Below are 225,106 nucleotides of genomic sequence, written 5' to 3'. Positions count from 1 at the left end.
GACGAGTTTGCAGGTTGGTTCTTTCATGGGGCGTCGTGAACCGACACCGACGGCTGGCGTCGAGTACCGCTTCGGTTGACGGCTGGTTTAGTAGTTGTCACCTAGTGAAAACGGCAGAGAACGGCCGGTTTTCCGGGATATTCGTAGCGAACCGTTGCCATCCGTAGTACTCCATTGGGCGGCGGCGAGGATCGTGCCGGGGTCGTATCGGCCGACCGGCGAAATCGCGCAGTCGGACCACACGTTTATCCCGTCCGATCCGATATCCGGACGTATGCACAGCGCCCGGGATCGCATCGAATACGAACCGTGGCTCGAGGAACTCGAGACCGTTGCGGACCGGCTCGAGCTGACGACGGAGGCCCGTTCGTGTGCCGCCGATCTCTTCCTCGCAGACGTTCCAGACGCCGATCGCTCGAAGCGAGCGGTGCTCGCTGCCAGTCTCTACGCCGGTTCGCTCGTCGCCGGTGATGGTCGCACTCAGGGCGCAGTCGCCGACGCTGCCGACGTCTCCCGACTGTCGATCCAGTCCCGCTGGAAGGAACTGCTCGAGTCGGCCGGGCTCGAACCGCCCCGCTGGTAGCGCTCTCGTACAATCACCGTTTCCCGGCGCAGTGGTGGACTGATTCGGCATAAGCTGATACTACGAGCGCGATCCGACGCAGGGTTGCCGGACAATCGGTTCACGTGACAGGAGACGGTTCACGTGACAGGAAATAATTCGTCCGCTCGCTCAACGGGAGCCGATAATCGGGCCACTCAGTCGTCGATGACGGTCCCGTGCTCGTCGATCTCGCCCGTGACGATCCGGGTGCTCGAGATGATGTCGCCGTCGTCCGCGACGAGGTGTGGAACGACGACCACCTCGAGCGGGTCGTGCCCGTTCTCGCGGCGGATCTCGTTGATCCGTTTGCCGCCCTCGCGGGTTTCGGGGGAGACAACGAGATAATCGAACTGCGGTTCGGTCGCGATTCCCGTCGGGGACTCGAGCATTCGGATCTCGAACTCGCGGTCGTGGTCGGCCGCGATCGACTCGAGTTCGGCAGCGAGTGCGTCCTTGCGTTCGTCGAACGATCGGACGTGTCGATCGACATCTCGCGACTTCGGTGCGAGTTCGTCGCTGGTCAACCCGACCGTCACGTCCCCGAGTTCGAACGCCCGTTCGAACAGCCGTCGATGGCCGTCATGAACGGGGTCGAAGGTCCCACCAAGCGCGACGTCCATACCCCATCTCACTTGCGCGGTGCGTATAAAACGGTCGAATCAGCGTATCTGCCTGCGAGGAATCTATGCCCCCCGCACAACCGGGGATTTCGACAGTTGTCGAAACTCGCCTTCGCATTGTTTTTAGTAGTCCCCCGCAGTGTCCCCGGTATGGGATTAGATGAGGATTCACTGGAGTATCACCGCACCGATCCACCCGGAAAAATAGAGATTTCGACCACGAAACCGACGAATACGCAGCGCGATCTCTCGCTCGCGTACTCGCCGGGCGTCGCCGCGCCGTGTCTCGAGATAGACGCGGACGAAACCGACGCGTACCAGTACACGGCCAAGGGTAATCTCGTCGGCGTCGTCTCGAACGGCTCCGCCGTGCTCGGACTGGGCGATATCGGCGCGCAAGCGTCGAAACCGGTCATGGAAGGGAAGGGCGTCCTGTTCAAGCGCTTCGCCGACATCGACGTCTTCGACATCGAACTCGACGAAGCCGATCCCGACAAACTCGTCGAGGCCGTCAAGATGATGGAACCCACCTTCGGTGGCGTCAATCTCGAGGACATCAAAGCGCCCGAGTGTTTCACCGTCGAGGAGCGCCTGCGCGAGGAGATCGACATCCCGGTCTTCCACGACGACCAGCACGGCACCGCGATCATCTCCGGCGCGGCGCTCATCAACGCCGCCGACGTCGCGGGGAAGTCGCTCGAGGAACTCGAGATCGTGTTCTCGGGAGCCGGCGCGAGCGCGATCGCGACGGCGCGGTTCTACGTCTCGCTGGGCTGTAAGAAGGAGAACATCACGATGTGTGATTCCTCGGGGATCATCACCGAGGAGCGCGCGGCGGCGGGCGACGTCAACGAGTACAAACAACAGTTCGCCCGCGACGTGCCCGAAGGGGGGCTCGCGGACGCGATGGAGGAGGCAGACGTCTTCGTCGGCCTCTCGATCGGCGGGATCGTCTCCCAGGAGATGGTCCAGTCCATGGCCGACAACCCGATCGTCTTCGCGATGGCCAACCCCGATCCGGAGATCGGTTACGAGGACGCCAAAGACGCCCGCGACGACACCGTCATCATGGCGACCGGCCGCTCCGACTATCCGAATCAGGTCAACAACGTCCTCGGGTTCCCCTTCATCTTCCGCGGCGCGCTCGACGTACGTGCGACCGAGATCAACGAGGAGATGAAGGTTGCCTGTGCCGAGGCGCTGGCCGAACTCGCTCGTCAGGACGTTCCCGACGCGGTCGTCAAGGCCTACGGCGACGAGGCGATTCAGTACGGCCCGAACTACATCATTCCCAAACCCGTCGACCCGCGGGTGCTCTTCCGCGTCGCACCGGCGATCGCCGAGGCCGCGATGGAGTCCGGTGCCGCGCGCACCGAGATCGACCTCGAGGCGTACGAGGAGGAACTCGAAGCCCGCCTCGGGAAATCGCGCGAGATGATGCGCGTCGTCCTCAACAAGGCCAAGAGCGACCCCAAAACGGTCGCGCTCGCGGAGGGCGAAAACGAGAAGATGATCCGGGCGGCCTACCAGATCCAGGAGCAGGGAATCGCCCTGCCGATCCTCATCGGCGACGAGGACGATATCAAGCAGACGTCCGCGAACCTGGGCCTCGACTTCGATCCGACCGTGGCCGACCCGACCGTCGGCGACTACGAGGAGTACGCCGATCGGCTTCACGAACTCCGCTCGCGCAAGGGGATCACGCGGAGCGAAGCCGGCGAACTCATCGAACACGACACCAACTACTTCGGCAGCGTGATGGTCGAGCAGGGCGACGCGGACGCGCTCCTGACCGGCCTCTCCCATCACTATCCGTCGGCGCTCCGGCCGCCGTTGCAGGTGATCGGCACCGCCGACGACGTCGACTACGCCGCCGGCGTCTACCTGCTCACGTTCAAGAACCGCGTCATCTTCGTGGCCGACGCGACGGTCAACCAGGCACCCGACGAGGACGTCCTCGCGGAGGTCACCAGACAGACTGGGAAACTCGCGCGGCGGTTCAACGTCGAACCGCGCGCCGCCTTGCTTTCGTACTCGAACTTCGGCAGCGTCGACAACGAGGGGACGCGCAAACCTCGAAAGGCGGCCTCGATGCTGCAGGACGATCCCGAGGTCGACTTCCCCGTCGACGGCGAGATGCAGGCCGACACCGCCGTCGTCGAGGACATCCTCGAGGGAACCTACGGCTTCTCGGACCTCGAGCAGCCCGCGAACGTGCTCGTCTTCCCGAACCTCGAGTCGGGTAACATCGGCTACAAACTGCTGCAGCGTCTCGGCGGCGCGGACGCCATCGGGCCGATGCTGGTCGGCATGGACGAGCCGGTCCACGTCCTCCAGCGGGGCGACGAGGTCAAGGACATCGTGAACCTCGCCGGCGTCGCGGTCGTCGACGCCCAGCAGGAGTAACGCGTGAGCGAGCACGCCGCCCCTCGAGACGGGTCCCCCGATCGGGACGCGAGTTCGGATCGGAACGCCGACGACGCGGAAGCCGATCGGAGCCGTTCCGGAGCCGGCGGTGCTCGATTCACCAGACGGACGCTTCTCAGTACCGCGGGAACGGCCGGTGCAGTCGGTCTCGCGGGCTGTACCGCACGCCAGCACCGCGCGCCGCCGGACTGCGGCCCCGTCGCGACCGCCGCCGAAACCGCGGACGGCTACGTGCCGCTGCCGGCAGACGACGACGTGTCGATGTTCCGTCGCGGACTACGACGGTACGGCTACTACCCCGAGGAAACCGTTCCGTCATCGGTGACCGTCGACTGGTCGTTCCCGGTCAACCGCATCGGCCATACCGCGGCCAAATCGACGCCCCGGCCGACGCCCGACGGTGAGACGGTGCTGATCGCCGGCGACGACGGTCGGATTCACGCCGTCAGACCGACCGGCGAACACCGGTGGGAACGCGAGACCGGGGCCGGCAGAAGCCTCGGCTTCCACGGGACGCCGGCGATCGCCGACGGCACCGCCTACATCGGCGGCTACGACGGTGAACTCTACGCCGTCGACATCGACTCCGGAAGCACGATCTGGCACACCCGAATGCGCGAGTTCGGCGATGCGATCGCGATCGGCTCGAGCCCCGCGTACGTCGACGGCTCGCTCTATCTCCTCACCGAACACAAGAACCCCGCCAGCGGCGCGCTGTGGGAGGTCGACGCCGCGACCGGGAATCCGACCTGGAGCGACGACCGCATCTGGGGGATGCCCCATCCCTCGCCCGCGATAGACTGCGAGGCCGGCCGGCTCGTCACCGGCTCCAACGACGGCGTCGTCTACTGCTGGGAGTTTCCCTCCCTCGAGTTCGCCTGGTCGTTCCAGGCGGGCGGCGAGGGCGGCCCCGACGGGAAATCGATGGCCGACGGCCGATTCACTCTCGGTGCGCAGATCAAGGGGACGATCCCGACGTACGACGGCGCGGCGTTCGTGGGCTCCTGGGACGGCCGGTTCTACCGCCTCGATCTCGCCGACGGCAGCGAGGAGTGGTCGTTCGACACCGGCGACGTCGTCATGTCGAATCCGGCGATTGATCCCGACCAGGGCATCGTCTACGTCGGTAGCGATAGCCACTACGTCTACGCGCTCGAGGCCGCGACCGGCGACGAACTGTGGTCGACGGACGTCGACGGCCACGTCATCGGCTCGATCACTGCCACGGCCGAAACGATACTCGTCGGCTCCTACGACACCCACCTGTACGCACTCGACAGAGAAAGCGGTGACCGGCGGTGGCGAGTCGAAAACCACGGCCACGTGACCAGCGGCGCGATCCCCCGCGACGGCCGGATCTACTACGCCGAGCGCGGCGTTTTCTCGAACTACTACGACGATGACGAGGAGACGGTGCTCGAGAAGCCCGGCCGTGCGTACTGTCTGGTTCCGGACGAGTAATTAGCACTCACACAGCTGGACGGTTTGCCAGTGCGGTCTCACTGGTAGTCACCGTGAGCGACCGAAGGGAACGAGCGGGCCGACAACTGACTCGACGCGAGTGAAACGAGCGGAGAGGAAGGAGGAGTGTTTTTGATCGAAATTTTACCGAGGGACGCTGCGCTGCGTGGCGAAGCCACCAGCGCAGCAGACCGCAGAGTAAAATTTCGTAGCAGTGCATTCAAGTAGACGCCAAGATTTTGATTGTGTATGCAAGATCAGGGACGCTCTACGCGCAAGCGAACCGGTGGCCGACTGAAGAACGTTCGAAATAGCCGCAAAGACGAACTCGGTCGACTGCCGACGGAGACCGAGGTCGGCGAGCCGCGATTCCGGACCATCGATGTCCACGGTAACGGCACGAAAACGCGAGCGCTCGCAACGAACGTCGCGAGCGTCAACAAGGGCGACGAGACGGTGCCCGCGGATATCGAGGACGTCGTCGAGAACGACGCCAACCCGAACTACATCCGCCGGAACATCATCACCAAGGGAGCCGTCATCGAAACGAGCGAGGGTCGGGCCCGCGTCCGGTCCCGACCCGGTCAGACCGGTCAGGTCACCGCCGTTCTCCTCGAGGAGTAACGATCGACGGTTTCGGTCGGTTTTTGCGCACTGTTCCCCAGCGGTGCTGCCGCGGAGTCAGGGCCGCGGTGCCGCCTTCTGTAACGCCGTCTCGGCAATGTTGCCGCCGTAGTCGGCGCTCCGGGACAGCGAGTCGACGATCAGCCCCAGCGACTGGGCCTGTGCCGGCTCGAGGTCGCGGAGCTTGTCGTCGATCTGGCGGGTGTACTCGTCGATCTCGAGGACGGCCGCGAGCGCGTCGTGGCCCAGCCGAGTCGCCTCCTCGGAATCGTCGGCGAACAGCGCGTCCATCGACTGGTCGAAGACGCTCGCGGCTTCGGCGTGGAGTCCGTGGAGGGCGTCGGCCACGTCGGCGGGGAGCTCGTCGAGTTTAAGCGCGATATCGCTGATCTTGACGGCGTGGTCGGCGATCCGCTCGAGTTGGCGCGCGCTCGAGTGGAAGTCGAAACAGGCCTCGCGCGAGACGCCCAGTTCCTCGACGGCGCGCGGTGACCGAAGTGTCGAGCGGAAGATCCGCGAGACGACGAGCCAGAGCCGGTCGACGTCGTCATCGCGCTCGATCACGTCGCGAGCGATGTCGTCGTCGTTCTCGATCAGCGCGGTCACCGCGTCCTCGAGCATCGATTTGGCGATCAGGCGCATCCGCGTGACGGCGTTGACGATCGACAGCTCCGAGGAGTCAAGCAAATCCTGGATGACCACGCTGTCGCTGGTTTCCTCGAGCACCTCGACCCCGACGAGTCGCTGGGTCGCATCGCGGATTGCGCTGCGCTGATCGGTCGTGATCCGGCCCGCCTCCAGCGAGATGACGTCGAAGCCGCTGACGTACATCGTCATCACCGCTCGCATGAGCTGTTCGTCCGCGAGCCCGGAGACGTCCAGCGTCCCCTCTTGTCGGCGCGTTTCGCGTTCGGGGGTGAGGAGCAGCTCGTCGTCCTCGGGATAGAATTCGACAGTCGTCCCGCTGCTCACGTCGTTTTCCGTCGCCCACGTTTTCGGCAGCGAAACGGTGTACGTCGACCCGCCAGTCACCTGGACTTTTCGCGTCTCCATACGCAGCCCTTGCTACTGTAACAATATAAATCCACTAGTCTATAGAGAAGTATGGACCAGTAGCATTCGTGCGTTCTAGCAGCGCTTTCGCCTATTTTCGGTACCTATTCGCCCGTACTACTCAATCGATAATGGTTCACAACAATAGACCTATATAGATTTGTTCGGCGTCCGTAACGCCACGAGTTCAGTGATGACCCGTCGCTGGTACTGACACGGAACGAATGACTCGAGCGAGACGCAGCGACCCTTGAGTCGGAGCCAAGCGGATCCTCACTGTCCCTTTTTGCGGCGCGAATCCCCCCGCCATTCGCGGTCGACGCCGAACCGAATGTACGGCGAGGAGGCGGTCACTGCATGTCGGCGACATCGACGAACGCCCGGACGTTCGCCGATATCCACGTCGTCAACTGGTCGGCCTCGGAGCACTCGCGCGGTGCGATCGTACACCGATCGGGGCGGTCCTCGTATCGGACGACGATCGACTCGAGCGCGGGCGCGTCGCGCTCGTGCTGTGCGACCGCGGCGAGTCGTTGTCGGGCGGACCGGTCGTCGTGACCGCTGGTGGATCCGTTCATGGGTTCGAGGGATCGTGTATGCGATCCGAGCGACGGCACGTACAAAGCCGCTGCTAGTTGTGATATTGAGGAATCAATACCCGTTCTATGCGCTCCGTACGAGGTCCGAGTGGAGCGCAACGGTGACAGTTCTCCGAGAGTGCGGCGCAATCGCCCCACTCACTGCTACCAATCGAACTGACCGCCGACAGACAGAGGGACGATTGAATCGATTACGTCCGAGGATCGTTCCGAACGTCGGCGAGTGCGGAACGCATGAACGTCTCGTGGACGTTCGTCGTCGCTCCGTCCTCGTCGGCCCGACACCGATCGTAGCTCCCGTCCGACCGCATCACCCATCTGTTCGCATCGTCCGCCAGCAGGGTCTCGAGGATCGTCTCGAGTCGCCCCTGAAGGCGCGGGTCTTCGATCGGCGCGATCGCCTCGACCCGGCTATCGAGATTGCGGGTCATCCAGTCGGCCGAGCCGATGTAGTATCGGTCCTCGCCGCCGGCGCGGAAGTAGAAGATCCTCGAGTGCTCGAGGAACCGGCCGACGACGCTGTAGACGTCGATCGTCTCGCTGATCCCCTCGAGTCCGGGCCGAAGCCGACAGATGTCGCGAACGATGAGGTCGATATCGACGCCGGCTATCGACGCCTCGTAGAGTTCGCGAACGATCGCCGGATCCTCTAACCGATTCATCTTCGCGACGATACGGGCGTCGTCGCCGTCGCGGGCGCGCTCGGCTTCGGCTCGAACGAGTTCGACGAAGCGATCGCGCATGTTCCCCGGGGCGATGAGCAGTTTCCGGTAGTCCCGATACATCGAGTGGCCCGTGAAGTAGTTGAACAGCCTGACGAGATCCTGCCCGATGTCTCGGTTGGCCGTGAGCAGGCCCAGATCCTCGTAGCGCTTCGCGGTCTCGGAGTGGTAGTTACCGGTCCCGACGTGGGAGTAAAGGCGCACCCCGTCGTCCTCCTCGCGGACCACCAGTGACGTTTTCGTGTGGGTCTTGTACCCGATCGTCCCGTAGGCGACGTGGATCCCCTCCTCCTCGAGCTTCTTCGCCCACTCGAGGTTGTTCTCCTCGTCGAAGCGGGCCTTCAGCTCGACCATGACGGCCACCTGTTTGCCGTTGCGAGCGGCCTGAATCAGGCTCTCGATCACCTGCGAATCGCTGGCGGTCCGGTAGATGGCTGCCTTGATCGCGAGCACGTCGGGGTCGTTCGCCGCGGCCTCGAGGAACCGCTGGACGGTCTCCTCGAAGGAGTGGTAGGGGTGGTGGACGAGCACGTCGCGGTCGCCGATCTGGTCGAACACGTTCGTTCCGTCCTCGCACCGCCCCAGTCGCGGATGGGGCTGTGGCGACCACTCGGGAAGCTTCAGATCCGGTCGGTCGAGTTCGGTCAGGTCCGCGAAATCGCGGTACTCGAGCGGGCCGTCGAGCGCGAACACCTCCCGATCGTCGAGGTCGAGTTCGCGCGTGAGGATGTCGCGGATCTCGTCGGGCGCGTCGCGCTCGATCTCGAGCCGGACGGCGGTGGCAAACCGGCGTTCTTCGATGACCTCCTCGATCATCTCGATCAGGTCCTCGGCGACCTCCTCGTTGCGCCGGACCTCAGCGTTGCGCGTCACCCGGAACAACGCGGTGTCGACCACCTCGACGTCCGGAAAGAGCAGATCGAGATTCGCTCGAACGATGTCCTCGAGGCGGACGTACCGCGCGTCGTCACCGAGCTGGACGAACCGGAGCTGGTTGCGCGGGATCTTTACCCGCGAGAAGGTGAGATCGGTATCGGCCCGTTCTCGCGTCAGGACGGCCAGCGAGAGGCTCTGGTTCGAAATGAACGGGAACGAGTGGGCCGGATCGAACGTCAGCGGGGTCAAGGTTGGGAGGACGGAGCTCTCGAAGTACTCGCGCAGCTTCCGGCGCTCGACGGCGGTGAGGTCGTCGTACCCGACGATGTGAATCCCCGCGTCCGCCAATGCGGGTCGGATCTCCTCGCGGTACCACTCGGCCTGGCGCTCGAGCAGCGGCCGGGATTCCTCGAGAACGTCCGCCCACTGCTCTCGCGGCGTACGACCGTCCGGCGTCTCTTCGGTGACGCCGGCCGCGATCTGCTGTTTCAGTCCCCCGACCCGCTTGCGGAAGAACTCGTCCATGTTCGTCGTGACGATCGCGAGGAACTTCACCCGCTCTAAGAGCGGATTCGTCTCGTCACCCACCTCGTGGAGGACGCGACGCTGAAAGGCGAGTTCGCTGAGTTCACGGTTCAGGTAGTAGGACGGGCGCGTGAGATCGACGCTCGAGGAGTCGGTCTCCGAGTCCCCGGACTCGGTGGTCGATCGTTCGATCCCATCGGATGCGGCCGGCGAGTCGGTCTCGGTGGACGCATCGACGCGGTCGGCGTCCTCGGCCGGAACGGGGAGCGTCGCCGTTTCGCTGGCGGTACTCGAGTCGATATCGGTGTCATCGCTTCCAGTAGCTGTTTTCGCCGCCTCCGACGTTGTCGAATCGGAATCACACCACCGTGCAGTTCGCTCGGTCGGGCTCGAGTCGTCGCGACCCTCCGTGGGTCGGTCGGCCGTCTCCGAGTCCGCCTCTCCACCCGTTTCACCGTCCAGTACTGATCGAAAGGCAAACGCGGCCGCGTCGTCAGTCGCGGATTCAGTCGGTCGGTCGTCCGATTTCGACCCCTCTTCGTCGTTCTCGGTTGTATCTCCCTCGTTCATCTCAAATCCCCCTCAACTCTCGTCGAGCGCGACGAACTTCTCGGACGGTCGTTCCACGTGATCGGCTCCGGCGACGCTGTGGAACCGATCGCGCCGGACGTCGTAGGCCGTGAGCGTTCCGCCGTAGACACACCCCGTATCGAGGCCGACCGCCCACTCCCGATCGATCGGGCCGTCGAGGACGGTGTGGCCGAAAAAGACCCGCGGCGGTCCCTCGTAGGTCTCGAACCAGAAGGGACCGTCGTAGCCGTCGCCGTCAGGCGACCGCATCGTCAACACGTCCCCCGCAGAGTGGGCCGCCAGCGGCCTGCTCGGGTCGATGCCACCGTGAACAACGAGGCCGCCGTCCCACGAGATCGCCGTCGGAAGCGACTGAAGATACTGGGAGTCGACCGCGTCGAGGGCCGGCAGCGAGGCCTCGCCCTCGAGCAGCTTTCGCTCGTTGTTTCCCCTGACCGAGAGCAACCGCGGCGACCGTCTGACGCGATCGAGTACGGCCTCACTCTCCGGCCCCTTTCGAACCAGATCCCCGACGAACACGGCCAGATCGTTACTGCCGAGATCGAGCGTCTCCAGCAGTGTCTCGAGCGCGTCGAGACAGCCGTGGACGTCACCGATGACGTAGACGTCGTCCCGGTTCTCGAGGTCGATACGTCGGTGATCGAACGATACCGTGTCGTCGAACGCGGAGGTCCCGGTCGTCACGTGTTATACGTCCGAACCCTCAACCGAGACCGGATAAATCGTTTATATGTTTCATATTGTACACTATATAGGACCGTGTAGTCAGCGAGCGAAACCGCAGTCGCTGCTCGCACGTCTCCGGTTCGGAGTGCGACGCGTATCTAAACACGGGCGCTGCGACTGGATCGGACCACGGCCGTCGACACGCGGATAGACTCACGACCGCCGAGACACGGGATTTCTTTACGATCGACCGCCCACCACGGGTATGCACGTCGTCGTCAACGCCGCCGCGAGCGCGGACGGCAAGCTTTCCTCGCGCCGGCGCGAACAGATCGCGATCAGCGGCGAGGCGGACTTCGCACGCGTCGATCGGCTCCGGGCGGCGAGCGACGCCGTCGTCGTCGGCGTCGGAACCGTCCTCGCGGACGATCCGCACCTGACCGTCAAGGACGAGGAGTTGCGCTCCCAGCGCCGGGAGGACGGCCGTCCCGCCAATCCCGCGCGGGTGGTCGTCGACTCGAGCGGACGGACCCCGACGGACGCGGCGGTCCTCGACGACGCGGCGACGACCTACGTCTGTCTGAGCGAGGACGCACCCGTCGATCGCCGCGCGGCCCTCGCCGACTGCGCCGAGTTGGTCACGGCGGGCGACGAGCGAGTCGACCTCCTCCGCGCGTTCGCGACGCTACAGGAGCAGGGCCTCGAGCGGATCATGGTCGAGGGCGGCGGCGAGCTCATCTTCTCGCTGTTCGAGGCCGGACTGGTCGACGAGCTACGGCTGTTCGTCGGCCCGAAGATAATCGGCGGTCGCGACGCCCCGACGCTGGCCGACGGCGAGGGGTTCGTCGCCGACTTTCCGACGCTCGAGCTCGCGGACGTCGACCGGCTCGACGACGGTGTCTTGCTGACCTGGCGAGTCGACGAACGATAGCGAGACTCGAGTCACTCGAACTCCGGATCGCGATCCTCGACGAACGCCGCCATTCCCTCGCGCTGATCGTGCGTGCCGAAGAGGCTCGCGAAGGCGCGTTTCTCGTAGGCGAGCCCGCTCTCCTGGGAGCCCTCGAGCCCCTGATTAAGTGCCTGTTTTGCGGTTCGCATGGCGAACGCTGGCTGTGCAGCGAGCCGGTCGGCCAGTTCGCCGACGACGCTCTCGAGGTCGTCATCGGGGACGACCTCGCCGAACAGCCCCGCCTCTGCCGCGGAGTCGGCGTCGAGCCGTTCGCCGAGGAAGATCATTCGGCGCGCGGTCTCGTCGCCGACCAGCCGCGGCAGCCGCTGGGTGGCTCCCCAGCCCGGAATGATACCGAGATCGATCTCGGTGTTGCCGATCAGCGCCGATTCGGCCGCGACCCGCAGGTCGCAGGCCAGCGCCATCTCGCAGCCGCCGCCGAACGCATAGCCGTTGACCGCGGCGACCGTCGGCGCGGGAAACGCCTCGAGCGCGTCGGCCACGTCGTGACCGAGTTCGCCCCACTCCTGGGCCGCTTCGGCGGAGAGATCCCGCATGTATTTGATGTCCGCACCGGCGATGAACGCGTCGCCGGCACCCGTCAGGACGAGAACGCGCGCGTCCTCGTCCGCGGCCGTCTCGAGCGCCTCGCCCATCGCCTCGAGCGTCTCGACGTTCAACGCGTTGAGCGCGTCGGGGCGGTCGACGGTCAGTGTTGCAACGTCACCGTCCCACTCGAGTCGGACTGTGTCCCATGACATACTCCGGCGTTCAATAGCCACTGACAAATCCTTTCGCACGCGATTCGGTCGGCGAACGGGACGACGCTGCTGGTCGGTGTTGTACCCGTCACATCTTTCCTCGGTCGCGCCCTACGAACCGCTATGGAACGAGCCACGTTCGGCGGCGGGTGCTTCTGGTGCACCGAGGCGGCGATGAAGGAACTCGAGGGTGTCGAATCGGTCACGTCCGGCTACGCCGGCGGGCACGTCGAGGATCCGTCGTACCGCGAGGTCTGCTCCGGAAACACCGGCCACGCGGAGGTCGTGCAGGTGGAGTACGATCCCGACGCGATCGGGTACGACGAACTGCTCGAGGTGTTCTTCGCCACCCACGATCCGACGCAGCTCAACAGACAGGGGCCCGACGTCGGAACCCAGTACCGCTCTATCGTCCTCACGCACGACGAGGACCAGCGGCGACAGGCCGAGGCCTACATCGAGGCGCTCGACGAGGAGTACGACGACGACGTTGTGACCGAACTAGAGCCGCTCGAGACGTTCTATCGCGCCGAAGCAAAGCATCAGGACTACTTCGAGAAGAATCCGAACGACGCCTACTGTACGATGCACGCGGCCCCGAAAGTCGAGAAGGTTCGCGAAAAGTTCCGGGAGAAGGTGGCAGCCAAGAGCTAACTGACCCCACGAATTTTCGCTACGTTCCGTGGACTGTGTCCCGAAACCAGGGGTTACCCCGACTGGAGTAGCGGGAAGTCGTTATTGGAATCGGCAGTCTAAAATACTGTCAGTGAATTTTATATTATATATTAGAGATACAGACGATCCACCTAATGTGGAATACAGATGGATGAGACAATTGATACGCTACGTGGGGCGCTGAACCGGCTTGACGAATTAACTGACCCAATCCGTCTGGATGGGGACGAAGGCGATCTCGACGCATACCTGTACGCTCTGAGCAAGATGGCCGAATCAGCTATGGAAAGGAACGCACTCGGCGAAGCACACCGACTCCGTGACCTCCAGGCCGAGATGGAGCGGGCAGACGAACGGGACGAGCCTGTAGATATTCGCCGATCCGATGCCCTCCGACTCTCGGTATCGCTCCACACGTACCGCGAGAAGCTTCTTGACCAAGATGACGAGGCTGCCGCTGAGGATGTGGAACAGACCATCCACGTCATCGACGGGAAACTTGAGGAGACGACCGCTCGACCCGAGAGAGGAGAATAATAGATTTTTCCACAGGGTTACCGCCGACCAGAGTGACGGGGGCGCTGTGACCAGCCTTGTCCCCGTTGCGAACGGGACACTCAGGGCCGCCAGTTCTCGAGCCTCATCTGAGCCGTGGCCCGCCATCTCCCGTTCTTCGCTCTCGTACAGGACGTGAGCGCGAGCTACGTAATCCGACTGCGTCTCGAGGCACACGATGTTCTCCGAGTGATTCTCACAGGCAGCCGACCACCCCGGCGTTATTTGAGACTTTTCAGCAACGCTCTAGAGTGGGAATGCCGTTCACAAAATACTCGATACAGAGCGTCCGCAGGGGGATCCGGAACCCGGAACTCGTCTGGACGGAACTCTGCAAGTATCTCTGGTCGGCCCACCGGACCGTCTTCGAGCTTCGTCACGGGAGCGGCATCGATATCATGGCCGAAGACTGGGACACGCTCATCGTCCTCGACGCCTGCCGGTACGACGCCTTCGCCGCCCGGAATCGAATCGACGGGACCCTCGAGTCCCGGCTGTCCGCCGGCTCGAGCAGCCCGGGGTGGATCGACGCGAACTTCGCGGGGAAGACCCACCACGATACCGTCTACGTGAGCGGGAACGCCTTCACGGCTGATATCGGAGACGACGTGTTTCACGCGATCTATCCGGTACCGCCGGAGCCGGTCGCGGAGTCGTCGGCCGTCGACGCGAGCGACGTCCTGGATCCCGAGTTGCTGGAAGACAGTTATGCGATCGATCCCGAAACCGTCGTCGAGCGAGCGCTCGAGGCCCACGAGAAACACCCGCACAAGCGGTTGATCGTCCATTTCCTCCAGCCCCACGTCCCGCTCATCGGTGAGACCGGCCTCGAGATCTACCAGCGGATCGCCGCCGAGGGGGATCTCTCTTCGCTTTCGCGCGGCGGCCGAGGCGACCGCTTCGGCGCGTTGAACGTCCAACTGTACGATATCATCGAGAGCGACGAGTTCGATATCGACGTCGCCGATCTGCGTCGCGCGTACGTAGAGAACCTCGAGATCGTCCTCCCATTCGTCGACCAATTGATTCGGGAACTGGACGGGAAGTCCGTCGTCTCGGCCGATCACGGCGAACTGCTCGGCGAACGGCTGCTCCCCTTCACGAGCCGAAAGTACGGCCACTTCGAGTACCTGGCCGCGGAGCAGTTACGACGGGTGCCGTGGCACGTCGTCGGCTCGGACGATCGCCGACGGATCGTCGCGGACACGCCGATCGAGTCTGCTCGAATGGACGAAGAGGAGGTGACGGAGAAGCTCCGGGTCCTGGGCTACCGGTGAGGAGACCTGTTTTGGCACCGAATTTCGAGGGGGAATCGGACGACGTGGGTTGGGGCTGACGCCTCGAGTCGGGAGGCGGCTCGAGCAACCACGGGTCGGCCTCGATATCGGCCCGCTGCCATCCGTTTTTCGTCCGCATCTGGGCCGTCACAACCAGCCCGCTGTCCGTCGAACAGTGAAAGGTACGTCCGTTCGGGGCGCGTCGTTCGAATATGGACGATCGAACGGACGTTCTCGTCATCGGCGGCGGTGCGACCGGAACGGGAATCGCCAGAGACCTCTCGCTGCGAGGCGTCGACGTCACGCTCGCCGAGCGAGGTGGACTGTCGTCGGGCACCTCGGGGCGGTCACACGGCCTGCTCCACAGCGGCGCTCGCTACGCCGAGGCCGACGGGAGGGAGGCGCGGGAGTGCCTCGAGGAGAACCGTATCCTCCGGGACATCGCCGGCGACTGTATCCGGAACACGGGAGGGCTGTTCGTGCAACTGGCCGACGACGATCCGACCTACTTCGAGGCGAAGCGCGACGCCTGCGAGGACGTCGGGATTCCGACCGACGTGATCGACGGGGAGAGCGCTCGCGAAGCAGTCCCGGGCCTCGCCGCGGACGTCGAACGGGCCATGCGGGTCCCGGACGCGGTCGTCGCTCCCTCCCGGCTGGTCGCCGCCAACGCGGTCGACGCCAGCGAGCACGGCGCTCGAGTCCGAACGCACGTACCGGTCACGTCGATGACCGTCGAGGACGACCGGGTGACGGCCGTCACGCTCGGCGGCGACGCCGGCGAGACGCTCCGGCCGCGATACGTGGTGAACGCGACCGGGCCCCACGCGGGCCGGGTCGCGGAGATGACCGACGTCTCCGTTTCGATGCGACCGACACGGGGCGTCATGGTCTCGGTCGAATACGACGGCCTCGAGCCGGTGGTAAATCGCTGCCGCGAGCCCGACGACGGAGACATCGTCGTCCCGCACGACGGCGAGGTCGTCCTCGGGACGACGAGCGTTCCGGTCGACGATCCGGACGACTACGAGCGGGCCGACTGGGAGATCGAACGGACGGTCGAGGAGTGCGCGGCGATGCTCCCGTGGGTTGCCGAGAGCGAGCGCGTTCGAACGTGGTGGGGCGTCCGCCCGCTGTACGAACCCGACGAAGCCGCTCGCGGCGGCCGCGGTATCTCGAGGGGGTTCCACCTGCTCGAACACGCCGACGAGGACGTTGAAAACTGCTGTAGCGTCGTCAGCGGGAAACTGACGACCTACCGCCGGATGGCCGAGGCGACCGCCGATCTCGTCTGCGACCGGTTCGGGGTCGACGCCGATTGTGAGACCGCGGAGCGGCGACTCCCGAGCGCATCGGACCCCGCACGGCTCGACGAATTCGTCCGGCGGTTCGACGGGCAGGGACCGACGGACGAGGATCTCGTCGGCCGATAAGGGGGACCTCGTCGGTCGGTCGTGATCGGTTTCATGGTCAGGAGGCCGAGACGCCGGTCTCGAGGATCCCGGTGAGCGGAGCGCACGAAGCGGCGCGTTCAGAACTCTCGCTTCGCGTTTGACCAGATACTCAGCTCGGCCGACCGATCAATATCGGCGTACAGCTCGTTGTCGTCGTCGAGTCCGATCGAGATCCGATTGAGGTTGGCGACGTACCGTGACCGATGGTGGCCGCCGTGACGGACGCCGACGGTCTCGTCGACCAACCCGGCCTCGGTCAGTGCGTCAAGTTTGCGATACGTCGTCGAGAGCGGACGATCCGTCGCCTCGGCGATATCGGGGACGGTCATCGGCTCCTCGAGCACCGCGATGATCTCCCGACAGGAGTCGTCGTCGAGCGCGGCGATCACCCGCTCGAAGGCGGGTGCATCGTCGGACGAGGAGAATTCGAGAGACATTGGCTGACCGCAGGTTAGGAGCGAGCCCTAAAGACACGTTTGGTTAGGGGTGTCACGCTATCGACACGCGCCGAGTGGACCAACTACATGTACGCTCGGTCCGACCGATCGCGTATGAACGACGACCGGAGATCGGACTCGCCGATCGAGAACACGCCGGGACAGGGACGAACGCCGGAACCCGAGCGGATCGAGCCGGCCGCACCCGAGGAGTTCGGCCTCGTCCAGGTCTGGTGGGGCGACGGGAAAGGGAAGACGACCGCGACGCTCGGCATGGGAGTGCGCGCCGCGGGCCACGGCTACCGCGTCCACATGCTCCAGTTCATGAAGGGTGGGGCCTCGAGCGTCGACGCGGTGCGCGGCGAGTACAACGCGATGGCCATGCTCCCCGGGCTGAGCTACGAGAACCTCGGCCACTACGGCTGGCACGGGATGGCAGACGGCAGCGACGAGGCGGACCACGAGGCCGAAGCGCAGGCCGGCCTCGAGCGCGCTCGCGAACTGCTCGAAGCGGCGGGAGCGACCGACCTCGACGAGCCGATTGACCTCGACGCGGAGCCGGAAGCGGGCGTCCACATGCTGATCCTTGACGAAATCCTCTACGCCGCGGATCGCGGCCTGCTCTCCGAGTCGGACGTTCACGACCTCATCGACGCGAAGCCGGACGGCCTCGAGCTCGTGTTGTCAGGCAGCCATACCGAGCCGTCGTACCTGACGGATCGCGCCGACCTGATCACGAACGTCCGAAAGGTGAAACACCCGATCGACGACGGACAGCGGGCGCGACGCGGCACCGAGTTCTGAACGGAATCGGCGGTCGTCGAGCGCTGTTGTGAGGGGCGTCCGCGACTCGAACGGACCCGGATTTTTGGCGGTTGCGGTCGATGACTCGCACATGACAGACCGAACCCGCGCACACGTCTTCGTCTCGGGAAAGGTACAGGGCGTCTACTACCGCGCGAATACCCGCGATACGGCCCGTGACGAAGGCGTCGACGGCTGGGTGCGGAACCTCGAGGACGGCCGCGTCGAGGCGGTCTTCGAGGGGCCCGAGGCCGCGGTCGAGGCGATGATCGAGTGGTGTCACGAGGGCAGCCCCGCGGCCGATGTCGAGCGCGTCGAGGCTGACTACGAGGAGCCGCGGGGCGAGGACGGGTTCGAGATTCGCTACTGAGACAAGGGAAAGATGACAGTCGAGGGCACCGAGCGGCGAAGCGACAACGGGACGATCCTCGAGCCGCTATCACGTCCAGTGACCGTACGGCATCGAGACGGCATTCACTTCGAGAGCGAGGACGGCTATCGGGCGCGGCCGCTGAAGCGAGACCAGACCACGCTCGATGAATTCTGCTAATGGGAATCATCGACCGCTTCGAAGAGGAGTATCTCGACGTCTCGAGTAGCCGTGCGTCGGTTCGGGAGTTGCTCGAGTTGCTCGTCGGTGCGGTGTTGTTCGTCGTCGGTGCGAGCGCGCTGGCGTACTATCTGCTCGGGCGGCAACTAGCGATATGGGTCGCCGGCGGGCTCGTCGTCATCTTCGCGATCACGCTGGTCTCACAGGCCTACTGGGCCGTGACCGGCCGCGAGGACTACGAGGAGTAGTCGACGGCCGGGCCTCACCGCTTGCTCTCGCCCTCACTCGGCGGTTTCGAAGCGCCGAGCGCCGCGGATCATCCGGGCGGTCAGGAGTCCGACACCGACGACGAATGCGATCCAGATCGCCTCGGAGCCGCCGAACGGCTCCGTATACTCGACGATCGCGACGAGCAAGACGAGCGCGGCGACGTAGAGGGCGTTGGTACCGATAAAATCCGCCAGTCCGTCCTCGTCTGCGACCCGGTCCGGGTCGTAGCCCGCGATCAGTCGAACCATCCCGAAGTACTTGATGAGGATTCCCAGTGTGGCGATGAACACCGCCGATGCAAGGAGACCGATGACTGCGCCTGTCGCCATACGGCAATAATGACAGCCCATTCATAAAAATCGTCCCAGGTGTCTCGTTCGGCAACGTCCCTATGCGCCGGTCCGAAGGTGATGAAAGACGTAGGTCTGGGCGTACCCCGCGTACTCGCCCCCGAGCCGTTCGCGAAGGGCCCGCGAGGTCTCGGCGTAGGTCCCGCGGTCGCAGTCGGGATAGTACTCCTCGACCGCCGACTTGAGCCAGGTGTCAAGCGGGACGGCCTCGTCGAAGTCCAGCGAGAAGAGGAGCACGCAGTCGGCCACCTTGTCGCCGACGCCGACGAACCGCGTCAGGTACTCCCGTGCGTCCTCGTACGGAAGATCGCGCGCCTCGGCCGGATGAGCCTCGCCGGCCGCGACCATCTCGGCGGTCCGGACGACGTAGGGAGCGCGGTATCCCAAGCCGAGCTCGCGGAGTTCAGCCTCGGTCGCGATCGCGAGCTGTTCCGGCGTCGGAAACGCGTGATACGTCTCGCCGTCGAAATCGATCTCGTCGCCGTACTCGCGGGCCAGCGTTGAGACCATCGTGTGAATCCGTCCGACGCGCATCTGGGCCGAGCAGATAAACGAGATTAGGCAGCCGAAGGGCGGATCCGCGACCAGTCGCATTCCGCGGTGGGCCTCGTACGCCTCGCGGAGCAGCGGATCGTCCGGTCCGGCCGCGACGATTGCCTCGAGATCGTCGTCCAGGCGCAGCAACCGGTGCACGGCCGGTTCGGCGTCGGTCGTCGACTTCCACTCGAGGTCGCCGTCGCGGATCCGGACGCGGATCACGTCACCGGTGGGCCCGTTGGCGGCATCCGAGCCGCCGGATACGGCGTCCGAGCCGACGACCGTCGAGTACCACGCGCCGGGGGCCACCGTGTCGGTATACATCTCACCGTCTTCTCGCCGCCAGAGGTAGCTCTGTCCGCTCTCGAGGGTTCGGTACAGATCGAGTCCGCCAGCGAGTTCGTCGATTGGGATCGTCCCCGTTTCCATTCGGTCGCACCTTGGATCCCGCGGGCCCTTTGCCTTTCGAACCGACGCTCTGACCGACTTGGTCCGCGATCCACGCCCGACAGCCACACGGCGATAGTCCCGCCGTGGGGCGAACCTTCTTACTGGAGGGGATGCAATGTCTGTGTATGGATTGCAGGGTTGTGGTCGAAGCTGCCGTGCCGGTCTTCGACGTCGAAACGGCGGACGAGGCGATCCGAATCGCCATCTCGAAGACGGGTGAGATGTTGAACCCTGACCTGAACTACGTCGAGATCAACATGGGTGAGCGCACCTCCCCGTCGGGAGAGGAGCTTCCCCCCGCGTTTATCGCGGCCGACGAAGCGCTCGTCGCGCTCGAACTGGAGATGACCGTCTTCAACGTCGAGCGCGAGGAGCACGCCTCGCGGATCGCACGAAAGGAGATCGGCCAGCTCCTCGAGAACATCCCGCTCGAGGTCATGCACGTCGAGGTTCTGGAAGACGATGAGGATGCGAACGATTCGGCCGACGAAGAGACGACCGCTCCCGACGACGAGTCGATCACCACGAATTCGACCAGCGACGCCGACGAGAACGACACCACCGAGAACGACACCACCGAGAACGACGCGGACGACGAAATCCTCCCCGAGTTCGAGGACCTGGTCGAGTAACGGTTACTCCGGCCGCTCAGTCCACGTCTACTACAGAATTGCACATCCACAGGTCCGCTATTTGTCGGTGACGATCTCCTCGAGCAAAGCGCGCTGCGCCGAGTCTTGCCAGTCGGCGGTGTCGATGGTCCAAGGATACGTCGAGAATCTCAGTCCGCAGTTGCGGCGACAGCTTCTTCCTGCTCACCTTCCCGCATGTTCATCGTGATTCCCCCAGCGAGCGCAAAAACGGCGGCTTTGTGATCTGTTTTCGATTTGTGAATCGATGTCGGTCGAATCCCCTTGGCTTCGTACTCGCCAAGATCGATCTCACAGTTATCCCACTCTGCACACTGATTGGATACCTCCGCGAGAAGTCCGTGAAGGTGAATGAGCTCCTGCTTCTTCATACCATCCTCTCCTACCCACTGCAGGGTTATATTATTATCTTGAGTTGCGTTAACACGCGACCCATGTCGGCCGAGTGGTGTGTCATCGGCGGAGACGATTCGAATGCGGTGCCTACGCGAACAGAGCCAGACGACGGGAGCACGGTACGACCGTATTTACGGGCGTAATAGCTGCTTTCGCTATAGTTTCTGAAAGGCTATCGACGGAACGTAACGAATACCTACTTCGGAGCACCGGCGGCGAAAATGCGGTTTCGATCGGCCTATCCGAGCTGTTTCAACGTCTGGAGATCGCGATCCGTCCGCATGAACTCGGCGGTACGATGAGAGGCGTGACAGTTCGGACAGTGAAACATTTCGGCGGGCGTCGGGAGTTCGTCCGGAGAAACCTGCCAATCTTTCGTACATTCGGGGCACAACAGCTGGACGGTCGTTTTATCCATGCTACGTATGTGCACACGAGGGGTCAAAAACGTTGTCGCAGTCTCGGTCGGTCGAACGCACCACCCGCGTCGGTACGACGCGACAGATGACAGCCGTTACACGACGTTTCAGTCGTCGATTTCGGGTTTACGCGGGTGCGGCCGTGTCCGACGCCTCGAGCAGTTCCTTGTAGCGGTTCCGGATGGTGACTTCGGAGATGCTGGCGACCTCGCTGACCTCGTTCTGGGTGACCTTCTCGTTGGTCAACAGGGCGGCGGCATAGACCGAGGCGGCCGCGAGGCCGACCGGCGACTTGCCGCTGTGGACGCCTTCCTGACGAGCCGACTCGAGCAGCTCCCGGGCCATCCGCTCGGTCTCGTCGGAGAGATCGAGGTCGCTGACGAACCGGGGCACGTAGTGTTCGGGGTCGGCCGGCTTGACCTCGAGGCCGAGTTCCCGAATGATGTAGCGGTAGGTGCGGGTCAGTTCCATCTTTTCGACGCGGGAGACGGCCGAGATCTCGTCGAGGCTGCGCGGCGTGCCGGCCTGTCGGGCGGACGCGTACAGCGACGCGGTCGCGACGCCTTCGATCGAGCGGCCCGGGAGCAGGTCCTCCTCGAGCGCGCGGCGATAGATGACTGACGCGGTCTCGCGGACGTTCTCCGGGAGGCCGAGCGCGCTTGCCATCCGGTCGATCTCGCCGAGGGCCTGCTTGAGGTTACGCTCTTTCGAGTCGCGAGTGCGGAATCGCTCGTTCCAGGTGCGCAGGCGCTGCATCTTCTGGCGCTGGCGGCTCGAAAGCGCGCGGCCGTAGGCGTCCTTGTCCTGCCAGCCGATGTTCGTCGAGAGCCCCTGGTCGTGCATCATGTTCGTCGTCGGTGCGCCGACGCGGGACTTCTCGTCCTTCTCGCTGGCGTCGAAGGCTCGCCATTCGGGGCCGCGATCGATCTCGTCTTCCTCAACGACGAGGCCGCAGTCCGTACAGACGGTCTCGGCGTGTTCGTCGTCCGATACCAATCGGCCGCCACACTCCGGACAGTGCTCTTGCTCGTCGGAAACCGCCGTGGTTTCCTCCGCTTCGGTTTCGGTCTCTCGGTCGTTCGTATAGGTTCGGATGCTGGTATCTGTCATAGTGTATCGGGTGAGTTACTTGGGGCTCCCGGGTGGGGTAACCAGAAGAAACCCGGTCGCCGCAGCTAACATAGAGTTAGGCCGTAAGCCATATAAAGGTTTCGCCTACTTTATAAACTAATCGCAATTGCTGGTATATATGTTCCGGTTACATAGTTATTAATCGTGTTGGATAGCAGGGACGGGATACAGTTTCCACACGTCGAGTGAACTCCGCTACTCGACGGTGAAGAGGTGGCCCTCCGTCGGCACATCGAACAATCCGATGCGGGCCCCCGCATCGAGCCACGCGTGGCCGTAGGAAAACGACGCCAAGGCGTTAACGAGATCGCCCTGTTCTCGAAAGTGGGTCCCGTCCTCGAGATACGACGACGCCATCTCGTAGCAATCGGCGGCCGCTTCCGCCATCGGGGTCCCCTCCGGCGGCGCGATCGTCGCCGCCTCGAGCGCCTCCGCGAGTAACTCGCCGTACCGGTTCGTCTTCTCCTCGAGATCGGCAGCCATGGTCGATCCTCGTTACTCGGCCCCGTAAGTGCGTCGTCGCGCCCACGTCGAAGCCGCCCGGATTAACTACCGTATACGTATGGCCCACCCCATCGTGGCTCTCGAGAGTGCGACTACTCCAGGTGTTCGTCCCGGACGACACGCGGGACGAAGCGCTCCGGGTACTGGAAGACGAAGACATCGATTACGTGTTGACCGCCGAGAACAGTGACCGGTCAGACGGTGATCTGGTCACGTTTCCGCTCCCGACCCAAGCCGTCGACCACGTGCTCACGTCGTTGCGCGAGGTCGGCATCGACGACGACTTCATCGTCGTCTCTTCGATCGAGACGGCTCGAACTCCGCAGATAGAGGAACTCGAGGAGCGCTACGTCAACGGAGAGGAGGCGGACGACAGCATCGCTCGCGAGGAGATTCGGACGCGGGCGCTGAACATGACCCCCAGTCGTCTCACGTACTACGCGATGACAGTCCTGAGCGCGATCGTCGCGACGGCGGGCCTGTTGCTCGACTCGCCGGCGATCGTCGTCGGGTCGATGGTTATTGCCCCGCAGGTCAGCGCGGCCCTCACCAGCACCGTAGGGCTCGTCCTCGACGACCGGGAGATGGTCCGGGGCGGGCTCTCGTCGCTGGCGATCGGACTCGTCGTCGCGATCGTCAGCGCCTTCGCGTTCGCCTGGCTGGTGCGCTTCAGCGGAGCCGTCCCCTCGACGATCGACATCACCGCCATCACGCAGGTGCAAAATCGGATCTCACCGGGTCTACTCGCCCTCATCGTCGGCTTCTGTGCGGGGGCAGCGGGCGCGTTCGGCCTCGCGACGGCAATCCCCGTTTCACTGGTCGGCGTGATGATCGCCGTCGCGTTGATCCCGGCCGCCGCCGCGGTCGGCATCGGGCTGGCCTGGGGCCATGCACCCGTCGCGCTCGGAGCCTTCGTTCTGGTCGCCGTCAACGCCGCCTCGATCCTTCTGGCGGGACTCACCGTGTTCTGGTACCTCGGCTACCGACCGCTGAACTGGACGGCGGGAACGCTCCGCGGAAACGTCTCCCGGGACCGCGTCGGCACCCTTGCCGTCGTGCTCGTCCTCGGCGCGGTCGTCGTCGCCGGTGCCGGTATCATCCTCGGCCACCACGTCGCCTTCGACAACGAGGTGAACGACGAGGTCAGAGCCGTCCTGAGCGACGAGGAGTACGACGGACTCGAGCTGGTCGAAGTGCGGACCGAGTTTAACGACGGTGGCCTCGTCAGCGACGAGACGGGCGTCACGGTCGTCGTCCAGCGGCCCGCGGACCAACCGTATCCCACCCTCGTGGAATCGGTTCAGACGGCGCTCGAGGACAGAACCGACCGCGAGATCACGGTCTCCGTCGAGTTCGTCGAGGGCGCAACGACGGCGGACGACACCGAAAGTCCGTCACAGTAAGCGGGATCGATTGCTGAGAGCACAAGCGGTTTAGGCACTCTATTCGAAACATGGGATATGAGCGACCAGCCACGCGTCGAGATCTATACCAAAATGGACTGTCCGTACTGCGAGAAGGCCAAAGACCTCTTCGACAGCAAGGACATCGAGTACGAGACGTACAACGTTACCGGTGACGACGAACTGTTCGAGGAGATGGTCGAGCGCGCGGACGGTCGCAAGACCGCCCCCGAAGTGTTCATCGACGACGAACTGATCGGCGGTTGGGACGACACCAGCGCGCTCAACGAGACCGGCGAACTCGACGAAAAACTCGGCATCGCGAGCGATGCGCCGGAGGGGCATCGAAACGGAGGCGGCGAAGCCGCCAACGAGAGCGACGGCGACATTGTCCAACACCGCACGATGATCATCGCCGGGACCGGCATCGCCGGGCTGACCGCTGCGATCTACGCCGGCCGCTCGAACAACGAGCCGCTGGTCATCGAGGGCGACGAACCCGGCGGCCAGCTCACCCTGACCACCGATGTCGCCAACTACCCCGGCTTTCCCGACGGCATCGGCGGCCCGGAACTTGTCAACAACATGAAAGAACAGGCCACTCAGTTCGGGGCCGAGCTGAAAAACGGCATCATCGAGTCGATCGACGACTCGAGTCGCCCCTTCCGGGTCGAACTCGCCGACGGCGACGTCTACACCGCCGACGCCGTCATCGCCGCGTCGGGTGCCAGCGCCCGCACGCTCGGCATCCCCGGCGAAGACGAACTGATGGGCTACGGGCTCTCGACGTGTGCGACCTGTGACGGTGCGTTCTTCCGCGGGGAGGACATGCTCGTCGTCGGCGGCGGCGACGCCGCCATGGAGGAAGCCACCTTCCTCACGAAGTTCGCCGAGACCGTCTACATCGCCCACCGCCGCGAGGAGTTCCGTGCGGAGGACTACTGGATCGACCGCGTCCACGAAAAGGTTGAAGACGGCGAGATCGAGATCATGAAAAACACCGAACTGACCGAGATCCACGGCTCGCAGGAAGAAGGCGTCGACCACGTCACGCTCGTCGAAAACGACAAGGGCCATCCCACCGACCGCCTCGAGGACCCCGAGACCGAGGAGTTCGAGTTCGACGTCGGCGCGGTCTTCTTCGCCATCGGCCACACCCCCAACACTGACTATCTTACCGAAACCGGCGTCGAAATGGACGCCGACGGCTATCTCAAGACCAAAGGCGGCGAGGGCGGCGGCCAGACCGCAACCCACGTCGAGGGCATCTTCGGTGCCGGCGACGTCGTCGACTACCACTACCAGCAGGCCGTGACTGCGGCGGGGATGGGATCGAAGGCCGCTCTCGACGCCGACGAGTACCTCGAGAACCGCGAGCGAGCCGACTCGAGCGTCGAGGAAGCGGAGCCGGCGGCGGCGGACGACTGACGGGTTCCCATCGGAACTGTATCTGACTCCGCGTTTCCGAATTCATCTTCGTTGTGCACGCGTCAGTAGAGACCGAGATAGGAGACGAGAGTAGCGACAGCATCGTCGACGACTGCTTCGTCCAGCGTTCCGAGTTCCCGATCGATAGCTGCTGCATCGATCGCCATCACTGACCACGGCAAAATCGCACTCTCGTCCGGGAGCCCGCCGTTGACCATGTCAGTATCGTCGATCGGAATCCGTTCGTCGTACCAAGTCTTCGTCGAAAGAGTGAGACAGATGTATTGATCCCCGTGAAACGGCATTTCTGCGGTATTGAGTACGAGCCAGGGACGAGCCATTTCTGGTCCTTTAAAAGGATCATCACCGTAGACGATCGTACCGCGGTTGTACGTCATCGATCGTCTCGGTCGGCGGCATGTTCGACCCACTCCTCGCGGTCTTCCGCCCCGTAGAGCTCGTTAAATAGTCGATTCGCTCGGTGGATATCGTACGCCTTTCGCAGCCGTTCCGTGTCGTCCGTGATCGCCCAGTACGACCCCTTGTGGCGGACAAGATCGCGCTCCTCGAGTCGAGCGAGGACGGTATTGATCGAGTTCCGGTTGATATCCGTCCGGTCGGCAATCGCTGTTGCCTTCCAGGCACGATCATTGTTTTCGAAGAGGAACACGAGTACCCGCTCGGGATTGCTCATCTCCTCGAGTTCCTCCTCGCTGCGTTCATTGAAACGGTCGATATCGATGGACATAGTGGGTACTAGCGATGCCGAGCATATAGTTGTACCCTCTGTACCCGATGTACGTTACTTCCGTACGTACCCACTGGTAGTGGGCTTCGGTCGACACGAACTCGAGTGAGACAGGGAACTGATTTCGAGCGAACCGACTCGAGCGTCGAGGAAGCGGAGCCGGCGGCGGCTGACGACTGAGCATCTTCGAGCGGGAAAGCGATTGTCGGTTCTGTCAGACCTGATTTCGGACCTCACTTGGCCGAACGGGAATTCGATTCGCGCCAGACGGACTGTGTTTTCGAGTCTCCATACCTGATACCATCACACGCCGAGACGTAGCAATCACTTATCTCCGAGTTCGTCCGCTCGAGCGCGTTCGATCGCGTCAGTTCTTTCAGCGATCAACTGCCTCAGACGGACTCGGATCGATCGCGAGTCGGAACCGCACCTTATCGAACGCATCGTCAGCACCGGTCCGTGACTCGAGTCCAGTGTCTCGTCTCCTTGAGGAACCACACTTCGGACTGGAAACGAGCGCGTGTCCGAGCGGCGTTAGCGAGTCGAGGGAGTCCACACCAGTCGCTGTCGCTGGTCGGTGTAGCATCCGATAAAAGAAACCGCGGAAATTAGGGCCGGCGGAAGCCGGTAGTTCGACAGCTTAGTTCTGGCGGCGGAGTGCCAGCATGGCAGCGCCGAGGAGTGCGACGAGAGCGACGCCGACACCGAAGCCGGGCGTACCATCGTCACTGTCGTCTCCATCGGAGCCGTCGTCACCGTCGGAGCCGTCGGATCCGTCGGATCCGTCACTACCGTCGGAACCGTCGGAGCCGTCGGATCCGTCACTACCGTCGGAACCGTCGGAGCCGTCGGATCCGTCACTACCGTCGGACTCGTTAACGGTCAGCGTACCGGAGTCACTGGCGTCGCCAGCGTGGGTCTCCCAGCTGATGTCGCCTGCGGAGCTGGTGTCGAAGTCTTCGCTGACTTCGTGCGTGCCACCGGCTTCAACAGTGATCTCTTCCTGAACGACGGTCTCGCCGTCGATGTCGATGTGGAAGTCGACAGTACCTTCAGCGTCGCCGTCGTTGGTGACGGTCACGTCGAGCGTGGCGTCATCTCCAACCATAACCTCAGAGGGTGCGTCACCCTCAACGGAGATGTCTGCTTCAGGTTCGGGTTCAGAAGCGACGATGATGCCTTCTGCTTCGGCAACCTCGCCACCAGCTTCAGACGCGCGGACGAATTCGATTGCGTCGCCTTCCTGGTAGTCACTGAAGTCCCACGAAGCGGTCGCGGTGCCGTCATCGCCGACGACAGCCGAGCCGGAGGTCACCGAGGTCGGGAAGCGGACGCGGTAAGTGACTTCCGTACCGGGTGCGACGTTCGATTCGACGGTCACTTCAGAGTTCTCGCTGTTTTCGACCGGGAGCTGATCGTCTTCGTTGAGTTCGGTTGCGAACTCAATGTTGCGCTCTTCGACGCCGAAGTCCTGGGAGATGCTCTCCTCGCTGTCGGAGTCTTCGACGTAGCCGTTGTTCTCGTCCACCGTGAATTCGGCGTTCCAGGTTTCCCCGGCGTCGACGTCACTGTGGTTCGAGATGTCGGAAACAACGTAGAACGTGTTGTTCTCAGCGTCCGGGATGATCTGCACGTCGTCGGAGTCGAGATCGTTCACCGAGAACGAGTCAGCCGATCCGTATCGTGGCTCGTTCGTGTCGGTGAACGTGAGATCGAGACCCTGGGACGTGTTGAGTTGATTGCTGCCGGACTGCAGGTAGCCGTAGATACCGGAGGCTTCGACCTGCGTGATGAGGAGATCGTCCTCTGCGATGTCGTTGCTCTGCGTTGCGTCACCGAGGATGGTCTCGAGATCGTCGTCGACACTAGTGCTTTCCGGAGCGGTCCACGTGCTAATGTCGTCGGTCGAGCGTTCACCCAGGACGAGGACTGCTGCGTCAGTCTCGTCTGCATCGTTTGTTGGGTCCTCAGTGTAAACCTCAAGCTCCATGTCCGCGGGGAGCAGTCGGTCGTTACCGAGGTTGTTGGTGGAACTCACGTTCGAGACTGTACCTTCGTCAACGCTGAAGGCATCCTCAACGGAGTTGTTCGCCTCGTAGGTGTTGAAGCTAACCGTCACTTCGTCGGCGTCACCGTAGCCCGTGAGCTTGAGGGTCGCCTGGTAGTTCTCGTCTTCTTCAGTGACGTTGACCCACATCTCGTCGGTGGTGTCGGTCGGCTGAACGGTGAATTCAGCGACGTCACCGGCTTCCTCTTCGTACGTGTTCGAGTCGAACGTCGCGCCGAGCGAGTCGGCCTCGGACAGTTCGATGTCGACACTGTCGCTCGCGGTCGTGTCAGCCGCCTCGAACTGGATCGAGTAGTCACCGGCGTCGAAATCGTTCTGGTTGAAGTTGAGCGTCAGCTCTTGAATGCTGTTGACATCCTCGAGAGCGATTTCGTCGCTGTCGAGGTGCGAACTGGAGTTGTCGATGTTGCTCTGTCCGTAGTTGCTGAAGACGCCCTCCAGCTCGCTCTGGTCGAGCTGGTCGGACGAAACAACAACATCGTAGCCGCTACGTTGAGAGTCGAGCGTCACATCGATGTCGCTGCCAGCCGTTGCGGGCATGCTACTGTCGACAGATGCATCGAGATCCTGCTGGTCGATGCGGAACTGTCCTTTGACAGTACCGCTTTCGACGATGTCGTATAGACCGTTGCTCAGTCGGGTCGTCGAGATATTGAACGATGTATCACTGCTCTCGACGCCGATCTGGCGTTCGAGATTCTGTGATTCGTTCTCGATAATCTCGTACGTAGTATCGCTACCGAAAGGGGAACTCCCCTCTAATTCAGTAGCAGTAACTTCGACTGTCTGTCCTTGCCAGTACCGCTCGCCGTCAGAGAAGGTCTCTACGTCGTGGTTACTTGCTGCGACGGCTCCACTAAAGGATGCCGTCATCGCCACAACGGAGAGGACCATAAGCGCTGCCAGGACGACTGCACGTCCCTTTTTGCGATAGTCCGTTTCGCTTGTCATTATGTATTATTAGTTTTCGTTTGCGTTAGTTAGCGCGCGATTCACCTGGAGAGCGAGTCTACCCCAGCACCGTAGGACCGGGCTGTTTGGTCGACTCACACCGGGTAGGGGTAATCAGTTCTTTAGACAACTCCGTAATAAGCTTTCTGTCTCACATATTGTGAGGGCGACATAAGTAAAAAGCGTATTACCACCTGACGGCGACGGCACTGTATCGAAGTAGGAAGAATACTTTGGCCGATCGAAACAGTTCGCTTTCGGTGATACCCGCTCGAGTGTTACGCTATACCGAGATGGTAATCAAATACTACCCCCGGTAATCGCATCTCTCGTCTGGAGCGCGGGCCGACCGCGCGTAAGGTCCAATAACGAGAATCGTGTGTTTTCGGTCCGCGGGACACGAGCGGTATTATGACTGGATTATCGGAGACCCCGCCAGTATCACAGGAAAACTAGGAATTATAGTCCGGACCGCCCTTTGTCAATCCATGCACAGCGAATTCATCGAGCTACTCGAGGCCAACGCCGATCACGCCCAAACGCACAAATCACAGTTCGACGACGTTCAGGACTCTCAGGAACCGGGTGTCGTCACCGTCTGCTGTTCCGACTCGAGAGTCCTCCAGGACCACATGTGGGGCAACGACGAACCGGGCCAAATCTTCACGTGTGGCAACATCGGCAACCGCGTCATCCAGCGCACGGACGCGGGCGAGGTCGTCTCCGGCGACGTCCTCTATCCGGTCGCACACACCGGCACGGAGACCGTCGTCGTCGTGGGCCACACGGGCTGCGGTGCCGTGACGGCGACCTACGACGATCTGACCGACGGCCTGTCCGAACCCGACGGGATCAGTCACTGCCTCGAACTCCTGAAGTCACACCTCGAACCGGGCGTCGAACTCCTCCCCGACGACATCGACCGAACGGCGGCCATCAATCGGCTCGTCGAGTACAACGTCGATCGACAGGTCGAGTTCCTCACCGAAAGCGACGATATCCCGGCGACCGTCGACATTATCGGTGTCGTCTACGACTTTCAGGACGTGTACTCGGGCAATCGCGGCGAGGTCCACGTCATCAACGTCGACGGCGAAACCGACGTCGATGCGCTTCGGGAGGAGTATCCGGACCTCGAGTCGCGGATCGAACGACGCTGGGAGTACTGAGACGGACCCCTGTCAGTACGCCTTGACGTACTGGAAACGAAGCACGTCGTAAGTGCCGATCAGGTCGTAATTCGAAAAGCCGGGAAACTCGCCGGTGAGCTAATCAACAGCGGTAAGCAGATTGAGCGGGAGAATGTATTATTGCAGAATTTTCCCTCCTGAACGATGGTCCGATTATTACAAAAAATACCTCACATTTCAACCGTGTCGATGACCTCGAAGTACGGTCGTACTAGGGAAATCATCCGATAAGGTATCTGCTACCGGTTCTCTCTTTGCTCAACCTTGTTCAGGTAGCTGAAATCCATAATGGATTCTCGTAAAAATAGGGAGTATGCCAGGTTCAAGGGAACCGATATCAGCCGCCACAGCCCTCGAAACGCAACCGCATATAAAGAAGCAGCAATGGTGAATATAAGGTCTTGTTGAAACCCTCGATTGGTGGTAGGTTTCAAGAGCCGTGCTGCATACACTGCGCGAAAGTAGCAAGGGATTCGGATTGATTTGCGAAGGTAGCGAATCGTTCAGTACAGGTGAAGTACAGATTGGCAGAATAGGACATGGTATATTTCCGGGCCAAAATAATCACTGGCCAGATTTTATATTGGATCTTATATTCTTATTTCCTATCCAATAATCGGTTCATCATCCCAGTCACGAGCCTCGAGATCGAGTTGGCGACATTCCCCAGCAATCTGCTCTGCCAGATCCACAAGAATACCTAAATGAGATACGTACTCGTTAGGTGCCACTAGATCTCGCTCCTCATCATATTCGACGAGACCAGCTTCTTTCAGTTTCGGAAGGTGCGAGTGATAGAGGGATGTTTGCAGAGCTTCGATAGACAAAATCTCCTTATCAGATGTTTTACGAATTCTCTCTATGACGTCATGTGTTAATTCGATAGTTGGTTTTTGTGTGTTTGAGTTCCGCAATACATCTATGATTATCCGTCGATGGTGATGTGCTAGACAGTCAAATAACTGATCTTGTTGTGGATTGGTATCCATATTCATATAGGCCATTGGCCCTGCTGGTACTGATTATAACCCTTGTCCAAACAAGGGTCTTAGTAAGGGGGAGCGGAATTTGGCATTTCACTTCACTCCTATTCCGGTTTGAGAGGCAGATTCAGCGCACCTAATACGACTTTTTCGGTGGCACCTCTAACCCGTTGTGAAAGGGCCTGTTGAGAGATGTCAAGTTCAGTAGCGAGTTCCTCAAGAGTCACCTCACGTGGTGTGCTGAAGTATCCACGTTGAGCGGCAAGGACAAGCGCCTCTCGCTGTTCTGGAGTAAGATTGTACTCAAAAAAGTGGCTTGACCGCTCATTTAACGAATAGACGTGTTCTAGTTCAATTCCCCTGATCTCGTTTTCCACGCAATAGTTATAGAACTGAGTCAGTTGGTCATGATCCGGGAAACGGAAATGAAAAAACCAGTATCTGCCGTTGCTATATGCCTCCAGAACTGCGGCATCCGTGTCGATAAGACCTGCGAAGAACTCTCCATGTTTCACGTCCCACTCGGCTTGATAGAGCCGGTCGTGATTAACAGTATCAAGCAGTTCGAGTGAGAGGATACGAGGATGGTCTTCAAGAGCGTGTTCAAACTCATTCAAATTCTCACCCGATACCCAAAAGTACGGAATGAAGCCATCTTGGGTCGGGATAACACGAACGAGTTCAAACACAATATTATCGAAATTCGATATAATAGATCCCAACGGAAGGATTTTGACTGGAATTCGAAACTTCGCGCTGAGAGTCATTATGAGGGCTGTTGATTCAACCTAGTTATTGATGGTCGTAACTATTTCTATTGGGAAATGACAGACTGAATTCCAACAATTCTACACCAAGGTGATTTATGAAAACATCCAGATGATCTGTTTATATATTCACTAACTGCGGGATCTGTGTGATCAAGAAGCAGGACAGACTCAAACAGACAAGTTCAATTAGCAGTAAGTACGCATGTGCTACTTTACGGTCAGTACAGTACCGATGAGACAGAATAAACGAGGACGCTGTGAGAGATGCATCCTCTCTATTTAGCACGCGACTCCTGTCAGCTGAAGGATTCAAGGACGTTGATCTTCGATATGCATTGACCGGATAGCGATTTCCGACAGTCAACAGCCTCGTGAACGGATACCCTCAAATAGTTCGTCAGCCGTCGCAAGGTCACTCTTCGACTCAGTGCCCGAGACCATTATAGAACTGTGTTATTATTCACCGATCGAAGACCGAAAGAGCATCTACCGGAAAATATTTAGCTACCCGACCAGCAATAGATGCCCTGAAACCCCCGAATTCGACTACCGGCTCTCTCGCTGTTCTACTTTGTTCAGTTCGATCAGCAGCCGGAAGATAGCCTTCACCAAATTCGCATCGACGTCGAACTGCTCGGCGTTATCGCCGGCCCGCTCCATGACCTGTTGTTCCTGTTTCTCGTCGGTCGTCGGCAGCCCCTGTTCGTCCTTGACCGCAGCGATCGTGTCCGCGACGTAGGTTCGCTGAGCGATCAGTTCGACGATCTCCTGATCGATCGTCCGGATCTCCTCGCGAAGTTCGTCGAGGTCCATCTCTTCGGGCGTACGATCCTCCTCGTCGATTCCGCCATCCGTCACCGTTGCAGTGTGCTCTCGAGTCATGTCGTTCGTGTTCCGTCCGTTCGCGTCTGCAGTAATCGTGTCGTTCCGTCGCGCTCGTCCCATCGCGGTTTCACTCTCTCGAGCGTCTCCCGCTCGCCGATGGCGACGTAGCTCGGTCCGGTTCCGGAGAGCGAAACCCCGGTAACGTCGGGCAAGGCGTCGATCATCGGTCCCGTCGAGAACTCGAGTGCGCCACAGAAGGCGAAGCCGTTGACGGTCATGGCCTCGCCGTAGCGTCCCTCGAGCGCGAGCTCTTCGACGAGGTCGGCCATCGGAGCGACGCGCTCGCAGGCCGACACGTCGGCGTCCGCACTGTAGGACTGTTCGGGTGGCGTGTAGACCAGTGCGTGCCAGTCGACTTCCTCGCGGGCGAGTAGCGCGTCGGCCGTGTTGTCGGTCACCGTCACGCCGCCGAGCATACTCGCGCTGGCGTCGTCGAACGCGCCCGTCGCCGTCACACCGGCCTCGCGGGCGGCCCGAACGCCGAGTCGGCAGGCCTCGATCCGCTCGACCGAATCCGCGACCTCGAGGGCGTCGAGCGTCGCGAGCACCGTCGCGTTGGCCGCGGCGCTGGAACTCTTCAGTCCGGCGGCCATCGGGACCTCGCTCTCGGTATCGACGCGCGCACCCACGTCGGTCTCGTCCAGCCCGGCCCGCTCGGCGTACTCGACGATCGTCATCGCGGCACAGCGCTCGACGAGCGTCGTGTCGGCCTCGGGCTGGCCGGCAATCGTCCCGACGATCTCGCCGTCGTTCGTGAGTTCGACGGATGCCGTCGTCTCGAGGTCGATCGCGAACGCCGAGCCGGTTCCGGTCGCGAGTGCGTTGAGTACCGTCCCGGCTGCGGGGGCGACAGCGCGGCCATCCATACACGGACACTCTCAGCAGGCGTACTTACGGCTAACGATCCTCGAGACCGACCGATGGAGAAACCGCTCCTTTGCGAAGCGATGAGACCGGAGAACGCACCGTTTTTCCCCGATCCGACCGAAGCGGAGACCATGAGCGCACGGAACAACGTCGCCCCCGGTACGATCGGCGTCGATCTCGTCGACGGTGGCGTCGTCGTCGAGTACCACGACGGTCGAGAGGTGTTCTACCACGGTCCGCCCGAACCCGTCGACGGACCGCTGACGACGCCACCGGGGAAGGAAGTCCACGTCCTCGTCACCGACCCCGACGGCGTCGAGGGTGTCATGACGTACGTCAACGATCGCAACACGCACGACGATATCCTCGAGACGACCGGCGTCGGCCGCGTGATGCTCGAGCGCGACGACGAGGAGGACCTGTTCCCGGGCGTCACCGTCGCGACGGAGGCCTACTCGGTCCGCGTCGAAGCCGACCTCTCGCTCGTCGACGGTCGCGTCTTCGTCTTCGCCGAGGACGAGATGAGCGAGCACGCCTACGAACTCGTCGAGGCGACCGACTGATGCCGCTGCAGAAACCCTGGCGGGACCTCGAGCGGGAGACGGTCGCCGCCGCGCCGGACCGACCCGGCGTCTACGAACTCGGCGACGCATCGGGAACGGTGCTGGCGATCGACCACGGCGTCCTCCGGGACGAACTCAAGAGCGTGCTGGCGTACGGCGACGGCGACCGCGTCCGGTGGTCCGAAGCCCACACGCTCGAGCAGGCCCGCGAACTCGCCGACGAGCACCGCGAGCGCCTCGAATGAGGAGCTCCGGCTCCCGACTGAGTCACTGGATGTAGGACGGATCGCTGTCGTCACACCGAGACTCGTGTTCCGTCGCGTCCGACTTCTCGTCGAAGAGGAGCCCGCAGGTCTCGCACTCGTACCAGGTAGTGTCGTCGCGTTCGGTCTGGACTACCATGGGAGACGATGGAACACGAACGGCAAAAGGCGTTTCTCCGGTGACTGCAGCGAGCCCGAAGGCGACGGTACTGAGCGAACGGCCGTCGTCAGGCGTCGAGTTCGGTCAGTTCCTCGACGTCCGGAATCCGCTCGCTCGCGGTGGTGATCTGGCGCATTCGCTGTTCGTGTTTCGTGTACGCGTAGTCGGCGAGGTCGGAGGGGTTCGGACCGGGGCCTCCCTCGGAGCTGGCCCCGTCGTCGCTCGTCAGGCTCTCCTGGACGAGCGGCACCAATTCGTCGACCGTCTCGCGGAGGAGGTCGGGATCGACGTCGCCCTCGCTCACGAGTTCCTTGAGTTTCGCCATCCCGAAGCCGACGTGGCGTCCCTCGTCGCTGCGAATCAGTTTGAGTCCCTCGACCAGTCCCGGCAGATCGGGGAGTTCGGGTTCGTTCTCACCGTACGCGAGGGTGAGTCCGTAGTAGCCGGTCTGGGCCAGAATCCCCTCGATCGTCAGGTGGTAGTGGCAGTGGGCCTTCGCGCGGTTTTCTGGCGTATCCTCCTCGAGGAGGCGCGCCATCGCCCGCTCGTTGCGCTCGAACAGTTCGTCGTAGGGCTCGTTGAACCACTTCTCGTCGGTCGGCGACGAGAGCGCCTGCCCGCGGCGCTCCTCTTCGGTGTGGATCACTTCGCGCCAGTAGCGATCGAAGAAGTCGGTGTGTTTGGACTCCTCGTAGAGCTGCGTCGTGATGAACATCTGATCGCCGATCTCCTCCAGGACGACCGCCAGCGGCGCGAGATCCTCCGTCACCGACTCCTCTCCCGCGCCGAACAGCGCGAGCGACTGCTTCAGCCCCCTAAAGGCCGGCTCGGAGAGCTCGGCCGCTCCCGCTACGTCCGCCGCGAGATCGATCTCGTGGGGATCCCAGTGCTTCTCAACCGCGTTTCGGTAGTAGTTGTGCGATCGGGTTCCGGTCTCGAGTTGCATCGACGGCTCGTTAGTGGCCATTCTCACCTGAACAGATGCATCGCTGTCCGATCAACCTATATCTCACGTATTAGGGCATTTAACTAGGGGCAGGTCGAAGAGGGGGTATGGGCCTCATCGCCGAGTTTCAGGTGAACTCCCCAGACTTGCCGCTGACGGGCGCGGTGGCGGCCGTCCCGGAGATTACAGTCTACATCGACCGTATTCTCGTCGACGATCCCGATCGACCGGTCGTCCTCTGCCGAGCGGTCGACGACGCCGACGACGAGTTCGGGCCCGCACTCGAGGACGATCCCACCGTCGAGACACACACGACAGTAGACGGTGCGGGCGGCGGATCGACGCACCGGATCAGGTTGCGCGATCCGCCGCTCCCCATCTACCGCAAATACGTCGAACTCGGAACCACGCCGCTGGGCGGGATCGTGACCGTCGACGGCTGGTGGGCCCGAGCGCGGTTTCCGGACAGGGAGGCGCTCGCGGAGTACCGAATGTTCTGTACGGATCGGGGCGGAACGTTCAAACTCGAGCGACTTACTCGGGAATCGTCGAGCGACGATCCGCCGTTCGGACTCACCCCCGAACAGTACGAGGCGCTCGTCGCAGCCCGCGATGCGGGCTATTTCGACGTCCCGCGAGAGGCATCGACGGAGGAGATCGGCGATCGACTGGGAATTTCGGCACCGTCGGCGTCCGAGCGACTCCGACGCGGAATCGACCGGTTGCTGGAAAACGCGCTATAGCCGCGAGCGACTGACGGCGCCGCCTCGGAGCAACCGACGACGCCCCGGATTCAGCGTGCATGCAGCGGCGTCCGATGGGACAATTCTCAAGACGACCGGCCCGAAAGGAACGGGTATGAGTTCGTCGGAATCGGACGGCGTCACGTTGTCGGTTCGCGCTGCCGAAAAGGGAGACGCCGGCCGGGGCGTCGCGCGAATTCCCGAACCGGTGCGGCGACAGCTCGGCATTCTCAGCGGCGACGCCGTCGTGATCGATGGCGAGGAGTCGACGGTCGCCAAGATGTGGCCCGCGGATCCGTCGGTCCCCGACAGTGCCATCCAGATCGACGGTGATACCCGAGCGAACGCCGGCGTTCACGTCGGTGACACGGTTACCGTCCGGGCGAAAGACAAGTCGACCATCGCCGACGCCGATCGGGTGACGCTCGTCGCGCCGCCGGGGCTCGCCGAGAGTCAGCGACGAGCCGCCGAAAGCAGCGCGGCGGAGAAACTCCGCAATCGACCGGTCCGTGCCGGAGAGCAGATTCGGATCGAGGGGATCGATCAGCAGCCGTTCCGGGTCACCGACACGGATCCCGACGGTGACGTTCGAATCACGAGCGCGACGACAGTTCGGCTCGCCGACCTCGAGTCTGGACCGGACGCCACTCCGAGTTCGAGCACGACGGAATCCACCGGCCGCGGCCGACAGTCGGACGGATCAGCCGGGGCGCCGACCGGTTCCGACTCCCAACTCGAGGCCGAAACGGCCGAACTCGATCCGGGATCCGGCGTCACCTACGAGGACATCGGCGGCCTGGACGAAGAACTCGAGCAGGTCCGCGAGATGATCGAACTTCCCCTGTCGGAGCCGGAACTGTTCAGACGCCTCGGCGTCGAACCGCCCTCCGGCGTCCTGCTGTACGGCCCGCCCGGCACCGGGAAGACGCTGATCGCACGCGCCGTCGCCAACGAGGTCGACGCCGAGTTCGTGACGATCTCGGGGCCGGAGATCATGTCGAAGTACAAGGGGGAGTCGGAAGAACAGCTCCGAGAGACGTTCGAGAAGGCGCGCGAGGAGGCCCCGACGATCGTCTTCTTCGACGAGATCGATTCGATCGCCGGCACGCGCGACGACGACGGGGACGCCGAAAATCGGATCGTCGGCCAGCTACTGACGCTGATGGACGGCCTCGACGGCCGCGGCGAGGTGATCGTCATCGGTGCGACCAACCGCGTCGACGCGATCGATCCCGCGCTCCGGCGCGGCGGCCGCTTCGACCGCGAGATTCAGATCGGCGTCCCCGACGAGACGGGCCGCCGGGAGATCCTCGAGGTCCACACCCGTGGGATGCCGCTGGCCGACGACGTGGATATCGACGCGATCGCACGTCGGACCCACGGCTTCGTCGGTGCGGATCTCGATGCCGTCGCGAGCGAAGCGGCGATGGCGGCCATCCGCGATCGCCCGACCGAGACCGACGACCGCCGCGAGTGGAACCGCAATCCAACCGTCCGAAAGCGTCACTTCGACGCCGCGCTCGCGTCCGTCGAACCGTCGGCGATGCGCGAGTACGTCGCCGAGTCGCCGACGACCGACTTCTCGGACGTCGGCGGTCTCGACGAGGCGAAGCAAACCCTCCGGGAGTCGGTCGAGTGGCCGCTGACCTACGATCGACTCTTCGAGGAGACCAACACCGATCCGCCCTCCGGCGTTTTGCTGTACGGCCCGCCCGGCACCGGGAAAACGCTACTCGCGCGCGCACTGGCGGGCGAGACCGACGTCAACTTCGTCCGGGTCGACGGCCCCGAAATCATCGATCGCTACGTCGGCGAGTCGGAGAAGGCGATCCGCGAGGTGTTCGAACGCGCCCGCCAGTCCGCCCCATCGATCGTCTTCTTCGACGAACTCGACGCCATCGCGGCCGCTCGAGGCGACGGCCACGAGGTCACCGAGCGCGTCGTCTCGCAGCTCCTGACCGAACTCGACGGGATGCGAGAGAACCCCAATCTCGTCGTCCTGGCCGCGACCAACCGGAAGGATCAGATTGACCAGGCGCTGCTCCGACCCGGTCGACTCGACACCCACGTCTTCGTCGGCGAGCCCGACCTAGACGCCCGCGAGAAGATCCTCGCGGTCCACACACAGGGCAAACCGCTCGCCGACGACGTCGATGTCAACGAACTCGCGGCCGAACTCGAGGGATACACCGGCGCGGATCTCGAGGCGCTGGTCAGAGACGCCTCGATGCGGGCGATTCGAGAGGTGGCCGCGGAGTCAGACCCCGAGACGGCCAATGAGCGGGCCGACGAGGTCCGAATCGAGCGACGACACTTCGAGGTCGCGCGGGACTCGACCGACCAACCGTGAGCCGAATCGATCGTCATCGGGCCGCTACTCACGGCCGGACTGTCAGTGCATGGTACCCACCTCGTTCGGCGGAAGGGAGGCCAGTTCACCGGCCGTTCCGAGCACGGAGAGTTCGTCGCCGTCCCGTAGCGTCTCGTTATCGTCCGGAAACGGAATCACCTCGCCGTCACGGACGACGACGAGAATGGTTCCCGAAAGCCAGCCGACGAACACGTTGTCGAGGGTGCCGCCGTCTTCGACGGTGACGGATCGCACCGTCTCGTCGGCGGCACGGAGCACGGAACACAGCCCGTCGCCGTCGTTCGGCGGTTCCGACCGCGTCGTCAGTCGATAGCTCGAGCCGGGATCGAACGCGAGCCGCTCGGCGGCGTCGGCGTCCACGGCGATCGTCGCCACATCCCCAGCAGTGGCCCGTACCGTTCCGGTCGCAGCGAGTCGACTCGAGTCCCCTTCGGATGTCCAGACCTCGATCGGATCGCCGACGCTTGCGGTCGGTGCCGGATCGGCACGGATCGCCATCGCGACGGTTCCCGTTGGAAGGCTCGACCCGATTCGAGAGCGAGTGCCGCCGATCGCGAGTCGCTCGACGGTCCCGTCTGCTCCGACCGTGATCGACGCGTTGCCGAGACCGTAATCGCGCTCGAGGCGGGTCGCGAGTCGAGAGCGAAGTGCCGATTCGTCGCTGATCTGGGGAACCAACACCGTCCTGCCGGCGAGATCTCGTTTGATCGACGGATCAACCGGCGGATACCCCGCTGCATCATCGACTCGTTCGGGTAACTGGATCGCTATCGAGAGCCGCGCCGATCGGACGAGTGAAGCAATCTCGCCGGTAGCCGCCAGCCGGGTGATATCGAAGACATCGCGCGCGACCCCGTCACCGATTCGCCGGCCGATCTCGGCGGCGACCGCACTGACGACGACCGCGCCGAGGACGTACGTCGCGGTCGCGTGGTGGACGAGCGGCGTTTCGTCGATGATCGTCGCCTGCTCGAGACCGGCGGCGTTCAGCCAGCCCGCAACGACCGCGAGTCCGGCGAACGTGCCGACGCCGACCGGAGCCCCTCGCGTACTCACGGCCCGATACCCGAACGCAACTGTGGTCGTGACGATACCGGCGATCAGTGCGAACCCGAGTATATTGATCAGTGCCGTTTCGGTCCACTCGGAGACTGCCGTCTGCAAGACGACGACTCCGGTCATGATTCACCCTCCAGTACCGGGATAACGGTCGAACGCGGCGTCGGTTCGCGCTCATCGTCGATCCGCCGCTGTAACTCGATTCGCTCCCCGACGACGAACACGTCGTCCCGGTCGTCGAGCGTCGCCACATCGGGGTCGAGACACCACGTCTCCCGTTCGGCGACCGGATCGATGCTCGTCGACCCCGTGCCGTCGCCGTCGTCGTTGGGGCGGCTCGCCGCGAGGACGCGGATCGTCTCGTCGGTCGCTCCGTCGCCCGTATCGACGTGTTCCCTCACCGTACCGAACGATACGCGACGAACCGAGTAATCCGCTCGCTCGAGCCGGGACAGAGCCTGGCGGTCGGCGTCCAGTCCACTGGCGGGGACGGCGATTCGGGCGCGCTCAGCAGCGAGTAGCGAGTCGGCGTCGGCGGACGGAACAGCGACGGTAACGTGGCCGTCGCCACCGACCGTTTCGGCGGTCGGACGTGGGGCTGCGTTCGTCGCTCCAATTGCTGGTCGGCTCCCGTTCCCGATTGTCCCTCCCTCGCTAAACCCGGCTCCGGAATCGGTGGCTGGCCCCGATACTGGGAGATCGTCCGAGAGCGAAGGGGCAGCTTGTCCGTGCCCGGACTGATCTCGTTGACTGGCGCTCAGAACGGTCGCCGTCACCGACGCACCTCGAACGTGGACGGCGACATCGTCACCCGGTCGCAGTCCGGTCGGGAGGAGCGCCGAAATCGAAACGGCGCGCCAGCCGTCGGGCACTGCCGTCGCGGTATCGCCGGATTCCGGTGCGGCGGCGACGGTCGCCCGGGCGCGCCCGTCGATCGACACGGCGACGGCAGCCAGTTCGTACTCGGTTCGGAGTCGCGTCTCGAGTCGCATCTCGAGCGCGGACAACGGGAGATCGGCGGGGAATCGCCACGCATCCGCCTCGAGTGCCCGCCGAACGTCGGGCGACAGCGACTGATAGCCGTCGATATCACGGATTCGCCCCGTCGTTCGGACCGTCACCTGTCCCATCGCATCGACCGAGTCGATGGCCGCGGCAGCGAGCGAGCGGTTTCGCTGGGTCGGCCGCCCGGCCCCGAACGGGAGCTCCGACGCGACGCGCTCGCCCTGACTGGCCGCGGACACCGTCAGGATGGCAACGACGAGCGTCCCGGTTGCGAGGCGGGGAAGCTGCGTTCGAACGAGACCAGGCTCGAGCACGCCGACGAAGTAGCCGTTGAGGGTAGCCATCGCCACGCCGAGCGCGACGCTCGCGGGCAACGGCAGACTCGAGCCGCGGTCGCTGAAGACAGCACCGAGGATGCCGACGGCGATCGCGGGGCCGATCCCGATGACCAGCCCGAACGCGATCCCGATGATGAGTTCGGTCGTCGTTTCGATCATCGATCGTCTCGGTCATCGGTCGTCTCGGTCATCGGTCGTCTCGGTCATCGGTCGTCTCGATCATCGCTATCGGGCGACGACCCGAATGCTCGGGTTCGGCTGTTCGTCGATGTAGTTGCTGTCGGACGGCGGAATCACCTCGAGCTGGATCGTTCCCATATCCTGATCCGCTCGAAGGCTCTGCGAGCCGTCGAAATCGAGCTCTGCGTGGTTGTCGTCGCCGGTCGGTTTGTCGAGAACGCCGTCTAGTTGGGCGGAATCGGCGGTCGCGACGATGGTCGCGTCCGAGACGTTGTTCCCGTTTTCGTCCATCGCGTAGACGTCCACTTTCGCATCGCTGCCGGTCGCATCCGCATCGATCACCTGATCGGCGTCGGCGATTTTCACGGTCACCTCCGTATCGCCCACGCTGCCGATTCCGCCGAGCATGTTCAGCATGATCGCCAGCGCGGCGACGCCGACGACCAGCGCGATCACCAGCCGAATCGGGAGTCCCTCGATCGCTCGATCGTCTCGAGCGAACGACGACCGCGACCGGTTCGTTCCATCCGTTGAATCCGAGTCAGTCCGTTTCGAAGTCACGCCTCGCTTGGCCGCGGCTTCGCATTTAAACGGTGGCTCGAGGGTTCAAATACGATGCCGCGGCAGTTCCCCCCGTGAGTTTCGTACTGGGTCGCGACGGCGATCGCGAGGACGGCCCCGTCGGTCGCCTCGGTTCCTACAGGGCGCTCGACGGCAGCGACGGCGCACCCCTCCACCTCGATCTCGACGGGCCACACGCGATGTTGCTCGTCGGCAAGCGCGGCTACGGGAAGTCCTACACGATGGGCGTCATCGCGGAAAACTTGGCTCGATCACGCGGCGTCGCACCCGTTCTCGTCGATCCGATGGGCGCGTTCGACACGCTGGCGGAACCGGCCGACGGCGAGGCAGTGCCGGCCAGCGTCGTCGTCGAACCGACCGTCACGGCCGCGTCCCTCGATCCCAGATCGTGGTGTGAACTGCTCGGTCTCTCGCCGGAACGCGGCGCTGGCAGCCTGCTCTGGCGGGCCGCCCAGGACGAGTCGACGATCGAGGACATGCGGGCACACGTCGCGTCCGCCGACGCCTCGAGCGTTGCAGTGCGCGCCGCGACCAACCACTTGCGCCTCGCCGACTCGTGGGGCGTCTTCGACCCCGACGGACTCGATGCGACGGCCCTCGGCGGACCGGAGATATCGGTCGTCGACGTCTCGGAGCTCGCGGCCGCACCGATGAACGCCGTCTGTCGCGGCGTCGCGGAGGCGCTGTACCGAGCGCGGGTCCGCGAATCGATCGATCGGCTCCCCTGGCTCTTGCTCGACGAGGCCCACGCGTTCTTCGACGGCGTGGCCGAACCCGCACTCGAGACGATCCTCACGCGCGGCCGTGCACCCGGCGTCAGTCTGGTCGCCGCGACCCAACGACCGAGCGCCGTCCCCGAGGTCGGCATCTCACAGTCAGACATCCTCTGTGCGCACCGACTGACCGCTCGAGACGATCTGGCTGCACTCGAGCACGCACAACCGACGTACGTGAACGGCTCGCTAGCCGATGCGGAGCGGTTGCCGGACGCACCTGGAGAAGTCGTCGTCATCGACGACGCAACGGAGACGATCCACGCTGCCCGGATTCGCGCTCGAGACACCCCCCACGGGGGAACGAGTCCGACCGCGAGCGGCAGTGTGGCCTGCAGTGAGAACGAACGGGTAAAGTGACGATTCGCTCCGCTCGAGCAGAGATACCGTCAGCTACCAGACCGAACTGTCAACGGTGCTCACGCGGTCTACCAGCGAAAACCGAAAATCGATCCGCAAACGCGTCGATGAACCGGGACGACGATCGCGACTACTGGAAGCCGATGCGGCTGCCGCGACGACCCGACGGATCGGGGCCGCTCGTGCCGCCCTGGAACTCCTCTTCGATCTGCTCGTAGTAGTCGAGGATGTCGTCGGTAATCGTCGGCCGGACGTTCTCCATGGCCTGTCGGAAGTGGCGCATCTCGACGATGTCGGCTTCCTCGTCCTCGCGGAGGGCCTCGATGGCCGCTTCGCGGGTGATCGACTCGAGGTCGCTGCCGACGTAGCCGTCCGTGATCTCGGCGATCTCTCGCAGCGTGACATCGGCGGCCAGCGGCGTGTCTTCGGTGTGGATCTCGAGGATACGCTCGCGGCCGTCGACGTCGGGTTCGCCGATCATGACCAGCCGGTCGAATCGGCCCGAACGCAGCAGTGCGGGGTCGATCATGTCCGGCCGGTTGGTCGCGCCGATGACCATCACGTTCTCCATCTCCTCGAGTCCGTCGAGTTCGGTCAGGAGCTGGTTGACGACCCGCTCGGAGACGTTCGAGCCGACCTCACCGCCTCGGCCCGGCGCGAGCGCGTCGAGCTCGTCGAAGAAGATGACCGTCGGCGAGACCTGTCGCGCCTTGCGGAAGGTCTGTCGGATTGCCTTCTCCGATTCGCCGACCCACTTCGAGAGGAGCTGCGGGCCGCGCACGGAGATGAAGTTCGCGTTGGTCTCGTTGGCGACGGCCTTCGCCATCAGCGTCTTCCCGGTCCCCGGCGGGCCGTACAGCAGGACGCCGGCGGGCGGGTCGACGCCCAGCCGATCGAACCGTTCGGGGTTCGAGAGCGGCCACTCGACGGACTCCTGGACCTGGTCTTTGGCGTTTTGCAGGCCGCCGACGTCGTCCCAGGAGATCTTCGGAAGTTCGACGAGGACCTCCCGCATCGCGCTCGGTTCGACCTCGTTGAGCGCCCCGCGGAAGTCCGTCCGCTTGACGATCATCCGATCGATCAGGCTCGGCGGGATATCCTCCTCGTCGAGATCGATCTCCGGAAGGTAGCGCCGAAGCGCCTTCATCGCCGCCTCCTTGGTCAGGCTCTCGATGTCGGCACCGACGAAGCCGTGGGTCTCGTCGGCGAGGTGGCCGAGGCTGACGTCGTCCGAGAGGGGCATCCCGCGGGTGTGGATCTGCAGGATCTCCTCGCGGCCCGTCTCGTCGGGGACGCCGATCTCGATCTCGCGGTCGAACCGGCCGGGCCGGCGCAGCGCGGGATCGACCGAGTCGACGCGATTGGTCGCCGCGATGACGATGACCTGGCCCCGCGACTCGAGGCCGTCCATCATCGTCAGCAGTTGGGCGACGACCCGGCGTTCGACCTCGCCGGTGACGTCCTCGCGCTTGGGTGCGATGGAGTCGAGTTCGTCGATGAAGATGATCGACGGCGACTCCTCGGTTGCGTCCTCGAAGATCTCCCTGAGCTGCTGTTCGGACTCGCCGTAGTACTTCGAGATGATCTCCGGGCCGGCGATAGAGAAGAAACTGGCGGAGGTCTCGTTGGCGACGGCCTTGGCGAGCAGCGTCTTCCCGGTGCCCGGCGGGCCGTGCAGCAGGACGCCCTGTGGCGGCTCGATGCCGAGTTTCTTGAATATCTGCGGATGCTTCATTGGGAGTTCCACCATCTCCCTGACCCGCTGGATCTCGTTTTGGAGGCCGCCGATGTCCTCGTAGGTGATCCCGCCTCCGGTCTTTTCGAAGCCCGAAATCGGCTCCTCGCGGAGTTCGACGTCGGTGTCTTCGGTGATGAGGACCACGCCCTCCGGTTCGGTCTCGACGGCTATGAGTGGGATCGCCTGCCCTGGCGACCGCATGAATGGATGGTTCGTCGAGCTCATCACGGGGACGATATCGCGGCCGACAACCGGACGCTTGAGAATCTGCCGTTTCACCATGCCGGCGGCGTCGGAGCCGAACTGGACCGACGCCTCCTCCGGCGGCGCGAGGGTGAGCTTGTCGGCTTTCGTCGCTTCGGCCTTTCGGATCGTCACCCGTTCGCCGATGCCCACGTCGGCGTTCTGACGGGTGAAGCCGTCGATGCGGACGGTGTCCGTGTTCCAGTCCTGCCGGTCTGCACGCCAGACCTTCGCGGCAGTCGTGTCTGCACCCTCGATTTCGATGATGTCGCCCGGACTCAGCTTCAGATGCAACAGCGTGTCCGGGTCGAGTCGGGCGATACCACGACCCGAGTCGTTCGGGTACGCTTTCGCGACCTCCAGTTGGACTTCGTTCATGGTTTAGGGATGGACGGCGATGTCTTTCACTCCGGTTCGTGAGCGGATAGGTTTTGTGTTAGCCCACATCTCTGTGCTAGTCACTACCATAGAGAGATGCGACCGGACGCTACAAAGATGTACCGGACCCGGTCGGTTTTGGCCGTATCGACAGCCCGTCGAAGACCGGAAGGGTGGCTTTTTGCGTCTCCCCCTCCGGAACGTAGGCATGCGAATCCTCGCCTTCGACGGTCGCATGGGCGCGAGCGGCGACATGATCCTCGCCACGCTCCTCGACGCCGGTGCCGACCCCGACGTCCTCGAGCCCGTGACCGACGCCCTCGAGGTGGAGTATCGGATCGACGAGACGACGAAGCGCGGTATCGCCGCAACGACGGTCGACGTGTTGCTGACGGGCGAGGAGGAGAGCGACGGAGACGGTCACCACCACGACACCGATCATCAGCACGACCGGGACGATTCGGGTCACGAGCACGACCACGACGGCACTCGCGCTGAGGGTCACGGCCCCCACCGCAGCTATCTCGAGGTCCGCGAGATCGTCGCCGAGATGGACCTCGAGCCGGCGGTCGAACGCGACGCGCTCGCGATCTTCGAACTGCTCGGCGAGGCGGAGGCGAGCGTCCACGGCGAGGACCTCGAAGACATCCACTTCCACGAAGTCGGAGCCGACGACGCGATCGCGGACGTAGTCGGTGCCGCGGCCTTGCTTCGCGACCTCGAGCCGGATCGGGTCGTCACCACTCCGCTCGCGACCGGCGGCGGGACGGTCTCGATGAGTCACGGCGAGTACCCCGTACCGACGCCGGCGGTGGTCGAGATCGCCGAACGGGCCGACTGGTCGCTGCGCGGCGGGCCGGTCGACGCCGAGTTGCTCACGCCCACCGGCGCGGCGATCCTGGGCCACGTCGCCGACGGGATCGACGCGCTGCCCGCGCTCGAACTCGAGGCGTCGGGCTCCGGCGCGGGCGGCTACGATCTCGATCCGCATCCGAACGTCCTCCGGGTGCTGGTTGGCTCCGGCGAGGGGCGAGGCGAACTCGTCAAAGACGATATCGCAGTCCTCGAGACCAACCTCGATGATGCAACGCCCGAAGTGCTGGGTGGGTTGCAGGAGACCCTCGCGGACGCGGGCGCTCGAGACGTGTCGATCCTCCCCGCGACGATGAAGAAGTCCCGACCCGGCCACCTCGTGAAGGTCATCTGCAAGCCCGCGGATCGAGAGCGCGTCGCTCGAGCGCTTGCCGAAGAGACGGGAACGCTGGGCGTTCGTGACGCGGGCGTGACGCATCGGTGGATCGCGAATCGAGCGTTCGAGACGGTAACGCTCGAGATCGACGGCGACGAATACGAGGTCACCGTGAAAATCGCGAGCGATACTGATGGTGAGGTGTACGATGTGAGTGCTGAGTACGACGATGCGATGGCGGTTGCTCGAGAGGTAGAACTACCTGTTCGAGAGGTGCTTTCCAGGGCGGAACGAGTAGTTGGCTCACCGATTACTGGACTCTAATCCGAACTACCGTTGATCGCTATCGACGTACCGAAATCGGACTCGAATCGACGTGATGCAACTGGCTCATCGGTGATTTACTGAACGAGAATCCGAAAAATTAGTTCGGTATTATTAGAGTAGTTACTCAGTTATAGGCCGAGTTAAAGACCGAGCTCGGCGAAGATACCACTAAGGATACTCTCTAGCTGGTCGCCGGTGACGCCGTCAACGGAGTTGTCAGTGTCGTCGTCAGTGGCGTCCGCGTCGGCAACGGCATCGGAGTCGGCTTCAACGTCGTTCGAGGAGACCGTGGTCGTATCCTCGACGTTGGCCGAGTTACCCTGATCGACGTCCTGAGCCTGCTGTGCATTCGTCTCCGCGTAGCTCTCGTCTGAGCTGCTGTAGGACGACGCGGCTTGCGTCTGCTCGTTATTGTTGTTCTGATCGACGCCGATATTTGTCTCCGCAGACGATGTCTGATCGACATCGTCAATATTGACATCGGAGTCAGCGTCGGCGTCGGCGTCGGCGTTCTGTGCGGCTGCTGTTCCCGCGGCCGCTGTGAACAAGAGGCCGCCGATCAGTGCTACCGTCAGTGCGAGTGTGATTGCGCGTTTCATTGATTCGGTCACCGTATTCGTCATCGGGCAGCACGCGTGCGGACCACAACGAAAGTATCTGTCACGTGTGGCGGCGCTGTGTGTGGCGGCGCTGTCGCTCGCCGCGCGTAGCGCCGACACCTCCCGGTTCTCCCGCTGTGGCGCGTTGCCCAGTCGCTACTGTTTACAGACACCCATTTGAACCCGGCAAACGGTTTCGCGGCGAATCCACGCGTTGGACCCGCGTTTCCTTCCCCTATCACAGTGTGATCGTTTTTATCCGGATTTGGGTAGACCCTGTCCTTGTTACAGCGACACTACATCGCCGATTTCCGAGCGTTTCGGTGACGATATTCGGAATCGCCGTCCCCGAAATGTCGGTCGAGTCGAATGCTCGACTGAAAATTCCAGTCGGTAATAGCAGCCTACAATCGGAGAAACGGTTCACAGCAGCGGGACGAGGTGCCCGTGCAGACCGTACGAATCACTGTCTAGTCCCCGATCGATCTTCGGAACCGTACCGTGCTCGCTTCGAGACCGCTTTGGCACACCATTCTCCGGTCGAAGTCATCGATTACTGATTGTAAGGTATTATCTTCCCAATTATATCTCGACGCAACCGAGCTCCAACCTATCGATAACAAAGGTGGTCATCACGGAATGGTGGTTTGCGTCGTAGAGACTCAGAAACGAAAGACACTCACGAAGCAAATCAAACGATCAATGACAAACGACACGACGAGACGATCACAAGCTACGACACTCCTTCTGGCCTGTATGGTCGCCCTGTCCATGGTAGCGGCCGGCGTTCCGGCGGCTACGGCGGGCGGTGACGGCAACCTCGAGAACGGGACCGTACACGCGCTCGAGGACGGAGAGGAGCTCTACCTGGTCTTCGGTGCCGACCTCGGCGACATGTCGCTCGAGGAGTACGTCGACCAGCACGCGAGCGGCTCCGCCGACACCGCGGCCGAGGTCATCCAGTATCAGGACGTCGATCAGGTCAACATCAACGAGCAAGGCTCCGCGGTGTCGATCGCGATCGATGGCGGTGAAGCGACCGCCGTCCAGGAAGCGAACCAGTACAACGACAACGAACAGCGCGGGTCCGCGACCGCCGAGGATCGGCTCCAGAGCGCGGAGACCCAGTTCGAGAACGTCGGTGACGTCAACATCATCATCGGCGACGGTGGCGACCAACAGTTCGACGGCTGGGGAGTCAAAGACAAGAAAGGTGACGACGAGACGGTCACCCAGGAGGCTCTCGCCGCCGTAACGCAATCACAGGAGGTCGCACAGGCCAACTACAACAACCAGAGCACCGCGTTCGCGCTGGCGGTCAACGATAGTGATGCGACCGCGCTCCAGCAGTCCTACCAGCGCAACGAGAACCTGCAGGAAGGCGTCGCCAACGCGTCGAACGTCTACCTCGGTGACGGTGACTTCGGTCACAAGAAGGACAAGAGCGGCGATCACGGACCGAGCGCCGGCCAGAGCGCCGACTCACTGCTCACGCAGCAACAGGACGTCGAACAGGCGAACGTGAACGAACAGCGCGGTGCCGTCGCCATCGCCGTCGGCGAGGGCAGCACCGCGACTGCGATCCAGTTCACCGATCAGAGCAACCTCAACACCCAACTCGGCAGCGCCGACGCCTCGAACCTGCTGGCGTCGTCGGTCGGGATGAACGTCGCGACCGCGGGCGACGTCGGCAGCGATGTCCTCTCGACTGAAACCGAGACGAAAAAGCCCGACAAGAAGGGCAGCGACGACGGTGCCGAGCAGACGGCGACCGCCGGCGTAGCCCAGGAGCAGGGCGTCGAACAGCGCAACATCAACCTGCAGAACAGCGCCATGGCAATCGCACAGAACGGCAGCGAGGCCGTCGCCATCCAGATGGCGTACCAGCAGAACTACAACGCACAGATTGGCTACGCTGACGCGCTTAACGTCTACGCCAGTCCGGGCTACGTCTCCGACGAGGTCGCCCGCACCTCGAGTACGACGGTCACCGTGGACGGTAACTCCGGCTCCGCCAACCCCGGCATGTCGTACGATTACGCCGCCAACGCGACGCAGACGAACGACATCGATCAAACAGCGAGCGCGGCGATCGAACAGCACCAGTTCGTCACGCAGGAGAACCTGAACGAGCAGCACACCTCCGTCGCACTCGCCGAAGACGGTGGCAGTGCCGGCAGCTCGCAGATCTCCATGCAGGAGAACGAAAACATCCAGCTCACGTCTGTCGCGGCGACGAACACGTGGGTCGAAGCGTAACTGGCATCCGTCACACGGTCGATTTTCGACCGGCGTGACCGCCGCTTCGTTTCTTTTGGTCGCTGATCGAGCGGGAGAGAGTGAGACGAGAACATGAGAGACAACTCGACAGTGCGGTTTTCGAGCGGGGAAACCCGAAAGACATTCACGAGGGACTAGCCGCCAGCGAGTCCGCCGTCGGCAGTGAGCTGTGATTCCCGATCCCGACCGGCGAGAGACAGTTCTGAAAAGACGGCTACGACTCCCCGGAACGGTCAGTGTCCGCAGACCCATTCGCTGACGCGTCCCCATCGTCTCGGTGCTCGGCGAGGGCTTCACCGATAGTCAACTCGCCCGCAGCGACCCGGCGTGCGAGCACCTCGTCGATCGCCCGATTGTGCTCGCTCTGTTCGCGCGAGCGGTCTTTGATGACCTGAATCTCCCCCTCAGTCGGGTCGATCTCTCGCGCGTCGACGACCTCCCCCTCGAGCCGAGCGATATTGACCGCAGCGAGCACGTCACCCATTCCTCGCGTCCCGGTGCCGAGGTAGGGGGTCGTCCCCGTCTCGTCGACGAGTTCGACGCGGACATCGTCGAGATCGGTGACCAGTTTCGCACTCTCGAGGCGGGAGCCGTCGCCGATGCGGACGACCGGGGAGGGTGCCTCGGCGGCCTCGCGTTGAATCAGGTCGACGGCGTCGCCCAGCGGCACCTGAAAGGCGGCGACGACCGTCTCGCCGGCGAGGACGGCGATACCGGGCTTGCGGCCCGGATCGACGCCGATGATCGTCCGGCCGCCGTCGCCGCGAACCGCGGCCAGCGCCTGGTCGACCGCCCGCCTCGGGTCGTCGGAGTCGGCGACGATCGTCGTCACGTCGGCGAAGTCGTCGGCGTGATCGGCCCCGGTGACGACCACGTCGGCGTGGTCCGGCAGCTCGGCGTCGGGCTCGACCGTGGTAAACGTCGTCCCGCGCTCTCGCAGCTCGTTGACGACGCCGTGGTACACTTCGAAGTCCGTCGTGGCGACGACGATCACACCTGCGCTTCGGCCCCGAACGCAATAAACGTGCGCGAACGCTCTTTTCGAGCGGTGAGACGAAGCATGAGTAGAGCAGACGAAGCAGTACCAGTGTAGCCTACGGCCTGCTGTCACTGTGTACCGGTGCACCCATGACCCATCATGCAGGTGCGCCGGAAATGATTCGCAGTAGTCCGTGTCATGCCACCGTCGAGAAGATCCACGAGTAGCACGGCGGCACACTTGTCGGGCGGGGAGACGGCAGTCTCGAGATCACGGTGAACGCCTCGAGTCGACGAGCGGACGGAGGCAGCCGTTCCGGGGCCTTTTTGCGGGTCCCCTCCCAACTCGAACCGTGACCGACGAGGCGATTTCAACCGGCTGTAGTCCGGTCGACGAGTTGCTCGGTGGGGGGTTCGAACGCGGGGCCGTCACACAGTTGTACGGCCCGCCGGCCGCCGGGAAGACGAATCTCGCGCTGTCGGCGGCCGTCGAAACGGCGGTCGACGGCGGTACCGTCGTCTACATCGACACCGAAGGCGTCTCCGTCGACCGCTTTCAGCAACTGCTCGAGGCCACCGTCGACACCGAGTCGCCTCGAGACGAGAATGGGGGTGACGCGGACGACGTCGAGGCCGTCGCCTCGCGGATCGTCATCGAGGACGCACTGGACTTCGAAGAACAGGCCGAAGCCGTCCGCGACGCCGAGGAGTTCGCCGAGCGCGCGGACCTCATCGTCCTCGACAGCGCGACCGGATTCTACCGCCTCGAGCGCACCGCCGACGGTGACGAGGGCGAGGCGTTACGCAGCGTCACCCGACAGGTAACTCATCTGCTCTCGCTGGCCCGGAAACACGACCTCGCCGTCGTCCTGACGAATCAGGTATTCGCCGATCCAGACTCGGATCGCACCCGGGGGCTCGGCGGGAACACCCTCGAGCACTGGACCGGAACGGTCGTCCGCCTCGAACGCTTCCGCGGCGGAAAGCGACGCGCGACCCTCGAGAAACACCGCTCGAAACCCGTCGGGGACTCGGTTCAGTTCCGGATCACTGACACCGGACTCGAGGGCGGTGACGATGCCGCCTGGTCCTGATCGCGCCGTCTGATTTCCGTGGCTCCGTCGGCTCCGTGGCTTCGTCGGCTCCGTGGGTCCGTGGGTCCATCGGTCCATCGGCTCGTTGCGACCCCGACGACGGGTCGTCGATGGTAGAGCGTGACGCTCAAGCGATCGACGTGACGAGACTGCCGAAAAACCGAACGCGGAGACACTGAAGTCGGATGACTCCGGCGCCGATTCGATGAGTCACCGACTACAGTTGGTTAAGTTTTCGCAGCAACTGGCCGCGGTACTCCTCGTCGCTGGTGACGCCTTTGACCTCGAGGACGTTGCGCTCGAGTTTGTCCAGTGCGACCCGGAACGAGTTCTCCGCGCCGTAGCCTTCGCCGGTGCCGGCGACCTGGCCCTTGTTCGTTCGTAGGCGGATCTGGCACTGCACGAGCGGCGTACCGCGGAGTTTCTCGTTGTGTTCGTGGAAGCGGACGTGGGCGTGCATCACCTGCATGTCTGCGTACTTGTCCGACACCTGCTCGATGCTCTCGACGATCGACTCCCGGGTGATGGTGTCGAGCATCGAGATGTTGGTGATCTGGACGTCCATGTGATCTTCCTCGGTGAACGTCAGCGCGCGCAGGACGTCCGTCTTGGTGATGACGCCGATGACGACCCGGTCGTCGTCTTTCGGCGTAACCATCAGCCCTGCGTAATCGTCCTTGAGCATCGCCTCGACGGCCGCCTTGGCGCTCGTGTCGAGTGTCGTCGTCTCGACGGGGCTCGTCATGATGTCGTAGATGGGGACATCGAGCAGGCGGTCGCTGTCGCCGACCCGGTCGCCGGTCGTCGTCGTGTGGTTCTCTCGGATGACGAAGTCGGCGATATCGTGAGTGGTCACGACTCCGGAGAGGTAGCCGTTCTCGTTCATCACGGGCAGTCGCGAGATTCCGTGTTCACGCAGGAGGTTGATTGCTTTGCCGATCCCATCGTCCTCAGTGAGGGTGATCGGCTCGTCGGTGTAGATGTCCTCGACGGTGAGCGCGTCGAGGTTCTCCAGTACCGCCTCGAGGATCGCGTCATCGGTGATAACCCCCAGAGGTCGCCGTTTTCGAAGACGGGGGCGACCTTGGCGTTGCTCTCGACGAGAACGCGTGCGGTCTCCCGAATGTCCTCCTGACGGTCGACCTTGGGCGACGGCGTGCTTCGGCTGGGTTTGGTGAGCGCCGCGACCTTGGCATCGTCCTCGACGTGCGATTGGAGCACCTCCCGCTCGCTGATGACGCCCTCGTACTCCCCGTCGTTTGTGACGATGATTCCCTTGGGATTACCGTTCTCGAACATCGAACGAACTTTTCCCATTCGCGTCCCAACGTCGACTTCGATAAACTCCGTAGTGGCGATATCAGCGATATTCATCTGTCCGTCTGAACGTAGTGCCGCAGGGGTATTTAAGATACTGCCCGTTTTGGCCGGGGTGGCTCCGGGCACCGGGATTTTTGTGCGGGCCGTTGAAACGTCTCGCAATGGACGACATTACCGTCTTCGGCCGGTACACATACCTCGTCACCGAAATCGTCTGGGGACTCGTCGCCGCGCTTCTCTTGTGCCGGGCGAACGCGCTCCGGAAGGCGGCGGTTACTATCCTCGCACTGTACCCGATCGCCTACGTCTGGGACCGCTATACCCTCGCCGTCGGCGTCTTCGACATCAAACTGCGGACCGGCGTCGATATCGCCGGCATCCCGCTCGAGGAACACCTGTTCATGGCGGTGGTTCCCGGGCTCGTCATCGGGATCCACGAGACGATTTTCGGCGACGAATCCGATGAGGCGACGGCACCCTCGAAGCCATTAACACACCGATAGGTGCCTCTCACTGACTGTAAGCAACCGCGACTATCATATGCAGACGGACCCTCAGTTGACTCGATGGATAGCCGGCGGCTTGCAACAGCCGAGGCGGATGAAACGGACGCAAGCGAGAGCGCCGACCGCGCGCTGATGCGGGGACTGGTGAACTTCCTCGTCGCCGTCGTACTCGTCTGTTCGCTCGCCCTCGGAACCGCCCTCTTCGCCCCGCAACTCATCGACGGGCTCGGCCTCGAGGAACGGCCGTCTCCCAGTTCCGACGTGCAGCCGGCCGGCGAACGGAACCCTAACGTGACCGATCCCGACGATCCGGGGAACTCGAGTTACGAGACCGACGTCGAGGTGGTTCGATCCGCGACCGTCGAGGACTTCGTCCACGCGGCGGTCAACGAGCGCCGGGCCGAGCACGGCCTCGAGCCGCTCGTATGGGATGGAACGATCGCGTCCGTCGCGCGCGCCCACAGCGAGGATATGGACGATCGCGACTACTTTCGCCATAGGAATCCCGACGAAGAGGGTCCCTATGATCGGTTTCAGGACGTAAGTAACTACTGTCCGGGATACGGCGAAAACATCGCCAAGACGTGGCTCGACCGCCCCGTCGAACGACCCGGCGGCGACGGGACCGTTCGCCATCGGACCGCCGAGGGGCTCGCGACGGGGCTGGTCAACCAGTGGATGAACTCCACGTCCCATCGGCAGGCCATCCTCGAGGAAGGCGACACGCCCGGCTGGGATCGGGCGGGAGTTGGTGTCTACATCACCGATGACGGCGAGGTCTACGCGGGCCAGAACTTCTGTCGCGAGTGGTGATGGGCCGGGACCGCTCCGCCTCGGGCGGGAATTGATTCGCCGGCGGGTGCGTCTCGAGCGTTGACAGGCACAGCGAAAACCGCGAGACCGATCGACTCACAGGAATTGCGAACGACTTACAGGTTCATAGACCGGAAGAACGTACGTTCACTATGGAGGTTCCGGAACCGCTCATTACTATCTATCGAACGGCGAGCGACCGCGATCTGACCTTTCTCGCGGCCGGCTTCGCCTACTACGCGTTCGTCTCGCTGATCCCGCTCATCCTGCTCGCGCTCGTCGTCGGCTCGCTGATCGGCGGCGAGCAAGCGGCCCAGCGGCTGATCACCGTTGCCGGAGACTTTCTCCCGGCGTCGGGCGAGGAGCTGGTTACCGCGGCGCTCACGACCGAATCCGGACGCGCGGAGGCAACCATCGTCGCGCTCGCCGTCGCCACGTGGGGTGCGCTCAAGGTTTTCCGCGGGCTGAGCCTGGCGTTCGACAAGGTCTACGACGAGGTGGCCGAGGACTCCATCGTCGACCAGATCAGAGACGGACTCACCGTGATCGTCGCCGGCACGGGCGCGCTCGCCCTCATGATCGGAATCGGCGCCATGCTTCAGGTCGTCGCCGACTCCGTTCCCTTCGCCGGTCTGCTCGGTTGGATCGTCCTGCTGGGCGGGCTCGTCCTCGTCTTCCTGCCGATCTACTACGTTCTGCCGCCGGTTCCCGTCGAACTGGCCGAGGTCCTCCCCGGTGTGATCTTCGCCGCCGTCGGCTGGACGGTCCTCCAGATCGGATTCCAGCTCTACGCGTCGAACGCCGGCCAGTACGAGGCGTACGGCGCCGTCGGTGCGGTCCTCCTGTTCGTCACTTGGCTCTACTTCGCCGGCATCATCATCCTCGTCGGTGCCGTTCTCAACGTCGTCCGATCGCGACCCGCAATCGCGGAATAGCGGCCGGGAGTAGCGTCACTGATCCCGTTTTCTGTATCGCCCGGACAGGGGAAAGATTATGTCCCCGGCAGCGACAGACCACGACCATGAGCGACGAGCGATCACCCTCCACCGCCGCGACCGACGACCCCGGCGCGGTCGACGACGTCGAGGCCGATGATGGCTCGAGCGAGGCCCTCGAGCCGAGCGGCGGCCCCCGGCGCGTCGTCTCCGAGCAGAGCGTCGATGACATTCTCGACTCGCTCGACGCGACGAAGGCCGAGTCGACGGACTCGAGCGACGAACCGACCACGACGAACGAACCGAGTGACACCGTCACGACCGCGGCCGACGAGTCCGACGTTCCGACGGCCGACGAGGAAGTCGATGCCACAACCAATGGAATGGCGGCCGACGAACCGACGACCGACGACATCGCGTCCCGATCCGGTGAGGGGGCGGACGCGAGCGACCCGGCGTCGGTCGACGCAGCCGCATCGTCACTTCCCGACGACGCGTCGCTCGAGGACCTCGCGACCCGCGTCGACGACGGCACCGTCACCGGTGCGGACGTTCGCGCGGCCGAGGCCGGTGACGGCCGCGAGTCGACCCCTGAGATCGACGATGTCGACCTCTCGATGAACGACCTCGAGACGACGGAGACGGAGGCCAGCGACTCCGGTGGCGATATCGACGTGCCCGACGACGCCGGCCCGCTCGCCGGCTCGGTCGACCGCGACGCGAACAGCGGCGCGAGCGACGAGTCCGCGGACGACGAGCCCGGTTTGTTCGGCCGGCTGAAGCAGTTCTTCTCGCGGTAGTGGACGGCTTCATCGGTCTGGATCGGTTTCAGCACCGCTCGAGAACCGGTGATTCGAGGCCAGCCCTGCCGACTAACTGACCAGCGTGATCAGAACGAACAGCGTCGCGACGGAGGCGAGCGTCGTGACGAAGACGTTCAGCGACGCGAACTCCCGGTCACCGCCGAGCTCGCTCGCGAAGACGAACGTCGAGACGGCGGTGGGCGTCCCGAGCATCACGACGCTGGCGGTAAACGTCGCGGGATCGACGGCCAGCGCGGAGAAGACCGCCCACGCGAGGGCGGGCATCAGACAGATCTTGAGCGCGACGACGGCGGCGGTCGCCCCGACGTCGATCGAGGGGACGTTGACCTGCAGGGACGCCCCGACGCAGAGCAACGCGACGGGCAGGGCGAGCGAGCCGATCGCATCGAGACCGGTCGCGGCGGACGACGGGATCGAGATTCCGAGGGAGCCGACCGCGAGGCCGACGATCAGCGTCGCCAGGATGGGGTTCGTCGCGAGTCCGCGGAGTTCGCGCGCGATCGAGGCGTCGGCACCGTTGAGCGTCGAGAGCACGAGGATCGTCAGCGGCAACTGGGTCAGCGTCACGACGCCCAGCACGACGCTCGCGACCGCCGTCACCGACGCGTCGAACGTCGCGGCGACCAGCGGCAGTCCGAGGTAGCCCAGGTTCGAGTGATACGACTGGACGATCGCGACGCTCCGGCGGGCGCTCGAGTCGCGATTCCGGTGGACGAGCGCGGCGAGTCCTGCGGTTGTGAACAGCACAACGAGGAGTCCGGCGAGCAGCGCCGGCGAGAGGAGGTCCCCGACAGCCCGGTCGTAGGTGGAGACGAAGATCAGCGCCGGCAGCGCGACGTAGTAGGCGACGGCGTTCAACAGCTCGGTCCGACGCCGGTCGAGTATCCCGGTCGTCCGCAATCCGGCACCGACAAGCAACACGACGAGCAGCGCCAGCAGCCGACCGACGACTTCCATAATCCGCTCGAGCCGACTCGCGGGTTTGTATCGTTCGATCCAGGTCAGCAGCGGCTGGGTCTCGACCGCAACTCGAGAGCGGGCGGTGACGGCCGCCGGCACTACACCCAGCAGAAAACACTACTACCCGGCGAAAAGCGATCCGGCGAATTCGTCGTGAAACGTCTGGCGTCAGCACCGACACGCACTCGCGTTCATGCCGACACTATAGTAGCCGCTAAACTCGTAATTCTAGGCCAGCGTCTGCCGAACTTGAAAATTAAAACGTACTGGCGGACGACGCAAACACCGATACGACGGGCCAGCCCGCCTGCTCTACTCCTCTCCGAATCCGCAGCGGTGACCGAAGAACGGTTGAGAGCCTTTCAGGTCACCTGCGAACGCGGATTTTGCTCATCGATACTCGCGACGGTTTCGAGACTTCTTGCTTGAATCTCGTTCTCAAACGGGTTCTGAAGCTTGAATTTTTAGTGGAAAGCGCAATCAGAGAGTCCAACGTACTCTTTTGCGTGAGAGATTCGATGTGCACGAAACCGAGACCGTCTCTCGTCCATGACCGAGACTGGAAGCGTGGTCGCCAAGACGAACCGTATCAAGTCGCGCTGGGTGGTCGACCATGAGGATTACAATTCTGGCCGACAACACCGTTGCAAGAGGGATTCCGAAAGGCCTCCGCGGCGAATGGGGGTTTGCAGCGGCGATCGACGACGTACTGTTCGATACCGGCCAATCCACTGCCGCCCTCGACAATGCACGGCTGCTCGATGTCGGGACGGAGTTCCACAACATAGTGCTGAGTCACGCCCATTACGACCACACCCAAGGGCTCGAGGCGTTCCTCGACGCGGTCGAGAGTCCAACCGTCTACTGCCATCCCGATATCTGGACCGAGCGGTTCATCCGGGAACCGGCAGACGGGAGGACGCTGGACGAGCCGGTCCGTATCGGCGTCCCCTATTCTCGAGCCGAAGTCGAAGCAGGCGCGGACATTCTCGAACACCGCGATCCCGTGGCGGTGAGCGACGGCGTGTTCGCACTCGGTGAAATTCCCCGACCGCACGCCGACAATCCCGTCCATCTGCGCGAGGAGGATGGTGAACTGGTCGATGATTCAGTGCCGGACGATCAGTCGGTCGCCGTTGCAACCACTGACGGCACGGCCCTCGTTCTCGGGTGCTGTCATGCGGGTCTTCGAAATACCATCGAACACGCCGAGACAGTGACCGATCAGGACGTCCGCTACGTCATCGGTGGGACACATCTCGTCGCTCGTGACGCGGACGAAATCCACGAACTGGCGGACTGGTTAGACGGCAAACTCGATCTGTTCGCCGGAACCCACTGCACTGGCTTTCAGGCCGAGAAGATACTCTCAGAACGTCTCCCCGATGCGTTTCGTTCCGTTGGAGTCGGGAGTTCGATTGAACTGCCGCCGAGGACCTGACACGGTCTCCACGTTCAACCCGGCTGGGCGGTAGTTCGGGTGGCTCGCTCGCCGAGTAGCAGCGTGGTAGTGGTATCCAAACCACCGTTGGGATTTCATCCAACCCGCCGTTGGGATCTCTCCGTTCACGCGGAGGTGGATGTTACACTCCCTCTTTGATCTGATTCAACCGGTCTTCGAACTGGCTCTGGCAGGTGGAACAGCAGAAATGGTGCATTCGGTCGTCAATCCACTTGGACGCTCCTTCGTTATCTACGGTGTTCCCGCATTCTGCACACGTGAGTGCAAACTCCGTGCCATCAAGCGACGGCTGCCATTCGATCCCGTCGATGAGCGTCACGGTGTACTCCACGTCCTCGGCTGGTTCGAAGAGTCCGTCAAGCCACGGATGTACGTTGTGGACCTGCGCTCGCGCGTTGAACCAGAGTTCACCACCAGCGGTAACCATCACGTGTTCTACTGCATCGGATTCATCGAGTCGGGACCGAAGTCGGTCAAACGAGTTCCCCGGATCGAGTTGGACAAATATCTGTGCCCCTGCGCCGAGTTGTGTTCGATCAATGTCGATCGTGAACCGATTGATAATTCCGGCGTCCTGGAGACGTTCTATTCGGTCGGAGACGGCTGGCATGGACATATCGACTTCCTCACCGATGTCGGTATACGACAGCCGAGCGTTGTGACTGAGGAGACGCAGAATCTCCATGTCAGTTTCGTCAAGTGATGCCATGAGAAGTCGTAGCGGCTGATAAAAGAAATAAACCGTGGCTAACAAATTACTCCCTCAGTCGTGAATAGATTCGATTTTCCCAGTACAACTCGAGGCAAACGACGCGAGCGAAGCAAGGCCGAAAACCGACTACCACATCAAACGTTCATGACTCCGGAAGACGTTGCCAGACTCGAGGAGGACGATCTATCGTGACTACAACGAGTCTGTCAAACAGCTATACCCGGCTTAAAACGGGAGTACAGAACCGACTGCAGCGGCTTCGCTGGTGGTATGCGCTACGAGTGGCCGGCGCTCCGAGCTGTGCCGTCTGCGGTGAGGAGGCGGCGTGGATCGCTGAGACCGAGAACGAACCACGTTGCTTCCAGCACATCCCCAGCGAGGGAATGGATGGCATCCGCGAGGTCCAGCCCGCGGACTGTCGTACCGACTGGGAGAGCGACGATGAGTGAACCCGACCGACTGAAAGCGCGAATCATCGATGAACTCGAGCAAAATAGACACACCCACGCGTCGCTCAGGCACGTCCTTTCGGAGGAGTACGGGTACAGCGACGCGGCCGTCAGCGCCGCGATCTCCGCGCTCAACGACGAGGGGAAAATCAAACACGAGCAGGGAGTTTTCGAACTCACCGACGATTAACGACAGCGGTGCTGACACACTGGGGACACACAACCGGTCGTAAATATGTTCGCAACGGAGAAATGGGTTGGGGCAGAGTTGAACTGCCGATCTCCTCCATGTCAAGGAGGTGTCATAACCAGACTAGACTACCAACCCGCCTGGTTTCGCGGTCACACAGCCCGACGTGCGTCGTCACGCTGTCTGCACTCAGTCGTTACCCGCCGCTACAATTGAAGGTTTCGAATCGACCGCCGTACGCGAGTCGCCCCCACGCGACGGGACGATACGCTTAAGTCTATGTACTCATTTGGCCATTGTAAGACAACTACGTACATTGGTGTTCACTATGCAGGAATACGTCGAACGAGTGACGGAGGGTGAAGATCTCACGCAATCGGACGCTCGAGCGGCTTCGGCGGCCGTTTTCGAGGGCGCGACGGAAGCACAGATCGGCGCGCTGCTTGCGGCGTTACGCGCGAAAGGAGAAACGGAGGCCGAAATCGCCGGATTCGCAGAGGGAATGCGCGACGCGGCCAGAACGATCGATCCCGACCGGGAGCCGCTGGTCGACACCTGCGGAACGGGTGGCGACGACTACAACACGATCAACGTCTCGACGACGAGCGCCATCGTCGCAGCCGGGGCCGGCGTTCCGGTCGCCAAGCACGGCAACTACTCGGTTTCGTCGTCGTCGGGCAGCGCCGACGTGCTCGAGGAAGTTGGCGTGCACGTCGAGGCCGAACCGCCGGCTGTCGAGGAAGCCATCGAAGCCGACGGCATCGGCTTCATGCTCGCACCGGTGTTCCACCCGGCGATGAAGGCCGTCATCGGGCCGCGCAAGGAACTCGGGATGCGGACGATATTCAACGTCCTCGGACCGCTGACGAATCCAGCCGGGGCTGACGCGCAGATCGTCGGCGTCTACGATCCGGAACTCGTCCCCGTTCTCGCGGACGCGCTGTCACGGATGGACATCGACCGCGCGCTAGTCGTCCACGGCGCGGGCACCGACGAGATCGCTATTCACGGCGAGACGCGCGTTGCGGAAGTCGACGGCGGCTCCGTCGCGGAGTACGCGCTCGAGCCCGCGGATCTCGGTCTCACGGAACACGATATCGACGACATCGCCGGTGGCCAGCCCGAGGAAAACGCGGCTGATATGCGCGGGATCGTCGATGGCGACGTGACCGGCGCGAAGCGCGACGTCATCCTCGCGAACGCCGGCGCGGCGATCTACGTCGCGGGCGAAGCGGACTCGCTCGAGGCGGGTGCCGACGCGGCCCGCGAGGCGATCGACTCCGGCTCTGCGGCGCGGAAACTCGACCGACTCCGCGGCGCGACGGCGGAGCCGGTCGGGGAGGAGCGATGACCCGCGTCAAGGTTTGCGGACTGACCACCGAATCCGACCTCGAGGCGGCGGTCGACGCGGGCGCGGACGCGGTCGGCATCATCTGTGACGTCCCGGTCGACACCCCGCGAGAGGTCTCGCTCGAGCGGGCTGCAGCGCTCGCGGCGGCGACGCCACCGTTCGTGACGAGCGTGCTGGTAACGATGCCAGCGGGGCCCGAGGAGGCGATCGAGCTGGTCGAGACGATCGAACCCGACGCGATTCAGATCCACAGCGACATCCGGGTCGGCGACCTCGCGTACCTGCGCGCGAAACTCGAGGTCGAGCTCCTGCTCGCGGTCGACGCCGACGACGCGACGACCGCCGAAACCTACGACGACATCGTCGACGGGCTTGTCGTGGACACGGCGGCCGAAGACGGCGGCGGCGGAACCGGTCGAACCCACGACTGGGAGCAGACCCGGATGGCCGCCGCGGACCTCGAGTCGCCGCTGATCCTCGCTGGCGGACTCACGCCCGAGAACGTCGGCGACGCGGTTCGGACCGTCGACCCGTTTGCCGTCGACGTGGCCAGCGGCGTCGAGAAACGCGGCGGCGTCAAGGACATCGACGCCGTGCGATCGTTCGTCGACCGAGCGAAGAACGCCCGCCGACCGGCACAGCCGTAACTGACACACATGGACGATTCTACCGCCACCGTATCCGAGCCGCCAACGGTCGACATCGATCGGGAGACGTTCCGCGAGCACGCGGGGTCGAGCGCCGACCGCTCGGACCGACCCACCGTCGTTCGCACCGTCGCCACCCTCGACGTCGAGACGACCCCGCTCGCTGCCTACGCGGCGCTTACCGGCCGGACGGCCGCAAGTGACCGCGAGCGCGCGCCGTACGCCTTCCTGCTCGAGAGCGCCGAGAAGACCGCCTCGAGCGACCCGGACGGAGCCTTCCGTCCGAGCGCCGCGGACGCAGAGCGCCACGCGCGGTACTCCTACGTCGGATACGATCCCGAGGCCGTCGTGACGGTCGAGTCCGGCGAGGCGACCGTCGAGGCCCTCTCAGAGAATGCGCCGCTCGCGGCGATGCAATCTGAAGCCGACGGAGATACCGTCGACGCGCTCCGAACCGCGATGCCGGATGTCCGTCTCGCGAACATGCCCGACCACGACCGTCAGCATCTCGAGGGCGGGCTGGTCGGCTTCCTGGCCTACGACGCGGTCTACGACCTCTGGCTCGAGGAAGTCGGCTGCGAGCGGCCCGACTCCCGGTTCCCGGACGCGCAGTTCCTCCTGACGACGAAAACGCTGGCGTTCGACGAACGCGACGGCACGCTCTCGCTGGTCTTTACGCCCGTCCTCGAGGCCGACGACGACCCGGACGAGGTATACGACGCGCTCCGGGACGAAGCCGCTGCGGTGGCGGCGACGCTTCGCGGGGCCGAGCGGCCCGAGACAGGCGGGTTCGTCCGCGACGGCGAGATCGCGGGTTCGAAGGCGAACTACGAGGAAAGCGTCCGCCGAGCCAAAGAGCACGTCCTCGACGGGGACATCTATCAGGGCGTCATCTCCCGGACGCGAGAGCTGTACGGTGATGTCGACCCGCTCGGCTTCTACGAGGCCATGCGGGACGTGAACCCGTCGCCGTACATGTACCTGCTCGATCACGACGAGCTCACCGTCGTCGGCGCCAGCCCCGAGACGCTGATCTCCGTCCGCGGGCGCGAGGTCATGTCTAACCCCATCGCCGGCACCTGCGACCGCGGCTCGAGTCCCGTCGAGGACCGCCGCCTCGCGGGCGAGATGCTGGCCGACGGGAAGGAACGCGCCGAGCATACGATGTTGGTCGATCTCGCGCGAAACGACGTTCGTCGGGTTTCGGAGCCAGGATCGGTCCGCGTCGACGAGTTCATGAACGTCCTCAAGTACAGCCACGTCCAGCACATCGAGTCGACGGTGACGGGGACGCTGGCCGACGATGCCGATTCGTTCGACGCGACGCGAGCGTCCTTCCCCGCTGGCACCCTCTCGGGCGCGCCGAAGATCCGAGCGATGGAGATCATCGACGACCTCGAGTCCGATCCCCGTGGTCTCTACGGCGGCGGCGTCGGCTACTACTCGTGGACCGGCGACGCGGACTTCGCGATCGTGATTCGGACGGCGACCGTCGAGGACGAGGGCGACCGCGATCGAATCACGGTCCAGGCCGGCGCGGGGCTGGTCGCCGACAGCGATCCCACCGCCGAGTACGAGGAGACCGAGCAGAAGATGGGCGGCGTCCTCGCCGCGCTCGAGGCGATCGAACTGCCGACCGGTGACGATGACTCGAGTCCGGACGAGCCCGACGCGACGGCGGAGGTGAGCCGATGAGCGCGACCGCGACCGACGAGATGGACGCCGACACGGACGGGGACGGAGATGCGAACGGGAAGGAGGATGCGGACCCGATGACGGTCCTGTTTGTCGACAACTACGACTCCTTTACGTACAACCTCGTCGAGTACGTCAGCCAATTGCCCGGCACCGAAACCGAGGTCCTGAAGAATACGGCCTCGCTCGAGGCCGTGCGAGCCGTCGATCCCGACGCGATCGTCATCAGTCCGGGCCCGGGCCACCCGAAAAACGACCGCGACGTCGGCGTCACGATGGACGTGCTCCGAGCGGTTTCTCCCGATGTACCAACGCTCGGCGTCTGTCTCGGCCTCGAGGCCGCCGTCTACGAGTACGGCGGGACCATTGGCCGTGCTCCCGAACCGATCCACGGGAAGGCCTCCGCGGTGGACCACGACGGCGACGGCGTCTTCGAGGGCTTAGCGCAGGGCTTTCGCGCCGGCCGGTATCACTCGCTGATCGCGACCGTGGTCCCCGACTGTTTCGAGGTGTCGGCGACCGCGGAACACGGCGACCACACGCTCGTGATGGGCGTGCGCCACCGCGAGCATCCCCTCGAGTGCGTCCAGTTCCATCCGGAGAGCGTGCTCACGGCTGTCGGACACGATATCATCGAAAACTTCCTCGAGTCGGTCTGAACGGCGACCGACTCGCGGGACGGCAGGGGTATTCCGAGAGCGAACAGCGCGGGACGTCGGCGGTCTAGAACGGCAGAAACGACAGGTCGGTGAACCCGGCGGCATAGAGCCCGGCGAGGACGACGGCGGCGACGATGCCGATACGGACGGCCAGTTTGATCGCGATTTTAATTGCGACGACGGCGACGGCGAAGGCAGCCAGTCCGGCCAGTACGAGGAGGATCGTCGGCCCCGATGTCAGTGCTTCGATCATATGCGACCTCGCGTACTGCAGGGACGTAATCTTTCTGGATATCGTGACTAACTCCCGACAGTGACTGGCTCCGGCCAGTGACTGACTCGAGCGACACTGCCTTCCTGGTACACCGAAACACCCGTGAAAGAGAAAACCGCACGAATGCGACGGATTCTCGTCGCTCACAGTCACTTTCAGTCCGGTCTGAAAATCGTTAAGACGGTCGGCGACGTAGGACGTAGTGACCACACAGGCGGCCGTCTCGGCGGCCGCGGGAGGCAGCGAAACGATAGGTTACAGAGACATCATTACAACTGTATTTGTATTACTACAAGAAAAGTGGGACAACAACACCACGTTTTATGATGGATGCATGAATACCGAACCTTCGTTACGAATGATGAGAGCAACGACCCGGATTGACGCCAGAATCGGTGTGCGCCAGCGGTGTACCGACGAGGTGACGCGCGCATGAGCGACGTCGAACTCTCCGCGGCGGATCTGACGCTCCCGATCAAGCGGTCCGACGGGGACACCTTGGCGGAGCGATTGACCGACAACGCCTACGAGAACATTCTGCCGGCCCGCTATCTGCGGAAGGACGCCAACGGCGATCTGATCGAGACCCAAGAGGACCTCTTCGACCGCGTCGGCACGAACATCGCCCTCGCAGAGGCCGTCTACGAGGCCGAGAAGCGCGACCTCGAGATCACGGTCACGCCCGACCAGCTGAAGCCCGACCACCCGCGACGAGACGAACTCGCCGCGGAAGTCTTCGGGGAGGGTGTCACGGCCGAGGATGACGTCGAAACGGTCCTGACGGAGCGCAACGTCAACAAGTTCGCCTACGACACGATCGTTCCCGAACTCCCCGACGAGGTTCGAACCCACGTCGAGGACGTCGCCGAGACCTTTACCGACGGAATGGAGTCGCTCTCCTTTATGCCGAACTCGCCGACCCTGATGAACGCGGGCAACGAGCTCCAGCAGCTCTCGGCCTGTTTCGTTATGTCACCCGACGACGACCTCTCGGACATCCACGAGACCGCCAAGAAGGCGGCCGAAGTCTTCCAGTCCGGCGGCGGCGTCGGCTACGGCTTCTGGCAGCTGCGACCCTACGGCGACTCGGTCGGCTCGACCGGCGGCATCGCGTCGGGCCCGATCACCTTCATGCGGACCTACGACCAGCTCTGTGAGACTATCGCACAGGGCGGAACCCGCCGCGGTGCCCAGATGGGCATCATGCGCGTCTCCCACCCCGACGTCATCGAGTTCATCCACGCCAAGAACAAGGACGTCTCGCTCGCTCACACGCTGCGGCTGAACGACCCGGACGACTACACCTACACCACCTTCTCGGAGGCGCTCGAGGAAGCTCGCGACCTCATCGACGAGGACGGACGCGTCCCCAAGCACCTGCGGAACGCCGTCGAGGGCCACCTCTCGAACTTCAACATCTCCGTCGGCGTCACCGACGACTTCATGGAGGCCGTCCAGAACGACGAGGAGTACACCTTCACCAACCCGCGGACCGAGGAGCCCCACATCGCCACCGAGGAGACCAAGGAAATGTACAGCCGGTACGACCTCGGCGATCACATCGAGGTCGGCGAACCGCTCTCGATCCCCGCGGAACTCGTCTGGGAGCGCATCGTCCAGGGGGCCCACGAGAACGGCGAACCGGGCGTCATCTACCTCGAGCGAGTGAACAAGGAGCACTCCTTCGACGTCGAGAAGCAAGACGACCATCGGATGCTCGCGACGAACCCCTGCGGCGAACAGCCCCTCGAGGAGTACGAGGCCTGTAATCTCGGCCACATCAACCTCTCCACGCTGGCGGACCTCGACGCGCCCGACTGGCGCGTCTGGTCCGACGAGCACGCCGACGAGTACGACTCGCAGGAAGCGGCCGTCGACGCCTTCCTCGAGGAGGCCATCGACTTCGAGGAGTTCGACGAGCGCATCGAGTACGGCACGCGCTTCCTCGAGAACGTCGTCACGATGTCGGACTTCCCGGTCGAGGAGATCGAGGAAAAGGTCCACGACATGCGCAAGATCGGGCTGGGCGTCATGGGCCTGGCCCAGCTGTACGTCCAGCTCGGGATCAAATACGGCAGCGACGAGGGCAACGAAGTCGCCAGCCAGCTGATGACCCACATCAACCACGGCGCGAAGGCGAAGAGCCACGAGCTCGCCGAAGAGCGCGGGTCCTTCAACGACTGGAACGAGTCGAAGTACGCGAACCCCACCGAGTACCGCGAGTGGTTCGAGAAGCAGACCGGCGAGGACGCCGACGACTGGGCGAACGGCTTCCCGATCCGCAACCACAACGTCACGACCATCGCCCCGACCGGGACGACCTCGATGGTCGGCAACACGACGGGCGGCTGTGAACCGATCTACAACGTCGCCTACTACAAGAACGTCACCGACGACGTGCAGGGCGACGAGATGCTCGTCGAGTTCGACGACTACTTCCTCCGCGTCTTAGAGGACAACGACATCGACATCGATGCGGTCAAGGAAGAAGCCGAGGAGCAGATGGCGACGAACCAGTTCGACGGCGTCGAAGGCCTCTCGACGGTGCCGGACGCGATCGGCGAACTGTTCGTTATCACGTCCGACGTCTCGGCCAAACAGCACGCAGCGGTGCAGTGTGCCTGCCAGAACGGCGTCGACTCGGCCATCTCGAAGACGGTCAACGCGCCCAACGACTCCACGCTCGAGGACGCCAAGGAGGTCTTCGAGTGGGTCTACGAGAACGGCGGGAAGGGCGTCACCTACTACCGCGACGGCACCCGTTCGAAGCAGGTGCTGACGACGCGTGCCGACAACGCCGACTTCGCCGACGAGACCGAGGCCGCACAGGCCCTGGTCGAGCAGATCGACGAAATCTTCGGCGGCCTCGAGGCCTTCCTCGAGAGCCAGGAAGTTCAGGACGTCCTCGAGGAGGACGTCGACGCACTGCTCGGTGACAGTCGCCAGCCGGTTCAGGTCGACTTCACCGAGAAGCGCGAGCGACCCGACGCGCTGCAGGGCGTCAGCCAGCGCATCGACACCGGTTACGGGAAGATCTACGTGACGATCAACGAGGATCCCGAGACCGGTCAGCCGTTCGAGCTGTTCGCGAACATCGGTCACTCCGGTGGGTTCACGAACTCCTTCACCGAGGCGCTCGCGAAGGTCATCTCGACCTCGCTGCGTTCGGGCGTCGACCCCGAGGAGATCGTCGACGAACTCTGTGGTACTCGCTCGCCGAAGGTGGCCTGGGACAAGGGCGAACAGATTCAGTCCATCCCCGACGCCATCGGCACCGCGATGCGCCGGTACCTCGAGAACGAGATCGATAAGCCGTACCCGAAACAGCAGACGCTCGAGGAGTCGGCCGATGCGGACCTCAGCGAGTACAACGGGCCCGAGACCGACGGTGGCGCGGCCGCTGCGGAGGGCGGTGTGTCTGCGGATGCGAACGCCGACGCTGACGACGCGACGCAGGACCTCATCGACGCCGGCGAGTCGCCGGAGTGTCCCGACTGTGGCTCGCTCGCGCTCGAGTTCAGCGAAGGCTGCAAAACATGCAATAGCTGCGGCTGGTCGGAATGCTGAGCACTGAGTAAGGCCGTTTCGGTGCTGTCGATTCTGCCGTTTTTCTCGGCTTCGTTTTCTCCCCTTCATTTTCTCCCCTTGCGTTTCCGTCGCCGAGCCACCGGAACACCACACTTAGCATCGCCCGGTGAGAACACTGGCGTATGACTGTAGACGGCGGGGCGGGGTCGGATGGGACCGGCGCGGCCGGCTCGAGCAATCGAGCGACCGGCGCGCCGCGTTGTCCACACTGCGAGGCTCCGATGTACAAACGCCACTGCAAGTACGTCTGTCCCCAGCACGGGGTCATCATCGATTGCAGCGACCCCTTCCGTTGAGATCGCGGTAGTGGCGAGTCGGACCGGCTCTTTCAGCGGCCGACTCGAGCCGTGAGTCGCCCGCAACCCCTACAAGACGGCAGTCTGTGGTCTCGGACAACGAATACATGTCCGCGCAACCGACGATCCTCGTCGTCGACGACGAACGGGAACTCGCAGATCTCTACGCGATGTGGGTCGGCGAGAATTACGAGGTGGTGACCGCCTACGACGGCTCCACTGCCCTCGAGCGAATGAGCGACGCGATCGATATCGTCCTGCTCGACAGGCACATGCCCGACATCACCGGCGACCGGGTGCTCGAGGAGATCCGAGCGGCGGGCTACGACTGCTGGGTGCTCATGGTGACCGCGGTCGATCCAGGGCTCGATATCGTCGAACTGGACATCGACGACTACCTCACGAAGCCGGTCACGCGAACCCAGCTCACGCGGATCATCGAGAACCTTCGGGTCCAGTCGCGCTACGGGGACGACGACCGGCGGGAGCTCGAGTCCATCTCGAACAAGATGGAGACGTTGGAGGACGAAGCGTCCATCGAGGAGCTGACCGACACCGAGGCCTACCGACGGCTCGAGTCGGATCTGAAGAAGATGAGCGATTCGCTCGTCGAAGACCTCAACGACGAGTGACTACCCGGTCGATAGATCTCGGTTAGAAAACGGATTCTCGCGACGCAGTTCTCCTCCCCTATCGGAAGCCGGATTCGAAGACCGGTGATCGGAGCGTCCGGAATCGGAGCGCTGAGTATCGCGACGCCGGGATCGGAGCCCTCGGAATCGAAGCGTTAGCTGTCCGCCGATCGTCCCGCGTTCTCCGTCTCGTCCGGTTCCGGTCGACGCTCCCTTCGGACGGTACCGTATGCGGGGCCGGCGAGGAGGACGAGGGCAGCGGCGGCACAGACGAGCGAGAACGCCACGCCGAGTTCACCGACCCCGCTCGAGGTGACCGTCGCCGCCGAGGCACCGACGACGACCGCCGCGGCCGTCCACGGGAGTTCACCGATCACCGTTCCGACGACGAACCGGCGGAGCGACACGCCGCTGACCGCGGCGGCACAGGTCGCGATATCCGACGGAATCGGCGCGAGCCGCGAGGCGGTGACGCCCCGAAGCGGTCCCGCCGTCTCGTAGTAGCGCGCGACGGCGTCGCCGGCCCGCTCGAGGAGCCGGCTGCTATCGCGCTCGCCCTCGCTCTCAGAAGGGGTACCTCGAGTGTGAGGAGTCGTCTCCGACGCAGCCGCGTCGTCGGCGCTGAGCCAGCGGGCGGCGACGAAGACGGGGAGCACGGTCACGACGACGCCGAGGAGTGCGATCGGGAGTCCGACGGCCGCACCGAAGCCGTAGCCGACGACGGCTGCGAGCGGCGTCGTCGGCCACGCGAGCAGCGGCCGCACGAGGTAGAGGCCGGCGACGACGAGCCCGAAGAGGAGCGGGTCCGCGGTGAGCGAGTCGACGGCGCCGAGCGTCGTCGACGGCGAGACGAGGAGGCCCGCAGCGATCATCGCGGTGGCGACGACCGCACCTGCGAGCGCGCGCGTCCGAGCCGACGACAGCGACATCGGTCGATGATTTCGCTCGAGTACTGAAACCTTTGTGTCTCTCGCGGTTCGATCGACGACCGCACAGCGAGCGACTCTCGTGGGACCGTGATCGCGCTCCTCGCGCTCGCGGAACGAGCGGGTCGAGTATCCGTCACTCGCTGGCCGCAATTCCGTGGGACACGGCCGCAGTCGCCGACCCAAAGGAAAGGGCTTTTATAATCACGCTGGATACGATTGAGTGCAGACAGAGACCGCGAGCGTGGGTAGCCAAGCCAGGCCAACGGCGCAGCGTTGAGGGCGCTGTCCCGTAGGGGTCCGCCGGTTCAAATCCGGTCCCACGCATCGCACCGGTGGACGATGTCCACCACGCCCGATGCAGGTGATCTCCCTTCGAGGACATCACCCACGCATAATTCGTTCCGATGCTATACTGATGAGCGATGGCTTCGTGTGACACTTGTTGTAGCCGGCTCGTATGGGACAGTGAGTTTTGATGAGAATACGGTGAAGGAAGTGTCCTGCTATCGTGGCAACACGGAATCGCCACGCCCTCCCCAGCCGATTCATTCGCTCGCTGTACTCGCTCATTCATCCCTCGCGCAATATCGTCGGCCGCCCTCGCTTGGCTCACGGTTCCCTCCGGTCACCGTTCGCTTTCCGAGGTGCTCACTGTATTCGCACCTCGCGACGCTCGGTCTGCCGACAGCGCGCGCCACCGCACACCGGGCAACGGTCTGGAGTGATACGTGGGTTCCCTTGATCTGCCATTTCTCGAATCCTGGCTCGAGTCCAGTGCGGAGAGTAACCACTTTCCCGTTCCGCTCGAACGCTCACGTATGGAATACGTTCCTCGAGAGCGCGTGCGCCTCCTCACCGGCGTGTTGAGTGTCGTGTCGCTGGCGGTCGTCTTCGCCGCCGCGGGCGGCCGGATTCCGTCCTCGAGCGTACCGACGGCACCGGAGTGGGTCATCGAGGCGATCCCGCTCGTCAACGCCGTGCTCAGCGCGATCGCGATCGGGACGATCACGGTCGGCTGGCGAGCGATCCGGCGCGGCGAGGTCGATCGCCATCGGGTCGCGATGCTGTCCTCCTTTGGCCTGTTCGCGAGCTTTCTCGCGCTCTATCTCTACCGGCTGACCGTGACCGGCGGACCGCAGGACTTTCCGGGACCGGCGGCCGTCGAACAGTTCGTCTACCTGCCGATCCTGGCCGTTCACATCCTGCTGGCGATCGTCTGTATTCCGCTGCTGTACTACGCGCTGTTGCTCGCGCTCTCCCGTCCGGTCGCGGAACTGCCGGAAACGAGTCACGCCCGTATCGGTCGGATCGCGGCGACGCTGTGGCTGATCTCCTTCTCGCTCGGGATCGTCGTCTTCGTACTGCTTCACGTCCTCTACTGAGGAGCGCTGTTCGAAGACGGAGATCGACCGACTCAGTCCAGAATATCGCCAATACGGCGCGGTTCGCCCTGCAGGTTCGGCTGTTCGGCGACGATCTGCAACACCTCGTGGTCGGTCACGTCGTAGTAGGATTTCTCGGTTGCCTCCTCGATGAGTTCCTGCTCGAGGCGGAACTCGGTCCCTTCGTAGACGACGTCGACGCCCTCGTCGTCGAATGCGAGCGTAGTCATGGCTGGTCGTATGCAGCGGGAGTGTAAAAGCGAGGCGACTGTGTCCGACGGCTGCGAGACGCGAGCGATCGGAACGGCAGACGGGCGTCAGACGAACGACTGACGACGCGCGAGGTTTATTAGGCGGTACTCCCTTTGGATGCGAATGTGGCCTTCAGCAGGGATCCGCTCGACGAACTCGTCGTTCCCGACGGGACGGAAGCCCAGGAGCGCGACCTCGTAACGGACGGGGACGTCCTCGTGGGCGGCCGTTCGACCATCGAGTTCGGCGTCCGCGGCCGAAACGTACTGGCGGGCGAGAGCGCCGAGTTTCGCGGTGCGATCGAGGCCGACGGCGACTGCCGACTCGACATGTGGTGTGACGTCGCGGAAAACGTACTCGTCGGGCAGGACGCCTATATCGGCGAGCGCGTCCACATCGGCGGGAAGCTGAAAGTCGCGGGCGACCTCGATATCGGCGACGACGTCGAGATCGAGGAGGGGTTCGAGGCCAACGGCTGGATCGTCATTCGGAACCCGATGCCGACGATCGTGTTGCTCTTCGTCTACCTCAAACACCTCCTCCTGATCGGCGAAGAAGACGCTGCCCAACGGCTCATCTCCGAACTCGTCGACGAGGAAGACGGCGAGCCGGAGACCGAGCCACTCGTCATTCCTCGGAACGCGACCGTCGGTGATGACGCCTGGCGGGTCTCGACGCCCGCGACGATCGGCGACGACTGCCGACTTCACGGCAACGTCCGCGCGGAGACGATCGACGTCGGTGCCGATTGCAACGTCTTCGGGAGTCTCCGGGCCCGCGGCGACGTCACCGTCGGCGACGGAACCCGCATCCACGGCGACGTCACCACTCGAGACGGTGACGTCACCATCGACCATGACGCTCGCATCCTCGGCGACGTCTCCTGTGACGACCTCGAGCTTGGTCCCGACGCCGAGGTCGACGGCACGATCCGTGCCGACGGCGAGATCACGATGCGGACGACCGAACGCGAACGCGAGTAACGCGAGCCGTCCGCCGCCGCTCCGTTCGATCCATCCCAGATCCCTGTCGAAGCGCTTGCTACCACGGGTCGCCCCTCCGATTCAATTTGGCTTTTGGAAACGGACACCTCCGAATACAACCCCCTATCGGCGATTTTGACCCCTATTCTTAATACTGATAATATGAAAGGGTCCCACAGGCATGGTAAATACAGACACACACAGGCGGAGGTATCCATGCGGTCAATCGTACTGACGAAAGGCGTTCCGGACTTCTCGGAGGGTGCCGTCTCGTTCGACGAGGACGGCCACCTCGAGCGCGGGAAGACGCCGACGGTGATGAATCCGAACGACGAGTTCGCGCTGCAGGCAGCGCTCCAGACCACGGTACGCCACGGCGGCCACGTCACGGGGATGAGTATGGGGCCGCCGGGGTACGCCGACGTCCTGAAGGGGGCGATGGAGACGGTCTACACCGACGACAGCTACCTACTTTCCGATCGGGAACTGGCCGCTTCCGACACGTGGGCGACTGCGATCACGCTCAGCGCCGGCCTCGAGACCTATCAGGAGACCGTCGCGGACATCGACATCGTGTTCGCGGGGTTCAAAACGGCGGACGGCGAAACCGGACAGACCGGTCCGCAGACCTGCTGGGCGATGGACTGGCCGATCGTCACCCACGTGGTCGCGCTCGATATCGACCCCGAGGAACGGACGCTCCGCGCGAAGCGACTCGTCGAGGGCGATATCGACGAGATCGAAACGATCGAAGCGCCTTTACCCTGTTTCGTCGTCACCGATCCCGAGTTCGAGCCGACGTATCGAAAAGCCTCACACAGACTCACGCACAAGGAGCTGCGAGCCGAAACCGAGGAGCGAGCCGCCGACCACGAGGAGTACCTGACGACGTGGGATCACGAGGACCTGAACCTCGATCCCGACTACATCGGACTCGACGGCTCGCCGACGATCGTCTCGTCGGTCGATCCGATCCCCAAAGCGCCCTCGGAACGGGAGGCGACGATGATCGATCCCGACGGCAGCATGAGCGAGGTACTCGAGGAGATGCAGCCATACGCCGCGGAGGCGGGTGATTGAAATGACGGCGATCGATCCGGACGACCACACGGTCGACGAACTGACCGCGGAACTCGACGCCGTCGACGACGAGGACGAACTGCAGGCGATCCTCGAGGCCGAACGAGCAGGTCGGGACCGGGCGACGGCCCGCGAGGCGGTCCACCAGCGACTCGAGGAGATCGGTAGTGACGGCGACGAGAGCGACGGTGTCGAGGAGGGAACGGAAACGGAAGGCGAATACGAAGAGACGGAAGAAGACGTCGGCGACGAAGCCGAGGCCAATGCGGAGGAAGCGGAAGAGACGGACGAGGAACCGGCAGAAGCGGAAGCGGCGGACGACGAACCGGCGGAAGCGGAAGCGGCGGACGATGAACCAGCGGAAGATGACGGTCTCTCACATCCCACCCGCGACAAGAAACACGTTCGGGGACTCGCGGACGGCGACTACGCGGACCTGTGGGTGTTCTGTGAGACCCAGGGCGGCGAGTTGCTCGAGGTCTCGAAAGAGATGCTCGGCAAGGGCCGCGAACTGATGGATCAGTTCGAAGCGGACTACGGGGACGAGGAGCGCGTCGTCGCGTTCCTGATGGGCGACGACTGCGAGGGCCTCGCCGAGGAGTGCATCGCCTACGGAGCCGACGTCGCCGTCTATCACGAGGACGAGCGCCTCGAGCGATTTCTCCACAAGCCCTACACCGAAATCTCGGCGCACATGGCTCGCGGCGAGGGGACCGTCGAGAGCACCGACTGGCGCGACTACGACAAGCCGCGCTACGTCCTGTTCCCGGCAACGAACAACGGGCGGGACCTCTCGGCGAAGGTCCAGGCCGAACTCGACTCCGGGCTCGCCTCGGACTGTTCGGACCTGTTCATCGAAGCGAACGAGATCTCGAACCCGGTCAAGACCGGCGAACCCGGCGTCAAGAAGACCGTCGAGAAGGTCCTGCACATGAAGCGACCGGACTTCTCCGGGTTCGAGTACTCGACGATCCTCTGTCTCGACAATCCGGATCGGGACTTCCACCCGCAGGGCTGTTCGGTGATTCCGGGCAGCTTCGACCCGATCGAGCGCGATCCCGACCGCGAGGGACTCGTCGTCGAACACGACATGGCCCTCGAGGACGACTGGTTCCGCGTCGAGATCACCGAGCACGACCGGCTCGAGGCCGGGATCGACCTCACCGGGCACGACGTGATCGTCTGTCTCGGCCGCGGAATTGCCGACGATCCGACCGAGGGGATGGAACTCGGCCTCGACCTGGTCGACGCGTTCGATGACGCCGAACTCGGCATCACGCGCGGGATTGTCACCTCTTCCTACCAGTTCGAGGGCCACGTCGAACAGCACTCGAAAGAGGAGCGCCAGATCGGCGAGACCGGTCAGGTCGTCGCGCCCGACGTGTACATCGCGGCGGGCGTCTCCGGCGCGGTCCAGCACAAGGTCGGGATGGACGAGTCCGACACCATCGTCGCGATCAACACCGACCCCGACGCGCGGATCCGGGACTTCTCGGACTACTTCGTCGAGGGTGACCTCTTCGAGGTGTTGCCCCGACTCACCGAGGCCGTGGAGGCGGGTGAGACGGCCCTCGAGCCCGAGGCCGTCGCCGACGGAGGTGACGAGTGATGGCGGGACCGACGGACGACTACGAACAGTACGAGGCCGTCGTGGTCGGCTGTGGGCCCGGCGGGGCCGCGGCGGCCGCGCGACTGGCCGATCACGGCGTCGAGACGCTCGTCTTAGAGCGCGGGACCGAAGCGGGCTCGAAGAACGTCTCCGGCGGACTGCTCTACGCCGAGGATTCAGCCCCCTACACGCTCGACGACCTCTTCGACGGCTTCCGCGAGGAGGCCGCCGAGCGGCCGGTCACGGACTACTATATCCACAACGTGGCCGGAAATTCGGTCAAGACCTACGATCTGGCCGATCTCCACGAACACGACACCGACTGGTGTGACGCCGTGCTCCGACGCGAGATGGACTCCTGGCTCGAGAAGCGCGTCCACGAGAAGACGAGCGAGACCGGCGGCGGCGTCCTGACGAACGTGCGGGTGAACGGTCTGCTCGAGGAGAACGGGGAGATCGTCGGCGTCACCTGCGACGAACTCGACCCGATCAGAGCCGATCTGATCGTCGCGGCCGACGGCGTCAACTCCGAACTCGCCCGCGAGGCGGGGCTGATGGACTGGGAGGAGCCCGACGAGTGGTTCCAGGGCGTCAAGGCCGTCGTGGACATGGATCCCGACGCGATCGACGACCGGTTCGATATCGGGCCGGACGAGGGTGCGGCCCACCTGTTCTCGGGCGACCTCTTCGAGGACGTCCGAGGTGGCGGATTCCTCTACACGAACGAGGACTCGCTCTCGATCGGGACCGTCTTCCATCTCGACAGTCTCGTCGAGCAGGAGGCCGAACCCCACGAACTGCTTGATGCGCTGCTGACCCACCCGCTGCTGGCGGGCTGGTTCAAGAACGAGTATCACGAGCGGGAGTACGCGGCGAAGCTCGTCCCCGACTCGAAGAAGGTCGCCCACCGCGAGCCCTATCGCGATCGACTCGTGCTCGTCGGCGACGCCGCCGGCCAGATGCAGGCCCAGGGGCCGATCATCAAGGGAATGAACCACGCCGTCACCGCCGGCGCGCTCGCGGCCGACGCCTTCGCCGTCACCCGCGGCAACAGCGATCCGGACGCTGCGGGCCGCCGATACGCGAAGATGCTCGAGGACTCGGGGACGATGGACAAGCTCCGCCCCCGGCGCTACGAGCTGAGCCGGACCGTCGGCGAAAACGACACCGTTACGGCGGCGGTCGAACGGGTGCTCGAGTCGCCGATCGGCTCGCTCGCGGTCGGCAATCCGATCACGGATCGCCTGCTCCAGCGGGCGTACAACTCGCCGTTCCTCGTGTCGATGCTCCCCGACACGAAGACCGGCTACGTCTCCCTGCCGACGCTGATCGGCGAGGAGCACGGCAAGACGATCCACTGGGAGAGCGAGATCGAACCGCCGACACTCGAGGAGCGCATCGGAGACCTGACCTACGATACCGACGTGGGCAATCCGCACATCGAACTCCGAGACGAATCCTACGCCGCCAGCGGTGCGGCCGTCAGCGCCTGTCCGGTCAGCGCCGAGGACTTCGGCGGCGGCTGTTACCGCTCGGAGACGGTCAAAACGAACGGCAGCGAGGAGACGCTGGTCAGTCTCGACACGCAGCCCTGCGTCGAGTGTGGTACCTGTGCGATCGTCGCTGACACCGAGTGGGAACACCCACGAGGCGGCAAGGGCGTCGAGTACCGCGAGGGATAGGATGAGCCGATACGGTCCCCGGATCGCCGCGCTCGCCCGCCGGGCCGAGCGCGAGCGGGCGGCGCTCGACGCCGACGGTTCGGACGGCGAGACGGCCGTCGATCCGAGACCGGACACCGCCGATACGTACCTGCGCGAGGGAGCGGGTCAGGCCATCTGGCTCTACGTCGAAGCCCGCACCGGCGGCCGACTGGTGCCGTTTACCGAACCCGAGTTCGAGGCGCTCGAGACCGCGATGAACCGCTGGCTCGAGTGTTACACGCGCTGTCACGGCGTCGACCTCGAGGCGGCGTTTACGGTCCGGGAGGCGGCGGAACTGCTGCTCGAAACGCGAAACATCATCGACACGGCCCAGTTGCTGACCCGCGTCCCGAAACGCGACCGGGCGTCGCCACCGACCGGGTAGCGACCCGGGCCGGCACCGACAGACGGGGCAATGTGGGAAACGCCCACAAATTCCGCGCAGACCGGCTCGTACTTGAGTCCCACGCAGTAGACGGGTATTCGACTATTCCCGTTGAGCGCAAAGTCAGCCCGATGGCACGAGACGATCGGTTATCCCGACGGCGAATGCTTCAGTTGACAGGTGTCGCGGCTTCAACGGCAGTCGTTGCGGGCTGTGGTGGCGGTGGCAACGGCAACGGCAACGGCAACGGCGGTAACGGAGACAATGGGGACACGACGATCGAGCCCGGCACGCAGATCGAATTCGACGGGCAGACGGCCGGCTGGCTCGGCATCGCGCCCGATTCGATCGCGGACGCGGAGAACCCGACGCTCGTCCTCCAGGAGGGAGAAACCTACGAGATCGGGTGGACGACCGGCGACGGCGCCCGGCACAACATCGAAATCCGCGACGAAAACGACGAGGTCATCGACGATCTTCAGACGGAGATCGTCACCGAACCCGAAGACCAGTGGCTCGAGTTCGAGGCCAGCAGCGAGATGGCCACGTACATCTGCCAGGTCCACCCAACGACGATGATCGGTGATATTCAGGTCGAAGGCGGCGACGGTGGCGGCGGAGCTGACAACGAAACGGACGGCAACGAGACAGACGGCAACGAAACGGACGGCAACGAGTCGATGGGGAACGAGACCGAGGGTAACGAAACGGAAGATAACGAATCCGAGTAACTCGGTTCTCGAGCGGGGCGTTCAGTAGATGAGTTCGTCGTCGTTTTCGACCATGTAGAGCGTCCGCGCGGCGATGTTGACCGCGTGGTCGCCGACGCGCTCGAGGTCGCGAATCGTCAACAGAAGCCGCGAAACGTCCTGAAGTAACCGTTCGACCTCGCTCGGCGAATCGAGTTCGCGCTCGATGAGGTCGCGAACGACGATCTCGCTGGCTCGTTCGGCGAACTGATCGAGTTCGTCGTCGCGAGCCGCGAGTTCTCGACAGGTTTCGGTGTCCTCGGTATCGTAGGCGAGCATCGCGTCCTCGAGCATGTCGAGAGTGAGGTCGCCCATCTCCTGGACGTCGACGTCGGGGAACAGGTCCTGTTCGGCGTCAAACGTGTACTCGCCGAGGTTGGTCGCGAGGTCGGCGATCCGCTCGAGATCGGTGATGATCTTGAACGAGGCGGCGATGAATCGCAGGTCGCTCGCCACCGGCTGTTGCAGCGCAAGCAGGTCGATACAGTCCTGCTCGAGATCGAGATACATCCGGTTGATCTCGCCGTCGCCCTCGATCACTTCGCGGGCGAGGTCTTCATCTTTCTGCTCGAGGGCGTCGAGCCCCATGCGAAGGCGTTCCATGACAACTTCACTCATGTAGAGCACGTCCTCACGGAGCTCCGTGAGCTTCTCCTGGTAGGATTTTCTGGCCATGATGCACGCACCTGTCCGGGCGAAGATATAGCTTGTGCTCACTGGCCGACCAGCGGTGACCTTGCGACGCTCGGTTTCGTCTGCACGGCGGTCGAATCCGTCGACGTCTGCGAGCGGTCCGCACACCTCCCACCAGAAGTATTGCCACCGTGTAAATGGCTATGTGTTCGTTTCACTATATCCATGACTACAGAACATACGATGGAAAATGATATTGTAATACCAACGGACGGTAGCGAATACGCCGAAAAAGCAGCCGTTGCTGGCTTCGATATCGCCACGAAGATGGATGCCACCGTCCACGCACTCGCCGTCGGTGACATCGACCGCTCGGAGGTGTCGGCCGTGGGCGGAGCACCACCGCGAACGAAAGAAGACGTGACTGAAATCGCGGCCGAGTGGGCAGAGGAACTCACCGCCGACGCCGAAGCCAACGGACTCGAGGCGGAGGCGGTCGTCCGAACCGGCACTCCTGCGGACGAAATCGTCGACTACGCGACGGAGATAGACGCCGACATGATCGTCATCGGTACGGCCGGTCGAAGCGGGTTCGAGAAACGGATTCTCGGAAGCGTTACCGACAAAGTCGTCAGAACGGCCCCGCTCCCGGTCGTGACCGTCCGACCCGACGGGACCGTCGACGCCGCCTGAAACGGTCTGCGACACCTGTGTCCCGGCACACTCGCGACCCGCCAAGCGGACGCGCCGGAACTGACTGACGTAGTCCGTCTGAGCGATCGATCACCTGACGACGGTCCGTGGAGGTCGGAACGTTCGTAGCTCCTGTTCGTCGACATCGTCGAATCAGTTCGGTTCTGAGAGAGGTATGCCCCGTCGATACAGCTCTCGCCGCCCGCCGGGATCGCGTCAGGTAACTGATCGACTCCGTATTCCGGAGATCTCTCGGTCGGGACCGAGGGGCAATCGCTCTCACCGTCACGCTCGATGGTCCGATAGCCGACGGTTTCACCCCCTTCTCGACGTGGTTACCTATCGGAACCGCTCTGAGAGCGTCTCAGGGGGATGGGAGACGACCTGCCGACCGAAATCGTATTTCATACCGAGCAAGCCGCCGAGGATCATGGATACGGCGATGATCGATATCAACATATTCAGTAGCAGCCAATCGACGGAAACCCCGTACAGCGCGAGGTCGAACGGAGCAAAGGGACGGACGCCGCCGCTCAGGGAATCGAGGAGAATGTGCGAGCCAAATCCGATGGCGGCGGCCCGCCAGGGGCCAAACGCGGCGAGGAGGATGGTGAGAGCGATTCCGGCCAGCAGCGAGTGGGTCAATCCCCGATGCATCCACAGCGCCCCCTCGACGTAGCCGAGTTCGACCAGCGGCCGAAAGACGAACGTATCGATGTCGGGGACGGCCGCCGCGAGCGCCGCGACGAGGTACGGTTCCGGCCGTTCGGATCGGAAGAGCAACACGACCAGTGCCAGACTGATCAAAATGTGGACCCCGGTCGCAACCATGTGAGTGGCTATCATGGGGTGCAAACGCATAAACGGCACTGTCAGTACCGGACAGTGATCAGCGGGACGGACTATCCGAATTTGCCGGTAATGTAGTCCTCGACGCGGTCGTGTTCGGGATTCTCGAAGATCTTGTCCGTGTCGTCGAACTCGACGAGTTCGCCGCCGGTCAGGAAGACCGCCGTCTTATCCGAGATGCGAGCCGCCTGCTGCATGTTGTGCGTGACGATGATGACCGTGTACTCCTCGGCGAGATCCTCGATTAGGTCCTCGACCTTCGAGGTCGCGACCGGGTCCAGCGCCGAGGCCGGTTCGTCCATCAGGATCACGTCCGGATCGGGAGCGATCGCTCGAGCGATGCACAGCCGCTGTTGCTGGCCGCCCGAGAGCTCGAGGCCGCTCGAGTCGAGTTGGTCTTTCACCTCGTCCCAGAGCGCGGCCCGACGGAGAGCGTTCTCGACGATCTCGTCGTAATCGCCCTTGATCCCCTGGACGTTCAGACCGTAGGCGACGTTGTCGAAGATGCTCTTGGGGAACGGGTTCGGTGTCTGAAATACCATCCCGATCTTGCGTCGAAGGACGACCGGATCGACGTCGTCGTCGTAGACGTTCTTCCCTTCGAAGCGCAACTCGCCGTCGATCCACGCAGCGTCGACGAGGTCGTTCATCCGGTTGATGCACCGCAGGAAAGTCGACTTCCCACAGCCGGACGGACCGATGATGGCCGTGACCTGCTCGGATGGGATCTCGATGTCGATCGACTGGAGCGCCTGCACGTCGTCGTAGTAGACATCGAGATCTCTCGACTCGATTACGGTTTGGTTTCCGGTCGACGGCGCGCTCGAGTGATCCTCGACGTCGATCGACGAATCGACCAAGGGTTCGGTCGTCGGATCGGATCCCTCCAAGTCGTTACTCGCGAGGCCCTCGTCGGTCGCTTGCGTGTCAGTGCGGCTGTCCGGGTCGCTCATTGGATCTTGTGTCATGGTCAATCCCTGCGTTGATACTTGTTGCGAATGATGATGGCAGCGCCGTTCATCAGGAGGAGAACGACCAGCAGCGTCATGACGCCGGCCGCGAGGACGCCGTGTTGGAACGCCGCGTCGATTTCGCTCGACCAGGTGTAGATCTGGCGCGGCATCGCGCTGAATTTGTTCGTGAAGGAGTCCGGCGCGATCCGGACGACCGCCGGCGCGCCGATGATCAGCAGCGGTGCCGTCTCACCGATCGCGCGCCCCATCGCGAGGATATTGCCGGTCATGATTCCGGGCAGCGCTTCGGGGAGGACGACGTTCCGAACCGTCTGCCACCTGGACGCTCCCATCCCGTAGGAGGCCTGTCGCATCGAGTCGGGAACGGCACTGATCGCCTCCTGCGAGGAGATGATGACGATCGGGAGGATCAGCAGGCCGACGGTGAATCCGCCGACGAGCGCGGTTCCCGACCCGAGCCCGCCCTCCCGAATGAACAGCGCGAGCCCGAGGACACCGTAGACGACCGAGGGGACGCCGGCGAGGTTCCCGATGTTGACCTCGATCAGATCGACGAGCCGCCCCCAGGGCCCCCGATCAGGAGCGTACTCCTCGAGGTAGACGGCGGCACCGACGCCGACGGGGAACGCGGAAACGACGATGACCAGCAGCATCATCACCGAGCCGACCAGCGGGGGATAGAAGCCGGCGTCTTCGGGCGTTCGCGACGGCGGATTGGTGAGAAATTCCCAGTCGAGCCACGAGTTCGGCCCGGCGAAACCGAGCGCCTCCGTGACGACGACGCCGGCGACGATGCCGACGACGACGAGGAGCGGGAACGCGAGGCCAGCGGTGCCGGCTCCGCGCCGGACGACGCTTTCGACGTAGAGGCCGACGGGGACGACGGTGACGACGACCAGCAGCATCCAGACGAACGGACTGATGCCGACGACCGGCGCGAGCCCCAGGCCGGCGGCCGCAGCGACCAGCGTCAGCCCCGCGGCGATCGCCCCGTCGCGGTCGTTCTCGCGCTGCCTCCGAACGAACCAGCCGACGGCGACCGCGACCGGAACGACAGCCGAGCCCAACAGCGCGAGCGCCTCGGTCGGCAGCACCGGCAGCGAGAGGATGAGGTTGGGAATCAGAGAGAGTGCGGCGATCGGAACCGCGACGAGAACGATGAGCCGCTCGAGGTCGGCGGCCGTTCGAACGCGACTGTGAGCGTAGACGACCGCGCCTGCGACGGCGAGCGCGACGAGGATCGAGACCCACTGATAGACGCTGACGATGTGTTCGAACGTGATGAACACGCCACCGGTGAGCAGGAGCGAGACGACCGGCAGTCCGAGCGCGATGGCGGCGGTCTCGCCGGCTCGCGTGTCGCGGGTGTAGTAGTAGCCCGTCGCGCCGAGGGTCGGAAGCAGGAGCGTCGCGGCGAAGGTGAGCGCCCAGCCGGTGTCGGCTGAGAGCGGTCTGAACGCGTCGTTCGCGACGTACAGGAGGAGAACGAAGACGGAAAGCAAGGCGAGCAGGGTCGCTCCCAGACAGAGGGACTTGAACGCCTGGCCGCGAAGGCGGCTGACCGCTTCGTCCGTTCCGTACCATTCGCCGGTGCGCTGGTCGGTCGACATTATCGGTACACCTCCGTCGGTTCGTCGGTGGCGATCATTGGTATTCCTCCTGATATCGTGCCGCCACGTAGTCACTCGCGAGGTTCATGGCGAACGTAATCACGAACAGCGTCAGTCCGAGTGCGAACATACTCAGATACGTCGCCGAGCCGCCGGTCGCGTCGCTCGTCACGGCGTTTACCATCCCCGCCGTCATCGGCTGGCCCGAGTTGAGCAGGTTGTTCAGCGGGTTCGAGAAGTCGAACATCCGCGGCCGCAGGCCGGCGGCCATGACGACGATCATGGTCTCGCCGATCGCCCGCGAGAGCGCGAGGATGAACGACGAGAAAATCCCCGAGACAGCCGCCGGGATTACGATCCCGGTCGAAACCTCATATTTCGTCGCGCCCATGCCGTAGCCGGCCTGTCGGAGCGAATCGGGGACGGAACTCATCGCGTCCTCGGACAGCGACGACACCATCGGGATGATCATGATCCCGACCATGATCGACGCGCTCAACAGGTTGAACGTCCCGACCGGGATTCCGATCGCCTGCAGCGCGGGCGTCAGATAGACCAGCGCCAGGTAGCCGTAGACGACCGTCGGAATGCCGGCGAGAATTTCGAGCGAGGGTTTCAGAACCGATCGCATGCGGTCGCTCGCGTACTCGCTGAGGTAGACGGCGGCCGCCACGCCGGTCGGAACGGCCACCATCGCCGAAACGACGGTGATGATCAGCGTCGCGGTCACGAGCGGCCAGATGCCGAAGTTCCCCCCGTCCCCGGTGACGAACCACTCGGTTTCGGTGAAGAACTCCGCTGCCGGAACCATGTCGAAGAACGTGAGCGCGTCCCTCGCGAGCGTGTAAATGATCGCGACCGTCACGAAGACCGTCAACGCGGCACAGGCGAACAGCAGCCACTTGTAAATGCGTTCTTTGACGACTTGACCCGACGACGATCGCGTCAGATCGACGTCTATCGATCGCTCACTCATTGACGGGGGATAGTTGGGTGATCATCGTGAATCGTTCGGTTCGACCCGATCAGTTCGCCGCGCTCTCTAGCTTCTCGAGGTTCTCCTCGACCTGCTCGTCGCTCGCCGGGACGTACCCGATGTCGGTGATGGTGTCGGTCGACGACTGCTCGATGTAGAACTCGACGAAGTTGTAGACCGGGTCCCGATCGAGCGACTCCTGGCTGACGTAGATGAAAAGCGGCCGTGCCATCGGGTACGTTCCCTCGCTGGCCGCGTCCAGACTCGGCGCGGTACACTCGCCGTCCTCGCTCTCCTTGATCTCGAGCGCCTTGAGGTCGTCCTCGTTCTCTCGGTAGTACGCGTAGCCGAAGTAGCCGATCGCGTTCTCGTTCGAGGAGATTCCCCCGACGAGTTTGTTGTCGTCCTCGGTCTTCTCGTACTGGCTGACGTGGGTCCCGCTGTCGCCGATCACGTTGTTTCTGAACCAGTCGAACGTGCCGGACGTCGAGGGTGGGCCGTAGCGTTTGATCTCCTCGTCGGGCCAGTCGGAGTTGACATCGGACCACGTCTCCGCACCGTCCTCGGACCATATCTGTGCGAGTTCGTCGTAGGTGACGCAGTCGACCGGCGAATCGTTGTGGACGGCCATGGTGACCGCGTCGGCGCCGATCTGGAACTCGATCGGCTCGACGCCGTCGTCGTTACAGTCGCTGACCTCCTCGTCCGCAATCGGCCGCGACGCGCCGTTGATGTCGGAGTCGCCGGGACAGAAGTTGTTGTTGAACCCGCCACCGGTGCCGGTCGGGTCGGTGGTGACGTTGACGCCGTCGTTTTCGTCCATGAACGCTTCGGCGAGCGTGTCGGAGATCGGAAACACCGTACTGCTTCCGGTGACGATGACGCGCTCGTTGTCCCCGTTGCCAGTATTTTCGGTACAGCCGGCAAGCGAGAGCGCGCCCACCGCGCCCGTCGCCGCCAGAACCTTTCGTCGAGAAATCGATCGAGCCGAACGGTCCATATCAGTCATCACGTGAACGTTCGAGTGTGTATAGAAATACGATGCTATGTTAGCTATATAGATCTAAATACCAGATGTAGCTACTAGCGGTCTGGAGATTGGAATAGATACGGCGTCTAGAGAGTCTTAAACTCCATATTTCGGCGACGAATGATGGAAACACGTTCACGAGGTGTTACATAGATGATTATATCGGAAGAGAGCTATAGATTTCACAGAACTATAGTACCGCCCCAATCGGGCGAAGCAACTGACCGTCGACCTAATTCAGAGATGTGGATAACGGTCCCACCGAGGATACGATTATTTCAGTATCAGTCGTCTCCGCTCAAACCATCGACCGTACCGACCGCCCCGCGCCGGACGGCCGTCGCCCAATAGTATCGATGGAACTGGGTCACCGCCACCAGAATCGATCCCGTTCGGATCGTCGGCTTACTCGCCAAGAATCTCCTCGAGCGTCGGCAGATTCGAACGGTTTAGCGAGCGAGTTTGAATCAATAGCTCGACGATCTGTGCACTACCTGAGTAGCTCCTCGTCGCTCTCGAGCGCGTACAGCGTCCGGGCGGCCACGTTCACCGCGTGATCGCCGACCCGCTCGAGGTCGCGAACGATCACGAACGTCCGCGAGACATCGGTCAACACGTCCGCGACTGGCGGGCCGCCGGCCTCGTCCCCGACTCGCTGCTTCTCGTTCGTCCCGCCCCCGGCACGGAGATCGATGAGGGTCCGCACGACGCGCTCGGCGACGCTGGCACAGCGGGCGTCCAGTTCGTCGTCGCGCGTTGCGACGGCAACACAGCCGTCCGGGTCGTCCGTGACGAACGCCTCGATCGCCCGCTCGAGTTGCTCGAGCGCGAGCGCGGCGATCCGTTCGAAGTCGACATCCGGAAGCGTCGGGGCGGAGCCGGTCGACTCTAGCGTGTACTCGGCCAGGTTCGTCGCGAGATCTCCGACCCGCTCGAGGTCGGTGACGATCTTGAACGCGGCGACGACGAATCGCAGGTCGCCGGCGACCGGCTGCTCGAGCGCGAGCAGGTCGAGACAGTCGCCTTCGATCTCGCGGGCGCGACGGTTGACGGCCGAGTCGCCCGCGATAACGTCGCGCGCGAGTTCTCGATCGCCGGCGAACAGCGCGCTGAGTCCGTCCGCGAGCTGCTCGCGGACGAGGTCACCCAGTGCGACGACCGCCTCGCGGAGGCGCTCGAGGCGTTTCCGGTAGTCCTCGCGGGCCATTCACCCGAACTTGCCGGTGATGTAATCTTCGACGCGCTGGCTCCGCGGGTTCTCGAACACCTGATCGGTATCGCCGTACTCCACGAGTTCCCCGCCGGTTAGGAAGACGGCGGTCTGGTCCGAGATACGGGCAGCCTGTTGCATGTTGTGCGTGACGATGACGACCGTATACTCCTCGGCGAGGTCCTCGATGAGGTCCTCGATCTTCGCGGTGGCGATCGGGTCGAGCGCCGAGGCCGGTTCGTCCATCAAGATGATCTCGGGGTCGACGGCGAGACACCTGGCGATGCACAGCCGCTGTTGCTGGCCGCCGGACAGTCCCAGCGCGTTGTCATCGAGGCGGTCTTCAACCTCGTCCCAGAGGGCGGCGTCGCGAAGGCACCGTTCGACCAGTTCGTCCTCTCTCGCTTTCTCGTCGCGTCCGAGTAACCTGGGAACCAACCCACGGTCGATGTCACCGTGTTTTCGCGGGCCGTAGGCGACGTTGTCCCGGATCGACTTCGGGAACGGGTTCGGATGCTGGAACACCATGCCGATGCGTTTCCGCAGTTCGACGAGGTTGGTTCCATCGGCGTAGACGTTCTGCGCGTTGAACGCGACCTCTCCCTCGACGCGAGCGCCTTTGATCCGATCGTTCATCCGGTTGAGACACCGGAGGAACGTGGACTTGCCACACCCCGACGGACCGATGAGCGCCGTCACGCTCCGTTCGGGAATGTCGATCGAGATGTCCTGCAGCGCGTGGTCGTCGCCGTACCAGACGTTCAAATCCTCGACCGAAAGGACCGGGTCGCCGTCGAACGCGTACTCGCGCCACTCCGCTTTCGTGCGCTCGTCGCTCTCGCCGGTCGTCGTTTCATTGCTCGACGGGTATCCGTCGGCTTCCGTTCGGTCCGCTGCCGTGGTAACGCTGGATTCTGTCATTGGTGTAGTTTCCTCCTGAAGTAGCGTCGGCTCGCGACACCCATCGCGAAGAACGAGAGGACGACGCAGAGCAAGACGAGCGCCGTTCCCCAGCCGAATGGCTCTTCGGCAGCGACACCGGCGGTGATAACCGCGTACAGCTGGTAGGGAAGTGCGCTCGCCCGCTCGAGCAGTGCGGGGTTAGAGACGTGGACGAACGGCGGCTGGAGGCTGACCCGGACCATGAAACTGGAGAGGATACCGGGCGACCTGGTCGAGAAGTTCGGCCCGTTCAGGACAAGCAACAGGGGTGCGGTTTCGCCGGCGATTCGACCGACACCGAGGATAACCCCGGTAATGACCCCCGGCATCGATGCGGGGACGACGACGCTTCTGATCGTTTCCCATTTCGAAACGCCGAGTGCGGCGCTCGCGTCACGGTACTCGTCGGGCACGCTCTTCATGGCTTCCCGACTCGTGATGAGCACGAGCGGGAGCAGCATGAATCCGAGCACCAACTGGCTCGCGAAGATGGAGGGGGTACCGCCGAAGCGCGGGACGAGGAACGCGAGGCCGAACAGGCCGAAGACGATGCTTGGGGTGCTCCACAGTCCGTTCGTGGCGATGTCGACCGCGCGGGTGAAGATGCTGTCTTCGGCGTACTCGGTGAGGAAGACGGCGGCACCGACGGCCAAGGGAACCGCGAACACGACCGCGCCGAGAACGAGCCAGATCGTCCCGACCATCGCCGGCATCACGCCTTTCTGGATGCCGAGCCCCTTCGACGGGTTCATCACGAACGGCCAGTCGATGGCACCGCTGGCGGCGATACCGACCGTACCGCCGACGTCGGTACCCGTGACGGTCGCGTGAAGGCAGCAGACGACGAACGCGCCCACTGCGACGGCCCCCATCCGCGACAACGGCGGGATCCACGTCGGAAGATGCCGACCGCTGACGTGCGCGCCAGCGGTCACGACGGCGGTAGCCGCCGAAACGCCACCCACGGCTATCGCGAGTATCGGTACGACCGCGAGCTCGATCCCCGCGACGAGTTCGAGGAGGACGAGAACGGCCATCGCGCCGACGGCGACGGCGAGGAGACGGGCGACGGTACGGCCCGCGCCAATTTCCGGCGACCACGGCCGAGTCGAGCGGCGGAGCACGTCCAGGAAGACGATGCCGACGAGCAGCCCCGGCAGCGCACCGACGGTGCTCGTCGGTTCGACCGTCACCGCGTATCCCGAGAGGGTGTGATTCGCGGCGATCGTATACGCGAAGACGATACCGACGAGGGAGAGCACGACCACCACGGCGAGATGAACGAACGAGACGATTTTGTCCGTGCCGTCGGCCGTCGCCGGGTTGACGTGCCCGACTCTCACCGACAGGACCAGCGCCGCGACGGCGAGAAGTAGCGCCGTCCCGGCACCGACCGTGAGGTTCTCGAGTACGACCGTGATCCCCCGTTCGAACACGAACGTAAGCAGGAAAACGAGCACCGAGAGCGTGAGCAATACGCCGAACGATATCAGCAAGAACGCCCCGTTCTGCCTGCCGCGCGTTCCGAATCCCTCGTACGCGATCGCGCTGGATTGACCCGCGAGGAGGCCGCCGACCATCGTCAGCAACGGAATCGCGATCTGCCCCGGAATGACGGCGTCGAACGACGATGATTCCCACACCCATGTCGGGGAAATCACGCCGGTCAGGAAGACGATGCCGAGGAAGCAGACGAACACTGCGGTGGGGATCGTCGCGCCGAGATCCTCGCGGGCGGTGATCGTCAGCGCGCCGACGAGCAGCCCCACGAACGCCGCGACGACCCATCCCAGCGCGCCGAGTCCGAGCGTAGTTCCGGCGAGAAAGCCCGCGGTGACCGTCCAGAGCGGCATTTGAACGAGCACGGCGCCGAGACCGGGCGAGCGGTCGGGAGTCGTCCGAACGCCGCCCCACCGCGAGAACGCACCGAGCATCCCGGTTGCCAGACCGAGCGAAAGTAGTGCGACGCCGAAGTACGTTGCCAGACTCTCGACGGCGATCCACTCGAACAGCGCCGCGGTCCCGAGGGCGAACGCCCCGAACGAACCGATGACGACGGCTATCGCGAATCGTTCGTAGGTCGTCCCGCCGCTGTCGACGAGTTGCACGTCGTAGGCGTCGCTCATTGTCCACCCCGCAGCTTGCGGTGCATCCGCCGTTCGATGAGCTCCGAAACGATACCGAGACCAGTGACGATGGTCATCAGGAGGACGCCGGCGGCGAACAGCGCGCTCCAGAACAGTTCGCCGGGCGTCACGTGTCCGTAACTGGAAGCGATGAGCGTCGTCAGCGTTTCCGTGCTATCGAAGACGTTGTACGGTTCCGGTTGGGGCAGCCTGCGACTGTGTGAGATCATGACCGTCGCGGCCATGGTCTCTCCGATTGCTCGGCCGACTCCGAGCAACACGGCCGCCGAAATACCGGAGAACGCGGTCGGGATGGAGACGCTTTTCATCGTCTGCCAGTCCGTCGCACCCATCGCCATGGATCCGTCTTTCATCGACTGCGGGACAGCCGAGAGAGCGTCTTCGGCCACGGAGACGACCGTCGGGAGCGCCATGAACCCGATCACGAGTCCGATCGCGAACAGCGCGCCCGGACTGATCGACAGCATACTCCCGACGTACGGGTTGATGATCGTGAACCCGATGAACCCGTACACGATCGACGGGATCCCCGCCAACAGTTCGACGGCCGGCTTGACGAGTTCGCGCAGCCACTCCGGCGCGATCTCGCTGATAAATAGCGCGCCGGCGACGCCGAACGGTGCCGCGACGAGAATCGCGATGACCGTCGTGAGCAGCGTCCCCCAGATCATCGGGACGAGCGAGAACTGTCCCTGCGAGGTGCTCCACGCGTTCGAGCCGAACGGCCAGATGAGATCGAGACCGGCGTAGCGAAACATCGGAATCGCTTCGCGGACCAGAAACGCCGCGATCAGGCCGAGCGTCGAGAGCGTTGCAGCGGTCATCAGAAACGTCACGATCTTCGCGGTCAGCGCCTGTCGGACAAGCCAGCCGGCGCCGACGGCCAGCAGGAAGCCGTACAGGAACGTGATCGTCCACGCCGACTGGACGATGAAACCGACGAACGCCCCGATGATCAGCAGTATCTGTGCCGTCGCAAGGAGCAGACTCGGCCGGTCCAGTTCCATCGCCGTTCGAACCAGCGACAGCGTTCGGCGCGACGTCTGCGACGCCGCTTGCGACATCGTCGTGCGTATATTCAATATACCTAACATGATAGCGTATGGTTCTCGGCTTGGAGACGGTCAGGCCGGACGAGAGCCGGGTGACGCGAGTCGGAAGCGCGGCTCAGGCCTGGTCCGCCAGCTTTCCTCGTTCCTCCTCGCGGCGCTCCGTCGGGAGTTTGAAGTAGTTGTTCGGTTCGACGAAGTTCTGCTGCCCGAAGTCCGAGAGGATCATGTTGAGGAAGGCGCTCTCGCGATTGTCGGTATCCTCGTAGGTGTAACAGTGAAGGTCGCGGCTGAGCGGGTACTCCTTCGCACCGAGGTTGTTGCCGTACTCGTAGAGGGTGCCATCCAGCTCGAGGCCGATCGGCGGGGTCGCGCCGTCCGGTTCGACGAACGCGAGCGCGATGTAGGCGATCGCGTTGTCGTTTTGCTCGACGAGGGTCGCGACCTGCTGGTTCTGACCTTTCCGTGTGTCGGGTTCGATCGGCTCCTCGGGGTCACCGTAGAGGTTGTTACGGAACGCGGTGTCGGTCCCGGAGTCCTCCGCGCGGCCGATGGCGTAGATCTCCTGGTCCGGGCCGCCGAGTTCGCTCCAGTTCGTGATCTCCTGTTTGTAGATTGCGCGGAGTTCGTCGCCGGTGACCTGCGTGACGCCCGCGTCGTATATTTCCCGGCTCACGACGATCGGCTGGCCGTCGACGGCGACGACGTGGTCGACGATGTTGTCCAGTTCTTCGTGGTCCGATCCGAGGATGGATTCAGCCGTCGAACTCGCGTCACCGATATCGACGCGCTCGTTGATGACGCCCTCGACACCCGTCCCGGAGTGGCTCAACGCGATCTGTGTCGAAAACGGCGGGACGCTGCGCTCTTCGGTCGGTTCGAAGCCGTAGAGGCCCGCCCAGTAGTCAGCGAGGTTCTCGTCCGTATCGATGTCGTACTGTCCCGGACCCCAGTACTCCTCGTCGTCGGCCGGCGGGTTCCCGTTCCACAGCGAATCGGCGTCGTTGGTGATCGGATAAACGGTCGACGAGCCGTCGGCCGTCAGCGGTTCGGTACCGTTGCCCTCGTCTGCGTTTCCGAGACAGCCGGCGGCCGCCATCGTCCCAATAGCGCCGGTCGCCGCAATGAACTTCCGTCGCGATACCCCGTCAGCAGAGCGTCCGAACTGGTTGTCTGCCATCACGTGAGTGATTCGAGAGGCTATAAAAATAGGATGCTATGAGCCATATATATCGATCAGTGAGCACATAGCCCTATATAGTTTCGAACGGGTGCCGGCGTGACCGCTCGAGGCGACTATCGCCGCGAATCGCCCTATTAACGCGTCCGCTCGTGGGAGACTCTCAGAACGCTTTTCCCCTCGTTCTCGTAAGACGAGGTATGGTTTCGCTGCAGGGGGTCGCCGTCGCGGTGGTCGGGTTCGCGGTCGTCCTCGGCTGTGCCGGCGTCGTCTACCGAGATGCAATTCGGCTCGAGATCTCGAGACCCGCGCTCTGGGCGGGAATCGTGTTCGCCGCCTGTGGCGGCGCGCTGGCCCTCTATCTCGCTCCCCCGGACGTGCCGATCCCCGGCCTGCTCGTGCTCGTCGTCGGCGGGCCGGCGCTCTACCTGTTCGAGCGCGACGACACCCGACACGGCGACGAGCCGCCGGATCCCCACTCGCTGCCGGAGGGGCCAGGCGGCGATTCCTCGAGCGAGCGGCAGGGCGACGAGTGACTGATTCAACGAACTCGCCACACCACACGTCTTTTGACTGCGCCCGTCCAACGGCCGACAACATGAGCGACTCCGCGAACCCCGGGGCCGACGGCGCGAGCGCCGACGTCGACAGCGGCGACGGCGACGACGGCGGGCCGGCACAGGTCTCGAGCCCGGATTATCACAGCGAGAATCACACGGCCGCCCAGACCTGCGGCTGGACAGCCAACGCCCTGCGCGGCGAGGGGAAGTGTTACAAGAACATCTTCTACGGCATCGAGTCACACCGCTGCATCCAGATGACGCCGGTCGTCCGGTGTAACGAGCGCTGCGTCTTCTGCTGGCGCGACCACAAGGGCCACTCCTACGAGATGGACGACGTCCAGTGGGACGACCCGAGGAAGTCGTCGACGCCTCGATCAAACTGCAGAAGAAACTCCTCTCGGGCTTCGGTGGGAACGAGGAGGTCCCCCGCGAGGTGTTCGACCAGGCGATGGAGCCCCGCCACGTCGCCATCTCGCTGGACGGCGAACCGACGCTCTACCCCTACCTCCCCGAACTCATCGAGGCCTTCCACGACCGCGACATCACCACGTTCCTCGTCTCGAACGGCACCCGGCCCGAGATGCTCCGGGACTGCGATCCCACGCAACTGTACGTCAGCGTCGACGCCCCCGAGCGCCACACCTTCGATCAGGTCGTCGGCGCGATGGAAGCGGACGCCTGGGAGAAACTCCTCGAGACGATGGACGTCCTCGCGGACAAAGACGAGACCCGGACGGTCCTCCGAACGACGCTCGTCAAGGGCGAGAACATGCGGAATCCGGACTGGTACGCCGGCTTCTACCAGCAGGCCGACCCCGACTTCATCGAGCTGAAGGCGTACATGCACGTCGGCCACTCGAGAGGGCGACTCGATCGCTCCGCGATGCCCGAACACGAGGAAGTCATCGAGTTCACCGAGGACGTACAGGAGTACATGCCCGGATTCGACGAGGTCATGGGGGTGCCGGCCTCCCGCGTCGCGCTCCTCTCGCAGACCTCGGACACGTGGGTCCCGAAGCTCCAGAAGGACAGCGAGTTCTGGGAGCGGGATCCGGTCACCAGCGACTGAGACTGCCGTTTCGCCGGTACTCCCCGATCGGCGAGAACGTTTAAGAATCGAATTCGACAACGTGTACAGGTGACACTTCGATCGTTTATCGACGAGGTTGGCCCCCCGAACCAAACGATCGCGGTTATCAGCGACGACGCGATGGGTCCCCTCGAGTCGATGCTCGCCGAGACGTTCGGGGACCAGCCGATCGCCGTCGAGAGCGGGCTCAGGGCGGACGACATCGCCGATCCGCCGCCGGCAGTGGCCCGGACGCTCGAGGCGGACGGCGACACGGCCGTCCTGCTCGAGGACGGGCGACCGGTCGCTGCCTCCTCGATGCTCGAACTGTACGACTCGTTGCTCGCGATCAATTCCGATCTATTCGTCACCGGCGCGCGCGGCATCGGCGAGATCGAGTTCCCCGACGTCCTGGCGGGCCTCGAGAACACGCGACTTCGGCTTCGCGGCTATCCGCTCGCGCACAAGGAGAAACTGCTGTTGATCCTCGTCTCGCGCTACATCGAGCAACGGACCTGGAACGCGGGCAGCGGGACCCTTCACAGCGCGTTTCAGCGACTCTCGCGCATCGACGACGAGATCGGGACCGCCGAGGTCTACGCCGAACTGGCGGCGACGGACGTCGAGACCCACGTTTACGGCGTCGACGACGGGACGGCGGTCGGCCTCGATCTGACCGTCCACACCGGAACGGAGGCCGAGTATCGGGACGCCTGGTTCGTCGTCTACGAACCGGACGACTCCGCCGCCCGCGCGGACGGAGAGGCGGCCCAGCCGTTGGCATTGCTCTGTCTCGAAACCGAGCCGCGCATCTGGGACGGGTTCTGGACTGCCGATCCGGCACAGGTCGCAACGATCGCCGATTATATCGCCGAGAACCTGTAACAACGTCCAACCACCATGAGCGGCCGGGGCCTACAACTCGAGTCGCGAACTGCGGACGACGCCTCTGATCGTCACGCGGAGCTTCCGGCTGATGGCCGTCAGCGTGACGCCGTACACCGCCGCACCCAGTGCGACGATCGCGAGGAGCTGATACCAGTGGTCGATCGGGACGGCGCGCTCGGCGGCGACGACGACGACGAACATCACCGCGCCGGCCGCGAACTGCTCGCCGAGCGTCCGGGGAAACAGGACGACCGACGAGAGCTCCCGCTTGACGACGGCGGCCGAGAGCACGTATCGGAGCGTCTCGGCGACGGCCGTCGCGACCACGACGCCGATCGCGCCGTAGGCGAGCGTCAGCGCGACGCCGAGAGCCACGTTGATCGCCAGCGTCAGGGCTGAGACGCGCGTGTTGACGTCCGGGCGGTCGATCCCGTAGAGCACGCTCGTGAGCACGCCGGCCTGGGTCTTCGCGATCTGGTACGCCGCGAGTCCGACGAGGAGTCCCGCGGCCGCGGCGTAGTCGGGACCGAAGAACGTCACCACGAGCTGTTCGGACAGCGCGACGGCACCGAAGAACATCGGGATCGCAAAAATGCTCGTGAACGAGAGGGTGTTCGAGACGTCCGTTCCAAGCTCCTCGTCCTTACTGTGGCGGTGGCTCACGCGAGCCATCAGGCCGCTCGAGGCGGCCATCGTCACGAACGTCGCCGGCACCGTGAGCTTGAGCGCGACCTCGTACCGTCCGGCGGCGGCGGGGGCGAGCAGATAGCCCAGCAGGATGATGTCGAAGCGGTCGTAGGCCTGTCCGAGAAACGAGTTCGGAATGCTGTACCTGGCGTACGACCAGAGGTTCGACACGGTCGCCCGGCTCGGCGCGACCGGCCGCGTTCGGACGTAGTACCAGAGGACCGGGACCGTCAGGAACGTCGCCGCGGCCAGCCCGTAGGCCATGCCCGCAGCGCCGAATCCGAGGACGATCAGGCCGAGCTGGAGCGGGAATGTGAGCAGCGACCGGAGCGTATCGGTCCACATCGAGGCCCCGACGCGGCCGCGGGCCTGCACGATCAGATCGAGCGGTTCGAACAGCGTGACCGCGAACAGCAAGACGACGAACAACACCGGCGCGTCGGGGAGGCCCGTGTAGGAGGCGAGCCAGCTCGCGGCGACGGCGGCGGCTGCGATGGCCAGCGCCATCCACACTAGCGTGAACAGCCCCTGGCTGCCGATCAGCTCCCCCGACGGGGCGTCGGCCTCCGAATACCGCTTTTTGACCGCCGTTCCCCAGCCGTTGACCGCTCGATCGGCGATCTTCACCAGCGAAAAGAGGAGGTAGTAGCCGCCGAATCCGGTCGGTCCGAGCGCTCGAGCGAAGACGATCGTTCCGAGGAACCCGATCGCGGCCATCGTGAACTTCGCGGCCGTCGCCTTGACCGTCTCGCCCCCGAGGCTGACCGACGTCGCGTCGCTCATGGCTGTACTGAGACGGCAGTCACAGATACCCCAGATCTTCGAGTTGTGATTCGAGCCCGGAGAGATCCGCCTCGCCGAGGCCGTCTCGCATCTCTAGGTCGGCGATCAGTCCCTCGAGGTCCGACTCGAGGGGCGCCGGGTCGCAGTCGCCGAGCAGTTCGGTTCCGAACGGGCCCTCGAAATAGTAGCAGTCGGCCGTCGCGATACCGTGGCGCTCGCGGTCGACGGGCGCGATGTCGTAGCCGTCCGCCTCGAGCGCGAGCGCTCGTCGCTTCGAGATGCCGTGGTACTCGAGCAGCGCGTTCGCCCGCGGGTCCGTCACGATTGGGTCGCTCGAGAGCAGCGGCCGAAACGACTTCCCGCGGCGGTGGTCGGACTCGATTCCGGCGAGGTCGAGCACCGTCGCGTAGACGTCCAGCAGATTCACGAGGGCGTCCCGCGTCGCTCGCCCCGCGCCGTCCGCGTTCGGGGTTCGATCGTCGGGGTTCGGTCCGGGCGCGGAGACGACCAGCGGAATCCGCGTCACGGGCGGGTGGAGCCCGCCGCCGTGTTGCCACGCACCGTACTCCCCGAGCGCTTCGCCGTGGTCGGCGAGCGTCACGACGTAGTCGAACTCCGCCGCGAGTTCGCCGTAGATGTCGCGGTATATGTCCGACAGGTACTGCACGGCGTCGTCGTACGCGGTCCTGATCCGGTCCGGATCGGCCGACGGCTCCCGGAGCGTAGCCTTCACGCTGTCGAAGTGGGGCGACTCCTCGTCCGGATAGGTGCGGTACTCGTCGGGCGGATCATACGGCAGGTGGGCCTCCATGAGGTTCGCGAAGAGGAACTCGGAATCTCGGTTCCACGAGCTATCGCGGACGTACTCGCGGAACTCGGCCGCGCCGTCGTCGGGGTGGCGGCCCGTGAGTCCCATATCTCGGAGCTTCATCAGGGCGCCCTGTTTCAGCGACTGGGTCGTGTCGCAGTCGTCGTCGACGCAGCGCCAGAGCGCCCGGAGGTAGCGCTCGGGGCCGTCGGAGCGGTGTTCGGCGATGAACTCGTCCCAGTCGAAGACGTCCTCACCGAGGCCGCGGAGCCGCCAGCCGCCGTCGAACTCGTCGAACCCGTGGTGCCAGCCCAGTTGCGCCGAGATATTGACGTTACAGCTGAACGCCCGCGTGCGATACCCCCGATGCTGCAACAGTTCGGGAAGACGCGTGGTCTCTCGATCGAACTCCTGTGATTTGATCGTCACGCCGGCCTCGACCGCGTAGCGACCGGTAAACAGCGAGGCGTGGGCCGGGGCCGTCCAGTGGGTCGTACTCCACGCGTTCGTGAACTGCACGCCCGGCAGCCACTCGAAGTGCTCGTCGAACGAATCCGCGCGAAGCGTGTCGAGCACGACGAGGGCGATGGATGGCTCGTCTCCCATAGTCGCGGTTCCGTTCATCGTTCCATATCTCCGGTAAAGAACCTACTCCCGGCGATGGAACCGGCTGCAGGAGGCCGTCGAGTCACCGTCACGGCTCCGCTCACAGGACCGTTGCGATTCCTTCCTCGAGCGCGTCGACCTGCGCGTCCTTCTCGCGCTCGAGTTCGTCCATCTCGAACCGGACCGGCTCGCTCGTGACGTCGCCGTCGATCGGGACCCGATCGAACAGGTTCGCTCGAGGAGTGTCGAAGTAGAACTGAGCCCGGTTGCCGTAGGTCAGCGCAGGAAGGCAGGCGTGGATCCGGTCCGATCGCACCACGTCCGCGTTCGCGTAGAGGAAGAGGTAATCGGTCACGAGGTCGGAGACGAAGACGTTCTCCGCCTCGAACAGCGGCGTCTCGAGGCCGACCAGTTCCCGCGCTCGCTCGCCGACCGGGAAGTGATACGGTTCGTCGAAGGGGGCGTGATCGGGCCGAACGATCGTCGGCGTCGAGGTCTCGTCGATATCGGGTTCCTCGCCCTTGTCGAACGTGTGGACGTCGAACTCGCGGTTCGCCTCCGGCGGCTGGTGAGCGTCGCCCAGGAACAGCGAGCAGTCGATGCCGTCGTACAGGTACTCGACGAGGTCGCCGTACTCCTCGTAGGCGGTCCGGTCCCGAGTGAGCAACACGCCGATGTCGAGCGCGTCGAAGACGGCCTCGACGTACCGCCGCTCGTCCTCGTCGTACTCCTCGCCGCCTCCGCCGATAATAATGATCGGAATATCTCGCTCCCTGAGTTGCCGGAGCGTGTCGTAGTACTTCCGAAAGGTCGGTCGAGAGAGCACGCAGCCAGGCAAGACGGCCAGGTCGGCGTCGATCAGTTCGCTGACGTTCATCGTATTCCGCCGAATCCGGTGGGTCGGCGACTCGTAGTCGGACTGCCCGATCCCCGTCATCCGAGCGAGCTTCCGGGTGCCGCCCCACAGCGCCGCGGTGTCCGCCGCGTGGTTGGGATAGCCGCCCGTTTCGACGATCTCCGCGTCGGGAAACGCCCGCTCGAGCATCGCTCTCGCCCCGTAGTCGATGAAGCCGTTCCCGATGTTCGTCGTCCACGTCCGGAGAAGCAGGATTCGCATTGCGGGTTGCTCCACCGGAATCGGTGATAATTATGCAGCGACTACGACCGTTGAACGGTCCGTTTCGACGCTGCTCACTCGTTCCGACCGCCGCATCGTTGCGTTGCCGCATCGCCGCATTGCCGCATCGCCGCATTGCTGCATCGCTGAACCGTCAATCGAGGTAGCCGAGTTCGCGCAGGCGGTCGGTCGGCATGTCGATCCCCTCGTCGCCCCCGGGCGCGCTCGCTCCGGACGCCGCCGCGCGTTCCTCCACCCATTGCCGCACGTCGTACACCGACTCCGGAGCGGTCTCGGTCGTGGAACTCGCGTACGCGCGCCAGGAGTGACTCGCCGGCTTCTCGCCCGCGTCGGGCGGATAGAACGCGGCGCGCATCCCGTGATCGCTGACGACGAGGAGGTCGTCGTCCTCGCCGAGAGCGGCGACGACCTCCGCGACGTACTCGCCGACTCGATCGTAGGCGCGACCCAGCGCGGCTTCGTCGTCGGCGTAGGCGTGGCCCGCCGCATCGAGCGTGTGGATGTGGACCCCGGCGATCGAGACCGGGTGCGCGAGCATCTCGCGGGCCCAGCCGAACTGCTGGGCGCAGAGGCCGAACAGTTCGCGCTCGAACTCGTGGCGAGGCATCCCCTCCGCGACGGCGTTCATCAGGTCCCAGGCCCGCTGGAGCGGCCGTCCGTCGTGGACGCCCGGCCAGTTGTGGACGACCGCATCGTCGGCGTCGAACATCGACTCGCGGTCCGTCTCGCCGATGCGCTCGCGGTTACCGGTCCGCGACCGGACGAGCTTGCCGAGCGTTCCCCTGGTCGACTCGTCGAGGCGACCGGTGAACGACGACGCGAAGTCGAGCGCGGGGTTTTTCCACTCGCTCGTGCCGCCGCCGGTGATCCCGTGTTCGGCCGGCTCGAGCCCGGTCGCGACGGTCGCCCAGACCTCCGGCGTGTACGGCACGGACTGCGTGTTCGCGAACGTCTCGATCTCGCCGCCGGACTCGAGGCGGACGGCGTCGAGGTCGAAGTGGTCGACCAGTCCGGCGTCGAGCGCGTCGAGCGCCAGGACGACGACAGTCATGCGTATCCCAGATCCTCCAGATCTTCCTGCAGCGCGTCCTCCTTGACGACGTAGGCGGGATCGAACCGCTCGAGTTCCCCCTCGAGACCGGGGTCTTCCACCCTCTCGCCGTCCTCGAGTCGATACGTTCCCTCCTTCGTCGCGATGCGGTCGGCGGTCATCGCGGCCTTTCGATCCCCGTAGGCGGCGAAGGCGATTTCGCGCTCGAGCGTCCCCTGGCGGTGTTCGACGCCAGTCAGGATCGTCGGAACGTCGATCAGGGAGACGACCTCGCCGAGGTCGGGCGCGTTCCGCGTGCCAAAGGGGACGTTCAGGAGTTCGGGCCGCATCTCGCCGGGGTGGCCCCACAGGCCGTCCTCGCCGAGGAGTTCGCCGTGATCGCCGCAGAAGACGACGCGAGCGTCATCGGGGATCGCGTTCCAGAGGGACTCGAGGGCCGCGTCGAGTTCGGCGATCTCCTGCCGGTAGAGCTCTCGAACGAGGGCCTCGTCCTCGTCGGAGCCGCGACCGGAAAGCACGCGGCGAGTGATCCGCTGTGCCGCCGCTCGGTCGATATCCGCGCCGTCGGGGTCGTAGGGATGGTGGGGTTCCATGAAGTGCAGCCAGCCGAACCACTCCTCGCGGCCGTCGATTTCGGCTCGGAACTGGTCGACGACGTCGTCCGCGGGCCGGAACGACTTCTCGGTCTCGTCGACGTAACTCCGGAGTTGCTGGTATCGGTTGTAGCCCCAACTGGCGATTTTGTAGGGAAGCGAACCGCGCTCGAGCACGATCGCCCCCTTGTCCTTCAGCGACTCACCGCCGCCTTTGGGCGATGTGAACGAGTCGAACCCGGTCGCGTAGTCGTACTCCGCGGACAGCAGGTGATTCGTCGTGATTCCGACGCAGTGGGCGTCGAACTCGTGGGCGACGCTGACCGTCGGCTCGAGCCCGTTGCCGGCCGGGTACTCCCCGCCGATGATCGCCGGGAAGCTGCCGGGCGTCGCGGTGCTCGTGGCGAAGGCGGCGTCGTGAGTATCGTCCAGAAATGACAGGGTCCGGGGCATAAACTGCACGTGATCGGTTCGAAGCGAGTCAACCGTGACTAGCAGGGTCGTGTCCGTCATGTGTTCGTGCTCTCCGTTCGAATCGAATTCGTGCTCATAGGTATCCCAGATCCTCGAGTCGCGCGCGGCTCGCCGCGTCTACCTCCTCGGCGAACGCCGACTCATCGTGCTCCTCGTCAGTGATCCAATCGCCGAAGGCGGACTCGAAGAGGCCATCGGGCACCGTCTCGTCGGGGCGTTCGACTTGCTTCGACGGCGGGCCGGAGACATCGTACACCGCCTCGGTGCCGAGCTGGTCGCGGTAGTACTTCCGATCGCCGCGATAGAGCACCCGCTGTCCCCGGTCCCAGTACGATTCGTCTCCGTCCTCCGGGATCCCGGAGCCCGAACCGACGATCTCGGTTCGAGCGCGCTCGCGTTCGAACGCGAACGGATCGAACGGCTCCTCGCTCGCGAGCGCGCGAATCACGTCGCCGAGATCGGCGTGAGAACTGAGCCCGTCCACGTCGACGGGAGTCTCTTCCGCGACCTCGAGGGCGCGGTCGCTCGTAGAAACGATGTCGAACGGAACGTGCAACAGCCCCTCCGAGAGGCTGCTCATATGGTTCATGAGGTAGCCGTCGGATTCGTAGCCGAGGTTTTCACCGTGGTCCGCCGTCACGATCAGGATCGACTCGCGGTCGTCGCCGGTCTCCAGTGCCCTCACGAGGTCGGCGACGAGCCGGTCGAGGTAGTCGACGGTCGCGGCGTACAGTCGGCGGACGTGCTCGACGGACGATTCGAACTCGCCGAGACCGTTCGCGGCGTTCACGTCCGAGTCCCGGAACGAACTCGAGTGGAACGCCGCGGAAACGCCGTGAATCGAGTCGTCCAACCCGCGAAACGGGGTGTGGGGGCCGTGGGCGTCCATGAGGTTGGCGAAGGCGAGCACCGGCCCGTCTGGCTCGGTGACCTCGCGCTCGAGGGCTCGAGCGATCGACCGACCGCCGAAGTCGGTCGGCTTCTCGATCGGCAGCTTCCGACTCACGTCGTCCAGTTTGAGGAGGACGCCGTTGGCCAGCGATCGCAGCGGATAATCGTGGTCGAGGGCCTGCCGGACGAAATCGGCGTAAGCCTCCATGCCCTCGGTCGATCGATTGGAGATGTGTCGCTGAACGTCCATCCCCGCTGGCAGCCTGCGACTCGGCGAGACGGGGACCGTCCGGTCGAAGAACCGGTCGAACCCGAAGACGGGACTAGCGTAGATGTTCGACGTGACGCAGACCGATTCGTATCCCGCCCTCGAGAGGGGCGCGATCCAGGTGTCCGCGACGTCGATCGGGTCGAACCGGCGCTGGTGAGCGTGGACGCCCGTTTCCGACGGGACCGAGCCAGTCAGCATCCCGGCGTGGCTCGGGACGCTCCAGCCCGCGAGCGCCCGCATCCCCTCGAAGCGGACGGACGCCAGTTCCCGGAGTCGGGTCGCGTCTCGGTCGTAGACGTCCTTTCTGACGGTGTCGAGACAGACGACGACGATGTTCGGTCGGTCCGGTCGGTCGGCCCCGGTCATGTGAATTGCGCGAGTGCGGCGCTGAATCGGTCGCCCTGATTCGATTCGGTCAGGTCGGTCACGAGGCTTCGCTGCTCGCGACCGACGGCTCGGCGCTCCGACGGCGCCCGCTCGAAGCTGTCAAACAGACCCTCGAGCAGGCCCGCCTCGGTCGGCGGAACGACCTGTCGAGACGGCAGTAACTCCCGAACGCCGGTCGCGTCGGTGACCATCGTCGGCGTCCCCGACAGGATCCCCTCGAGCGCCGCGACGGGAAACGCGTCGCCCCGCGACGACTGGACGTAGACGCTCGCGCGGTCGAACCAGTCAGCGAAGGTATCCAGATCGACGAATCCGGGCGTGATCACGTGCGATCTGTCCGCGTACGCTTCCACCTCGTGGCCCTCGCCGAGGACAACCAGTCGAACGTCGGCGTCGACGGTCCTCGCAAACCGTCTGACCGCTCGAGTCAGTCGGTCGTAGCCGTTCGCGGGTTTGGCCTCGCCCGCCGAGAGGATCGTGAACGGATCCTGAGGCGAGTTCGGCGAGAGCGACGCGAGTCGCTCGTACTTCTCGGCGACGATCGGCGGCCGGACGTACGCGACCGGGACATCGCCGATGTACGGCCGCGCCCAGCGGTAGACGTCGTGACCGACCGCGATCACGCCGTCCAGCAGCCGGCTCGAGAGGGGTCTGAGACCGCGCCAGAGGTGTCGCGTCGGCCGCTCGGAAAGGGTGTCAAACGTCTCGTCTGCGGCGAGATAGACGAGGGTCGTTCCCGGCCGCCGCAGTTTGTACGCGAGTCCGGTCTGGAGCGGCGCGCTCCCCTCCGCGATGACGGTATCGTACGCCGGCAACGTCCCTGCGGTCCGAAGTCGATCGATGGTCCGCTCGGTGTTTCCGTTCGGTTCGGGCGCTCGAGCGCCGGTCTCGAAGTGACGACGGTCGGCGTTCACGGCGTCGGCAAAGACGCGGTGTGCGGGGTGTGCGTCGCTGTTCTGATAGAGCAAACACCGGTCGCTCGTCGCAGCGCGCCGCGGACGCGGCGTCTCCGTCCCCGTCTGTCCCACTGAATCACTGTCTCGACTAGCACCGCTCGAGTCGCCGCCTCGACCGCGAGCGGTCGTGCTCGCCGTCATCGATCCGTCGCCTCCTCGAGATCGGGGGGTTCGTCGGCGTCGTCGACCGGCTGTGATGCCTCCTCGATGCGCTGCTGGTCCGCGGTTCGTCTCGCTTCGGTCGGGCGCTCCGGCTGCCGCTGTGCTTTGCGTTCCGGTGTCTCGATGTCGGCGGCAGCCGTTTGCTCGACGACGTCGCGAAGCCCCTCGGCGAACCGATCGTACTCGTATCGCCTCGCAGCCGCCCGAATCTCCGTCGAATCGTAGTCGTCGGAATCGAACCGCCGAACCGCGTCCCGGATCGATGCGACCGTCGGCTCGAAGAGCAATCCCGTTCGACCGCCCCGTACCTGGTACCGCGTGAATCCCTCGTTCACGCCGAGCAGCGGCTTGCCGGACATCATGGCCTCGGCCCCGACGAGGCCGAAGTCCTCCTGTTTGGGGGCGTAGACGACCGCGGTCGCCCGCGCGACGAGCGATTCGATGTCCTCGACGTACCCCCGAACCTCGATGTTGTCGTAGTTCGACGCGAACTCCTCGAGTCGCTCGCGCTGCTCCCCGTCGCCGGCGATCACGAGGCGCTCGTCGAGTCCGGCGAAGGCCTTCGCGATCAGATCGATCCGCTTCTCGGGGGCGAGTCGAGACCAGGTGACGAAGTAGCCCTCGTCGCCGTCGTTGCGCCAGTCGCCGGTCACCGGCGGATAGATGACCGTGGCGTCGCGGTCGTAGAACCGTCGAATCCGATCACGGACGAGTTCGCTGTTCGCGACGAAGCGGTCAACGTAGTCGTTCGCCTCCTTGTCCAGCGCCCGCCACCCCTTCGCGTAGGCCTTGATCCCAGTCTCGACGAACGGATACTCGAACGAGGAGAGTCGATCGCGATAGAGGTCGTACAGCCACCGAGGCGGGCTGTGGGGATAGTGGACGATCCGCTGACCGACATCGGGGACGTAGTACTTCGACAGCGGCGCGCTCTCGAGGATCACGTCGTACGCCGCGAGATCCGGGTGGGCGTCGGTCATATCGAGCGCGACGTTGAGCGTCTCGAGGGGGTTCATTCCCTCGTTTGTCCACTCGAGGAAGGGCCGCCACGGCAGCGAGGTGTACTTGGCCTGCCGGAACGGGATCACGTCGACGTCGTCCGGGATGTCGGTCCCCTCGGCGACGTAGGCGGTGTAGATCGGTGCGTCGAGCACCCGGGCGGCCTCGAGTGCGAACTCCTCGCCGCCGCCGATGCCGGGGAAGCGATCGTGGAGGATCGCGACGTCCGTCACTGCAACACCTCCCGGAGTTCCTCGTCGGGCGACCAGGTGCCGTCGTGGCTCGCTTCGTCGCTGGCGACTCGAGCGCGGACGAGCGAGACGCTCGCCCGAAGGAGCGAGATCTGGGTATCGAACAGGGAGTACAGCGGCTGGAGCGGCCCGAGCGCATCGCGCGAGCCCAGCGCCGTAAAGGCGAGAACGCCGGCCGGAGTCGCCAGCCCGAAGGGCCCGGCGACCGCCAGCGACCCGATCGTGGCCACGGCGATTCCGGTGGCGACGAGCCACGGAGAGACGACCATGAACCACCAGTTGAAGGGCAGGACGATGCGGCCGTAGGCCCCGTGGCGGCCGAGTGCGTCGCGCTGTCGCCACAGCAATCGGAGGAGCCCCATCGCGCGGCGGTCCTTTTGCTCCCGGCGCTTACTGAATTCAGAGTGAGCGGCCTCCCTGTAATGGATATCGGGATCGAAGACGACCCGGTCCCCGTTTCGCCGGATTTTGAGCGCGAGTTCGGTGTCGTCGGCGATCGAGTCATCGTCGATTGGGACGATTGCGTCGCGCTCGAACGCCGAGAACGGGCCGTGGAAGATCAGCGTCGAGTCGATGTGGGACTCGAGGATCTGGATCATCGTCTGGATGTCGCGATACCCCTGTTCGACCTCGCTATCGCCGATGACCTCGGCGTTGCGGCCGGTCACCGCTCCCACGTCGGGATCGGCAAGGTTCGCGACCGCCGTTCGAACCGCGTCGGGTGCGAGCCGCGAGTCGCAGTCAGTCTTGACGACGACCTCGTTCGCCGCGGCGGCGTAGGCCTGATTCAAGGCGGTCGCCAGTCCTCGCCGCTCGTCCTCCCGGATGAGCGTCAGCTTCGGCTCCTGACGGCCGGCGAAGAAGGTCTCCACCAGCTCCGCCGTCCCGTCGTCGCTCGAGTCGACGACGACGATTTCCACGTTCTCCATGGGGTAGTCGAGTTCGACCAGTTCCTCGAGTTTCGACTCGACGATGGCGGCCTCGTTGTACGTCGGGAGGACGATACTCACCGACGGCTCTCGAGGCCACGTGTCGGCGGGCGTCCCCGTTGGCCGCCGAACGTAGTACACGACGAGGTAGATCAGATACGGGAGGCCCGTCAGTGCGATCAGCCCGAACAGGGCCTCGAAGAAACGTTTCATGCGAATGTACCTATACGCTCTATATTCTACGGTAAAACCGGTCTCCTTGCATTATAAAAGATAGAAATAGTTAATTTATTTATTCTACGAAAGTCATGACGTAGAGAAGGTCATCTTGCGCTGTAATCCAACAGACCGTATAAGCGATTACTGCGAAGAAATCGGCTATACGGTGGGGACGAAACGTGCTACTTGATCCAACGCACTCGAGCGGTATCGATCGGACCGGTGGCTTTTTCCACCCGGTCGGTCATTTCCGAGTACGCGATAAACGGTCGTGAACATCATCACAGTTCCGTTACGCATGCCACATTCGGTATACTTTTACGGGGCTACGGTATAGATGCGTGTATGTCAGTGCTAGCAGAGTCCGCCGTCGGGCACGACGAACTCGCCGTGCTCAAACTCCTCGCGCTCGAGGGCGGACTCGAGGGCGACGTCAAGATCTCCTGTTCTCACCTCGCGGAGCGCCTCGACGCGTCGAACCAGACCGCCTCGCGACGACTCCAGCGCCTCGAGAGCGCCGACTTGCTCGAGCGCGACACCGTCAGCGACGGCCAGTGGGTCGCGATCACGGAGATCGGGGAGCGAGCGCTCCACGCCGAGTACGAGGATTACCGTCGCATCTTCGAGACGGACTCCCAGATCGGCCTCGAGGGGACCGTCACCAGCGGGATGGGCGAAGGTCGACACTACATCTCGCTGTCGGGCTACCAACGCCAGTTCGAGGAGCGACTCGGCTACGAGCCCTTCCCCGGCACGCTGAACGTCGACCTCCGCGAGGACAGCGTCCGCCGGCGCAGCGCCATGGCCTCGCTCGAACCCGTCCCCATCGACGGCTGGGAGTCCGACGAGCGGACCTACGGCCCCGCCGTCTGCTACCCCGCGACGATCGAGACCGCCGACGGCGAGACCTACGAGAACGCCTACACCATCGCCCCCGAACGCACCCACCACGACGACGACCAACTCGAGGTCATCGCCCCCGAAAAACTCCGGGAGGAACTCTCCCTCGAGGACGGCGATCACGTCACCGTCTCCGTGGGGGATCGCGAATGACGGGGCACCACGCCGGTCCGCAGTCGAATGCCGACGGCGGAACGAATGCCGACGGTGGAACGAACGCCGACACCGGGGCGAACTCGAGCGTCGATCCGCCTGCGAACTCGTTCGAGCACGCCCTCGAGTCGCTCCGGGCGGGCGAGCCGATTCTCGTCCACGACGCGGCCGACCGCGAGGGCGAGACGGACCTGATCTATCACGCTGATAGCGTGACACCCGAGGCCGTCACCCGATTGCGAAACGACGCCGGCGGCCTGGTCTGCGTCGCGCTCGGCCACGATATCGCGGAGGCGTTCGACCTCCCGTTCTACTCGGACGTGATCGATCACCCCGCGACGGCCGACCACGAACTCGGCTACGACGACCGATCGTCGTTCTCGCTGACGGTCAACCACCGGGACACCTATACCGGGATCACCGACGACGATCGCTCGACGACCATCCGGGCGCTCGGCGACGCCGCCGCCACACCTGACGAAACCGAGTTCGCCGCGGAGTTCCGGGTCCCCGGCCACGTTCACCTGCTCAAGGCCGCGCCGGACCTGCTCGTCCAGCGCGAGGGCCACACGGAACTCGGGGTCGCCCTGGCCGAGGCCGCCGACCTGTCGCCCGCCGTCGTCGTCTGCGAGATGCTCGACGATGAGACCGGCGAGGCGCTTTCGCCCGCCGACGCCCGCGCCTACGCGGACCGCCACGGCTTCGCCTACCTCGAGGGTCGCGAGGTCCTCGAGCGCTGTCGGTAGTCGCCGTCGTTTCGAATCGGAGCGCACCGTCGACGTTCCGAGAGAACGACGCGAAGTTCCCGGTAGACCGGTTCCTCGAGCGGAACCGCGAACACTTAGTACGGTGGCTTGCAACACTCCCGATCATGGGATTCGACGAGATGGACGTCGACACGATCTGGCTGGACGGCGAGTTCGTCGACTGGGACGACGCGCAGATCCACGTGCTCACGCACGGACTCCACTACGGATCGGGCGTCTTCGAGGGCGCGCGCTGTTACGACACCGACAACGGACCGGCGCTCTTTCGCTGGGAGGAACACTTGGAGCGCCTGTTCCAGTCCACGAAACCGTACGAGATGGACATCGAGTACACGAAAGCGGAACTCACCGAGGCGACGAAAGCGCTCATCAAGCGCCAGGAGCTTCCCTCCTGTTACATCCGGCCGATCGCCTTCTACGGCTACAACTCGCTGGGCGTCAGTCCCGAGGACTGCCCGACCCGGACCGCCGTCGCGGCGTGGCCGTGGGGTGCGTACCTCGGCGAGGAGGCCCTCGAGAACGGCATCGACGTGATGATCTCCTCGTGGCGAAAACACGCCTCGAGTCAGATTCCGACGAACGCCAAGACCACCGGTCTCTACGTCAACAGCATGCTCGCCGGCGAGGAAGCGCGCCGGAACGGCTACGCGGAAGCCATCGTCCTCAACAAGGAGGGGAACGTCGCGGAGGGCCCCGGCGAGAACGTCTTCCTCGTGCGCGACGGCGAACTCTACACGCCCGGGCTCTCGGAGTCGATCCTCGACGGCATCACTCGAGATTCCGTCATTCGGATCGCGGAGGATCTGGGGTACACCGTCCACGACAACGTCTCGATCTCGCGCGGCGAACTCAACACGGCCGACGAGCTGTTCTTCACCGGCTCCGCGGCCGAAGTGACGCCCATCCGGAAAGTCGACAACGTTGTCATCGGAAACGGCTCCCGCGGCCCCGTCACCGAAGAGATCCAGCAAAAATTCTTCGAGATCGTCGAGGAAGGCTCCGAGGAGTACGACGAGTGGTTCGAGTACGTCGACGTGTAAGGAGAGCTGATTCCCGACAGCAACGCGTCTGATCGATCTCGAGATAGCGACTTCAGGACGAAGTGAACCGGATTCTTCTACTGATCTGTGCACGATTGCGTGCTGTGGCCGGGAGCGCGCCTCGAGCACTGCGAGAGGCGCGCGACTCGGGGGAGGGCAGGCGGTCAACCGACACTCACCGCGAGCGACCGCAGGGAGCGAGCGGGCCGACGACTGACTTGGAGCGAGAGAAACGAGCGGAAAGGAAGGAGGAGTGCTTTTGATCGACCTTTTGCCGAGCGAACGACCGACGGGAGTGAGCGCAGAGCAAAAGGTCGGTGTTAGTCGTCGTCGGCGCGGTCGGTTCCGGCGCGGTCGGTTCCGGCGCGGTCGGTTCCGGCGCGGTCGGTTCCGGCGCGGTCGGTTCCGGCGCGGTCGGATTCGTTCGCTTTCGCGTCGTCGATAACGTCGATGGAGATGCCGGCGTCCATGCCGCGGTGGTTGGCGTCGCCGAAGCCGGCGCTCAGGACGCGGGTGAGCGCGTCCTCGACATCCTCGTCGAGTTCGGTGATCTCGTCGGACTCGACTTCGACGACGTACCCCGTCGTGATGTTCGGCGAGGTCGGCAAGAAGAGTACCTCGCGGCCGTCGCCGGTCACCTTTCCGGTCTTGAACGCCGTCATCCGTAGCCCCTCCCAGGTCTCGATCTTGACCGGTTTCTGGAGCGAATCCTGCTCGCCGAAGGCCGTCTCGGCGGCCATCTTCGAGGCGTTGTAGACGACGCGAATCACAGGAACGCGGTTCGCGATGTTGTCGACCAGCCGTTCGACCAGCCCGCCGACGGTCGTCCGCATGAGATAGCCGACGGAAAACGTGAGAATGACGAAGACGGTCAACGCGACGATCACGCGAAGGAACTGCGCGAGTTGCTCGCGCGTCTGGACGGCCTGATCGCTCGAGCCGGGAATAAGCGGCGTGAGCGCGCCAGAATCGAGAATGAGACCGGGCGTCAGCCCGGCAACGAGTCCGTAGAGCCAGTAGATCGCGTAGAGCGTAACGAGGATGGGACCGAGGACGACGAGCCCGCTCGCGAAATCCCGCTTCCACGAAGCCATGTGCTGGATCTCACACTACTGGCTAATGAGCCCTTCCCTTTGTCGTATCCCACGCTGTCAGCGTCGGTGGCAGCGCCAGCGTCGGCCGACGGATCAAATTTCAAGCCGTCGGCCTGCGAAGCGACGCGCATGAGCCTCGAGCAGGAGTCCACGGATCAAGAGGCCGATCCGCTGGATCCGTTCCGGCAGTTCTTCGCGCTCGAGCGGGACGTGCTCGTCCTCTCGGTGGCGATGTTCGCGTTCAGTCTCGGCTTCCAGATGACGAGCCGATACATGGCCGAGTACATGTCGGCGCTGGGCGCGTCCGTGTTCGTCGTCGGGCTGTTCGGGACGTTCGGGAACGTCATCAGCGCCGTCTATCCCTATCCGGGCGGAGCGATTTCCGATCGAATCGGCTCGCGGTACGCCCTGACGGCGTTTGGCCTGTGCTCGACGCTCGGCTTCGGGATCTGGCTCGGTGCGCCCGCGCTCGCCGGCGTCTCGATCGGCTCGACCTCTCTGGCCATCGTCGCGATCTTCGTCGGACTGGCGCTCTCGCAGGCCTGGAAGTCGTTCGGGCTCGGGGCGACGTTCGCCATCGTCAAGCAGTCCGTTTCGCCCTCGAAACTGGCCGCCGGCTTCGCGAGCACCGAGACGTTCCGCCGCACCGCCTTCCTCGTCGGCCCGCTGCTCGCCGCCGCGCTCTTCTCTCCGTTCGGCTCGAGCGACGGCGAGATCGTGACCGCGTTTCAGCTCATCCTGCTCGTCGCCGTCGTCTTCGGCGTCTTCGGGACCGTCGTCCAGCACGTCCTTTATCGGTCCGCGGACGACGATTTCGGCACGGAGTTCGAGGGAGCGTCACGGCTCATCGCCGACCTCCGGGCGATGCCCGACGAGCTTCGACCCCTGCTCGTGGGCGATACCCTCGTCCGGTTCGCGAACGGGATGGTCTACGTCTTCTTCGTGATCGTCGTCACGCGGTTTCTCGAGGTCGGTCTCTCCGTTTCCCTGCCGGCCGTCGGCGCGGTCGACCTCTCGCCACAGTCGTACTTCGGGATCCTGCTGGGGATCGAAATGGTGGTCGCCCTGGTGACGATGATTCCGGTCGCGAAGGCAGCCGAACGCGTCGGCCTCAAACCGGTGGTCACGCTCGGGTTCGCGGTCTACGCGATCTTCCCGATTGTGCTGATCAACGCGCCCGAAGACGCGGCGGTCCTCGCGGCCCTCTTCGCGTTCTCGGGGCTGCGGTTTGCGGGGCTGCCCGCCCACAAGGCGCTGATAGTCGGCCCGGCCGAACGGGGTGCCGGCGGCCGGGTGACCGGCGCGTACTACCTCCTGCGGAACCTGATCGTCATCCCGAGCGCGGCGCTGGGCGGACTGCTGTGGGACGGGTTCTCGAACCCGCTGACAGGCACGCAGGTGTTCGCCGGCGATCCGACGGTCGCGTTCACCATCGCGACGGGGATCGGGCTCGTCGGTACCGCCTACTTCCTGATGTTCGGGAAGGAGTTCGAGGCCTATCAATAGTGGCGTGGGAACCTCTCACACTATATCTCGCTCAGTCTGATCAACCGACGTGCGGTGGCGCGCGCTGTCGGCCGTCTGAGCGTTAGCGAAGGCGGCCGATGATATTGTGCGAGGGATGAGCGAATAGTGCGGGACCAGAGGTCCCGCATACCATGCGAACGGGCGCGCAGCGGCCGTGAGCAGACGAAGTGAGCGAATCGGCTGGGGAGGGCGTGGCGATCCCCTGCTGCCACGCTAGCAGGTCGCTTCATCTCACTCAGTACTAGCAGAACCCACTGTTCCATTCGCACGAGAGACGTATCGAACGGTCTTCGGAGAGAACGGCGCTTCGCTAGAGAAAGAGCCGATAGTAGAACGGACTGACGAACCCCTCGATAACCGCGGCGATCGCCAGCAGGATCCCGATCCCGATCAACACCCAGAACGCCCGCTCGAGCGCGTCCGCGAAAGCCGTTCGACTCGCGCGACCCCGCCACGTCCGCCACGCGGTGACGCCGACGGACACCCCTAGCGCTCCCGCGATCAGGATCGCCGGGATCTCGAGAACGCCGTGGGGAACGACGAACGCGGCGAGTTCCAGCGGATCGACCTCGAGGCGGGCCATGATCCCGAGGAAGACGCCGTTGAACAGCAGCGAGACGATCGCGGGGACCGCGAGCGCGACTCCGGCGTAGGCCGTCGTGAGCGCGACGAACCAGTTGTTGCCGAACAGGTTGGCCGCCATCGTCGGCGGGAAGATGCCCTCGAGGCGAGCCGCGATCGACGCGTCAAACGTCCCGACGTAGGGTCCGGCGGCGGCCCACCCCATCCAGAATCCGAGAAGACCGAGGCCGAGGACGAACGCGTGCGTCCCGGGCCGCGCCCGGACGAACGACACCATCTCGCGCCAGCCGCGGCGGAGTCCGGCCCGGACCCCGTCCCGAAGGGATCGCGTCCGTGGCTCCGGCGGATTCAATCGGTCCCGATAGCCGCAGTAGACGGCGGATTTGAGCAGATCGAGGGCCGGCATCGCGACCAGCGCGGAGACCAGCGAGCCGACGGTGACGACGTCGACGAGCGAGAACAGTCCGGTGAGCGTCGACAGTCCGACCAGCATCCCGATCGCGATCACGTAGTAAAAGGCCGCCTCCACCGGTTGCGCGCGAATGAACCCCGCGGCGCTCCGCAGCGATCCGAACACGCCCGCGTCGTCGACGACGACCGCGACCGGCGCGAAGGCGAACAACGCGCGGACGACGAGTAGGACGACGAACGCGACGAACACACCGAGCAAGACCACGGGGAGAGCGAGTGCCGCGGACCCCGTCGCAAGCGAGACGATGCCGCCGAACAGCGTCGCTCCGATGCCGATGGCACCGAGTACCGCCACCCAGCACAGCCCCTCGAGGAGGAACAGGCCGAGAAACCGAAGCCAGTAGCGGCGAACGCCGTCGATCCCGGCGATCAGGCCGCGCTCGTCACGGAGCCGACCGTAACAGGCCGCGAGCTGGCCGGCGGCGACGACGGCGGACAGCACCACGAACAACAGGACGCTCGCGATGATCGTCACGACGGCGAGGACCGCTAGCGGTAGCGTCACCAGCTGGTCGAAGATCGGCTCGAGGCCGCTCGCCCACGCGTCGAACGCCTCGGGATCGGCGTCGGGGCTCGGCGGGGGATCGAGTTCGACGAGGTGTGTTCGGATCGCCTCGAGGCGTCCGGACCTCGAGAGGAAGAGATACGCGATGCCGATCGCGAGAAACGGAACGACGCGGACGATCGCGGGAATCGCGACGCCGAGCAGGTACAGGGGGAGGAGATCACCCGGGCGACGACGAAAGACGGCGATGACGGCGGCGACGAAATTTGACAGAGCCATACCCGACGGTTGAACGGCGTATCAGTTAAATGAACGCTCTCGGCGGCCGTGAACTGTAACCGGTCGACGCCGCGTCGAAACAGCTGTCGCGAAGTCGATGGCAATCCTGGCACCTGCCGCGCTGTCGGTGACGACCCTGGCAACTGACGACTCAGTATTTAGGTCCCTCGTCGCCGTACGGTCGTGTATGGTCACCACAATCTCGCCCGAACGGCTCGCAGAGTTGCAAGACGAGAACGCCGATTTCGCGCTCGTCGATACCCGTCCCGAAGACAGCTACGAGTCCTGGCACATCGCGGGCGCGCTCCACTTTCCGTTCGGTCCCGAGGAAGAACTGGACGGCCGACTCGAGGACCTCAAGACCGTCGTCGGTGACGCCGACCGCGTCATCACCGTCTGTGCGAAGGGGCTCTCCTCGGGCAATCTCGCGACGCGCCTCGAGTCGGCGACCAACGAGTACGAGGTGGCGGCCGTCGACGGCGGGATGAAGGGCTGGAGCGGGGTCTACGACCGAGTTGAGATCGATGCCGGTGACGGGCTGACGATCGTCCAGATTCAGCGACGCGCGAAGGGGTGTCTGGGCTACGTCGTCGGCTGTGCGGAGACGGGCGAGGCCCTCGTCATCGATCCGACCGCGGACACCGACGAGTACGCGGCCGCGGCCGAGGAGGCCGGTCTGACCGTTACCGGCGTGATCGACACGCACGTACATGCCGACCACATTTCCGGCGGTCGCGATCTGGCGGACGACCTCGAGGTACCGTATTACCTCAGCGAGCGCGCGAGCGAGCGCGACGTCGAACGGGAGTACACGCCGCTCGAGCGCAACGAGGTACTCTCGGTCGGCGAGCGCGAGGTCAAGGCGGTAGCCGCGCCGGGACACACCAGCGAGATGATCAATCTGCTGGTGGACGACGCGGCGCTGCTGACCGCCGACACGCTGCACGTCGACTCGACGGGGCGGACGGAACTCGAGTTCAGGGAGAGCGAGGCACGCAGTGCCTCGGAAGATGCGAGCGGTGGAACCGCGAGCGAGGGCGAGGGAGAGAGAGGGGCTCGAATGCTCTACGAGACGCTCCACCGGACGATTCTGGCCGAACCCGAGAGCGTCGTCGTTCTTCCGGGACACGTGACGGTCACCGCCGACGGCGAGTTCGAACACGGTGCACCCGGCGAGCCGATCCGGACGACGATCCGCGCTGCGCGGACGGGGATCGACCTGCTCGGACTCGAGGAGGACGAGTTCGTCGAGCGCATGGCTGATGCCGGCGAGAAGCCGTCGAACTACGAGGAAATTATCGAGTACAACCGCGGCGTAGCCGAGGTTCCACCCGAAGAACGGGTCGAACTCGAATTGGGACCGAACAACTGCTCGGCGTGAGTCGAACGCTCCGGCGCGACCCGTTTGGCCGCAGGGTTCGATTCGCCGTGGGAAGGCTCGTGTTTCGCGCCGGCGACGCCGCTCCCAATCGCCGCGCCGCACTCGGTGCACGCGACGAGGTAGAACCGCTTCGACGCCGCGAAGAAACCGGTCGTGGCATCCATTTCGACGAACTCGACATCGGTCTTCTCCGAGAGAGTTGCGTCGCATTCGGGGCAGTGAACCATGTCCGTAGATTGGTTGGCTATCCTGGAAGAATTTGCGCAGGACACTCTCCCGTGTCCATACTCGAAACGGGAGTCACTAGATCCCGCTCGAGAACTCGCACACGAGACGCACGATACCGTACCCGCCGTCATCGCCGGCCGCACGACACGACACTACATTCGTCGTCACCGCGAGTACGTCTCGAGTCGAGCCAGCCGTCCGCCGTCGGTTTCGAAGAAGTCGGCGAATTCGAAAAGCGTCGTCCCCGCTTCGATGACGCGGCCGCGCACCGCGATCTGACCGTCCTCAGCAATCACCGACTCGAGGTCGTGACTGGTGTCCGGGTTCGGTCGCTTCTCGCGCATGAATTCGACGAACTCGTTCCGACTCTCGAACGTCCGATCCGGACGGTGCTGGACGAACTCCGGTGAGAGAGTCTCCTCGAGCGCGTCGTAGTCGTGGTCGTCGAGTGCGTCGTAGTATCGCCGGACGAGGGCGCGCATATCGCCGTCCGAGTCGTCTCTCGCATCCGACTCCGTATCCATACCACTCCATTCGTCGCCACCGGCAAAAACGTACGACTCCGGTCCTCGAACCGTATGCTTTTCTCTCGGCTCCTCCTCTCATCCGTCGTGGAGTGTCACGTCTACTACGAGGGCGACGACGACCCCGAGAAGTGTACCGCGCGTCGCCTCGAGAAGTTCGATAAAGCGACCCTCTATCGGTCGATGGGGCAGGTGCCCTACGGGGTCGTCCTCAACCCCCACGCCGAGCAGGCGCTCTCGCCGGCGGATCTCGAGGAGGGGCTGGGGACGCTGGTCGCCCTCGATTGCTCGTGGGAATCCGCCGAAGCGGCGTCGTTCGAGATGCGCGGGGTCCACCGGGCGCTCCCCTTCCTCGTCGCCGCGAATCCGATCAACTACGGTCGGCCGTTTCGGCTGACCACCGTCGAAGCGCTCGCCGGCGCGTGCTGCATCTTCGACGAGTGGGAGCGCGCCGAGGACCTCCTCGAGCCGTTCCGCTGGGGCGAGACCTTTCTGACGCTCAACGAGGAACCGCTCCGCCGCTACAGCGAGTGTACGGACTCGAGCGAGGTCGTCGCGGTGCAGGAGGATTATCTAGCCGACGAAGAGTGACGGAGTACGGCATGACGGATCGACGGTGGCGACTGACTCCCGTCCTCAGTTCCCAGCGGACAGCGTATCGCCACCCGTCCGCGACCGTTTGTGAGAGTCGAACCGCGCCAGTCGGATCACAGCGATTAAATGCACCACGGGCGAAGGCGGGGTATGGCCAGCTTCGATGCCGCTGAGAAACGAACGCTCGAGAAGATGATCTGCATGCGCTGTAACGCTCGCAACTCCAAGCGAGCCAACCGATGCCGGAAGTGCGGCTACAAGAAGCTTCGCCCCAAGGCGAAGGAAGCACGCGCCGCATAATCGACCGCGACGGATCTCCAATATCGATCCGTTTTCTTCCGCTTCCTGTCTTCCAGTGACGACGCCGTCCGAACCGCGGACGGTCGAAACGGCTGCTACTCGTCGGGATACTTCGGTTCTCGCTTTTCGGCTCGCTCGAGCGCCGTCGCCACTACGTCGCGCACGTCGCCGTGGAAGACGCCGCCGTGGCCCGCATACATGTGTTCGACGCCGGCAGACTGACTACCGTCGGGCATGCGCTCGAGCAGGTCCCGAATGCTCTCGATGAGTCGCTCGCGGGACTGGCCGGCCATGTCGGTGCGGCCGAAGCTCCCGTACTCGAACGCGCCGTCGTCGTGGACGACCACGTCGCCGGAGAACAGCGACGAATCGGAGACGAACGAGACGTGATCGTCGGCGTGTCCCGGCGTGTAGACGACGTCGAAGTCCTCGTCGCCGATCCGGACCGTATCGCCGTCGTCGATTTCGTGCGTCCGCGTCGGGTGATCGTCGTAGGCGTACACCTCGGGATCGAACGCATCACAGACTGTTTCGAGCTGGGCGACGTGATCGCCGTGCTGGTGGGTCATGACGACGGCCTCGAGGTCGTCGGTGTGCTCGCGGATCTCGTCGACGACGCCATCCATTGCACCGGCGTCGACCAGCGTCGTCCGATCGCCGACGACCAGATAGGCGTTGCACGTGAACGTCTCCGCGTCCTCGGTGACGTGGTGAACCTCCATACGGGGACACTTGCGGGCCGACGGCAAAAACGGTGGCATCGCTACCGCAGGAACTCTCGCCGAGAGCCCCCTACGGACGCTATCGATTCTCGAGTGATATTCGTCCAGCAGTAGTTGGGAAGACGGTCTCTTTATTCAGAATTTGGTGCGAAACTGAGCAGTCCAGTTCGGTAACTACAGATGCGAATGCGACATTGCGGAAGAGCCCACGCATCTGCGATCGGAGCGAGCGGTTATCCGCTGGAGCGGAGTGAAAAACCACAAGGTGGCCTTTTGGAGGTATCGGATTTGTCGGGGCTTGAAGCGAGCGTCGAAGGCACTCACCGATACCCCGACGAAAGAGGGTGGTCACCGCGATCAGCCGATGATGTCGAAACGAAAAATAACCTGTTAGAGCCAGAGTCTTTTGTTAGCCGGATTGGATGGGAGTGCCGCTCGGATCGAGCACCCACCACACCTCGTTGACTCCTTGTCCGGTGGCGTCGCCCGGTTCTTCGTCTTGAGTGAAGTGGTACAGTGGCCGGTCGTTTGCAACCACTTGCATCTCACCGTTTTGTCGTTCGATTGTCGTAAGGGGCGCTGTCACGCCGTCGCCGGCAGTAGGCTCGCCATCGACTGTAAGCGGCGGCCAGGTCACGGCACAGTTCCCGTAGCAGGTGCTTTCACCCCCCGCTTCGGCGTCGGGGACGAACATATACAACGTCATCTCATCCGGACCAACTAGAATCTCTCCGTACTCCGCGTGGTCGCGGACCTGAACGGTCGCCGTAGCTTCAGCGTCTTCATCGGCTTCACCGGCGTCACCGTGCTCCAGCGTCACGTCCGCGAAGCGGTCGATATCGGCGAGGACGTCCGTGAACGGGACTGCCCCTCGGTCTTGAATCGACAGCGGATCCAGTGAGTCCGCGCCGAGTATCTCCTGGGGCGTCACCCAGGTCCACTCACACCCCTCGTTTTCGTCGCTGGGTGCATTGAGTTCGTGTTCGAGGAACTCCTTGCTGAACGGTGGAAGGAGTGGCGGGTCCTCACTCCCTTCGAACGTCTCCACGTAGTCGGGGAGGTCTTCTTCTGTGAGATCTCCGACGACAATCCGCATATCCATCCCGAGAATGTGGTGTGGCCCACAGTACACGTCGTACACGCCTGATTCGGTGAATTCGTAGAGCCAAGCGCCACCAACGTTCAGCACTGGCGACGAGAACGGTGGCACTCCGTCGGGCACCCGCTGTTGGAAGCCCATACCATGGTGATAGGCCGTAATCGAGTGATCAGGGGATACGAGAGTGAACTGCACGATATCGCCAGCGTCCACGTGAATTCCGCTCGGCTCAAAGTGAAAGAACAATGGCCGACTTGGATTCTGTGGATCCGCTGGCTCATTCGTGTGGAGTTCAACCTCGTGATCTGGCGCGAGACCGTCGGGAATGTTAGCGGCGTCAGCTGTCGAATACCCGAACTGAGGGTCAATCTGTTGGGAGGGCTGATCTCCACCATCTTGGTCGTCGTCGCCGGACGCAGCCGTGATACCGCTTCCCAGTGATACGACGGCCCCCGCGCTCAATGCTTTTAGTACAGGCCGCCGTTCAAATCGCGCTACTGTGTCACTCAGATTGTCGAACGATTCCTCTGGTGTCTCCCCATCAAGTTTGGTCATGTTCTCTCCCTGAGTGCAGTTCTCTTGCACCCCATCGAATGGAACAGCCGTGCACGATTATACTGTCATGAAAGTTTTGATAATAAACATAGCATTAGTAAGTAATGTGGTGGAGGACCCAACTGAATCTTGAGAATGCGTATTGGTAACACATAACTTCCGAGAAGAAGTACCCAATTAATCAGTATATCGCCATATTTGAGAATCTGCTTAACGAGTTCTTGCGGCGTGTTACGTCAATCACCAGTACTCACAGCATCCCAGCATTGGGTATAGTTCGAGATCTATAGTTTCGTTGAAAACTCTGAGACCGCTGAGACCGCTATTACCGCTGATTTTTTTACTCGGACTCTCGTAGGTAACACCGTATGGGATTCGGGAGCTACGATGAATCCGAACAGCAGGACGTTGACGCTGACTTTGACGACGAGGACGCAGTGACATCGGAAGAGAACAGCCACGACGGAACGATCGAATTCGAAAACGGCGCGTCCAGCGACGAGTTGCTCGACCGACTTAAAGCCATCAAAGACGACAGCGACGACGAAGACGACGGCTGATGAAGTCCGGGGTGCGGGCGCTGGGCATCGCCGAATCGTACCGCGACGATTGGACCGGCGGCCGAACCCGAAGTACGCTCGCCGGCGCCGTCGTTCGCGCCGATCGCGTGTTCGACGGGCTCGCGTACGGCTCCTGTCGCGTCGGCGGTACCGACGGAACCGCTGCCGTCATTGACCTGATCGACGACCTCGGCCGACCGGACGCCAGGTACGTCCTGCTCGGCGCCGTCGCCCCGGCCTGGTACAACCTTCTCGATCTTTCGACGATACACCGCGCAGTCGACCGACCGGTACTCGCCGTTACGTTCGAAGCGAGCGGCGGCCTCGAGCCCGGTCTTCGCGACGCGTTTTCGGGAGCCGAACTCGAGGAACGACTCGAGACCTACCGGGCGTTACCGGAGCGACACGAACTGACGATCAACGAGGAGACCGTCTACGTGAGGTGCGTGGGTCTCGAGCCCGCCGACGCCGACGAAGTCGTTCGGGCGTTCACGCCCGCGGGCGGCCGTCCGGAGCCGATTCGGATCGCGAGGCAGGCGGCTCGAGCGGCTGATTCGTACGCTCGGTCCGTTTAGAGATCCCCTCCCCGAAACGAGCTCCATCGGAGAGCGTACGATCGCCGTTTTCCACCATTGCTATCGGTTTCGCAGCACCGGATTCCGAATTTCGCGTCGATCCTGCCAAAATACGTTCCTTCTCCGAGTCCGAATCTAAGCGATGATGGATACTAGTACAGTTCTCCGTTGCGTCGGTGCTTTTCTCTTCGTCTATATAGGGGCCGCAGTTTGGGTCGTTCTTTTCACCGGCGGAGAGGACTGGGTTGGGATAGTTTTCGCTCCTGCGTATGTGTTGATCGTACTCGTCGCGTTTGGGATAGCTGGGGCAGGATACTGGGCCGGTGAGAAAATGGGACTCGGGGAGTGAACGGTGGAATCGAACCGGCCGCGTTCGTCCACTTGTTGGATGATACGGGTTACAGGTACGGTTGATAGTTGTTCATGATCCATCAACAGTTCCCTGACACAGAGCTTAAGCGACATTCGGAAGGTGCGATAGCGGCTCCAAAAATCGATGCGTTGGTCTATTCACCGCCCGATGCGTTGGTCTATTCACCGCCTCCGAACGGTATTCAAAGGAGAAAGACGTAGTAGGTGGCCGTTCGAGCCACGACCATGGGAGAGATGGAAGATCTCTGCGTGACGGACTGTACGCGCTGTCCGGCGCTCGTCGACTCTCGAAGCCGGATCGTCAACGGTGCCGGACCCGAGGATGCAGACCTGCTGTTCGTCGGCGAAGGGCCTGGTGCCAAGGAAGACGAGCAGGGCGAACCGTTCGTGGGCCGCAGCGGTACCGTCCTAGACGACGGGCTCCGAGACGTCGGCCTCGCACGGGGCGACATCCGTATCAGCAACTGCGTGCGCTGTCGCCCGCCGGAGAATCGCGATCCAAAAAAGGACGAACTCGCGAACTGCCGGGGCTACCTCGAGCGGGAGATCGATCGCCTCGATCCCGAGGTGATCGTCACGCTCGGGAAGGTTCCGAGCGAACACCTCCTCGAGCGCTCGGTCGCGGTGACCAAGGAGGCGGGCGATCTCGAGGAGATCCGGATCGACGGGACGCCCCGCCGATTGCTGATCTGCGTGCACCCGGCGGCGACGCTGTACGACCGCAGCCAAGAGGAGACGTTCGAGAACGCCCTCGAGCGGGCGGCGGATCTCGCAGGCGTCACCGATCACGAGGGCGGGCAGTCGCGACTCGACGGCTTCTGAGGCGGGTGTTGCTCACCGGAGATAGCGAACGCGTCCGGTGAAAATTGACTGGAAGGGGAATACATTTTACCGCGCCGCACCGATTGCCGGTATGAGCACCGTTTCGTCTCCACAGGAGCAGTCCCTCGCCTCCGTCGTCATCGTCGACTACGGGCTGGGGAACCTCCGCAGCGTCACTCGCGGCCTCGAGCGCGCGGGTGCCGACGTCGAGATCACTGACGACCCCGCCGCCTTCGCCGCGGCCGACGGCGTCGTCCTGCCCGGCGTCGGCGCGTTCCGCGAGGGCGTCGAGAACGCCGACCCGCTCCGCGAGGACCTCCTCGAAGTGGCCGACAGCGGCACCCCCCTCTTCGGTATCTGTCTCGGGATGCAGATGCTACTCACGACGAGCGAAGAGGGCGAAACCGACGGCGAGTCGGCCGTCCAGGGGTTGGATCTGATCCCCGGAACCAACGTCCGATTCGCCGAGGGCCAGAAGGTTCCGCACATGGGCTGGAACGAACTCGAGGTCCAGCGGGATCACCCGCTCGTAGCGGGCGTGGACGGAAACTACGCCTACTTCGTCCACTCCTACTACGCGGCCCCGGACGATGAGCACGCGACGGTCGCGACGACGGACTACGAACTCGAGTTCCCGTCGATCGTGGCCAACGAGGCGGGGAACGTCTTCGGCACGCAATTCCACCCCGAGAAGAGCGGCGAGACGGGGCTGCAGATTCTGCGGAACTTCGTCGAGATCTGCGCCGAAGAATGATTTTGACCGCGAACGACCACTGGGAGTGAGCAGTCCTTTTTGGTCTAGGTTTTTGCGTGAGTGGGGATCCTGCGGAACTTCCTCGGGAACTGCGCAGCGGAGTGGGGGTACTGGAGTTGGTCAAGAAACGTGACTGCATCCACCAGATGGAGAGAGCTGGACCGAGCCAAGTGACGGAGCGACACACCCCGGAGTTCCGCTGTAAGTCCCCGTGATACTGACCGAAATGCGATATTTCGACCGATCTGGCTGAGTCACGAATCCAACTGTCACGTCGTCCGAACCGGGAGACAGTGCTCTTAAATACTACTGGTGTGTCACCATCCACTGAGTGTTTTGAACGCAAGTACGTTCGGTCGGTTTCGAACGCAGAATTGTCACTCGAGTCGATTCATGCCAGTACCGCCGTCCACCTAATCAATCTCTTGAGCCGGTCTTTCACATGATCTATACGCTCGAACCATCGTTTCTGGTACGCTCCCACCACCGCGTCGTTACAGCGGCACCACGGGGTGTGTGACTCCGAATACAGCGGCACCGAGGGGTGATGAACAGCTGTATCAGCCCATCTATAAACCGTTCCGATGAGATACAGCAGAAATTCGGTGCGCAACTGCAGGTGAACCCGGCGAATCGGCTCTCGAGAGGAAGGTTCCGAATACGATACAGCGAGACCGCACGGTCACGGACGAACAATACAGCGGAAATACGGAGTTGTCTTCCGGCTATACAGCGGCATTGAGGGGTCTAAATTCCCAGCTTTAAATCCTCTAAAGAGCATTCAGACAATATACAGCGGCACCACGGTCCGAATGGGTTAAGTGGTCTCCGCTGAATCGTTCGACCAACTGAATGTCCGACTCGATGGATTACTTCGGCAGCGAAAATGAGATCTTCCGGAATAAGGAACTCCTGCAGGTCTCACACCTTCCGGACGGCGACCGGATTATCGGCCGCGAGGACGAACTGACGAACCTCGCGAACGCGATCAAACCGGCCACGCGCGGGAACACGCCGAACAACGTTCTCGTCTACGGAAAGACGGGCACCGGGAAGTCCCTCTGTTCGAAATTCATCACGAATCACGCCGTCGAGCGTGCGAAGGACAACGACGTATCGATCGGCGTCGCCTACGTCGATTGTCTCCAGGAATCGACGGAGACACAGGCCGTGCAGTCGGCGGGTCATCAACTCAACGAGCAGACGGAAACGGAGATCTCGATCCCCCATTCGGGGTTGAGTACGGCCGAGTATTACCGCCGCCTCTGGCGCATCGTCGACACTCGGTACGATGTCGCGCTGATCATCCTGGACGAAGTGGACAAGATCGAAGACGACGAAATCCTGATGCAGCTCTCGCGGGCGGTCGAATCGGGAAAACTCACCGAGAGCACGATCGGCGTCATCGGAATCTCGAACAAAGTCCGGTACAAGGACTCGCTGGACGAGCGGATCAAATCGAGCCTCTGTGAGCGGGAGTACGTCTTCTCCCCGTACGACGCGACCCAGATCCGAGAGATTCTCCGGTCGCGCTCCGACGCGTTCCACGAGAGCGTTCTCGAGGACGGCGTCGTCCCTCGCGTCGCCGCGCTCGCAGCCCGCGAACACGGCGACGCGCGAAAAGCGATCGATATCCTCCGATTCGCCGGCGAGATCGCCGAGGAGAACGACCACGACGCCGTCACGGAGGACTGCGTCGATCACGCTCACGAGCGCGAGGAGACCAGTCGCCTCGCCGAACTGATCTCCAAGAGCCCGAGTCACGCGAAACTGGTTCTCGAGGCGATGGCGCTGCTCACCCAGCAAAAGGAGGGGGACGACGCGCCGATAACGACGAACGAAGCGTACGACCTGTACAAGCGATTGTGCGATCGCGATCAGTCCGAGCATCTGAAGCTCCGGCGCGTCCGGGACATCCTTTCGGAACTCGAGTTCCTCTCGATTATCGACCAGGAGCGCAAGTGGGCCGGCAGAGGGAAAGGGAACTACATGGAGAATCGGCTGATCGACGATGCGAAAGTCATTATCGCCGCTTGCAACGAATCCGAATGACGGAAATCGATCGACCGACCGGTAATTCGAACCCGAAACGACGGCAATAACAGTTACGCACAACGGTAATCGGCTACAGCAGTTCGCGGACCTCCGAGTACCACATATCGTGGTAGTCGACGTGGCCGACTCGACGAGCGATCGCGACGGCCAGCGAGTGCCAGCATTTCTCGGTCGGATCGTCCGCGTCGAGGTTGTATTCGCTGTCCTTGCAGGTACAGCCGCCGTCCTCGACGATGTACTCGTCGTCGTAGCCGACGACGATCGTGAAATCCCGGTAGGCCTTCACTCGGTTTTCGCCAACCGCCTCGATGGCGCGAACCCCGCGGTCGCCGTGGACCTGCGAGATGTCGCCGACAATCGCGGGCGTGAGTTCGCCGGCTTCCTCGAGGGCGGCTTGCCATCGCTCGACGGGGTTGGCCTCCGACACGAACGGAACTGTGTCCCCAACTGTAAAATCGGTTTGGTTGTTGTACCGCGACCGTGGACCGACCGGATCCGCCCCGGTTTCCGGCCGCTCGAGTCGCGCGAGACCACACCGCTTTTCGCCCGCTACCGACGAGACGTGGTATGCGCGTCACTGAGGGCGGGGTCGAACTCGAGGTCCCCGGCGAGCAGACCGAGGGCATCGAGGAGGCGGTCTTCTACAATCCGCGACAGGAACTGAACCGGGATCTGACGATCGCGACGCTGCGAGCCTATCGCGAGCGCGAGGATCGCGCCACTTCGTATCTGGACGCGATGACCGCGAGCGGCGTCCGCGGCGTCAGGGCCGCCGCCGACGGCTGGGAGGTCACCTGCTGTGACGTCGACGAGGAGGCGGTCGCCCTCGCGCGGGAGAACCTCGAGCGAAACGACTGCGACGAGCGGGCGCGGGTCGAACACCGCAACGTCTCCGCCCTCATGCACGAGGAGCCGTTCGACGTGATCGATCTCGACCCCTACGGGACGCCGATGCCGTTCGCCGACGCGGCCTTCGCGAACTGTCGGGACCTCGTCTGCGTCACCGCGACGGACACCGCGCCGCTGTGCGGGGCTCACTTCAACAGCGGCGTCCGCTCCTATTCCGCGATCCCCCGGAACACGGACTACCACGCGGAGATGGGCGTTCGAATCCTTATTTCGGCACTCGCACGCAGCGCCGCGCGCGTCGACGTCGGCGTCGAACCGCTCTTGACCCACGCGACCAGCCACTACGTTCGGACCTACCTCGAGCTCGAGCACAAGCCCACTGCGGCCGACGCCGCGATCGACGAGTTAGGCCACCTCTACCACTGCGAAGACTGTCTCTACCGGGAGAGCGATTCCGGACTGATCGCCGATCCGCTCGAGACGTGTCCCCATTGTGGCGGGAATCGAATGCTCACCGCCGGTCCCGTCTGGCTCGGCCCCGTCCGGAATCCCACGTTCGTCGCCGCGGTCCGCGACGAAATTCCGTACACGTTCGATACCGCACCTAAGGCTCGAGAGCTCTGCGACGCGCTCTCGGCCGAACTGGACGAGCCGACACACTACGACCAGCACAAGCTCTGTCGGAACTGGGGACTGCCCGCGAACGCGATGGATGAGTTCCTGACCGATCTTCGCGAGGCGGGGTATGCGGCCTCGAGAGCCCACTATGGGGGAACGACGTTCAAGACGGACGCCAGCGTGGGCGAGATCCGCGCGGCAACCGAAGGAAACCTCGACTGAACAGTCGGGTCCGAGTCTCGGGCGTCGCCGCGAGTCCGCTACTTGAGGTCAGCGTAGGCTACTCGAGGTCAGCGTAGAGGCGAACGAGCCCGCACTCGGGACAGCAGACGCCCTGTAGCTCCGCCCTGTTCTCCAGGCCGATCGTTCCCAACAGCCCGTCGCGTTTCCCGGTCGAGATCAACAGCCGACTCGACTCGGTGTCGCGGACCTTCGTCTCCTCCATCGTCACGCCGCAGTCGGGACAGCGTCGTTGCTCCATGCGATGGCATTGGATATTCAACACAAAGAAGCTCGTCGTTTGCGTGATCGTCACGAGATCACGGGAGACGACCGATAGCGTGACGCTATCGATCCGGGCCGCCCGAAACCGACCGCTACAGGTCGCCGGGCCGCACCGGCTCGAGAGTACGGACGGTCCGTCCGGACGTAACGTCCCGTTGGGGACCTGTGTTCGGTGATTACATATTGGGCGGTACCTCGAACGGCGGGTCGTGATCAATCGGGGACGAGGGGTGGACCTGACGAGACGAGTCCTTCGGCTCGCGAAGGACCAGCAGTTGACGCTGCTGGCGGCCGGGGTCGCCTTCTACGGCTTTCTCTCGCTGGTACCGCTCATGTTGCTGGCGCTCGGCCTCGCGGCGTCGATCGGCGGCGAGGCCCTCGCGGACCGCCTCTCCGCGGCCGCGACCGACATCCTCACCGTCCAGGCCCAGACACTGCTGGCCGACGCCGTCACCGACGAGACCGGGCGGCGCGGGGCGACTGTCGTCGGCATCCTCGGCCTGCTGTGGGGCTCGAGCCGCGTCCTCCGAGGGCTCGACCGGGCCTTCTCGCAGGTCTACGGGACGGTCGGCGAGAAGTCGCTGCTGGATACGATCTGGGACGCGACGATCGTCTCGATCGTCATCGCGGTCGGTCTCGCGCTGCTAGGGGCGCTCGAGCTGGTCGTTCGATTCCTGCCGGGGCTCGAGGTGACGATCGCGGTGGCGGTCGTGGGACAGCTGTTCGTCGTCTTGGGGCTGTTCGTCACCTTTCTCCCGCTGTACGTGATCTTCCCGGACGCGAACGTCGGGATCCGCGAGGCCGCACCGGGGACGGTCATCGCCGCGGTCGGCTGGTTCGTCCTGAGCCGGACGTTCTCGCTGTACGCCGGCCTGCTGTCGGAGTACGCGGTCTACGGTGCGCTCGGGGCCGTGTTCCTCGTCCTCGTCTGGCTCTACGCCGGCGCGATCATCCTCGTCTTCGGTGCGGTCCTCAACGCAGTCCTCGCCAACCGTGAAGTGGATCGGCAGCTACAAAGTCCCGGACATCGACAGATTCCGACAGAAGCGATGACCGACGACGCCACGGGTGCCGACGAGGGGGCCACGGAGGACCGGGCCAGTGACCGCGCCAGCGCGAGGGCGAGTCGAACGAGCGCTCGGACGCGCGACCGCGCGGACGACCCCGAGGTACTGCGCGAAGAGATCGAGCGACTGCGCGATCGCGTCGACGCCTTCGAGGACGACGTCGAGAGCCGAACCGTCAGGAAAGAATCTCTCGAGAGCGAGCTCAAACGCTACGTTCGACGGCGAGTACGACGCGGCCACGCGACCGATTGGGGGCCATACCTCGTCTTGCTGTACGGAACCGCGATGTCGATCGCGGCGTTTTACTTCCTGGCGGGCGGCTGGTCGATCCTCGCGATGTTCGTCGTCTGGACCTCGACGCTCGGCCTGTACGTGCTGATGGTGCTGTTCGGGTTCGGAATCTCTCTGCTCGGACTCCCCGGTCGGCTGCGCAATGCGATCGGCGATCGGCGTTCGTGAACCGCCGCGGCGACCGACGCTTGAGCACACGCGCCCGACGACGATCACCCCCGTCCTGTCTTACTGTTTCGTGGGGACGGTCTGCTGAACGAACCGTCGAACCCGATCCGTGTACGTCGCCGGTCGGTGGAGGTTACAGATGTGGCCGGCATCCGCGAGTACTTCCACGCGGCCGTCCCGCGCAGCCCCGGCGTGGGCCCGCTCGCCGCGGCGCATCAGCTTGTCGTTCTCGCCGTTGAGAATGAGCGTCGAGCCGGGGTACGTCGAGAGTTTCGCCCGGAAATCCTCGCCCGCGATGTCCGGCCCCGCGTCGCCGAACTGCTTCGGATAGAAGCCGGCGTCGATGATTTCCCGCTCGATATCCGGTGGGAGGTCCCGATTCCGCACCCAGCGCGTCGCGAGTTTCTCGACGGCGCGCTTTCCGATATCGGGTTTCGTCAGAAGCCGGGACAGCCCCCCGGTCAGTCGCGTGCCGAGTTCCATCGTCTTCACCGGGTTCACGCTGCTCCCCGACAGCACCAGCGCGTCGACCTCGTCGGGATGGCGATGAGCGTACTCCGTAACCGCGTAGCCGCCGAGCGAGAGCCCGACGAGGACGGCCGACCGTCGGCGTGCGTCTCGAGGGTGTCCTCGAGGACGTCGATCGCCGGCTCCATCCGGAACGGTTTGCCGGCTCGAGTGCCGTGACCGGGGAGATCCGGCGAGACGACGCGGAACGACTCGGAGAGCTCCCGTTGCTGGGGAAGCCACATCTTCCGGGTGAACATCGCACCGTGTACGAACACGATCGACTGTGCGTCCGACGGGCCGGTGACGTCGACGCCCTCGGAGCCGCCGCTTTCGTCTGTCCAAGCCATAGCCCCCGTAGCACCAGGAGGGGCTTAGTAGGCGGCCCGGCGAACCACGGCAGCAGTCCGCTGGCGCAGTCAGCAAACTCCGCTGACGAAACGAGACGACGTTACTCGTCTTCGCCGTCGTCGGAACCGGCGTCCGCGAGCCGCTCCGTTTCGGGGTCGTCTGCGAGCCCCTGTGCGCCGTCCTCGGTCGTCGGCCCGCGATCGGTCGCGTCCGACTCGCGGATCGCGTCCGGATCCACCGCGGCGTCGGTACGGCTGGCGTCCTCGTCGGGATCCACTGCCGCGTCCGTCCGCTGCGCGTCGTCGTCGATATCGACTGCAGTGTCCGTCCGCCGATCATCGTCATCTGGTCGGACCGAGAGCCCGGAATCGCGGTCTGCCAGTTCGGTCGGGTCGACCTCTGCGCCGCGAGCCCGTTCCTCGACCGTATCCATCTCGTCGACCGCGCTCAGACCGTCGTCGTCAGCCATATCCTCGGCGATCTCCGTCTCGTCGACCCCGCTCATTCCGCCGGCCGGCTCCGTCTCCGGCGTTCGGTCCGACGACTCGCTGCGCTCTGCCTCCGCGTCGGTCGTCGAATCGTCCCGTATCGGGAGGGGACCCTCGAGCCGAACGGCGTCTGCGGTGATCTCGCGAACCGATTCCCGCTCGAGCGCGACCGTCTCCTCGGCCCCCTTCTCCCAGCCGAGCGACGACTTGATCGACTCGACGACCGACGGATCCGGCCTGACGTGGGCGACGTCCCCTTCGACAGCGGTGACGACCCCGACCGCTTCGCCGGCGTCGTTCTCGACGGGCTTGTCGACGTCGTCGTCCGAAAACGTGGCACACATACCGTCAGCTATCGCGACTCGAGCCAAGCCGGTGGTGCCTGCAACAGCCAGTCGACGCCGCGGGACGCTTCCAGTCTCCGACCGCATCGAGGCCACAAGTCGATCGGAAATCGCTCCTCGAGGCCGTCAGTCTATCGGGAACCGCAACAGCGCGCCGACGCCGTCGAACGCCTCGCGGAATCGATCCCCGTCCGGGAAGTCGTCCGGAATGACGACGGTCTCGCCACCCTGCTCGGCCGTACGGTCGCCGAACTCCTGCAGTTCGGGGGCCTCGAGCCCCGTCGAGAGCAGTAGCGTCCCGACCGCGTCGTATGCGAGGGCATCGTCGACCTCGTCGTGCCCGTAGGCGACGGGTTCCTCGTCGTCGCGGACTCGCTCGAAGAAGTCTGACAGCGTCTCGCGAACGGCTCCGCGGTCGCGCTCCTCGATCGCCTCTTCACCCTTCGCCGCGAGCTGACGAAGGCCCTGTTCGGAGGCGTACTCGACGGCGTACTCGCCGACGAGGCGGTCCTCGAGTCGGTGATCGAGATCGGCTTCCTCGCGAAAATCCTCGACGGTGCCGGTGGTGCCCCCGAGCAGGACCCCATCGGCCGGATCATTGCCGAGAAACTCCATTTCGGCGCGCTCGGCGACCTCGTCGAAGAACTCGCGCTTCTGACGCTCGCGATCGCGCTCGAACCGTTCGGCGGACTGCCCACCGGCGCTCGATTTTCCCGGGACGGTGCTGTTGAACGTCTCGATCGGGTCGACGCCCTCGTCGTCCAGCCGGCCCAGCGCGGCCCCGCCGCGCTCGACGACGAGCAGGCCGTAGGTCGAGTCGGGCTCCGTGAGGTCCTCGAGGGGCTCGAGATCGAACTCGTTGCCGTGCTCGTAGCGCGACTCGTCGATTGGAACGGGAAGGTCATCGAACGTCGCGGAGACGAGGTCGCCGTCGACGACGCCGGCGTAAATCGCCAGCCCGGTCTCCGGAATCTCGTCGTAGTCGTTCAGGCGGCTCCGGATGTTCTCGAGGGCGTCGACCAGCGGTCTGGGAGCCGACTGCTCGTCGAGTTGGGTCGCCTCGGCGTAGTCGGTCTCGACGGGCTGTCGTGCCTCGCCGATCGATTCCTCGGGCGGGACGGTCAGCGTGACGAGGACGTCGCGGTCCGCCGACGCGCTCGAGAGACGGTCGAGTCGCTCGTGGAGTTCGTAGTTCGAGAGAGACATCGGTAGCGTTGGTATCCCGGCTACGAGCGACCTGGAAGTGAATCCCCTGCCGGCGTGTTCAGCCGTCGCCGGTCGGCTGGCTCCCGCGACCGGGGTCAATCCTCGCGCTCGAGTTGATCGCCGCCGAACTCGTCGTCGCTCTGGATCCGGGAGGCCTGCGGCCCGTCCTGATCCTGGTACTTTGAGCCGCGCTCGCTACCGTAGGGCCGCTCCGCGGCCGTCTTGAGTTCGGTGAAGGTGAGCTGCGAGATGCGCATCCCCGGGGTGAGCGCGACCGGTGCGGAGCCAAGATTCGATAGCTCGAGGGTGATCTGGCCCCGATACCCGGGGTCGCACAGACCCGCAGTGGCGTGCACGACGACGGCGAGGCGGCCCAGCGAGGAGCGGCCCTCCACGTGGGCGATCAGGTCATCCGGGATCTCGACCCGCTCGTGGGTCGTCCCCAGCACGAAGTCGCCGGGGTGCAGGATGAAGTCGTCGCCGTCCTCGACGAGCGTTTCAGTGACGTAGTCGTCGACCTCGTCCTCGGAGTTGGGGTGGATACAGGGAATGTTCGTCCGCTGGAACTCGAGGAACTCTCGGCCCAGTCGGAGGTCGACGCTCGCGGGCTGTATCTGCAGTTTCGGATCGTCGAGGGGGTCGACGACGAGGTCGCCGGCCTCGAGGCGCTCGAGGATGTCCGCATCGGAGAGGATCATACCGTGTCAGAGCGAGTACGGGGCCCTAAATTTCCCGGTCCGCGGTCGGGGCTCGACGGAAGCGCTGCGATCCGGCGCCGCGATCCGACCCCGCGACTCGAGTGCGCCCCGAACGGCACCGACAACCAAAAAGCGGGCCAGATACTCTCGCTCACGATACCATCACGATCGTGTGAATTATCCGAAATCCTCTCTCAGACGGCCTAACCGATTATAACGCTGTATCACGAAGGCCGTCGTATGGACGGGACCCGGACCCGATTCAACGGTGACACGAGGGTTCTGCATCAGCGAGCGGTCAGAATACCGCTTCCCGATCTGGAGGCCGAGCGGGTCTTCCACGAGAACATGATGACCGTGGCGGACGCTCGAGAGCGAAAGGCGGACCTCCTCGCTGACCCTGCGGCGTCCGTGCTGGACGCCTACGAAGCGGAACGCGATCACGTCGCCGAGAGTTTCAGACGGCGGCTTCGACGGATCGCCGGCGAGGACTTCCACGAGGCCGCGATGGCGTACAACCGCGGCGAGCGCGACGACCGGATCGGAGCGGTCGCCGCGTACTACTTCGAGGGAGCGTGGCGGACACAACAGCAGACGACCATTACGGATATGCTGTTCTCCCCGCTGACCCTCCGCTACCCCGATAGCTTCACGCTGAATATCCGATTCGCGAGCGGGTACACCACCAGGGAGTCCGTCTGTTACGAGTCACCGGAACACTCCGCCGAGGAACTGGCCGACGAGCACGCGGAGACGTACTACGAGGAGAGCCTGTACTCCCAGCAACAGGCGGCAACGTACCTCAGAGAGACGGCGGAGCTCATACGCGAGGAGTTCCCCGATCCCGACGAGACCGCGTTCGAGGAGCGAAAGTACGGCGGCGTCGTCTCGGCCAGCGGCCGGCGCGGCTCCGTCTTCTCGGCGATGCTCGAGCGCGTCGACCCGGACCCGGATCGGTTCGCGGAACCGGTCGACGAGCCGACGCTCGTCGAAGCGGGGCCGGAGGCGAGACGAACCGAACGAGAGCTCTGTCTCGACGGCGAAATCGTTTGCTGACTCGGCACGCCGATCGGCGACCTGATCGAAGCGTCCGCCGATCGGATTCTCGACCGTTCCGTCGCCCAATTCGGTAGTCGCTACTCGCTCCGAAGCGACGCTGCGAGGGACTCCAGTTCCGCTTTCCGGAAGGGGCGCTCGGCGGCGTCCGGATCGTCCCCCTCCTCGAGATCGGTCCGGCGGCGAACGGCCGCTCGCATCTCCGATTTCGGGGGCAGACGGTCCGTCTCGATATCGGCGTCCACGGCGTCGCAGATCGCGGCGAGCGCTTCCTTGGTGAACGCGGTCGATTCGACGCGTTCGTACCGGCCCACGGCGAGTCGGATCTCGTTCCGGAGGTCGTCGACGGTCGGTGACATACGGACGGAAAGGTGCCGAACCGTGCTGTACATTTCGGTCGGCCGCCAACTATCTTTCTCCTTCTTCGTCTTCGTCTCCTGCCATGATCGTTATCTCCCGCCCTGATTTTCGTCTCCAGCCATGACGGTGAGCACGGCACTGCCATCGGGCGGGGCCGAGATAGTCAATGCTAACATCGCCCCCGTCCTCGTCTCGGCTATGAAACAGGCAATCGTCGCTCGCACCGACATCGGCATGGGACAGGGAAAGCTCGCGGCGCAGGTCGCCCACGCGTCGCTGTCGGCCTACGAAAAGGCCGACAGCCAGCTACAGGATCAGTGGAAACAGGGCGGCCAGAAGAAAGTCGTCCTGAAGGGCCAAAGTGAGCGGCAACTGCACGAACTCTCCGAGATCGCCAAGAGCGAGGGGATTCCGACCGCCATCATCCGGGACGCCGGACACACCCAACTCGAGCCCGGGACCGTCACCGCGCTGGCCGTCGGCCCGGCGGCGGACGATCGTGTCGATAGCGTGACCGGCGAACTCTCGCTGTTCTAGTCCGAGCGGTAGCCGCGGGGTTCCTCCCTGACCCCCGACTCGTCGTCGGGAAGCGACGCGTCGGTGATAGCGTCCGGAAGTATCCCGTCAGTGAGGGCGCTCGGGAGCAGCGAGCGGACGTCGATCGAGGCGCTTCCCAGGACCGCGAAGCCGGCGAAGATCGTCAGGAAGCCGGCGATCGCGAGCGCGTCGATAGTCTCGCCGAGCAGCGCCCAGCCGCCGAGCGTCGAGACGACGGGGACGACGTAGAAGATCAGGTTCGCGCGGATCGCGCCGGCCGTATCGATGAGGCCGAAGTAAGCGATGTACGCGATGACGCCGGCGAAGATGCTGACGTAGCCCAGCGCGAGGATCGCCTCGGTAGACCACGTGATCGCGGTCGCCGACTCGCCGCTTGCCCAGGCCAGCAGGTGGCTTAGCGCCGCGGCGAAGGGCAGTCCCCAGGCGACGCGGACCGTGCTCGAGAGATCGCTGTCGGCCCGGCGGATGAGGACGGCCCCCAGCGCGGCGGCGATCGCGCCGACGAAGAGGATCCCCTTGCCGACGGCACCCCCCAGCAGGTTCGCGGGGTCCGGGCTCACGACGAGGCCGACCCCGAGCAGGCCGAGTCCCATGCCGGCCCCACCGCGCGGAGAGAGGCGCTCGTCGGAGAGCAAGAACGCGGCGAACACCGGAGTCATGATCGGGTTGAGGCTGTACATGATCGAAGCGACCGCGCTGGTGACGTACTGCTGGCCGACGAACAACAGCGCGTTCGTCAGGCCGATCGCGAGCACGCCGGTCGCGAGGATGCCCCCGACGTCACCGCGCGTCCGCGGAAGTAGCTCCGACCGGGACGACGTCAGACCGACGTACGCAAGCATGACCACTGCGGCGACGTCGAACCGAAGTGCGACAAACAGCAGCGGCGGGAAGTAGGCGAGTCCGGCCTTTGCGGCGACGAACGTCCCGCCGAAGAACAGACTCGAGAGGGCGAAGAAAACGGCAGTGCGACGGGAGACCATCTATGCCGGTACCCCCGAACGAATCGTGTGCGTCGAACCGATACCGGCCGACGCGCGAATAGCGAAGATCATCGTGTTACACCGTAAGAGCGCCGGGCATATAGTTTCGTTCAGAAATTATTTCACAGGAAGAAAGGTCGGCGGGCGGGGAAAATAGCCGGGACCCACGATAGACCGCCAGACCATGAAAGCCTTTCACGCTACGAAAACGATTTCCCGCGGCGACCCGGAGTACTCGTATGGAATCGGCGCTCGAGGAGATCGAGTTTCTCGCGCTCTCGGCGAACCGCGTCGAGGTGCTCGGACTGCTGGCGGAGGGACGACACACGCGCAACGAACTGGCGACCGCGACCGGCGCTTCGCAGGCGACGCTGGGACGGATTCTCGGCGACTTCGAGGATCGATCGTGGATCAGACACGACGGGAGCGAGTACGTCGCGACCGCCACGGGTCGGCTCGTCGCGGAGGGGTTTACCGACTTGCAGGAGATCCTCGAGACGGAAGGGAAACTCCGCGATATCGTGGACTACCTGCCGACGCACGCGATGGACTTCGATCTCCGGCGGCTCTCGGACGCCACGATCACGGTCCCCAGCGCGACGCGGCCGAACGCGCCGCTGAGTCGCTTACTCGATTTCATCCGTGACGGTGACGATGTCCGGACGTTCTCCCACACGTTCAACGGACAGACGCTGCGCGTCGTTCGAGAGCGCGTGACCGCCGGTAACCAGCGGTTCAGCGGGGTCTTCGGCCGCAGCGCGATCGACGCGCTGGCCGACGAGTCGGAGCTTCGAGACCAACTCGAGGCGCTACTTGCAGCCGAGGACGCCGAAATACGGGTCCGCGAGGAGGGCGTCCCGATCGCGATAATGATCGTCGACGACGTCGTCTACCTCCTCTTGCGCGACGAGAACGGCATCCTCCGGGCCTCCGTCGATACCGACGACGACGCCGTCCGCTCGTGGGCCGAGGACTCGCTGGATCACTACTGGCGGACGGCGACGCCGCTCGAGGGCGAGACGCTATCCGACTGAAGAGTATCCGACCGAAGAGTATCCGACTGAAGAGTATCCGACCGAAGAGTATCCGACCGAAGAGTATCCGACCGAAGAGTATCCGACCGAAGAGTATCCGACCGAAGAGTATCCGACCGAAGAGTATCCGACCGAGGTTCGATCAAAAGTGGTGCGTGGTCGGAACGCTACGCTGGAACTGGCCTGGTCTGTGCTGGGTCGACTGTCACCGACTCGAGCACCGGTGCGGGCCGTGCGAGCGCGATCGGATCCGGTCTGACCCCGAGCGGTTCCGATCCCGTCCCGATCGATGCGGGTTCCGGCTGCGTCTCCTCCTCCCCGGTCTGTTCGATGACGTACTTCTGGCCGACCGTCGACGCCTGGAGGCTGTCGACGGGCGCGTGGTCCTCGGTCAACACCGGGACGTCGTCGGTTCTGGGTTCGTCCAATGAGGTCTCGATTTCGCCGCTCAGGTCGATCCCCACGTCGCGGCGCTCGTTTCGTTCGGCGAGCTCGGCTTCGGTGAAGTCCGTGTCGGCCTTCGTGGCGACCACCTCGATGTTCTGGACCGAACCCGTGTCCGAGGTGCGATAGCTGTAGGTCGAGGCGAAGGCCTCGTCGATCGTCTTGTACTGCGCCCGGTAGAACTCGGAGCCGGCCCCGCTGGGCGAGGCGATGACGTTCGCGAGGAAGACGCCGTCATCGGAGAGTCGCTCCTCGGCCAGTTCCATGAACCCCAGCTGCGTCAGGTGGATCGGGACCTGATCCTTCTGATAGGCGTCGAGGATGATCAGGTCGTAGGTCGTGTCGGTATCACGGAGGAACCGGCGGCCGTCTTCCGTGTGGGCGGTCATGTTCTCGCCCTCCTCGAGGCGGAAGTAGTCCTTCGCGGCCTGCGTCACCGCGGGATCGAGTTCGGCCACGTCGACGTTGACGTCGTATTTCCGTTCAAAGTCCTTCGGCCCGGTATAGCCGCCCCCGCCGATGAACAACACGTTCTCGACCTCGTCGGGATCGTCGACCATCAACATCGGCAGGTGGAAATATCGCGTGTACTCGAAGACGTGCCGGTCGGGATCATCGAGATCCATCGCGCTGTGGCGGGCGTCGTCCAGGTACAGCGTCCGGACATCGCCGTCGTCGATGACCTCGAGTTCCTGGTAGGCCGTCTGGGTCTGGTAGACGACGTCGCCGCGGTGGTCGAACGCCACCGGCCCGAGCCCGGCCGCGACGACGAGCAAGAGCGCGATCGCGACGCTCGCCGCCGCCGGCCGCGGGGAGAGGGCGGGGAGCGTGAGCGCGAACGCAGTTCCGACGAGAATGAGCCCGAACAGGAGCCCGATCATGTCGATGCCGAGCGTCGGAATGAGGAGATACGTCGTCGCACCCGCACCGACGATGCTGCCGATGGTGCCGAGCGCGTAGACGTGTCCCGACGCTTCGCCGATCCCCTTCTTCTCGGAGAGTTCGGCCGCGTAGGGGCTGATAAAGCCCAGCAGGTATGTCGGCGGCCCGAAGAGGATGAGCACGGCCGGGAGCGAGGCGTACCGGGCCGGGAGCGGCATCGCAGACGCCGAGAGCAGCAGTTGGCCGCTCCCGTAGACCACGATGGCGACGTAGGCCGCCGTCCCGAGCAAAATCCAGGTCATTCGACGGTTCGATGCCGTTTCCGCTCGTTTTCCGCCCTGCCAGTACCCCAGGCTCAGCGCGGCGAGAAACACGGTGATGATGCTCCCCCAGGTGTAGATACTGCTGCCGAACTGAGGGGCGATGATCCGGCCCGCAAGTATCTCCAGCCCCATACTGGTGACGCCGGAGACGAATACCGCGACGTCGGGTTTCGTCGGTCGATAGCCGGACAGCTGCCGCATACTCATTATCGGACAGTAGCGGTCCCGTAATGAGAACTTGTCGCCTCACACCGACAGTCGCCGGGACTCGAGCGGCGAGGTCGCCACGGCGCTTCACTGCTGTCCATTCTGGTGTTCGGTATGAGTCGATCACCGCTTCCTGAGACGGTGGTAACGGCGGTGCAGAGAACACAATCGCTCAGAACGCGGTCGTTTCAAGCATGAACAGCGCCGTGATGATCACACCGAGGATCAACCCGGGAAGCTGGAGTATCCTCACCGCAGGCGCGAGGAGAAGGCTGAGGCTGACGCCGATACCAGCGCACTACCGGTCGTTGGCGCTCGTACCGGTCGCATCCTCCTTCGCGTCGTCCGTCTCCAAAGGGGCGGAATCGAGGTACTGCCGGCACTGCTCGAGGCACTCGCCCGGCCGCACGATGCCGCGAGGTTTGTCGTAGTCGATGATGCCCGCTTCGTCGAGTTTCGGCAGGTGGGACTGGTAGAGTGAGATGTAGACGCGCTGGCGCTCATCCGATATCAACTGATTGACGGTCGTCTCGTGTTCTTTCGCGGCAACGTGTTCGGCGACATCACACATCTTGACGAGGTCGCCCGCCTGCAGCATGTACCGGATCGCCTCTCGACGGCGAAAGGTCTGCAGAATGTGAAACACGTCGTCGAGAGAGAGGTCCGCCGTCTCTTCAGTCGGCGATTCACTATCGCTCGCGTCTGAAACGTCGGCGGGTTGATTTGTAGTAGCTGTCATACTCATTCGGATAGCACACTTTCTTACTCACAGGTAGGGGCAATTATCCTTCCGCCAAAATAGCATGGTATGTCTTGGAATCGCCACTTCCAGTTCGGAACCATCGTTCGTGGTCGGTAGATACTGCAGAAATCACAACCATGAGGAGAGGTGCCTCGGTTTTCGTTCACATCGTCGTCGAGCCGCCGACAATTCGACCGGGGCGCACCTCAGTGCTCGCGTCGGTTCCGCGGATCCCGGGGCGCACACCGAGCGCAACCACCGCTCGAGTCGAAGCGATCGTTCAGTTCGTCGTGATGACCTCGATCACATCCCTCGCTTCGACCTCGTAGTCCCTGCCGAGCTGCCGGTTGCTCCGACAGTCGATCGCGTGCAGGAAGCCGTCGCCGATGTCGGAGTGGAGGCTGTACGCGAAGTCCTCCGCGGTCGAGTTCGGCGGGATCAGATAGCAGTCGGGCAGCACCTCGCCACGTTCGTTCCCCAACCCGTTCGCGCCACCGGGGAACACCGGCGTCACGCCGAGTACGTCGAACAGCGCCGTCTCGAGGGCCGCCTGGACCCCCGTCGCGCCGAACTCCTCGAGGAAGTCGCGGATCTGCTCTAAGCCCTCCTCCTGATCGCCGGAGACATCACCCAGAATGTCGAAGTCCGCGTCGCCGGGTCGGTAGTCGACGACGCCGGCCTGTTCGGCCGACTTCAGCGCCTTCTCGGCGTGGGCGCTGCAGGGGACGATCGTCAGGTGATCGTACTCGGGATCGCCGGTAATCTCCTCGTAGTTCGCCTGCGCCTCGGGGGTGTCCATCTTGTTCGCCGCGATGACCATCGGTTTGGTCTCTTTACGGATCTCGCGGGCCAACTCGAGTTGGTCGTCCGCGTCCCACTCCGCGGGGTCGAAGCCGACGCCGACGCGCCGGATGAGGCGTTTGATCTCGTCTTCGCTGGTCTTGAACGCGCTCATCTGCTCGGCGAGTTCCTCCTCGATGGCGTCGTCCTCTGTGGTGTAGCCCGTCTCGTATCGAGTGATTCCCTTCTCGAGGACGCCCAGATACCACTGGTCGAGTTCCTCCTCGAGGAAGGCGATATCGTCCCGCGGATCGTGGCCCTCCGTCGCTTCGCCCTCGGCGTCCGTTTTGCCGGAAAAGTCGACGACGTGGACGAGCACGTCGGTTTCGTTGAGGTCGGAGAGGAACTGGTTGCCCAGGCCGTTGCCCTCGTGTGCGCCAGGGATCAGTCCGGCCACGTCGACGAGTTTCGTCGGGACGAACCGCGTGCCGTCCGTACAGTAGCCGACGTTGGGGGTGCACTCCTCGTCGAACTCCGGTGCGGCACAGTCGACGCGGGCGTAGGCCTCGCCCACGCTGGGATCGATGGTCGTGAACGGGTAGGCCCCCTCGGGCACGTCGTTCATCGTTGCGGCGTTGAAAAAGGAGGACTTGCCGACTGACGGTTTGCCGACTAGTCCAATCCGGTAACTCGCACTCATTATCCGGAGTGGGCGAGCAGCGCCTAAACGGGTTTCTGTCCGACGGCGGAGTGGTATGGGCATCCCTGGCACGACGATAACAGAATCGAATCGGCTCTCGCGGAATATCGGTACGAACGAATCAGTACGGACCGCCGAACCGGACTCGAGTGGCCGTCGATCGGCACTCGAGCTATAGCAGCCACTGAAAGTCATTGCACGCCTGATCGAACGACAGCTGTCCGATCAGTGCTGAATCGTTTCAGTGGCTACTATAGACGTGTGTCGGCGGCTCAGCGGCCGTCTCGATGTGTAGTTCGCCGGCGACGTCCGCCAGGAGATCACCCTTGACCTCCGAACTCCGCCAGCCGATTTCGGCGACCAGCGGCGGCTCGAACTCCGAGCGGATCGTCTCGAGGCGTTCCGTTTCCGTCTCGACGCGCTCGCGGAGGTAGCGAGCGCCGCGGCCGTTCTCGTCGGGGTCCGGCGACGGCGTGAGTTTGTTGGCGACGAGGCCGCGGACCGCGAGGTCCTTCTCCCGGAGATCGTCGATCGCTCGCTCGGTCTCGTTTAGCGACAGTTCGTCCGGGTTCACGACGAGGAAAAAGGCGGCGTCGTCGTGCAGCGCCGAGCCGGCGAACTCGAAGAACTCCTTGCGTTCTTGGAGCCGCGCGAGGACGGGGTCGCCCTCCATCACGCGGCGCGGTTCGTTGTTGCCGATCGCGGCCTTCTCGAAGAGATCGATGCTCGTCCGTCGCTTGTGCATCAGCCGGTCGATCCAGTCCTCCAGCAGGTCGGGAAGTCCGAGAAGTCGGAGCGTACTCCCAGTCGGCGAGGTATCGAAGACGACGCGATCGTACGGCTCCGAGTTCCGCATCACATCGATGAACCGATCGAACAGCGCCGATTCGTAGGCTCCCGGCGTCCCGTGGGACATCTCGAGTTGGCGGTTGATCTCGTTGACCATCGACGCCGACACCTGCTCCGAGAGGTCCTGTCGGATCTCGTCGAGGTGGCGCGTCACCTCGTCCTCGGGATCGATCTCCATCGCGTCGAGCCCGTCGATACCCTCGACCGATTGCGGGGAGTCGTCGAACGGTTGATCGAACACGTCGGTGACGGAGTGGGCCGGGTCGGTCGAGACGACGAGGGTCCGCTGGCCGTCGCGCGCACAGCGGAGCGCGTACGCACAGGAGACGGTCGTTTTGCCGACGCCACCCTTCCCGCCGAAGAAGACGAACGGCTCCATCAGAAGTGGTACTGCTGGCCCTTGCGTTCGAGGTACGTTCCGCGGTCCCACAGCCGCCGCTCCCACGATTCGAACTCGTCCTCGAGGTACGGGAGTAGTTCCGCGGTGTAGTACGAGACCGGCGACGGGATGCCGAACGCGTCCGGGAAACACGCCAGGATGAACGCGTCCTCGGCGTCCTCGGCTTCCTTCTCGATCTTCTCGTAGGCCGGGTGCGAGATCATCCCGTGGTAGAGCCCCCGCAGCCACTCGTCGAGCGTCTCGCGAAACGCTTCGATCCGATCGGCCAGATCCATGTCCGTACGTCTGTACCGCACGCTAAAAACCCTCGTGGCTCGGTTTCAAGGCGCTGCGATCCCAGTGACCGGATATGAATACGGACACGAACGATGAAATCCCGGTGACGATCCTCTCCGGCAGTCTGGGTGCCGGCAAGACGACGCTGCTCAATCACCTGCTGTCGAACGCCGGCGACCGGACGCTGGCGGTCCTCGTCAACGACATGGGCGAGGTCAACGTCGACGCCGAACTCGTCGCCGAGGGGTCGGAACTCGAGCTCGACGACGGCGTCGCGGAGCTCTCGAACGGCTGTATCTGCTGTGAACTTCAAGACGACCTCGAGACCGCCGTGGTCAGGCTGGCTCGCGACCGATCCTTCGACCACCTCGTCGTCGAGTCGTCGGGCATCTCCGAACCCGCGCCCGTCGCCCGGCTGTTCACGACCGAATCCCGCGTCGCCGCACTCTACGATGTCGACACGCTCGTAACGGTCCTCGACACGCCCGCCTTCCTCGAGGCCTTCGCGGGGGAGGAACGGCCGGAGCGAACCGGGAACGAGGACGACCGTCCGCTTTCGGATCTGCTCGTCGAGCAGCTCGAGGTCTCGAACCTCGTCTTGCTGAACAAGGCCGATCTCTGTCGCGAGACGGAACTCGCGGAGGCCGAGGAACTCGTCCGTGCGCTCCAACCCGACGCCGAGACGATCCGCACGGAGTTTGCCGCGGTCGATCCCGACCGTCTGCTCGGCGCCGACCTGTTCGACGCCGCCCGCGTGAACGATCTCCCCGGCTGGAAGCGAGCGCTGGCGTCGGCCGACGGCGATCACGGACACGGAGACCGCGACGGCGACGATGGCCGTCACGACGAAACCGACGGCGACCACCGCGATCATCACCACCCCGACGAGGTGTACGGCGTCTCGTCGTTCGTCTACCGGTCCCGCCGGCCGTTCCATCCCGAACGGTTCGCTGACTTCCTCCGGGACCTCCCGGGATCGATCGTCCGCTCGAAGGGGACCGCCTGGCTCGCAACCAACGAGATGCGGGTGTCGATCGCCCAGGCCGGTCCGTCCGTCAGGGCCACCGCACAGGGCCCCTGGATCGCGAGCCTCCCCGAGGTCGAGCGCGACATGTATCGGTCGAATCGACCGAACCTCGAGTGGCACGACGAGCACGGTGACCGCCGGACCGAACTCGTGTTCATCGGCACCGACTACGACGAGTCGACGCTCCGGGCGGCGCTCGAGAACGCACTCGTCACCGACGAGGAGCGGGAGACGGATCTCGACGGCCCCTTCCCCACCGAACAGGGCGACGAGACCGTTATCCGAGAGCCGTAGTCAGCACGCACAGTCGCGGCCGGTCGAGCGCTCGAAGCGCATCTCCGTGCCACAGTCCGGACAGACCGGTTCCCCCTCGAGGTCGACGTCCCTGATCCGAACGGCGCAGTCGTCACACCAGTAGGCCCCCTCGGAGCCGTCGGCAGGGCGGTCCTTCGGTGTGGGTGATGCAAGCGCTGCTTTCACCGATTCGATGAGCCCCATAGTCGATCGTTCATCGTGAACACCGATAATACTGTGCGATAAATTAGCACGATTTCGCGATCGCGCGGTTCGCGCCGAACGTACCGACCGGTCTCGTCCGCTAACCGACGACTAACGGGACCGCGAGCGCGATGATCAGCGCCGTGAGGATCGGAATGAGGTAAAACAGTCGTTCGGCGCGGACGGCCGACGGGACGGCGCCGATCGTCTCCGGCCGGGCGGTCCACACCTGGCGGTGGAAGGCGACGACGGTAGCAACGGCGAACAGCGCGCCGGAGAGCACGATCGCGGTCTCGAGCGACAGCCCCAGCGCCTGTCCGTACAGCGGGCCGAACGATAGCAGAATCATGAAGGTGAGCCCGGCGACCACGACGAACGGCACCGGGTCCACGTGCGATCCGTGACGGTTGCGAAGTCGCATACGAAGCGTTCGCCCTCGAGCGGCAAAGAGTTACACCGTGCGCTGGCAGCCGTGATCGAACTCGTTGACGTCGGTGGTGAATTCGCGACTGGCGTTACGGTGAACAGTTAAGTGGCGGTATCATCGTCTCCCTGTATGAGCGATGGGGACTCCGAGCAGGACGGGTTCGAGGCGGGCGTGTCGTCCTCGCAGGGCGATCCGCGCGTCCTGCTCGCGATGAACGCCGTACTATCCACGCTGTTCGCGTGGTCGATCGTCTGGGGACTGTCGTTTCTGGGATTCGTCGAGTTCGGAATCATCAACGTCGCTACGGCCGCGATACTGGTGTTCGCGATGACGTATCTCGTGACGATGTCGTAAGCGACGCCCGCTCGTCTCGCTACCGGCCGTAGATGAGCCGGCGACCGAGATCGTCGAGTCGGTCGGTGACGCGCCCCGCCCAGGCGCCCGGCGAGACGCGCCGGAGCGTCTCGTCGTCGACCTCGATAGCGGATTCGCCGAACGGATCCCGTGTCGCCTCTCCGCCGCCGTCATCGTCATCGCCGGACGAGGCGACATCGACGACCGTCGACATGGAACAGCGGCCGCAGGCTTCGGTCTTCTTTCCTCCCATGTGTATCCCTTGCACGGTAGTTCGTCTCCGAGGGCTAAAGTCTACTGCCGACTCGAGGGGCTGCGATGACGAGGCGGGGTATCGGATCGGTTCCACCGACGATTATTTGATACCCCGACGGTAACCGGTGGTATGAGAGAACGAGTCATGGATCCGGAGAGAACGGAACTGGTACCGGGTCGTGAGCGATCACTGTCACACCCCGTCAACGCACGATGAGCGAAAACGCGCAACCAGCGGAACTGCCGGCGGAGATCCGCGAGGCGGTCCCCGACTGGGACGACGAGTACCTCGACCGAGTGTCCGACCGACTGATGTACAACTACGACCTCGAGAAAGATCGCCGCGTCGGCGGCGAGCGCTGGGATCTCTACGGGGAGATGCGCGTTCTCAGCCAGAAGCAGTTCTTCCATCCGGCGCTGAGCTACGCCGATCACGAGGCCGAGGAGTTCCTCTTCGTCCGGCACGAATCGCGGCCGACCGTCGCGGAACTCGAGCGGCTCGTCGACCTCGGTCACGAACTCGCCGACGAGCGCGTCGTCGCCGACGAGGAGCACTTCGGGACGGACTTTACCTTTGTCCTCGCCGCGGACGAACTACCCGACGACGTCCGCGAGTTCGTTGCCGGCTTCCGTGACCGAACGTTACTGAAGTTCGGCTATCACGGTCACTACGAGATCAACCTCCTCGTCGTCGTCCCTGAAGTCGAAGCACACGTCGCCAGCGAGGCCGCCGACATCGTGGAGGCGTTTACCCTCTGGGACGACGTGAGCTCGCCCGAAGAAGGGTTCTTGTCGCGGTTCGCGAAACGGTTCTGGCGGTAGCGTCGTTCCGGCGGTTGCAGACTGTTCTAGCGATCCGTCGTATCCAGCGGCTGAAAGAAACCGAATGACAGTCGGTCGCTGCTAGTCGTCGCCCGGTTCCGCCGCGGGCGTCTCGGGGCCGCGACGGACGGTCCGAATGTTCTTGTACCCAAGTCGGACGAGTGCGAGTGCCAGGCCGATGAGGACGAGGCCGAGAGCCATCTGCACGCCCGAGGAGATCATCGCCTCGGTGGTTTCTGCCCCACCCTCGAGCAGGTTCAAGTAGAGGTTCTCGTAGAACACCAGGATCGACAGTCCGAGGACGGTGATCGTGACCATGATCGCCATCGGAACGCCGGTGGAGATGAGCTGTTTGTTGTCATCCCAGTTGGCGAGCCAGACGGTCGCGGTGAGCAGCGCAAGCGCCGCGAGCAGCTGGTTCGCGCCGCCGAACAGCTGCCAGAGGACGACCCACTGGCCGGAGACGACGAGCAGGTACGCGGGAACGATCTGGACGATCGGGTTCGTGTACCGACCGCGTGCGATCGAGCGCGGATCGAGGTTCAGCCCGGTATCGCTCCGTCCCGCGGGCGTGCCGACGAGTTCTTCCATCATGTACCGACCGAGACGGACGGCCGTGTCGGTCGACGTGAGCAGGAAGCTACAGAGGACCAGCGCCATGAACACGGCACCGACGTTCTGGGGAATGCCGAGACTCGTGAGAATGAGTCCACCACCAGACGCGAAGTTCGGCAGTGCAGCACCGATCCCACCTGCGGGGTCGGCGAATCCCCACACTGCGAGTGTCGAGAGTGCAACCGCGGCGAGAAGACCTTCGCCGAGCATCCCGCCGTAGCCGATCAGCCGAGCGTCGGTCTCATTGTCGAGCTGTTTGGCGGTCGTCCCCGAGGAAACCAGCGAGTGGAACCCGCTGATCGTCCCACAGGCGATCGTAATGAACAGCAGCGGGAACAGCGGAGCGTATCCCGCCGCTTCAACGCCCCAGAAGCCTTCGAACGCGCCGATGGTGCTGTCGACAACGAGCGGCTCGGACGACGTTCCGAGGAGTGTCCCGACGATGATCGCGACGATAGCACCCCCGACGCCAGTGTACAGCAGGAACGACGACAGGTAGTCACGCGGCTGGAGCAACACCCAGACCGGCAGCGCGCTCGCGATCGCGGCATAGACCATGACGACTGGTATCCATCCCGCAGTGTTACCGCCAAGCGCGGCAGCTCCCGGCACCCAACTCCCGTCACCGCCGAGCAGCACGATCGTCCCGGCCGGATAATCACCGGCGAACAGCGCCAGCGGGTACTGGAGCCCCACCCAGACGGCCGCAAAGACCCCCGCGACGAATAGAATCGTTCCGGGGATGAACGGGCCGTTGAACTGGTACAGGTAGACGCCGAACACCAGTGCCAACCCGATGTAAATCAGGGATGCCGTTACCACCTGCGGATAGGCGTTGAAGACGATCCCCACGACCAACGCGAACACTGCCACGACCAACATGATCGTCAGGAACGCGAACCACAACAGCATGTTTTTGCCGCTCTCCCCGACGTACTCGCCGATCATGTACCCGATCGACTTCCCTTCGTGACGGAGACTGCCCGACAGCGATACGAAGTCGTGAACGGCACCCATCAACGGGTTCCCGATGGCGATCCACAGCAAGGCGGGCACCCATCCCCAGATGGCGCCGGCCGTAATCGGTCCCACGATCGGTGCCCCACCCGCGATACTCGAGTAGTGATGGCCCAACAGGACCGGTTTCTTCGATGGAACGTACTCCTGTCCGTCCTCGTATTTGTGAGCCGGTGTTTCCGCCTCCTCGTCGAGTTCGACGAACTGCGTGAGGTACCGCGAGTATCCCACATACCCCATGGTAAACGTTACTAACACTGCCGCGATGATCCAGATTATCTGAGTCATGGTACGTCTACGCAAATCCAGTGGGTTCGATAACCTTAATTGTTATTTATATTATTTGGTGGCTATCTTCCCATTTTTAATTAGACCGGATAATATGGTTTTTTGGACGTAACACCACGTCTGAAAGGTAAAAGAGAAGGGAAGAACATTTTTACAAATATCTTATGATTAATGATGTATCTGAACAACCGATACTATATCAAAACTGAAACGATTCACACACCGATCACACAGTCCGCGGTTCTCACGGCTCGCTTCGCTCGCCGGTCGCATCCCCGCGGTTCTCGCTCACTCCGTTCGCTCACGGCTCGCTTTGCTCGCCGTTCGCATCCCCGCGGTTCTCGCTCACTCCGTTCGCTCACGGCTCGCTTTGCTCGCCGGTCGCATCCCCGCGGTTCTCGCTCACTCCGTTCGCTCACGGCTCGCTTTGCTCGCCGGTCGCATCCCCGCGGTTCTCGCTCACTCCGTTCGCTCACGGCTCGCTTTGCTCGCCGGTCGCATCCCCGCGGTTCTCGCTCACTCCGTTCGCTCACGGCTCGCTTTGCTCGCCGTTCGCATCCCCGCGGTTCTCGCTCACTCCGTTCGCTCCGAACCGCGCTCGCTCCGAACCGCGCTCGCTCCGAACCGCGCTCCCGTCGAGCGATCGGGTGTGCAGTGACGGTCAGTGGCTACTCTATCTCACGGATTGTCTTCTCAGGAAATCGTACAGTCGACAGTCCTCTCAGGGAACGAGTGCCGGTTTCGGACGAGACGGTCGAAACGGATCGATCGACTCCCAGATGCGGCCGGGAACGGTACAACGGGCCGACACACTACTCCAGAACCGCTTCGAGCGCATCCATCGTCCGATCGATGCGCTCGAGGCGCGCGTTGTGTCCCATGTGTCCGATCCGGAGGATGTCGTCCGCGAGGTCGCCGAGGCCGGTCGCGAGGACGATATCGTGCTCGGCAGCCAGCGTTTCTTGGAGCGCTTGTGCGCGTCCGTCGACCTCGAGTGCGGTCACGGTCGGCGACGACCGCGCGGGGGCAGGATAGAGCGACAGCCCGAGATCGTCGGCTCGCTCGCGACACCGCCGCGCAGCCGCTTCGTGGCGCTCGAAGACGGTCTCGAGGCCCTCCTCGAGCAACAGGTCGATCGCAGTGTCGAGGCCGTACAGGTTCGCGGCGAGGTGCGTGTAGGGGAACCACTCCTCGTCGGCCGCGTCGCGCCACGGCTCGAGGTCGGTGTAGAGGCTGTCGGTCTCGAAGGACTCGATCTTTCGCCAGGCGCGGTCGCTGACCGAGCAGACCGTCAGTCCCGGCGGCGCGCTGAAACACTTCTGCGAGGCGCCGAGACAGATGTCGATTCGCTCCGTCGGGACCGCCACCCCGCCGAGCGAGGAGACCGCGTCGACGACGCTGATCACGTCGCGCTCGTCGAGCACCTCGAGGACCGGTTCGATATCGTTGAGCGCGCCCGTCGGCGTCTCGCAGTGGACCAGCGTCGCCGCGTCGAACGAGCCCTCCTCGAGGCGGGCTTCGACTCGCTCGAGGTCGAGCGGCTCGTCCCACGGCGCGTCGCAGACCACCGCCTCGCCGTCGGCCATCTCGACGAAATCGGCGAACCCCTCGCCGTAGAGCCCGTTCGCGATACAGAGCACGCGGTCGCCCGGTTCGACCAGCGACGCGACGGCGGCCTCGAGGCCGAGGATGCCCTCGCCGCCGAGGATCGCGATGTCGTCGTCGCCGTAGATCGCCTCGAGTTTGGCCGTGAGGTCGCGGTAGAATTCGAAGAATTCCGGCTCGACATCCGGGTTCGGCGTCGGCTCGCTCATCCGCTCGCGGACGGCCGCCGGCACCTCGGTCGGGCCGGGCGTCATGCGCAGTCGATCGTCGGTCATACGGTGGGTACCGGCGCGTTCGGACATAAAACCTCTCGAGACGAGTGGAGGGGTCTCGATCGCTGTTGGGAGAGAACGTGAATGGAACGGAGAGGTACTGATGGGAAGGTGTGAGACGAAGCGTCCTGCTAGCGTGGCAACAGGGAATAGCCACACCCTCCCCAGCCGATTCGCTCGATCGCTCCACTCTCTCGCTCATCCCTCGCGCAATATCGTCGGCCACCCTCGCTGACACTCGGCTGGCCGACAGCGCGCGCCACCGCACGCCGGTTGCCTGGTCTGGAGCGATAGGTGGTTCCCCTCTATCAAACGTGTAGCCCATCATTCGACGAGCTATTTCCTCGTCGGCCGTCGCAGATGCATCTCCTTCATCCGACCCCCGGCCGATTCTCGTCTGCGGTGGGATGGGTTCGAGGCCTCGAGAGCGTTTTTCCGTTCGGCGCGCGTATCCCCGCTCAAGATGAGCGAGCGCCGACGGCTCACGACCGTCGAGACGGTCCACGAAAACCGGTCGTGGCTGTTCACGATCCGAGATCAGTACGGCGAACCGGACGAAGCGATCCTCGTGCCATGCGGGGACAACGTCGAGGCGTGGATCAATCGCTGCACCCACGAGGCCCAGCGGTTCGATACGGGCCGCGGGGCCGCGATGCGGGACGGACAGATCATCTGTCCGAAACACGGCTCGATGTTCGACTCCTGCTCGGGCTATTGCGACAACGGCGAAGCGGCCGATACGACGCTCTCGGCCGTCGAAGTCAGCGTCGACGACGGCGTCGTCTATCTGACCGACGACGACGTGACCTTCGCCCACGAGGGCGGGATCGACGAGGGCGACGACGCGGACGATGACGACGGTCCCGCGTCGACCTCCCACATCGGATTCTGATCGGCCGCGACGGCGAACGACGCTCGAAGAGGTGTGCGCGTCTCGAAAACGTATTCCGCGCGCTACGACTACGACCGCCTATGCTCACCTTCATCGGCCTCGGTCTCTACGACGAGCGCTCGATCACCGTCGAGGGCCGGGACGCCCTGCGGGCGGCCGACCGCGTCTACGCCGAGTTCTACACCAGTCAGCTGATCGGGACGACGATCGACGACCTCGAGTCGTATCACGACCTCGAGATCGAGGTCCGGGACCGCGCCGGCGTCGAACAGCATCCCGACGACATGCTCACAGCGGCCGAGGACGAAGACGTCGCGTTCCTGACGGCGGGCGATACGATGATCTCGACGACCCACGTCGACCTCCGACTGCGCGCTCACGACCGCGGAATCGAGACGCGGGTGCTCCACGGCGTCACCGCCCAGACGGCCACCAGCGCGCTAACTGGACTGCAGAACTACCGCTTCGGCAAGGCCACCACCCTTCCGTTTCCGTACGCCCACGGGGCCGAGGGACTCCCGGCGAGCGTCACGGAGACGATCGACGATAATCGCGCCGACGGGCTGCACACCGTCGTCTATCTGGACATAAAGGCCGAGCGCGAGGAGTACATGACCGCCGACATCGGTGCCGACCTGCTCGCCGAGGAGTACCCCGATCTCGCGGGCGTCGTCGTCGCCCGCGCGGGGAGCCCCGATCCGCTCGTCGAGGCCGGAACGATGACCGAACTGGCGGACCAGGAGTTCGGGGACCCGCTCCACCTGCTCGTGATCCCTGGGGAGTGTCACCTGCTCGAGGCCGACGCGCTGGTCGAACTGGCCGGTGCGGATCGAGATGTCCTCGAAATCGCCTGACGGCGGTTGAGGATCGCTGACGACGGTTGAAGCTCGGTGACGACAACCGGTTCGGCGGCCGGTATCGTCCTCCCGAACAACCGCGTTTCGATCGGAAACGGACGCCGGGAGATTTACGGTCGGTGCGGGAAAGCATGGGCCATGAGCGGTCCGGAGGTCACGGACGATGGGGTCCGCCCCGAGGGGTCGACGGAAGCCGGCGACCGGCACGACCTCGATCGGGAGACAATCGAGTTGGCCCGCGAGGAACTTCGGACGACGTTCGACTATCAGGTCGAACGCGTCCAGGAGATCGACGAGAAAGCGATCGAGATCCTGAAGGCGAACCTCCTGTTGATCGGGCTGGTCGTCACCGGCGGCTCGATCGTCGTCCAGACCGATATCGACGTGGCGGCCTTCCTGAACCCCTTTACGACCGCCAGCGCACTCCTGTTGCTCGCCTCGACGGGACTCGCGGGCGTGACGTACACGGCTTCTAACCTCCGGGGCGGCATCGACGGCGACGCGGTCGAGTCCGCACTCGCGACGGCGCGAGCCGAGCCGGCGGCCGACGCGGACCGGTTCGAGGTACGACTGCTTCGAAGCTACGGCCGGTGGATCGAGTACAACGCGCGAGTGACCGCCGTCAACGACATGTTCGCGACGATCACCGTCCTCATGGTGATCGCCGCGTTCGTCTACGTGGTCGCGGGAATCGGCGTCGGCGCGCTCGGTCCGTCGACGCTCGTCTCGGTGATCGCCTTTCTCGCGCTCACGGCCGCGCTGCTGTGGCTCGGGGCCTTCGCGTACTACATGGACCACCTCGGCGCGAGCGACGAGCACTGGGAGGGGACGTTCGACGGCGTCCGGATCTCGAAGGGCGTGACCCGAAAGCGCGGACTGTCGACGCTGCGGTCGATGCGCAGCGAGGGCGCGACCGACGAACGGGAGGAAGAAGCGGCCGCGGAAGGGGTCCCGGAGCAAAGCTCCAGGCGCTGAACCACACCACCACGACTTCCGGCCCTACAGGACGGACTCGAGCCGATCCAGAAAGTCTCCTGGGACCTCGACATGGGGCGTGTGACCGACGTTTCCGAAGACGACTTCCTCGAACTCGCCGCCGCGATCGGCGTAGCGCTCCAGGACGGCGCGGGTCTGGTCGACCATCGGCTGTGGCGGGAAGACGTCCTCGCCGGGCCACTCCGGGAGTTCGTCCATTCGGCCGAGCGTGCCCAGATCGAAGAGGGAGGCGTTCGAGACGATCTGGTCGGAATCACCGCGAATCCACAGCACGGGCGGTTTGTCGTCGGGATCGATCTCGGTGATCGCCTCGAGTTCGCAGTACTTCGGCGAGATCGCGTTGTTCACACCGGTTTCGCCCGGGGCAATGCCGGGCCAGTTGTCGCTCGGCTTCGACGAGCCCGGATAGTTCTTATCGCCGGTCGCCGTATCGAGCATCCCCGTCAGATACGATTCCTCGCGCTCGCCGTCGAACTCGTGGGTCGGGTCGACGTAGTAGGTTCGCAGCACCTTTCGTGGAGAGGTCTGTCCCTCCTCGCTTCGGTCGCGATTCTCGAGGCCCGCGACGAACGCGTCGTTGCCGATCCCGCCGCCGGAGCCGGCGTAGTCGTCGAAACACGGCGTTCCGTCCGTATCCTTCGTCCCGCCGAACCCGTACGGCGAGAGCGGGTTGACCAGTACGAGCGAAGCGACCGCCTCGGGGTGGTCGATCGCGTACCGCATCGCGACCCCGCCGCCGTTCGACCAGCCGACGATGACGAGCGGCTCCGCGAGCGCGAGTGCGTCGACGAACGCTCGGAGATCCGCCGCGAAGTCGCCGAGGCCGTTCGTCGCGTCGACCGGTTTCGTCTCCGAATCGCCGTACCCCCGCAGATCGGGCGCAATCGCACGATGGCGGGCGGGCAAGTCGACCAGTACGTCCTCGAAGAACCGCGAGGACGAGACGTTCCCGTGGCAAAAGAGGACGGTTTCTCCCTCGGCGGCGGCCCGACCGGAGCCGCCCGACTCGAGGTAATGGGTCTCGAGTCGGTCCGTTTCGACGGTTCGCGAGTCGATGCCGACGAGGGTGTCGTCTCGAGGCATGGCGTGGCGTATCACGGCGAGTATGATAGCTGTCGGTGTTGCAGAAGCCATCGCCGCGGAACGATGAGACGACGGCGGCGATGGGCCGACGCCGGTCAGGAGAAGAGTCGCTTGAGCCTGGCGAACAACCCCTTCGAGGGGTCGCCGCCGCGACGTGGGGCCCCGGATTCGGCCGATTCGGTGCCGGTGGACGCGGCCGTCGCCCCCGCGGGCCCGGCGGTCGACGCCTCGCCGTCGGCTTCCGCGATAGCCCGCTCGATAAGCCCCTCGGCGTCGTTGACCGCGTCCTTCACCGGTGCCTTGACGAGGGGCTCGTCCTCGAAGCGGTCTCGGTTCACCGACGTGTCCGCGGCGATGACCACCGCGTCCGCCTCGGCGATAGCGTCGCTCGAGAGTTCGTTCTCCTGGCCCATGGCCCCCTGGACCTCGACGTCGATCTCGTGACCGAGATCGGTCGCGGTCTGCTCTAAATTCTCGGCCGCCATCTGGCTGTGTGCGATACCCGTCGGACATGACGTTACTGCGACGAATTTCATTGGTCGTACTCCGTGATGTGTTCGTAAACGGTCGTTCTCGCGGTCGCGTCGGTCGCCAGATCGGCGAGCGATTTGGCCGCATCGGTCTCGAGGTCGGCGATCGCGGCCTTCACCGCGGGGATCGTCACGGCGCTCATGCTGAGTTCGTCGAGTCCCAGCCCGACGAGCAGCGGCGTCAGTTGGGGGTTCCCGGCCATCTCGCCGCACATGCCGACCCAGGCGTCGCTCGCGTCCCCGGCCGCGACGGTGCGCTCGATCGCGTGGAGGACGGCCGGATCGCAGGGATCGCGGAGGTCCGCGACTCGGTCGTTCTCCCGCGCGGCCGCCATCACGTACTGGGTGAGATCGTTCGTCCCGATGCTGAGGAAGTCGACGCGCTCGCCGAGTGCGTCGGCGACGAACGCGGCGCTGGGCGTTTCGATCATCACGCCCAGTTCCGGTGTCTCGTGCTCGACGCCCTCCGCGCCGAGGGCTGTGGCGACGTCCTCGACGGTCTCGAGGGCCGCCTCGAGTTCCGGAACGGTCGACACCATCGGGAACATCACCGAGAGCGTCCCCGGTTCGGCGGCGGCCGCCCGCAGCAGCGCCCGAAGCTGGGTCTCGAAGAGGTCGGCGTCGGGCCCGAGCGAGCGCCTGATCCCCCGCTGGCCGAGGAACGGATTCTCCGCTCCGGGCGTCTCGAGGTAGGGGATCGGCTTGTCGCCGCCGACGTCCAGCGTCCGCACGACGACTCGGCCCTCGGGAAACGCCGCGAGCGCCTCGCGGTAGACCTCGAACTGCTCGTCCTCGTCGGGCGGCTCCTCGCGGTCGAGAAAGAGGAACTCGGTCCGGAAGAGGCCGATCCCGTCCGCACCCGCCTCGACGGCACCCTCGAGTTCCGCGAGGGTACCGACGTTGGCCGCGACCTCGACGCGTCGGCCGTCGGCCGTCGCGACCGGCTCCTCGCGGACGGCCACGTCGCGGCCGCCGGCCGCCCGTTCCCGGCGGTCGTCGCTCGGGTCGGCGATCACCGCGCCGTCCTCGCCATCGATCAGGACGGGGTCGCCGTCGCCGATCCGCTCGAGGTCGTCGCCGACGCCGACGACGGCCGGGATGCCGAGCGAGCGGGCGAAGATCGCGGCGTGGGAGGTCCGGCCGCCCTCGACCGTCGCGAAGCCGGCCACGCGCTCGGGATCGAGTTGGGCGGTATCGCTGGGCGTCAGCCGGTCGGCGAGCAGGATCGAACCGGTCGACAGCGAGGAGAGATCGACGCGGTCCGCGTCGGTGAGCAGCCGCAACAGCCGGTCTCGAACGTCGCGAAGGTCGTCGGCGCGCTCGGCCATTCGGCCGTCCATCCCCTCAAACTGCGCGATGGGATCCTCGAAGGCGGCCTCGACCGCGTGCTCGGCGGGGCGGCCGTCGTCGACGGCTGACTGGACGGCGTCGGTGATCTGCGGATCGTCGAGGAACTTCTGGTGGGCGTCGAACACCGCCGCCTCCTCCTCGCCGACGCGCTCGGCGGTCCGCTCGCGCTCGCGCTCGAGTTCCGTTCGCGCGCGGTCGCGAGCGTCCTCGAACCGCTCGCGTTCGGCCTCCGGATCGACCGCGTCGGTCGCCGGCGTCTCCTCGACCTCGAGGTCGGCGTTCGGATCGTACCAGACGGCAGTACCGACGCCGGACAGCGGCGTGACGCCGGTTCCCTCGTTCGATCGCGGTGCAGACTCGTCGGCGGTCATCGGTTCAGGTCTCCGAACTCGATTCGGCTGTGGTCTCGGTCTCGGGCGTCGACAGCAGCGCCTCGAGGTCGTCGAGCGCCGCCTCGGCGTCATCGCCCTCGGCCACGAGTCGGACGTCCTCGCCGGTGGCGACGCCGAGGCTGGTCACGGCCAGCATGCTCGCCGCGTCGACCGGCTCGTCGTCCCCGTCGACCGGGGCCACGCTGACATCGGCGTCGAACTCGGTTACCGTCTCGACGAACGTCGCGGCCGGCCGCGCGTGGAGGCCGTCTTCGGGGACCACGGTGACGGTGCGCTCCATCACGCGACCGCCTCCGTGATCGTCTCTTCGATCGCTTCCGTCGACTCGGCCTCGTGGAGTCGCTCGCGGACGTCGTCGTGCATCAGGGCCCGCGAGAGCGAACTCAGGAGCTCGAGATGCTCCTCGCCGCCCTCGGCGGGGACGAGCAGCATGAACAGCAGGGTCGCCGGTTCGTCGTCCATCGCGTCGAAGTCGATACCGGCCGACGAGCGCGCGAAGACGATCGTCGGCTCGGCGACCGCGTCCGTCTTCGCGTGCGGGATACCGATTCCCATGCCAACGCCGGTCGTCGTCTCCGCTTCGCGGGCGAGCAGTGCCCCGAGGGCGGCCTCCCGATCGGTGACGCGGCCGGCCGCGACCGCGCGGTCGAGCAGGAACTCGATCGCGGCCTCCTTCTCGGCGGGCGGTTCCTCGAGCGTGATCAGTTCGGGGGACAGTACGGCCTCGATCGCGGGTTCGGTCACAGTCATCGTATGATCGCTATGGTGTTGAACGTGGGGTCGCGTCGGGTAGTCAATCGTTCGTCTGTCCTGCGTTCGGCTGGCTCGCATCGGTCGCGGACTTCGCGGGTTCGGCGCCGGCGACGCGCTCGTGGTAGTCGGGCTTGATCAGCGTGGCGACCGTCGCCGTGACGATCGTGCCGAGCGCGATACAGGCGAGGAACAGCAGCGCGCTGTTCGAGAGGATCACGACGAAGATACCGCCGTGGGGAGCCGGCATCGTCACGCCGAACCAGAGCGCGGCCGCGCTGGCCGTCGCGCTGCCGAGGACGGCCGACGGAATGACCCGGAGCGGATCGGCTGCGGCGTAGGGGATCGCTCCCTCCGTGATGAACGCGAGGCCGAGCGGAACGGCCGCCTTCGCGTTCTCGTACATCTCCGTGGAATACTTCTGAGGCGCGATGAAGTTCGAGAGCGCGAGGCCCAACGGCGGGACCATCCCACCGATCATCACGGCGGCCATCGGCGCGAATATCTGGTCCGCGACGAGGACGGTCCCGAACACGTACGCGACCTTGTTGATCGGGCCACCCATGTCGACTGCCATCATCCCGCCGAGGATCGCCCCGAGCAGGAGGGCGTTCGACCCCTGCATGCCCTCGAGTGCGGACGTCAGCGCGTCGTCGAGGATGGCGATCGGGACCCCGAGACCGAGGATGACGACCGGGGCGAGCAGCAGCGTCGTGAACACGGGGATGATAAGAATCGGCATCATCTGCGAGACGACCGATGGCACCGACCACCCTTTCATCCAGCGGGCGACGTAGCCCGCGAGGAGGCCGGCGACGATCGCCCCGAGGAAGCCGGCGACCGCCCCGTCGGCCTCGAAGCCGATGACCAGCCCGGCGGCCTCGATGACCGCCTCCTGCTGGATCACCCACGAGAGGATGAACCCTGGCGCGAGTCCGGGCTTGTCCGCGATCGCGTACGCGATATATCCGCCCAGCACGGGGATCATGATCGTCAGCCCGAGGTCGCCGATCTGGGCCAGGTACCACGCGAGCGAGCCCGTCTCCTCGAACACCGTCTCGGTACTACCGGCCGTTCCCGGTAATTCCGCGACCATGAACGCGAGCGCGAGGAAGATCCCGCCGATCGTCACGAACGGAATCATGAACGACACCCCCGTCATCAGGTCCTCCTTCACCGAGAGGAGGTGGCCCCGCAGTCGTGATTCCACATCGTCTTTCATGCTATCTCTGCCGAATTCCTTCGGCAGCGGCTGCAAAAGTGCTTTCGAATATGTTTGTTTCAGTTCGAATACAATCAAAATATCCCCGATATCGGATAATCGGGGTGATCAGTACGCGGAGACGGCGATCGACTCGCGATCGTCACGGACGCCCGCGAACGATGGCGCTCGCGTTCCAGACACCGAGACGACGCGGGAGGCGACGGCGACGCCGGATCTGAGCGCCGCCGCGTCCGACTCCTGCCGGGCGCGGGCGGCGAGCACGCCCGCCAGAAGGGCGTCGCCCGCGCCGACGGTGTCGACCACGTCGACGTCCGCCGCCGGCGCGTGCAGCGTCCGGTCCGGCGCCGCCATGATCGCACCCTCGGCGCCCAGCGAGGCGACGACGCGATCGAACCCGGCGGCCCGAAGCTCCTCAGCGGCCGCGATCGCCGACCGGACGTCGTTCACTCGCCTCTCCGTCGCCGCGGCGAGTTCCTCGTGGTTGGGTTTGCAGAGCGCGTACTCGGCCTCGAGGTCGGCGAGCGTCGCTCCACCGACGTCGACGACCGTCTCCCAGGGGCCGGCCTCGGCCACGCGGTCGATCGTCTCGGGACCGGCACCGACCGGCAGACTGCCGGCGATCACGATCGTATCGGGATCGTACTTCCGAAGCGTCTCGACGACGTTCCCCACCGTCGGCGCGGCGATTCGAGGGCCGTTCTGGTTGATCTTGTACTCGCCGTCGGGTCCGAGGACGGTTGCGTTGAGCCGCGTTTCGCCGTCGATCTCGACGAAGTCCGCGTCGATCGCCGCCCGCGAGAGCCGCTCGAGAAGGTAGCGACCCAGAAATCCGCCGGCGACGCCGGTCGCGACGGTCTCGACGTCGAGTTCGACCAGATACTTCGAGACGTTGATCCCCTTGCCGCCCGCGTCGTAGCGGTGCTCGTCGGTGCGAGCGACGTCCCCGTCGGTCAACGGTTCGGAGAGTTCGACCGTGTAGTCGACCGCCGGATTGAGCGTCACGCTAGCGATCATTCGGCACCTCCACGCCGACGGTCACGTCGGCCGCTGCGCAGGCCTCCGCGACCTCGCCGGTCGGCTCGGCGTCGGTCACCAGCACGTCCACGTCGGACAGGGCCGCGAACTGGACGAAACTCCGCTCGCCGAACTTGGTCTCGTCGGTGACGAGGACGACTCGCTCCGCGCTCTCGACCATCAGTTCTTTCATCCGCGCTTCGTCCTCGTTCGGCGTCGTCAGACTCCCGTCCCCGGTGATGCCGTTCGTTCCCAGAAAGAGCAGATCGAAGTTCGTCCGGTCCAGAAACGTCTCCGCGCTCGGACCGACGAGCGCCCGCGTGCGGTGGCGGAGCGTTCCGCCGGTGAGCTTCACGTCGTTTGCGTCCTTCCCGAGTTCGAGCGCCAGCAGCGGCGAGTTCGTCACCGGAATGAACGCGACGTCGGTCGGTGCCCGCTTCACGACCTGCATCGTCGTCGTCCCCGAATCGAAGAAGACGACCTGCCCGTCGTGGATTTCCGTTGTGGCGCGCTCGCCGATCGCGGCCTTCGCCTCGAGGTTCTGGACTTCCTTCTGGACGTAGGTCTGTTCGCGGCCGACCGCCGTCACCGGGACGGCGCCGCCGTGGGACCGCTCGACAAGGCGTTCCTCCTCGAGATCGTCCAGATCCCGCCGGATGGTCGCCTTCGATACGTCGAGTTCGGCGGCCAGTTCCTCGACCGAGCAGCCGTCCCGATCCGAGACGAGTTCGACGATCGTCCGTTTGCGCTGTTCGGGTAACATGTCACTGGAAGGGCGTTGAACCCATCTGCGTTCTGCACGGTTTTATTTGTTTATGCTGTCTCGAGCGATCGTTTCTGATTGGTTTGTCTGAATCAAATCCGGACAGGAAAAACGGTGGTCGACGGTCTCGATGCTCGAGCGACGGAGACTATCGACGATCCGGCGAGATCGAATCGACCGTCGGTTCGACGCGGCGAAGGGACCGATCTCGTGAGGCGTCGGACGCGGCTGGATCAGAGGCGATCGATGATCGCGTCGGTCACGTCCTCGGTCGAGGCGTCCCCGCCCAGATCGGGGGTCCGCGGTCCGTCGGCGAGCGTTGCTTCGACGGCCGCGTGAACGGCGTCGCTCTCTTCGTCGTAGCCGAGGTACTCGAGCAGCATGGCGGCAGAAATGATCGTCGCGGCGGGGTTCGCGACTCCCTGACCGGCGATATCTGGTGCGGTGCCGTGGACGGGTTCGAACAGCGCGCGATCGGGGCCGATGTTGGCCGACGGGAGCAGGCCGAGGCCGCCGACGAGGCCGGCCGCGAGGTCCGAGAGCACGTCGCCCGCGAGGTTCGGGCAGACGACCACGTCGAACTGTTCGGGGTCGAGACAGACCCGCGTCGCGAAGGCGTCCATCAGCACCTGATCGGTCTCGACGCCGTTGTCGTCGGCCACCGATTTGACGGTGTCACGGAAGAGACCGTCCGTCTCGCGCATGACGTTGGCCTTGTGGACGATCGAGAAGCCGTCGTGGTCGTCGCCGGCGACGTAGTCGCAGGCGAACTCGGCGAGCCGTTCGGAGGCCGACTCCGTGACGACTCGAGTCAGCGTCGAGACGTCTTGCGTCAGTCGATCTTCGTGACCCGCGTAGACGCCCTCGGTGTTCTCCCGGAGGAAGATCAGGTCCGTCTCGGGGCGGACGGCGTCGATCCCCGGATACGCCTTCGCGGGGCGAACGTTGACGAACGAGTCGACCGCCGTCCGGAGCGGTAGAATCACGTCCGCGGCCGTCTCGCCGGCCGCCCCGAACAGCGTCGCGTCCGCCGACGCCGCGAGGTCATATGTCTCCTGGGGCAAGGCCTCGCCGGTCTCCTCCTTTACCGCGTCGCCCGCGTCGGCCTCGACGAACTCGAAGTCGATCGCGAGGGCCTCGAGGACCTCGACCGCGGCGGGTGTCACTTCCTGTCCGATTCCATCGCCCGGAATGACGGCGATTTCGTGAGTCATGCCCGAACATCGACGTGGGGCCGAAAAGAGGGTATCGATACCGGCGTTGGGGACCGAGTCAGTGCAGACGCGAGACGAGTCGCCCGTCGGCTGGCCGGTAGCCGTGGCTGTCGTCGAGCTCAGGGACTGCTGACACCGGTCGAGAACCCGACCGCCTCGGCAATCGCGCGGCGCTTGAGCAGGACGAAGCCGACCGCGACCAGCCCGAAGCCGCCGACCGTCAGGACGCCGATCTCCTCGCCGAGCAGGAAGACGCTCGCGATAGTCGCCACGATCGGAACCAGATAGCCGATCAGCGCCGCCTCGAACGCGCCGTGTTCCTCGAGGATGGTGAAATAGATCATGAACGCGACGGCGGTCGCGAACACCCCGAGGTAGAGCAGAGCGCCCACGGAGACTGGACCGAGCACGTCGGCACTGGGAAACTCGCCGGCACCCAGACTGACGGCGTGCAAGACCAGTCCACCGACGAGCATCGACCAGCCGACCAGCGGCAGTCGCTCGAGCGTCGGCCCGGCCCGCTGGATCAGGACGCCGCCGAGCGCGACGCTACACACCTGCCCGACGATGAGCAGTCGCGCGGCAGTGTCGCCCGCCAACAGGTTCCCCGGATCGGGCTGGACGACGAGGCCGACGCCCAGAAAGCCGATGGCGGCACCGACGGCCCCGAGCGGCGAGAGCCGTTCGCCCAGCAGCGGGATCGCCCACAGCGCGGTGACGATCGGCACCAGTCCCTGCAAGATCGCGGCGACGCCGCTCGGAACCGTCTGCTGGCCGAGGAAGAGGAGCCCGTTACCCGCGATGAGGAAGATGCCACCGCCCGCGACGGCCGCTAGATCGTTCCGCGCGGTCGGCCGCCACTTCTCGACGCGGACGACAGCTGCAGCCAGTAACAGGACCGCTGCGATGTCGTACCGGGCGGCCGCGAAGAGCAGTGGTGGGAGGTACTCGAGACCGATCGAAATCGCGGGAAAGGAAAAGCCCCAGAGAACGGCCAGCAACACGAAAAGTGACGCATCGAGAGCGCGAGACATGGGGAAGTATAGCCGTCAGTCTCCGAAATAGCTCGCGATGTCCGTGGTTACCTGCCGCTTTCGGTGTGGCACCACGACGCAATTCGGTCGTCAGGGCGATACGCACGACTCGAGTCGTGACACGAGATGCGGTCGAATGTGACGAGCAGTCAAAACCGAGTCGCAAAAACGGAGCCTGCTTATTCGGCTTCGGGAATCGCCGCATCGTCGACGTACGGCAGTTCTCGAGCCTTCTCGCGGACCGCGCCGGCGTTGGACTTCATCAGCGCCGTCGTGTCCCAGACGCCGTCGACGAGCGCCTTGCGCTGGGCGTCGTCGACGGTGACGTCGATCGTCTGCTCGTCGTAGGTGACGGTCTCCGCTTCGATGTCGATGTCGATCTCGCCGTCGGGGTTCGCGTCGACCCAGTCCTGCAGTTCCTCGATCGTCTCGCTGTCGGCGGTCACGGTCGGAATGCCCAGCGCCAGACAGTTGCCCGCGAAGATCTCGGCGAAGCTCTCGCCGATGACCGCGTCGATTCCCCAGCGCATCAGGGCCTGGGGGGCGTGCTCTCTCGAGGAGCCACAGCCGAAGTTCGAGTTGACGACCATTACCGAGGAGTCCTGATAGCGGTCCTCGTTGAACGGATGCTCCTTCTGGTTGTCGTCGTCATCGAATCGCAGATCGAAGAACGCGAACTCGCCCAGTCCGTCGAAGGTGACGACCTTCATGAACCGCGCGGGGATGATCTGGTCGGTGTCGATGTCGTTGCCTCGGATCGGGACGCCGGAGCCGGAGACGTAGTTGACCTCGGGAATCTCGACTTCGTCGCTCATGCTTCCACCTCCAGCGCTTCGCGCTTCGATGGAAGCACTCGCTCCGCGTGCTCACGGGTCGTTACACTCCCCGTTCGCATTTCCGAGACGCTTCGCGTCTCGCTACTCACGCCAGATTCACCTCCTTCAGATCGCGCACGTCAGAGACCTCTCCGTTGATCGCCGCTGCGGCGACCATCCGCGGACTCATCAGGACGGTCCGGCCGTCCTTCGAGCCCTGCCGGCCGACGAAGTTCCGGTTCGAGGAGGAGGCACAGGCCTCGTCGCCCTCGAGTTGGTCTTCGTTCATGCCGAGACACATCGAACAGCCGGCGTTTCGCCACTCGAAGCCAGCTTCCTCGAAGGTGTCCTTGAGGCCTTCCGCCTCGGCAGTTCGCTGCACGCGCTGGCTGCCGGGGACGACCATCGCGCGGACGTCGTCGTCGACCTGTCGACCCTCGACGATCCGAGCGGCGCGTCGCAGGTCCGGCAGGCGGGCGTTCGTACAGGAGCCGAGGAAGGCGACGTCGATGTCGTACCCCTCCATCGTCTCGCCGGGCTCGACGCGCATGTGTTCTTGCGCGCGTCGGGCCGTGTCCCGCTTCTCTTTCGGCAGTGACTCCGGTTCCGGAATCGGATCGGAGATCCCGACTCCCTGCCCGGGCGTGGTCCCCCAGGTGACGACCGGCTCGAGTTCGTTCGCGTCGATGTGGACGACGTCGTCGTACTCGGCGTCCGCATCGGAGCGGATCGACTCCCAGTAGGGTTTGAGTTCGTCGAACTTCTCCGGGTTCTCCTGGAAGTAGTCCGTCTCTTTCATCCACTCGTAGGTGGTCTCGTCGGGATTGACGTAGCCCGCGCGAGCGCCGCCCTCGATGGACATGTTACAGATCGACATCCGCCCTTCCATCCCCAGGCTCTCGATGGCCTCGCCGGCGTACTCGTAGACGTAGCCGACGCCGCCCTCGGTACCCAGGCGACGGATGATCTCGAGGATGACGTCCTTCGCTTCGACACCGTCGCCGAGTTCGCCGTCGATCTGGATCTTGCGGACCTTTTGCTTCTCCATGGCGACGGTGCCCGTCGCGAGCACGTCGCGGATCTGGGAGGTCCCGATGCCGAACGCGAGCGCGCCGAAGGCACCGTGGGTGGAGGTGTGAGAGTCTCCACAGACGATCGTCTTGCCGGGCTGAGTGATTCCCTGCTCCGGTCCGATGACGTGGACGATCCCCTGATCGCCCGTCGTCGGGTCCGAGAACTCGATGCCCGCGTCACGGACGTTCGCCTCGAGTTCGGCCATCATCTCCTCGGCCGCGTCCTCCTTGTAGGGGCGGGACTGGTCGGCCGTCGGCACGATGTGGTCGACCGTCGCGTGGGTCAGCTTCGGAAAGGCGACCTCGAGGTCGCGCTCGCGGAGCATCCCGAACGCCTGCGGGCTCGTGACCTCGTGGATGAGGTGGAGTCCGACGAACAGCTGATCCTGTCCGGTCGGCAGCGTCGTGACTTTGTGGCGATCCCAGACCTTGTCGTACAGTGTGCCCTTGCTCATTCCTCTCCCACCGTATCGCTATCGGACTGTCGTCCGTGTTCGGTCCCGCGCTCGAAGACGCGGTTCGCGTCGTCGGCCCGCTTCGGCGGCGTGTGGTCGACGTCGCTCATCGTTCCGGTCGTGTCGGTACTCTCGTCCGCTCCGTCGGCCTCGGTCGTCTCCGACGTGCCGCCGTCGGCGGCGACGATCGGCCCGCGGCTGAACAGCCGGCCAGCCGTCTCCCCCGTGTGGGGATTCGTGTGGCTGATCTCGCCCATCGTATCAGTCGTTTTGTCGTTTTCGCTCATGGTTCTCGGGTTCCGGTGTCAGTCGTCCGCCTGCACCGTGGCGGACTCCGCTTCGTCTTCGGTTTCTCCCTCCTCGGCCCAGCTGAACAGGTCGCGCAGTCGCTCGCCGACCTCCTCGATCTCGTGGTCCTTCTCGGCCTGGTTGAGTTGCGTGTAGACGGGCCGGTTCGCCTGATTCTCCGAGATCCACTCGGTCGCGAACTCGCCGTTCTGGACCTGCTCGAGCACTTCGTCCATGTTCTCGCGAACGTGGTCGTCGATCACGTCGTCGCCGCGGGTGAGCCCGCCGTACTCGGCGGTGTCGGAAACGGAGTCCCACATCGCGCCGAGCCCGCCCTCGTACATGAGGTCGACGATGAGCTTCATCTCGTTCATGCACTCGAAGTAGGCCATCTCGGGGCTGTAGCCGGCGTCGACCAACGTCTCGTAGCCTGTTTTGATCAGTTCGGCGATCCCGCCACAGAGGACGGCCTGCTCGCCGAAGATGTCCGTCTCGGTCTCCTCGCGGAAGCTCGTCTCGACGACGCCGGCGCGAGTACAGCCGATTCCCTTCCCGTACGCGAGCGCACGTTCCTTCGCATCGCCGGTTTCGTCCTGGTAGACCGCGAGCAGTCCGGGGGTTCCCTCGTCGTTCTCGTAGTTGCGGCGAACCAGATGGCCCGGTGATTTCGGCGCGATCATCGTCACGTCGATGCCCTCCGGGGGCTGGATCTGGTTGTAGTGAATGTTAAAGCCGTGGGCGAACTGCAGCGTGTTCCCCTCCTCGAGTTCCGATTCGATGTCCGCGTAGACCGCCGGCTGAACCGTATCGGGCACCAGCACGGAGATGACGTCGGCTTGCGAGGCCGCCTCGACCGGCGTCGTCACGTCTAACCCGTCGGCTTCGGCCGCATCGCGCGAGGACGAGTCCTCGCGCAGGCCGACGACCACGTCGACCCCGCTGTCGTTGAGGTTCAGCGCGTGGGCGTGGCCCTGGCTCCCGTAGCCGAGAACGGCTACTGTCGCGTTTTCGAGATACGATCCATCCGCGTCGTCGTCGTAGTAGATGTCGGTGTTGAATTCGTCAGTCATCGGTAGCTGTCTCTGTGTATTGTCCGTCGTAGTTCGCCTCGTCGGCGGACTGTCCTGTCGAATCGGACGCGGCGGTCCGATCGGTGCCGCGGGCCAGTGCCGTCGTCCCGGTCCGGGAAATCTCTCGGATCCCGAACTGGCTGAAGGTGTCGATCGCGGCCTCGATCTTCTGGCGCGCGCCGGTCACTTCGATCGTCGCCGTCTCTGGACTCGAGTCGACCGTCTTGGCGTTGTACATGTCCGCAACGGCGGCGACCTGGCCGGGTTGCTCGGCGTCGACCTTGATGAGCGCCAGTTCCCGACGCATCGCGTCGGGCTCGAGTTCGCGCACGGAGATCACCGGCACCAGTTTGCGCAGTTGCTTTTCGACCTGATCGATCCCCGGATCGGGTTCCTCGACGACGATCGTGATTCGCGCGTGATCGTCGTTTTCCGTGGGGCCGACGGTCAGGCTCTCGATGTTGAACTGCCGCCTCGAGAACAGTCCCGAGACGTCCGAGAGGACGCCCGGTTCGTGTTCGACCAGCGCCGAGATGGCGGTGCGCCGGGGCTCGTGGGTCACTTCGACCTCCGGGTCGATGCGAATGCCCTGTTTGTTGCGCCGTCCCGCGGGGGTCGGGCGCGTTTCGGGTTCGGGCCCGTCGAGACCGCGTTTCATAGCTGGTCCTCCGTCAGTGCGAACTGACCGTTGTCGCCGCCGCTTGGCACCATCGGGTAGACGTTAGCGTCGGGATCGATATGAACGTCGATCACCGACGGGCCGTCGTAGGCGATCGCGGCGTCGATCGTTTCGGCGACGTCGTCGTAGTCGTCGATCCGGTACCCACTCGCACCGAAGGCCTCCGCGAGCTTGTCGAACTCCGGCATCCAGTGGTAGTCCGACGCGGAGTGACGGCCGTCGAAGAAGGCGTCTTGCCACTGTCGAACCATGCCGATGTACTCGTTGTTGAGCACGGCAACCGTGATATCGAGGTTCTCGCGGACGGCGACCGACAGGCCCTGCAGCGTCATCAGGAACGAGCCGTCGCCGTCGATGCAGACGACCTCCTGATCGTCGTCGGCCGCGAGTCGCGCGCCGATCGCCGAGGGCAGCCCGTAGCCCATCGTCCCGAGCCCGTGACTCGAGACCCAGGTGCGGGGCTCAGTGTAGGTCCAGTACTGACAGGCCCACATCTGGTGTTGGCCGACACCGGTGGTGACGATCGCTCGGTCGCTCGTGGCCTCGTCGAGTGCCTCGACGACAAACTCCGGCTGGACCGGCTCGTCCTCGGGTGCATCGTAGGCCATCGAATAGTCGGATTTCCACTGCTGGCACTGCGCGCGCCACTTCTTCGCTTCCGGCGAGGCGTCGACGGCCTCGGAGAGTTGCTCGACGACCGTTTCGGCGTCGCCGATCAGCGGGTAGTCCGCGTGGATGTTCTTCGAAATCTCCGCGGGGTCGATGTCGACGTGGATGAGCTCCGCGTCGGGCGCGAAGGTCTCGATCCCGCCGGTCAGCCGGTCGTCGAATCGGGTCCCGATCCCGATCAGCGTATCGCAGTGGGTGATCGCCATGTTGGCGTAGCCGGTGCCGTGCATGCCCGCCATCTCGAGGGAGAGTTCGTGATCCTCGGGGAACGCGCCGATGCCGGGCATCGTCGTGATGACCGGGATCTCGTGTTCGATGGCGAACTCTCGGCAGGCCTCGCTGGCCTCGCCCTTGATGACGCCGCCGCCGAGCAATATGGCGGGGCGGTCGGCGTTCTCGATCCGCTCGGCCGCGGCCGCGACGATCTCCGGATCCGCTTGCTCCTGCACCCGATAGGTGTCAGGAACTGCGGGGGCGTCGGGCTCGCAGTCGGTCTCGCCGTTCGTGACGTCTTTGGGGAGGTCGACCAGGGTCGGTCCCGGCCGGCCCGCGTCGGCGAGCGCGAACGCCTCGCTGACGTCGCTGCCGACGCGATCCGAGTCACTCGCGAAGGTGTTGTCCTTCGTGATCGGCGTCGTGACGCCCGTGGTATCGGTCTCCTGGAACGCGTCGTTGCCGACGAAATCCGTCGAGACCTGTCCCGTCAGCGCGAGCAGCGGATCCGAGTCCATGTCGGCGTCCGCGATGCCGGTAACGAGGTTTGTCGCGCCCGGCCCCGAGGTTGCGAGGCAGACGCCCGGCTCGCCCGAGACGATGCCGTATGCGTCGGCCGCGTGGGCCGCGCCCTGCTCGTGGGCCATCGTCACATGACGAATGTCCGAGTCATAAAGCGCGTCGTAGACGGGCATGATCGCTCCGCCCTGGACGCCGAAGGCGTACTCGACGCCCGCGTTCTCGAGCGCGCGAACGACGGCTTCCGCGCCCGACGTGACGGGGGCGGGCGTCGTCTCGGCGTCGCCGGCCGCCGAGTCGTCCTCGGTGGCCGCGTCGGGTGCGGCGCTGTCGGTAATTTGGTCGTCGTCCTGTTCGTCGTCCGGTGGTGTGACCTTTGCTGCGCGTTCGCTCATCGGTTGCCTCCCGCCGGTGTGCGGCGATCTCGTGGTGTACGGTAGTGTGTCATCTGCTGGGATAGTGATCGCTCGGAGAACGATGCGGATTCCGGTCCGACGCTACGAGGTACTGAAAATGGGGCTAGAACGCCCCTACAATACGAATCGGAGCGAGCGCGCTGGTGTCGACCGTGCGAACGCGAGCCGACAGGGGAGCGCGGACCGTCATTACTGTCTACGTAGCTCCCTCGAGGGTCATAATCCTTACGAGTCGCATCCGTCCGTCCGCTCGAGCGCGACAGCAGGGGCTCGCGGCCGGTGGCAAACGGTGAGGACATTCCTCAGGCGCGCACCTCCTCCTGGTCCTGCTGGCGTTCGACGCCAGCCTCTTCGGCGAAGCGCTCGAGGATGTCGACCGTCACGCGGCGCTTCTCGGCTCCGTAGTCCTTGACGCGGCGGGTGACCGCCCTGACCTGCTCGTCGGTGGGGTCGAAGCCGCACTCGACGAGCCGCTCCCGGACCGAGTGGGTGCCGGTGTGTTTCCCCATGACGAGCTTGCGCTCGGCACCGACCATCTCGGGGGTCATGACGCCGGGTTCGAAGGTGTCGGAGTTTTCGATAACGCCGGCGGCGTGGATGCCGCTCTCGTGGGAGAAGGCGTTGTCGCCGACGACGGGTTTGTTGCCCGGCGTATCCATCCCGCTTTTCTCCTCGACGATCTCCGATAGCTCGGTGATGCGCGTCGTGTCGATCCCCGTATCGCACTGGTAGAGCGACTCGACGGCCATCACGTACTCCTCGTAGGCGGCGTTGCCGGCCCGCTCGCCGATCGAGTTGACCGACACCTGCGCCTGGGCCGCGCCGGCCTCGATACCGGCCAACGCGTTGGCGGTGGCCAGCCCGAAATCGTCGTGCGTGTGCACGTCGACCCGCGCGTCGGTGTGGGCACAGACCTTTTCGATCATGGCCCGAAAGCGGGTCGGCGTCGCGACGCCGCACGTGTCCGGAATGTTGATCCAGTCGGTACCCGCGTCCGAGACCGCCTCGATGACCTCGAGCAGGTACTCCTCGTCGGTTCGAGTCGCATCCATCGGCGAGAACATGCAGGTCACGCCCGCCTCTTTGATGCGTTCGACCGAGTCGACTGCGCGCTGTACGACTTCCTCCCGGGTGGCGTGCATCGAATCCTCGATCTGGACGTCGCTGGTGGACACGAACGTGTGCACCATCTCGACGCCGGAATCGAGCGCCGCTTCGATGTCCCCGTCGACGACGCGGGCTAACCCGCAGGTCGTCGAACTGGTAGCCGAAGCGATGTCACGAACGGCCTCGAACTCGGCGTCCGAGTTGACGGGGAATCCGGCCTCGATGACGTGGGTTCCCATCTCGTCCAGGATGGACGCGATCTGCCGTTTGTCGTCGTAGGAAAACGATGTGCCGGGCGACTGCTCGCCGTCCCGGAGGGTCGTATCGAAGACACGTGCTGACTCTATTTCGTCAGTGGAATCTAACGTGCCCTGGAAGAACTCGACCCCCCTGATTGGTATCAGAGGATGGGCTGTCTTGTGAAGACATTGTATCTGAATCCGAGGTGCGACGAGATATATAAACCTAACGCTGTGAGCGGCGGACGGTCGTCGCGAGCGCTGCCAGTTTCGATCGGATTCGGCTCGAAACCGCACGACTGCAGCGACCTATTATCTAATAGTATCTCCTAATACTGTTTAGGCGCTATCCGGCAATCAGCCCGGAATATCGGGCAGCGAACGCGAATTACCGGCCGTTCGCTCTCGTTCGCCTCGTTCGAGCGCTGGCGCGCGGTCAGCTATGGACGTTCGACCACTGCACCCCTCCTCGAGTGCGGAGAATATGATGGACTGTGATTTTCGACAGATATTGTCTGTATTCATCCAGCGTCCGTCGAGACTCGGTACTGCTCGACCGATGAGTGGGGCATCTCCGCGGTCCTCGCGAGCCATCGCACGTGCGCCGAGTAGGGGTCCGAACCGACGGAACGGAGCAGTCGCACGTGTCAGCGTTTTATGTCCGGTCGTGGTAGGACGGCGCGCATGACGACCGACGAGATCACCGACCTGCTGACCGGGGCGTATATCGACGAACTCGAGACCGTGATGAACTACCAGACCAACGCGATCGTCCTCGATGGCATCCACGCCGAGGAGGTCAAGGCGAGCCTCGAGGAGGACATTCAGGAGGAGCTCGGCCACGCGAAAATGCTCGGCGAACGCCTGAAACAGCTAGACGAGTCCCCGCCCGGCTCGGAGTCGTTCGAGGCCAACCAGCACAGCCTCCAGCCGCCCGCGGACACCACCGACGTCCAGTCGGTCATCGAGGGCGTCCTCGAGGCCGAGGAGTCCGCCATCGAGACCTACCGATCGCTGATCGAGGCCGCGACCGACGCGAACGATCCGGTCACGGAGGACGTGGCGGTGACGATTCTCGCGGACGAGGAGGCCCACCGAACCGAGTTCCGCGGCTTCCAGAAGGAGTTCCCGATGGACTGACGGACAGACGTTTGTTGGACTCAAAGAACCGATACCTTCACCGACTAGTAAAATCCCAATATCTTGGTAAACAGTGAACAGACAAGCAGTACAAGCTACTGCGCCGATCCCTGTAACTGCCCCTGCGCAAGCAGGACTACACGTGATATAGCGTCCAAGAGAACCGCCACAACCTGCGCACGGCCCAAAGCACGGGTGGTCATTTGAATAGGTTTCTGGCTCTTCTGTATATCGGTGATTCGAGCCAGTTCCGGTTTTTTGCGGCCTCTTCGAGTTTTTCTACAGCCACTTCTTCGGCGAGCACGTCTCTTTTGACGAGTGCTTTCAGGATGATCGGGGAGATCGCGACCCTCGCTTCAACTACTGTTTGTAGTTCTGGGAGCGCTCGGAGATCGTCGGTAATCAAGAAATCGGACTCTAATTGATTTGTGAGTTCAATGGTGGTGGCCTCTCCTTCGTCTATTCGAGAGGACTGTAAGTCAGTGTTTTCGGTGTTGTGGATGGTTATCCGGTGAGTTTGATCCAAGACTGTCTGAGCGGCTTTTGCATGCCGATCTTCATACTCGCTGGTCGCCTTGAGCTCTTCGAGCACTGTTTCTGTGGTGTGAATATCGAATTCGGATACCAGGGTGTCGAGGAGGTCAATGCTGGCTACCGTGATCAAGGCGCTCGTATCGGCGACAATCATTCAAAATGGAGACCTGCGATTTTCAGAGATCGGCAAGTTCTTGGGCTACTTCTTCGCCTTGGTCGAGAAGGGTTTTCGACGCCTTTACTGCTTCAGCGTCCTGCCTACCGATGAATTCTTTGAGCACCTCGAAGGAGATTTGATCGTCCAAGTAGAGTTCGATGACTGCTTCTTTGAATTTTTCGTCGTCCTCTACGTCTTCTAGGTATTCTTGGAGGGCCTCTTTGAGGATTTCCGTCCGGTTTTTATGCATGATCTCGGCTGCGACGTCGGTTTTCTGAACCAAGTTTTCCGGAAGCCGAAAGTTGACTCGTGTATTTCCCATTTGCAAACTCCCTCTTGTACATACATTGTACCCACATATTCAAGTATCTATCCACTCGGCCCACTCTTCCCTTTCCGGTATGCACTCTTCACCGGAGAAGTATCCGCATCGCTGAGAAGAACTTCGTGGGAGAACGTTTTTCTCGTCCCGGTTCGAGCCACCTCGTATGAGCGATTTCGACCTCGACCTTCGGACCGTCGAGGAGCACATCGACGACGAACTCGAGCTCGAGGGCAGTATCATCCTCGGCTTCCTCGACGGAGAGACGCCGGACGACGAGTGGCTCGAGGCGATTTCGAAGGGGAACGTGCTCGTGCTCAACGTCGACGGCGACGTGAACGAACTGGCCGCGGGATTCGCGCGAGACATCAAGGAGTCGGGCGGGAATCTCGTCCACTTCCGGGGGTTTCTGCTCGTGACACCGCCCGGCGTGGACGTAAGTACAGAGCGACTGTAATCGCCTCGCGAACGCGCCCGCAAAGGAGAATCGGTCGAATTTGGATGGCGTCTCGATTGCGCCTCGATGAATGAAGAAGCGTGTTCTACTGATACTGGCAACACGGAAGGGCCACGCCCTCCCCAGCCGATTCGCTCACTGCGTCTGCTCACGGCGCGAAGCGCCGTTCGCATGGTATACGGGACCTTTGGTCCCGCACTATTCGCTCATCCCTCGCGTGTATTTGAGCGACGACTCGCCACGGGCTCGTCGCCGCACCGCACGCGCCACCGCGCGGTGGTTTGGTCCGAAGCGTAGACGCGTTCACGCCGCGGCAACAGTCACACGGTAAACGTCAGGAAGTGGCCGTCCGGATCGCGGACGACGACCTCCTCATCTGACTCTCGCTCGAGCGAACTGATTCGATCGCCCACCGTCTCGAGTGCAGCGGCCGGCTCGTCGGTTTCGAATCCGAGGTCGACGTGGACGCCGCCGCGGGCGTCGGCGATTCCGAGGTGGGGTTCCCAGAGCTCGAGAGCCATCGGCCCGTGGAGTCGGACGCGCTTTCGGTCGTCGCCCTCGTCGACCGTTTCGAATCCGAGATTCCCGTAGAAGGCCTGCGCGCGCTCCAGATCCGCGACCTCGAGGACGACCTCGAAGATGCCGTCGATTCCCGGCCCCGCGACGTCCTGTTGACCGAGTTCGACGCAGTTGCCGTCGGGATCGTACAGGTAGAGCGACCGGGAGGGGCCGAAGCGCGCCTCCTCGAGGTCGTAGTCGTCGTCGAGGCGGTCCCACCAGTCGTCGTACTCGGCCGCGGGAATCGAGAACGCGAAGTGCGTGTGGAGCCCGCCCCGCGGGAGCGCCGCCGGTCGTCGGAGCACGAGATCGGTGTCGCCCGCCGCGAAGACGAGTTCCTCCGCCCCGCGCTCGCGACCCGTCAGTCCCAGCGTCTCCTCGTAGAACGTCCCCGCGGCCTCGAGGGACTTGGCCTCGAGAGCGAGCCAGGCGAGCCCGGTTAGCATAGGTGGCCGTATGCGCGGGAAGTGCATAGTATGTCGGCTGTCCCTCGCTCGAGCGCGGCCGACCGCCGAGGTTTATGCAGCGACGGGCCGTAGGATGGCGGTATGACTTCCCGCGTCGACGAACGCGAGACCGAGTTCCGCGAGATCGACCGCTTCGAGAACGGCGTCGGCTGGATCGCCCACCCCGACGAACGGATGCAACGTGCCAGCCACGCCCTCGCGGTCGACGGCGAGGTCTGGGTGATCGACCCGGTCGACGCCGCGGGGATCGACGACCTCTTCGCCGAGTTCGGCGACGTGGCCGGCGTCGTCGTCACGCTCGACCGGCACAAGCGCGACGCCGCTGCGGTCGCGGACCGCCACGATGTCCCCGTCTACCTGCCCGAATTCTTCGACGGCGTCACCGAAGACATCGACGCCGCGGTCGCCCGCTTCGACGACGAACTCTCTGATACCGGGATTCGTGCCATCACGGTCGTCGACAACCGTTTCTGGCAGGAAGTCGCCCTCTACAACCCGGCCGACGGGACGCTCGTCGTCCCCGAAACGGTCGGGACGGTGGCGTTCTTCCGGGCCGGCGACGAGGAACTCGGCGTCCATCCAATGTTACGGCTGACACCGCCGCGAACGCCCCTCCGCGGCGTCGCACCCGAGCGCGTGCTCGTCGGCCACGGCACCGGCGTGATGGCAGACGCCGCGCGCGTCCTCGAGACCGCGCTCGCGAACTCCAGAAAGGGTGCGCCGCGGCTGTACGCTACCATGGCCAAGGAGCTGCTCCCCGTGTGAACTACCCCGCCCTACTCGCCTGCTTCGCAGGCTCCATGAGGGCGGGGCTTCCTGTTTCGACGACGCGACTTGCAGATACCATAAAGGAGTCCACAGTGGTCGCAGTCTCCACAGGCGTGTCTTCGGAGTGAACCACTCCTAGTTTCTTCAGGCCATGCGAGAGGACGTTCAACGCTGCGTTCCAGTCTCGGTCAAGTTCGAATCCGCACGCTGGACACGAGTGCTCTCGAACCCATATCGGTTTCCGAGTCTCAACACCACACGCCGCACACTCCTTGGTAGTTCCCCGTGGCTCGACTTCCACAACGTGACAGCCGTTCTTTTTGCCGTGATGTTTGAGGATGGTGATAAAGTCTCGCCAGCCGACTTCGGCCTTGTTCCGCGCGTTCTGTCGGGATTCGAGCATCCCCTTGACGTTGAGGTCTTCGACGAACACGGCGTCGTATTCGGTGGTGTAGAAGTGCGCGAGCTTGTGCTTGTAATCGCGCTTTTTTGCGGTCATCCGCGCGTGGACTTCCGCGACGCGGCGGCGTTGCTCCTCCCAGTTGTTTGATTTGTACTCCTTCCGCGAGAGCGAGCGTTGCTCGCGTTCGAGCCGCTCGCGGTCGGCAGATAAGTCGAGCCGCCCGATCGAGCGACCGTCCGAGTCGTGAACGAAGTTGAGCACACCGAGGTCAAGACCCACAGTGTCATCGGGATTGATATCTTCGATAGCGGGTTTCTCGGGTTCGTCCGTCTTGATGCAGAACGAGACATACCACGCGCCGGTCGGTTCTTTCTTGAGCGTGACCTCTTTGATTTGTTTGTGGTCGGGGAGGTCACGGTGGAGTCGAATCGGGATCTCACGGGTTTCGCCCTTGAGTTTCTTGAGGATAAGGAGTCCGCGTCCGTTCGGGCCACTCTTCTTGTCGAGTTCGAAGCCCGATTGCCGGTACGTAAAACTCCTGTACTCTCGCGGCTTTTTCCAGTTCAACGACCCCACGTCGTAGCCTTTGGCTTTGAGTTTCCCGAGGTTCTGGATATTATCGCGGATGCGTTCGACGGCTTTCTGTAAGACGGTGGAGTAAACCTGCTTGAGGTCTGACCACCAGTCTTTTATCGCGGGGAGCGTGTCGCGTACACTCCAGACGCGTTGCCGGAGCGTTCCAGCGTCCGCTGGAATTTGGTTGAATTCGCGGAGTGCGTGGTTGTACACTTGCCGTACTGTATCCCGCGTCCAGTCCAGTACCTCGCGTTGCTTGGCATCTGGGAAGAGTCGGTACCGCGGGCTGTACATCATACGACTTCACTCTGTGTTCAAAACGGTCGGTTGTAAAAATTCTGATTCTTACGTGTTTGTGACTCGTGCGGGTGCCGTATCCCCGCCCTACTCGCTCGCATTGCTCGCTCGGTGAGGACGGGGGGCTTGGCACCCTCACCGCCACTGCTAACGCGACCGGAAAATCAATCGGGACGAGACAGCGAGGCTCCCTGGAGAGGCATACAGCTAAACTCCCGGCCACCCAAAGGGACCCTGTGGTCTACGTAACTCGCGCGCTCGTCGACGTCCTGCTGGACCTGGCGAGCGACGCCGACCCTAACGACGTGACGACCGGCGTTTCGGTCACGCCGGCGAGCGAACTCGAGGGCGCGGACGCGATCCCGCCCGAAACACCCGTTTTCACGGACTTCTTTCTCCCCGATCCCGACAACTCCGTCAACGCCGTCTTCGGCGTCGATCTCTCGACGCCCGCGCGCCAGGCCCAGGGCCGGTTCGTCTCCCACCCCGTCGGCGAGCTCGAGGTGACGCGCCGGGACCACCTGGCAGAAGTCGTCTTCGTCGCCGTCCCGCCGTGGGGACCCGACGATCGGTCGTTCGCCGCGTTCGACCGGAGCGGCAACCGGCGGACCCTCGAAATCATCGACGCCTCGCCACCGGGGCAGTCGTTGACCGATTGATCGATACCGTCCGACCGACGGTGACCAGACACGTCGACTGCGTAGCGCGACTGCTATCCGTCAGGCAGTGATGCTCACTCGTTACTGGGATCTGGCGATCTCAAAAAAGCTGAAGTATGGGGTCAACCCCCGACCGGTAGCTCTCCGTCACCGATGATCCGGTCGATGATGCGATCGGGGTTCCGGTCGCGTCCATCGTCGTCACTGTCGTTGGATGGGAAGTCCGGGATGTGAGGCATGCATCTCCCTCGCGCATAGCTATGCGCTCGAGGCGGAAAAGCGCTGTCCCGGGCCCTCTATCGTGGCCGTCTGCGGTCCCAGGTGAGCGTTCGATGCGGAGTCGGCCGCGGACCCGGGTCGCTCGAGGCGGACGGGGCGGGGCAACCCGGAGCGACGCAGGCCAGTACAGGGCGGGTCACTCGAGATAGCCCAACCCGCGGAGCTGTTCGGTGATCTCCTCGAACTCGGCTTCGGTGAGTTCGCCCTCCCGCTGGTGCTGGATGACGATGCTGCGCAGCAGAAATCTGACGAGGTCGCTCGTGCTCTGGAAGCTCGTTCCCTCGATGGTATCCTCGACGCGGTCCGCGAGATCCTTCGGAATCGACACCGTGGTATAGTCGGTCATATGCCATACTCCGTCGCGGGCCCCAAATGCGTGTCGACAGGCCGGTGATCGCCGTCGAACCGGTGACTGATAGCTCACGCGGCTGTCGGCCAGGATTGCCGTTGGTGCGGTTGCTGTCTGTCAGGATTTCCGTTGGTGCGGTTGCTGCTGGCCGGAATCGCTGGTAGCCGAGGGCGGTTGACAGGAGACGGCTGACAGCGGGCAGTTGACAGCGTCGATACGTTCGACCGACAGTCACTGTTCGGTGACACTCCGCTGCCGTCTCCACAGGCATTTTTATATCCGGCTCCGTAGCGGGAGGTACAGGTATGGGAGTCCGGCCACCATCGAGCGGAGACGACGAGGAACCCGACAGTATCGAGTTCGGCATCGCGGCCGTCGACGCTCATCTCAGCGAGTCCGACCTCTCCTTTCCGGCCACGAAGGACGATGTCAGAGCCGAGATCGGCCACGAGAACGTTCCCTATGACGTTCACGGGAACGACGTACCGCTGAGCGAGATGCTCGAGAGAGTCCCGGCACAACAGTTCGACTCGCGTCAGGAGCTGTTGAACGCGCTCCATCAGCCCTTCGAGGAGTACCGGCGAAACAACTCGAACGGGGTCGTCGCTCAGTTCCGTTCACTGTTGCCATTTTGAGCTAGATTGGCCGTCACTCGTCGTTCGACTCTCGAGCGATCCGCTCGAGTCGCCGCCGCTGCTCGCGGTGGAGGGTCACGAGCATGTCCGAGAGGACGCCGAACATGAGGAGTTGGACGCCCAGCAGGATGGCGGCCGCCGAGGCGAGAGCCATGACTTCGTGGCTCTGGGTGTACTGGATCCACTCCCAGAGGACGTAGACCGCGATGAGACTGCCCGAGAGGATGCCAGCGACCCCGAGACTGCCGAAGTAGAACAGGGGGTTGTTGGTCTTGGCCAGCGAGTACAGCGTGAGCAGTATCGTCCCGCCGTCTTTGACCGGGTGGAGGTTAGTCTCGGACTCGTCGGGCCGGGCGCGGTAACTGACCGGAACGACCGTCGTCTCGACGCCGTGTTTGACGCACTCGACGGCGAGTTCGGTCTCGATCGTGAACCCGTCGGAGTCGAGCGAGAGCCGTTCGAACGACTCGACGGTGAACGCTCGGTAGCCCGAGAGGATGTCCTCGTAGTTGGCTCCGTGGACGAACCCGAACGCGCGATTGATCATCCGATTCCCGAAGCCGTTCAACGCGCGCATCGCGTCGTCGTCCATCTCGGCGAAGCGGTTGCCGATCACGTGCTCGTACCCTCGCGAGAGCGGTTCGACCATCTTGTCGGCGTCGGCCGGATCGTAGGTTCCGTCGCCGTCGGCCATCAGCACGTAGGGGACGGTGACGTACTCGAGGGCCTCGCGGACGGCCTGGCCCTTTCCGTCACCGGACTGGACCAGCACCTCGGCGCCGTGCTCGCGAGCGATCTCGCGAGTGCCGTCGGTCGAGTTGCCGTCGACGATGACGACGTTCGTGTACCCCTGCTCGTAGAAGCCCTCGATCACGTCGGCGATCGTGGCCGCCTCGTCGAGCGTCGGGATGAGAACGCAGACGTCGTCGGGCGAGATCTCGCGGGCGTCCTCGGTCACGGCGACCTCCCCTGCGCCGTCCGAGAGGATGCTCGAGCCCGCACGTACCGCGTCATCTTCCATCGGACAGTATTCGCCCGCGTACCCGCAAAAGGCTACTGATTGAGCAGTGTCGGCTTTTTACGTCGGACGGGCTGCGACGCGGCCACCGCCTCGTCACCAGGTCAGTCCCTCGTAGACCTCGAGAGCGTCCTCGTCGATCTCGATCCGCCGGCCGTCGACCACGACGGAACGCGCCATTCCCTCGAACGACACGTCGTCGAACTCCGGCCAGTCGGTCGCGACGACTGCGCCGTCGGCCCCCTCGAGCGCGTCCTCGGCGGACTCCGCGTACTCGATCTCGGGAAAGTCGGGCCGAACGTTCTCGATCGCGACCGGATCGTAGGCGACGATCGCCGCGCCGCGATCCCGGAGATGCTCGATCACGTCCAGCGCGCGGGACTTGCGCACGTCGTCAGTTCCGGGCTTGAACGAGAGTCCGAGGACCGCGATTCGGGCCCCCTCGAGCGGGACGTGCTCCTCGAGCAGGGCCACGAGCCGTCGCGGCTGTTCATCGTTGACCGCGACGGTCGCATCGAGCAGTTCGGGGTCGTACCCCTGCTCGCGAGCACCGGCGCGAAGCGCGTTGACGTCCTTGGGGAAACAGGAGCCGCCCCAGCCGAGCCCCGAGCGCATGAACCGCTCGGAGATCCGGTCGTCGAGCCCGACTGCCTCGAGCACCTCGTAGGCGTCCGCGTCGTACTCCCTGGCGATGTTCCCGAGCTCGTTGACCAGCGAGACCTTCGACGCGAGGAAGGCGTTGTTCGCGTACTTGATGATCTCGGCCTCGCGGATGTCGGTCTCGACGAGGTCCGTCTCCTCGCGCGCCAGAATAGGTTCATACAGCTCCCGAAGAGTCGCGGCTGCCTCCTCGCTCGCAGTGCCGAAGACGACCTTGTCCGGCTCGAGGAAGTCCTCGACCGCGGTCCCCATCCGGAGGAACTCAGGGTTCATCGCGAGCTCGAGGCCGTCGCCGATCCGCGTCTCGGATTCGGTCTCGAGGATCGGCCCGACGACATCTTCGGTCGTGCCGGGCAGGACCGTGCTCTTGACGACCACGAGGTGCTCGTCGTCTTTCTCAGCCAGCGCGCGGCCGAGCGATTCCGCACCGGCCTGCATGATCGCGAGATCGAGACTGCCGTCGTCGGACTGGGGTGTGGGCAGACAGAGAAACGTAACGTCCGTGTCGCGGACTGCGTCGTAGTCCGTGGTCGCGCGGAGGTTTGTGCCCGCGTGCTCGGCGATTCGCTCCGCGAGACCCGACTCGTGAATCGGTGCCTCCCCGGCGTTTATCGTCGCGACGATTTCATCGTCGATCTCGATGTTCGTGACGTCGTGACCGAGGTCGGCGAGACAGGCGGCGATCGTGGTGCCGACGTAGCCGCTGCCGACGATGGAGACGTTCATAGGGGACGGGATGCGGGGTGGACGTTAGACGTTTTTGGGTTCGAACGGACCGCGATCGGCCTGGTTCGTCGACTCGTCCCCGCCGGTCGGTTCCGAGAGTCTCTTGCGCACCCACTCGTCCCGATCGGCGACCCTTACCAACACGAAAACTATTCTTGCGATTCGAGACCTTCCTAGAGACACATGCAGGAACCCTTCGGCCACCGCGGCCGACTCGCGGCGGGCGTCGTCCTCCTCGCCGTGCTGGCCGGGCTCGTCCTGTGGGCGGGCGCGGTCCCCTCCGATCTGATGAGCGGCGGCTATCCGGACGAAGTCGACGTCACCCCGAACCGCGAGGCCTACGTGGGCGAGCAGGTCGTCCTCGGCGGTCGCGTCGTCGACACGGACCCCGTCGTCATCGCGACGCGCGCCAGCGGCTACGGCAGGTTCACCCTCGTCAACGCGGACGACGGACTCCAGAACTCGGACGCGCCCCTCGAGCAGGGTGACCGCGTGAGCGCGTTCGGACACCTCGAGGACGAGTCGACCCTCGTCGTCGAGCGAACGACGATCGGCGACGTCTCCGGGACTGCCTACATGCTCGTCGTCTCGTTTTTCGGCGGGCTCTGGGCGTTCGGTCGATTCGCCCGCGACTGGCGCTTCGACTTCGGTCGGTTCGCGCTCGTCCCGCGGGACGAGCCGCTCTCCCTTCGGGACGTGATCCCCGGGACTCGAGGCGGCGCGAGTGGTGGTGATCGCAGTGACTGACGTCCTCACGCACGTTCTCGTCGGCTACGTCATCGGGACGCTCCTGTCGATTCGGTACGAGCGGCTGCAGCGAGCGCACGTGACGCTCGTGATGCTCGGCGCGCTCTCTCCGGACTTCACGAAGATCAACCTCCTGTTTCCGGACGAACTCGTTAGCTACCTGCTCGAGATCCCCTTCTCGTGGGCACCCCTCCACCTTCTCGGCGGGACGATCGTCGTGACGCTCTTCGGCTCGCTCCTGTTCGCACCGGAGTACCGCCGGGACGTCGTCGTGCTCGTCGCGATCGGTGCGGCGTCACATCACGTCCTCGATCTCGGCCTCATGACCCCGACGGGGTACTCCTACGCCGCCTTCTGGCCGCTGACCGAGTACCGGCTGCCGTCGGGCGGGCTCTACCTGAGCACCGACCGCTGGCCGGCGCTCGTCGCCGGGCTGTGTGCGGTACTCGTCTGGGCGCTCGAGCGACGGGTCGGCGTGGGGGGATATGAGGATTCGGCATCGCTCGAGTGAAATTGGAGAAGCGGAAAGATGGTTTCAATCGGCGGTCTCTAAGGGGCGCTGTCGTTATTCGGTCGGTGCCGCGACCTCGGCGTCGGTCAGTCGCTCCTCGGCTCGGTCCCTGTCTTCGGGATACCCCACGTCGATGCGCCAGCCGTCCATCCGGATCGCGTCGATCGTCCGGCCGGATTGGATGAGCAGATCGATCGCGTCGGGCAGCTCGTACTCGCCGCGATCGGAGGGCTGGACGAGGTGGCACGCGTGAAAGATCTCCGGCGTAAAGGTGTAGAAGCCGGTCATGACGAGATTGGACGGCGGATCGTCGGGTTTCTCCATCACTTCCACGATCTCGCCGTACTCGTTCGTGTCGAGGACGCCGTAGCGGGAGGCCTCCTCGTAGGGGACTTCCTCGACGAGGAAGGCGGCGTCGGCGCGCTCTTCTTGCTGGCGGTTGATCACGTCGCCGAGATTCGATCGGAAGACGTTGTCACCCAGCATGAGCATGAAGTCGTCGTCGATGTGTGGCTCAGCCTGCAGGATGGCGTGGGCGAGGCCGAGCTGCTCGCGCTGGTGGGCGTAGGTGATGGGAATACCCTTGTACTCGTCTCCGTAGCGTTCTATTATCTTCTCCTTCATGTAGCCGACGACGAGGACGAACTCAGTCGCACCGATTTCGATGAGGTTGTCCATGACGTCCTCAATAAGGGGTTTGCCGTCGACTTCGACGAGGACTTTGGGTTTGTCGTCGGTAAGGGGCCGAAGGCGGGTTCCTTTGCCTGCGGCCAACACGACTGCTTGCATATTCCCATCGATAATACTTGATTACTATATGTCTTTGGGCTGGAGGTAAACATCATATCAGAGATCATTTCATGAGAATTGGGATTATAGATGTGATTAGAGATAGTACTTAACGGTTCGTTCTAACCCTTCTTCGAAGGACCAAGACGGCTTCCATTCAAGACGTTTGATTTTGTCCGTCTCGAGTGCATACCGCTGGTCGTGACCTGCCCGGTCCTCGACGAACGTAATCTGGTCTTTCGATCCGCCAACAGCGTCGAGAATCGCCTCGGTCACCTCGAGATTTGTTCGCTCTTCGCCAGACCCGATGTTGTACACCTCTCCGGGGTCGCCGTCGCGGAGGACGAGATCGAGTGCGCGACAATTATCCTCGACGTAGATCCACTCACGGACGTTTGATCCGTCACCGTATACGGGGAGATCGTCACCCGCAGCGGCCTTCCGGATGAATTTTGGAATGAGTTTCTCTGGATGCTGCCGTGGGCCGAAGTTGTTACAGGTGCGGGTGATGAGGACAGGTAGATCGTGCGTAATCCAGTAACTTTTAGCGAGCAAATCGGCACTGGCTTTCGTCGCTGCGTACGGGTTTCGCGGGTTCAGTTTATCGTCTTCGCTAAATGTCCCATCGAGGATCTGTCCGTATACTTCGTCCGTCGAGATCTGGAGAAATCGATCGAGATCTGCATCGACCGCGGCGTCAAGGAGAATTTGGGTTCCCTCGACGTTCGTTGTGACGAACGGACCTGCGCCCTTGATGGACCGATCGACGTGCGATTCAGCGGCGAAGTTGACGACTGCATCCGCATCCGCGACGAGATCGTGGACGAGTTCGCGATCACAGATATTCCCTTCGACAAATTCGTGGTTCGGCTGCTCGAGAACCCCCTCGAGATTGTCTAGTGAACCAGCGTAGGTCAGCGCGTCCAGTGTGACGACTTCGTCCTCTCGGTTCTCGAGCAGATAGCGTACGTAGTTAGAGCCGATGAATCCCGCGCCACCAGTAACGAGTATTCGCATATGATCACCTGCATCCCAGCACGTATTTACAGTTTCGGGAAGGCAGGTCGTATATGACGGTGCTCGTTCTCGGTGCAAGTGGATTACTCGGGAGTGCGCTCGTAGGCCAGTGCCTTGAGCAATCGATCGACGTAGTTGGGACGTATCATTCAACCGCTCCATCGTTCGAAATCCCACTCGAACAGCACGATATCCGTCACACGGCGGAATTCCAGACACTACTGGACAAATATCTGCCCAACACCGTGGTGAATTGCGCTGCAATGACGGACGTTGATGGCTGTGAGTCTGACCGAGAAAGGGCGTTCGACGTCAATGGAACTGCCCCTGGAGAACTCGCTCGTAGCTCTGCGACACGTGACATTCAGTTCGTTCACATCTCGACGGATTATGTCTTCAACGGCGAAGCGACGGCACCGTACGACGAAATGGAATCGACAGCGCCGATTCAGGTATACGGTGAATCGAAGCTCGCCGGTGAAGAAGCCGTCCGAGCTGTCGATGGTGAGAACTTGGTTACTCGGTTGTCGTTCGTCTACGGGGTTCGTGGAGATACGAACGACCTCGTCGGCTTTCCATCCTGGGTTCGCGATACACTACAAGCGGGCGACGAGGTTCCGCTGTTCGTCGATCAGCATCTCACACCGACTCGGGCAGGTCAGGCGGCTGCGACGATCCTTGACCTCCTCGAGTCAGGTGCGGAGAGCGTATATCATATTGCGAGTCGATCATGCGTGACGCCGCACGAATTCGGGCACAAGGTCGCCCGCATACAAGATGCAAACGAAACGCTAATTCGTGAGAGCGAACAATCTGACGTGACGAGAGCGGCGGGCCGACCTTCATATACGTGTCTCGACGTGACTGCCGTCGAAGACGAACTGGGACGTCCCCAACCGACGCTTGAGGACGATTTACGGGCGATTGAGGACCACTTCTAAAGTCCGTACTGCTCTGCGTGTTCGAGGAAGAATTCGCGGTCGTCTGCCGGGAGATCTGCAAACCGGAGCACGTTCTCGCACTTGATCCCCGGACATTTCATGACACGGTTGGCCTCTAATTCGTTCGCTGAGACGACCGTTCTACACTCCGTACAGGTGTGCGTGATGATGCGCATGGTTAGAGTTTGAGCTGTGAATTTTCACCGACAACGAGTCTCCGCCCTTCCGGGAGTTCGTCGTCTGCGCGACCGATATTTGTGCCACGACCGAGGAGACTGTCCACGATCTTACCGCTCGTCTCGATCAACGACTCACCAATGACGACACTGTTCTCGATATGGACGCCCTCAAGCGTCGAGTTCTGCCCGATTGACGTATACGGGCCGACGTACGTCCCGGACTCGATTACCGTGTTTTCGGCGATTGAAACGGGGCCGCGAATGACCGCGCCATCTTCGATCTTCGCTGTTTCGTGCAGATCGACTCGGCCGTCGACTGTCGCATCGGGTGCGACATAGCCAGCACATTCAAGGTGATTGTCTTCGAGTACCAGTCGGTTTGCCTCAAGAATATCCTCGGGCTTGCCTGTGTCCTTCCACCAGCCGCGGACCACATGAGAGTCGATCGAATGACCGTCCTCGAGCAGGGTCTGGATTGCGTCCGTAATCTCGAGTTCGCCGCGCCAGGATGGCTCGAGACGCTCGATGACGTCGAACACCTCGTTCGAGAAGACGTAGATTCCAATAAGTGCGAGATTGGTTGGTGGATCGTCGGGTTTCTCGATAAGTCGCGTGACAGTCCCCTCATCGTCGACGTCAGCGATCCCGAACTGTTCCGGGGTATCGACTTCCTGAAGCGCGATTCCTGCCCCGTAGTCGCCTCGCTCGAAGCTCTCGACGAGTTCTGCGATTCCCTGTTTGAGAATATTGTCGCCGAGGTACATTACGAAGTCGTCATCACCAACAAAGTCTCGAGCACAGCCCGCCGCATGGGCAAGTCCTAATGGGTTTCCTTGGACGATATACGTGATTTCAACGCCGTAGTCGCTGCCATCACCGAGCAGTTCCTGAATCTCCTTGCGGCCCTTGTGGCCGAGAATGACGCCGATTTCGGTGACGCCAGCTTCCTTGAGGTCCTCGATCGCGTACTCGAGGACCGGTTTGTTCGCGACCGGGACGAGCTGCTTCGGACCGGTGTGGGTGATTGGACGGAGTCTCGAGCCCGTCCCGCCCGATAGAAGGACACCTTTCATTGGTTATCCGCTCGGTTCTTCGTCCCAGTCTAAAGGTATTTTGTCCGTGTCGTAGGGGATTCGTTCCTCGTCGGGTTCGTCGTAGTCGTAGAGCTTCGACGGGAAGTTGAGCAGGAACGCCGGCTCATCGCCGATCGCCTTGAACCCGTGCCAGCAGTCACCCGGAATGCGGATGGCCTTCTGGTTGTGCTCGCCGATGACGAACGTGTCCAGTTCACCCTGTGTTGGGGAGTCCTCTCTGTCGTCGTAGATCCCGACCTTGATCCGCCCCTTCGGGCAGATGAAGTGGTCGATCTGGCCCTCGAGATGGCGGTGCCAAGCGCGGACGACTCCGGGATAGGTCATCGAATAGTACGACATCGCTGGGCCGGGATCGTAGAGTTCCCAATCCTCGCGGAAGACTTCCACGAGGTGACCGCGTTCGTCGGCGTTTACTTGGAGGTCTTTGACCTCTACACCATGGATCATATTCGTGGTATCTACTGTCAATGGTTATAATTTTGTTGAACTAATAAAACATGAGGCACCGCCTAGTGGAGCCAGTTTGAGAAGTCAGCAGGTCGTTGAGTAAATTGGTTAGAATGCTCGCAGACTTGCTCAGCGAGAGCTATAACACGGGTTTAGAAGAATTTCGGGAGAACGAGCGGACAGCGACGCCCGTTAGGGCGTTCGCCGTCCACCTCCATCAGACCGGCTGGCTGACAGCGGACACGACCTGTCTGAGGCGAAGCCGAAGCGGGTCGCTGTCGACAAAACCGCTGTCAAGATCAACAGCGAGTAGTCTTGGTTGTACGCTACAATAGATATCGAGACAAAGTTGATCCTCGATATCGCGTTGTTCGGTCGGCACGGTACTGACCCGGCGGCTGCATTTCTGCATAGTCTCCGCGAGAAATACGATCTCTCGGGAACCGTCGAAGTCAGTTCCAGATGAGACTCCGATTTCGGCGAACCGCATGTGTTTTATGTTGGCTGTCGGAAGGGTGGGCATGCGAATCCTCGTGACGGGAGGGGTCGGGTTCATCGGCGGCCACCTCGCCGAGTCGTTCCTCGCCGACGGTCACGACGTGACGATCCTCGACAACTTTGAACCCTTCTACGCGGAGGGGATCAAACGCCACACGCTCTCGGTCCACCGCGAGGTGGCTGACGAGGCCGACGCCGATTACCGGTTTGTCCAGGGAGACGTTCGGGACACTGAGACCGTCCAGAAGGTCGTCACCGACGCGGACGTTGTAGTTCACCAGGCCGCGCAGGCGGGCGTGCGCGAGAGCGTGAAGCATCCTCGAAAGGTAACCGACATCAACGTCGACGGGACCGTGAACCTCCTTGAGGCGGCGAAAGAGGCGGACGTAATGCGGGTGATCCTTGCGAGTTCCTCGTCAGTGTACGGCAAGCCGCACTCGTTGCCCTACGAGGAGGACCATCCGACCGAGCCCGTGAGCCCTTACGGGGTGACGAAACTCACCCAAGAACACATGGCGCGGGTGTACACAGAGCTACATGGCCTGCCAACTGTCTGCCTGCGGTACTTCACAGTGTACGGTCCGCGGATGCGCCCCAACATGGCGATCTCCAACTTCGTCTCGCGGTGTATTAACGGGGAGCCACCGGTGATCTACGGAGACGGACAACAAACGCGCGATTTTACATATGTGGATGACGTGGTGGACGCCAATCGGACGCTTTTGGAGTCGGACGCGGTTGACGGCGACGTGTTAAACATCGGGAGTTCGGATAATATATCGATCCAGATGTTGGCTGAGACGGTGCGCGACCAGCTCGTGCCCGAACTTGAGATCGTGTATGAATCTGCGCGGGAGGCTGACGCCGAGCACACCCACGCATCCGTGGAGAAGGCTGGAGAATTGATCGGGTACGAGCCCTCGCGGACGATCGCCGAGGGCGTCGGCGAGTTCATTGAGTGGTACCAGGCAAACCGGGAGTGGTACGAGCCATTGGTTCGGGCGTCATAGGAGTGAGTGTACCGGTGAAGATAGTGTTCAGATAAGCTGATTCCATGCGAAGACGAATGATCTTAGCCACTCGTTAGCGGTTTCTGATTTGGCGTTATTAAAATAGTTTGAGAAAGAGATAGTTCGTCGTTTTACCTGCCAAAAATCACCATAGGTGAACACGATGCGACTTCCAGTAGCGATGTATAAGCATTGATCCTGCGAACCAGATTGATTCATCGACAAGGCAGTTGGTGTACTGAGAGAGGTGTAGGTGGGTTAGTGTCGACCGTTTCTCATTCGGACGGTCCTGTGAAGTTTTTAAGTACGGATACCGGGTGCGGCCGGATGTATCGATACAGTAACGTACTGAAGAGGAAATAGAAGAGAATTCCGGTCGAAATGCCTGCTAATAATCCAACGACGTCCTCAGAGAGTATGGCTTGAACAGCGATCGCCATCAGGCCAGAACTGACGCATGGAATCACGGCTCTATTCGCGTACTGACTGTATCGAGCCGAGATGATACGCCGGCTCACGACGAGCCAGACCGGGATGGTGATTCCGATACCGAGTGTGATACTGATCGCCGCACCTGTTATCCCCATGTAGTTCATGAGCGGCCAGATCGTCAAGAGAATCGTTATTGCGCGAAGTAAGTTCATTCTGAAGTCCCACTCGGGAGCCCCCGTGCCCCTAAAGATCGCTCCACCGGTAGTCGCGATTCCGCGGACGAAACCAGCCACCGCCATCACCTGTAGTGCTGGGACGATTGGCACCCATTCTTCGCCTAGTACAACAACGGTGAATTCGGGGGCAACAACCACTATGCCGACAGCCATTGGTGCGGTAACATAAAACGTGATCTCGAGCGTGTTGAGGTACGTTCTCCTGAGTCGTTGTTTCTGGTTCTGGAGGGCGGAGTAGGTTGGAAACGCGACTTTAGAAATAACTTTGGAGATTTCTGTAGCGGGCGCGTTGGAGAGGCGGAACGCCATCTGGTAGAAACCGAGGGCGTCCGCACCGAGCAGCCAGACGACGAATCCGTCGTCGCCCTGTGTCGAAACGAACGTCGTTATTCCGGACGCCCAGATCCACTTTCCGAATCCGAATAGCTCCTTTGCTTTCTCCGTATCCAATTCGAGAGACGGCCGAAACGGATGGATGCGGTACGATACGAGGAGTTGTGTGAGATGTCTGGCAAGTATTCCGGCCACTAATGCCCAGACGTTCTGAAAGATGAAGCCGAACACGATTGCGACGACCACATCGACGATTACCGAAGAGAACTTGAGTGAAAAGAACTTGCGGAAATCCAAGTTCTTCTCGAAGTAAACCGTGGCTGGATTCATGAACGCTCGAAATAGATACGTGATCCCAATCATTTGGAGGATGGGTCTTGCCTGTGGTTCCCCTAGGAAGTTCGAAATAGCGGACGATGTCACATAGAGGACGGAGATGATCAGAACGGCCCGGACGATCTTCAGGCTCCAGGCAGTCGAGAGGTATCGGTCGATGTCGTCCTTCTCCTCCTGGATCAGGGCTTGATCAACGCCGAGCTGAGAGAGTTGTTCCAGTGCCGCCAACGTGAGGAGGGCGATACCCATTAGACCGAAATCCGAGGGAGAAAGCAGCCGTGCGAGGACGATCAGTTTGAACGTCTCTAGAAGTCGATTGAGGATGTTCAGAGAGCTAACCCAAGCCCCTCCACTGAGGACTTTGCTGGTGAGTCCGTCCCCGTCTTCAGGCGCTGGAACCAGCGATCGTAGAAGATTCATACGGTAAGCGAATCATAGATCCGTCTTTTTGAAGACCATTATGTTCTCGGGAACGTGATACAGGGAGTCGACAACGATCTCTTCTTTCAGTTCGTCCGTAGTTTCACGGTCGTACTCCATTCCGTGGTCATCGAAGAGTTGTATCCAGTATTCCGGCGGTTTCTCGTTGACGTGATGTGTACCGCCCTGTCCGGGAGGAGCAGCGGTTAATACGACGACCTCACCGGATTTGGCGAGCGTGTTCACGAAGGTTCGGGCGTATCTCTCGGGGATATGTTCCGCAACCTCGACGCTTAATACGAGGTCGTAGTAGTCGTCCGGCTCATACGGTTGTCGAAGGTCGTGTTGTTCTAGACGGTCGTTCGGGACCACAGCGTGACGGAAGGCTGCTGAGTTTCCTTCGACGCCGTTGATCGTCACACCGTGTTCCTCGAACCGTTCCAGGTACGTGCCGATCGCGCATCCATAGTCGATGACGCTACTGGGCTGGAACCGTTCAACGAGCGCATCTGCGATCTCATGTGATTCACTCCGAAACGGGTCCTGTCTTCGTTTCGCATAGTACTCATCGGAGTAGATCTGGTCGGGCCCGATCACTCCCAGTCGATCGCCGATCTCTTTTATTTGGGTAGCGAGAGTTCTCACGAGCAACGAGGTTGATTTCGATAGCAGCGCAAGGAATCCCTCGTTTTTCAAAACGGAGAGCGATCTCTCAAAATAAAATCCGGTATTCTTCAAGAGCCCCGGATCGGGATCCGTTCTTATCGACATCCAGTACGGCCAGATTGATCCGAGGTACCCATCGGGACGATGCGGGTGGATGGCGAACTGCGGCGCGTCCCGCACCGAATGAGGGATCAGGTTGTATTCGAGGTCATGCTTCCACAACACGAACATCAGACTCAGTTGGTCTCGACTCGCTCGCTCTGAAACCTCACGCCACCAGGACCACATTACGTCTTTGATCTCGGGGTTTTGATGGCGACGGAAGAGAATGCGATTCTCTGATAGGTCGCGATCATCGGGGAATCCCGCGTCGCGATAGTGTTTCAACTGCTCGCAAACGGGACCTGCTTCCGCTTTGTTCTGCTCGATACACGATTCCCCCTCCTCAAAGACACTGGTTCGCTTCGGATGCTTGTAGAGAGCAAAGTCCGCGGTCGAGAGATAATCCTCGACAAGGGGTTCGACCCGTTCCAATATCTGGATGTTTCCGTCGATATAGACACTGATATCGTACTCCTCCAGATATTCGTGAGTGAGAATCTTGATGCGGCGATTGGAGAGCGCCGAATCGGTCATCGGCGTCACGTTTCTTATCTCCCAGACGTCGGACGTGAGCCTTTCATCATCGGTAAAACAGACGTAATCGACGCCGGACTCGATGACTTCTGGATCAATGAGTACATCGTAATCACCGAAGATGGCGGTATACACGACGATATTAGAGTCCGCAGAGTCCAAGGACATATCCGTAGGTACACACCGGCAGTAAAAAAAACATACGAATGAGCGGTTTTGGTGAATCGCCATACGGCGTTAGGTTGAGTGGTGTTAGCGTGTCTGTGGCAAAGTCCAATTACTCCGCTATCACGGATTCCTTCGGGATTGTAACTAAATTGCCCCAGAGCAGCTCCTCAAGTCGTCGAATCTATACCCCCAGAAGTCGACGCAGTCTAGTGATTCTCTAGAGCCGTCTGATGATATCTTACTTCGCAACTGAATACTCAGCTTCACCAGCAGTCGCGGTTTCGCTTCTCGCTCCACAAAATCTAAGTTTAGTTGGTCGATACTACCGCTGAAGCTAGCGTTTTCGGGCATAGATCACTCAGAAAACGCTACGCCACACTTTTCAATCCTTATCTGAACACTGCGCCGTTCACGCTCCCAACATTCATCAAATTCCGCCGCGTAGCTCTCGCTGAGCACCTCTGAGAGCATCATTCCAAACCAACTCTATGACCTGCTCGCTTCTCAAACCGCGCTAACTAGACGGTTCCCTTCGCTCAATCGTTTCTCGACTGCTGGCGCGATCGCGGCAGTCGTAGGGATACCCAGAATACCGATGAACGCCTGAAACGTGATAAAAATCCCAAGGTCAGTTGGTGAGAGGATATTGGCGAATATGGCGAGGGCAAGGAACCCGATGATTTGGACAACGACCTGTGCGCTGAATAGCTTAAATACAGATTTCGAGAGATTCATCGCTAAACCCTTCTCATTTATCGGGTAGTCGCGTCAGTACGGTCAGTCCATTACAAAGAGGGTAGTGTTCAATCAGAAAGTCGTCGATCACAGTCGTAAACTGTTCTGTCTCGTCAAACGAACACTCGAAGTAATCCTCGAGCGCACGGATCACACCGCGATCGTTATCCCACCCTTCTCCAAGCGAATTGTCTCGTCGTCGATAGAATCGGGTGAGATTGGTATCGTGGAAGATAGCAACACCATCGGGAGCGAGCTTCGGCAACCATACTTCAACCTCCTTTACTGTGTGATCGTATAGATGGGATGTGTCAACAAACAGTAGACCGATAGTCGAATCCACAGAATTGTCTTCACACCACGATTCCCATCGGTTCGCAAATTCGACGTCGTCGGACTGCACGAACTGCCAGTTCGGATACGAAGTAGCATTGTCACAGGGGTCAATATCGGCACTCACAATCTGTGCGCCGGTACGGTCAGCGACGGCAGAAAATACACGCGTCGATTCACCGCCACGAACGCCAAGCTCTACTATTGTATTTGGATCGGTCCGAACACCTTCTACAAACAAACGGTGGAGATGGTCATTGATATCTGTCGGTCTAGTTGCATACTTGGTCAGATTTTCGTAGTCGTTCCAATTTGTGGGTGGTGTATGGGGAGACGAGCCAAAGAATGAGCGATGAAGTGAAAACAGCACTTTTTGGATTCGGTTATGGACCATTTGATATGTAAGAACCGCCGTAGGAGTGAAACCACGTGCCCGAATAGATTGGGTGACTTTCGAAAGCATCTTCAAAGATTTGTTTTTCAGCAACTCCTTATAACTATTGATAGCAGGGCCGTTAGACAGATTCGGGCACATAGCGAGCAACGGGTGCCGTGCCGACAAAACAGCGCGGCGTCGAGAATCAACTTTGTCTCGATGTCTATTGCAGCGTACAACTAAGTCCACTCGCCATTGATTTTGACAGTGGTCTCATCAACTGCGACCCTTGACGGCATCGCCATTGGCGGGTCGTAACTACTATCAGCTAGCCGATGTACTCAATTCCAGACTTCCCCATGCGAGCGTTCAACGCCTAATTCGGCTAAATCGTTGTTATCTCCCGAAGAGAACAACCAGTTTCGTGGAGGCGGACGGCAAACGCCCTGACGGGTGTCGCCGTCCGCTCGTTCTCCCAAGATTCTTCTAAATCCGCCACATAGCTCTCGCTGAGCAGGTCTGCGAGTACCTTTGGACAAGAAACTCAACGACCTGCTCACTTCTCAAACTGACTCAACTAGACAGTGCCCTTCGCGGTTATTTGTTTGAGGTGTGATATTTCGATACAACGTCTAAAACAATATCGTCTAGCACCGGCGCTAATGCCTCGTAACTGTACTTTTGGATGCATTTTTGGCGAGCAGACTGTCCTAATTCTTCTTGCAGTATCTTATCAGAGAATACTTTGAGAATTGCGTCGCGGAGTTGTTCTGGTGCTTCGGGTTCCACAATCAAGCCACATTCTTCAAGAATAATCGGCAGATCGGAGACATTGGTTGCTACGATTGGTTTTGCCATTGCCATCGCGTCAAACACCTTTGCAGGCAACTGTCCCCTAGTTGCCGGGGTATTACGTTGGGGAATCGCAATCATATCTGCAGCTGCGATCCACTTGGGTATTTCGTCAAATGGTTGTCGTCCCCGGATGGTAATTGAATCACCAGCGATGTGTTTCACTTTTCGAACATAGTTAGAATCGTCTGCTCCGACAACAATACCTTTGATTTCGACACATTCGATTCGTGATAGGGCTTTGGCGAGATCATCGACTCCTTTGTATGGGTGCGGTGTACCAGAAAACATAACTATGAACTTGTTGGCGGGTAAGTCTAGTTCCTTTCTGATGTTTTGTTTGTCAAACCGTTTCGGATCGAACGAATCTGTGTCTCGAGCATGCGGGACAATTGTCCCACTGAACTTCTCTTGGAGAAATCGGTTGGATACCGTTCGGGCATCGGCGAGGTTAGTAAGTGACTCGAATAATCGCGTATAATAAAACGAATTCGCATGGGCTAGAAACGGGATTCCCTTCAAATATGCACCCAGTTGTGATCCGTGATATGCAAACCCAGACTCCCAATCGTCTATATCCAAAACAAGGGGATAATCGCTTCGTAGTGCTTTCAGCAAACTCAATCCGTAACTGTTCATTCTCGGTTTGGAAGCATAAATAACATCTCCTGTTATCTTCGTCAGTAGTTCTGGAATCGAAGCCGCAAAGCGATACACTCGCTTGCTCGTTTTCACACCTTTGTATCTGTATGCATTTCTCAAGGGGCCCCAGACTTCAGCATCAAATTGGGGTCCAATAATTTCAACCTCGTGATTTTTCTCTAGTAATTGTGCAAGTACGTAGGACCGTCCTAGACAATTGTGTGAGAGATCAGGGGTGACGATTGAGACACGCATTGTTAGATAGCAATGATGGTGTTCAATAAACTGATTACGGTTCTCAGCAGAGTTAGCGACTGGGAGTAAGTGATTGGTCGTGTTGGCACTGTATAGTTAAGCCAGTTTGAGAAGTGAGAAGGTCGTAATATTGAGTTGGTTAATGCTCGCAGACCCGCCCAGTGAGAACTACGACGCAGATTTGGAAGATTTTGAGAGAACGATGGCGACACAGTTAGGTCGTTCACCTTCCGGCTCTACCAGACTAGTTGTCCACTATGAGTGACACAACTATTCCCGATGAATTAGCCGCTAAAAGCACTTACAGGGGAATTTAGGACTAAGTTTCTCGACTTGATAACACCGGATGCGACCCGCGACAGCATCACCGTCGCGGGTCGATGTCGACGAAACCGCTGTCATGATTAACAGCGAGTAATCTTGTATAGGCGCTGTTTCGTTAAGCGTGAAAAGTGAGGTGGCACGAATTTGATCCCATCTTGCTGGACTTTCACTTTCGAATGCTGTTCGGGGTTAGAGAAATTGGTGTCGAACGCAGTCGTAAGGCGGTCCACGATTGGGTTCACAAGTACGATCTACAGCCAGTAGATGACGGAAATCCGAATCACGTCGCTCTTGACGAGACGGTGATTCAACTTGATGAACACCGTTATTGGCCATATACGGCGGTCGATCCGCAAACGAACACATCAAGGAGCCGCCGGTATGAAAGATCAAGATATTTCCGAAGGCCGTGGATCGCTACGAGCACCCATCGGCGTAGCCGCCATCACCTTTCTTGACTGCCGGTGTGGGCTCGCCAAGACAACGCGTTTGGCCAGTGCTACAAGACGGTCTGCGAAGCGGAAAAGTCAAGAGAACACACTACGTAACTCTTGGTCTTGGGATGGTTAGTTTCTGGAGTGACTCTTCTCTATAGCGTCTAAACAAGTCTGAAGAGTTCCAGAACCACTATATTGGTTCAGTGATTTCAATCACAGCAGACGGGATGTCGACTAACTCTTCTACCCCTGAACCGGTCTCCGTTATTCTCCCGGTATATAATGATCCTGTCGGAGTTCGAACGACGCTCAAGTCTTTGCTTAACCAGCAGTACAACCAATACGAAATACTTCCAGTAGACAACAATTCGACGGATGAGACCGCAAAAGTCGTTCACAGGTTGGCGGAGCAACATCCAGAATGGATCACTCCGCTTGAGGAGACCACTGTTCAGTCCTCTTATGCCGCTAGAAATACGGGAATTGAGCACTCTTCAGGAAGCATCTTACTTTTCATTGACTCCGACATGTGGGTGAATGAAAATTGGGTGGGAGATATGATAACTTTCTTCGAGTCACGTGACTGTGACTACCTCGGCTGTAACGTCGAGATCATCGCCGACGACTCTAATTTCTGGGAAGCATACGAGCAGTCGTTTTCCTTTCCGATCAAAAGTTATGTCGAATATAAACACTTTGCTCCCACTTGTGCGCTCGCAGTTAGACGCAACGTCTTCGAGGACATCGGATCCTTCGACGAACGACTCGAATCCGGTGGCGACAAGGAGTTTGGTCAACGAGTCTACCACGCCGACTTCAAACAGTGCTACGCTGGAGACGTAACCGCGTACCACCCGGCGCGGGACTCTTGGGAGGCGCTTCGTTCGAAAGCACTTCGGATCGGTCGCGGACGGGCACAGAAGTGGCGGTACTACCCGGACGCCGACATCTCTCACCACCCACTGAACCCGCTCAATTTCCTTCCACCAAGTCCGTTCCGTCTCCGCCGACATTTCTCGGGCCACGGCACCTCAATACCGTTGCTCGCCGGATTCTACCTACTTGAGTACGCCCTGAAACTCACCCAAAGTTATGGTGCGATTCGGGAGACGGTTTCACAACGTCGCTCAGATCAGGGAAAATATATATGATTTCGATTATTATCCCAGTCTACAACGATCCTGGGGGCATTGCGACCACCCTCGAGTCTTTTCTCACCCTACAGACCAGCCACGACCACGAAATAGTCGTTGTCGATAACAACTCCACTGATCGTACCCCAGAGGTCGTCCAGTCATATGACGATGATCGGCTTACCCTCAACCACGAGACCGGGATCCAGTCCTCCTATGCCGCCCGCAACACCGGTATCCGAAACACCGACAGCGACATCCTCGCCTTCGTCGACGCGGACATGATCGTCTCTGAGGACTGGCTCGAGTCGGCCCTCCAAACCTTCCAAACTCGAGACGCCGACTACATGGGCTGTAACGTCGAACTCACGCTCCCGGACACCCCGACGCTCGCCGCTCGCTACGATCACCACACCGGCTTTCCCGTCAAGCAGTATCTCGAGTACCAGCAGTTCGCCCCCACCTGTTGCCTTTTCGTCCGCCGCGAGGTCTTGGAAGACGTCGGCCTTTTTGACCACCGACTCGTCTCCGGCGGCGACAAAGAGTTCGGCAACCGGGTCCACGAAGCGGGCTATGACATGCACTTCGCCGAGGACGTCACGATGTATCACCCGACACGAAACACCCTATCCGAACTTGTCAGAAAGGACCGCCGCGTCGGCCGCGGACTCTGCCAGCTCCAGCGATATTATTCCGACCGATACGGCACGCCGGGCGTCCCGCCGCGACCAAGCGGTGTCAAGTTACCCGATCCCGACCTCGAGACGCGCGATCGATTCGCTTTCGGGGCGCTCTCGAGGTTCCTCACCGGCGTCCGCGGACTGGGCTACTACCAGGAGTACCTCACGGACGATCGACGCGACGATCTCGGTGGAATCCTGGAACTCGACCAGTAACGGTTCTCGAGCGGATATTCGATCGAAATCGGCGATAGAGTACATCAAGTCGTAAGAAGATAATCGAGGCTCCTCTCGAGGACAGAACAGAATTGCGTCTCTGTCAGACGTCGACCGCCGCATCGCGATCAAGAGTCAGCTCCGATCGATCGACATCGGCCAGTCCGTACAGGTAGCCGAAGCCGACCGCAGCGGTAAAGATAACAATCGTCACGAGCTGTTGTGCCTTCGCACTCGAGGGTCGCCGCACCAGCTCCGACAACCGATCCGGTACGTACTCGAGCAGCAACTGCCCCAAGTACTCGTTCTTGTCCCCCTTTGCTTCGGGCAAGAGCAGATCCATAATCCGCTTCGAGTAGCCCTGCCAGAACGACCGGAACACGAGCCAGCGGAAGTCACCGCGGTAGTCGAACAACTTGTGGTGGACCACGGCATCCGTATTGTAGATCACGCCTTTCCCGTACGTGTTAGCCATCCGAATACAGACCGGCGCTTCGTGGGCCTGGATGTGCCGATCGCCGTGGCGACCCGTGTTCTCGTCGTAGCCACCCACCGAGAGGAACACGTCCCGCCGAAACGAAATATTCGAGCCGTACGTGTTCCGCAACTCCTCCATGTGCTCGCCCATCCCGCGCTCGTCACAGCCGACCAGCCAGTAGAACTCCTCGGGGAAGAAGTCAGGCTTCTCAGTCACCCAGTCCGGTTTCGCGTGGCCGCCGACCGCGATCGCGTCGCTTTCCTCGTACACTCGAGCCAGCTCTTCGACCCAATCCGGCTCAGCAACGGCGTCGTCGTCGATAAACGCCACGACCTCCCCAGTTGCGATCTCGGCCCCTCGAGTCCGACTGTACGAAATCCCCTGATTCTCGTCGTTACAGTGGAGGACGACGTCCTCTCTCCCGCCGTAATCATCTTGCACGCGCTCGAAAACCGCATCGTTCCCATCGACCACGATCACGACCTCGAGCGGCTCGTACGTCTGTGCGAGAACGCTGTCGACACACTCGGAAAAGACGTCGTAGCGTTCCATCGCATAAGTACAGATGACGACGGAGACCTTCATCGCAAACGGCTTTCGGTGACGCCTGAATAAGCTTTTTCGTTCACTCGGAGCTGCTAACACGTTCCTCACGTATCAAAGACAATCACCGAATTACCCCTGGTTGGACTCGAGATAGCAACGGCGCGCGAGTATACAACAAGACTTATTCTTGACTTGCGTCTGGTGCAACCTAATGAGCACCGACACCGAACGTGTCGAGGACGGGACCGAAACGTCCGTCCTCGAGTCGTTCCGAGACTGGTATCACCTTCCCGTGATCGGGGCCGTGATGCTGTTTATGGTCTGGTTGCGAACCCAGTCGTACAGCCGGTTCGTGACCGAGGACGGCACGCCCGCCCTGGCGGGGGTCGACTCCTGGTATCACTGGCGGACGATCAACTGGACGGCGGAAAATTACCCGCACACGATGCCGTACGAGGTCTGGACGGGGTTCCCGACCGGAAACTACGTCGGCCAGTTCGGGACGCTGTTCGATCAACTCATCGTCACTGTCGCGATGATCATCGGACTCGGTGATCCGTCACAGCAGACCCTCTATACGGTCTCGCTGCTCTCGATTCCGGTCATGGCCGCGCTCGTCGCGATCCCGGTCTTCTACGCGGGTCGGCGGCTCGGCGGCACGCTCGGCGGCGTTGTCTCCGTCCTTGTCCTCGCACTCGCGAAGGGACAGTTCCTCTCTCGATCGACAGTCGGACAGCTCGACCACCACGTCGGCGAGGTCCTGTTCATGGCGATCGCGATCCTCGCGATGATGGTCGCGCTTACCGTCGCCGAACGCGAGAAGCCGATCTACGAACTGGTCGTCGACAGGGACTGGGACGCGCTCCGGACGCCCGCTATTTACAGCGCTCTCGCCGGACTCGCGCTCACGCTCTACATCTGGGTCTGGCCGTCGGCGATCCTCCTGATCGGTATCTTCGCCATCTTCTTCACCGTCCAGCTCTGTCTCGACTATCTCCGCGGTGTCTCGCCGGATCACGTCGCCTTCGTGGGCGCGGTGAGCCTCGGCGTGACGGCCCTCCTGACGATCCTGCTCATGGAGCGACCAGGAAGTACGAGCTCGACGAGTTTCGGTCTCCTCCAGCCGCTTACCGCTTTCCTCGTGGCCGCCGGCTGTGTCTTCATGGCCTGGCTCGCGCGAGAATGGAATAATCGTGACCTCGAGCGCCAATACTACCCCGTCGCAATCGGCGGACTCATCGCTGCGACGTTCGTCGTGATGTGGCTCGCCGTCCCGAGTCTGTTCGACTCGATCATCGGGAACGCGACGCGTCGTATGCTCCCGTTCGGCGGGACGGCCACTGACCTCACCATCGCCGAGGCCCAGCCGCCGGAGAACTTCTTCGACCGCGTCTTCACCGAGTTCGGGAGCGCGTTCTACACGATGCTCGCCGGGCTGGCATTCCTCGCGATTCGGCCGCTCCTCGGTCGCAAATTCCGCGCCGAGCACACGCTGGTCATCGTCTGGGCGCTGTTCCTGATCAGCATGGCCGCGACGCAGGTGCGCTTCATGTACTACCTCACGCTCGCGGTCGCAGTAGTCAACGCGGCGTTCGTCGCGGAAATCACCCGCCTCTTTGACCTCGACCTCGAGAGTAGCCTCGATTCCATCAGACAGGTCGAAACCTATCAGGTGATCGTCGTCCTACTCGTCGTCCTGCTCCTCTTCGCGCCGCTCCTGCCGCCACTTGCGCAGGCGACCGCGTGGAGTCAAGGCGAACAGACCGGCCCGCATTCCTCCTCCATCACGTGGGAGGGGTCGAACGAGTGGATGCAGGAGAACACCCCCGCGCCGGGGAACTACGGTAATGCATCGAACGCTGATCAACTCGATTACTACGGGACGTACAATCCGGGTGACGGCGATCACGAGTATCCGGAGGGTGCCTACGGCGTCATGTCGTGGTGGGACTACGGCCACCTGATAACCACCCAGGCAGAACGGATTCCGCACTCGAACCCGTTCCAGCAGAATGCGCAGTCATCGTCGGCGTTCCTGACCGCCGAGTCCGAGGAGCGCGGTGAACTGGTTCTCGACGCGATCGCCGCGGGCGAGCCGGTCGCCGATCGCTCCGACGAGGAACTCCGCGAGGCGGCCGCTCAGAGCGACTCCGAGGAGCCGATTCGATACGTGATGGCCGACTACCAGATGGCCGGTTCGAAGTTCGGCGCGATCACCCAGTGGTCCGGGCCGAACTACTCCCACTACGTGACGCCCGAGGACTACAACGGCCAGCCGATCAACGCGAGCGAACTCGGGGAGGTCTACGGCGACCTGCCGTACGACGACACGATGCTGTCGCAGTTGTACTTCGACGATACCAGCGGCATGGAGCACTACCGGCTCGTCCACGAGGACGCCAGCGCGGGAACGGCGTTCTTCGTCAGCTACGCGCAGGTCGACGACAGCGGACAGGTCATCCACGTCGACGGGAACGGCAATCAGGTATCTCCCGGTCAGGGACAACCCGCAGTGGCCGTCAACCAGCGAGTGACCCAATCACAGCTTGCACAGCTTCAGAACCAGCCGAACGTGCAGGTCTTCGATGCCAAGAGCGCGGCCGCCGTGAAGACGTTCGAACGCGTCGAGGGAGCGACGATCGCCGGCGATCTCGAGGGGACGAACGTGTCCGATACCGACAACGCCACGGTCTCGGCCAGAGTCGAACTCGAGACCGATTCGGGGCGGACGTTCAACTACACCCAGCAGTCCGGTATCTCGGAGGACGGGACCTACGAGCTACAGGTGCCGTACGCGACCAACGATGAACTCGGCGTCGAGGACGGTTACACCAACAGTAGCGTCGAGGCGACCGGCAACTACACCGTCAGCGTCTTCGCGTCCGGCGAACAGGGCTTCCAGCAGTTCACCGGAGAGACGGCCGTTCCCGAGCGCGAAGTGGTGGAGGGCGACACCGTCAGCGTCGGCGACCTCGAGGAGGTCGAAGATCCGCCCGGTAACGAAACGCCGAGCAACGAGACGGCGGGTAACGAAACGACCGGCAACGAAACCGACGACGGAAGCACGGACGGTACCAACTCGTCGGACGACGGAACTGCCGACAACGGGACCGCGAACGCGTTCGAGCCGGTCGCACCGCAACGAGCACACTAACGCGGCTGTCCGTTCTTCGCGTCGCGACTCGGTTCTCGATCGGTGCGAAAGCCGAGAACGTTTTTGAGCGACTCCGAAATACGACACGAGCGATGCGAACGGCTCTCCCGGCGTCTCTCGAGGGGGGTTCCACGGGATCGGCCGACATCGCGGCCGGCGTCTCGAAGGCGACGCGCGCATCGATCGTCGGTCGGTGCGATCGAAACCTCGGGGCGCTGGCAATCGCGTTGGCTGCCGAGATCGAACGACGGATCGATCGTCGCGCGACCGACTCGACCGCGGGGTTCGTGATCAGCAGGAGCGCCGCGGTGAGCCGGATGAACCGCGTCGTTCGACGGGTCCTCGAGCGGTATCGAACCGCGTCGCTCGCGGTTCTCCGGCTTCGATCGGTGGGCGTTCCGGTTATCGGGTGCGGGGCTGGCGACGATCCAGCGGGTTGGCCCATCGGAACGGCCGGCAGTTGTGGCTGTCGCGGCTGTCGTTGGTCCGAATCAGTGGTATTATTGTAACGACACGCCACTGTCATCGAGTACGGAACTATCGCTGACTAGCCGCTGAAAACCGGAATCCGACTGCCGTCTCCCCTTTCGAGAACCGTTCTCGTTGAAACATAATAATTACTATATGTAACTATTAGATAAATTTATTCCCATTGGAAACAACCATTGGATTGCGATGTCCGCGAAAAACAGCATGAAAGACTACCTCGCAAAGCACCCCCGAATGATCGGCGCGCTGTTCACCCTGTTCGTCCTGCTCAGTCAGGCAGGGTCGGTCGCAGCGGGAAGCATGTCCCAAGTGGGACCCTGATATCGGGAGAGAATCGCTTCGAACCGTTCCGTCGTGAACAGAAACTGAACCGTATCGAGTCCGCCGTCGCGAAGACCCTCGTTCTCAATTTAGTAGCGACGTTCCGATGCCGTCGTTCCAGTGTAACTCGTCGTCGACGACGACCGGTAACTCCGTCCAGGTGAGGTATTCCTGAAGCTCCATCGTCTCGACCGGCAGCTGCGGCGTGTGGCTCGGAGTGAGGTGACAGTCGGACACCGAATCGATAGGCGAGGCCGTCGTGGTTCCCAGTTTGAACTCCTTCGTCGAGTACGATTTGGCGGAGAAATCGTATCCGTCCCCGTCGCGAGAGTCGATCGCGACGAGCATCGGCGCACCGCCGTCCGACTGGGCGATATCCGTCGAACCGTCGCCGACGATGAGATACTGCTCTCCGAGCATGGCGTTGTCTCGAGCGATTTCGAGCGCCCCCCGAAGCGGGAAGCCGCGGTTGAGCAGTCTGGCTATGGTCTCGCCGGCCGTGACGGCGTCCTCGTTGATGACATCGGCGTACGTGCCGACGCCGCCGAACGCGCCGCGGCGGGTGAGTGCAAGCCCCTGTTCGTATGACCGGCACGCATTCAGGAAGAAGACGCCGAGGTCAACCGATTCGAGAGTTCGGATGTCGAGGTCCCCGTCGGGACAGCGGAGTCCGTCTTCGGTCGCGTGCCCGATGTAGTGAAAGAAGTCGTAGCCACCGTCGGTTAGCAGCGCGGCCAATTGCTCGGAACCGACGCCGAACTTCGAGTCGATTTCGAAGGGGAGGTCCTCCCGATTGCCGTAGCTGCCGTCGAGCGAGTCGTGTTCGTCCATCATCCGAACGTCGTTACAGACGAGCAGGAGTTCGATCGACTCGACCGGTTTCCTGTGTTCAAGTTGGCTCTGGTACGCCTCGAGCGTCGCCTTCGAGGCCTGCTGGGGAATACCGTCCCCGAACCAGGCGTGTTCGACGGACTCGCCCGTCACGGCCGGAACGACGAACTCGGGCTCGTCCCGGAACTTCGAGGGAGAGCGATACGTCGTCGCCGACCGAACGAGTTGTGAACTCGTCGTTTCCGGAGACGGGATCGACTCGGGCGTCTGCCCCCGCGTCTCGCGGACGATTCCGAGTTCGTTGACGATGAACGGGAGCAACGAGGCGCTTTCGGGCTCCGATGGCACGTGGGCGGTCAGCGGCCACCGCGGGACGTGGGGTTCGATCACCTCGAAGGGAACCTCGAGGTATCGGTTGAGCCGGTGAGAAAGCGACAGGTCGTATGTTTCCGCGAGGTCGAACGGGAGGTCGTCCTCGAGCGAGGCCCGTTCTAGCAGTTCATACCGGAACATGCCGTCCATACGGACGATCGCGTCGAGAAAGAAGAATCGTTTCAGAAGGTGGGCCATCTCGTCTTCGAACGAGCGGGGAGTCGAGAGCGAGTACTCGAAGCGCGACGTCTCGAGCATCGGCTCGGTCCCGGGCCGGATCGTCGCCCCGAGGAAGAACGCGAGCGGAGCGACCTGATATACCGAAGCGTACTCCCGCGGGACGGTCAGCGAGATCTCGCCGTCCGGTGGATCGATAGCGTCGGGAATCTCGAGTCGGTCGCCGAGTTCGAGCAACGGCGGATGGCCGCGCAGCGTCGGCCACGTCCGCTCCGGCGAGGTCGTTTTGAGAGCGGACGGAAGCGCGGAAACGGCCTCCATCATCGATTCGACGTCGGGCGGTGTGGTGATAGTCCCCCGCGGCCGGTCGTGGAGTGACCGCGCACCGAGTTCAACCGTCGTCTCTCGATCGGTCGAAATCCGGATCGACGTCAGCCCGATGTCGATCGTGCCCGGTGCGTCGATGCGACAGTACAGCTTGATCGGGCCGCTCAACCCCACGAATTGGGTCCGTTCCTCGAGTTGAACCGTTTCACTGGCGTCGAAACTCGCCTCCGTGCGACCGGTTTCGTCGTGAACGGTGACGGAGTAGAGCTGATTGAACGTGATCGAATCGGTCTCGAGTCGGCACGTCTCGTCGATCGGGAAACAGAACTCCCCCTCGACCGCATCGAACGACACTGTCCCCGGCGCTTCGATCTGCAAGCGGCGTTGCTCGATGGAATCGTATACCTCGAGCCCGGACGGGCTGGCCGTTTCCGCGATCTCGATAGTCATGTGTCCCCGTTGTCGTCCAACTCATTCCGCCGCACGGTCAAAAATGATTGTATCGGCCGTCGATCACGGAGCGTCACCGATCACGGAGCGTCACCGATCACGGAGTGTCGTCGAGCGAGACCGTCGTCAGCGATCGGAACGCGATCGTGGGGTACCGCGGTTCGACCGTGCTGGGTTGCCGCCCGCTGTTGTGACCGGAGGACGACAACCGAACCCGTTCGATGACGCCTCGATCCGCGAGTTCGTAGAGGAATCGCGTGACCGTTCCGACGGTGAGTGACGACCGGGCGGCGATAGCGCTCGCTAGCTCGCGGATCGGGCTGTCACTCGGATCGATATCGACGAGCGCGAGCAACACCCGCTGCCGGGTGGCTGAAAGCGCGAGCGCTCGAGCGACGTGCACGCCGTCGTCGGGCACGTCGGTCCGCGCCGCCTCGAGGTGGGGGGACTCGATCCGCTCGGCCTCGTCCTCGCTCGCGAGGACGGCGGCGCCGAACAGGGCCGCGAGCGCGTCGTGGGCGTTCCCGTCGGCCCAGTCGGCCAGTTCACGGACTGCGTCGTGATCGAGCGCGCCCGCCGCGAGTCCCGTCGAAACGCGATCGGTGACGACGTCGACGAGTTCGTGATTGCGGTAGGCCGGGACGGTGACCGTCTCGCCTCGGTGATCGTCGGGTTCGGTCCGTCCGACCGTGACCGTGGCGACGCGGTCCTCGACCGGCGATAGCAACTCGCAAACGCGATCGATCGCGAGGGTCTCGGGCTCGTCGTGGTGATCGATCGCGACGACGGCGCGCCGATCCGGACGGGACAGCCTGTCTTGGAGGCGCTCGCGAAGGTCGTCGGTGCCCACGCCGCTCTCGGGCACCCGTTCCGACGAGAGCCCCGACAGCACCGCTCGATAGAACGCGAAGGGACTCTCGACCTGCCGGCCGTCGACGGTGACGAACCAGGTCACCGGCTCGGTGCGTCCGCCCCTTGTCGTCGTCGCGATCTCCCGGCTCGAGCCGCCGAACTGGTCGTTCAACGCGTCGAACATCGCGGTCACGACCGCCGACGTTCCCGATCCCGACGGCCCGACGATCGCGACCGGCGGCGGCAGCCCCCCGTCGAAGACCGGCTCGAGCGCGTCGAGCAGTTGCTCCAGCACGGGGCCCCGGCCGACCGGTTCCGGCCGGTGGACGACCGGGCTGAGCTGGTCGCGATCCACGACGATTCGTCTCCCCTGCCGCGCCGATCGACGGCGAGCGATTCGCTCCTGAAGGTCCATTACTGCGCGTCTGCCCCCGTCTCGGTTCCGACCAGCGCCGCCTCGAGCACCTCGAGCGTGTGGGTGATCTCGTAGCCGGTCCCGTGTTCCATCTGCATCGAGCAGGTCGGACACTCCGTGAGTCCCGTTTCCGCGTCCGCATCTTCCATGTGGTCGACCATTTCCGACCCGATTTTCATGGATGTTTCGTAATTCTCGGCCTTCCAGCCGTAGGTTCCGGAGATCCCCGAACAGGAGTCGCCGACATCGTGGGCGTCGACGCCGTCGATCGCCGCCAGCACCTCCATCGTCTGCCCATCGAGGCCCTGATTCCGTGCGTGACACGGTGCGTGGTAGGCGAAGTTCGAATCCGCAAGCGCCCCGTCGATCGACGTCCCCTCGAGTTCGCCCTCGAGGTCCTCGTGGACCCGGAGGTACTCGACGGCGTCCCAGGTGTTCTCGGCGACGTCCTCGCATCCCTCGAAGTCGAACAGTTCGGGGTACTCCTGCCGGATCGACATCGAACACGAACTGCAGGAGGCGACGACGTCCGCGCCGTCCGCGAGCGCCGCGGCGAGTTCCCTGACGTTCGTTTCAGCCGACCGGCGCGCGTCCTCGAGCATCCCGTTGGCGAACATCGGCGTCCCCGAACAGTGCTGGTCGGGAACCATGATCTCGTAGCCGAAATGTTCGTAGACCCGCACGAGGGCCTTGGCCACCTCTGGCGTGTTGTAGTTCGCGTAGCAGCCGTGGAAGTAGGCGATGCGCTTCTCGTCGCTTTGAACCTGTGCACCGCCTCGCTCTGTCTGCTCGCGGGCCGACTGCCCGCTCGCACGGTCCGAGGGACTCTCCGAGCCCCTCGCGACTCGCGCCTTCTGCGCTCGCTTTTTCGAGGTGGCGTTGCCACCTCGCTTCATCCACCACTCCCGAAACGTCTCCGTCGCGAACGCCGGCAATTCCCGCTCGCTCGTAATTCCGAGGAGTTTCTCGCCCAGCCACTGCGTCGCGGAGAGCCCCATCACGAAATTCGTCGTCCGTGGGAACATCGACCCGAGCGGGGCGAGTCGGCGGTAGTTCGCGAGGATGCGATTCCGAACGTACTCTCGCGAGAACGTGTCCATCTGCTCCTCGACGTACTCCCCTCGAGCGGTGTTGTGCATCTGGGAGAGAGGGACGTCCGATGGGCAGGCACTGTCACAGCGCATGCAGTTCGAGCACTTCATCACCGAGTCGTCGATGTCGTGGTCGTCCTGGCGCTTGAGCCGCCACTGCTCGGGGCCCTGGAACTTCGGCCCGGGGAACTCGTCGTCTACCTCGGCGACGGGACAGTTCGTGTCGCAGGTCGAGCACTTGTAGCAGTCGTCCGCGCCCGGCCGAAGGTCCATCTCCTCGGCCTCGGGAAAGACCTGAATCGGCTCGAACTCGTCGTCGCCCGCTGGGTCGTCTGTCGGTCGTTCTGCGTCGCTCATTGAATTAGCTGAATCAGTCGGTTGTCGCCGTCCATTCCGTTCGTATCGTCCGTGCCGTTCGTATCGTCCGTGCCGCTCGTGTCGGTCGGCCGGCTCCGATCGTGTGCGTCCCGTCGTTCGATTCCGCCGCTCGAGGCGCACGCGTCGTCTTTCATCGTTCGCCCTCCGAGGCGGCGCGCCGGCCCGCGACGTAGCCCGTCGCGAGCGAGACGCCGGCGCCCGATTTCTCCGCCGCGAAGTCGTAGCCGCCGAGCACCGCACCCGCCGCCCGGAGGTTCGAAAACTCGGGCTCGTCGCCGGCGTCGAGCGGGCGAAGGTCGCGGTCGACCGGCAGCCCGAACCGCGCGTAGGGCTGGTCGCTGAAGACGTCGTCGACGAACCAGTCGTAGCGGTCCGCCGCGTGCGGGACGTGGCAGTCGAAGACCGGTTCGAACACCCGCTCGCGCTCCGATCGGACGCCCTTTCCGACCAGTCCGCCCGTCGCGAGCACGTACTGGTCGGCGCGGTGGGGAATCTCGCTGCCGTTCCGGTCGACGACAACGTGATCGATCCGTTCGGGACCGTTCGGGGCCGTCTCGCCCGCGTCGGTCTCGTAATCGACGACCGGAACCCCCGTCGTCACCCGGACGCCCCGCTCCTCGAGCGCGTCGTACAGGAGATCCTCGAGTCGCATTCCGGGCAGGCTGGGCGGCCCCATCGGGACCTCGAAGACGTCGACGCCGAGTCGGTCCGCGAGGCCGGCTCTGACCGCGTCGGCGCGCTCGTCGCCGAGGACCGCGGGGAAGCCCACGCGGGACTCGCCCTCGAGGTGGGGGCGAACGGTCTCGGCGAGCGCCTCGCGGGCGGTCGTCTCACCGAACGTCGTCGCTACGGATTCGTTGTGGTCGAGCAGGTGCGCGTACCGCGTGATCTTCGCGTCGTCTCGAGCGATGCCGGAGAACTGAACCGTGACCCCGCGGGCCTCGAAGGGGACGCCCGCCGCCTCGAGGTGTGACGCCGCCAGCGGCGCTTCGAAGTCCGGCAGCGTCTCGAAGCCGACGAGCAGGGCGTTGCGGTCGTCACTCGCGAGTCCAGCGGCGGTCGAAACCGGATATCTGGCGGTCGGCTTGACCGTGCCGCCGTGGGTCGGGACGAGCGCGTTCGCGTCGGTGTGGGCCCCGTCGTAGGCCTCGCCCGCGATATCGTCGAAGAACTCGAGCGCCTCGCGGACCGCCTCGCTCCCGATGCGCTCGTAGGGGTGTCCGTCGGGGAGTCCCTCGAGCGCGTCGAACGGATCCACGAGCGGGCCGTCGCCCGCCGGCGTGTATCCGAGAACGTCGATCAACCCGCTCGCGTGCCGAAGCGTGCTCTGCTTGGACGAAACCAGCCGAACTTGCACGTCTCCATCTCGCTCTGTCGCGGCGAGCGCTGCGGTCGCACCGGCGAGTCCGCCGCCGATGACGAGGACGTCGTCCTCGATCGCCATCTATCGGACCCCCCGCGAGCCGTCGATCCGGTCCCCCTCGGTCCGGCCGCTATCGAAGGCCGCGAAATCGATTGCCGCCGTGTCCGCGTCCGCGCTCGCGGGATCGCGGTCCCGGTTCATCGTCGCCGCGTGCAGCGCGTAGTTAAGCATCGCCTGCGAGAGCTGTTCGCCCCACAGCGCGTGGCGCTCGCCCTTCCAGCGCTCCTGAAAGAGGACGTCCAGCGCCTCGCGGACCGTCTCCTCGTCGTACTCGGGGTGAAGTTCGTTCGCCATATTCTGACAGCAGAAGCCGCCCTGACAGTTCCCCATCGAGGCGCGCGTCCGGATCCGAACCGCGTTCAGATCCGAGCCCGACTGCGAGATCGCGTCTCGAACCTCCGCGCGCGTTACCCCCTCGCACTGGCAGAGCACCGGGTTCGGCTGGTCCGTGTCGAGCACGTCGCGCGCCCGACTTCCCAACCGTTGTTTGCTCCGGCGGGCCACCGGCGAGCGCAGGCCGAAATCGTCCATGCCGGCCTCGAGCGTTTCGACGTTCTCGCTGCCGGGCAGGGGTTCCTCGGCGGTCGTACAGGCGGCGGTCACGCCGAGTTTCTCACAGACGTGGTCGGAAATCTCCTCGGCCATCGCCCGGTAGGTGGTGAACTTGCCGCCGACGATGCTCGACATCCCCGAGACGCCGTCGCGGTCGGCGTGATCGAGCAGGAAGAAGTCCCGCGTGATGTCGGTCGGGTCCTCGGTGCCGGTTCCCGGCGGCTCGTACAGCGGGCGGACACCCCAGAACGAGCGGATCGTTCGAGCCTCCTCGAGGATCGGGACGAGTTCCGAGAGGGTGTCGATCATCTGATCGACCTCCCACCCCGCTTCCGGGTAGTCGTCCGGATCCGAGACCTCCTCGTCGGTCGTCCCGAGGATCGCCGTCGTCTCGTGGGGAACCACGATGTCGGCGTCGCCCTTTGGTCGACAGCGGTTGATCACCGTGTCGACCTGCCGGACGTTCATGATCGTCATGACGCCCTTGGAGGGCCGGACCGCGATCTCGAGGTCGGCCATCGCGCCGATCTGGCCGGCCCACGCGCCGGTCGCGTTGACGACGTAGTCGGCGGTGATCTCCTCGGTCGTCCCGGCTGTCGCCTGCGTACGCTTTCCGGGCCCCGAATCGTGGCGCACTTCGACCCCATAGATGTCGTCGCCGTCGCGCAAGAGGTCCACCACTTCCGCGTGGGTCTCGATCCGCGCGCCGTTGGTCTCGGCGTCGATCGCGTTCGCGACGCAGAGCCGGAACGGGTCGACCGCGCCGTCGGGAACCTCGATCGCTCGCTTCACGTCCGCCGCGAGATGCGGTTCGACCTCGCGGGCTTCCGCGCCCGAGAGCACGCGAGCGGGGATCCCACACTCACGACAGCCCTCGAGTTTCTCGCGGAAGTAGTCGTCCGGGTCCTCGGGTCGCTGGACGAACAGGCCGCCGGTCTCCTCGACACAGTGGCCCGCGATCTCCCGGAGCACCTCGTTCTCCTCGATACACTCCCGCGCGCTGGCCCGGTCGGACACCGCGTACCGCCCGCCGCTGTGCAGTAGTCCGTGCATCCGGCCGGTCGTTCCGTCTGTGAGGGTTCCTCGCTCGACGAGCGTGACCTCGAGGCCGCGGCGCGCCAGATCGCGGGCGATACCGCAGCCGGTCGAGCCGCCGCCGAGAACGAGGACCTCCGTATCGGTTGCCATCCCTTCGTCCACATCTACGATCGCCCCTCCCATTATTTTATCGGTGATAGCCAAACACCCGTAAATTCCTGTGGCGGTCGGCTCGTCTACGGCGGGACGACACGATCAGGCGGCCAGATTGACGGCTTCGAACCCGTCGTGTTCCCGTATCTGGACCGTTATTACGGGATTCCAGTCCTACTAGTGATTCTATGTCATGTTGTGACACGTTCAGAAACGTTTATAATGATCGTCAAAATTGTTTACCGGTATCACGCGACCAATAGTAAATCGTCGCGTGGCTACACAACACCGGGTGAATACGAGTGACAGAATCCACGTACGTCGGTGCGGTCGACCAGGGAACGACCGGGACCCGCTTCATCGTCTTCGATCACGAAGGGCAGGTCGTCGCGAACGCCTACCAGAAACACGAACAGATCTATCCGGAACCCGGCTGGGTCGAACACGACCCGATGGAAATCTGGGAAAACACCAAAGAGGTCATCCGACGGGCGCTCGGGCAGGCGGACATCGGTCCCGACCGGCTCGAGGCCATCGGGGTGACTAACCAGCGGGAGACGACACTGCTGTGGGACGCCGATTCCGGAAAGCCGGTCCACAACGCCATCGTCTGGCAGGACCGACGGACGACGGACCGCGTCGAACAGCTCGAGGACGACGGAATGGTCGAAACCATCCGCGACAAGACCGGCCTCGAGGCCGACGCCTACTTCTCGGCGACGAAAGCCGAGTGGCTGCTCGACAACGCCGATCCGATCAAACTCGAGCGCTCCCGTCCACAGGACATCCGCGACCGCGCGGAAGAGGGAGAGGTCCTGTTCGGGACCATCGACTCGTGGTTGATCTACAACCTCACGGGCGAGCACGTTACGGAGGTCACGAACGCCTCGCGGACGATGCTGTACAACATCCACGAGCTCGCGTGGGACGACGACCTCCTCGCGGAGTTCTCGATCCCCGAGGCGATGTTGCCCGAGGTCCGCCCCTCGAGCGACGACGAAACGTACGGGTCGACTGACCCCGACGGGTTCCTCGAGGCCGAAATTCCGGTCGCGGGTGCGCTGGGCGACCAGCAGGCGGCCCTGTTCGGCCAGACCTGTTTCGACGCCGGCGACGCGAAGAACACCTACGGTACCGGCTCGTTCTTCCTGATGAACACCGGTAACGAGGCCGTCGAGAGCGATCACGGTCTGCTGACAACGATCGGCTTCCAGCGCTCGGGTGAGGCGGTTCAGTACGCGCTCGAGGGGTCGATCTTCGTCACGGGCGCGGCGATCGAGTGGCTCGAGGACATGACGCTGATCGACGACCCAGCCGAAACGGCGTCGCTCGCCCGCAGCGTCGACACGACTGACGGCGTCTACGTCGTTCCCGCCTTTACGGGACTGGGCGCGCCCCACTGGGACCAGCGCGCACGCGGCACCATCGTCGGGATGACACGGGGCACTCGCAAGGAACACGTCGTTCGCGCGACCCTCGAGTCGATCGCCTACCAGACGCGCGACGTCGCGGAGGCGATGGAGGCCGACTCGGGTATCGAGATGCGCTCGCTGAAGGTCGACGGCGGCGCGGTCAAGAACAACTTCCTCTGTCAGCTCCAGTCGGACATCATCGGCTCGGCGATCGTTCGCCCCGTCGTCGACGAGACCACGGCGCTGGGGTCGGCCTACGCGGCCGGACTCGCGGTCGGCTACTGGAGCGATCCCGACGAGTTGCGGAGCAACTGGCAGGTCGACGCGGAGTTCGAACCCGAGATGGACCGGGACGACGCCGATCGGCGCTACGACCGCTGGTCGGACGCCGTCGACCGATCGCGCGACTGGGCGCAAGACGCGGAGGAGTAACCCATGTTCCAGGTACTCCTCCAGGTTCCCGTCATCGGGATGGAACTCGAGGCGTTCGTCGTCCTGCTCATTGCCGCCCTCGCCGGCGGCGCGTTCGGCGCGGCCCTCGGGGCGCTGCCCGCGTTCGTCTTCACGGGGTTCGTCGTCTTCCTCGGCGAGGGGCTGGCCGTCCTCGAGGGCGAACTCGGCGGACTCGATGCCGTCGGTGCCGGTACCATCGCGACCGGCATCACCGGGACGATCGGCTTCGGCGCGGTCACCGGTCCCCATATCGCGTTCGCCGGCGGCGTGGCCGCGACGGCGTACGCCGGCCGGAAGTACCCCGAGATGGAACCCGACGACTGGGACTATCATTTCGGGAAGAACATTTTGTACGCGTTCGGAACCAAGCCCGACATCCTCGCGGTCGGCGCGATCTTCGGCGTCCTCGGCATGCTCATCACCCAGGTGATGGCCGGACTCGGCTTTCCGACGGACAACATCGCACTTTCGGTCGTGGCGACCGCCTTCCTGGCCCGGCTCGTGTTCGGCTACCCGCTCGTGGGCAGGGTCGGCGGCTCAAGCATTCTCGACATGTCGCCCTTCGAGCGCGAGGAGAAGCGCGTGGCTGCCGACGGCGGCACCGAGACCAATCGGCTGACGACCGAACCCTGGCTGCCACACCAGTACGAGTGGTCGGGCGTCACCGCCATCGGCATCGTCGGCGGGATCCTCGGCGGCTTCATCTGGCTCGAGACCGGGAGCATCTTCCTGGGCTACGCGATTTCCGCGATGAGCCTGCTGTTTCTCAACCTCGGCGTCGAGAAGATTCCCGTCACCCACCACATCACGCTGTTGGGGTCGACGGGCGCGGTGATCGCAGCGTCGGCCGTCGGGAGCGACCCGATCGTGCTACTCGTCGCCGGTGCGTTCGGCGCGATCAGCGCCCTCATCGGCGAACTCTCCCAGCGCGTGTTCTACTCGCACTCCGGCACACACGTCGACCCGCCGGCGATGGCCATCGCGGCGTTCATGTTCGTTCTCGGCGTCCTCTATCTGCTCGGGGTGCTCCCCAACGCGGGCTACCTCGGGCTCTGACGGAATTCGGACTGTAACTGCGCCCCGTCTTGACGGAGCGAAGAACCACGGCCGCTGTCCGGTGTCTTGAGCAGGGATCGCCTGTCGAAACAAACTTAGGTTGTGTCGGACCAAACGGTATCGACGCTCTCGTAATGGGAACGACGGGAAGACGAGGTACTGAGCGAATCACGCTTGACAGTGTAGCTGAGAAGACTTTCCGGTCGGCACCCGTTCCTGTGATTACTGTGAGAGAAACAGAGTGAGTGATACCCGAAGGCAGGGCGAACGAGTCATCCACTCGATCTGTGTCGACTGTGCTATCACCGGCTGGATCCCGACGAGCGCGACCATACTCCTACGACGGCTCCGGACTCGTTGTCGACACGCTCGCAGCGTGGCCGGCGTTTCATTCCAGCAGGACCTTCGGTCCCGCCCGGCTCAGGTGGTTTCGCGTCGAACATAGACATCTCGAGGGACCGATTTAGATCTGCGCCCGCTGTAGTCTCCCGACGCTCGGCCTCGACGACGGGCTCGTCCTCGCGAACGCCTTCGCCATCGACGGCTTCCGACCGACGAGTTCGACGGGACGGGTTTCGCGTTGATCCACGCGGTGTTGCAGGTGCTGCGGATCGTCCTCACACCACGGCTCATCTGTGGCGACGCTCGGAACGGTCAGACGACCCACGAGGAGGCCCGAGCGCTGTTAGCAACGAGTAGTCCACACCGAAGCCGGGGAACCGGCCCCTCCGTCGCCCAGCTGCGAGACCGCTTCGATTGACGTGCTCGACCGAACTGACTGGCCTTTCGAAAGGACTGTACCGCAGTCGCGGATAGTTCATACCGTGTTTCCGTGGGCCGTACGAGGGATCGTCATCTCGTCGAGTATACGTCGCTCTATCGAGAGTCACGTCGCCGAGGAACACCCACACGAGGCGGGCGGCTTCCTCGCGTGTGAGCGACGCAGTAACCGGTTGCACGCGACGCGTCACGTCCCGGTTCCAAACGGGTCGTCGACGCCGGAGACCCGCTTCGAGACGGTCGTCGACGGGCGTGTTCCGCCGCCACCGCGAGTGTTTTACCACTCTCACACGAGCGCACGATCACCCTCTGGCCTCTCCACGGTCGACGAACGATCGATTCCCGAGCCGTTTGCTCTCGTGATCTTCGCCCCCCACGGAACGGCGCTCAGCTACCGAACGTTCAAGCGCGGGTTGCTCCGTTGGCGAGAACTCCTCGTCGAAGTCGCCACGAACCCGACGTAATCCACACAGTTCCGGTATCCGATTACGGATATATATTGTATAACCGTTCACCAACAGGCATGGGTAGTTCATGCGTGTACCCTCGTTACACAATTAAATATACAAATACAGGCCAAACCTTTTCATCGGTGAATAGATCTCAAGATATGTCGATAATATGCTCACGGAAGAACGCAGTAGTCGAGAAAAAGTAGACGAACACTCATCAAATCTGGCGAGGGAACGGGGGAGCGGACAATGAGTGTCATCACCTACGTGATCGCGGCCGTCATCGTCGCGATGCTGGCTGTCGGCTTCTACGTGTCCCGGAAGGTCAAAGGCGACAGCGTCAACTACATCGTCGCGGGTCGAGGACTGATCCTTCCACTGGCTGCGGCGACGTTGATGGCCCAGTCGCTGGATTCGAACGCCACCCTCGGGAACACCGACCTCGCTTCGGCCGCCGGCTTCTGGGCCGGCGCAGCGTTGCCCATCGGCTTGGCGCTTTGTCTCTTCCTCACTGGCCTGTTCTTCGCCAAGCCGATGAATCGAATGAACCTCACGACGCTCCCGGACTTTTTCCGCCGGAAGTACGGTCGCACAACGGAGATCGTCGCGAGTTTTATCATGTCGATCGCCTACGCGTTCCTGTTGGCGGGGAACCTCGTCGCCGGCGGCTACCTCTTCCAGATCTTCGTCGGAACGAGCTTCGAACTCGGCGTCTTCATCATCGCCGGACTCGTTCTCTCGTACACCCTCGCTGGCGGCCTGTTCGCCGTCGCGTACACCGACGTGCTCCAGGCCGGCATTGCGTTCGTCGGTTCGATCGCACTCATCGTCTTCGTCGCAACGCAGTACGGGATCACGATCCCTGCCGGGATGGGTCCCTCGAACCTGGGACAGCTCACCGATCCGAGTCAGGGGGCGTACATCAATCTCGCCACGATCGTCGCGCTCGGTCTGGGCGACATCGTGGCTATCGATTTCATGGAACGCGTCTTCGCGGCCGATAGTCCCGAAACCGCACAGAAGGCCTGCTTCATCGGCGGTGCCGGCACGCTGATAATCGGGGTGCCGTTTTCGATCGTGGCGCTCTCGGCTAACTCGATTCTGGCCTCTCTGGGCGTCGAAGCCGGTAATCAAGCGGTGTTGTACGTGCTGTTACAGAATGCGGTCCCGCCGTGGCTCGCGGCGATCGTCATCGCGGGCATCGTCGCCGCGTCGTTCTCGACGAGCGACGGTGCAATATTGGGTACCTCATCGGTCATCGCACGAAACATCGGCGGTATTCGCGTCGACGAGAGCACGCCCGCAGCGGCGGCGGACGGCGGCGTTGACGAAGGAGTCCTCGGGAGTAAAAGCGATGAACTGCTCACCGTTACCCGTCTGATGGCGATCCCGATCACGCTGCTCGGTATCTTCTTCGCGATTCAGGTCTCTGCCACCGGGATGTTGCTCGTTCTGGCGTTCGACATCATGCTCGCCGGCGCGTTCGTTCCGCTCGTGATGGGACTCTACTGGTCGGACATGGCGAACACGCCCGCGGCGCTTACCTCCATGCTCGCCGGATCGGGAACGCGACTGTTCTTCTTCGTCCTCCTACCGACGACGTACGCCTACGAGAATACCCTGCTCTACATCCCGAACGACGTCTTTACGGCCGCCTTCGACGGCTTGCCGACGTTCATTGCGGCGGGAGTGAGCCTCGTCACCTTCGTAACGGTCGCCTACGCAACGAAGGAGACTCACGAAGCGCGCACCCTCAATCGAGAGGGGCGCCGAACCATCGTCGCAGCCGGGGAGAACGAGGATGAATAACGGTGTGCGTCCACTTTAATAGCATATACGGCCACAGTATGGCACCTATAGATATATGTGTATGAGTAACATTGTAGTATCTGCCCCAATGGTTCGAGTTAGTAATATTTTAAGGTGGCGTGGATGAAGGGGAGCGATCTGCGCATTCGCCGGAAGGCCCAGCAGTTGGGCTCCTCGACGCTCGCAGTATCGGTACCCGCTGAATGGGCGCAGTACCACGATCTCACGAAGGGTGACGAACTGATCGTGCAACGTGACGAGAACGGCAACTCGCTTCTCGTCACACCGGATCAACCCGCGGTCGAGGATGTCGAAACGACGATCAACGCCGATGCAATGAGTACGGACGCACTCTCCCGAGCCGTCATCACGCAGTACGTTCTCGGCCGCGGCCTCATCCGCATCGAGGCGGCGGAGGCGCTAGACCCGCAAAACTACGACGCAGTCCTCGAGGCCGAACGCCGGTTGATGGGACTCGGCATCGTCGAGGAGACGACGAACCATATCACCGTCCGCTGCTCGGTGGATCCCGACGACTTCGATCTCCCGACACTGCTCGGCCGATTAGGGCGCACGGAGGCGACGATTCGGTCGAGTGCCGTCTCGGCCCTGTTAGACGGTGACGCCGACGCAGCCCGGCGAGCACGTAATCGGGGCTCGCAACTCGAGAAACTCTTCTCTCTCTTTCTCAGACTCGTCTTCACCACGTACCGAAATCCGCGGCTCAACCAAGCGGTGGGTATCGGAACGGGATTCCCGCTCATCGGCTACCGCTCCGCCGCTCAGGACGTGTCGCTGATGGCCGGAATCGCCGATGATATTGCGACAATCGCCACCGAGCGAGTGACTGAGCCGCTCGACGACCCGGTCGCAGACGATGTCCGATCAGTCCACGACGCACTCGATACAGCTGCTGAGAAGGTTCGGAAAGCCGTTATCGATCCGGACTACGAGTTGGTGACCGACGCCCGCACGAGTCTCCAACGTGTCGAGGATCACTCGACAGCGGCCATCGACCGGCTCGAAAAAGAACGACCCGAACCGCTACTCGCTCTCAACCGGGTTCACTTCCTCCTCGAACGAAGCGCACGTCACGCTGGGGACACGCTGGATGTGGCGACTCATCTCGCGTTCAGAGAGAGTCCAGACGTCGTCAGACAGGACTCGACTTGATATCCTCCCCGCGGTGAACTAGCCGGCCTCCTCCCCGCCCTCGGACGCTCCTTCAGGGCGGGCTTGATACCCTCACCGCCACCGCTAGAGCGCGAGGATTTCTCCCGTTGGGGGTAATAGCCCGGACTCGCTCACCGCCGACCTAGATCGCTCCGCGAGAGACGAGCGTTTAGAGTGCCCTTTGCTACATGTTGTGCTCGTACCTGGGTTCGGGCCTTAAGGTGTATTATGACACTCGAATTGTTCGAGCGTGCACACACTCATGCGAATAGTTGGAACATATCTCAAGAAAGTCTTTAGTACAATCTGATATTGGTACTTGATGGGCAAGGAAGAGTCCGAATGCACTCTAAATTGCGCTGGAAGAAGACAAACTAACACATGACTGACGAACGATCTGGCGAAGATATCTACGGCGACGAGTACAAGGAAGCAAACGAACCCATCTTCAGCGGCATCCCGACGTTCCTCAAGCTCCCCGAGGTCGAACGGGACCAGCTAGCGGAAGAGGACGTCGACATCGGTATCATCGGTGCCCCCCTCGATACGGCCACGACGATTCGTCCCGGAACTCGCTACGGCCCGCGTGCTGTTCGCGCGGCCTCGACAGTCCCATCACCGCCGTACGAGCATTTCAATATCGAGACCGGCATCGATCCGTTCGATACGTTCAAGGTCGCAGATACCGGCGATGCTCCCGTCTCTCCCGGCGATACGCGACAGAGTCAACTGAACATCGAGGACGCCGTCGCGGAAGTGAGCGAACAGGCCACGCCGATCGTCATCGGCGGTGACCACTCCATCTCTTACCCCGATATCAAGGGCTGGGCGGAAGCCAACGGCTACGAAGACATCGGCCTCATTCACTTCGACTGTCACGCCGATACCGGCGATGACGGGCTAACCGGCTTCAAGTACGACCACGGCGCGTGGGTCAAACGCGTCTTCGACGACGAGCTAATGGCCGGCGAGAACTACACACTCATCGGTCCGCGTGGCTTCTGGCCCGGTCCCGACACGTACGAAGATATGCGCGAGGCGGACATGAAGTGGTACACCGCGATGGAAGTCGGGCAGATGAACCTCGATGAGATCGTGGCCGATGCGGTCCAGCGTGCCACGGATGGAACCGACGCAGTGTGGGTTTCGTTCGACGTGGACGTGATGGAACCAGCCTACGCACCGGGCACCGGCGAACCTGAACCGGGCGGACTCATCCCCCGCGAAGCCATTTACATGGTTCGTGAAGTCGTAAAGGCGCTCGAGCCGTCCGAGTTCGGCTTCGACGTGGTCGAGGTTTCGCCGGCGTACGACGTGAGTGATTCGAACTCCTACAATGGTGGAATCACCAGTGGCTTCGCTAACCGTCTCATCATCGAAGTGATGGGGAGCATGGCTCTCGCAGAGAAGGGGCTAGAGGAAGGATCACCGATAAAACCGAAGGAACCGCTGGGCCCGAGCAAGGAGGTTGAGACGCAAGCGGACGACTGAACGTCTACTTTTTAAGAGAGAGCAACAGATCCGTCGAAATCGGCTTCGACTGCAGCGGCGAGTTGGAACAGGGTCGACTCGTCGAATCGGCGGCCGACGAGTTGGAGACCGACCGGCAACCCGTCGACCACTCCACACGGTACCGACATGGCAGGATGGCCGGTCTGGTTAAATACACCGGTGTTAACAGGGATCGTTGATAGTCGTTCGACCCGCTTGACGCGGTCGGCGTCAGGATCGTGTTCGACTGCCGTCGTCGGCGATGTTGGAAGGGCGAGAGCGTCGCACCGGGTGAGTTTCTCGTCGTACTCCCGGCTGAGTGCGAGTACGCGGTTCTTGGCGCGGGCATACCCGCTCCACCCCGTTGTCTTCCAGCACTGACGGGCGAAAAGTAGCGACGCGACGACTGCGGGTGAGAGCGCTCCAGGGAAGTCGTCGAGAGCTCCTTCGAAGGCCACACGGCCATCCGTCCAGTGCCACCCGGGCGTTGTCGTTCCGACACCTCCCTGCCGGTAGGTGATAGCTGCCCCGATCGCAGCCGTAACGCCTACGAGCGACGGTGCGAGTCGATGATCAGGAACGGAGACAGAGACGACTTCGACGCCAGACTTTTCGAGCCGATCGATCGCCTTCCGGATCGTTTCGTCGACTGGAGGCTCCGATTGGGGCCAGTCGAACCCCTCTTTCAAGACGCCAACAGTTTTCTCCGTCACGTCGCGATTTGATGCCGCAACGTAGTTGTCTGGCGTGACACTCCTCGGTTGGCGTGGGTCGAGCCGACAGCCGTTTTGTCGATCCTCGCCCGCGATTACATTGAGAACCCGCCCGGCATCCCGGACCGTTTGCGAGATAACGCCGACGTGATCGAAACCAAAATCCATCCCGAAGATTCCGGTGTACGGGACCAGTCCATAGGTGGGTTTGCAGCCGACGACGCCACACCAAGCGGCCGGAGTACGGACCGATCCCGCTTGGTCAGTCCCGATAGCGGCGACACAGTCACCGGCCGCGACAGCGGCGGCGGAACCGCTGCTCGACCCTCCCGCGAGCATATCGTCATTGGAGGGATTCACCGTCGGACCGTAGTCCTGGAGTTCGCCTGCGTCACCCATCGCGAACGCGTCCATGTTGGTCTTGCCGAGTACCGTCGCCCCTGCATCGAGGAGGCGGCCGACGACTGTCGCGTCGATCTCCGGTTCGAACCGTTCTAATGCCTGTGAGCCGGAGGTACACGGGATATCCGCAACGGCAACGTTGTCCTTGATGCCGAGCGTATACCCGTCGAGTGGCCCTCCAGACGTACCGTCGATTCGGCACCGACGTAGCCAGGCGTTGTACGGGTCGCGGTCGGCTCCCGGTTGCGTGGCTCCGTCACGGCCGCCGTGCCGGTCAGGCGATCCGTGAAGCGTTTCGAAACGCGGCGGCGACATCGACTCGACGGCCGACAACGCCGACTCCATTTCCTCGACTAGCGTCCGATAGTCCTCCCGTTCCGCGGCAGTGAGGTCGATCCCCCACTCCGCAGCGATGTCTGAGAGGGTCGATATCACGTCTCACTCCCCGGGGTGACCGGTCCGGTGTCCGGGTACACCCGTCCCGTCTCTTTGACGCGTCGGACCACCGAGTTCCCCTCGTATGCGTCGAACGATTCTGTGACGGCCTCGAGCGAACGGACCCCCCGCGGCTGGAGGTACCGGATACATCGGAGGCCGAGTTCGTGGAGTTCGTCGCTCGGTGCACCCGTTCCTTCTTCGACGACGCGGAAGGCGTAGTCGCGCTCGTGTGCGCCGTGAGCCGTGTAGTGGACGCAGATATTCGTCATGAACCCGACGAGTACGACGGTGTCGACGTCGTACGTTGCGAGTAGATGCTCGAGGTCCGTCCGGTGAAAGAAATTGTACCGTCGTTTGGCGATGACGTACTCGGCGGGTTCCATATCGTCCTCGTCTACCGCCAGTCGGTCGTCTAGATGTTCTGCAGCGGTCCCATACAGTCCGTGTTCGGGTTCACTGGACTCGAACTCCGCCCCGTAGTCGGCGAAGTCGGGCCGGTGGAGTTCTTTCCCCCAGACGATGGGGACGTCGGCAGCTCGGGCGTGTGAAACGACCTCGTTGATTCGTTCGAGGATCGCTTCGCGTCCGCCTGGGACGGAACCCGATCCGGAGTGCATCTGGTCCGATCGATCGGAACTTCCCTGTTGGGCATCGATTACGATCAGTGCCGGAGTTCCACCGACCGGTGAGTTGGTCATTGGTAACATGATATGTATCAACTTCATCTCGAGAACGTCCGCTTGAACCTTCCCCTAGGCCAGTAGGGGAGTAATAGAGGAATCCGTTGATACGAGCGTACCTAGTACTCGTACGAATGTATATTAGGTACACATGTACCCTCCGACGACACCTACCTACTGGAACCGATAAGAGATATCACCCGCATATATGGAGAAACCTTTTCAATATCTTCTGTTTGTCTGATTATGTCGCAACAAAGCTTGCGCACTACACAATGATACGAGAAAAAGATAAGTCAATATCGAAGCGGAGAAGAGATTTTGTTAAATACGCAGGCACTGCTGGTGCGGCAGGGCTCACCGGTCTGAGCGGGTGTGTCTCGATGTTCGCCGGTTCGGACGGGACGACCCTGACGGTCTCGAGTTTCGGCGGCGCGTTCAAGGAAATACTCGACGAGCAGTTGTTCGGCCCGTTCGAAGACGAGACTGATATCACGGTACAATCACAGGCCCAGGGAGGGACGTCCGAAGTACTCCCCCGAATCAGGAGCGCAGTCGAGAACGGTAATGCGCCGGTGGACCTGCTGATTATGACCGTGCCCGGTGTCTTGCGAGGACTCAACTCGGATCTCTGGGCGACGTTCGACGAGTCGTCCTTCGAGAACCTCGAGTACATCTCCGACGATCTCAACGAGTACGACGACGAGGACAATCTCGTCGGAGTCGGCTCTCAGGGCTGGCTCATCAATCTCGTCCACAACTCCGAGGCAACCGACGCTTCACCGAGTTCTTGGGAGGCACTTTGGGATTCTTCGTACGAGGACCAGATGGCGATGATGACGCCGGCCGTCACCGGATACATGCTCGATATCACGGCACACGTCCACTTCGACGGCGCCGAGTCGCTCCAAACTGAAGATGGAATTCGCGAGGTCTTCGGAAAGCTCCAAGAAGTGAAATCACAGGCGAACATGTGGTACACCAACGAAGCGAACTTCCAGTCGCGACTGGCGGACGGCGAAGTTCCGATGGGGATGTTGTACAATGATATCACGCTGGTGTTACAGGATCAGGGTGCTCCCGTCGAGAGTACGTTCGTCGACGAAGGGTCCGTGCTCGGTAGTGGACGCTGGGTGTCACCACGGACCTCGGAAAACCACGATGCGGTCACACAGTTCATCGATTACGCTTCAAAACCGGAGGTCCAGGACCGGGTCTCCGAGAATCTGTACACGGTCCCGACGATAGAGGCACAACACTCGAACCTGGACGACGAGACGTACCAGAAAATTGCCGGACCCGGACTGGAGGCGGCCATCACGCCGAACTTCGAGATGTACGTCGATCGCCAGCAGTTCATCAACCAACAGTGGAACGAACTCATAATCAATGAGTGACATCGTTCTCGAAGGTGTCGATAAAGTGTATCCCGGCGGCGTCGAGGCAGTTACGGGGGCGTCATTGGTCGTCAAGGACGGAGAGTTTGTGACGATCGTCGGTCCATCGGGCTGTGGCAAGACGACGACGCTACGGATGATTGCAGGTTTCGAGCATCCCACCCACGGGAGGGTCGGCATCGGCGGTGACGGCATGACCGACGTCCCACCCGACGAGCGCAATACCGGCATGGTGTTTCAGGACTTCGCCCTGTTTCCCCACATGACCGTCGGTGAGAACATCGCGTACGGGTTGACCATCGGAGGCGGCTGGGACGAAGCGGACGCGCAGAACCGCGTCGAGGAAATGCTCGAGCTCGTGGAGCTGCCGGGGTTTGCCGACCGCGACCCCGAACAGCTCTCGGGCGGCCAGCAACAGCGCGTCGCCCTCGCTCGCGCGCTCGCCCCGGAGCCAGAAGTGTTGTTACTGGACGAACCACTCGCGAGTCTCGACAAGAAACTCCGCGAGAGCATGCAGGTCGAACTGCGTCGCATCCAGGAACGCGTCGGGATCACGACTGTATTGGTAACCCACAATCAGAAAGAGGCGCTGACGATGTCGGACCGAATCGCGGTGATGAACGACGGCCAATTCGATCAGGTTGGAACGCCTCAGGAAGTATACAATCGGCCGGAAACGCGGTTTGTCGCCGATTTCGTCGGAACTGCAAACATCTTCGACGGGACCGTCGTCGATCAGTCTCCCGAGAAACTCACCGTCGACTGTGGCGCGTTCGAAATCCTGGCGACACCACACGACGGCGTCACCGTCGGTGAGACGGTTAGCGTCGTTGTTCGTCCCGAACATACCCGTGTAGAGACGACTACCGAAGCTTCGAATGTCATCGAGGGCAACGTGGAAGTGAGCCGGTTCTTAGGCGACCACGTGGAGTGCCATATCTCGCTCCCCACCGGAACCGAGGCAGTCGGCATAGTCACGCCGGACGGCCCGTCGCCGACGACCGGTAGTCAGGTCACCGTCGGGATCGACGCCGAGGACTGTCTGGTGGTGACTGATTGATGTCTCACGGGACCGATACCCCGGAAGCAACGGGTTGGACCGGGAGGGTACCGCAGACGAAGTATCTCGTCGCTTCGTACCCGGCTACGGTACTCGTGTTGCTATTTCTGGTCCCCTTCTGCCTGTTGTTCGTATACAGCTTCTATACGAACGTTAGCGGCGGCTACCTCGAGCGGACGCTGACGCTGGCGAACTACCTGCGGTTGGGACGGGAGCCGCTGTACCTGGATCGGCTCGTCTTCACGCTCCGAATCGCAGCGATGACGACTATCGTTTCGTTGCTACTCGGATATCCACTCGCGTATCGATTGGCCAGAACGCGTCGCTCGCGGGTTCGACGGACCGTGCTGACCATCATCGTCTCGAGCTTATGGCTCACGTTCATCATTCGGGGCTACGCATGGGCGGTGATGCTGAGCAGTGACGGGGTGATTCCCGTTGCCGCCGCCGGTGTGGGCCTGTTAGACGAACCCGTCTCGTTTGTCCCGGGCTATTGGGCTCTCGTCGTTAGCATGGTGTACGTGTTTTTACCGTTCATGGTGTTGACACTGTACACGAGTATCAAGAACGTCGATACTGAGTTACTTGAAGCATCGAAGAATCTCGGTGCCGGTCCGGTCACGACGTTCCGTCATGTGACGCTCCCCTTGACGAAAAGCGGCATCGTCAGCGGATCGTTGCTGGTGTTCGTCCTTTCGCTGGGCGTGTACGTCCTTCCGCGCATTCTCGGTAGCCCACCGCAGTGGACGTTGGCCGTCGTCATCGGCAATCAGGTGACCATCGAATCGAACGTCCCGTTCGCAGCGGCACTGAGCATCGTCCTGATGCTCGTCGTCGTCCTCCTAGTCCTGGTAACCGTCCGACTCACCGGCGTCGGGACGTTCGAACTCGGCAACGGAGGTGGCGATGCGTGACAGCAAATCGCTGGACTAGCCGCGACGCGATCATCAAAGCGCTACTCGGCGCGTACACGTGGCTGGTAGTCGGGTTCATCCTGCTTCCCCTGATCGTTATCGGCGTCATGTCGTTTACGCCGGGCGAGTTCATGGAGTTCCCACCACAAGGAGTGTCACTCCGGTGGTACGGGGAATTCTTCAGTTCGCTCACGTGGCTCACGGCGATGCAGAACAGTCTGCTCATCGCTACGATCTCAGCTCTCGGTGCAACGTCGATCGGTGGGACCGCAGCGTTCGCGCTTGATCGATACGACTACCGATTCGATTGGGCGTTTACCGGCGTAGCAGTGCTACCGACCCTCCTACCGCCGGTGATCGTCGGCGTAGCGTTTGTCATCTTCTTCGGGGCCATTGGAGTCGGCGGACAGCTGTGGACGCTCGCGGTCGCCCACAGCATCTTTTTCGCCCCGTTCCCGTTCATCCTCGTTTCCCAAGGCCTCGACGATGTCGACCGGACCTACGAGGAAGCGGCTCGCGATCTCGGTTCGCAACCGCTCACCGTGATCCGAACGGTGACGCTCCCCTTGCTACGGGCGAACGTCTTTGCGGGAGCGATCTTCGCGTTCATCCTCTCGCTCAACGAGTACATCATCAGCTGGCTGATTTCCGGGTTCTCGTTCCAGACGATCCCGATCCAGATTTTCACCAGTCTCCGGTACACCTACTCACCGGTCATCGCGGCCGTGAGTCTGATATTCATCGTGGCGACGTTCGTCCTCATGACCGCCGTCGATCGCATGACAGGAGGGGTATGGGACTGAGTGAGCGATTCTCGCACAGTGACGTATCGAACAGCAACCAACCAACTAACACAGTATCCACCAATGACGAACGACATCACTAAACCGACGAATCGACTTCCAGAACTCTCCTACGCCGGTATCGACACCTTCCTCGGTGCCGAGACGGCCGAACCAGAGGGGCTCACCCCCGATATCGACGTTGGGTTCGTTGGCGTTCCCTTCGACGGCTCGGTATCGCGCCGGCCCGGTACTCGGTACGGTCCGAGCGCACTTCGGTCGGCCAGTAGCTGGTACAACCACTTCGGCGGCCAGCCCGACGGAACGCACAACGTCGACACTGATCGCCACGTCAATCACAACGACATCACCATGCGCGACTGCGGTGACGCGCCGACCGTCCCGAACGACGTCGAGCAGACCCGCGATCACGTCGCGGCCTACGTCGAGGCTGTCGCCGAGTCCGCGTTCCCAGTTATCCTCGGCGGTGACCACTACATCACATACCCGTCCTTTGCGGGCGTCGCAAACACCATTGACGGCGATGTGGGGCTGATCCACCTCGACGCACACTCGGACACGATGGACGACGAAGAGATCTACGGACCGCACTGGCACGGCTCTCCGATGGCCCGCATCGACGACCTTCCGAAAGGGGGGTACGAAAACCACGCCATGATCGGGATCCGTAGCTACGAGCGGGCCGACTTCCCTGATATCGTCGCGGATCGCGGCATTCAGGTCGACTATGCTCGCGACGTTCGAGAGAAAGGGATTAGAACCTGTGTCGAGGACGCCATCGAACATGCGACGGACGGCACGGATGCAGTGTACCTCACCGTCGATATCGACGCCGTAGACCCATCGTTCGCGCCGGGGACCGGAACGCCGGAGCCGGGTGGTCTCACCAGCGCTCAACTGCTCACCGCGATGGACCTGTTAGGAGCCTGTTCCGACATTCAGGCGATGGACATGATGGAGGTCGCACCCCGTCTCGACCCGACCGATGCGACCCAGATGCTCGGGGCAATGGCGATCACCCGGTTCGTCGAACGGCAGTTCTGCTGATGACTGACCGATCCGATACGTGCCGACCGGTCACCGAGATCAGCGAAGGCGTCTACGACCTCACGCTCACGCGTGAGCCGGCACGGTACCGGGCGTACCTGTTCGACTGGGACGTCCCAACGTTGGTCGATTGCGGGCCCGCCGAGGCGAGCGACACGCTGCTCGATCGAATCGCCACGTGTGACGTTGCTCCCGAGCGGCTCATCCTCACGCACGCGGATCACGATCACGTCGGCGGATTCGACGCGGTCGTCGATCGCTACGACCCGACAACGTGGGTCCCCGAACAGTCCTGCCTCGAAACGGAACACGATCCCGACCGGCGGTACGGCCACGAGGACCAGCTCGAGCCGTTTACGGCCGTCCACGTTCCCGGTCACACCGATGATAACTACGCGTTGGTCGCACCGGAGCACAACCTGGCGATCATGGGCGACGCACTGATCGGCGCCGACTGGCGGGGCCTTCCAGCGGGGTATTTCGTTCTGGTCGAAGGGGTCTACTCGGACGACCTCCGTGCGGCCGAACGCAACGCCGAGCGCTTCCAGGATTACGCGTTCGATGTCGGACTCGTCTTCCACGGCTCCTCCGTGCTCGAGGACGCCCGCGATAAAGTGGATTCGTACCTCGACTTCCCGAACAAGGGCGACTGGGTGACTGACTGAGACTTACTTTTCGAGATCGACCACGCTTCCGGTCCGTTTGACGCGTTTGACAGTCTCGTTTCCATCGTAGTCAGCAAGCGCATCCGTGACTGACTCGAGCGGCTGCACGCCACTCGGTTGTAGGTAGGTGAGCATCTCCAAGGCAGCGTCATGGAGCGATTGGCTAGTACCGGCTGTACACTCCTCAACGACACGGAATACGTAGTCGCGCTCGTGTGCGCCCTGAGCGGTGTAGTGGACGCAGACGTTGGTCGTGACGCCGGCGAGTACCAGCGTGTCGATATCGAACGTCGAGAGGAGATGGTCGAGATCAGTGTTGTGAAAGCAATTGTAGCGACGTTTTCGCACCAGATACTCCGCTGGGGGAAGGTCCTGTTCGCTGTTGAACGTCGACAGGAACTGCTCCCCCTCGGTACCGGCGAGGGTGTGATCTCGCTCGACGGAGAGTAACTCAGCACCGTAATCCGATCGGTCGTCTCGGTGAGACTCTTTCGTCCAGATGACTGGTAGGTCCGCCCTGCGAGCGGCGGCGACCAACGAACGGATATTCTCGACGACCTCTGCCGTCGAATCGACTGACGAACACGGGCAATACACTGCTCCGTCAGGGTCTAGAAAGTCGTACTGCGGGTCGATGATGAGCAACGCCGGTGTCGTGCCGAGAGGACCGGGCTGAGTTGGTAGCATGACGGTATACACTACGAATAGGTAGTGAAAGGAGGAAGAGGTTCGGGTCTGTGCAAGAATGAGGTGGAATACTCAATGTCTTCCAACACGAAGGTCGAAGAGCCACTGGTGCGATGGTGTACGAATATCAGCAACGCGTTTCCAAGCCGTGAGACAGCGGTCAAGCGGACGAAGTTCTTCGTGCAGTCTCCCGTTTCTGGCTCCGTCCCGCCCTTAAACACAAAGAAGAGACTACTATTGCTTATACGACCACTGAACAGCAAGTACTGTGGGTACAAGATACGAATATGTTGGGAACGCAAATGAGATATTCATATATATTACGGAATAGTTTAGGATAGCCGATTCTTGTTGGCAGATATGACCTCACAATCGTATTCAAACGGGAACGGAGAGTTTCCCGAATCACACCCGGAGCCGTTACGCTCCTCGGAGGCGTTACACGACCCCTTCGAGTGGTACCACAGGAAGCGCCGAACCAGTCCAGTCCACTACGACAGTGATCGGGAAGTGTACGACGTATTCTCGTATGAACATGTCAAATCGGCCTTACAGAACGACGAGCGGTTCGTCCGCAAACCACTCTCTCGACCCCAGATGACGGTTCCGAACCCATTTTCGTACATCGACAACGCGATGGTGTGGTCGGACGGATCGGATCACAGCCAGATGAAACATCAACTGTTCGAATACTTCAGGCCGGATATGCTACACGATCTTCGACACACCATCGAGGATATCGCCCGCTCGCAACTCGACATCGCGCTCGAGGACGGCCCGGAGTTCGACTTCGTAACGGATTTCGCGGTCCCTGTCCCGTTGCGGATCGTTATGCAGTTAGTCGGTATCCCACAGCGTGACCACAAGCAGCTGCTGTCGTGGTTGGAGACATTTCGGGGGGTGATGAACACGGAGTACAGCGCTGTCGAGAGCAAGAATCCGGCCGCGATGGAAGCCACAGTTGACTACTTCGAACGGTTGGTAGATGCTCGGAAAACGGACCCCAA

Annotated in this window: 220 protein-coding genes, 2 tRNA genes and 10 pseudogenes (2 of these 232 only partly in view); 105 read left to right on the top strand and 127 right to left on the bottom strand. The window is 63.1% G+C overall.

Annotated features, from left to right (window positions below; all coding sequences use genetic code 11):
* Positions 1-27: the beginning of a hypothetical protein gene (locus tag CP556_RS26005; protein WP_176548193.1), read on the bottom strand. 147 nt of this gene lie to the left of the window's left edge; the window shows 27 of its 174 coding nt (coding positions 1-27); it begins with the start codon at positions 25-27; its stop codon lies beyond the left edge, outside the window.
* Positions 28-274: 247 nt separating this feature from the next.
* Here CP556_RS26005 and CP556_RS13950 point away from each other — a divergent pair, with 247 nt between their 5' ends.
* Positions 275-583, top strand: a complete 309-nt coding sequence (locus tag CP556_RS13950; protein ID WP_098727410.1) for a transcription initiation factor IIB family protein — start codon at positions 275-277, stop codon at positions 581-583.
* Between the two features lie 176 nt (positions 584-759).
* Here CP556_RS13950 and CP556_RS13945 read toward each other — a convergent pair whose 3' ends face one another.
* Positions 760-1,224, bottom strand: coding sequence for a phosphopantetheine adenylyltransferase (locus tag CP556_RS13945; RefSeq protein ID WP_098726177.1), 465 nt, complete (start codon positions 1,222-1,224; stop codon positions 760-762).
* A 150-nt stretch (positions 1,225-1,374) separates the two neighbouring features.
* On the opposite strand from CP556_RS13945, the gene CP556_RS13940 reads away from it, so the two are divergent.
* The 3 genes from CP556_RS13940 to CP556_RS13930 all read left to right on the top strand — a co-directional run bounded on the left by CP556_RS13940 (position 1,375) and on the right by CP556_RS13930 (position 5,736).
* Positions 1,375-3,630, top strand: a complete 2,256-nt coding sequence (locus tag CP556_RS13940; protein ID WP_098726176.1) for an NADP-dependent malic enzyme — start codon at positions 1,375-1,377, stop codon at positions 3,628-3,630.
* A 3-nt stretch (positions 3,631-3,633) separates the two neighbouring features.
* Positions 3,634-5,112, top strand: coding sequence for an outer membrane protein assembly factor BamB family protein (locus CP556_RS13935; protein WP_098726175.1), 1,479 nt, complete (start codon positions 3,634-3,636; stop codon positions 5,110-5,112).
* 249 nt (positions 5,113-5,361) lie between these two features.
* Entirely contained in the window at positions 5,362-5,736 is a 375-nt protein-coding gene (locus CP556_RS13930; protein WP_098726174.1) for a 30S ribosomal protein S8e, read from the top strand.
* Between the two features lie 57 nt (positions 5,737-5,793).
* Here CP556_RS13930 and CP556_RS13925 read toward each other — a convergent pair whose 3' ends face one another.
* The 4 genes from CP556_RS13925 to CP556_RS13910 form a co-directional block, all read right to left on the bottom strand.
* Complete coding sequence (locus CP556_RS13925) at positions 5,794-6,789, bottom strand: phosphate uptake regulator PhoU (RefSeq protein ID WP_098726173.1); 996 nt, start codon at positions 6,787-6,789, stop codon at positions 5,794-5,796.
* A 350-nt stretch (positions 6,790-7,139) separates the two neighbouring features.
* Positions 7,140-7,367 carry a DUF7511 domain-containing protein gene (locus CP556_RS13920; protein WP_098726172.1) on the bottom strand — a complete coding sequence of 76 codons (228 nt, stop codon included), beginning with the start codon at positions 7,365-7,367 and terminating at the stop codon, positions 7,140-7,142.
* 212 nt (positions 7,368-7,579) lie between these two features.
* Positions 7,580-10,081: a polyphosphate kinase 1 gene (gene ppk1 / locus CP556_RS13915; protein ID WP_098726171.1), complete on the bottom strand. Its 2,502-nt coding sequence runs from the start codon at positions 10,079-10,081 to the stop codon at positions 7,580-7,582.
* 12 nt (positions 10,082-10,093) lie between these two features.
* Positions 10,094-10,786: a metallophosphoesterase gene (locus tag CP556_RS13910; RefSeq protein WP_098726170.1), complete on the bottom strand. Its 693-nt coding sequence runs from the start codon at positions 10,784-10,786 to the stop codon at positions 10,094-10,096.
* 247 nt (positions 10,787-11,033) lie between these two features.
* Between CP556_RS13910 and CP556_RS13905 the strand changes: the two genes are divergently transcribed.
* Positions 11,034-11,699, top strand: a complete 666-nt coding sequence (locus tag CP556_RS13905) for a 2,5-diamino-6-(ribosylamino)-4(3H)-pyrimidinone 5'-phosphate reductase (protein WP_098726169.1) — start codon at positions 11,034-11,036, stop codon at positions 11,697-11,699.
* 11 nt (positions 11,700-11,710) lie between these two features.
* Here the strand turns inward: CP556_RS13905 and CP556_RS13900 are convergent, their stop codons facing one another.
* Positions 11,711-12,481 carry an enoyl-CoA hydratase/isomerase family protein gene (locus tag CP556_RS13900; protein ID WP_098726168.1) on the bottom strand — a complete coding sequence of 257 codons (771 nt, stop codon included), beginning with the start codon at positions 12,479-12,481 and terminating at the stop codon, positions 11,711-11,713.
* A gap of 123 nt (positions 12,482-12,604) precedes the next feature.
* Here CP556_RS13900 and msrA point away from each other — a divergent pair, with 123 nt between their 5' ends.
* The 4 genes from msrA (at position 12,605) to CP556_RS13880 (ending at position 16,421) form a co-directional block, all read left to right on the top strand.
* Positions 12,605-13,135 (top strand): peptide-methionine (S)-S-oxide reductase MsrA, encoded by a 531-nt coding sequence (gene msrA, locus CP556_RS13895; RefSeq protein WP_098726167.1) that lies wholly within the window; start codon positions 12,605-12,607, stop codon positions 13,133-13,135.
* A gap of 168 nt (positions 13,136-13,303) precedes the next feature.
* On the top strand, positions 13,304-13,693 hold the full coding sequence (locus CP556_RS13890; RefSeq protein ID WP_098726166.1) for a hypothetical protein: 390 nt from the start codon (positions 13,304-13,306) through the stop codon (positions 13,691-13,693).
* A gap of 275 nt (positions 13,694-13,968) precedes the next feature.
* Positions 13,969-14,988 (top strand): hypothetical protein, encoded by a 1,020-nt coding sequence (locus CP556_RS13885; RefSeq protein WP_098726165.1) that lies wholly within the window; start codon positions 13,969-13,971, stop codon positions 14,986-14,988.
* A gap of 212 nt (positions 14,989-15,200) precedes the next feature.
* On the top strand, positions 15,201-16,421 hold the full coding sequence (locus CP556_RS13880) for an FAD-dependent oxidoreductase (RefSeq protein WP_098726164.1): 1,221 nt from the start codon (positions 15,201-15,203) through the stop codon (positions 16,419-16,421).
* A 98-nt stretch (positions 16,422-16,519) separates the two neighbouring features.
* Here CP556_RS13880 and CP556_RS13875 read toward each other — a convergent pair whose 3' ends face one another.
* The gene (locus CP556_RS13875) at positions 16,520-16,879 is read right to left on the bottom strand and encodes a winged helix-turn-helix domain-containing protein (protein ID WP_098726163.1); all 360 of its coding nucleotides are present in this window, start codon (positions 16,877-16,879) and stop codon (positions 16,520-16,522) included.
* 114 nt (positions 16,880-16,993) lie between these two features.
* Between CP556_RS13875 and CP556_RS13870 the strand changes: the two genes are divergently transcribed.
* From CP556_RS13870 to CP556_RS13860, 4 genes are all read left to right on the top strand, one after another.
* The gene (locus tag CP556_RS13870) at positions 16,994-17,683 is read left to right on the top strand and encodes a cob(I)yrinic acid a,c-diamide adenosyltransferase (RefSeq protein ID WP_098727409.1); all 690 of its coding nucleotides are present in this window, start codon (positions 16,994-16,996) and stop codon (positions 17,681-17,683) included.
* A gap of 91 nt (positions 17,684-17,774) precedes the next feature.
* Positions 17,775-18,053 carry an acylphosphatase gene (locus tag CP556_RS13865; protein ID WP_098726162.1) on the top strand — a complete coding sequence of 93 codons (279 nt, stop codon included), beginning with the start codon at positions 17,775-17,777 and terminating at the stop codon, positions 18,051-18,053.
* Positions 18,054-18,065: 12 nt separating this feature from the next.
* On the top strand, positions 18,066-18,233 hold the full coding sequence (locus CP556_RS26000) for a hypothetical protein (protein WP_176548192.1): 168 nt from the start codon (positions 18,066-18,068) through the stop codon (positions 18,231-18,233).
* Positions 18,233-18,481: a hypothetical protein gene (locus tag CP556_RS13860; RefSeq protein WP_098726161.1), complete on the top strand. Its 249-nt coding sequence runs from the start codon at positions 18,233-18,235 to the stop codon at positions 18,479-18,481. Before CP556_RS26000 ends, CP556_RS13860 begins: the two co-directional genes overlap by 1 nt.
* A 33-nt stretch (positions 18,482-18,514) precedes the next feature.
* Here the strand turns inward: CP556_RS13860 and CP556_RS13855 are convergent, their stop codons facing one another.
* On the bottom strand, positions 18,515-18,832 hold the full coding sequence (locus tag CP556_RS13855) for a DUF3784 domain-containing protein (protein WP_098726160.1): 318 nt from the start codon (positions 18,830-18,832) through the stop codon (positions 18,515-18,517).
* Between the two features lie 60 nt (positions 18,833-18,892).
* On the bottom strand, positions 18,893-19,819 hold the full coding sequence (locus CP556_RS13850) for a DNA-3-methyladenine glycosylase family protein (protein WP_098726159.1): 927 nt from the start codon (positions 19,817-19,819) through the stop codon (positions 18,893-18,895).
* 146 nt (positions 19,820-19,965) lie between these two features.
* Here CP556_RS13850 and CP556_RS13845 point away from each other — a divergent pair, with 146 nt between their 5' ends.
* The gene (locus CP556_RS13845; RefSeq protein ID WP_098726158.1) at positions 19,966-20,472 is read left to right on the top strand and encodes a DUF555 domain-containing protein; all 507 of its coding nucleotides are present in this window, start codon (positions 19,966-19,968) and stop codon (positions 20,470-20,472) included.
* A 149-nt stretch (positions 20,473-20,621) separates the two neighbouring features.
* Here CP556_RS13845 and CP556_RS13840 read toward each other — a convergent pair whose 3' ends face one another.
* The 4 genes from CP556_RS13840 to CP556_RS13825 all read right to left on the bottom strand — a co-directional run bounded on the left by CP556_RS13840 (position 20,622) and on the right by CP556_RS13825 (position 22,919).
* On the bottom strand, positions 20,622-20,861 hold the full coding sequence (locus tag CP556_RS13840) for a UPF0058 family protein (protein WP_098726157.1): 240 nt from the start codon (positions 20,859-20,861) through the stop codon (positions 20,622-20,624).
* Positions 20,862-21,124: 263 nt separating this feature from the next.
* Positions 21,125-21,304: a DUF7836 family putative zinc-binding protein gene (locus CP556_RS13835; protein WP_098726156.1), complete on the bottom strand. Its 180-nt coding sequence runs from the start codon at positions 21,302-21,304 to the stop codon at positions 21,125-21,127.
* Between the two features lie 127 nt (positions 21,305-21,431).
* Entirely contained in the window at positions 21,432-22,415 is a 984-nt protein-coding gene (locus CP556_RS13830; protein WP_098726155.1) for a transcription initiation factor IIB, read from the bottom strand.
* A 216-nt stretch (positions 22,416-22,631) separates the two neighbouring features.
* Complete coding sequence (locus tag CP556_RS13825) at positions 22,632-22,919, bottom strand: DUF357 domain-containing protein (protein ID WP_098726154.1); 288 nt, start codon at positions 22,917-22,919, stop codon at positions 22,632-22,634.
* A gap of 107 nt (positions 22,920-23,026) precedes the next feature.
* On the opposite strand from CP556_RS13825, the gene CP556_RS13820 reads away from it, so the two are divergent.
* Both CP556_RS13820 and CP556_RS13815 read left to right on the top strand, forming a co-directional pair.
* Positions 23,027-24,343 carry a TIGR00341 family protein gene (locus CP556_RS13820; RefSeq protein ID WP_098726153.1) on the top strand — a complete coding sequence of 439 codons (1,317 nt, stop codon included), beginning with the start codon at positions 23,027-23,029 and terminating at the stop codon, positions 24,341-24,343.
* 57 nt (positions 24,344-24,400) lie between these two features.
* Positions 24,401-25,771, top strand: coding sequence for an FAD-dependent oxidoreductase (locus CP556_RS13815; RefSeq protein ID WP_098726152.1), 1,371 nt, complete (start codon positions 24,401-24,403; stop codon positions 25,769-25,771).
* Positions 25,772-25,833: 62 nt separating this feature from the next.
* On the opposite strand, the gene CP556_RS13810 is transcribed toward CP556_RS13815, so the two are convergent.
* The 3 genes from CP556_RS13810 to CP556_RS13800 all read right to left on the bottom strand — a co-directional run bounded on the left by CP556_RS13810 (position 25,834) and on the right by CP556_RS13800 (position 29,538).
* The gene (locus tag CP556_RS13810) at positions 25,834-26,169 is read right to left on the bottom strand and encodes a type II toxin-antitoxin system PemK/MazF family toxin (protein WP_098726151.1); all 336 of its coding nucleotides are present in this window, start codon (positions 26,167-26,169) and stop codon (positions 25,834-25,836) included.
* Positions 26,166-26,519 (bottom strand): MarR family transcriptional regulator, encoded by a 354-nt coding sequence (locus CP556_RS13805; RefSeq protein WP_098726150.1) that lies wholly within the window; start codon positions 26,517-26,519, stop codon positions 26,166-26,168. Before CP556_RS13805 ends, CP556_RS13810 begins: the two co-directional genes overlap by 4 nt.
* Positions 26,520-27,159: 640 nt before the next feature.
* On the bottom strand, positions 27,160-29,538 hold the full coding sequence (locus tag CP556_RS13800; protein ID WP_098726149.1) for a BGTF surface domain-containing protein: 2,379 nt from the start codon (positions 29,536-29,538) through the stop codon (positions 27,160-27,162).
* A 488-nt stretch (positions 29,539-30,026) separates the two neighbouring features.
* Here CP556_RS13800 and CP556_RS13795 point away from each other — a divergent pair, with 488 nt between their 5' ends.
* Entirely contained in the window at positions 30,027-30,707 is a 681-nt protein-coding gene (locus CP556_RS13795; protein WP_098726148.1) for a carbonic anhydrase, read from the top strand.
* A 626-nt stretch (positions 30,708-31,333) separates the two neighbouring features.
* On the opposite strand, the gene CP556_RS13785 is transcribed toward CP556_RS13795, so the two are convergent.
* From CP556_RS13785 to CP556_RS13770, 4 genes are all read right to left on the bottom strand, one after another.
* Positions 31,334-31,723: a DUF7344 domain-containing protein gene (locus tag CP556_RS13785; RefSeq protein WP_141551675.1), complete on the bottom strand. Its 390-nt coding sequence runs from the start codon at positions 31,721-31,723 to the stop codon at positions 31,334-31,336.
* Between the two features lie 92 nt (positions 31,724-31,815).
* Positions 31,816-32,478, bottom strand: a complete 663-nt coding sequence (locus CP556_RS13780; protein ID WP_098726146.1) for a helix-turn-helix domain-containing protein — start codon at positions 32,476-32,478, stop codon at positions 31,816-31,818.
* A gap of 549 nt (positions 32,479-33,027) precedes the next feature.
* Positions 33,028-33,363, bottom strand: coding sequence for a chorismate mutase (locus CP556_RS13775; protein WP_098726145.1), 336 nt, complete (start codon positions 33,361-33,363; stop codon positions 33,028-33,030).
* Entirely contained in the window at positions 33,360-34,232 is an 873-nt protein-coding gene (locus CP556_RS13770; RefSeq protein WP_098726144.1) for a shikimate kinase, read from the bottom strand. Before CP556_RS13770 ends, CP556_RS13775 begins: the two co-directional genes overlap by 4 nt.
* Before the next feature lie 132 nt (positions 34,233-34,364).
* Between CP556_RS13770 and CP556_RS13765 the strand changes: the two genes are divergently transcribed.
* The gene (locus CP556_RS13765; RefSeq protein WP_098727408.1) at positions 34,365-34,796 is read left to right on the top strand and encodes a DUF5796 family protein; all 432 of its coding nucleotides are present in this window, start codon (positions 34,365-34,367) and stop codon (positions 34,794-34,796) included.
* Positions 34,796-35,041, top strand: a complete 246-nt coding sequence (locus tag CP556_RS13760; RefSeq protein ID WP_098726143.1) for a DUF7508 domain-containing protein — start codon at positions 34,796-34,798, stop codon at positions 35,039-35,041. Before CP556_RS13765 ends, CP556_RS13760 begins: the two co-directional genes overlap by 1 nt.
* A 22-nt stretch (positions 35,042-35,063) precedes the next feature.
* Here CP556_RS13760 and CP556_RS26665 read toward each other — a convergent pair whose 3' ends face one another.
* Both CP556_RS26665 and CP556_RS13755 read right to left on the bottom strand, forming a co-directional pair.
* Positions 35,064-35,198 (bottom strand): DUF7128 family protein, encoded by a 135-nt coding sequence (locus tag CP556_RS26665; RefSeq protein WP_255291461.1) that lies wholly within the window; start codon positions 35,196-35,198, stop codon positions 35,064-35,066.
* Between the two features lie 88 nt (positions 35,199-35,286).
* Entirely contained in the window at positions 35,287-36,186 is a 900-nt protein-coding gene (locus tag CP556_RS13755) for a ribonucleotide-diphosphate reductase subunit beta (protein ID WP_098726142.1), read from the bottom strand.
* An 86-nt stretch (positions 36,187-36,272) separates the two neighbouring features.
* Here CP556_RS13755 and CP556_RS13750 point away from each other — a divergent pair, with 86 nt between their 5' ends.
* A complete protein-coding gene (locus CP556_RS13750; protein ID WP_098726141.1) occupies positions 36,273-36,908 on the top strand; it encodes a helix-turn-helix domain-containing protein in 636 nt (211 codons plus the stop codon).
* 115 nt (positions 36,909-37,023) lie between these two features.
* Positions 37,024-39,258: an AAA family ATPase gene (locus CP556_RS13745; protein WP_098726140.1), complete on the top strand. Its 2,235-nt coding sequence runs from the start codon at positions 37,024-37,026 to the stop codon at positions 39,256-39,258.
* Between the two features lie 42 nt (positions 39,259-39,300).
* On the opposite strand, the gene CP556_RS13740 is transcribed toward CP556_RS13745, so the two are convergent.
* The 3 genes from CP556_RS13740 to CP556_RS13730 all read right to left on the bottom strand — a co-directional run bounded on the left by CP556_RS13740 (position 39,301) and on the right by CP556_RS13730 (position 42,422).
* Entirely contained in the window at positions 39,301-40,461 is a 1,161-nt protein-coding gene (locus CP556_RS13740) for a TrkA C-terminal domain-containing protein (protein WP_098726139.1), read from the bottom strand.
* On the bottom strand, positions 40,458-41,840 hold the full coding sequence (locus CP556_RS13735; RefSeq protein ID WP_098726138.1) for a DUF8167 domain-containing protein: 1,383 nt from the start codon (positions 41,838-41,840) through the stop codon (positions 40,458-40,460). The genes CP556_RS13740 and CP556_RS13735 overlap by 4 nt, the downstream gene beginning before the upstream one ends.
* A 66-nt stretch (positions 41,841-41,906) precedes the next feature.
* On the bottom strand, positions 41,907-42,422 hold the full coding sequence (locus tag CP556_RS13730) for a DUF7382 domain-containing protein (protein ID WP_098726137.1): 516 nt from the start codon (positions 42,420-42,422) through the stop codon (positions 41,907-41,909).
* A gap of 74 nt (positions 42,423-42,496) precedes the next feature.
* Between CP556_RS13730 and CP556_RS13725 the strand changes: the two genes are divergently transcribed.
* Positions 42,497-43,576: an ATP-binding protein gene (locus CP556_RS13725; RefSeq protein WP_098726136.1), complete on the top strand. Its 1,080-nt coding sequence runs from the start codon at positions 42,497-42,499 to the stop codon at positions 43,574-43,576.
* A 130-nt stretch (positions 43,577-43,706) separates the two neighbouring features.
* Here CP556_RS13725 and CP556_RS13720 read toward each other — a convergent pair whose 3' ends face one another.
* Positions 43,707-45,935, bottom strand: a complete 2,229-nt coding sequence (locus CP556_RS13720; RefSeq protein ID WP_098726135.1) for a CDC48 family AAA ATPase — start codon at positions 45,933-45,935, stop codon at positions 43,707-43,709.
* A gap of 208 nt (positions 45,936-46,143) precedes the next feature.
* Between CP556_RS13720 and larC the strand changes: the two genes are divergently transcribed.
* Positions 46,144-47,448, top strand: coding sequence for a nickel pincer cofactor biosynthesis protein LarC (gene larC / locus CP556_RS13715; RefSeq protein WP_098726134.1), 1,305 nt, complete (start codon positions 46,144-46,146; stop codon positions 47,446-47,448).
* Positions 47,449-47,591: 143 nt separating this feature from the next.
* On the opposite strand, the gene CP556_RS26660 is transcribed toward larC, so the two are convergent.
* Positions 47,592-48,050, bottom strand: coding sequence for a hypothetical protein (locus CP556_RS26660; protein WP_255291460.1), 459 nt, complete (start codon positions 48,048-48,050; stop codon positions 47,592-47,594).
* Between the two features lie 756 nt (positions 48,051-48,806).
* Between CP556_RS26660 and CP556_RS13705 the strand changes: the two genes are divergently transcribed.
* Positions 48,807-50,309 (top strand): hypothetical protein, encoded by a 1,503-nt coding sequence (locus CP556_RS13705; RefSeq protein WP_176548191.1) that lies wholly within the window; start codon positions 48,807-48,809, stop codon positions 50,307-50,309.
* Between the two features lie 235 nt (positions 50,310-50,544).
* Here the strand turns inward: CP556_RS13705 and CP556_RS13700 are convergent, their stop codons facing one another.
* Positions 50,545-51,324 (bottom strand): hypothetical protein, encoded by a 780-nt coding sequence (locus CP556_RS13700; protein WP_098726133.1) that lies wholly within the window; start codon positions 51,322-51,324, stop codon positions 50,545-50,547.
* A 337-nt stretch (positions 51,325-51,661) separates the two neighbouring features.
* Here CP556_RS13700 and radB point away from each other — a divergent pair, with 337 nt between their 5' ends.
* Positions 51,662-52,402, top strand: coding sequence for a DNA repair and recombination protein RadB (gene radB / locus CP556_RS13695; RefSeq protein ID WP_098726132.1), 741 nt, complete (start codon positions 51,662-51,664; stop codon positions 52,400-52,402).
* Between the two features lie 217 nt (positions 52,403-52,619).
* Here radB and CP556_RS13690 read toward each other — a convergent pair.
* Positions 52,620-53,776 (bottom strand): annotated as a pseudogene (locus tag CP556_RS13690) (CBS domain-containing protein).
* 107 nt (positions 53,777-53,883) lie between these two features.
* Here CP556_RS13690 and CP556_RS13685 point away from each other — a divergent pair.
* The 4 genes from CP556_RS13685 (at position 53,884) to CP556_RS13670 (ending at position 56,776) form a co-directional block, all read left to right on the top strand.
* Positions 53,884-54,225, top strand: coding sequence for a lycopene cyclase domain-containing protein (locus CP556_RS13685; protein ID WP_098726131.1), 342 nt, complete (start codon positions 53,884-53,886; stop codon positions 54,223-54,225).
* Between the two features lie 63 nt (positions 54,226-54,288).
* Complete coding sequence (locus tag CP556_RS13680; RefSeq protein ID WP_098726130.1) at positions 54,289-55,041, top strand: CAP domain-containing protein; 753 nt, start codon at positions 54,289-54,291, stop codon at positions 55,039-55,041.
* Positions 55,042-55,193: 152 nt separating this feature from the next.
* Positions 55,194-55,976, top strand: coding sequence for a YihY/virulence factor BrkB family protein (locus CP556_RS13675; RefSeq protein WP_098726129.1), 783 nt, complete (start codon positions 55,194-55,196; stop codon positions 55,974-55,976).
* Positions 55,977-56,062: 86 nt separating this feature from the next.
* The gene (locus CP556_RS13670; protein ID WP_098726128.1) at positions 56,063-56,776 is read left to right on the top strand and encodes a prolipoprotein diacylglyceryl transferase; all 714 of its coding nucleotides are present in this window, start codon (positions 56,063-56,065) and stop codon (positions 56,774-56,776) included.
* A gap of 72 nt (positions 56,777-56,848) precedes the next feature.
* Here the strand turns inward: CP556_RS13670 and CP556_RS13665 are convergent, their stop codons facing one another.
* On the bottom strand, positions 56,849-57,757 hold the full coding sequence (locus tag CP556_RS13665) for an AEC family transporter (RefSeq protein WP_098727406.1): 909 nt from the start codon (positions 57,755-57,757) through the stop codon (positions 56,849-56,851).
* Between the two features lie 616 nt (positions 57,758-58,373).
* On the opposite strand from CP556_RS13665, the gene CP556_RS13660 reads away from it, so the two are divergent.
* Entirely contained in the window at positions 58,374-59,201 is an 828-nt protein-coding gene (locus CP556_RS13660; protein WP_098726127.1) for an MBL fold metallo-hydrolase, read from the top strand.
* Between the two features lie 142 nt (positions 59,202-59,343).
* Here CP556_RS13660 and CP556_RS13655 read toward each other — a convergent pair whose 3' ends face one another.
* Complete coding sequence (locus tag CP556_RS13655; RefSeq protein WP_098726126.1) at positions 59,344-59,931, bottom strand: AsnC family transcriptional regulator; 588 nt, start codon at positions 59,929-59,931, stop codon at positions 59,344-59,346.
* Positions 59,932-60,215: 284 nt separating this feature from the next.
* Between CP556_RS13655 and CP556_RS13650 the strand changes: the two genes are divergently transcribed.
* Both CP556_RS13650 and CP556_RS13645 read left to right on the top strand, forming a co-directional pair.
* Positions 60,216-60,383, top strand: a complete 168-nt coding sequence (locus tag CP556_RS13650) for a hypothetical protein (RefSeq protein WP_255291459.1) — start codon at positions 60,216-60,218, stop codon at positions 60,381-60,383.
* The gene (locus CP556_RS13645) at positions 60,376-60,573 is read left to right on the top strand and encodes a hypothetical protein (RefSeq protein ID WP_098726125.1); all 198 of its coding nucleotides are present in this window, start codon (positions 60,376-60,378) and stop codon (positions 60,571-60,573) included. The genes CP556_RS13650 and CP556_RS13645 overlap by 8 nt, the downstream gene beginning before the upstream one ends.
* A 63-nt stretch (positions 60,574-60,636) precedes the next feature.
* On the opposite strand, the gene CP556_RS13640 is transcribed toward CP556_RS13645, so the two are convergent.
* Positions 60,637-60,711, bottom strand: a tRNA-Val gene (locus tag CP556_RS13640).
* A 190-nt stretch (positions 60,712-60,901) separates the two neighbouring features.
* Between CP556_RS13640 and trpD the strand changes: the two genes are divergently transcribed.
* Genes trpD through trpG form a run of 4 tightly spaced genes read left to right on the top strand, consistent with a single transcriptional unit; the run spans position 60,902 to position 64,925 of the window.
* Complete coding sequence (gene trpD / locus CP556_RS13635; protein WP_098726124.1) at positions 60,902-61,924, top strand: anthranilate phosphoribosyltransferase; 1,023 nt, start codon at positions 60,902-60,904, stop codon at positions 61,922-61,924.
* Positions 61,921-62,571 carry a phosphoribosylanthranilate isomerase gene (locus CP556_RS13630; protein ID WP_098726123.1) on the top strand — a complete coding sequence of 217 codons (651 nt, stop codon included), beginning with the start codon at positions 61,921-61,923 and terminating at the stop codon, positions 62,569-62,571. The genes trpD and CP556_RS13630 overlap by 4 nt, the downstream gene beginning before the upstream one ends.
* Before the next feature lie 9 nt (positions 62,572-62,580).
* A complete protein-coding gene (gene trpE / locus CP556_RS13625; RefSeq protein ID WP_098726122.1) occupies positions 62,581-64,266 on the top strand; it encodes an anthranilate synthase component I in 1,686 nt (561 codons plus the stop codon).
* On the top strand, positions 64,263-64,925 hold the full coding sequence (gene trpG / locus CP556_RS13620) for an anthranilate synthase component II (RefSeq protein WP_098726121.1): 663 nt from the start codon (positions 64,263-64,265) through the stop codon (positions 64,923-64,925). Before trpE ends, trpG begins: the two co-directional genes overlap by 4 nt.
* Before the next feature lie 64 nt (positions 64,926-64,989).
* Here the strand turns inward: trpG and CP556_RS13615 are convergent, their stop codons facing one another.
* Positions 64,990-65,178, bottom strand: a complete 189-nt coding sequence (locus CP556_RS13615; protein WP_098726120.1) for a hypothetical protein — start codon at positions 65,176-65,178, stop codon at positions 64,990-64,992.
* Positions 65,179-65,631: 453 nt separating this feature from the next.
* Between CP556_RS13615 and CP556_RS13610 the strand changes: the two genes are divergently transcribed.
* The 3 genes from CP556_RS13610 (at position 65,632) to CP556_RS13605 (ending at position 69,715) form a co-directional block, all read left to right on the top strand.
* Positions 65,632-68,766, top strand: a complete 3,135-nt coding sequence (locus CP556_RS13610) for an adenosylcobalamin-dependent ribonucleoside-diphosphate reductase (protein WP_098726119.1) — start codon at positions 65,632-65,634, stop codon at positions 68,764-68,766.
* A 143-nt stretch (positions 68,767-68,909) separates the two neighbouring features.
* Complete coding sequence (locus CP556_RS25995) at positions 68,910-69,083, top strand: HVO_2523 family zinc finger protein (RefSeq protein ID WP_176548190.1); 174 nt, start codon at positions 68,910-68,912, stop codon at positions 69,081-69,083.
* Positions 69,084-69,190: 107 nt separating this feature from the next.
* The gene (locus CP556_RS13605) at positions 69,191-69,715 is read left to right on the top strand and encodes a response regulator (protein ID WP_098726118.1); all 525 of its coding nucleotides are present in this window, start codon (positions 69,191-69,193) and stop codon (positions 69,713-69,715) included.
* Positions 69,716-69,870: 155 nt separating this feature from the next.
* Here the strand turns inward: CP556_RS13605 and CP556_RS13600 are convergent, their stop codons facing one another.
* Positions 69,871-70,644 (bottom strand): TVP38/TMEM64 family protein, encoded by a 774-nt coding sequence (locus CP556_RS13600; protein WP_098727404.1) that lies wholly within the window; start codon positions 70,642-70,644, stop codon positions 69,871-69,873.
* Positions 70,645-70,883: 239 nt separating this feature from the next.
* Between CP556_RS13600 and CP556_RS13595 the strand changes: the two genes are divergently transcribed.
* Both CP556_RS13595 and CP556_RS13590 read left to right on the top strand, forming a co-directional pair.
* A tRNA-Leu gene (locus CP556_RS13595) sits at positions 70,884-70,968 on the top strand.
* 494 nt (positions 70,969-71,462) lie between these two features.
* Positions 71,463-72,026 carry a DUF420 domain-containing protein gene (locus CP556_RS13590; protein WP_098726117.1) on the top strand — a complete coding sequence of 188 codons (564 nt, stop codon included), beginning with the start codon at positions 71,463-71,465 and terminating at the stop codon, positions 72,024-72,026.
* A 32-nt stretch (positions 72,027-72,058) separates the two neighbouring features.
* Here the strand turns inward: CP556_RS13590 and CP556_RS13585 are convergent, their stop codons facing one another.
* Positions 72,059-72,256, bottom strand: a complete 198-nt coding sequence (locus CP556_RS13585) for a DUF5800 family protein (protein WP_098726116.1) — start codon at positions 72,254-72,256, stop codon at positions 72,059-72,061.
* 147 nt (positions 72,257-72,403) lie between these two features.
* On the opposite strand from CP556_RS13585, the gene CP556_RS13580 reads away from it, so the two are divergent.
* The 6 genes from CP556_RS13580 (at position 72,404) to CP556_RS13555 (ending at position 78,769) form a co-directional block, all read left to right on the top strand.
* Positions 72,404-73,261, top strand: coding sequence for a polymer-forming cytoskeletal protein (locus CP556_RS13580; RefSeq protein WP_098726115.1), 858 nt, complete (start codon positions 72,404-72,406; stop codon positions 73,259-73,261).
* Between the two features lie 216 nt (positions 73,262-73,477).
* Positions 73,478-74,341 carry an electron transfer flavoprotein subunit beta/FixA family protein gene (locus CP556_RS13575; RefSeq protein WP_098726114.1) on the top strand — a complete coding sequence of 288 codons (864 nt, stop codon included), beginning with the start codon at positions 73,478-73,480 and terminating at the stop codon, positions 74,339-74,341.
* A 1-nt stretch (position 74,342) separates the two neighbouring features.
* Positions 74,343-75,950, top strand: a complete 1,608-nt coding sequence (locus CP556_RS13570; RefSeq protein ID WP_098726113.1) for an electron transfer flavoprotein subunit alpha/FixB family protein — start codon at positions 74,343-74,345, stop codon at positions 75,948-75,950.
* On the top strand, positions 75,950-77,632 hold the full coding sequence (locus tag CP556_RS13565) for an FAD-dependent monooxygenase (RefSeq protein ID WP_098726112.1): 1,683 nt from the start codon (positions 75,950-75,952) through the stop codon (positions 77,630-77,632). The genes CP556_RS13570 and CP556_RS13565 overlap by 1 nt, the downstream gene beginning before the upstream one ends.
* A 1-nt stretch (position 77,633) precedes the next feature.
* On the top strand, positions 77,634-78,038 hold the full coding sequence (locus CP556_RS13560; RefSeq protein WP_098726111.1) for a DUF8055 family protein: 405 nt from the start codon (positions 77,634-77,636) through the stop codon (positions 78,036-78,038).
* 164 nt (positions 78,039-78,202) lie between these two features.
* Complete coding sequence (locus CP556_RS13555) at positions 78,203-78,769, top strand: hypothetical protein (protein WP_098726110.1); 567 nt, start codon at positions 78,203-78,205, stop codon at positions 78,767-78,769.
* A gap of 21 nt (positions 78,770-78,790) precedes the next feature.
* On the opposite strand, the gene phoU (CP556_RS13550) is transcribed toward CP556_RS13555, so the two are convergent.
* Positions 78,791-79,462, bottom strand: a complete 672-nt coding sequence (gene phoU, locus CP556_RS13550; protein WP_098726109.1) for a phosphate signaling complex protein PhoU — start codon at positions 79,460-79,462, stop codon at positions 78,791-78,793.
* A gap of 183 nt (positions 79,463-79,645) precedes the next feature.
* Between phoU (CP556_RS13550) and CP556_RS13545 the strand changes: the two genes are divergently transcribed.
* A complete protein-coding gene (locus tag CP556_RS13545) occupies positions 79,646-80,113 on the top strand; it encodes a universal stress protein (protein ID WP_255291458.1) in 468 nt (155 codons plus the stop codon).
* Between the two features lie 339 nt (positions 80,114-80,452).
* Here CP556_RS13545 and CP556_RS13540 read toward each other — a convergent pair whose 3' ends face one another.
* From CP556_RS13540 to CP556_RS13495, 10 genes are all read right to left on the bottom strand, one after another.
* Positions 80,453-80,944 carry a metal-dependent hydrolase gene (locus tag CP556_RS13540; RefSeq protein ID WP_098726107.1) on the bottom strand — a complete coding sequence of 164 codons (492 nt, stop codon included), beginning with the start codon at positions 80,942-80,944 and terminating at the stop codon, positions 80,453-80,455.
* 71 nt (positions 80,945-81,015) lie between these two features.
* The gene (pstB, locus tag CP556_RS13535; RefSeq protein WP_098726106.1) at positions 81,016-81,930 is read right to left on the bottom strand and encodes a phosphate ABC transporter ATP-binding protein PstB; all 915 of its coding nucleotides are present in this window, start codon (positions 81,928-81,930) and stop codon (positions 81,016-81,018) included.
* Positions 81,931-81,932: 2 nt separating this feature from the next.
* A complete protein-coding gene (gene pstA, locus CP556_RS13530; RefSeq protein ID WP_098726105.1) occupies positions 81,933-83,546 on the bottom strand; it encodes a phosphate ABC transporter permease PstA in 1,614 nt (537 codons plus the stop codon).
* A gap of 34 nt (positions 83,547-83,580) precedes the next feature.
* Entirely contained in the window at positions 83,581-84,522 is a 942-nt protein-coding gene (gene pstC / locus CP556_RS13525; RefSeq protein ID WP_098726104.1) for a phosphate ABC transporter permease subunit PstC, read from the bottom strand.
* Positions 84,523-84,571: 49 nt separating this feature from the next.
* Positions 84,572-85,531 (bottom strand): phosphate ABC transporter substrate-binding protein PstS family protein, encoded by a 960-nt coding sequence (locus tag CP556_RS13520; protein ID WP_098726103.1) that lies wholly within the window; start codon positions 85,529-85,531, stop codon positions 84,572-84,574.
* 511 nt (positions 85,532-86,042) lie between these two features.
* Positions 86,043-86,759, bottom strand: a complete 717-nt coding sequence (gene phoU, locus CP556_RS13515) for a phosphate signaling complex protein PhoU (RefSeq protein WP_098726102.1) — start codon at positions 86,757-86,759, stop codon at positions 86,043-86,045.
* Positions 86,760-87,683 carry a phosphate ABC transporter ATP-binding protein PstB gene (gene pstB / locus CP556_RS13510; protein ID WP_098726101.1) on the bottom strand — a complete coding sequence of 308 codons (924 nt, stop codon included), beginning with the start codon at positions 87,681-87,683 and terminating at the stop codon, positions 86,760-86,762.
* Complete coding sequence (pstA, locus tag CP556_RS13505) at positions 87,680-89,830, bottom strand: phosphate ABC transporter permease PstA (protein WP_176548189.1); 2,151 nt, start codon at positions 89,828-89,830, stop codon at positions 87,680-87,682. The genes pstB (CP556_RS13510) and pstA (CP556_RS13505) overlap by 4 nt, the downstream gene beginning before the upstream one ends.
* On the bottom strand, positions 89,827-90,915 hold the full coding sequence (pstC, locus tag CP556_RS13500) for a phosphate ABC transporter permease subunit PstC (RefSeq protein WP_255291457.1): 1,089 nt from the start codon (positions 90,913-90,915) through the stop codon (positions 89,827-89,829). Before pstC (CP556_RS13500) ends, pstA (CP556_RS13505) begins: the two co-directional genes overlap by 4 nt.
* 103 nt (positions 90,916-91,018) lie before the next feature.
* Entirely contained in the window at positions 91,019-92,080 is a 1,062-nt protein-coding gene (locus CP556_RS13495) for a PstS family phosphate ABC transporter substrate-binding protein (protein WP_098726099.1), read from the bottom strand.
* 200 nt (positions 92,081-92,280) lie between these two features.
* On the opposite strand from CP556_RS13495, the gene CP556_RS13490 reads away from it, so the two are divergent.
* The 3 genes and pseudogenes from CP556_RS13490 (at position 92,281) to CP556_RS13480 (ending at position 94,597) form a co-directional block, all read left to right on the top strand.
* Positions 92,281-92,616, top strand: a complete 336-nt coding sequence (locus CP556_RS13490; protein ID WP_098726098.1) for a hypothetical protein — start codon at positions 92,281-92,283, stop codon at positions 92,614-92,616.
* Between the two features lie 62 nt (positions 92,617-92,678).
* Positions 92,679-93,712: pseudogene (gene twy1 / locus CP556_RS13485) on the top strand (4-demethylwyosine synthase TYW1).
* Between the two features lie 69 nt (positions 93,713-93,781).
* Positions 93,782-94,597, top strand: a complete 816-nt coding sequence (locus CP556_RS13480; protein ID WP_098726097.1) for a histidine kinase — start codon at positions 93,782-93,784, stop codon at positions 94,595-94,597.
* A 30-nt stretch (positions 94,598-94,627) separates the two neighbouring features.
* On the opposite strand, the gene CP556_RS13475 is transcribed toward CP556_RS13480, so the two are convergent.
* From CP556_RS13475 to CP556_RS13435, 9 genes are all read right to left on the bottom strand, one after another.
* The gene (locus CP556_RS13475) at positions 94,628-96,070 is read right to left on the bottom strand and encodes an oligosaccharide flippase family protein (RefSeq protein ID WP_098726096.1); all 1,443 of its coding nucleotides are present in this window, start codon (positions 96,068-96,070) and stop codon (positions 94,628-94,630) included.
* A 19-nt stretch (positions 96,071-96,089) separates the two neighbouring features.
* Positions 96,090-97,502, bottom strand: coding sequence for a sulfatase-like hydrolase/transferase (locus CP556_RS13470; RefSeq protein ID WP_098726095.1), 1,413 nt, complete (start codon positions 97,500-97,502; stop codon positions 96,090-96,092).
* 82 nt (positions 97,503-97,584) lie between these two features.
* A complete protein-coding gene (locus tag CP556_RS13465) occupies positions 97,585-98,601 on the bottom strand; it encodes a hypothetical protein (RefSeq protein ID WP_098726094.1) in 1,017 nt (338 codons plus the stop codon).
* A 154-nt stretch (positions 98,602-98,755) separates the two neighbouring features.
* A complete protein-coding gene (locus tag CP556_RS13460) occupies positions 98,756-99,673 on the bottom strand; it encodes an alkaline phosphatase family protein (protein ID WP_098726093.1) in 918 nt (305 codons plus the stop codon).
* Positions 99,670-100,779: a sulfatase-like hydrolase/transferase gene (locus CP556_RS13455; protein WP_098726092.1), complete on the bottom strand. Its 1,110-nt coding sequence runs from the start codon at positions 100,777-100,779 to the stop codon at positions 99,670-99,672. The genes CP556_RS13460 and CP556_RS13455 overlap by 4 nt, the downstream gene beginning before the upstream one ends.
* 34 nt (positions 100,780-100,813) lie before the next feature.
* Positions 100,814-102,268, bottom strand: coding sequence for a sulfatase-like hydrolase/transferase (locus CP556_RS13450; protein WP_098726091.1), 1,455 nt, complete (start codon positions 102,266-102,268; stop codon positions 100,814-100,816).
* A complete protein-coding gene (locus CP556_RS13445) occupies positions 102,265-103,386 on the bottom strand; it encodes a glycosyltransferase family 4 protein (protein ID WP_098726090.1) in 1,122 nt (373 codons plus the stop codon). Before CP556_RS13445 ends, CP556_RS13450 begins: the two co-directional genes overlap by 4 nt.
* Entirely contained in the window at positions 103,383-104,639 is a 1,257-nt protein-coding gene (locus CP556_RS13440; RefSeq protein WP_098726089.1) for a glycosyltransferase, read from the bottom strand. The genes CP556_RS13445 and CP556_RS13440 overlap by 4 nt, the downstream gene beginning before the upstream one ends.
* On the bottom strand, positions 104,636-105,799 hold the full coding sequence (locus CP556_RS13435; RefSeq protein ID WP_098726088.1) for a glycosyltransferase: 1,164 nt from the start codon (positions 105,797-105,799) through the stop codon (positions 104,636-104,638). The genes CP556_RS13440 and CP556_RS13435 overlap by 4 nt, the downstream gene beginning before the upstream one ends.
* Before the next feature lie 351 nt (positions 105,800-106,150).
* Between CP556_RS13435 and CP556_RS13430 the strand changes: the two genes are divergently transcribed.
* The 3 genes from CP556_RS13430 to CP556_RS13420 all read left to right on the top strand — a co-directional run bounded on the left by CP556_RS13430 (position 106,151) and on the right by CP556_RS13420 (position 108,665).
* On the top strand, positions 106,151-106,858 hold the full coding sequence (locus CP556_RS13430; protein WP_098726087.1) for a DUF120 domain-containing protein: 708 nt from the start codon (positions 106,151-106,153) through the stop codon (positions 106,856-106,858).
* The gene (ribB, locus tag CP556_RS13425; RefSeq protein ID WP_098726086.1) at positions 106,855-107,604 is read left to right on the top strand and encodes a 3,4-dihydroxy-2-butanone-4-phosphate synthase; all 750 of its coding nucleotides are present in this window, start codon (positions 106,855-106,857) and stop codon (positions 107,602-107,604) included. The genes CP556_RS13430 and ribB overlap by 4 nt, the downstream gene beginning before the upstream one ends.
* 125 nt (positions 107,605-107,729) lie before the next feature.
* Complete coding sequence (locus CP556_RS13420) at positions 107,730-108,665, top strand: branched-chain amino acid transaminase (protein ID WP_098726085.1); 936 nt, start codon at positions 107,730-107,732, stop codon at positions 108,663-108,665.
* Positions 108,666-108,985: 320 nt separating this feature from the next.
* On the opposite strand, the gene CP556_RS13415 is transcribed toward CP556_RS13420, so the two are convergent.
* Positions 108,986-109,759, bottom strand: a complete 774-nt coding sequence (locus CP556_RS13415; RefSeq protein WP_255291456.1) for a DUF502 domain-containing protein — start codon at positions 109,757-109,759, stop codon at positions 108,986-108,988.
* 129 nt (positions 109,760-109,888) lie between these two features.
* On the opposite strand from CP556_RS13415, the gene CP556_RS13410 reads away from it, so the two are divergent.
* Positions 109,889-111,265: an MFS transporter gene (locus CP556_RS13410; RefSeq protein WP_098726084.1), complete on the top strand. Its 1,377-nt coding sequence runs from the start codon at positions 109,889-109,891 to the stop codon at positions 111,263-111,265.
* Between the two features lie 331 nt (positions 111,266-111,596).
* Here the strand turns inward: CP556_RS13410 and CP556_RS13405 are convergent, their stop codons facing one another.
* Positions 111,597-113,123, bottom strand: a complete 1,527-nt coding sequence (locus CP556_RS13405) for a stage II sporulation protein M (RefSeq protein ID WP_098726083.1) — start codon at positions 113,121-113,123, stop codon at positions 111,597-111,599.
* Between the two features lie 187 nt (positions 113,124-113,310).
* Here CP556_RS13405 and CP556_RS13400 point away from each other — a divergent pair, with 187 nt between their 5' ends.
* A complete protein-coding gene (locus CP556_RS13400) occupies positions 113,311-114,504 on the top strand; it encodes an MBL fold metallo-hydrolase (protein WP_098726082.1) in 1,194 nt (397 codons plus the stop codon).
* Between the two features lie 392 nt (positions 114,505-114,896).
* Here CP556_RS13400 and CP556_RS13390 read toward each other — a convergent pair whose 3' ends face one another.
* Positions 114,897-115,256 carry a nuclear transport factor 2 family protein gene (locus tag CP556_RS13390; protein WP_098726080.1) on the bottom strand — a complete coding sequence of 120 codons (360 nt, stop codon included), beginning with the start codon at positions 115,254-115,256 and terminating at the stop codon, positions 114,897-114,899.
* An 87-nt stretch (positions 115,257-115,343) separates the two neighbouring features.
* Here CP556_RS13390 and CP556_RS13385 point away from each other — a divergent pair, with 87 nt between their 5' ends.
* Positions 115,344-115,847 carry a DUF367 family protein gene (locus CP556_RS13385; protein ID WP_098727402.1) on the top strand — a complete coding sequence of 168 codons (504 nt, stop codon included), beginning with the start codon at positions 115,344-115,346 and terminating at the stop codon, positions 115,845-115,847.
* 153 nt (positions 115,848-116,000) lie between these two features.
* The gene (locus tag CP556_RS13380; protein ID WP_098727401.1) at positions 116,001-116,150 is read left to right on the top strand and encodes a 50S ribosomal protein L40e; all 150 of its coding nucleotides are present in this window, start codon (positions 116,001-116,003) and stop codon (positions 116,148-116,150) included.
* 95 nt (positions 116,151-116,245) lie between these two features.
* Here CP556_RS13380 and CP556_RS13375 read toward each other — a convergent pair whose 3' ends face one another.
* Positions 116,246-116,872 (bottom strand): MBL fold metallo-hydrolase, encoded by a 627-nt coding sequence (locus CP556_RS13375; RefSeq protein ID WP_098726079.1) that lies wholly within the window; start codon positions 116,870-116,872, stop codon positions 116,246-116,248.
* A gap of 409 nt (positions 116,873-117,281) precedes the next feature.
* Complete coding sequence (locus CP556_RS13370; protein ID WP_098726078.1) at positions 117,282-118,526, bottom strand: plastocyanin/azurin family copper-binding protein; 1,245 nt, start codon at positions 118,524-118,526, stop codon at positions 117,282-117,284.
* A 368-nt stretch (positions 118,527-118,894) separates the two neighbouring features.
* Here CP556_RS13370 and CP556_RS13365 point away from each other — a divergent pair, with 368 nt between their 5' ends.
* The 5 genes from CP556_RS13365 (at position 118,895) to CP556_RS13340 (ending at position 123,661) form a co-directional block, all read left to right on the top strand.
* Positions 118,895-119,086 carry a DUF5786 family protein gene (locus CP556_RS13365; RefSeq protein WP_098726077.1) on the top strand — a complete coding sequence of 64 codons (192 nt, stop codon included), beginning with the start codon at positions 118,895-118,897 and terminating at the stop codon, positions 119,084-119,086.
* Positions 119,086-119,661 (top strand): endonuclease dU, encoded by a 576-nt coding sequence (locus CP556_RS13360; protein WP_098726076.1) that lies wholly within the window; start codon positions 119,086-119,088, stop codon positions 119,659-119,661. The genes CP556_RS13365 and CP556_RS13360 overlap by 1 nt, the downstream gene beginning before the upstream one ends.
* A gap of 597 nt (positions 119,662-120,258) precedes the next feature.
* Complete coding sequence (locus CP556_RS13350; RefSeq protein ID WP_098726074.1) at positions 120,259-120,855, top strand: uracil-DNA glycosylase; 597 nt, start codon at positions 120,259-120,261, stop codon at positions 120,853-120,855.
* Between the two features lie 91 nt (positions 120,856-120,946).
* Positions 120,947-121,609, top strand: coding sequence for an imidazole glycerol phosphate synthase subunit HisH (hisH, locus tag CP556_RS13345; protein WP_098726073.1), 663 nt, complete (start codon positions 120,947-120,949; stop codon positions 121,607-121,609).
* Positions 121,610-122,461: 852 nt separating this feature from the next.
* Positions 122,462-123,661, top strand: coding sequence for a Cdc6/Cdc18 family protein (locus CP556_RS13340; protein ID WP_098726072.1), 1,200 nt, complete (start codon positions 122,462-122,464; stop codon positions 123,659-123,661).
* A 73-nt stretch (positions 123,662-123,734) separates the two neighbouring features.
* Here CP556_RS13340 and CP556_RS13335 read toward each other — a convergent pair whose 3' ends face one another.
* Positions 123,735-124,091, bottom strand: coding sequence for a hypothetical protein (locus CP556_RS13335; RefSeq protein ID WP_098726071.1), 357 nt, complete (start codon positions 124,089-124,091; stop codon positions 123,735-123,737).
* Between the two features lie 140 nt (positions 124,092-124,231).
* On the opposite strand from CP556_RS13335, the gene CP556_RS13330 reads away from it, so the two are divergent.
* Positions 124,232-125,353, top strand: a complete 1,122-nt coding sequence (locus CP556_RS13330; protein WP_098726070.1) for a tRNA (guanine(26)-N(2))-dimethyltransferase — start codon at positions 124,232-124,234, stop codon at positions 125,351-125,353.
* Positions 125,354-125,411: 58 nt separating this feature from the next.
* On the opposite strand, the gene CP556_RS13325 is transcribed toward CP556_RS13330, so the two are convergent.
* A complete protein-coding gene (locus CP556_RS13325) occupies positions 125,412-125,612 on the bottom strand; it encodes a hypothetical protein (RefSeq protein WP_098726069.1) in 201 nt (66 codons plus the stop codon).
* A gap of 232 nt (positions 125,613-125,844) precedes the next feature.
* Here CP556_RS13325 and CP556_RS13320 point away from each other — a divergent pair, with 232 nt between their 5' ends.
* Positions 125,845-127,161, top strand: a complete 1,317-nt coding sequence (locus CP556_RS13320) for a YihY/virulence factor BrkB family protein (RefSeq protein WP_098726068.1) — start codon at positions 125,845-125,847, stop codon at positions 127,159-127,161.
* A 60-nt stretch (positions 127,162-127,221) separates the two neighbouring features.
* Here the strand turns inward: CP556_RS13320 and CP556_RS13315 are convergent.
* The 4 genes and pseudogenes from CP556_RS13315 to dcd form a co-directional block, all read right to left on the bottom strand.
* Positions 127,222-127,913 (bottom strand): annotated as a pseudogene (locus tag CP556_RS13315) (alpha/beta fold hydrolase).
* A gap of 206 nt (positions 127,914-128,119) precedes the next feature.
* Positions 128,120-128,851 (bottom strand): hypothetical protein, encoded by a 732-nt coding sequence (locus CP556_RS13310; RefSeq protein WP_098726067.1) that lies wholly within the window; start codon positions 128,849-128,851, stop codon positions 128,120-128,122.
* 126 nt (positions 128,852-128,977) lie between these two features.
* Entirely contained in the window at positions 128,978-130,057 is a 1,080-nt protein-coding gene (locus CP556_RS13305; RefSeq protein WP_098726066.1) for a Vms1/Ankzf1 family peptidyl-tRNA hydrolase, read from the bottom strand.
* Positions 130,058-130,152: 95 nt separating this feature from the next.
* Positions 130,153-130,755 carry a dCTP deaminase gene (dcd, locus tag CP556_RS13300; RefSeq protein WP_098726065.1) on the bottom strand — a complete coding sequence of 201 codons (603 nt, stop codon included), beginning with the start codon at positions 130,753-130,755 and terminating at the stop codon, positions 130,153-130,155.
* Positions 130,756-130,995: 240 nt separating this feature from the next.
* Here dcd and CP556_RS13295 point away from each other — a divergent pair, with 240 nt between their 5' ends.
* Positions 130,996-131,811 carry a hypothetical protein gene (locus CP556_RS13295; protein ID WP_098726064.1) on the top strand — a complete coding sequence of 272 codons (816 nt, stop codon included), beginning with the start codon at positions 130,996-130,998 and terminating at the stop codon, positions 131,809-131,811.
* 80 nt (positions 131,812-131,891) lie between these two features.
* On the opposite strand, the gene CP556_RS13290 is transcribed toward CP556_RS13295, so the two are convergent.
* On the bottom strand, positions 131,892-132,170 hold the full coding sequence (locus CP556_RS13290; RefSeq protein WP_098726063.1) for a hypothetical protein: 279 nt from the start codon (positions 132,168-132,170) through the stop codon (positions 131,892-131,894).
* 199 nt (positions 132,171-132,369) lie between these two features.
* Here CP556_RS13290 and pth2 point away from each other — a divergent pair, with 199 nt between their 5' ends.
* A complete protein-coding gene (pth2, locus tag CP556_RS13285; RefSeq protein ID WP_098727400.1) occupies positions 132,370-132,708 on the top strand; it encodes a peptidyl-tRNA hydrolase Pth2 in 339 nt (112 codons plus the stop codon).
* On the opposite strand, the gene CP556_RS13280 is transcribed toward pth2, so the two are convergent.
* Entirely contained in the window at positions 132,705-133,712 is a 1,008-nt protein-coding gene (locus CP556_RS13280; protein ID WP_098726062.1) for a DMT family transporter, read from the bottom strand. The two genes, pth2 and CP556_RS13280, sit on opposite strands and share 4 nt — an antisense overlap.
* Before the next feature lie 239 nt (positions 133,713-133,951).
* Here CP556_RS13280 and CP556_RS13275 point away from each other — a divergent pair, with 239 nt between their 5' ends.
* Entirely contained in the window at positions 133,952-134,746 is a 795-nt protein-coding gene (locus CP556_RS13275) for a helix-turn-helix transcriptional regulator (protein WP_098726061.1), read from the top strand.
* Positions 134,747-134,913: 167 nt separating this feature from the next.
* Here CP556_RS13275 and CP556_RS13265 read toward each other — a convergent pair whose 3' ends face one another.
* The 5 genes from CP556_RS13265 to CP556_RS13245 all read right to left on the bottom strand — a co-directional run bounded on the left by CP556_RS13265 (position 134,914) and on the right by CP556_RS13245 (position 140,348).
* Positions 134,914-136,602, bottom strand: a complete 1,689-nt coding sequence (locus CP556_RS13265; RefSeq protein ID WP_098726060.1) for a spermidine synthase — start codon at positions 136,600-136,602, stop codon at positions 134,914-134,916.
* A gap of 298 nt (positions 136,603-136,900) precedes the next feature.
* Entirely contained in the window at positions 136,901-137,341 is a 441-nt protein-coding gene (locus CP556_RS13260) for a DUF7344 domain-containing protein (protein ID WP_255291455.1), read from the bottom strand.
* Between the two features lie 283 nt (positions 137,342-137,624).
* Positions 137,625-138,824: a redox-regulated ATPase YchF gene (locus CP556_RS13255; RefSeq protein ID WP_098726059.1), complete on the bottom strand. Its 1,200-nt coding sequence runs from the start codon at positions 138,822-138,824 to the stop codon at positions 137,625-137,627.
* A gap of 241 nt (positions 138,825-139,065) precedes the next feature.
* Positions 139,066-140,052, bottom strand: a complete 987-nt coding sequence (locus tag CP556_RS13250) for an ArsA family ATPase (RefSeq protein ID WP_098726058.1) — start codon at positions 140,050-140,052, stop codon at positions 139,066-139,068.
* Positions 140,052-140,348, bottom strand: coding sequence for a DUF7990 family protein (locus CP556_RS13245; protein WP_090611616.1), 297 nt, complete (start codon positions 140,346-140,348; stop codon positions 140,052-140,054). Before CP556_RS13245 ends, CP556_RS13250 begins: the two co-directional genes overlap by 1 nt.
* A 74-nt stretch (positions 140,349-140,422) precedes the next feature.
* Between CP556_RS13245 and CP556_RS13240 the strand changes: the two genes are divergently transcribed.
* The gene (locus CP556_RS13240) at positions 140,423-141,670 is read left to right on the top strand and encodes a CobW family GTP-binding protein (protein WP_098726057.1); all 1,248 of its coding nucleotides are present in this window, start codon (positions 140,423-140,425) and stop codon (positions 141,668-141,670) included.
* Here CP556_RS13240 and CP556_RS13235 read toward each other — a convergent pair whose 3' ends face one another.
* Positions 141,671-141,874, bottom strand: coding sequence for a hypothetical protein (locus tag CP556_RS13235; RefSeq protein ID WP_098726056.1), 204 nt, complete (start codon positions 141,872-141,874; stop codon positions 141,671-141,673).
* A 100-nt stretch (positions 141,875-141,974) separates the two neighbouring features.
* Positions 141,975-142,295, bottom strand: a complete 321-nt coding sequence (locus CP556_RS13230; protein ID WP_098726055.1) for a hypothetical protein — start codon at positions 142,293-142,295, stop codon at positions 141,975-141,977.
* 135 nt (positions 142,296-142,430) lie between these two features.
* On the opposite strand from CP556_RS13230, the gene CP556_RS13225 reads away from it, so the two are divergent.
* Positions 142,431-142,655, top strand: a complete 225-nt coding sequence (locus CP556_RS13225) for a DUF8107 family protein (protein WP_098726054.1) — start codon at positions 142,431-142,433, stop codon at positions 142,653-142,655.
* 19 nt (positions 142,656-142,674) lie between these two features.
* Here CP556_RS13225 and CP556_RS13220 read toward each other — a convergent pair whose 3' ends face one another.
* Complete coding sequence (locus CP556_RS13220; RefSeq protein WP_098726053.1) at positions 142,675-142,908, bottom strand: DUF8007 family protein; 234 nt, start codon at positions 142,906-142,908, stop codon at positions 142,675-142,677.
* Positions 142,909-143,123: 215 nt separating this feature from the next.
* On the opposite strand from CP556_RS13220, the gene CP556_RS13215 reads away from it, so the two are divergent.
* Positions 143,124-143,732 carry a DUF8052 family protein gene (locus CP556_RS13215; protein ID WP_098726052.1) on the top strand — a complete coding sequence of 203 codons (609 nt, stop codon included), beginning with the start codon at positions 143,124-143,126 and terminating at the stop codon, positions 143,730-143,732.
* A gap of 81 nt (positions 143,733-143,813) precedes the next feature.
* Here CP556_RS13215 and CP556_RS13210 read toward each other — a convergent pair whose 3' ends face one another.
* Together CP556_RS13210 and CP556_RS13200 are read right to left on the bottom strand one after the other, a co-directional pair.
* Positions 143,814-145,652 (bottom strand): carbon starvation CstA family protein, encoded by a 1,839-nt coding sequence (locus tag CP556_RS13210; protein WP_098726051.1) that lies wholly within the window; start codon positions 145,650-145,652, stop codon positions 143,814-143,816.
* A gap of 812 nt (positions 145,653-146,464) precedes the next feature.
* On the bottom strand, positions 146,465-147,532 hold the full coding sequence (locus tag CP556_RS13200) for a pyridoxal-phosphate-dependent aminotransferase family protein (protein ID WP_098727399.1): 1,068 nt from the start codon (positions 147,530-147,532) through the stop codon (positions 146,465-146,467).
* A gap of 460 nt (positions 147,533-147,992) precedes the next feature.
* Between CP556_RS13200 and CP556_RS13195 the strand changes: the two genes are divergently transcribed.
* From CP556_RS13195 to CP556_RS13185, 3 genes are all read left to right on the top strand, one after another.
* Positions 147,993-148,421 carry a Rieske (2Fe-2S) protein gene (locus tag CP556_RS13195; protein ID WP_098726049.1) on the top strand — a complete coding sequence of 143 codons (429 nt, stop codon included), beginning with the start codon at positions 147,993-147,995 and terminating at the stop codon, positions 148,419-148,421.
* 80 nt (positions 148,422-148,501) lie between these two features.
* Entirely contained in the window at positions 148,502-149,275 is a 774-nt protein-coding gene (gene dph5, locus CP556_RS13190; protein WP_098726048.1) for a diphthine synthase, read from the top strand.
* A 141-nt stretch (positions 149,276-149,416) separates the two neighbouring features.
* Complete coding sequence (locus CP556_RS13185; RefSeq protein ID WP_098727398.1) at positions 149,417-150,253, top strand: hypothetical protein; 837 nt, start codon at positions 149,417-149,419, stop codon at positions 150,251-150,253.
* Positions 150,254-150,277: 24 nt separating this feature from the next.
* On the opposite strand, the gene CP556_RS13180 is transcribed toward CP556_RS13185, so the two are convergent.
* From CP556_RS13180 to CP556_RS13100, 17 genes are all read right to left on the bottom strand, one after another.
* Entirely contained in the window at positions 150,278-151,357 is a 1,080-nt protein-coding gene (locus CP556_RS13180; protein WP_098726047.1) for an alpha/beta fold hydrolase, read from the bottom strand.
* Positions 151,358-151,452: 95 nt separating this feature from the next.
* Complete coding sequence (locus tag CP556_RS13175; RefSeq protein WP_098726046.1) at positions 151,453-151,893, bottom strand: PTS fructose transporter subunit IIB; 441 nt, start codon at positions 151,891-151,893, stop codon at positions 151,453-151,455.
* Positions 151,890-153,608: a phosphoenolpyruvate--protein phosphotransferase gene (gene ptsP / locus CP556_RS13170; RefSeq protein ID WP_098726045.1), complete on the bottom strand. Its 1,719-nt coding sequence runs from the start codon at positions 153,606-153,608 to the stop codon at positions 151,890-151,892. Before ptsP ends, CP556_RS13175 begins: the two co-directional genes overlap by 4 nt.
* A 4-nt stretch (positions 153,609-153,612) precedes the next feature.
* Positions 153,613-153,909 (bottom strand): phosphocarrier protein HPr, encoded by a 297-nt coding sequence (gene ptsH1, locus CP556_RS13165; RefSeq protein WP_098726044.1) that lies wholly within the window; start codon positions 153,907-153,909, stop codon positions 153,613-153,615.
* Positions 153,909-154,379: a PTS sugar transporter subunit IIA gene (locus CP556_RS13160; protein WP_098726043.1), complete on the bottom strand. Its 471-nt coding sequence runs from the start codon at positions 154,377-154,379 to the stop codon at positions 153,909-153,911. Before CP556_RS13160 ends, ptsH1 begins: the two co-directional genes overlap by 1 nt.
* A gap of 43 nt (positions 154,380-154,422) precedes the next feature.
* Entirely contained in the window at positions 154,423-155,601 is a 1,179-nt protein-coding gene (locus tag CP556_RS13155; protein WP_098726042.1) for a PTS fructose transporter subunit IIC, read from the bottom strand.
* A gap of 108 nt (positions 155,602-155,709) precedes the next feature.
* Entirely contained in the window at positions 155,710-156,618 is a 909-nt protein-coding gene (gene pfkB / locus CP556_RS13150) for a 1-phosphofructokinase (RefSeq protein WP_098726041.1), read from the bottom strand.
* Positions 156,608-157,381: an HTH-type transcriptional regulator GlpR gene (gene glpR / locus CP556_RS13145; protein ID WP_098726040.1), complete on the bottom strand. Its 774-nt coding sequence runs from the start codon at positions 157,379-157,381 to the stop codon at positions 156,608-156,610. Before glpR ends, pfkB begins: the two co-directional genes overlap by 11 nt.
* A 233-nt stretch (positions 157,382-157,614) precedes the next feature.
* On the bottom strand, positions 157,615-158,595 hold the full coding sequence (gene leuB, locus CP556_RS13140) for a 3-isopropylmalate dehydrogenase (protein ID WP_098726039.1): 981 nt from the start codon (positions 158,593-158,595) through the stop codon (positions 157,615-157,617).
* Positions 158,596-158,714: 119 nt separating this feature from the next.
* Positions 158,715-159,629: a DMT family transporter gene (locus CP556_RS13135; protein WP_098726038.1), complete on the bottom strand. Its 915-nt coding sequence runs from the start codon at positions 159,627-159,629 to the stop codon at positions 158,715-158,717.
* Between the two features lie 179 nt (positions 159,630-159,808).
* Positions 159,809-160,444, bottom strand: a complete 636-nt coding sequence (gene leuD, locus CP556_RS13130) for a 3-isopropylmalate dehydratase small subunit (RefSeq protein WP_098726037.1) — start codon at positions 160,442-160,444, stop codon at positions 159,809-159,811.
* A 106-nt stretch (positions 160,445-160,550) separates the two neighbouring features.
* The gene (leuC, locus tag CP556_RS13125; RefSeq protein ID WP_098726036.1) at positions 160,551-161,972 is read right to left on the bottom strand and encodes a 3-isopropylmalate dehydratase large subunit; all 1,422 of its coding nucleotides are present in this window, start codon (positions 161,970-161,972) and stop codon (positions 160,551-160,553) included.
* A complete protein-coding gene (locus CP556_RS13120; protein ID WP_098726035.1) occupies positions 161,969-162,259 on the bottom strand; it encodes a DUF7989 family protein in 291 nt (96 codons plus the stop codon). Before CP556_RS13120 ends, leuC begins: the two co-directional genes overlap by 4 nt.
* A gap of 18 nt (positions 162,260-162,277) precedes the next feature.
* Entirely contained in the window at positions 162,278-163,330 is a 1,053-nt protein-coding gene (ilvC, locus tag CP556_RS13115; RefSeq protein ID WP_098726034.1) for a ketol-acid reductoisomerase, read from the bottom strand.
* Positions 163,323-163,988 (bottom strand): acetolactate synthase small subunit, encoded by a 666-nt coding sequence (gene ilvN / locus CP556_RS13110; protein WP_098726033.1) that lies wholly within the window; start codon positions 163,986-163,988, stop codon positions 163,323-163,325. The genes ilvC and ilvN overlap by 8 nt, the downstream gene beginning before the upstream one ends.
* Positions 163,985-165,805 carry a biosynthetic-type acetolactate synthase large subunit gene (ilvB, locus tag CP556_RS13105; RefSeq protein ID WP_098726032.1) on the bottom strand — a complete coding sequence of 607 codons (1,821 nt, stop codon included), beginning with the start codon at positions 165,803-165,805 and terminating at the stop codon, positions 163,985-163,987. The genes ilvN and ilvB overlap by 4 nt, the downstream gene beginning before the upstream one ends.
* 323 nt (positions 165,806-166,128) lie before the next feature.
* Positions 166,129-167,373 (bottom strand): LeuA family protein, encoded by a 1,245-nt coding sequence (locus CP556_RS13100; RefSeq protein WP_394340741.1) that lies wholly within the window; start codon positions 167,371-167,373, stop codon positions 166,129-166,131.
* A 483-nt stretch (positions 167,374-167,856) separates the two neighbouring features.
* Here CP556_RS13100 and CP556_RS13095 point away from each other — a divergent pair, with 483 nt between their 5' ends.
* Positions 167,857-168,312: a ferritin-like domain-containing protein gene (locus tag CP556_RS13095; protein WP_098726031.1), complete on the top strand. Its 456-nt coding sequence runs from the start codon at positions 167,857-167,859 to the stop codon at positions 168,310-168,312.
* Positions 168,313-168,511: 199 nt separating this feature from the next.
* Here CP556_RS13095 and CP556_RS13090 read toward each other — a convergent pair whose 3' ends face one another.
* Positions 168,512-169,000, bottom strand: a complete 489-nt coding sequence (locus CP556_RS13090) for a PIN domain-containing protein (RefSeq protein WP_098726030.1) — start codon at positions 168,998-169,000, stop codon at positions 168,512-168,514.
* 22 nt (positions 169,001-169,022) lie between these two features.
* Positions 169,023-169,325, bottom strand: coding sequence for a ribbon-helix-helix protein, CopG family (locus CP556_RS13085; RefSeq protein ID WP_098726029.1), 303 nt, complete (start codon positions 169,323-169,325; stop codon positions 169,023-169,025).
* 166 nt (positions 169,326-169,491) lie between these two features.
* Here CP556_RS13085 and CP556_RS13080 point away from each other — a divergent pair, with 166 nt between their 5' ends.
* Positions 169,492-169,782: a DUF5779 family protein gene (locus CP556_RS13080; protein ID WP_098726028.1), complete on the top strand. Its 291-nt coding sequence runs from the start codon at positions 169,492-169,494 to the stop codon at positions 169,780-169,782.
* Positions 169,783-170,102: 320 nt separating this feature from the next.
* On the opposite strand, the gene CP556_RS13075 is transcribed toward CP556_RS13080, so the two are convergent.
* Complete coding sequence (locus CP556_RS13075) at positions 170,103-170,786, bottom strand: VOC family protein (RefSeq protein WP_098726027.1); 684 nt, start codon at positions 170,784-170,786, stop codon at positions 170,103-170,105.
* 102 nt (positions 170,787-170,888) lie between these two features.
* On the opposite strand from CP556_RS13075, the gene CP556_RS13070 reads away from it, so the two are divergent.
* Complete coding sequence (locus CP556_RS13070; RefSeq protein WP_098726026.1) at positions 170,889-171,572, top strand: hypothetical protein; 684 nt, start codon at positions 170,889-170,891, stop codon at positions 171,570-171,572.
* Position 171,573: 1 nt separating this feature from the next.
* Here CP556_RS13070 and CP556_RS13065 read toward each other — a convergent pair whose 3' ends face one another.
* Positions 171,574-172,851: an RNA-guided endonuclease InsQ/TnpB family protein gene (locus CP556_RS13065; protein ID WP_098726025.1), complete on the bottom strand. Its 1,278-nt coding sequence runs from the start codon at positions 172,849-172,851 to the stop codon at positions 171,574-171,576.
* 236 nt (positions 172,852-173,087) lie between these two features.
* On the opposite strand from CP556_RS13065, the gene CP556_RS13060 reads away from it, so the two are divergent.
* Positions 173,088-173,510: a JAB/MPN domain protein-containing protein gene (locus CP556_RS13060; protein WP_098726024.1), complete on the top strand. Its 423-nt coding sequence runs from the start codon at positions 173,088-173,090 to the stop codon at positions 173,508-173,510.
* A gap of 415 nt (positions 173,511-173,925) precedes the next feature.
* On the opposite strand, the gene CP556_RS13055 is transcribed toward CP556_RS13060, so the two are convergent.
* The gene (locus tag CP556_RS13055) at positions 173,926-174,135 is read right to left on the bottom strand and encodes a ribbon-helix-helix domain-containing protein (protein ID WP_098726023.1); all 210 of its coding nucleotides are present in this window, start codon (positions 174,133-174,135) and stop codon (positions 173,926-173,928) included.
* A gap of 308 nt (positions 174,136-174,443) precedes the next feature.
* Between CP556_RS13055 and CP556_RS13050 the strand changes: the two genes are divergently transcribed.
* The gene (locus tag CP556_RS13050; protein ID WP_098726022.1) at positions 174,444-174,773 is read left to right on the top strand and encodes a DUF5789 family protein; all 330 of its coding nucleotides are present in this window, start codon (positions 174,444-174,446) and stop codon (positions 174,771-174,773) included.
* A 13-nt stretch (positions 174,774-174,786) separates the two neighbouring features.
* On the opposite strand, the gene aglJ is transcribed toward CP556_RS13050, so the two are convergent.
* Complete coding sequence (aglJ, locus tag CP556_RS13045) at positions 174,787-175,794, bottom strand: S-layer glycoprotein N-glycosyltransferase AglJ (RefSeq protein ID WP_098726021.1); 1,008 nt, start codon at positions 175,792-175,794, stop codon at positions 174,787-174,789.
* A gap of 93 nt (positions 175,795-175,887) precedes the next feature.
* On the bottom strand, positions 175,888-177,177 hold the full coding sequence (gene aglM / locus CP556_RS13040; RefSeq protein WP_098726020.1) for a UDP-glucose 6-dehydrogenase AglM: 1,290 nt from the start codon (positions 177,175-177,177) through the stop codon (positions 175,888-175,890).
* Positions 177,178-177,360: 183 nt separating this feature from the next.
* On the opposite strand from aglM, the gene CP556_RS13035 reads away from it, so the two are divergent.
* Positions 177,361-177,924 (top strand): OB-like fold-containing membrane protein, encoded by a 564-nt coding sequence (locus CP556_RS13035; RefSeq protein ID WP_098726019.1) that lies wholly within the window; start codon positions 177,361-177,363, stop codon positions 177,922-177,924.
* Entirely contained in the window at positions 177,908-178,435 is a 528-nt protein-coding gene (locus tag CP556_RS13030; protein ID WP_098726018.1) for a metal-dependent hydrolase, read from the top strand. Before CP556_RS13035 ends, CP556_RS13030 begins: the two co-directional genes overlap by 17 nt.
* 54 nt (positions 178,436-178,489) lie before the next feature.
* On the opposite strand, the gene aglF is transcribed toward CP556_RS13030, so the two are convergent.
* Together aglF and rfbB are read right to left on the bottom strand one after the other, a co-directional pair.
* Positions 178,490-179,224: a UTP--glucose-1-phosphate uridylyltransferase AglF gene (gene aglF, locus CP556_RS13025; RefSeq protein WP_098726017.1), complete on the bottom strand. Its 735-nt coding sequence runs from the start codon at positions 179,222-179,224 to the stop codon at positions 178,490-178,492.
* A 96-nt stretch (positions 179,225-179,320) separates the two neighbouring features.
* A complete protein-coding gene (rfbB, locus tag CP556_RS13020; RefSeq protein WP_098726016.1) occupies positions 179,321-180,241 on the bottom strand; it encodes a dTDP-glucose 4,6-dehydratase in 921 nt (306 codons plus the stop codon).
* A 53-nt stretch (positions 180,242-180,294) separates the two neighbouring features.
* Here rfbB and rfbD point away from each other — a divergent pair, with 53 nt between their 5' ends.
* A complete protein-coding gene (gene rfbD / locus CP556_RS13015) occupies positions 180,295-181,182 on the top strand; it encodes a dTDP-4-dehydrorhamnose reductase (RefSeq protein ID WP_098726015.1) in 888 nt (295 codons plus the stop codon).
* Here rfbD and CP556_RS27240 read toward each other — a convergent pair.
* Genes CP556_RS27240 through CP556_RS13000 form a run of 3 tightly spaced genes read right to left on the bottom strand, consistent with a single transcriptional unit; the run spans position 181,179 to position 182,902 of the window.
* Complete coding sequence (locus CP556_RS27240; protein WP_098726014.1) at positions 181,179-181,358, bottom strand: hypothetical protein; 180 nt, start codon at positions 181,356-181,358, stop codon at positions 181,179-181,181. The two genes, rfbD and CP556_RS27240, sit on opposite strands and share 4 nt — an antisense overlap.
* Before the next feature lie 2 nt (positions 181,359-181,360).
* The gene (locus tag CP556_RS13005) at positions 181,361-182,434 is read right to left on the bottom strand and encodes a glucose-1-phosphate thymidylyltransferase (RefSeq protein WP_098726013.1); all 1,074 of its coding nucleotides are present in this window, start codon (positions 182,432-182,434) and stop codon (positions 181,361-181,363) included.
* 3 nt (positions 182,435-182,437) lie between these two features.
* Positions 182,438-182,902 (bottom strand): dTDP-4-dehydrorhamnose 3,5-epimerase family protein, encoded by a 465-nt coding sequence (locus CP556_RS13000; protein WP_098726012.1) that lies wholly within the window; start codon positions 182,900-182,902, stop codon positions 182,438-182,440.
* Positions 182,903-183,015: 113 nt separating this feature from the next.
* On the opposite strand from CP556_RS13000, the pseudogene CP556_RS12995 reads away from it, so the two are divergent.
* Together CP556_RS12995 and CP556_RS12990 are read left to right on the top strand one after the other, a co-directional pair.
* Positions 183,016-183,350, top strand: a pseudogene (locus CP556_RS12995) (transposase domain-containing protein); the annotation flags it as partial.
* Between the two features lie 73 nt (positions 183,351-183,423).
* On the top strand, positions 183,424-184,410 hold the full coding sequence (locus CP556_RS12990; protein ID WP_098727396.1) for an NAD-dependent epimerase/dehydratase family protein: 987 nt from the start codon (positions 183,424-183,426) through the stop codon (positions 184,408-184,410).
* 27 nt (positions 184,411-184,437) lie between these two features.
* On the opposite strand, the pseudogene CP556_RS25325 reads toward CP556_RS12990, so the two are convergent.
* From CP556_RS25325 to CP556_RS12960, 9 genes and pseudogenes are all read right to left on the bottom strand, one after another.
* Positions 184,438-184,554 (bottom strand): annotated as a pseudogene (locus CP556_RS25325) (IS6 family transposase); the annotation flags it as partial.
* Between the two features lie 131 nt (positions 184,555-184,685).
* Positions 184,686-186,167 carry a lipopolysaccharide biosynthesis protein gene (locus CP556_RS12985; RefSeq protein ID WP_098726011.1) on the bottom strand — a complete coding sequence of 494 codons (1,482 nt, stop codon included), beginning with the start codon at positions 186,165-186,167 and terminating at the stop codon, positions 184,686-184,688.
* A gap of 12 nt (positions 186,168-186,179) precedes the next feature.
* On the bottom strand, positions 186,180-187,637 hold the full coding sequence (locus CP556_RS12980; protein WP_176548188.1) for a glycosyltransferase domain-containing protein: 1,458 nt from the start codon (positions 187,635-187,637) through the stop codon (positions 186,180-186,182).
* Positions 187,638-187,883: 246 nt separating this feature from the next.
* Positions 187,884-187,988 (bottom strand): annotated as a pseudogene (locus CP556_RS25320) (IS6 family transposase); the annotation flags it as partial.
* A gap of 36 nt (positions 187,989-188,024) precedes the next feature.
* Positions 188,025-188,108: pseudogene (locus tag CP556_RS25315) on the bottom strand (IS6 family transposase); the annotation flags it as partial.
* A gap of 33 nt (positions 188,109-188,141) precedes the next feature.
* A complete protein-coding gene (locus CP556_RS27235; protein ID WP_098726009.1) occupies positions 188,142-188,372 on the bottom strand; it encodes an oligosaccharide flippase family protein in 231 nt (76 codons plus the stop codon).
* 13 nt (positions 188,373-188,385) lie between these two features.
* Positions 188,386-189,240: a class I SAM-dependent methyltransferase gene (locus CP556_RS12970; protein WP_098726008.1), complete on the bottom strand. Its 855-nt coding sequence runs from the start codon at positions 189,238-189,240 to the stop codon at positions 188,386-188,388.
* Between the two features lie 11 nt (positions 189,241-189,251).
* A pseudogene (locus tag CP556_RS12965) lies at positions 189,252-189,598 on the bottom strand (transposase domain-containing protein); the annotation flags it as partial.
* A gap of 80 nt (positions 189,599-189,678) precedes the next feature.
* Positions 189,679-190,830 (bottom strand): glycosyltransferase family 4 protein, encoded by a 1,152-nt coding sequence (locus CP556_RS12960; RefSeq protein ID WP_098726007.1) that lies wholly within the window; start codon positions 190,828-190,830, stop codon positions 189,679-189,681.
* Between the two features lie 475 nt (positions 190,831-191,305).
* On the opposite strand from CP556_RS12960, the pseudogene CP556_RS12955 reads away from it, so the two are divergent.
* The 3 genes and pseudogenes from CP556_RS12955 to CP556_RS12945 all read left to right on the top strand — a co-directional run.
* Positions 191,306-191,516 (top strand): annotated as a pseudogene (locus CP556_RS12955) (IS6 family transposase); the annotation flags it as partial.
* A gap of 278 nt (positions 191,517-191,794) precedes the next feature.
* Positions 191,795-192,742: a glycosyltransferase family 2 protein gene (locus CP556_RS12950; RefSeq protein WP_343124874.1), complete on the top strand. Its 948-nt coding sequence runs from the start codon at positions 191,795-191,797 to the stop codon at positions 192,740-192,742.
* Positions 192,739-193,620 (top strand): glycosyltransferase family 2 protein, encoded by an 882-nt coding sequence (locus tag CP556_RS12945; RefSeq protein WP_098726005.1) that lies wholly within the window; start codon positions 192,739-192,741, stop codon positions 193,618-193,620. Before CP556_RS12950 ends, CP556_RS12945 begins: the two co-directional genes overlap by 4 nt.
* 103 nt (positions 193,621-193,723) lie before the next feature.
* Here the strand turns inward: CP556_RS12945 and aglG are convergent, their stop codons facing one another.
* Positions 193,724-194,683, bottom strand: coding sequence for a glucosyl-dolichyl phosphate glucuronosyltransferase (aglG, locus tag CP556_RS12940; RefSeq protein WP_098726004.1), 960 nt, complete (start codon positions 194,681-194,683; stop codon positions 193,724-193,726).
* 172 nt (positions 194,684-194,855) lie between these two features.
* On the opposite strand from aglG, the gene CP556_RS12935 reads away from it, so the two are divergent.
* The 3 genes from CP556_RS12935 to CP556_RS26650 all read left to right on the top strand — a co-directional run bounded on the left by CP556_RS12935 (position 194,856) and on the right by CP556_RS26650 (position 198,608).
* Positions 194,856-197,798 carry an oligosaccharyl transferase, archaeosortase A system-associated gene (locus CP556_RS12935; protein ID WP_098726003.1) on the top strand — a complete coding sequence of 981 codons (2,943 nt, stop codon included), beginning with the start codon at positions 194,856-194,858 and terminating at the stop codon, positions 197,796-197,798.
* Between the two features lie 92 nt (positions 197,799-197,890).
* Positions 197,891-198,307 carry a hypothetical protein gene (locus CP556_RS12930; RefSeq protein ID WP_098726002.1) on the top strand — a complete coding sequence of 139 codons (417 nt, stop codon included), beginning with the start codon at positions 197,891-197,893 and terminating at the stop codon, positions 198,305-198,307.
* A 166-nt stretch (positions 198,308-198,473) separates the two neighbouring features.
* Positions 198,474-198,608, top strand: coding sequence for a DUF7503 family protein (locus tag CP556_RS26650; RefSeq protein ID WP_255291454.1), 135 nt, complete (start codon positions 198,474-198,476; stop codon positions 198,606-198,608).
* An 84-nt stretch (positions 198,609-198,692) separates the two neighbouring features.
* Here the strand turns inward: CP556_RS26650 and CP556_RS12925 are convergent, their stop codons facing one another.
* The 6 genes from CP556_RS12925 to glpA form a co-directional block, all read right to left on the bottom strand.
* On the bottom strand, positions 198,693-200,765 hold the full coding sequence (locus CP556_RS12925) for a hypothetical protein (protein ID WP_098726001.1): 2,073 nt from the start codon (positions 200,763-200,765) through the stop codon (positions 198,693-198,695).
* 97 nt (positions 200,766-200,862) lie between these two features.
* The gene (locus CP556_RS12920) at positions 200,863-202,032 is read right to left on the bottom strand and encodes a Cdc6/Cdc18 family protein (RefSeq protein ID WP_098726000.1); all 1,170 of its coding nucleotides are present in this window, start codon (positions 202,030-202,032) and stop codon (positions 200,863-200,865) included.
* Positions 202,032-203,480: an anaerobic glycerol-3-phosphate dehydrogenase subunit C gene (locus tag CP556_RS12915; protein ID WP_098725999.1), complete on the bottom strand. Its 1,449-nt coding sequence runs from the start codon at positions 203,478-203,480 to the stop codon at positions 202,032-202,034. Before CP556_RS12915 ends, CP556_RS12920 begins: the two co-directional genes overlap by 1 nt.
* Complete coding sequence (locus tag CP556_RS25990) at positions 203,477-203,635, bottom strand: hypothetical protein (protein WP_176548187.1); 159 nt, start codon at positions 203,633-203,635, stop codon at positions 203,477-203,479. Before CP556_RS25990 ends, CP556_RS12915 begins: the two co-directional genes overlap by 4 nt.
* Positions 203,632-204,945: a glycerol-3-phosphate dehydrogenase subunit GlpB gene (gene glpB / locus CP556_RS12910; protein ID WP_098725998.1), complete on the bottom strand. Its 1,314-nt coding sequence runs from the start codon at positions 204,943-204,945 to the stop codon at positions 203,632-203,634. The genes CP556_RS25990 and glpB overlap by 4 nt, the downstream gene beginning before the upstream one ends.
* Positions 204,946-206,664 (bottom strand): anaerobic glycerol-3-phosphate dehydrogenase subunit GlpA, encoded by a 1,719-nt coding sequence (gene glpA / locus CP556_RS12905; protein ID WP_098725997.1) that lies wholly within the window; start codon positions 206,662-206,664, stop codon positions 204,946-204,948.
* 305 nt (positions 206,665-206,969) lie between these two features.
* Here glpA and glpK point away from each other — a divergent pair, with 305 nt between their 5' ends.
* From glpK to CP556_RS12865, 8 genes and pseudogenes are all read left to right on the top strand, one after another.
* On the top strand, positions 206,970-208,511 hold the full coding sequence (glpK, locus tag CP556_RS12900) for a glycerol kinase GlpK (RefSeq protein WP_098725996.1): 1,542 nt from the start codon (positions 206,970-206,972) through the stop codon (positions 208,509-208,511).
* Between the two features lie 3 nt (positions 208,512-208,514).
* A complete protein-coding gene (locus tag CP556_RS12895) occupies positions 208,515-209,588 on the top strand; it encodes a DUF7973 family transport facilitator (protein WP_098725995.1) in 1,074 nt (357 codons plus the stop codon).
* 29 nt (positions 209,589-209,617) lie between these two features.
* On the top strand, positions 209,618-209,833 hold the full coding sequence (locus tag CP556_RS26390) for a universal stress protein (protein WP_255291453.1): 216 nt from the start codon (positions 209,618-209,620) through the stop codon (positions 209,831-209,833).
* A 243-nt stretch (positions 209,834-210,076) separates the two neighbouring features.
* Positions 210,077-210,348, top strand: a pseudogene (locus CP556_RS27140) (hypothetical protein); the annotation flags it as partial.
* A gap of 64 nt (positions 210,349-210,412) precedes the next feature.
* Positions 210,413-210,832: an MPN domain-containing protein gene (locus tag CP556_RS12880; protein WP_218011958.1), complete on the top strand. Its 420-nt coding sequence runs from the start codon at positions 210,413-210,415 to the stop codon at positions 210,830-210,832.
* 237 nt (positions 210,833-211,069) lie between these two features.
* Positions 211,070-212,629: a high affinity choline transporter 1 gene (locus CP556_RS12875; RefSeq protein ID WP_098725994.1), complete on the top strand. Its 1,560-nt coding sequence runs from the start codon at positions 211,070-211,072 to the stop codon at positions 212,627-212,629.
* A gap of 123 nt (positions 212,630-212,752) precedes the next feature.
* Positions 212,753-213,802, top strand: coding sequence for an AbrB/MazE/SpoVT family DNA-binding domain-containing protein (locus tag CP556_RS12870; protein ID WP_098725993.1), 1,050 nt, complete (start codon positions 212,753-212,755; stop codon positions 213,800-213,802).
* Positions 213,803-214,183: 381 nt separating this feature from the next.
* A complete protein-coding gene (locus CP556_RS12865; protein WP_098725992.1) occupies positions 214,184-215,293 on the top strand; it encodes an agmatinase family protein in 1,110 nt (369 codons plus the stop codon).
* 11 nt (positions 215,294-215,304) lie between these two features.
* Here the strand turns inward: CP556_RS12865 and CP556_RS12860 are convergent, their stop codons facing one another.
* Both CP556_RS12860 and CP556_RS12855 read right to left on the bottom strand, forming a co-directional pair.
* A complete protein-coding gene (locus CP556_RS12860) occupies positions 215,305-216,843 on the bottom strand; it encodes an amidase family protein (protein ID WP_098725991.1) in 1,539 nt (512 codons plus the stop codon).
* Positions 216,840-217,544, bottom strand: a complete 705-nt coding sequence (locus CP556_RS12855; RefSeq protein WP_176548186.1) for a cysteine hydrolase family protein — start codon at positions 217,542-217,544, stop codon at positions 216,840-216,842. The genes CP556_RS12860 and CP556_RS12855 overlap by 4 nt, the downstream gene beginning before the upstream one ends.
* Before the next feature lie 257 nt (positions 217,545-217,801).
* Between CP556_RS12855 and CP556_RS12850 the strand changes: the two genes are divergently transcribed.
* The 6 genes from CP556_RS12850 to CP556_RS12825 all read left to right on the top strand — a co-directional run bounded on the left by CP556_RS12850 (position 217,802) and on the right by CP556_RS12825 (position 223,412).
* Positions 217,802-218,923, top strand: a complete 1,122-nt coding sequence (locus CP556_RS12850) for an ABC transporter substrate-binding protein (protein ID WP_141551721.1) — start codon at positions 217,802-217,804, stop codon at positions 218,921-218,923.
* Positions 218,916-219,983, top strand: coding sequence for an ABC transporter ATP-binding protein (locus CP556_RS12845; protein ID WP_098725988.1), 1,068 nt, complete (start codon positions 218,916-218,918; stop codon positions 219,981-219,983). Before CP556_RS12850 ends, CP556_RS12845 begins: the two co-directional genes overlap by 8 nt.
* Positions 219,983-220,897 carry an ABC transporter permease gene (locus CP556_RS12840; protein WP_098725987.1) on the top strand — a complete coding sequence of 305 codons (915 nt, stop codon included), beginning with the start codon at positions 219,983-219,985 and terminating at the stop codon, positions 220,895-220,897. The genes CP556_RS12845 and CP556_RS12840 overlap by 1 nt, the downstream gene beginning before the upstream one ends.
* Positions 220,894-221,700 carry an ABC transporter permease gene (locus CP556_RS12835; protein WP_098725986.1) on the top strand — a complete coding sequence of 269 codons (807 nt, stop codon included), beginning with the start codon at positions 220,894-220,896 and terminating at the stop codon, positions 221,698-221,700. The genes CP556_RS12840 and CP556_RS12835 overlap by 4 nt, the downstream gene beginning before the upstream one ends.
* Before the next feature lie 63 nt (positions 221,701-221,763).
* Positions 221,764-222,747: an agmatinase family protein gene (locus tag CP556_RS12830; protein ID WP_098725985.1), complete on the top strand. Its 984-nt coding sequence runs from the start codon at positions 221,764-221,766 to the stop codon at positions 222,745-222,747.
* Entirely contained in the window at positions 222,747-223,412 is a 666-nt protein-coding gene (locus CP556_RS12825) for an MBL fold metallo-hydrolase (RefSeq protein WP_098725984.1), read from the top strand. The genes CP556_RS12830 and CP556_RS12825 overlap by 1 nt, the downstream gene beginning before the upstream one ends.
* A gap of 3 nt (positions 223,413-223,415) precedes the next feature.
* Here CP556_RS12825 and CP556_RS12820 read toward each other — a convergent pair whose 3' ends face one another.
* Positions 223,416-224,099: a cysteine hydrolase family protein gene (locus CP556_RS12820; RefSeq protein WP_098725983.1), complete on the bottom strand. Its 684-nt coding sequence runs from the start codon at positions 224,097-224,099 to the stop codon at positions 223,416-223,418.
* A gap of 705 nt (positions 224,100-224,804) precedes the next feature.
* Between CP556_RS12820 and CP556_RS12815 the strand changes: the two genes are divergently transcribed.
* Positions 224,805-225,106, top strand: the 5' end (the start) of a protein-coding gene (locus CP556_RS12815) for a cytochrome P450 (RefSeq protein WP_176548185.1). The gene runs 562 nt beyond the window's last position; the window shows 302 of its 864 coding nt (coding positions 1-302); its start codon is at positions 224,805-224,807; its stop codon lies beyond the right edge, outside the window.

This window comes from Natrinema sp. CBA1119 (genome assembly GCF_002572525.1).
Classification (GTDB): Archaea; Halobacteriota; Halobacteria; order Halobacteriales; family Natrialbaceae; genus Natrinema.
This window is presented reverse-complemented; position numbering and strand designations above follow the sequence as displayed.

Bases quoted from the DNA above. Each gene is read 5' to 3' on its own strand.
- CP556_RS13950 (WP_098727410.1), top strand. From the start codon at position 275: ATGCACAGCGCCCGGGATCGCATCGAATACGAACCGTGGCTCGAGGAA.
- CP556_RS13945 (WP_098726177.1), bottom strand. From the start codon at position 1,224: ATGGACGTCGCGCTTGGTGGGACCTTCGACCCCGTTCATGACGGCCAT.
- CP556_RS13940 (WP_098726176.1), top strand. From the start codon at position 1,375: ATGGGATTAGATGAGGATTCACTGGAGTATCACCGCACCGATCCACCC.
- CP556_RS13930 (WP_098726174.1), top strand. From the start codon at position 5,362: ATGCAAGATCAGGGACGCTCTACGCGCAAGCGAACCGGTGGCCGACTG.
- CP556_RS13925 (WP_098726173.1), bottom strand. From the start codon at position 6,789: ATGGAGACGCGAAAAGTCCAGGTGACTGGCGGGTCGACGTACACCGTT.
- CP556_RS13920 (WP_098726172.1), bottom strand. From the start codon at position 7,367: ATGAACGGATCCACCAGCGGTCACGACGACCGGTCCGCCCGACAACGA.
- ppk1 (WP_098726171.1), bottom strand. From the start codon at position 10,081: ATGAACGAGGGAGATACAACCGAGAACGACGAAGAGGGGTCGAAATCG.
- CP556_RS13905 (WP_098726169.1), top strand. From the start codon at position 11,034: ATGCACGTCGTCGTCAACGCCGCCGCGAGCGCGGACGGCAAGCTTTCC.
- CP556_RS13900 (WP_098726168.1), bottom strand. From the start codon at position 12,481: ATGTCATGGGACACAGTCCGACTCGAGTGGGACGGTGACGTTGCAACA.
- msrA (WP_098726167.1), top strand. From the start codon at position 12,605: ATGGAACGAGCCACGTTCGGCGGCGGGTGCTTCTGGTGCACCGAGGCG.
- CP556_RS13890 (WP_098726166.1), top strand. From the start codon at position 13,304: ATGGATGAGACAATTGATACGCTACGTGGGGCGCTGAACCGGCTTGAC.
- CP556_RS13885 (WP_098726165.1), top strand. From the start codon at position 13,969: ATGCCGTTCACAAAATACTCGATACAGAGCGTCCGCAGGGGGATCCGG.
- CP556_RS13880 (WP_098726164.1), top strand. From the start codon at position 15,201: ATGGACGATCGAACGGACGTTCTCGTCATCGGCGGCGGTGCGACCGGA.
- CP556_RS13875 (WP_098726163.1), bottom strand. From the start codon at position 16,879: ATGTCTCTCGAATTCTCCTCGTCCGACGATGCACCCGCCTTCGAGCGG.
- CP556_RS13870 (WP_098727409.1), top strand. From the start codon at position 16,994: ATGAACGACGACCGGAGATCGGACTCGCCGATCGAGAACACGCCGGGA.
- CP556_RS13865 (WP_098726162.1), top strand. From the start codon at position 17,775: ATGACAGACCGAACCCGCGCACACGTCTTCGTCTCGGGAAAGGTACAG.
- CP556_RS26000 (WP_176548192.1), top strand. From the start codon at position 18,066: ATGACAGTCGAGGGCACCGAGCGGCGAAGCGACAACGGGACGATCCTC.
- CP556_RS13860 (WP_098726161.1), top strand. From the start codon at position 18,233: ATGGGAATCATCGACCGCTTCGAAGAGGAGTATCTCGACGTCTCGAGT.
- CP556_RS13855 (WP_098726160.1), bottom strand. From the start codon at position 18,832: ATGGCGACAGGCGCAGTCATCGGTCTCCTTGCATCGGCGGTGTTCATC.
- CP556_RS13850 (WP_098726159.1), bottom strand. From the start codon at position 19,819: ATGGAAACGGGGACGATCCCAATCGACGAACTCGCTGGCGGACTCGAT.
- CP556_RS13845 (WP_098726158.1), top strand. From the start codon at position 19,966: ATGGATTGCAGGGTTGTGGTCGAAGCTGCCGTGCCGGTCTTCGACGTC.
- CP556_RS13840 (WP_098726157.1), bottom strand. From the start codon at position 20,861: ATGAAGAAGCAGGAGCTCATTCACCTTCACGGACTTCTCGCGGAGGTA.
- CP556_RS13835 (WP_098726156.1), bottom strand. From the start codon at position 21,304: ATGGATAAAACGACCGTCCAGCTGTTGTGCCCCGAATGTACGAAAGAT.
- CP556_RS13830 (WP_098726155.1), bottom strand. From the start codon at position 22,415: ATGACAGATACCAGCATCCGAACCTATACGAACGACCGAGAGACCGAA.
- CP556_RS13825 (WP_098726154.1), bottom strand. From the start codon at position 22,919: ATGGCTGCCGATCTCGAGGAGAAGACGAACCGGTACGGCGAGTTACTC.
- CP556_RS13815 (WP_098726152.1), top strand. From the start codon at position 24,401: ATGAGCGACCAGCCACGCGTCGAGATCTATACCAAAATGGACTGTCCG.
- CP556_RS13810 (WP_098726151.1), bottom strand. From the start codon at position 26,169: ATGACGTACAACCGCGGTACGATCGTCTACGGTGATGATCCTTTTAAA.
- CP556_RS13805 (WP_098726150.1), bottom strand. From the start codon at position 26,519: ATGTCCATCGATATCGACCGTTTCAATGAACGCAGCGAGGAGGAACTC.
- CP556_RS13800 (WP_098726149.1), bottom strand. From the start codon at position 29,538: ATGACAAGCGAAACGGACTATCGCAAAAAGGGACGTGCAGTCGTCCTG.
- CP556_RS13795 (WP_098726148.1), top strand. From the start codon at position 30,027: ATGCACAGCGAATTCATCGAGCTACTCGAGGCCAACGCCGATCACGCC.
- CP556_RS13785 (WP_141551675.1), bottom strand. From the start codon at position 31,723: ATGAATATGGATACCAATCCACAACAAGATCAGTTATTTGACTGTCTA.
- CP556_RS13780 (WP_098726146.1), bottom strand. From the start codon at position 32,478: ATGACTCTCAGCGCGAAGTTTCGAATTCCAGTCAAAATCCTTCCGTTG.
- CP556_RS13775 (WP_098726145.1), bottom strand. From the start codon at position 33,363: ATGACTCGAGAGCACACTGCAACGGTGACGGATGGCGGAATCGACGAG.
- CP556_RS13770 (WP_098726144.1), bottom strand. From the start codon at position 34,232: ATGGATGGCCGCGCTGTCGCCCCCGCAGCCGGGACGGTACTCAACGCA.
- CP556_RS13765 (WP_098727408.1), top strand. From the start codon at position 34,365: ATGAGCGCACGGAACAACGTCGCCCCCGGTACGATCGGCGTCGATCTC.
- CP556_RS13760 (WP_098726143.1), top strand. From the start codon at position 34,796: ATGCCGCTGCAGAAACCCTGGCGGGACCTCGAGCGGGAGACGGTCGCC.
- CP556_RS26665 (WP_255291461.1), bottom strand. From the start codon at position 35,198: ATGGTAGTCCAGACCGAACGCGACGACACTACCTGGTACGAGTGCGAG.
- CP556_RS13755 (WP_098726142.1), bottom strand. From the start codon at position 36,186: ATGGCCACTAACGAGCCGTCGATGCAACTCGAGACCGGAACCCGATCG.
- CP556_RS13750 (WP_098726141.1), top strand. From the start codon at position 36,273: ATGGGCCTCATCGCCGAGTTTCAGGTGAACTCCCCAGACTTGCCGCTG.
- CP556_RS13745 (WP_098726140.1), top strand. From the start codon at position 37,024: ATGAGTTCGTCGGAATCGGACGGCGTCACGTTGTCGGTTCGCGCTGCC.
- CP556_RS13740 (WP_098726139.1), bottom strand. From the start codon at position 40,461: ATGACCGGAGTCGTCGTCTTGCAGACGGCAGTCTCCGAGTGGACCGAA.
- CP556_RS13735 (WP_098726138.1), bottom strand. From the start codon at position 41,840: ATGATCGAAACGACGACCGAACTCATCATCGGGATCGCGTTCGGGCTG.
- CP556_RS13720 (WP_098726135.1), bottom strand. From the start codon at position 45,935: ATGAACGAAGTCCAACTGGAGGTCGCGAAAGCGTACCCGAACGACTCG.
- larC (WP_098726134.1), top strand. From the start codon at position 46,144: ATGCGAATCCTCGCCTTCGACGGTCGCATGGGCGCGAGCGGCGACATG.
- CP556_RS26660 (WP_255291460.1), bottom strand. From the start codon at position 48,050: ATGAAACGCGCAATCACACTCGCACTGACGGTAGCACTGATCGGCGGC.
- CP556_RS13705 (WP_176548191.1), top strand. From the start codon at position 48,807: ATGGTCGCCCTGTCCATGGTAGCGGCCGGCGTTCCGGCGGCTACGGCG.
- CP556_RS13685 (WP_098726131.1), top strand. From the start codon at position 53,884: ATGGACGACATTACCGTCTTCGGCCGGTACACATACCTCGTCACCGAA.
- CP556_RS13680 (WP_098726130.1), top strand. From the start codon at position 54,289: ATGGATAGCCGGCGGCTTGCAACAGCCGAGGCGGATGAAACGGACGCA.
- CP556_RS13675 (WP_098726129.1), top strand. From the start codon at position 55,194: ATGGAGGTTCCGGAACCGCTCATTACTATCTATCGAACGGCGAGCGAC.
- CP556_RS13670 (WP_098726128.1), top strand. From the start codon at position 56,063: ATGAGCGACGAGCGATCACCCTCCACCGCCGCGACCGACGACCCCGGC.
- CP556_RS13665 (WP_098727406.1), bottom strand. From the start codon at position 57,757: ATGGAAGTCGTCGGTCGGCTGCTGGCGCTGCTCGTCGTGTTGCTTGTC.
- CP556_RS13660 (WP_098726127.1), top strand. From the start codon at position 58,374: ATGAGGATTACAATTCTGGCCGACAACACCGTTGCAAGAGGGATTCCG.
- CP556_RS13655 (WP_098726126.1), bottom strand. From the start codon at position 59,931: ATGGCATCACTTGACGAAACTGACATGGAGATTCTGCGTCTCCTCAGT.
- CP556_RS13645 (WP_098726125.1), top strand. From the start codon at position 60,376: ATGAGTGAACCCGACCGACTGAAAGCGCGAATCATCGATGAACTCGAG.
- trpD (WP_098726124.1), top strand. From the start codon at position 60,902: ATGCAGGAATACGTCGAACGAGTGACGGAGGGTGAAGATCTCACGCAA.
- CP556_RS13630 (WP_098726123.1), top strand. From the start codon at position 61,921: ATGACCCGCGTCAAGGTTTGCGGACTGACCACCGAATCCGACCTCGAG.
- trpE (WP_098726122.1), top strand. From the start codon at position 62,581: ATGGACGATTCTACCGCCACCGTATCCGAGCCGCCAACGGTCGACATC.
- trpG (WP_098726121.1), top strand. From the start codon at position 64,263: ATGAGCGCGACCGCGACCGACGAGATGGACGCCGACACGGACGGGGAC.
- CP556_RS13615 (WP_098726120.1), bottom strand. From the start codon at position 65,178: ATGATCGAAGCACTGACATCGGGGCCGACGATCCTCCTCGTACTGGCC.
- CP556_RS13610 (WP_098726119.1), top strand. From the start codon at position 65,632: ATGAGCGACGTCGAACTCTCCGCGGCGGATCTGACGCTCCCGATCAAG.
- CP556_RS25995 (WP_176548190.1), top strand. From the start codon at position 68,910: ATGACTGTAGACGGCGGGGCGGGGTCGGATGGGACCGGCGCGGCCGGC.
- CP556_RS13605 (WP_098726118.1), top strand. From the start codon at position 69,191: ATGTCCGCGCAACCGACGATCCTCGTCGTCGACGACGAACGGGAACTC.
- CP556_RS13600 (WP_098727404.1), bottom strand. From the start codon at position 70,644: ATGTCGCTGTCGTCGGCTCGGACGCGCGCGCTCGCAGGTGCGGTCGTC.
- CP556_RS13590 (WP_098726117.1), top strand. From the start codon at position 71,463: ATGGAATACGTTCCTCGAGAGCGCGTGCGCCTCCTCACCGGCGTGTTG.
- CP556_RS13585 (WP_098726116.1), bottom strand. From the start codon at position 72,256: ATGACTACGCTCGCATTCGACGACGAGGGCGTCGACGTCGTCTACGAA.
- CP556_RS13575 (WP_098726114.1), top strand. From the start codon at position 73,478: ATGCGGTCAATCGTACTGACGAAAGGCGTTCCGGACTTCTCGGAGGGT.
- CP556_RS13570 (WP_098726113.1), top strand. From the start codon at position 74,343: ATGACGGCGATCGATCCGGACGACCACACGGTCGACGAACTGACCGCG.
- CP556_RS13565 (WP_098726112.1), top strand. From the start codon at position 75,950: ATGGCGGGACCGACGGACGACTACGAACAGTACGAGGCCGTCGTGGTC.
- CP556_RS13560 (WP_098726111.1), top strand. From the start codon at position 77,634: ATGAGCCGATACGGTCCCCGGATCGCCGCGCTCGCCCGCCGGGCCGAG.
- CP556_RS13555 (WP_098726110.1), top strand. From the start codon at position 78,203: ATGCTTCAGTTGACAGGTGTCGCGGCTTCAACGGCAGTCGTTGCGGGC.
- phoU (WP_098726109.1), bottom strand. From the start codon at position 79,462: ATGGCCAGAAAATCCTACCAGGAGAAGCTCACGGAGCTCCGTGAGGAC.
- CP556_RS13545 (WP_255291458.1), top strand. From the start codon at position 79,646: ATGACTACAGAACATACGATGGAAAATGATATTGTAATACCAACGGAC.
- CP556_RS13540 (WP_098726107.1), bottom strand. From the start codon at position 80,944: ATGGTTGCGACCGGGGTCCACATTTTGATCAGTCTGGCACTGGTCGTG.
- pstB (WP_098726106.1), bottom strand. From the start codon at position 81,930: ATGACACAAGATCCAATGAGCGACCCGGACAGCCGCACTGACACGCAA.
- pstA (WP_098726105.1), bottom strand. From the start codon at position 83,546: ATGTCGACCGACCAGCGCACCGGCGAATGGTACGGAACGGACGAAGCG.
- pstC (WP_098726104.1), bottom strand. From the start codon at position 84,522: ATGAGTGAGCGATCGATAGACGTCGATCTGACGCGATCGTCGTCGGGT.
- CP556_RS13520 (WP_098726103.1), bottom strand. From the start codon at position 85,531: ATGACTGATATGGACCGTTCGGCTCGATCGATTTCTCGACGAAAGGTT.
- phoU (WP_098726102.1), bottom strand. From the start codon at position 86,759: ATGGCCCGCGAGGACTACCGGAAACGCCTCGAGCGCCTCCGCGAGGCG.
- pstB (WP_098726101.1), bottom strand. From the start codon at position 87,683: ATGACAGAATCCAGCGTTACCACGGCAGCGGACCGAACGGAAGCCGAC.
- pstA (WP_176548189.1), bottom strand. From the start codon at position 89,830: ATGAGCGACGCCTACGACGTGCAACTCGTCGACAGCGGCGGGACGACC.
- pstC (WP_255291457.1), bottom strand. From the start codon at position 90,915: ATGTCGCAAGCGGCGTCGCAGACGTCGCGCCGAACGCTGTCGCTGGTT.
- CP556_RS13495 (WP_098726099.1), bottom strand. From the start codon at position 92,080: ATGGCAGACAACCAGTTCGGACGCTCTGCTGACGGGGTATCGCGACGG.
- CP556_RS13490 (WP_098726098.1), top strand. From the start codon at position 92,281: ATGGTTTCGCTGCAGGGGGTCGCCGTCGCGGTGGTCGGGTTCGCGGTC.
- CP556_RS13475 (WP_098726096.1), bottom strand. From the start codon at position 96,070: ATGAGCGACGCGACGTCGGTCAGCCTCGGGGGCGAGACGGTCAAGGCG.
- CP556_RS13470 (WP_098726095.1), bottom strand. From the start codon at position 97,502: ATGAACGGAACCGCGACTATGGGAGACGAGCCATCCATCGCCCTCGTC.
- CP556_RS13465 (WP_098726094.1), bottom strand. From the start codon at position 98,601: ATGCGAATCCTGCTTCTCCGGACGTGGACGACGAACATCGGGAACGGC.
- CP556_RS13460 (WP_098726093.1), bottom strand. From the start codon at position 99,673: ATGACTGTCGTCGTCCTGGCGCTCGACGCGCTCGACGCCGGACTGGTC.
- CP556_RS13455 (WP_098726092.1), bottom strand. From the start codon at position 100,779: ATGACGGACACGACCCTGCTAGTCACGGTTGACTCGCTTCGAACCGAT.
- CP556_RS13450 (WP_098726091.1), bottom strand. From the start codon at position 102,268: ATGACCGGGGCCGACCGACCGGACCGACCGAACATCGTCGTCGTCTGT.
- CP556_RS13445 (WP_098726090.1), bottom strand. From the start codon at position 103,386: ATGACGGCGAGCACGACCGCTCGCGGTCGAGGCGGCGACTCGAGCGGT.
- CP556_RS13435 (WP_098726088.1), bottom strand. From the start codon at position 105,799: ATGAAACGTTTCTTCGAGGCCCTGTTCGGGCTGATCGCACTGACGGGC.
- CP556_RS13430 (WP_098726087.1), top strand. From the start codon at position 106,151: ATGTCAGTGCTAGCAGAGTCCGCCGTCGGGCACGACGAACTCGCCGTG.
- ribB (WP_098726086.1), top strand. From the start codon at position 106,855: ATGACGGGGCACCACGCCGGTCCGCAGTCGAATGCCGACGGCGGAACG.
- CP556_RS13420 (WP_098726085.1), top strand. From the start codon at position 107,730: ATGGGATTCGACGAGATGGACGTCGACACGATCTGGCTGGACGGCGAG.
- CP556_RS13415 (WP_255291456.1), bottom strand. From the start codon at position 109,759: ATGGCTTCGTGGAAGCGGGATTTCGCGAGCGGGCTCGTCGTCCTCGGT.
- CP556_RS13410 (WP_098726084.1), top strand. From the start codon at position 109,889: ATGAGCCTCGAGCAGGAGTCCACGGATCAAGAGGCCGATCCGCTGGAT.
- CP556_RS13405 (WP_098726083.1), bottom strand. From the start codon at position 113,123: ATGGCTCTGTCAAATTTCGTCGCCGCCGTCATCGCCGTCTTTCGTCGT.
- CP556_RS13400 (WP_098726082.1), top strand. From the start codon at position 113,311: ATGGTCACCACAATCTCGCCCGAACGGCTCGCAGAGTTGCAAGACGAG.
- CP556_RS13390 (WP_098726080.1), bottom strand. From the start codon at position 115,256: ATGGATACGGAGTCGGATGCGAGAGACGACTCGGACGGCGATATGCGC.
- CP556_RS13380 (WP_098727401.1), top strand. From the start codon at position 116,001: ATGGCCAGCTTCGATGCCGCTGAGAAACGAACGCTCGAGAAGATGATC.
- CP556_RS13375 (WP_098726079.1), bottom strand. From the start codon at position 116,872: ATGGAGGTTCACCACGTCACCGAGGACGCGGAGACGTTCACGTGCAAC.
- CP556_RS13370 (WP_098726078.1), bottom strand. From the start codon at position 118,526: ATGACCAAACTTGATGGGGAGACACCAGAGGAATCGTTCGACAATCTG.
- CP556_RS13365 (WP_098726077.1), top strand. From the start codon at position 118,895: ATGGGATTCGGGAGCTACGATGAATCCGAACAGCAGGACGTTGACGCT.
- CP556_RS13360 (WP_098726076.1), top strand. From the start codon at position 119,086: ATGAAGTCCGGGGTGCGGGCGCTGGGCATCGCCGAATCGTACCGCGAC.
- CP556_RS13350 (WP_098726074.1), top strand. From the start codon at position 120,259: ATGGGAGAGATGGAAGATCTCTGCGTGACGGACTGTACGCGCTGTCCG.
- hisH (WP_098726073.1), top strand. From the start codon at position 120,947: ATGAGCACCGTTTCGTCTCCACAGGAGCAGTCCCTCGCCTCCGTCGTC.
- CP556_RS13340 (WP_098726072.1), top strand. From the start codon at position 122,462: ATGTCCGACTCGATGGATTACTTCGGCAGCGAAAATGAGATCTTCCGG.
- CP556_RS13330 (WP_098726070.1), top strand. From the start codon at position 124,232: ATGCGCGTCACTGAGGGCGGGGTCGAACTCGAGGTCCCCGGCGAGCAG.
- CP556_RS13325 (WP_098726069.1), bottom strand. From the start codon at position 125,612: ATGGAGCAACGACGCTGTCCCGACTGCGGCGTGACGATGGAGGAGACG.
- CP556_RS13310 (WP_098726067.1), bottom strand. From the start codon at position 128,851: ATGTGTGCCACGTTTTCGGACGACGACGTCGACAAGCCCGTCGAGAAC.
- CP556_RS13305 (WP_098726066.1), bottom strand. From the start codon at position 130,057: ATGTCTCTCTCGAACTACGAACTCCACGAGCGACTCGACCGTCTCTCG.
- dcd (WP_098726065.1), bottom strand. From the start codon at position 130,755: ATGATCCTCTCCGATGCGGACATCCTCGAGCGCCTCGAGGCCGGCGAC.
- CP556_RS13295 (WP_098726064.1), top strand. From the start codon at position 130,996: ATGGACGGGACCCGGACCCGATTCAACGGTGACACGAGGGTTCTGCAT.
- CP556_RS13290 (WP_098726063.1), bottom strand. From the start codon at position 132,170: ATGTCACCGACCGTCGACGACCTCCGGAACGAGATCCGACTCGCCGTG.
- pth2 (WP_098727400.1), top strand. From the start codon at position 132,370: ATGAAACAGGCAATCGTCGCTCGCACCGACATCGGCATGGGACAGGGA.
- CP556_RS13280 (WP_098726062.1), bottom strand. From the start codon at position 133,712: ATGGTCTCCCGTCGCACTGCCGTTTTCTTCGCCCTCTCGAGTCTGTTC.
- CP556_RS13275 (WP_098726061.1), top strand. From the start codon at position 133,952: ATGGAATCGGCGCTCGAGGAGATCGAGTTTCTCGCGCTCTCGGCGAAC.
- CP556_RS13265 (WP_098726060.1), bottom strand. From the start codon at position 136,602: ATGAGTATGCGGCAGCTGTCCGGCTATCGACCGACGAAACCCGACGTC.
- CP556_RS13260 (WP_255291455.1), bottom strand. From the start codon at position 137,341: ATGACAGCTACTACAAATCAACCCGCCGACGTTTCAGACGCGAGCGAT.
- CP556_RS13255 (WP_098726059.1), bottom strand. From the start codon at position 138,824: ATGAGTGCGAGTTACCGGATTGGACTAGTCGGCAAACCGTCAGTCGGC.
- CP556_RS13250 (WP_098726058.1), bottom strand. From the start codon at position 140,052: ATGGAGCCGTTCGTCTTCTTCGGCGGGAAGGGTGGCGTCGGCAAAACG.
- CP556_RS13245 (WP_090611616.1), bottom strand. From the start codon at position 140,348: ATGGATCTGGCCGATCGGATCGAAGCGTTTCGCGAGACGCTCGACGAG.
- CP556_RS13240 (WP_098726057.1), top strand. From the start codon at position 140,423: ATGAATACGGACACGAACGATGAAATCCCGGTGACGATCCTCTCCGGC.
- CP556_RS13235 (WP_098726056.1), bottom strand. From the start codon at position 141,874: ATGGGGCTCATCGAATCGGTGAAAGCAGCGCTTGCATCACCCACACCG.
- CP556_RS13230 (WP_098726055.1), bottom strand. From the start codon at position 142,295: ATGCGACTTCGCAACCGTCACGGATCGCACGTGGACCCGGTGCCGTTC.
- CP556_RS13225 (WP_098726054.1), top strand. From the start codon at position 142,431: ATGAGCGATGGGGACTCCGAGCAGGACGGGTTCGAGGCGGGCGTGTCG.
- CP556_RS13220 (WP_098726053.1), bottom strand. From the start codon at position 142,908: ATGGGAGGAAAGAAGACCGAAGCCTGCGGCCGCTGTTCCATGTCGACG.
- CP556_RS13215 (WP_098726052.1), top strand. From the start codon at position 143,124: ATGAGCGAAAACGCGCAACCAGCGGAACTGCCGGCGGAGATCCGCGAG.
- CP556_RS13210 (WP_098726051.1), bottom strand. From the start codon at position 145,652: ATGACTCAGATAATCTGGATCATCGCGGCAGTGTTAGTAACGTTTACC.
- CP556_RS13200 (WP_098727399.1), bottom strand. From the start codon at position 147,532: ATGACCGACGATCGACTGCGCATGACGCCCGGCCCGACCGAGGTGCCG.
- CP556_RS13195 (WP_098726049.1), top strand. From the start codon at position 147,993: ATGAGCGAGCGCCGACGGCTCACGACCGTCGAGACGGTCCACGAAAAC.
- dph5 (WP_098726048.1), top strand. From the start codon at position 148,502: ATGCTCACCTTCATCGGCCTCGGTCTCTACGACGAGCGCTCGATCACC.
- CP556_RS13185 (WP_098727398.1), top strand. From the start codon at position 149,417: ATGAGCGGTCCGGAGGTCACGGACGATGGGGTCCGCCCCGAGGGGTCG.
- CP556_RS13180 (WP_098726047.1), bottom strand. From the start codon at position 151,357: ATGCCTCGAGACGACACCCTCGTCGGCATCGACTCGCGAACCGTCGAA.
- CP556_RS13175 (WP_098726046.1), bottom strand. From the start codon at position 151,893: ATGAAATTCGTCGCAGTAACGTCATGTCCGACGGGTATCGCACACAGC.
- ptsP (WP_098726045.1), bottom strand. From the start codon at position 153,608: ATGACCGCCGACGAGTCTGCACCGCGATCGAACGAGGGAACCGGCGTC.
- ptsH1 (WP_098726044.1), bottom strand. From the start codon at position 153,909: ATGGAGCGCACCGTCACCGTGGTCCCCGAAGACGGCCTCCACGCGCGG.
- CP556_RS13160 (WP_098726043.1), bottom strand. From the start codon at position 154,379: ATGACTGTGACCGAACCCGCGATCGAGGCCGTACTGTCCCCCGAACTG.
- CP556_RS13155 (WP_098726042.1), bottom strand. From the start codon at position 155,601: ATGAAAGACGATGTGGAATCACGACTGCGGGGCCACCTCCTCTCGGTG.
- pfkB (WP_098726041.1), bottom strand. From the start codon at position 156,618: ATGATCGCTAGCGTGACGCTCAATCCGGCGGTCGACTACACGGTCGAA.
- glpR (WP_098726040.1), bottom strand. From the start codon at position 157,381: ATGTTACCCGAACAGCGCAAACGGACGATCGTCGAACTCGTCTCGGAT.
- leuB (WP_098726039.1), bottom strand. From the start codon at position 158,595: ATGACTCACGAAATCGCCGTCATTCCGGGCGATGGAATCGGACAGGAA.
- CP556_RS13135 (WP_098726038.1), bottom strand. From the start codon at position 159,629: ATGTCTCGCGCTCTCGATGCGTCACTTTTCGTGTTGCTGGCCGTTCTC.
- leuD (WP_098726037.1), bottom strand. From the start codon at position 160,444: ATGAGCGACGAAGTCGAGATTCCCGAGGTCAACTACGTCTCCGGCTCC.
- leuC (WP_098726036.1), bottom strand. From the start codon at position 161,972: ATGAGCAAGGGCACACTGTACGACAAGGTCTGGGATCGCCACAAAGTC.
- CP556_RS13120 (WP_098726035.1), bottom strand. From the start codon at position 162,259: ATGAGCGAAAACGACAAAACGACTGATACGATGGGCGAGATCAGCCAC.
- ilvC (WP_098726034.1), bottom strand. From the start codon at position 163,330: ATGACTGACGAATTCAACACCGACATCTACTACGACGACGACGCGGAT.
- ilvN (WP_098726033.1), bottom strand. From the start codon at position 163,988: ATGAAACGCGGTCTCGACGGGCCCGAACCCGAAACGCGCCCGACCCCC.
- ilvB (WP_098726032.1), bottom strand. From the start codon at position 165,805: ATGAGCGAACGCGCAGCAAAGGTCACACCACCGGACGACGAACAGGAC.
- CP556_RS13095 (WP_098726031.1), top strand. From the start codon at position 167,857: ATGACGACCGACGAGATCACCGACCTGCTGACCGGGGCGTATATCGAC.
- CP556_RS13090 (WP_098726030.1), bottom strand. From the start codon at position 169,000: ATGATTGTCGCCGATACGAGCGCCTTGATCACGGTAGCCAGCATTGAC.
- CP556_RS13085 (WP_098726029.1), bottom strand. From the start codon at position 169,325: ATGGGAAATACACGAGTCAACTTTCGGCTTCCGGAAAACTTGGTTCAG.
- CP556_RS13080 (WP_098726028.1), top strand. From the start codon at position 169,492: ATGAGCGATTTCGACCTCGACCTTCGGACCGTCGAGGAGCACATCGAC.
- CP556_RS13075 (WP_098726027.1), bottom strand. From the start codon at position 170,786: ATGCTAACCGGGCTCGCCTGGCTCGCTCTCGAGGCCAAGTCCCTCGAG.
- CP556_RS13070 (WP_098726026.1), top strand. From the start codon at position 170,889: ATGACTTCCCGCGTCGACGAACGCGAGACCGAGTTCCGCGAGATCGAC.
- CP556_RS13065 (WP_098726025.1), bottom strand. From the start codon at position 172,851: ATGATGTACAGCCCGCGGTACCGACTCTTCCCAGATGCCAAGCAACGC.
- CP556_RS13055 (WP_098726023.1), bottom strand. From the start codon at position 174,135: ATGACCGACTATACCACGGTGTCGATTCCGAAGGATCTCGCGGACCGC.
- CP556_RS13050 (WP_098726022.1), top strand. From the start codon at position 174,444: ATGGGAGTCCGGCCACCATCGAGCGGAGACGACGAGGAACCCGACAGT.
- aglJ (WP_098726021.1), bottom strand. From the start codon at position 175,794: ATGGAAGATGACGCGGTACGTGCGGGCTCGAGCATCCTCTCGGACGGC.
- aglM (WP_098726020.1), bottom strand. From the start codon at position 177,177: ATGAACGTCTCCATCGTCGGCAGCGGCTACGTCGGCACCACGATCGCC.
- CP556_RS13035 (WP_098726019.1), top strand. From the start codon at position 177,361: ATGCAGGAACCCTTCGGCCACCGCGGCCGACTCGCGGCGGGCGTCGTC.
- aglF (WP_098726017.1), bottom strand. From the start codon at position 179,224: ATGCAAGCAGTCGTGTTGGCCGCAGGCAAAGGAACCCGCCTTCGGCCC.
- rfbB (WP_098726016.1), bottom strand. From the start codon at position 180,241: ATGCGAATACTCGTTACTGGTGGCGCGGGATTCATCGGCTCTAACTAC.
- rfbD (WP_098726015.1), top strand. From the start codon at position 180,295: ATGACGGTGCTCGTTCTCGGTGCAAGTGGATTACTCGGGAGTGCGCTC.
- CP556_RS27240 (WP_098726014.1), bottom strand. From the start codon at position 181,358: ATGCGCATCATCACGCACACCTGTACGGAGTGTAGAACGGTCGTCTCA.
- CP556_RS13005 (WP_098726013.1), bottom strand. From the start codon at position 182,434: ATGAAAGGTGTCCTTCTATCGGGCGGGACGGGCTCGAGACTCCGTCCA.
- CP556_RS13000 (WP_098726012.1), bottom strand. From the start codon at position 182,902: ATGATCCATGGTGTAGAGGTCAAAGACCTCCAAGTAAACGCCGACGAA.
- CP556_RS12990 (WP_098727396.1), top strand. From the start codon at position 183,424: ATGCGAATCCTCGTGACGGGAGGGGTCGGGTTCATCGGCGGCCACCTC.
- CP556_RS12985 (WP_098726011.1), bottom strand. From the start codon at position 186,167: ATGAATCTTCTACGATCGCTGGTTCCAGCGCCTGAAGACGGGGACGGA.
- CP556_RS12980 (WP_176548188.1), bottom strand. From the start codon at position 187,637: ATGTCCTTGGACTCTGCGGACTCTAATATCGTCGTGTATACCGCCATC.
- CP556_RS27235 (WP_098726009.1), bottom strand. From the start codon at position 188,372: ATGAATCTCTCGAAATCTGTATTTAAGCTATTCAGCGCACAGGTCGTT.
- CP556_RS12970 (WP_098726008.1), bottom strand. From the start codon at position 189,240: ATGTGCCCGAATCTGTCTAACGGCCCTGCTATCAATAGTTATAAGGAG.
- CP556_RS12960 (WP_098726007.1), bottom strand. From the start codon at position 190,830: ATGCGTGTCTCAATCGTCACCCCTGATCTCTCACACAATTGTCTAGGA.
- CP556_RS12945 (WP_098726005.1), top strand. From the start codon at position 192,739: ATGATTTCGATTATTATCCCAGTCTACAACGATCCTGGGGGCATTGCG.
- aglG (WP_098726004.1), bottom strand. From the start codon at position 194,683: ATGAAGGTCTCCGTCGTCATCTGTACTTATGCGATGGAACGCTACGAC.
- CP556_RS12935 (WP_098726003.1), top strand. From the start codon at position 194,856: ATGAGCACCGACACCGAACGTGTCGAGGACGGGACCGAAACGTCCGTC.
- CP556_RS12930 (WP_098726002.1), top strand. From the start codon at position 197,891: ATGCGAACGGCTCTCCCGGCGTCTCTCGAGGGGGGTTCCACGGGATCG.
- CP556_RS26650 (WP_255291454.1), top strand. From the start codon at position 198,474: ATGTCCGCGAAAAACAGCATGAAAGACTACCTCGCAAAGCACCCCCGA.
- CP556_RS12925 (WP_098726001.1), bottom strand. From the start codon at position 200,765: ATGACTATCGAGATCGCGGAAACGGCCAGCCCGTCCGGGCTCGAGGTA.
- CP556_RS12920 (WP_098726000.1), bottom strand. From the start codon at position 202,032: ATGGACCTTCAGGAGCGAATCGCTCGCCGTCGATCGGCGCGGCAGGGG.
- CP556_RS12915 (WP_098725999.1), bottom strand. From the start codon at position 203,480: ATGAGCGACGCAGAACGACCGACAGACGACCCAGCGGGCGACGACGAG.
- CP556_RS25990 (WP_176548187.1), bottom strand. From the start codon at position 203,635: ATGAAAGACGACGCGTGCGCCTCGAGCGGCGGAATCGAACGACGGGAC.
- glpB (WP_098725998.1), bottom strand. From the start codon at position 204,945: ATGGCGATCGAGGACGACGTCCTCGTCATCGGCGGCGGACTCGCCGGT.
- glpA (WP_098725997.1), bottom strand. From the start codon at position 206,664: ATGGCAACCGATACGGAGGTCCTCGTTCTCGGCGGCGGCTCGACCGGC.
- CP556_RS12895 (WP_098725995.1), top strand. From the start codon at position 208,515: ATGTTCCAGGTACTCCTCCAGGTTCCCGTCATCGGGATGGAACTCGAG.
- CP556_RS12875 (WP_098725994.1), top strand. From the start codon at position 211,070: ATGAGTGTCATCACCTACGTGATCGCGGCCGTCATCGTCGCGATGCTG.
- CP556_RS12870 (WP_098725993.1), top strand. From the start codon at position 212,753: ATGAAGGGGAGCGATCTGCGCATTCGCCGGAAGGCCCAGCAGTTGGGC.
- CP556_RS12865 (WP_098725992.1), top strand. From the start codon at position 214,184: ATGACTGACGAACGATCTGGCGAAGATATCTACGGCGACGAGTACAAG.
- CP556_RS12855 (WP_176548186.1), bottom strand. From the start codon at position 217,544: ATGACCAACTCACCGGTCGGTGGAACTCCGGCACTGATCGTAATCGAT.
- CP556_RS12850 (WP_141551721.1), top strand. From the start codon at position 217,802: ATGATACGAGAAAAAGATAAGTCAATATCGAAGCGGAGAAGAGATTTT.
- CP556_RS12845 (WP_098725988.1), top strand. From the start codon at position 218,916: ATGAGTGACATCGTTCTCGAAGGTGTCGATAAAGTGTATCCCGGCGGC.
- CP556_RS12840 (WP_098725987.1), top strand. From the start codon at position 219,983: ATGTCTCACGGGACCGATACCCCGGAAGCAACGGGTTGGACCGGGAGG.
- CP556_RS12830 (WP_098725985.1), top strand. From the start codon at position 221,764: ATGACGAACGACATCACTAAACCGACGAATCGACTTCCAGAACTCTCC.
- CP556_RS12825 (WP_098725984.1), top strand. From the start codon at position 222,747: ATGACTGACCGATCCGATACGTGCCGACCGGTCACCGAGATCAGCGAA.
- CP556_RS12820 (WP_098725983.1), bottom strand. From the start codon at position 224,099: ATGCTACCAACTCAGCCCGGTCCTCTCGGCACGACACCGGCGTTGCTC.